Below are 227679 nucleotides of genomic sequence, written 5' to 3' on the forward strand. Positions count from 1 at the left end.
ACGAGTACTTCCTGCTCCCGCCGGTTCTGGCCGGCGAGATCGCGCTGCCCACCGACGTTCCCGAGCCGTTCGTCGACCTGGAGGACGTGGCGGACGTGGTGGTGGCGGCGCTGACCGAGGACGGGCACCACGGGATGACCTACGAGCTGACCGGCCCGCGGCCGGTGACGTTCGCCGAGGCGGCGGCGGAGATCTCGGCCGCGTCCGGGCGGGCGGTGCGCTTCGCGCACGTCACGCCGGCCGAATGCACCGCGCGGATGCTCGCCGGTGGCGTGCCGGTCGAGGAGGCGGAGGCGCTGACCGACCTGTTCGTCCGCATCCTCGACGGCCGCAACGCCCACGTCACCGACGACGTCAAGCGTGTGACCGGTCACGAGGCCCGCGACTTCGGCGACTTCGTCCGGGCCGCCGCCGCGACCGGCGTGTGGACTCCGCGCTGACCGCTCCTGTGGACGGCGAACACAGTGGCCGCCGTCCACAGGTGGACAGAGGCGCGGCCCCCGTGGCCGCGCCTCTCCGCCACCGCTACTCGACCGTCAGCGGCTCCCCGGTCTCCAGCAGCGTCTTGAGGCTGGACAGGATCGGCGGCCAGCCCTCGGAGACACCGCCGAGGATCACGCTGCCGGGGTCGAAGTCGTCGTGCGTCACGGTGAGCTTGACCAGGTCGCCGGCGGGCTCGATGTCGAACGTCACCTTCGACCGGCGCTCCGCCGAGGCCTTCTCGAGAAAGTCGTGGTCGTCGCCGAACGCCGCCACGAACTCCGGTGTGACCGTGTGCCACGAGTAGCTCAGCTTGCGCGGCGGCTCCGCGGCGAGCACCACCGAGCCGCCGTCGGCGATCGTCACCTTGTCGAGCTCCCAGGTGACCGCGCTGCCCACCTGCCAGTCGGACTTGAGCGCGACGCCCCAGTAACGCTTCGTGAAAGCCGGATCGGTGAGCGCGGCCCAGGTGCGCTCCGGCGTGGACTTGATGTACGTGATGTAGACGAACCTGTCGTCCATCGTCTGCTCCTCCAGGGCGTGCTTGAGATCGGCGAGGGCGTCGGCCCGCGCCCGGTCGTACCGGTTCATCCACCGGTCGGCGATGGCGTTGATCGGCTCGGCGTTGAGAAAGTGCAGCTTCTCCCGGCCGCGACGCTGTGTGGTGACCAGCCGGGCCGCCTCGAGCACCGCGAGGTGCTTGCTCACCGACTGCCGCGCCATCGCAAGGCCCGCGCAGAGCTCCTGAAGCGTCTGGCCGTTGCGCTCGTTGAGCCGGTCGAGCAACCGGCGGCGGCTGGGGTCCGCGAGTGCCTTGAATACCTCGTCCATCGTCGCCATCCGTTAGGCAGCCATCTGGCTGCCTTTGACCTTAGGCAGCCAGATGGCTGCATGTCAACCGCGGCACATACATCGGAGCTATATCGATCGAGCCTTGTTTCTTGTCGATATCGTCCGTAATCTTTCGGACGAAACATCGGATGGCAGGAGTTGACACATGCGCGTCCTCTCCCATCATCGCCTGCGGCGGCTGCTGGCCACCTGCGTCGCCGCCACCCTCGTAGCGGTCGCCCCGGCGTGGGGCCCCTCCCCCGCCGCCGGCACTGTGACCGGTCCCACCGCCACCGGAGACCCCATGACCCTCTGGTATGACGAGCCCGCCACCAACTGGGAGACCCAGGCACTGCCGATCGGCAACGGCGCGCTGGGCGGCATGGTCTTCGGCGGCGTGGCCACCGAGACCGTGCAGTTCAACGAGAAGACACTGTGGACCGGCGGACCCGGCTCGACGCAGGGATACAACTTCGGCAACTGGACCTCGCCCCGCCCCGGCGCCATCGAGCAGGTGCGGCGCGACCTCGACGCGCGCCTGCGGATCAGCCCGCCGGAGGTGGCCGACCGGCTCGGACAGCCCAAGAGCGGTTTCGGCTCGTACAACACGTTCGGCGACCTCACCCTCCGGCTGCCCACCGACCCGGGCACCGTGCGGGAGTACCGCCGCGAGCTGGACATCGCGCACGCCGTAGCCCGCGTGTCCTACGTGGACGGCGACGTGCGCTACACCCGGGAGTACTTCGCCAGCTACCCGGACGGCGTGCTCGTCGTGCGGGTGAGCGCGGACCGGCCGGGCAAGGTGGCCTTCACCGCCGGCGTCACCGCGCCCGGCAACCGGTCGAAGACCACCACCGCCGCGGGCGGGCGCATCACGTTCGCCGGCACGCTCGACGACAACAAGCTCACGTTCGAAAGCCAGATCCTGGTACGCAACGAGGGCGGCACGCGCGGCGACAACGCGGACGGCACCGTGACCGTCAGCGGCGCCGACGCGGCCGTCGTGATCCTGGGCGCGGGCACCGACTACGCCGACCGGTACCCGACCTACCGCGGCCCGGACCCGCACGCCGCGGTCACCGCCACCGTCGACGCGGCCGCCGTGAAGTCGTACGACGACCTGCTGGCCGCCCACCGCGCCGACCACGCGGCGCTCTTCGCCCGGGTCTCGCTCGACATCGGACAGTCGATGCCGGCGATACCGACCGACGAGCTGCTCAGGTCCTATGTGGGCGGCACGAGCCCGGCCGACCGGGCCCTGGAGGCGCTGTACTTCCAGTACGGCCGCTACCTGCTGATCGCCTCGTCCCGGGACGGCTCGCTGCCGGCCAACCTTCAGGGCGTGTGGAACAACTCGACGAACCCGCCGTGGGACGCCGACTACCACGTCAACATCAACCTACAGATGAACTACTGGCCCGCCGAGACCACCAACCTGTCGGAGACCACGGGACCGCTCTTCGACTACGTGGACGCGATGGTGCCGCCCGGCCGCCACACGGCGCGGTACATGTACGACAACCGGGGCTGGGTCGTCAACAACGAGACTAACCCGTGGGGCTTCACCGGCGTGCACAGCTACCCGCAGTCGTTCTGGTTTCCGGAAGCGGGCGCGTGGCTGGCGCTGCACTACTGGGAGCACTACCAGTTCACAAGGGACACCGCGTTCCTGCGGCAGCGGGCGTACCCGCTGATGCGCGAGCTGGTCGAGTTCTGGCTGGACGAGCTGGTGGTCGACCCGCGCGACGGCAGGCTCGTGGTGTCGCCGAGCTACTCGCCGGAGAACGGCGAGTTCACCGCGGGCGCCTCGATGTCGCAGCAGATCGTGTGGAGCCTGTTCACCAACCTGCTGGAGGCGGGCAAGGTGCTCGGCGGCGACGGACCGTTCCGCGCCACCGTCAAGACCACGCTGGCGCGGCTGGATCCGGGCACCCGGATCGGCTCCTGGGGCCAGCTCCAGGAGTGGAAGGGTGACTGGGACAGCCCTACCGACCAGCACCGGCACGTCTCGCACCTGTTCGCACTGCATCCCGGCGACCAGATCGCACCGCTCACCGACCCCGAGCTCACGGCGGCCGCCAAGGTCTCGCTGACCGCGCGCGGCGACGGCGGCACCGGCTGGAGCAAGGCCTGGAAAGTCAACTTCTGGTCCCGCCTGCTGGACGGCGACCACGCCCACAAGATGCTGACCGAGCAACTGCGGTTCAGCACGCTGCCCAACTTGTGGGACACGCACCCGCCGTTCCAGATCGACGGCAACTTCGGGGCGACCGCCGGTGTGGCGGAGATGCTGCTACAGAGCCACACCGGAGACGTGCACGTGCTGCCGGCCCTGCCGGGGGCCTGGCCGGACGGCTCGGTCGAGGGGCTGCGGGCCCGCGGCGACCTCACCGTCGACGCGCGGTGGGCCAGCGGCGCGGCCCAGGAGATCGCGGTGACCGCCGGCACTACCGGCGAGGTGACGCTGCGCAGCCCGCTGTTCGCCGGCCCGTACCGCCTCGTCGACACCACCACCGGCCGTACGGTGCGGCCGGAGGGCGCCGGCGAGCGGATCACGTTCACCGCGCGCGCGGGGCACCGGTACGTGGCCACCGCCGACGTGACCGTGGCCGTGTCGGCTCCGTCCACACTGGAGGTCGGTGGGTCGGCGCCGGTGACCGTGACGGTGGGCGCCGCGGCGAACGTCCCCGCGTCGAGCCTGCGCCTGGCCGCACCGGCGGGGTGGACCGTCCGCCCCGGCACCGTGCGGGTGCCGCGCCTCCAGGCCGGTGACTCGCAGGTGTACCGCTTCACCGTCGAGGCGACGTCCGACGCGGCTCCCGGCCGGGCGCGACTGAGCGCCAGGCTCACCGGTCCGGGCTGGCGGACGGCCGGGTTCGCCACGGTACGGCTGCCCGTGCCGCCACCCTGCCCGGTCCCCGACCCGGCGGCGGGTCCGCTCGTCGCGTGGGACCCGGCGAGCGGCGACACCATCGTGGACGCCTCGTTCTACGGCCGTGACGCCACCGTCCAGGGTGGAGCCGCCTACACGACCGGCGGCGCGCTGATACTCGACGGCGCCCGGTTCCTGCGCACCGCGCCGACGACGCTGGGATACCTGCCGAGCGCCACGTTCGCGGCGGAGGTGAAGGTGACGACCAGCGGTGGCTACCGCCGCCTTTTCGACTCCCAGCCGAGCGGCGACCCGGGCACCGACGGCGTCCTGATCGACCTGACGCCGTCCAACCAGGTGCGCTTCATCGGCGCCGGCCAGGGCGTCACGACGAACGCGGTCGTGCCGACCGGCCGGTACGTCGACGTGGTCGTCACCCTCGACGAGGGCGACCTGACCGTCTACCTGGACGGCCAGGTGGCCGCGACGGCCCAGGTGGGCCCGGCCGTCTTCGGGTGCAACCATCGGGAGCTGCGCTTCGCGGCCGACCAGGGCGGCGGGCAGCGCCTGACCGGCGAGGTGGACCGCATTGCCGTCTTCCCGTCGGCACTGTCCACAGCCGACGTGGGCCGGTGGCAGGCGCTCGCCTTCGGCGAGGGTGCGGGATCCTAGACGGACGGATCCAGTGGACGGTAGCGCGGGTTGTCGCCGAACTCCAGATAGGAGTAGTACGCGTTCGGCTTCGCCTGCCCCGCCAGCTCGCGGCGCAGCCAGCGCGCGTAGAACGTCGGGAAGTCGACCTCCAGGCAGTACAGGCCCGTGCCGCCGTCCACACTGTCCACCCACACGGTGCCGCGCCGCGGGCCGCGCACCACGAGGAAGAACCAGTCGCCGCACCCGTAGTCGACGAGGGGAAGCCGGCCGTCGACCCACGGCGACGCCACGTAGGTCTCACTGAGACGGTCGTAGTGTTCCTGGTACGAGGGGTCCGACTCGAGGCGGGCCACGTGCGCGTCCCAGTCGTCGGGCTGGCCGGTCAGCTCGCCGAAGTCGACGTCCGCCGACAGTGGACAGTCGCGGCCGAGGGCGGTGAGGCCGTCCTCCAGGCGTTCGAGCGCCTCGCCGAGCGGGACGACGCCCCAGTACGGACCGGCGCCACCGTCGCCGACGGCGGACACGAAGTGCCGGTACCCCTCGGGAAGCGGAGCCCCGATGGCGCGCTCCGCGCGGTCGAGGGTCGCGGTGTCGACCGGCTCGCGCAGCCGGTATCCGTGTGCCCGGCTGGCCAGCGACGGCGAGTCACCGGGCTCGCGGGCGGCGAGTGTCGCGAGCCCTTCGCGCACCCAGGCGATGTCCAACGTCACGGACGGAATAGTAGGCGGCCGGCGCACTTCCGGGAGGCCTAGTCGGGCAGCAGCCCGTGGTCGTGCGCGTACACGGCGGCCTGGGTCCGGTCGCGCAGACCGAGCCGGCCGAGGATGCGCGATATGTGGTTCTTGACTGTGCCCTCACTCAGGAAGAGCCGCCCGGCGATCTCCCGGTTGGTCGAGCCGGTGGCGACGAGGCGCAGGATGTCTATCTCGCGGGCGGTCAGCACCTCGTCGGGGCGGGGCGCGGGCGGCGGCGCGACCGGGCGGGCGCCACCGCGGGCGAGCGCGGCGGCCAGGCTGGCGGTCACCGACGAGTCGAGCTGCGCGACGCCGGCGTTGGCCAGCCGCACCGCTTGGGCGAGGTCGGCAGCGGGCAGGTCCTTGAGCAGGTAGCCGCTCGCGCCCGCGCGCAGCGCCTGCAACACGTACTCCTCGTCGTCGAACGTGGTCAGCATGATGACCCGCACCTCCGGCGCCCGCCGGTGCAGGATGGCGGTCGCCTCCACACCGTCCATCTCGGGCATGCGCACGTCCATCAGCACCACGTGCGGCGCCAGTTCGGCGGCCGCGTTGACGGCGGCCTTCCCGTCCGCCGCGGTGCCCACGACGGTGATGCCGGGCTGGATGCCGAGCAGCGACGCGATGCCCTCGCGCACGAGCTGCTGGTCGTCGACGACGAGCACCCGCACCGCGTCGCTCATGCCGCGCTCCAGGCCGGCGCCGGCGGGATCGTCACGGTGATGACCGTGCCGGCGCCCGGTCCACTGTCGACGCTCACCGCGCCGCCGACGAGCTCCACCCGCTCGCGCATGCCGAGCAGGCCGAACCCCTCGCCCGGCGTCGCGAACCCGCGCCCGTCGTCCGCGACGACGAGCCGCGCGCCCGCCTCGTCGAACGCCGCCGACACCGTCACCACGCTCGCCTTCGCGTGGCGGCGCGCGTTGGTCAGCCCTTCCTGGGCGGCGCGGTACAGCGCGGTGAGCGCCGCGGTGTCGTACCGGTCGGGCTCGCCGGTGACCGTGACGGTGACCGCCGGCTCACCCCCGTCGCCGGCGAGGCCGGTGAGCGCGTCCCGCAACGAGAACGGCGGCCGCTCCTCGCGCAGCGCGCGCACCGAACGGCGCACGTCGGCCAGCGCGTCCCGGGCCGACGCCCGCGCGTCGGCGATGGCCCGCTCGGCGAGCGCCGGGTCGCGGTCGGCGAACGCGGTGGCCTTCTCCAGCTGGATCGCGATCGCGGTGAGGTGATGGCCGAGGCTGTCGTGGATGTCGCGCGCCACCCTGTTGCGCTCCATGGCGGCGGACAGCTCCGCGACCCGGTCGAGCGTGCTCTCCAGCCGGCCACGGGCCTCGCGCTCGGCGCTGGCGACAGCCGCCATGCAGACGGCGAGCACCAGCCCGATCGTGAACATGAGGAGGTCGGAGACGTACTCGGCGTCCCGGTACCAGTCCGGTGTGGACAGGCTGAACCCGGTGACGATGAACGCGAGGCAGGCGGCGGCGAGCGCGACGCTGGTGGCCCGGCCGAAGGCGAAGTACGCGACGAACGGCACGAGCACGAACAGCGCCCGCGAGGTGCCCGACCCGTCGAGCGACGCGGCGGCCGCGAAGAGCCCGATCCGCGCGGCGAGCAGGACGCCGGGGTGGACCGGCGTGCGCCACTCGACCAGCTCGACGCCGAAGAGGAGGGCGAGCACGAGTACGAAGCCGGCGAGCCGGCCCGGATGGTCGAGGCCCTCACCGACCAGCGACCAGTAGACGCCGCCGGCGAGCACGGCGCCGTACACCACGGCCACCGCCCACGGGACGGGCCGCCGGGGACGGTCCATCCGGGCCTCCTTCCACGCCACCTGCAAGTGCAGGCTACGGCCCGGCGCCCGGATCCGGACCACCCGCGACCGCTTTCTGGCCGTTCCGCACGTGCCGTCCGACTGGCTGCTCGGCACTTACCCCGACCGGCCGCGCGCACCTACGGTCGCCGCAAACACGTATCCAGAAGGAAGGTGCCGCCATGTCCACAACCTGGTTGCTGCGCTTCGGGGCCGCCTGCGGCGTTGTCCTCGGGTTGTCCACAGCCGTGCCGGGCCTCGTCGAGGCGTTCACCGGCGAGACCGCGGCGACGAGCTTCGTCATCGGTGTCGGCGCGGCGTTCGGGGCGCCCGCCCTGACCGCCCTCTACCTGCGTCAACGCGTCGAGTCGGGCCACTTCGGCGCGATCGCGTACGCGGTGAACGTGATCGGTCTCGGCCTGTTCGCCGGAGTTGCCTTCGCCCTCAACTTGGTGCTGTTCTACGTCGACGAGGCGGTCGCCGACGAGGTGCTGGCCGGACCGACCCGCTTCGCGGTGCTCGGCAGCGCGCTGGTCTTCGTGGCCGGCACGATCCTGTTCAGCGTGTCGATGGTGCGCGCCCGGGTGCTTCCGACCGTGCCGGCGGCCGGGTACGGCGCCGCGTTCACGCTCCTGGCGCTGCTCGCCCCGCTGCCCGACTCGCCGCTGACCAGCGCGGTGCACGTGCTCGCCGGCGGATCGCTCATCTGGCTGTGCGTGGCGGTACGCGCCGCGACGGGCGGGCAGGCGGCCGGGCGCGGCGGCGCACAGCCGGAACGCACCGGGGCGGACGTGCGGACGCGGTAGCCGGCTGGTGACGCGGAGCGGTAACGGCCGGCTACGGCGGCGGACGCCGTAGCCGGCTAGTCACGCGGAGCGGTAACGGCCGGCCCGACGGCGGGCGGACGCCGTAGCCGGCTAGTCACGCGGAGCGGTAACGGCCGGCCCGACGGCGGGGGACGTCGTCCGCCGCGCGGTGGCGGCGCACGATCCCGGCCGACGTCGTCCACCCGGCGGTGGCGGCGCACGGCGCCGGCGGTGTGGTGCCGCGCGGCACCCGTAGACCGGCTCGGGAGCGGTGTGGCGGGCTCGTCAGCCCACCCACCGCGGCCGCTCCCGCTCCGCCTCGGCGACGCGCCGCGGTCCTCAATGGACCCGCCCGCCGCCGACGTAGGTGGCCACGACACGCGCCCTGTCGATCTCCTCCGGCGGCCCGGCGAACGGGTCGCGGTCGAGGACGGCGAGGTCCGCCGCGAGCCCCACCTCGAGCGCCCCGCACACGTGCTCGTGGTGGTTGACCCAGGCGCTGCCGGCCGTGTACGCGGTCAGCGCCGCCGACAGGTCCAGCGCCTGCTCGGCCAGGAAGGGTGCCGCCGACTCGCCCGGCGCCACCCGGGTCACCGCCACCTTCACGCCCCACAGCGGGTCGGGGCTGCTGACCGGCCAGTCGCTGCCCGCCGCGAGGTGCGCGCCGGCACGGTGGAGGTCGCCGAACGGGTACTGCCGGGCCGCAAGCCCTTCGCCGAGGAACGGGATCGTCAGCTCGTCCATCTGCGGCTCGTGGCAGGCCCACAGCGGCTGCATGTTGGCGGCCGCCCCAAGGTGGCCGAAGCGCGGCACATCCGCCGCCTGTACGACCTGGAGGTGGGCGAGGTGGTGCCGCCCGCCGCGCGGACCGTTGCGGTGGCGGGCGGCTTCGACCGCGTCGAGGGCCTCGCGCACGGCGCGGTCGCCGAGCGCGTGGAAATGCACCTGGAAGCCCTCCGCGTCGAGCCGGGTGACATACTCGCGCAGCGCCGCCGGGTCCACGAAGGACAGGCCGGCGTTGCCGGTGTCGTGACCGTGCCCGTCGCGGTAGGGCCGGGTCATCGCGGCGGTGAAGTTCTCCGCGACCCCGTCGAGCATGATCTTCACGGCCGGGGTCGCGAAGCGCCGCCCGGCGGCCGCAGCCGAGCGGCGCTCGCGCAGGTCGTCCAGCTGGTCGAGGCCGCGCTCGCGGTCCCACCAGAGCGCACCGGTCACCCGCGCCCGCAGCCGCCCGGTGGTGTCCGCGCGCAGGTAGGTGTCGAGCGGGTCGGGCTGGCCCAGGTAGGAGCCGACGATCGCGTCCTGCCAGCCGGTCACGCCGAGGGCGAAGAGGTGCCGCTGCGCGAGGTCGAACGCGGTGTCCAGGTCGTGGTCGGTGAGTGCCGGCAGCAGCCGGCCGACCAGCAGGGCAGCGCCCTCGTGCAGCATGCCGGTCGGCTCGCCGCCGGGGTCGCGCTCGATACGGCCGTCGGGCGGGTCGGGTGTGTGGCGGTCGATGCCGGCCAGGGCCAGCGCGCGGCTGTTGACCCAGGCGCCGTGGTAGTCGCGGTTGGGCAGGTAGACCGGGCGGTCCGGCACGGCCTCGTCCAGCGGCACTTTGCGCGGCGTGCCGCCCGGAAAGGCCTCCATCGACCAGCCACCGCCGCGTATCCACAGCTGGTCGGGGTGGGCGGCCGCGTAGGCGCGCACGCTCTCCACATACCCCGCCGCGTCGCTGTCCCGGTCGAGCGTGCAGCCGAGCAGCTGGATGCCCGCGTACACCGGGTGCACGTGGGCGTCGGTGAACCCGGGCAGGAGCAGTCCGCCGGCGAGGTCGACGACCGTGGTGCCCGGACCGGCGAGGTCGCGTACGTCCGGGCCGACGGCGACGATCCGCCCGCCGCGGACCGCGACCCCGCCGGGCCGGGAGCGACCGCCGGCGAAGACCGAGCCGCCCACGAAGACGAGGTCAGGCCTGGACACGACGCAACTTTAGGCCAGGCTGAACTTCTCGGCGTGCACCTGCCGCCGCGGGACGCCGAGCACGCGGAGGCTGTGGACGACCGCGTCCGTCATCGCCGGCGGGCCACAGACGAAGACGTCCCGCAGCACGATGTCCGGGATGGCGGCGGCGAGGTTGTCCGGGGCGAACGGCACGTTCGGCGGCGTACCGGCACCGGTGCGGCCGGTGAGTACGTAGAGGTGCGCGCCCCGGGCCTTGGCCAGGGCCTGGAGCTCGGGCAGCAGCACGGCTTCCGCCGCCGTGTGCACCCGGTACAGGACGGTCGTCGGGCCGCCCGGCTCCTCCAGCAGCGCCCGGATCGGCGTGATGCCCACCCCACCGGCGATGAGCAGCGACGCCGGGCGGGTCTGGTGGATGCTCGTGAACGCGCCGTACGGCCCCTCGACGAAGACCCGGCTGCCGACCGGCACGTGGCGCAGCCCGGCACTTCCCTTCCCGACTGCCTTCGCGGTCAGCCGCAGCGAGCGGCCATTGGGCGCCGCCGAGAGCGAGAACGGGTTGGCCCGCCACCAGCCGTGGTGGCCGGGAAACCGCCAGATGAAGAACTGCCCGGCCCGGGCCGGCAGCCGGTCGAGGTGGCGGCCGGTGACGTGGACGGAGACCACGTCGTCCGACTCGGGTATCACCGCCGCGACCCTGAACCTGTGGTGGAGGTTGCGCCACACCGGCAGGAGCAGGCGGCCGGCGAGCAAGGCGGCGATCACGAGCCCCCACACCGCCCACCAGTACGCCGTGGCCCACGTCGAGTCGAAGGTGGTTCCCTCCATCGCCTGGTGCACCAACCCGATGCCCAGCGCCACGTAGATCAGCAGGTGCAGGGCGTGCCAGGCCTCGTACGGCAGGCGGCGGCGCACGTATCGGATGGAAATTGAGGCGACCACCAGGATGATCGCGGCCGCCAACATGCCGAGCAGCGAAGCGGTCACACCGACCAGGCTGAGGAAGGTGTCCCACGGCGAGTCCGAGCCGAGGTCCGAGTAGCCGGCGACGATGAAGGTGAAGTGGAGAATGAGGGTCCAGAAGAGGCCGAACCCGATCCACCGGTGCCACACGGTGAGCCGGTCCATCCCGATGCGCCGGTCCAGCCACGGCAGGCGGGCCACCAGCACGAGCTGGAGCATCATGAGCGACGCGAGGTGCAGGCCGAAGAACTTGCCGGCGGTGAGCAGCGAGTTCTTGCCCTGGCCGTAGCGGACGAACAGGTACTCCACCACCGCGAGGTGAGCCGCGACGGCTGTCCACAGCGCCACCCGCGCCACCACGCCCACGGCCATGACAATCGCCCCCACATGATCGGCTTCCCGGCATTGTCAGTACGAGCGGGAGCGGCAGGTGAGGTCAGTCGGCTTTCCGACGCTTCGTGCTGAGCGGCGACTCAGCCGCCGGGCGCGGCGACTCAGCCCGCGGGCGCGGCGACTCAGCCCGCGGGCACGGCGACTCAGCCCGCAGGCGCGGCGAGCACGCTCATCACGTCTCGCAGGTAGGCGCGCCGGCCGTCCGCCGTGTCCGGCAGCACGCCCTCGGTGGAGTGTGCGAGCTGGGCGTGACCGAGGTACGCGCTGTAGGCGAGCAGGGCGCGCGACCGGGCCTCCGGCAGCGGGAAGCCGAGCCGGCTGAAGACCGTGACGATCAGCCCGATCCGCGCCCGGGTGACCCGGTCGATCGCCCGCGCCACCGCCGGCTGCCCGGCGGCGGCCAGCAACGCCGGACCCACACGGTCGCGCTCCGCGGCCTCGATCACCCGCACGATGAGGGCGCGGAGCTGGCCGGCCGGATCCTCGGTCGCGTTGGCGATCTCGTCGATCACGGCGGTGGTGGTCTGCTCCTCCCACCGCGCCAGCGCGGCCTCCAGCAGCGCCGCCCGGCTGGGGAAATGCCAGTAGAAGCTGCCCTTCGTGGTGCCGAGGCGGGCGGCGAGCGGCTCGACGGCCACCGCCGCCACCCCGCCGTCCGCGATCGCGACGAGCGCCGCCTCCACCCAGTCTTCCCGCGCCAGGCGGCGCTTCCCCTCGGCCATGCACATACGCTATCGTACGGCCAACCATACGGCATCGTATGGTGACTGTGGACGACAGGACGCCTGTGGACGGGGGCGCACATGACGTACGACGTGATCGTGGTCGGCGCGCGAGTGGCCGGCGCGGCCACCGCGCTCCTTCTCGCCCGCCAGGGCCTACGGGTCCTCGCGGTCGACCGCGCCGCCTTCCCCAGCGACACCCCCTCCTCGCACCAGGTCCAGCCGCCCGGCGTCGAGCGGCTGGCGCGGTGGGGCCTGCTCGACCGGCTCGGCGACGCGCCGCCCACCCGCCGGGTGCGTTTCGAGTCGTCCGGTGCGGTGCTCGACGGCACCTTCCCGGCGGGTGGCGCCATCCACAGCCCGCGCCGCACCGTGCTCGACCATGCGCTGGTCGAGGCGGCGCGGGCGGCCGGCGCCGAGGTGCGGGAGCGGTGGCGGGTGGCGGAGCTCGTCTGGGAGGACGGCCGGGTCGTCGGCGTCCGCGGAAGTTCACCCGGGGGTCAAGATACGGCCGCGCACGCGCGGCTGGTGGTCGGCGCGGACGGAAAGCGTTCGTTCGTCGCCCAGGCGGTGCGGGCCCGCGCGTACCGGCACCGCGCACCGCGCTCGTTCGCGAGCTACACGTACTGGGCCGGCGTGCCGATGACGACGGGCGAGCTGCACCAGCGCGAGGGCCTCGCCGCGGCCGCCTTCCCCACCAACGACGGGCTCACGATGGTGTACATGTCGGCGCCGCTCGCCGCCTTCGAGTCCTTCCGCGCCGACCCCGAGGGCGCCTACTTGGCGGCACTCGACCGGTGCGGCGACCTCGGCGCCCGGGTGCGGGCCGGCACCCGCGCCGAGCGGCTGCGCACGACGCCCGACCTGCCCAACCACGTCCGGCCGGCGCACGGTCCGGGCTGGTGCCTCGTCGGCGACGCGGGTGTGACCATGGACCCGGTCTCCGCGCAGGGCATAGCCAACGCCTTGCGCGACGCGGAGGGCCTGGCCGGCGCGATCACCGCCGGCCTCGGCGGCACGAGCCCGCTGCGCGCCGCGCTCGCCGCCCACCAGCGCGACCGCGACCGGGCGCTGCGCCCGATGTACGACTTCACGCTCCGGCTCGCGACCTACCACAGTGGACCAGCCGAGCGGCTCTTCCTGCGCACGCTGGCCGAGCTGCGGCGGCCGGCGGAGGTGGAGCGGCTCTTCGGGGCGTTCGCGGGGATGTCGCCGGTGGACGAGTTCTTCAACGCCCGCACCGCCCTGCGCCTCGCCGCCGCGCGCCTCACCGACAACGCCGCGAGGCGGTGGTCGTCGACCCCGGCCGGATAGGGGCTCACCCGCGGCCGCCACCGCACCAGCCAACGTACGACCGGGACCCACGGCCGAGGCTCACCGCCCCCGGTTTGGCGAATGACCGATGCGTAGGCGATTCGCACCGCCCTTCCGACGTCCACCGATATGTCGCCGTAAAGAAGACAATTAACTTCCATCAGCACTCCACAACAGGTGAACGATCGCCGACCTGTGCCCGAATACGGGATGCATTCTTCTCAATGTGTGGCTAGCTTCATTGCACCGTCGTGACGATGGAGGCCGCCGTGGCGAAGAGCGCACTTGTCGTCGGTTCCGGTCCGGTCGGCTGCACGTTCGCCCGGCTCCTGGTGAGCGCGGGGATGGACGTCACCATGATCGACGCCGGCGAGTCGAGATCGCCCGAGGTAGCTGGGCATCTACGAAATGCGGCGACCTATCAGCACAACCCGGACACATTTATCAACGTCATCAAGAGTAGTGCTACGCGGATATCGGTCCCGCCCGCCCGAAGATCCGAAAGCGATTCACACATCAACCCGGATCAGGATCCGGCGACCAATCTCGGCGCTTCCCGTGTCGCGCGGGCGATTGGCGGAATGGGCATTTTCTGGGCGTGTGCCACACCACGGGCACATCCGGTCGTCGAGCACATTCCGCTCGTCGGCGACGGCGAGCTCTCCCGGCTGTACGGCGTGGCGGAAACTCTCTTGCACACGACCGCCGACGCCTATGAAATGTCGACACAGGGCCGGATTGTCACGGAAAAGCTCGACGAGACCGGCTACGACGTACGTTGCCTCCCCCTGGCCGTCGAGCGGCTGAGCCTCGACCCTCCGCGGGTGCACTGGAGCGGGCCCGAGGTCATCCTCAAGGGCGGTGACCGCCACGGCCCGAGCGCGGCTGACGACCCCCGCTTCACGCTCCTGCCCGAGCACCTCTGCATCGGCCTCGTCCACAGTGGCGGGCGGGTCACCGGCGCGGTCGTACGCGACCTGACCACCGGCACAGAACGCACGCTCGTGGCCGACACGTACGTGGTGGCGGGCGGTTCGGTGCTCACTCCACAGCTGCTCTGGGCTTCCGGCATCCGGCCGGACGCACTCGGTCGCTACCTGTGCGAGCAGACGATGGCCACCTGCCAAGTGGCGCTCTCCGACGACCTCGCCCGGCGGCTCGACGACGGACCGGCCACAGTGGAGCCCAACCTCTGGATCCCGGTGGCGGAGGGACGGCCGTGGCACGCCCAGCTGCACCGCGGCATCTTCGGCTACGCGGCGGTACCGGCCGGCGTCGACCGGCGGACGGTCACCGACCTGGTGTGGTTCAGCACCTGCGACGTGCGGCGGGAAAACGCGGTGACCTTCTCCGCGCGGGTCACCGACCCCTACGGCCTGCCGCAGCCGACGTTCCACTTCGGACCGAGCGCGGCCGACCGGGCACGCGCCGACGACATGCTCACCGACATGACGAAGGCGGCGACAGCACTCGGCAAGTTCCTGCCGGGCGCCGAGCCCCGGTTCCTGGAAGCCGGCTTCGCCCTGCACATCACGGGGACGACCCGGATGGGCGCGGACAAGCGGGACAGCGTCATCGACCCGCATGGGAAGGTGTGGGGCCTCGACAACCTCTACCTCGGCGGCGGGGGCGTGATCCCGGCCGGTGTCGCCTGCAACACCACCCTCACGAGCATGGCCTTGGCCGTCCGCGCCGCGGAGGCCATCACCGCCGCCACGTGAGCCGGGATCTCGGCGAGCCCCGCCGGCCCGCGGACCGTGGCGCTGCCCGCGGGAGGCATCCCGAGGAGACGCTCCACGACTCATGCGGTCCCCAGGTGACGCGAAGGGGAAGGTGTGTCCCTAAATCGTCCCCACCTCGCCGAGGCGGAACATGACCTCTTCCATCTGGTCGCGGGTCAGCGGCTCGGCCTGTAGTGGGTGCGCCGCCTCGGCGCGGAGGCCGTCGAGGAGGAAGCCGACGCTGCGCCGCCACGCGTCCGGCGCGGCGCCCGTGGTGTGCCGCACGAGCATCGCGGTGGACCAGAAGACGAAGAGCATGTCCTCGCGGGTGAAGTCGGCGCGCAGCAGGCCTTCGCGCTGGGCCCGCTCGATGATGTAGCGCTCGCGCTCCTCGGTCACCCGGCAGATGACGGTGAGCTGCTCGGCGGCGTACCGACGGGAGATCACGTCGTTGAGCGCGGGGTCGCTGGCCTGGAGCTCGCATACGCCCATGACGTAGCCGGCGAAGCCGTCCCACGGGTCACGCGCGGCCTGTGCGCGCCTGGCGACCTCGCCGAGGCTCTGCGCGGCGAGCTCGGGCATGACCGCGTCGATCAGCGCCTCCCGGGTGCCGAACCGGTTGTACAGCGTGCCCGAGCTCACACCGGCCCGCTGGGCGATCTCCTCGAGGGGGGCGTGCAGCCCTTTCTCCCGGAAGACCATCACGGCGGCCACGCGGAGCTTCTCGATGTTGCGGCGCGCGTCGGCGCGCAGCGCACCCTTCGCCATGACCCTCCCCACCTAAGTTGACGGTGGCCCCAAGTTTAGTGCTACGGTTCCGACGTAAGTTGAGGCATTCGTCAAGATACCGGGGAGCGGCGTCGTGGATGACCCCGAGGTGGAGGCCCCAGAGGCACCCGAGGACGAGCAGGCGCCGGTCGCCCTCGTCATGGTAGAGGCGGACGGTTCCGACGTGTGTGCCGCCGACGGCACCTGCTGGTAACGAGGAGAAGCACGTGAAGATCGAGGTCTGGTCCGACGTCGTCTGCCCGTGGTGCTACATCGGCAAGCGCCGCCTGCGGCACGCGTTGGCCCGGTTCGACCACGCCGGCGAGGTCGAGGTCACCTGGCGCAGCTTCCAGCTCGACCCCACCCAGCGCCGCGGCGACAACCGGCTGACCACCGAGATGCTGTCCGGCAAGTACGGTGTGCCGGCCGCGGAGGCGTCCGCCATGCAGGAGCGGGTCACCGCGATCGCGGCCGAGGAGGGTCTCACCTACCACCTCGACAAGTCGCTCACCGCCAACACGTTCGACGCGCACCGGCTGACCCACTTCGCCGCGACGCGCGGCCTGGCGGACGACATCCACGAGCGGCTCTTCCAGGCCGCGCTGATGGAGGGTGAGGCGGTCGACGACACCGAGACCCTGGCGCGGATCGGCACCGACGTGGACCTTCCGGCCGACGAGGTGCGCAAGGTGCTCGACGGCGACGCCTACGCCGACGATGTCCGCGGCGACATCCGCGAGGCCCGGGCGCTCGGCGCGAACGGCGTGCCATTCTTCGTCTTCGACCGCACCTACGGCATCTCCGGCGCGCAGCCTATCGAGGTCTTCCTCGCCACGCTCGAGAAAGCCGCGGCCTAGCACCCGCCCGCACGGCCACGCGCCCGCGCCACACCCCGCGGCCCAGCGCACCCACGGCCTAGCACCGCCCGCACAGCCACGCGCCCGCGCCACACCCGCGGCCTAGCGCCCGCGCCACACCCGCGGCGCAGCGCCCGCGCCACGCTCGAAAGGCCGCGGCCCAGCGCCCACGGCCGAGCGCACCCGCCACCGTCGCGGCCCACCCCAACCGCCACATCCGCGGCCGAGCGCACCCGCCACGCTCGAGAAGGCCACGACCCAGCGCACCCGCCACGCCCACGGCTGGTTGAATGTCCCGCGCAGGCGCGCCCGCACGGGGGCGGCCCCGACATCGGAGGTCACGTGACCGACACGACGCGAGACGTCGAACGCATCTACTCCACGCCCGAGGTCGTCGCGAAGCTGCGGCGCCTGGCGGACGCGCTGGAGTCGGAGACGCCGTTCCGGATCCAGATCGCCGGGGAGCGGATCCGCGTTCCCGCCCGCGCCCAGTTCTCGATCGAGCACGAGCGGGGCGACGACGAGGAGGAGATCGAGTTCCAGCTCAAGTGGACCCTGGAAGAGGACGACGAGGACGAGGACGACGACGAGGAGTCGGACGTCTAGTGCGGTGACCACAAGCCTTCACGGGTGAGCGGGCGAAGGTCGCCGCTCACCCGGGCCGGCGAAGCCGGCCGACGTTGGCGCCGCACCGCGAGCCGGGCCCGCGGGCCCGGCTCGCTCGCGTAGTTCACGCCAGCACCGCCGGGCAGCCGAACACCGCCGCGAGCTCCGGCTCCCCGAACGCGGTGATCCGCGTGATCCGCCCGGCGGCCACCGTCAGCACGACCACGCCGTACGCCCGGAGCACGCCGTCGCCACCGTCCACATAGGCCACCATGGCCGGCTGGCCGTTGGCGCCCGTCGGCACCATCCGCCACCGCCCCGCGCCGAAGACGTGCCGGACCAGGAACGGCAGGCACGTCGCCAGCCCGGCGTACCAGGTGCGCTGCGGCGTCGCCTCCAGTACCAGGTCGTCGTGGAGGAGCCCGCGCAGCGCGTCGGGGTCGGCGTTCTCGATCGCCTCGATGTACCGGTCGAGCAGCGCCCGCCGCTCCGGCTCGCTCGGCTCCGTCACGTCCTCGGGGGCCGGCGCGACCTCGTCGAGCCGGCCGCGCGCCCGCTGGAGCGTGCTCTTCACCGCCGCGACCGTGGTGTCGAGGATGTCGGCGACCTCGGCAGCGGAGAACGCCAGCACGTCGCGCAGGATGAGCACCGCCCGCTGCCGCGCGGGCAGGTACTGCAAGCTCGCCACCACCGCCAGCCGCAGGCTCTCCCGCGACGCCACGATCTCCCCGGGGTCGACCAACGCGTCCGGCAACGGTTGCAGCCACGCCACCGACGCATCGGCCGCGAGTGGCGCCGCGGGGTCGTCCGCCGGCCCGCCGAGCCCGGACGGCAGCGCCCGCCGGTCGCGCCGCTCCAGCGCGGTGAGGCAGGTGTTGGTGGCGATGCGGTAGAGCCACGAGCGCAGCGACGACCGCCCCTCGAACCTGTCGTACGCCCGCCAGGCCCGCAGGTATGTCTCCTGCACCGCGTCCTCGGCGTCGGCGGCCGAGCCCAGCATGCGGTAGCAGTGCGCGAGCAGCTCGCGCCGCAGTGGCTCCGCCGCGGCGACGAACTCCCCCGGCGCCGCGGTTTCCGTGTCAGTCATGCCGATCCCTCCGACGGTATGACCCGGTCGGAGGGCCGAAGGAATCGCCAGGCCGCGGCGGGCGAGCGCCAGCAGGCGGCGGGCGTCCGCGGCGTCCGCGCCGGTCAGGGCCGCACCGGAGGCGAGAGCGAGGAGGTCGGCCGCCGACACGTCATCGGGTACGGCCGAGGCGGCCCGCGCCCGGTCGAGCAGTGCCGCCGCGGTGGCCCGCATCGACTCGTGCCAACGGTCGAAGTGCCGCGCGCGGCCGCCGGCCGGCACCGCGAGGGCCAGCGCTCGCTTGGTCGCCACGTGCGTGACGAAGTCGTCCAGCCACGCGAACAGCGCTTCCCCGGCTGAGTCGCCGGTCAGCAGGGCGGCGCCCCGGCGGCAGAGCGCGTCCACCTCGTCCGCGTACACGGCCGCGAGCACGTCGCCCCGCGTCGGAAAGTGCCGGTAGAGGGTGGCGTTGCCGACACCGGCGCGGCGGGCGACCTCGTCCATCGCGAACTCCGCCCCGGACTCCCCCACCACCTCGCGCGCGGCGGCCAGCAGCCGGCCGGCGTTTCGCGAGGCGTCCGCGCGCATTGGGGCTCCTTGCCAACCGGGGATGTCCCCGCTTACGGTACCAGGCAAGCGGGGATATCCCCGTTTAGGGAGGCGCGCCATGATCCTGAGCATCGCGGACCGCGAAGCCATCACCGACGTCATCAACCGGCACGGGCACCTGACCGACGACGGCGACTTCGACCGGATGCCGGAGGTGTTCACGCCCGACGTGGCGTACGACGTGACCGACCTCGGCGGGGGCGTGATCCGCGGCCTTGCCGCGCTGCGCGAGGCGGCCCTGGCGCTGGGCGCCGCCAACCCGGTCGCCCACCACGTCACCAACATCGTGCTCACCCCGGCCGGCGACGGCGAGGTGCGCGCTCTCTCGAAGGGCCTCGGCGTGCTGGCGGACGGCACCGCCGGCAGTGTGACCTACGAGGACACGCTCCTCCGCACCGGCGCCGGCTGGCGGATCAGCCACCGCGTGGTGCGCGCCCGCCGGGTGCCCCTGGGCCGGTGAAACGCCCGGCTGACACACCGGTGAAAGGTTGACGCAAGCCTCAGCTTCATAGGCTCCATCGCGATCCTTCGTCCAAGGGAGATTTCGATGTCCTGGAAGCGCGGGCTGGCCGTCGCCGGCGGCCTCGCCGTCGCCGCCACGCTCACCGCGGCCCCGGCGGCACAGGCGGCGGCGCCGACCGTGGCAGCCGCCGCACAATCCGGCACGCTCACCGCGGCCCCGGCGGCACAGGTCGCCGCCGGCTGGAGGTACGCCGGCGACTACCCCGACCGCAACGACTGCGAGGCGATGGGCCGGTACTGGATGGAGAACCGCGGCGCCCGCGCCTACTCCTGCACGCGGGTGGCCGGCCAACTCTGGGTCCCGATGGACAACTGACCGACGAGTCAGGACGGACGGCCGCCGCGACGAGCGCGCTCAGCCGATCGCCCCAGCCACACCACCCGGTCACGACAGGCGACCACCCAAGGGACACACCAGCCTCATCACCCCGGTCACGACGGGCAACCACCAACGAACACACCCAGGCACACCACCCGGTCAGGACGGGCGACCGGCGATGAGCGCGCTCAGCCGGTCGCCCAGCCGCGCGACCGGCTGGTGGAAGCGCCTCTCCCGCCGCTCGGCACGGGTCAGCTTCCGGGCCCACCGCTCACCCGTCCGGTGGTAGAACCACCGCGCCCACGGCGCCTTCGGCCGGGCCAGCCGGACCGCGCCGGCGTACAGCAGGACCGGGAAGAACAGCCCGATGAGACCGGTCCACAGCTTGCCCTTGAGAACGGTCACAGCGGCCAGGCCGAGGTTGAACGCCACGAGCGCGACGCCGGCCGCCCACCCGGCCACGCCGCCCCGTTCGTGGGCCTGGGTGAGGTCGGTGAGGTCCTTCGGTAGCACGCCGAGGACCAGCAGCCCGGTCACCGCGCAGGCGGCGAACACCGCGGTGACTGACTCCCGGCCTTCCTGCGACCAGTAGACGTCGCGCAGCCGCAGGATCAGCGCGAACTCGTCCAGCACGAGCGCCGCGCCGACCCCGAAGACCGCCGCGGCGGTGGCCCGCCAACCGGTCAGCTCCGGCGCGATCGCGAACCCGACGATGCCGCCGAGCAGCATCAGCCCGATGCCGAACACCGCGTGGTGGATGTGGAGGCCGCCGGGCGTGACGTTGCCCGGCCACCACTTCACGCCCGCTCTGATCATGCGGGTGGAGAAGCGGATGGCGACGAACCCGACCACCATCGCGGCGAAGAAGCAGAACAGCGGCAGCCGCCCGGTGTCCACAATGGTGCGCGCGAACCAGTGTCCCATGATGCCCCATATGTAACGCTATCAGCCTGGCGGCGCCACCGTTGGCGGAAACTTGAGGGCGGCCGCAGCATGGTGGGTGCGCCGTTCGTGTACATGGCAGTGCACGGCGAGAGGCGGGGGCACCGGATGCGGGACGCGGACAGTTTCGACGAGTTCTACCGCAGCACGTCGGCGCGCCTTATGCGGTACGGGTACGCCGTCGTCGGCGACCTGTCCGAGGCGCAGGACGTGGTGCAGGAGGCGTACACCCGGGCGTGGCAGCGGTGGCGGACGGTCGCCGAGCATCCACACCCGGAGGCCTGGGTGCGGCTGGTCGTCACCAGGCTGGCCACGGACCGGTGGCGGCGGCTGGCCCGCTGGCACACGGTCCTGCACCGCTCGGGGCCGCCGGAAAACGCACACCCGCCCAACGAGGACACCGTCGTGGTCGTCGCCGCGCTGCGCCGGCTGCCCGTGGCACAGCGGCAGGCGCTCGCTCTGCACTACCTGTTCGACCTGCCCGTCGCCGACATCGCCCAGGAGACCGGCGTGCCGGTCGGCACCGTGACGTCCTGGCTGTCCCGTGGCCGGGCCGGCCTGGCCCAGCTGCTCACGGACCCCTCCCCACCGGGCCGGACCCCGGCCACCACGCTCGTCAGACCACCGGAGGCACGACCCGGAGGGACACCGGCGACACACCCCGGACGGACAGCGGAGACACGGCCCGGAGGGGCAGCGAGGCAAGCCGCGACGAGGCCCGCCGCGAGCGGCGCGTGGGAGGGGAACGACGATGAGTGAGCTCGACCAGGCGTACCGCGCGCTGGCGCACGAGGCCGACACCGTGCCGCTGGCCGCGCCCGGCGCGCTGCGGGCCCGCGCCGACCGCCGCACCCGCCTCCGGGTTACCGCCGTCGCGGTCGTCGCCGCGGTCGCGGTGGGCAGCGCCATCTTCGGCACCCAGTGGATCGTCCGCGCCGACGGCACGGCGCCGCCGCCCGTGCCCCCGGGCGCGACGCAGTCCCCCACACCGCCGCCACCGACCTCCGCGCCGCCGACGTCCGCGCCACCGACCACGCCGCCTACCACCCCGCCGACGACGGCCCGGCCGACCACGCCGCCCGCGCGCAACACCCCGAAGAGCATCCCGAACAGCGCGTTCCTCCAGGTGGCCGACCTCAGCCGCGGGGAGCTGAACGGGGACACCGGGACCGACAACATCATGCCCACGCTGTGCGACGCCAGGTTCGCCAGCGACCGCTCGATCGACCTGCGGCGCAGCCGCCGGCTCACCTACTACAACGCGGGCACCCCCGTGGGCAACACGCCGGACGGCACCTTGACGCAGACCATCACCGTGTACGAGCCGGGTGGCGCGAGCCGCTTCGTCGACGAGGTACGCGACGCCGTCGCCGACTGCCCGTCGGAGGGCGACGACCGCTACCGCGTCGTCTCCGCCCCGAAGCGCGGGGACGAGTCCCTGATGTTCGAAAAGCGCTATCCCACCCTCGACGCGGAGGGCAACAAGACCGGCGGCGAGGACGTGCGGCTCGTCTCGGTGGTACGGGTCGGCGACATCGTGACGATCATCTACGAGACCGGCTGGGAGGACGGCTGGTCCGCCGAGCAGTCCGTCATGAACACCTTCACCACCAAGGCGACCAACCGCATCCGCTCCTGGTTGGACTAGGGCCTGTGACAAATCTTTGCCGGGCTGCGCCGGGCCCAGACGGCGACCCGCGGCGTCGGGCGAAAGGCCGCATACAACACCGGTGTGCGACCTCGCGCCCGCCACCACCGGACGCCGCCTGGACTCCGGCTCGCCTCGACAATCCTTTGAGCTCAGGAACGTGGGCTCGGGCGCGCCTGGCGGGGCGCACCCGGGCCCGCCGCGCGCAGGTCGCCCCGCGCGGCGAGCGCGTCCAGCGCGGCGAGGAGCCGGTCGACGTCGGCGTCGGTGTGCGCGGCCGTGAGCTGCACCCGCAGCCCCACGTCGGCCCGGGACACCAGCGGGTACGCGGCGAGCGTCACGTAGACGCCGCGCCGCCACAGCTCCGCCGCCACGTCGGCCAGGTCGCGCCCGTCGGCCAGCGGCAGCTCGACGATCGGGGTGCCGCTGGTGTTGGGCGTGGCCAGGCCCAGCGCGCGCACCCGGTCCAGCACCCGCGCGGTGAGCGCGTACAGCCGGCCGCGCAGCCGGTCGCCCCGCGCGTCGTTCACGTCGAACCCGGCCAGGACGGTGGCGAGCGACGCGGTCGGTGACGGTCCACTGTAGAGATACGGCGGGGCGGCCACCTTGAGGTGCTCCTTGACGGCGGTCGGCACGGCGATGAAGGCGAGCAGCGACGAGTAGGCCTTGGAGAAGCCGCCCACGAGCACGATGCCGTCGTAGCTCTCGCCGGACCACCGCACCACCGCGTTGCCCCGCGCGCCGTAGGGCGACGTCTCGTCCGGCCGCCGCTCGCCCAGCACGCCGAAGCCGTGAGCGTCGTCCACATAGAGCAGTGCCCCGTACTCGCCGCAGAGCCGGGCGTACGCGGCCAGGTCGGGTGGGTTGCCGGTCATGCTGTTGACCCCGTCGACGCAGACCAGCCGGGGCGCGCCGGGCGGTGCCGCCCGCAGCAGCTCCGCCAGCCGCGCGAGGTCGCCGGCGCGGAAGCGGTGCGCGGTGGCGCCGAGGCCGCGCGCGTACTGGCAGGCGTCGTAGATCGTGCGGTGCGCGTTGTGCTCGTACATGACGGTGCCCTGCCCGGCGAGGACCGGCACGACCGCCATGTGGATGAGCGTCACGGTGGGGAGCACGAGCGCGTCGGGCGCGCCGAGGAGGTCGGCGAGGCGTTCCTCGATCTGTGGATAGAGCGCCGGGCTGCCCAGCATGCGGGACCAGCTCGGGTGCGTGCCCCATTTCGCCACGGCCGGCGGGATCGCCGCCTGGATCTCCGGGTCGAGGTCGAAGCCGAGGTAGTTGCAGGAGGCGAAGTCGACGAGCCAGTGGTCGCCGACCCGGATCTCACGGCCGCGCACCTCGTCGATGACGGTGTCCATCAGCTGTCCCAGCTCGGCCGAAGTCGGCGGCGCCATCAAGCCGCCACCGGCGCGTCGGCGAGCCAGGTGAGCACGTCGGGGTGGTTCATCGGCCGGCGGAAGAGGAAGCCCTGCCCGTACCGGCAGCCGGCGGCGACCAGCGCCGCGCGGTCGGCTTCCTCCTCGATGCCCTCGGCCACGACGGTGAGCCCGAGCGTGTGCGCCAGTCGCAGGATCCCCTCGACGAGTGCCCGCTGCCGCGGCTGTGTGGACACCGCGTCGATGAACGACTTCTCTATCTTGAGGACGTCCGCGGGTACCTTGCGCAGGTAGCTCAGCGACGAGTAGCCGGTACCGAAGTCGTCGATCGCCACCCGGATCCCGGCCTGCCGCAGCCGGGCCAGGTCGTGCCGCACCCGTTCGTCGTCGCGCAGCAGCAGCGTCTCGGTGATCTCCAGGACGAGCCGGTCGGCGGGGAGCGCGCCCTCGGCGAGCCGCCGCAGCGTCCGGTCGACGAAGCCCGGGTCGCTGAACTGGCGCGCGGAGACGTTGATGCTGACGTAGGGCCCGGCTGGGCCACCCCAGTCGGCCGCGTCGGCGAGCGCCCGCTCGATCACCCAGTCGCCGATCGGCACGATCAGCCCGCTCTCCTCGGCCACGTCGATGAACCGGCCCGGCCCGAGCAGCCCGCGCGTCGGGTGCTGCCAGCGCACCAGCGCCTCCAGGCCGGCGGCGGCGCCGGTGCGCAGGTCGACGATCGGCTGGTACTGGAGCACGAACGACCGGTCCGCGACCGCCTGGTCCAGCTCCGCTCGCAGCTCCAGCCGGTCGCGCACCTGGTTGTGCAGCGCGGCCTGGTACCGCCGCCACTGGCCCTTGCCGGCGCCCTTGGCGACGTAGAGCGCGAGGTCGGCCTGGCGGAGCAGGTCGTCGCCGTCGATCGCCTCGGCGGTGGTGGCGATGCCGATGCTGGCGGGGCCGTTCACCACGCTGTCGCCGATCAGGTACGGCTTGCCGAACGCCGCGACCACGCGCTGGGCCACGATCTCCACCTCCTCCGGGTCGCGGGCGTCCTCGACCAGTGCGGCGAACTCGTCGCCGCCCAGCCGCGCGGCCGTGTCTCCGCCGGCCAGTTCGGCCGCCAGCCGCTGGGCGGCCGCGACGAGCAGCTCGTCACCGCAGGCGTGCCCCATCGTGTCGTTGATCACCTTGAAGTCGTCGAGGTCGATGAAGAGGACGCCGACCATCGTGCCGTTGCGGGCGGCCCGGCCCAGCGCCTGCTGGAGCCGGTCGTGGAAGAGCACCCGGTTGGCCAGCCCGGTGAGCGAGTCGTGGAAGGCGCGGTGGGTGAGCTCCTGCTCCAGCCGGCGGCGCTCGGTCACGTCCCGCATGGTCAGCACCAGGCCAGCCACCGTCGGCTCGGCGCGCAGGTCGCGGCAGGAGACCTCCACCTGCACCCGGGCGCCGTCCGGGCCGAGCGCCACCCAGTCGTCCTGGGTCGTGCCCCGCTCGCCGGCGCGGAGCAGGTCGAGCATCCGCCCGGCGAGCACGCGGGACGGCGGGTCGAGCAGGTCGAGCACGGGCGTGCCGGGGAGCGGGTCGGCGCCGAACATCTCGGCCGCGGACGGGCTGGCGTACCGGATGCGGTCGCCCGCGTCCAAGATGAGGATGGCGTCAGAATTGTTCCGCACGAGCGTGCGGAAGTACTCCTGGCTGCGCCGCTGGGTGATCTCCCAGGCCAGCCCGATGCGGTCGAGGGCGAGGGCGGCCTGTGCGGCCAGCACCTCGATGGCCTCGCGGAGCGTGGCGAGCGTGGTTTCCTCCGCCGCGACGAAAAGGGTGCCCGCGGTGACGACGAGTGGACATCTCGCGGCGACCTCGATGTGGCCGAGCCTGGCGGCCAGGCCGGGGTCGAGCGACGCGGTGTACACGAACCGGACGCCCGATCCGACCGGTGTGGACGGCGACGGCTCGTCGAGCGCGAGCACCACGCGGTGCGGGAGGCCGGCCGGCAGGAGGCGCCCCACCGCGTCCCGCACCGCCTCGGTCACCTCGCCGGCGTCGCTCGCGGAGACCAGCGCGGCACCCGCCTCGCGCAGCGCCCGCTCCCGGGAGACGACGCCGCGGTAGCCGCTGACCGCCCCGTAGAGCCGCGCCAGTACCAGCAGGAACATGACGGCGGCGACGAGCGCGCTGATCCCGACGTACCGGCCGTCGTCGCGGACGGCCTGGACGATCAGGACCACCGGCGCGACGAGGGTGGAAAGCGCGAGGAGCACGACCCGCCGCACGGTCAGGCCGGAACGGGCCGGCACGCGCGGGTCGGTGAGCGCGACCATCGACGGGTGCAGCGCGGCCGCGCCCCACGCGGCGTAGAAGACGATCCAGCCGATGTCGATCGGACCGCCCATCAGCCACGCCGCGCCGATGCCCAGGCGGGAGAAGCCGTACAGGACGTCCGCGACGAGCATGCCGACGCCGCCGGTCGCCATCAACAGGACGGCCGGGGTCAGCCGCATCGAAATTACGAGGCGGGTCAGGATCGCCAGGACCAGGACGTCGAAGAGGGGGTACGCGATGGAGATCGCCTTCTGCACCCAGGTGAGGTCGTCGGCGCGCACGTACGGGTCGATGAGGAACAGCCAGGACAGCAGCCCGAGCCCGACGGTGAGCGCGAGCGCGTCGAGCAGGCTGGCCCGGTCCCGCCCGGCCGCGCTCGTGCGGGCCAGCCCGATCATGCCGGCCGCGGCGAGCGGGAAGAACAGCCCCAGGTAGATCAGGTCGGCCAGCGACGGGAACGGCTGTGGATGGCCCAGGACGTCGGTCAGGAAGAGGTAGGTGGTGTCGCCCATCGCGAACGCGAAGATGCCGCCGGCCAGCAGCAGCCACGGCAGCTTGCGGCGCGGGCGGTTGCGCACCACGCCGGCCGCGACCGCCGCGGCGCTGACCGTGCCGATCGCGGTCCAGATCGCGATGTGCCAGCCGGGACGCGCGTAGTAGACCACCGTCAGCACGATCATCACCGCGGTGAACCCGGCGATGGTCCGACGGCTGGACATGGTCACCTCTCCCCCGCGCACCGGTCCGGCAAACTTTTTGCTGGCAGGCCTTACCGCTGGCCCACCTGCCGGGCCGATATCCGTAGGCTAACCCTCGGATGATCCGTTGAAGCAGCGTTCAGGGGCGGCGTGTGGACCTTCAGGTGGCGACCCTCGCCGAACGTCCCGACCTCGCTCCCCTGCTCGACGACCTCCTGGGCACCTGGCCGCGCTTCCTGCACCACCATCCGCTCTCGACCCTCTTCTACACCTCCGTCGCGCCGCGCCACCCCGGCTTCTGCCTGGTCGCGGTCGAGCGGTCGGCGCCGGACCGGCCGGTCGCCAAGGCGTACAGCTTCCCGGTCTCCTGGGCGCCGGGCCACCTGCCACCCGACGGGCACGACGCGGCGATCATGACGGCGGCCGGCGACCTGTTCGACGGCCGGCGGGGCCGCCTGGTCGTGGGCGTCGAGGTCACGGTCGAGACCGGATGGCAGGGGCGCGGGATCTCCCGGGTCATGGTCGACGCGATGCGGTCCAACGCCGCCCGCCACGGCTTCGCCACCCTCCTCATCCCCGTGCGCCCCGTCCACAAGCATCGGGAACCCGAGGTGCCGCTCGCCGGGTACGCGGCCCGCACCCGCCCGGACGGGCTCCCCGCCGACCCGTGGCTGCGCACGCACGTCCGCGCCGGCGGCCAGATCGTGGGCATCGCGCCGGCGTCGATGACGCTGGCCGCGCCGCTGGCCGACTGGCGGGAGTGGACCGGGCTGGCGTTCGACGCGCCGGGGCCGGTGCGGGTGCCCGAGGCGCTCGTGCCGGTGTGGTGTGACCCGTCACACGACAGCGCCGTCTACGTCGAGCCCAATGTGTGGGTGCGGCACGCGCTGCGCTAGACCGCCCTGCGGGCGGACAGCATGACCATCCCGGTGTATCCCCAGTCGGGCAGGTCCGGGTCCGCGTCGATGCGGCTCACGACAAGATCCATCGTGTACCCGTCGAAGGCCTCGCCGATCGTCTGAGAGTCCACCGGCACGCCCGGCCATTCGCGGCCGCCGGAAATTGAGTACCGTCCCATGTTCTCCATGAACGAGGCGACGAGGTGCTCGCCCGGCCGTACCGTCCGCGCGAACGCCCGGCAGAACGCGGCGAACTCGGCCGGGTCCTCGGTGGCGCTCTCCGCGACGAAGTTCATCGACGCCAGCGCGTACCGGCCCTCGGGCAGCCGGAACGCGTCCGCGCGGGTCACCCGTACCCGGGACAGCGCCTGTGCCAGCGACGGCGGCAGCGCCGGGTTGCGCAGCCGGCATCGCGCGTAGAACGGGTCCCAGCTCGGGTCCGGGCCGTCGCGCAGCTGGCCGCGCAGGTACGCGACGGAGGCGGCGCTCGGCTCGACCGCGTGCACGAGCCGGCTCGCCGCGGCGGCCAGCGCGAGCGGATACAGGTTGGGGCCGGCGCCAAGTTCGACGGTGCGGTCGAGGGAGCCGGCCGGGATGCGGGCGTACACCGCGCTGTGGTGGTCGATGACCGCCTCGTCGGCGCGGTGCAGGCGGCGGTAGTTTTCCGCGAGGTAGTCCGCCACCGGCCACGCGTCCCAGTCGGCGTCCCGGTTGCGCAGCATAGAGTGGATCTTAGTCGGCCTCGGTGACGGCGACCTCGACGCGCTGCACGAGGTTGTTGGCGAAGCCGCCGCGGTTCCACGGTGGACGGTCGGGCTGGGTGCGGCCGGACGCGTCGGTGGCCCGCGCGCCGAGCGTGTGGCGGCCCGGCGTGGCGGTCCACGCGAACGTCCACCGGCGCCACGCGAAGTCGTCGCCGGCCGGGTCGAGCGCGTCTCCGCCCCGCCTCGCGCCGCCCTCGGCCGGACCGGGCGCGGCCCCGCCCCACGTCGCGCCGCCGCCGACCGGATCGAGCGCGGCCTCGGCCCATGTGGCGCCGTCGGTGGTCACCTCGACCCGCTCCACCGGCGCGTGTCCGGACCAGGCGCGCCCGTCGAGGATGACGGGACCGGGGCGCAGCACCCGGACCCTCGACATGAAGTCCGGGAAGCCGGGCGGCCGCACCAGGGCCCGCGGCTCGATGCGGGTCACCGGCACGCCGGGCTCGTCGGGGCGCTGGCGCAGGCGGTAGGCGACCGCGTTCTGGAAGCCGTCGAACGGTCTGTCCACAATGGTGATCCGGCGCAGCCACTTCACGTGCGCCATGCCGTACCAGCCGGGGACGATGAGCCGCAGCGGCGCGCCGTGCTGCGGCAGCAGCGGCGCGCCGTTCATCTCGTAAGCCAGCAGCGGCTCGTCCCGCAACGCCTCGGCGACCGGCAGCGCCCGCTGGTAGTCCTGCTCGACGCCGCGCTCGATGCCGTGGTCGGCGCCGGTGAACACCACGTCGACCGCGCCCTCGCCGACGCCGGCCGCGCGCAGCAGCGGGGCCAGCGGCGTACCGGTCCACTCGGCGGTGCCGACCGCCTCGACCAGCCACGGCTGGCTGACCGGGCGCGGCTCCAGCAGCGCGCGGCCGTTGCCGGCACACTCCAGCGTGACCCGCCGGGTGACCCGCGGCCGGGCGCGCAGATCGGCCAGTCGAGCCGCAGCGGCGTGCCGACGAGGCCGTCGACGTCGAGCACGTGGGTCGCGGCGTCGGTCTCCGGGATGTCGTAGTGGATGAGCAGGTAGTGCAGCCCGGCCGGGGTGACGTCGTAGCGCAGCGCCTCGAGCGGCATGCCGTGGTTGCGCGCGGCCAGGCCGAGCTCCTCGGCGCTGATCCCCTCGCCCGCCTCGGCCAGCCGCGCCGGCCCGCTGACCGCGCCGTCTACTGTGGTCACTGGTCCCGGTCCTCTCCTCGCGCGGCGGCGCCCGGTGGGCGACCGTCGCGGGCCTCGTGCAGGCACCCCGGTGGCAGGTGGAACCAGCGCAGCGCCTCGAAGTCCGCGGCCAGCCCGGTCGGCCCCTCGTCGAGCGTCTCAGGGTATCCGGCCAGCAGCCGCCGCGCCTCGTCGAGGTATCCGGCGAGCGCCTCCTCGCCGGCCCGGCGCGGGCGGGCGGGGCGGGCGAGCGTGCCGTCCACCGCGTAGATGAGGTCGCGCAGCCGCGGCGGTGGCCGGCGGGTGCCCGCGCGGTGCCGCCACAGGCCGGTGTGCGGGTCGAAGCGGTAGTCGCCGAGCAGCCGGTGGCCGTGCCGCGCGACGAGGTCGACCGCGTCGACCAGGTAGTCGGCGACGGTGTCGGAGATGAAGTAGTTGAAGTTGATCCGGGTCCAGCCCGGCTTGATCCCCTCGCACCCGTGGCGGATCTCGTCCTGGAAGCGGTGCGAGTGCGTGGTGTCGATGGCGAGCAGCCGGTGCCCGTACGGCCCGGCGCACGAGCAGCCGCCGCGCGCCTGGATGCCGAACAGGTCGTTGAGCACCGCGACCACGAAGTTGTGGTGCAGCCAGCGGTCGCCGCGGCGGATCCGCAGCGAGACGATCGACAGCCGCCGGGCCTCCGGGTTGCCGAGCAGCTCGATGTCCGGGTTGGCTGACCAGCGGCTCAGCGCGCGCTTCCACAGCCGCTCCTCGCTGGCCTGGATCGCGTCGGTGCCGACCGCCTCCTTGAGCGCGAAGACCAGCCCGGCGCGGATCGACTCGACGATCGCCGGTGTGCCGCCCTCCTCCCGGGCGATCGGGTCGTCCAGGTACCGGTGCGAGGTGGGGTCGACGAACGCGACCGTGCCCCCGCCGGGCACGGTGGGCACCGGGTTGCGGACCAGCTCGCGGCGGACCACCAGGACGCCGGGGGTCTGCGGCCCGCCGACGAACTTGTGCGGCGACAGGAACACCGCGTCCTTGTGGTCGCCGGCGCCGGGCGCGGACTCGCGCACCCGGATCGGCACGTAGGGGCCGGCCGCGGCGTAGTCCCAGAACGAGAGCGCACCGCGCGCGTGCAGCATCGCGGCGACCCGGTCGGCGTTGGAGAGGATGCCGGTGACGTTGGAGGCGGCGGAGAAGCTGCCGATCCTGACCGGCCGGTCAGCGTACCGGTCGAGCGAGGCGGCCAGCTCGTCCAGGTCGATGTGCCCGTCGCGGTCGGCGCCGATCGGCACGACGTCGGCGATGCTCTCCCGCCAGGGCAGCTCGTTCGAGTGGTGCTCGTACGGCCCGACGAACACGACCGGCCGCAGCGCCGGACCGGGATGCCCGGCCGGCAGGCGGAGCTCGAGGATGCCGATGAGCTTGTTGACCGCGGTGGTCGCCCCCGAGCCGCAGAAGATGACCAGGTCCTCCTCGGTGCCGCCGACCGCGTCGTGGATGATCTGGCGGGCCTCCTCGCGCAGCCGCCCGGTGGCCAGGCCGGTGCCGGAGCTCTCGGTGTGCGTGTTCGCGTACCGGGGCAGCACGTGCGCCCGGATCGCGTCCTCGATGAAGTCGAGCGAGCGGCCGGAGGCGGTGTAGTCGGCGTAGGTGATGCGGCGCGGCCCGTACGGCCCGTCGAGCACCGCGCCCTCGCCGATGATGCCGGACCGGATCCGTTCCAGCAGCGCGGCCTTCGTCGGCTCCGCCGCCCGCGTCGTCGCGATCACGCCGGTCATATGTCGAGAGTGCGCCCCGAACCGCCGCCCCGCCAAGAGCCTTTCGGGCAGCCCGGCGGGCGTAAACCGGACACACCGGCCAGCCTGGGCATTCGCCTGTCGTCCCGGCCGCGCGGGCGTAGCGTGAACCGGAGGCGCACGGGGGGTCATTGCGAGGAGGCTGCCATGCTGTCGGATTGCACACCGGTCGCGACCCTGCCCACCGCGGACGTCGCGCGGGCCCGCAAGTTCTACGAGGAGACCCTCGGCCTGTCCCCGCTGCGTGAGGACTTCGCCGGCATCACGTACAAGTGCGGCGAGGGCAGGGTGTTCCTCTACCAGTCCGAGTACGCCGGCACGAACCGGGCCACCGCGCTCACCTTCCCGGTGGACGAGGACAGGTTCGACGCCGAGGTGGACGCGCTGCGCGCCAAGGGCGTCACCTTCCAGACCTTCGAGTACGAGGGCATGGAGTGGAAGGACGACGTGATGATCAGCGAGGGGATGAAGGCGGTCTGGTTCACCGACCCGGACGGCAACATCCTGAACCTCGGCACCGGCGAGCTTTGACGCCATGCTGGAGGGATGACAGACCACAGTGGAGGCGTCCTCGACGAGGCGTACGTACGGTTCTCCCGCACCGGACCGGAGTGGGGCGAGGACCAGCTGACCAACCACGGCCCGATGGCGGTGGAGGTGCTGGTGCGGCGCGGCCGCGCGGACATGGTCGACCGGTGGGTGGACCGGTACGTGCGGCGCCTGGACGAGCTGCCCGGGCCGGGCGACCGCATCACCGCGCGGACGTGGCCGGCGGCGCTGGGCGACGGGCGGCGGCTGGGCGACTGGTCGGCGTACTTCGCGCACGAGGTGACCGAGCGTCCCTGGCGGGAGGTGCTCGCCACCTGGTGGCCGCGGCTGCTGCCGGGCATCGTCGCCGGCACGACGCACGGCGTGATCCGGGTCGGTCACGTGGTGCGGGCGCTGCTGGCCGGCGCGGAGAGCCCGGCGACGCTTGCGGAGCTCGCGCACGGGCTGGCCTTCTGGGCGGCGCGGTCCCGGCCGGCACCGCGGGCCGCCGCCCCGGCCGGCCGCCTCGACCCGGACGCCGCGCTCGCCGCCATGCCGCGCATCCCCGACCAGCGGGGCACGGTCGCGGCCCGCTTCGGGCAGTTCGAGGACCTGGACGGCTGGCCGGCGTCGGTCGCGGCGCTCCGGCCGGCCGGCGCGCCGGGCGAGGTCCGCGAGCGGCTCGCCGACCTGGTCGCGGCGGCCACGCTGCGCTACCTGCGGCACGGCCACGGCAGCCCGGTGCTGCTCGTGCACACCGCCACCGCGCCGAACGCCGTCCTGCACACCCTGCCGGCGCTGCCCGAGGACCTGTGGACACCGAGCCTCGCCGCGGCGTGGACGGCGACGGCCGCCATCGACGCCGCGTACGCCCCGGCCGAGCCGGCACCCCGCGCGGCGCTCCCGGGCGCGCCGGAGAGCTCGACCGACGCCCTCCAGCGGGCGGTGGAGCACGGAGACGAGCACGTCATCAAGTTCACCGACACGGCGGTGGAGGTGTACGCCAGGACCGGTGACCCGGACGCCCTCGCCGCGGTCGCGCACATCGCCACGCTGATCGAGCCGGTCCGGGCATGACAGGGCCGCCGCGCCCGCGGCGGACGGCTCAGTCCATCCCCGCTGGCGTGTGCCACCCGCCCACCGGCGGCTTGCGCACCAGCTTGAGCACGTCGCGCCAGCGCCCCGCGCTCGGCGGCGACGCCGCGATGAGGCGATCGACGAACGCCCGCGCCACCCACTCCTCGCGGAACGCCGGCCAGCTCAGCTCGCGCCCGCCCGGCCCTCCGTCGCGGGCCCGCACCAGCCACCGGCCGCCGTCCTCGTGCAGCCAGATGTCGCGCCGCTCGGGCCCGCGGGATATCTCGTTCCACCACCGCCCCGCCAGATCCATCCCGCCAGGTTATCGAACACATGTTCTAGTCCACAACCGCGTGGCACCATGCCCCTGTGGATATCTCTCTGGTACCGCCGCACCTGGCCGGCGACGGCGCGTTCCTGACCGCGACCACCGACCTCGTCAACCGGGTGTACGCCGACGCGGAGAAGGGCCTCTGGCGCGAAGGCGCCGAGCGGACCAGCCCGGACGAGCTGGCCGGCGTCGTCCAGGCCGGCGAGCTGGCCGTGGCCCGCCTCGACGGGCACGTGGTCGGCGCGGTGCGGGTGCGGCGGCTGGACAGCGGCGAGGGCGAGTTCGGCATGCTGGTCGCCGACCCGGACCACCGCGGGATCGGGCTCGGGCGCCGGCTGGTCGACTTCGCCGAGGGCTGGGCGCGCGAGCAGGGCGCCACGACGATGCGGCTGGAGCTGCTCGTGCCGCGCGAATGGGACCACCCGGTCAAGGAGTTCCTGCGCGGTTGGTACACCCACGCCGGGTACCGGCCGGTGCGCCGCGGCAGCCTCGCCGACGACTACCCCGCGCTGGCGCCGCTGCTGGCCACGCCGTGCGACTTCGTGATCTACCACAAGCCACTGTCGGCTTAGGACACCAGCAGCAGGGCCTTGCCCACCACGGCGCGCGCCGCCAGCGCACGGTGCGCCTCGGCCGCGCACTCCAACGGGTACGTGGCGCCGACGACCGGGCGCAGGCGGCCCTCGACCGCTTTCGCGAGGGCCAGCGACACCGTCTCGCGCACCTCGCCGGCCGGCGGCGGCCCGTCCGTCAGCGGAGTCACGACCCGAAGCCCGCGCGCCGACACCGCGGACGGGTCCGGCTCGGTGAAGCCGTCGCTCGTTCCGTAGGTGACGAACCGCCCGCGTCCGCGACGGCGTCCACGGCGGCCGTCCCCAGTGGACCGCCCGCCCCGTCGTACACCAGGGCGGCGCCGCCACCCGTCGCCTCGCGTACCTCGCCGGTCCAGCCCGGGCGGGTGTGGTCGACGGTGACCCGCGCGCCCAGATCGCGGGCGAGCGCCAGCTTGGCCTCGCTGGAGGCCGCCGCCACCACCCGCGCGCCGGCGTCGACCGCCAGCCGCACCAGCAGGCAGCTCCACCGGTGTGAGCACCTCCGGGCCGCCGAAGGCGGCCACCTGGATCGCACGCGTGCGATCCAGCCCGCGACCTCGAGTGCGGTTGAGGTCAAGACAGGCGCACGGTGTCCAGCCTCACGGGCGCGGTGAAGACGAGGTACACGTCGTGCCGGCCGCCCGTGCGGCGCAGCGCCGCCGAGACGTCCGTCCACGCGTAGCGGCCGCCCGTGGCCGGCACCGCCACGGTGCCCAGCGGCCGCCCGCGGGTCGGGTGGTCCAGCCGCACCTCGACGGTCGCCGGCGCGTCCGCGGAGACGCGCAGCCAGGCACGGCCGGGTCCGGCACGGAGGTCCACATCGGAGTACCGCACCCACTGCCCCGCCGCCGTCGCCGCGACCGCCGTGCCGGCCGTCCTCGTCGTGTCGACGAGCGTGGTGCCCGCGTAGTCGTCGAACGTCCAGGCCGCCACCGGCGTCCGCAGGTCGCGGGGCGGGATCGTCTCGCCCTTCACCTTCAGCGTCGCGGTCCGCCGGATGTCCGTCGCCGAGGCGCCGACGAGCACGTCGTAGGTGCCGCTCTCCACCACCGGCCGGCCGCGGGTCACGTCCCAGTAGGACAGGTCGGCGGCGGTGAGCGGGATCCGCACCGCCTTCGTCTGGCCCGGCGCCAACGACACCCGGGCGAAGCCGCGCAGCTGCTTGACCGGCTGCTCGGCCCGCGACCGTCCGAAGTGGGTGTACAGCTGCACGGTCTCCACGCCCGCACGCGGCCCGGTATTGGTGACGTCGAGCGTGACACCGGTGCCGTCCACGCGCAGCGGCGAGTACCCGAACGTCGTGTAGCCCAGCCCGTGCCCGAACGGGTACAGCGGCGTGCCCCGGTGGTAGAGGTACGTCATCCCGGTCTTCGCGATGTCGTAGTCGAGGATGTCGGGCAGCTCCGCGTCGGAGCGGTACCAGGTCTGGGTGAGCCGCCCGCTCGGGTTGGTGTCGCCGAAGAGGGCGCCGGCGACCGCGTTTCCGGTTTCCTGCCCGGCGTGGCTGGTCCACAGGATCGCCGGCACGTTGGCCTGCTCCCAGTTGACGGTGGTGGGATAGCTGTTCTCCAGCACCACGACCGTGTTCGGGTTGGCCGCGCGGACCGCCTTGACGAGCGCGGCCTGGCCCGGCGCGAGCGCGGTCGAGACACGGTCGTTGGTCTCCCGCCCGTTGATGGCCGGCATGCTGCCGACCACGACCACCGCGACGTCCGCGCCGGTGGCGGCCGCGACCGCGCTCTCCGCCCCGCCGCGCACGACCTCCTTGGCGAACCGCGCCGCGGTCGCCGCCGTCGGCGCGCCGAGCGCCAGCCGGCCGTCTGAGTCGACGGTCAGGTACCGGTTGGCCGGGAACCAGGGCTCGCGGGTCTCGTAGCCGGCGTACCGGATCGCGAACGTGCCGTCCGCTTGCGCCTCCAGCTTGAACTGCTGCTGCACGTACCACCCGTTGGGCTGGGCGTCGCGGGTGACGAACGGCCCCCAGTTGTACCCGAGGTAGCGCCCGTTCGCCGCACTGCGCAAGGTGAGCAGCCCCTCGCCCCAGTCGAAGACGTCGAACTGGGCCGCCTCGCCGGCGGTGGCCCCGCGCACGGTGACGGCGTCGGCGTCGGTGGTGCCGGTGGCCGTGACGTACCGGCCGGTGGCCACGTCGCGCAGCGCGATCCGGTCCACGCCCTCGCCGCCCACGACGGTGGCGCCGGCGCCGAGCCGGGCGGCGATGCCCTGCCGCGGTGTGACCGTGTACGGCGGCGTGCCGCTGTACCAGTCGGTGTAGACGGTGTCGGCGAGCGGGCCGACGACCGCGATCCGGCGGGTCTTCGCCGGCGACAGGGGTAGCGTCCCAGAGGCGTTCTTCAGCAGCACCAGCTGCGCGTCGGCGGCCTCGCGGGCCAGCCGCCGGTGTGCCGGCGAGTCGATGACGTCGGGCGTGATGGCCGCGTAGGGGTTGCGCCCCGGCGGGTCGAACTCCCCGAGCCGGAACCGCACCGAGAAGATGTGCCGCAGCGCGTCGTCCACATCGGACCAGGACAGCAGCCCCCGCTCGGTGGCGGCGGTGAGCGCGGCCACCGTCGAGGCGCTGCTGGCGCCGTCCTGGGTGAAGCTGTCGACGCCCGCCCGGACCGCGGCCGCGTTCGCCTCGGCCTGGGTGGCGTAGTAGGCCTGCGGCCCGGTCAGGTTGCCTGGCGCGTACGCGTCGCTGACCACCATCAGGTCGCGGTCGGTCCAGCCGCGCACCTCCGCGTCGAGCGACGGCTCCACAGTGGCCGGTCGCCCGTTGACGAGATTGTAGGAGGTCATCACGCCGGTCGCCGCGCCGGCCGCGATCGCCGGGCGGAAGACCGCGTACTCGTAGTCGTGCAGCAGTCGCGGCGGCAGCACCGACGAGGTGGTCTCCCGGCGTACCTCGTTGTTGTTGGCGAGGTAGTGCTTGAGCGTCGGCGCGGCCTGGAGATACGTCGGGTGGTCGCCGGCGAGGCCGCGGGCGTACGCCGTGGACATCACGCCGGTGAGGTACGGGTCCTCGGAGTACCCCTCCTCGTTGCGCCCCCAGCGCGGGTCGCGCAGCGGGTTGACCACCGGCGCCCACAGGTTGAGGCCGTTGTTGGCCGGATCCTGGGCGTGGAAGCCGCGGGCCTCCCGCCCGACCGCGTCGCCGATCCGCCGGATCAGCTGTGGATCCCAGGTGGTGGACAGGCCGATGGCCTGTGGAAAGACCGTGGCCTCGCCGAGCCACGCGACTCCGTGGAGGGCCTCGGTGCCGGTCCGGAAAGCTCCGATGTCCAGCCGCGGGATCGCCGGCTGGTACTGGTGCAGGAGCGAGATCTTCTCGGCCGGGGTGAGCCGGCCGACGAGGTCGTCGATCCGCACGGCGAGGGGGAGGTCGGGGTCACGGAAGGGGTATGCCGGCTCGGCCGCCCGCGCGGGGACGGCCGGGGCGAGCAGGACGGCGGTGATGACGGCGGCCAGCCAGGCTCTCGGTGCGCGCACGCCGACGACACTTGCCGACGGCCTGGGAACGTGTCAATAGTTTAGACGCCATACGAACTATTCGGTGGAGCGAGGTTGCCGAAACCGTTACGAAATCATCGGTTGACCCCGTTGACACGGCGGCCGGTGGTCAAGTTAGCTTGCGAACGAGCAGTCGAAGCGCTTCGACTTCCCTATTCGACACGTCGCCCCGCCGGGGCGCGGGCCCGTTGACGCCGGGCCGGCGAGCCGCGCCCCGTACCCACCCCCTGTCTCGCTACGCGGGCCGGCCGGTCCGCCCACCGCTCCACGAGGAGACAGCCATGAGACTTCTTGCACCGCCCCTCAACTTCCGTGTCCACAGGCAGGACGGGCGGCGTCGCCGCCGCGCGGGGACCGTCGCCGTGCTCGCCGCCGCCTCGCTGGTCCTGGCCGCCTGCGGCGCCGACTCCGACGACGGCGCCAGCGGCGGCGACGGCAAGACGCTCAAGCTCTGGCACTACGAGGGCGCGACCAGCGCCATGGGCGTGGCCTGGGCCGAGGCGATCAAGCAGTTCGAGGCGTCCCACCCGGGCGTCAAGGTGCAGTTCGAGGCGAAGGGGTTCGAGCAGATCCGGCAGAGCGCCGGCATGATCCTCAACTCGGACGAAGCACCCGACATCATGGAGTACAACAAGGGCAACGCGACCGCCGGCCTGCTGTCCAAGCAGGGGCTGCTCACCGACCTTAGCGAGGAGGCGGGCAAGCGCGGCTGGGACAAGATCGGCCCCAGCCTCCAGACCACCTCGAAGTACGACGCCGAGGGCATCATGGGCGACGGCAAGTGGTACGGCGTGCCCAACTACGCCGAGTACGTGATGGTCTACTACAACAAGGACCTGTTCACCAAGCACAAGGTGCAGGTGCCCACCACGCTCGCCGAGTTCGAGACGGCGATGGACACCTTCGTCAAGGCCGGTGTCACGCCCCTGTCGGTGGGCGGCGCCGAGTACCCGGCGCAGCAGATCTTCTACGAGCTGGCCCTGTCCAAGGCGAACCGCTCTTTCGTGGACAGCTTCGAGCTCTACAAGGGCAAGGTGGACTTCAAGGGTCCGGAGTTCACGTTCGCGGCCAACACCTTCGCCGACTGGGTGAAGAAGGGCTACATCGCCAAGAACTCCGCCGGCGTCAAGGCCGAGGACATGGGCGTGGCGTTCACCCAGGGCAAGTTCCCGATGGTCATCTCGGGCAGCTGGTGGTACGGCCGCTTCGTCTCCGAGGCGAAGTTCCAGTGGGGCACGTTCCTGTTCCCCGGCAACACGCTGCACCCCGGCTCCGGCGGCAACATCTGGGTCGTACCGAAGAACGCGAAGAACAAGAGCCTCGCGTACGACTTCATCGACATCACCATGAAGCCGGAGATCCAGAACCTGCTCGGCAACTCCGGCGGCGTGCCGGTGCTGGCCGACCCGGCCGCGATCACCGACGCGAAGAGCAAGGAGCTCATCGACAACTTCACCAAGGTGACCTCGACGGACGGGCTGGCCTTCTACCCCGACTGGCCGGCGCCCGGTTACTACGACGTGCTCGTCGCCGGCGTGCAGCACCTCATCAACGGGACGAAGAGCCCGGACGCGGTCCTCGACGAGATCGCCAAGCCGTACAACGACAACCTCACCAGCCTCGGCAAATGAGATCCGGTCGGGGGTACGCCGCCTTCCTGATCCCCGGCGCCCTGCTCTCGCTGGTGGTCATCGTGGTGCCGCTGGTGATGAACGTGGGCATCAGCTTCACCCGGTGGCAGGGGGTGGGTACCCCCGAGTGGATCGGGCTGGACAACTACACGCGCCTGCTGGAGGACGAGAACTTCTGGGCGTCCTTCCGCAACATCATCTTCCTGATCGTGGCGATGGCGGTCGTGCCGACCCTGATCGGGCTCGTCCTCGCGGCCGTGCTGTTCGACTACGTGGCCAAGCAGATCGGCCCGCGCACCGCCAGCGCGCTCCGCTCCGGGTTCTACCTTCCACAGGTGCTTCCCGTCGCGGTGACGGGAATCGTGTGGGGCTGGATCCTCAACCCCAGCTTCGGCGCGCTCAACGCGCTGCTCACCAACGCGGGACTTGACGGCCTCGCCAAGAACTGGCTGGGCGACCCGGCCTACGCGCTGTACAGCGTCATGGTCGTCATGATCTGGTTCCAGGTCGGGTACCCGGTCGTGATGTTCATGTCCGGGCTACAGCGCGTCGACCCGGAGCTGTACGAGGCCGCGTCCATCGACGGCGCCGGGTGGTGGCGCCGGTTCACCCGCATCGCGGTCCACCAGATCAAGCCGGAGATCTACGTGGTGCTCGTGACCACCACCATCGCCGCGCTGAAGATCTTCGGGCAGATCTTCGTGCTCACCCGCGGCGGCCCCGGAAACGCCACGCTCGTGCCCGCGTACTTCGCTTACCAGAACTTCTTCGAGAAGGCACAGGTCGGGTACGGCTCGGCGATCGCCACCGTCCTCGCGCTCATCATCGTCGTGCTGTCGGTGGTGTTCCTGCGCATCCAGGCCCGCGACGAAAAGCGGGCCGAACTATGAGCCGCGCCCTTCGACCGGCCGTGCTGGCCACGCTGACCGTGCTGGTGCTGCTGGTGCTGTCGCCGTTCGCGCTGGTCGCGGTCAACGCGGTCAAGAGCCCCGACGAGTACGCCACCGACGGACCGCTCTCGCTCCCGAACGGCTTGTACCTCGAGGGGATCGCCGACTTCTGGATCCGCGTCGACTTCGGCGAGAAGCTCTTCAACAGCTTCCTCATCGCCGGCGCGGTGGCGGTGCTGGCGGTCGTCGTGTCGGTGCTCAACGCGTACGCGCTGGGCATCGGCCGGGTCCGCGGCCGGTACGCCTTCCTGGTCTTCTTCCTGCTGGCCAACCTGCTGCCCCAGGAGGCGCTGGTCTACCCGCTCTACTACCTGTCCAAAGAGGTCGGTCTCTACAACTCCCGGCTGGCGATCGTCATCATCTTCACCGCGATCCAGAGCGCGTTCGGCACCTACCTGCTGTCGTCGGTCTACGCCGCCTTTCCCCGCGAGATGCTGGAGGCGGCCGCGATCGACGGCGCCGGCAAGGTGCGCACGCTGTGGCGGGTGGTCGTGCCGATCAGCTGGCCGAGCCTGTCGGTGCTGTTCACGTTCTTCTTCATCTGGACCTGGAACGAGTTCTTCCTCCCCCTGGTCTTCCTCATCTCGAACGACAAGCAGACCGTGCCGGTCGCGCTCGGCGTGCTCCAGGGCGACCGGCTGATGGACGCCACCACGACGAGCGCCTCGGCGCTGCTCGGCATCCTGCCGGCCGTGCTGTTCTTCCTCATCTTCCAGCGGACCCTGTCCCGCGGCGTCATGTCCGGGGCCATCAAGTAGTGCGAGGGAGCATCGCGGGGAGCGCGGCGACCGAGAAGCGGAGCGAGCACGACCAAAGAGACCGATTGTGAGGCAGCGTTGAAGTTCACCGACGGCTACTGGCACATGCGCGAGGGCGTCCACCCGCTGTACCCGGCGCAGGTGCACGACCACACCGCCGACCGCGACTCGCTCACCGTGTACGCGCCCACCAAGCGCCTGGAACACCGCGGGGACACGCTCAACCGTCCACTGGTGACGGTGCGGGCCGAGTCGCCGATGCCGGACGTGATCGGGTTGACCGTCTCGCACTTCACCGGCGCCGTCTCCCGAGGGCCGCATTTCGCGCTGTCGTCGGTGGACGGCGCGGCGACCGTGGACGACCTCACCCTCACGTCCGGGTCGCTGTCCGTGCGGTTCCAGCGCGACCCGTGGCGGGTCGAGTTCACGGCCCGCGGCAAGGTGCTGACCTCCAGCGGGTACAAGGCGATGGCGCTGCTGGAGGACGGCGGCCGCCACTACGTGCGCGAGCAGCTGACGCTGGGTGTCGGCGCGTGCGTGTACGGGCTCGGCGAGCGCTTCGGCGCGTTCGTGAAGAACGGCCAGAACGTCGACATCTGGAACGCGGACGGCGGCACCAGCAGCGAGCAGGCGTACAAGAACGTGCCGTTCTTCCTCACCAACGCGGGCTACGGCGTCTTCGTCGACCACCCCGGCCTGGTCTCGTACGAGGTGGGTTCGGAGGCGGTGTCGCGGGTGCAGTTCAGTGTGGAGGGTCAGTCCCTGCGCTACTTCGTCGTCTACGGACCGACGCCGAAGGAGATCCTGCGCAAGTACACGGCGCTCACCGGCCGCCCCGCGCTGCCGCCGCCGTGGTCGTTCGGGCTGTGGCTGACCACCTCGTTCACCACCTCCTACGACGAGCAGACCGTGACGTCCTTCGTGGACGGTATGGCCGCGCGCGACCTGCCGCTGTCGGTGTTCCACTTCGACACGTTCTGGATGCGCGAGTTCCACTGGTGCGACTTCGAGTGGGATCCCCGCACGTTCCCGGACCCGCGCGGCATGCTCAAGCGGCTGCGCGAGCGGGGCCTGCGGATCAGCCTGTGGATAAACCCGTACATCGCCCAGCGTTCGGCGCTGTTCGCCGAGGGCGCGGCGGCCGGCTTCCTCGTCCGCACCCCGGACGGCGGCGTGTGGCAGACCGACCAGTGGCAGGCCGGCATGGGCCTGGTCGACTTCACCAACCCGGCCGCCCGCCGCTGGTACGCCGACAAGCTGCGCAACCAGCTCGACCTCGGCGTCGACTGCTTCAAGTCCGACTTCGGCGAGCGGGTGCCGACCGACGTGGTGTGGCACGACGGCTCCGACCCCGAGCGGATGCACAACTACTACACCCACCTGTACAACGAGACGGTCTTCGAGCTGCTGCGCGAACACCGCGGCGAGGGCGAGGCGGTGCTGTTCGCCCGGTCCGCCACCGCGGGTGGGCAGAAGTTCCCGGTCCACTGGGGCGGCGACAGCGACTCCACACTGGAGTCGATGGCGGAGAGCCTGCGCGGCGGCCTGTCGCTGGTCATGTCCGGCTTCGGCTTCTGGAGCCACGACATCGGCGGCTTCGACGGCCGCCCCGACCCGGCCGTGTTCAAGCGGTGGATCCCGTTCGGACTGCTGTCGTCGCACAGCCGCCTGCACGGCAACCAGAGCTACCGGGTGCCGTGGCTCTTCGACGACGAGGCGGTGGAGGTGCTGCGCGCCTTCACCCGCCTGAAGGCGCGGCTGATGCCCTACCTGTTCGCGGCCGCGGTCACCGCACACCGCGAGGGCGTGCCGGTGATGCGCCCGATGGTCGCCGAGTTTCCCGACGATCCGGCCTGCACCCACCTGGACCGCCAGTACATGCTGGGCGACAGCCTGCTGGTGGCGCCGGTCTTCAGCGCCTCGGGCGAGACGGCGTACTACGTGCCGGCCGGCCGGTGGACGCACCTGCTGACCGGCGAGGTCGTCGAGGGCCCGCGCTGGGTCCGCGAGGTGTGCGGCTTCGACGAGGTGCCGGTGTACGTGCGGCCGGGCACGGCGCTGCCCTGGGGCGCCCGCGACGACCGCCCCGACTACGACTACGCCGACGGCGTCACGCTGCGACTGTTCGAAGTGGACACCGAGACGACGGTGGAGATCCCGGGCCCGGACGGCGCCACGGTGGCCACGTTCACGGCAACGGCGGAGCGCGTTCGCCGCACCGGCCCGCCGGCACCCTGGCGGGTCCAGCTGCCCGGCCACGAGCCGGTCGACGTCGACGCGGGCACGGCGGAGTGGTCCGCTACGGGCTGACCGTGCCCCGCCAGCGCGACGCGAGAGAGACGGCCAGCTCGGGTATCACCCGCCGGGCGAGGTCGGGTGGCAGGTCACGCACCGCGTCCCTCCGGCGTGTCGGCGACCTCCATCCGCAGGTCCGGTGGGAGCCACTCGCGCACCTTGCGGCCGTCCCGGTCGGGGATCAGCGCGGCCAGGGCGATCGACACGGCACCCACCTCGCCGACGGCCCCGGGGTCGAGCTCGCGCAGCAGCTCGGGGAGCCAGACCACGAGCGCGCCCGCGCGCTCGCCCGCGATCGGCATCTCCGCCTCCGACGGGTCAGGCACGTCGCGCAGCGGGACGCGCACGGTGACGAACGCGTCCGTGGCGGACAGCCGGGCAGCGCAGACCTTGGTGAACAGGCTCTTGCCCAGCAGAATCTCGCGCGCGGTCTCCAATGTGTACGGCGAGGGGGCCATGCCCTCCGACCCTAGGCGACCGCCGCACCCGGCGTCAGAGCGCGATGGCGTGCTTGGCGCGCTCCATGGACTCCTCCGGCGCGGGATGTCCGGGGTTTTCGGTGGCGAGCGCCTGGTTCGCCGCGGCGAACGGGCGCATCCGGGTCTCGTACCGGTCGAGCGCGCCCTCGAGACCGGCGCCGATCTCCGACGCCAGGACGTACGCGCCGACGAGGGCGAGGCTCGTGCCCTGACCGGAGAGGGGTGAGGCGCAGTAGCCGGCGTCGCCGACGAGCGTCACCCGACCGCGTGACCAGCTGTCCAGCCGCACCTGGGCCATCGCGTCGAAGTAGAAGTCGGGTGCCTGCCACATCGCCTTGAGCAGCCGCGGGATCTCCCAGCCGAGGTCCGCGGTGCGGTCGGCGACGAGCTGGCGCTGTGCGTCGAGGTCGCGGCGGTCGTACTCCAGCGGCCCGGACATGAAGCCGAGGTTGACCCGCAGCTCGGTGTTGTCGCGGGCGGTGTAGATGCCGGCGCCGGCGTCGCCCGCGCGGATCCAGACCTGCCAGCGGTCCAGGCCCAGGACGTTCTCGGTCGTGAAGACGGACACGTAGCTGCCGAGGTGGTGGGTGAGGCGCTCCTCCGGGCCGAAGACCAGCCGCCGCACGTGGGAGTGCAGGCCGTCGGCGCCGACGACGAGGTCGAACCGGCGCGCCGCGCCGCGCTCGAAGGTGACGTCGACGCCGTCGGCGTCCTGGCGGATGTCGCGGATCGAGTCGCCGAACACGTACTCGACGCCGGCCGTCCGCTCGGCCAGCAGCGCGGTGAGGTCCTCGCGCAGCACCTCGACGTCCTCGCTGTCGAGCCGGCCGCTGCTGGCCGCGTGCTCGGTGGAGCGCATCAGCTCGTTGCCGGCACTGTCCACCATGGACATCCCGAGCATCTGGGTGCGCGCGCCGCGCAGCCGCTCCAGCAGGCCCATCCGCTCGACGACGGTCAGCGCCGCGCCGCGCACGTCGATGGCCTGGCCGCCGAGGCGGAGCGCGGGCGCGCTCTCCACGACGGTCGGGATGACGCCGTGGCGGGCCAGCCAGTACGCCAGGGCGGGACCGGCGACGCTCGCACCGGAGATGAGAACCTTCATGACTGCCTCCACACCATCTGTGTGTACGTTGTACGCATGTGACCGTACGTCGTACACACACTGGCAGCAAGCGTCAATGTGTACTATGACAAGGGCATCTGTCCTAGCTCAGGGAGGTCGGCGGTGGCACTCGCGCCGTACCAACGGATCATCAGCGACGTGCGCGCCCGGATCGCCGACGGGCGGCTGGCACCCGGCGACCGCCTGCCCTCGACGCGACAGCTGGCCAAGGACTGGGGCGTCGCGCTGGCGACCGCGACCAAGGCGATGACCCTGCTCTGCCAGGAGGGCGTGCTGGAGGCCCGCCCCCGCTCCGGCACCTTCGTGGCGACCCCCGCCCCGGCACCCGCCGGGCCCCGGCCCGGCACCACGCCCGCCTCGGCACCCGCCCAGCCAGCGTCCGGCACCTTCGTAGCGACACCCGCCCCGGCACCCGCCCAGCCGGCGTCCGGCACGTTCGTGGCGGCGCCCGCCTCATCGCCCGCGCGGCCACCGGGCGTGGGCCGGCCGGCGAGCGGCCCGCGCTCCCCCGACGGCGACCTCACCCGCCAGCGGATCATCCGGGCCGCCATCGAGATCGCCGACGCCGAGGGGCTGGACGCGCTGTCGATGCGCGGCGTCGCGGCGAAGTTGAGGGTGGCCACAATGTCGACCTACCGGCACGTGGCCGGCAAGGACGACCTGGTGCTGCTGATGGCCGACGCGGCGTTCGGCGAGCTGGGCTACCCCGATCCACAGCCGGAGGGCTGGCGGGCGCTGATGGAGCGGGCCGCCCGCACCCTGTGGACGACGTTCCGCCGCCACCCGTGGCTCGCGCAGGTCACGCCCTTGACCCGGCCGATGGTGCTGCCCAACCTGCTGGCGCACAGCGAGCAGATGCACACCGCGCTCCGGCCGTCCGGCCTCGACGCCACCAGCCGCCTCGACGTGATGGTCATGTTCTACAGCCACGTCCAGGGCCTGGCCATGCAGCTGGAGCAGGAGACCCAGGCGCGGGAGGTGACCGGTCTCACCGACGAGGAGTGGATGGACCAGCGCACCCCCGTGCTGGAGGCGGTGGTCGCCTCCGGGCGGTACCCGGGCTTCGCCGCGCTCATGACCGAGCTCGGCGAGGAGGGCTACGACCTCGACCTGGACCGGCTCTTCGAGCTCGGCCTGCGCACCCTCCTCGACGGCCTGGCGGTCACCCTCGCGAAACGGCCGTGACGACCAGGCGGCGGCGCGCCGCCGGCAACGCCGGCTAACCGGACGCTTCCGAAGCCGTCACGCCGGCTACCGGATGACTTCGGCACGCTGAGGTGGCCAGCGGGTTCACCGATCAGAAATCCTTCGCCACGTCGTCAGTTCTTGGGTAGCCCCCTCGCACCGGTGGAAGGATTGCTGACCATGACCGACGCTAGACCGCTGGGCGCCGACGAGGCCACGTTCATCGCGGCGGTCCGCTCAGGCGATACGGCGCGGTTCGCGCACATCACCGAGCGCCACCGGCGTGAGCTGCACGTGCACTGCTACCGGATGCTCGCGAACTACGAGGACGCCCAGGACATGACGCAGGAGACGTTCCTGCGGGCGTGGAACAAGCGGGAGTCGTTCAAGGGCCACGCCGCGCTGCGGACCTGGCTGTACCGGATCGCGACGAACGTATGCCTCGACTTCCTGGAGAAGCGCAATGACCGCACACCCGTAACGTTCGAGCTGCCGGACTCCGACTCCGAGGTGGTGTACCTCCAGCCGTACCCCGACCGGATGCTCCCCGAGGACCCACAGGAATCGGTGGTGGCGCGGGAGACGATCGAGCTGGCGTTCATCGTCGCCGTCCAGCACCTGCCGCCCCGGCAGCGGGCGGTGTTCATCCTGCGCGACGTCCTCGGCTGGCCGGCGTCGAAGGCCGCCGACGCCCTCGAGCTGAGCGTCGCATCGGTGACTAGCGCACTGCAACGGGCGCGTGTGACGATGCGCGAGCGGCTGCCCGACCGCCGCCTCGACTGGCGGAGCCCCGCCACCCACGAGCTGTCGCATGACGAGCGCGGCGTGGTGAAGTCGTACATCGACGCCCACGAGCGCAACGACCTGGACGGGCTGACGTCCCTGCTCCGCGACGACCTGCGCTTCGCGATGCTGCCCGATCCGGGCACCGTGATCAGGACGGCCAAGGACGCGGTGGACGGCTGGGTCTCCGGTGGGCTCTTCCAGCGCGGCTCCGACGACTGGCGCGGTATCGCCACGACGGCCAACCGCATGCCTGCCGCCGCGCTGTACCTGCGCACCCCCGACGACCCGGAGTACCGGCTGTTCGCCATCGCGGTCCTGCACATCGTCGACGGGAAGATTGCCGAGCTCACCGGATTTGACGCCACCGACAAACCCTGGTTGGGCCTGCCGCCGACCCTGTGATCACACATATCCCCATCGTCGACAGTCCAGCGCACGAGGAAGGTGCCGGGAAGGTTCCCGCACAGCCGCGGGTCGCGGTAAGCACGCCAGGAATGACTGCTCATCGCCTCGTCTCGTATCGGGTCAGCAACACGCCGCCGGGAAACGTCCGGGTCTCCACCAGGGTCAGGTACACCCAGCTGTCCAGCGCGGTGAAGAACGGCGTGCCGCCGCCCACCAAGACCGGCACGGTGACCAGCACGTACTCGTCGATCAGCCCGGCCCGCATGGCCGCCCCGGCGAGCGTCGCGCCGCAGATGTCCATCGGGCCGGCGTCCTCGGCCTTGAGCCGGGTGATCTCGGTGACCGCGTCGCCGGTGACCAGGCGGGTGTTCCAGTCGACCGTGCTGATCGTCGAGGAGAACACCACCTTCGGCATGTCCCGCCAGCGGCGGGCGAACTCGATCACCGCCGGTGTGGCGCCGGGCTGCTGGTCGGCGGTCGGCCAGTCGGAACTCATCATCTCCCACAGCTTGCGCCCGTACAGCGCCAGGCCCGTCGCCGCCACCCGGTCGGACCACCACTGGAACAGCTCGTCGCTCGGCGACGAGTCCGGTCCATCACCCACACTCCAGCCGAGGTCGTCGCCGGGCGCGGCGATGTAGCCGTCCAGGGTCACATTCATGCCAAAGGTCAATTTCCGCATGGCGTCAGCCTCCCGTAAGTCGATCTCACAGGTACAGACGGGCGCGGCGCGAAAACTTAATCGGTGCGCACGCCGGCCCGGGATCCAGGACGGCGAAGGAAAGACGGCCGGCTACCCACCCCGAACCGGCGCCTTACATTCCTCGTACATCGGCCTCGTAGGGTCGGGGCGATGGCGGACAGAGCACAGGTCGCGGCGCTGCTGCGCCGGGCCACGTTCGGGCCGACGGCGGATGAGGTCGACGCCGCCGAGCGGGCCGGATACGCGACCACTGTGGACCGGCTGCTCTCCCCGCGAGTGGCGGACGCCGGGGCGCGGGCCACGCCGCCGCCGGACCTCGGCACCGACCCGGCGGCGGCGCTCACCCAGGACTCGAGCCGCGAGCAGCGGCAGCGGGCCCGCCAGGAGCAGCGCGAGCAGGTGCGGCGGCTGACCCTCTGGTGGCTCGACCGCATGGTCGCGGCCGGGGACCAGCTCGGCGAGAAGCTCGTCTTCTTCTGGCACGGCCACTGGGCGACGAGTGTCCAGAAGGTACGGTCGGCGGTGCTGATGCGCGGGCAGCTCGACACCCTGCGCCGCCACGGGCGCGGCGAGCTGCGCGACCTGGCCACCGCGATGGTGACCGACCCGGCGCTGATCCTGTGGCTCGACGGCCACCGCAACACCCGCAAGGCGCCCAACGAAAACCTCGCCCGCGAACTGATGGAGCTGTTCACGCTCGGCCCCGGCCACTACACCGAGGCGGACGTGAAGGCCGGCGCGCGGGCGCTGACCGGCTGGACGGTCGACCGGGCGAAGGGCACAGCCACCTTCGTCCGCCGGCGGCACGACCCGGCACCGCGGACCATCCTCGGCGAGACGGCGGCGTTCGACGCGCGGTCCTTCGCGGCGCTGCTGTGCCGGCAGCCGGCGGCGCGCACGTTCGTGGCCGGCCGGCTGTGGCGGCGCTTCGCCAGTGAGGCGGTGCCACCACCGGGCGACCTGGCCGGCACGGCCACGCTCCCCCTGCTGCGGGCCGTCTTCACCCACCCCGACTTCCCCGCCGCCGCCGGGCAGCACGTCAAGGAGCCGGTGGAGTGGGCGGTGGGCGCGATGCGGCAGCTCGGCGTGCGCCCGTCCGCCCTCGGCGCGCAACGGCAGCGGCAGCTGCTGGCCGGGCTCGACGCGATGGGCCAGGTGCCGCTGCGGCCGCCGAGCGTGGGCGGCTGGCCCGCCGGCGCGGCCTGGCTGACCACCTCTTCGCTCCAGGCCCGCGCGCGGTTGGCCCGGCTGCTGGCCGAGGCCGCGAAGGTCGAGCCGCCGGACGTGGACGGCCTCGCCCCGCTGCTGGCCGTCGACGGGTGGAGCGCCCGCACCGTGGCCGCGCTGGAGACCACCCGCGACGGCACCCGACGCCTCGCCGCCGCCCTGATCAGTCCCGAGTACACCGTCTGCTGACCCATCCCACGGCCAGTCCCGACCACACCGCCCGCCAAGGAGGATCCACGATGGACAGCCTGACCCGGCGGCGGTTCCTGCTCGCCAGCGGCGTCACCGGAGCGGCGGCGCTCGCGGGCGGCGCCGCCGCGTACACGCTGAAAGACATCCTCGCGACGGCGGGCGACCGGCCCGCGGAGGCCCGCACGCTGGTGCTGGTCACGCTCTACGGTGGCAACGACGGCCTCAACACGGTTGTCCCGTACGCCGACCCGGCCTACCACGACGCCCGACCGGACCTCGCCTACGGCGCGGCGGAAGTGTTGCGTGTGGACGGTGAGCTCGGCCTCAACCCGGCGCTGGCCGGCCTGCACGAGCTGTGGGGCGCGGGCTGCCTCGCGATCGTGCGCGGCGCCGGCTATCCCAAGCCCAACCGCAGCCACTTCCAGTCGATGGACATCTGGCAGACCGGGTCGCCGGACCGGCCCGGCACCACCGGCTGGCTCGGCCGCTGGCTCGACGCGAACGGCGCCGACCCCCGCCTCGCGGTCTCCTTCGAACCGGCCCTGCCCGTGCTGCTCGCCGGCGAGCGGGGCGCCGGCGCGGCCGTACCGGTGACCCGGCAGCTGGCCCGGAAGGCGCTCGCCGACCCGGTGCTCGCCGCCTTCGGCCAGCCGCAGCCGGGCGAGCCCGCCCTGCGCGCCCGCGCGACCGCCTGCTTCGCCGACCTGCTCGCGGTCGACGCGCTGGTCGCCGGCGCCCGCGAGGCCGCGGCGACCGAGGCGGACGACGACACCGAGGGCGCGACCGCGACGGGTGGCGCGACGAGCCCTCTCGCGGCCCAGCTCGACCTCGTCGCTCAGTGCGTGGAGGCGGGCGTGGCGACGCGGGTGTTCTCGGTGTCGCTGGGCGGGTTCGACACGCACGCCGACGAGAAGCAGGCCCAGTCGATCCTGCTCGGCCAGGTGGACAAGGCGCTGACCGCGTTCGCCGGCCGGATGGCCCGCACCGACGCCGGGCGGAAGGTGGTGGTGGCGGTGTACTCGGAGTTCGGCCGCCGGGTTCGCGCCAACGCCTCGGACGGCACCGACCACGGCACGGCGTCCGACGTGTTCCTGCTCGGCGCGGGTGTCCACGGTGGACTGTTCGGAGCTCGGCCGAGCCTGACCGACCTGGACGACGGCGACCTCAAGTACACGACCGACTTCCGCGACGTCTACGCCACGCTGCTGGAGCGGGTACTCGGCACCGACCCGGAGCGGGTGCTCGGCCCCTGGCCCGGCCGCCTGAAAGGGATCCTGGACACCACCGCTTGAGCGTCCTAGGAAGATAGGCCGTGCAAGCCCGCCGGCGCGGGGCGCACCGAGCCCACTCAGGAAGACAGGCCGAGCAAACCCGCCAGTGCCGCCGCCTCCGCCGCCACCTCGTCCCGCTCCCGCGGGGTCAGCGGGCGCAGCGGATCCACCTGGAGCCTGCCGTCCGCCACCGTCCAGGTCGCGGCGACCCGCCCGTCGACGAGGACGAACCGGGCGCCCTTCACGCTCAACCCGCGATGCTCCTGGTCGATGATCCGGCTCCGGTCGTCGAAGCCGAGCACCGCGTTGTCGAACGCGGGCAGGAACCGCGGCGGCGCCGGCGTCTCCGGGTCGGGCAGCGCGCCGTCGGGCACGTCGAGCAGCTCCCGCTTGCGCTCGTCGCGGAACACGCGCAGCCGCGGCCGCAGCCGCTCGACCGACTCGCGCAGCCCGCTCAGCCCGGACCAGGCGCGGATGTCGGCGCTCGCGGCCGGCCCGAACGCCGCCAGGTAGCGCAGCACCAGCGCGTCGACCGCCTCCGGCGTCTCCTGTCCCAGAGGCCGGCCGAGCCACGAGTCGAGGGTGACGTTGTGCGCGGCGCCGCGCCGGCCCCAGAGGCCGCGGGGTGGCACCTGCACCAGCGGCACTAGGCAGCTGAGCGCGTCGCCCAGGTCGCGGGCGGCCACCCCGGGCCAGCGGTCGGCGATCTCGCGGGCCGCCTCGGTGAGCATGCGCGGCTCCCCCTCGAACAGCGGGCGCCCGTGTGCGGCCAGCACCGCCAGGTCGACGCCGGGCAGGTTGCGGCGCAGCGTCGCCCACATGCGCGCGACGAGCATCGACTGGTGCACCGGGCGCAGCGCGAGCGCGTCGGCGGCGGTGACCACGTGGAGGGTGCGGCGCATCAGCAGCGTGCGGACGGCGGCGCGCTCCTCGACGAGCTTGGACAGCTCCAGCGGGTCGAAGGCCGCCAGCCGGCTCCACAGCCCCACGAACGGCTCCTGCGGCTCCTGCGCCTGCAACCCGACCAGCCACTCGAGCGCCCCGGCGGCGCTCATCTCGTGGCGGCGCAGCAGCAGCTGGCGGGCGAGCAGGGCCCGGTTGAGGGCGCGGTTGTCCAAGACGATCACGCGCGTCACGGTAGCGCGGAGGTCCGACAGGGCGTTAAGTGACAACGGCAGAGAGGAGCACGCGAATGTGTACCGAGGAATGTCTCAAGCAGGCCTCCCGCGGCGGCGCCCTGACCCGGCGGGCGGCGCTGATCGGCGCGGCGGCGATCGCGGCCAGCGCGACCATGGCCGAGCCGGCACGGGCGTCGGCCGCCCACCGGGGCGGGCTGCGCGACCTCACCTACCCGCTGACCACCACCTTCCCCGCCTTCGCGCCGGGCGAGGAGGCGAGCCGGCGCACGTTCGTGACCATCGAGGAAAACGGCTACTACATGCAGGAGTGGCGGATCCTCGAGCACTACGGCACGCACGTCGACGCGCCCGGCCACTTCACGCCCGGCGGCCGCCTCTCCACCGAGATCCCGGCGTCCGAGCTCGTCACGCCCGCGGTGGTCATCGACATCGCGGCCCGCGCCGCCCGCGACCCGGACACGACGGTCACCGTCGACGACATCAGGCGCTTCGAACGCCGGTACGGGCGCATCCCCCGCGACGCCGCGGTCCTCATGTACTCCGGCTGGGGCGCGAAGGTCGGCGACCCGGACGCCTACCGGGGCACGGACGCGGCCGGCGTACTGCACTTCCCCGGCTTCAGCCCGGAGGCGACCGAGTGGCTGCTGCGCCACCGCCGCATCCGCAGCCTCGGCGTCGACACGCTCAGCATCGACCCCGGCACGTCGTCCACTTTCGACACCCACCTGATCCTGACCGGCGCCGACCGCTACGGCGTGGAAAACCTCGCCAACCTGGACCGGCTCCCCAGGACCGGCGCGACCGTCTTCGTCGGGCTCATTCCGTTCCAGGAGGGCTCCGGCGGCCAGGCCCGCGTCCTGGCCACCTGGTAGGCGCGGCGGCTCGCTAAGATCCACAAAGTGTTCCGACCCGCCTACCCCATCCACACGCGACGGCTGACGCTCCGCCCGTTCACGATGGGCGACCTCGACCCGCTCTGGTCCTACCAGCGGTTGCCGGAGGTGGCCGAGCACATGCTCTGGGACCCCCGCGACCTGATGCAGGTCAAGGTCGCCCTGGAACGGATGGTCAAGGAGGACCGCCTGGCCCACGAGGGCGACTGCCTCAGCCTCGCGCTCGTCGACCGGGAAAGCGGCGTGGTCGCCGGCCAGGTCGAGCTGGTGTGGCTCAGCGACCGCCACCGCCAGGGCGAGATCGGCTACGTGCTCAACCCCCGCTACCAGGGCGCCGGCCTCGCCACCGAGGCGGTACGCGAGGTGCTGCGACTGGGCTTCGAGGGGCTGCGCCTGCACCGGATCATCGGCCGCTGCTCGGCCGCCAACGCCGGCTCGGCCGCCCTGCTGGAGCGGGTCGGCATGCGCCGCGAAGCCCACTTCCGCCAGAACTCCTGGGTCAAGAACGCCTGGCGCGACGAGTACGTCTACGCCATCCTCCGCGCCGACTGGACCTAGCTTTCTGGGTCACTGCCCGTCGTGACCTTACTTCCAGGCAGGTTTGCCCACGTCCGCGTCACTTGCGGACCGTATGCTCCCGCGGGCACCGCTCCCGGCCGGCGGCTCGTATACCGAGCCGAAACCCCCGGCCGTCCACTGCCAGGCTCGCGGGACAAGCCCCCGAACGGTCTTCGCGGGACACCCCGATCACCGGCATCTCCCCCACCCTCGCCGCCGATCAAGGCCCCGCGCCCGCACTCTGGACACCACGTGCGAACGGGCGCCACACGCCCTGGACGACGATGCCGCGCGGGGCTCAGAGTGAGTGGCATTGGGTCTGGGCCACGACGGACAGTGAAGCGGTAGCTCAGATCTGTGTCAGGAGACGAGGAGGGCGGCGACCGTCGCGGCAAGGACCACGACGGCGGTCACGGCGCTGGTGGCGACGAAGCGGGGCCACGGCACGGACACGCCGGCGGCGCGGCAGCGCTCGGCCCACAGGAGGGTGGCCAGCGACGCCCACGGGGTGATCAGCGGGGCGACGTTGGTGCCGATGAGCAGGCCGAGCAGCTGGGTGTGGTTGCCGGTGGGGATGACCGCCTCCCCGGCCACGTACGCGGGGAGGTTGTTGAGCACATTGGACAGTGCGCCGCCGGTGGCCGCGGCCCGCACCACGCCTTCGGTGCCCGGGTCGGTGCCGATCAGCGTGGACATCCAGTCGGAGAGGCCGTGCCGGCCGACGGTGTCGACGACGAGGAAGAGGCCGGTCACGAAGACCAGCAGGCGCCACGGGACGAGGCTCCAGGAGAGCTCGCCGCGGTCGAACACCAGGAAGGCCACCACGAGCCCGGCCGCGCACACCGCCGAGACCACGTAGATGCTCAGGCCGACCACGATGCCGGCGATGAAGACGGCGCAGGCGGCCGAGGCGGCCAGGAAGACCACGCGGTTGTGCGGGCGGAACGGCGCGGGCGGCTCGTAGCGGGCCGGGTTGCGCCGCCAGTAGAACACCCACAGGCTGGCGGCGACCACGACCACCGCGGCCGCCTGCGGCAGCGCCATCCGCGCGGCGAACTCGAGCGGTTCGAGGCGCACCCTGTTCATGGCCAGGAGGTTGGTGAGGTTGGAGACCGGGAGCAGGAGACTGGCCGTGTTGGCCAGCCAGACGGTGGTCATGGCCAGCGGGAGCGGGGCGAGGCCGGCGCGGCGGGCGGTGGCGATCATGACCGGGGTGAGCAGCACCGCGGTGGTGTCGAGGTTGAGAAACGTGGTGGTGAGCGTGGCGAAGAGCACGGCGAGCAGGAAGAGCACGGCGTTGTGACCGCGGGCGAGGATGGTCAGCCGCACCGCGATGACGTCGAAGACCTGTGCCCGCGCGGCGAGCTCGGCCAGCACGATCACCGCGCCGAGGAAGACCAGCAGCGGGAGGATGCGCTCGCCGGTCGCGCGGGCGTCGCGCCATGGCAGCAGCCCCACCGCGACCGCGAGCAGCCCCACCGCGAGCAGGCCGATCCGGAGCCAGTCGAGGAGCGCGAGCCGGCGGGCGGGGTGTTTCGCGGCACCCTCCTGGACCTGCACGTACGGAATGATCACACACCGGCGCGGACCCCCGCAGGGGTGTCCTATGTGTCGGTAAGCCGACAGGGAGCGGGGACATGAAGGTCAACACCGGAAGATATTGGTACTGATTACGCCATGTACGCGACGGGGATGCGAACGATCATGACGCAGGCCGCCACCTCCCGGCTCGCCGGATCGGTCCACCACATGTGCTTCGTGACGGTCGGCGGCGAGTCGGTGCTGGTCACCGCGCGCAACCAGGGGCTGGAGCTGATCGACTCGGCGGACGGCACGCCGCTGCGGGTGATCGCCCCGGAGCGCATCGTCACGGCGGTCGCCGCGCTGCCCGTGCCGCACGGTGACGACGTGCTCCTCGCCGGCGCCTCCGACGGCACCCTCTGGGGGTACGACCCGGTCACCGGCGACGAGGTCTTCCACCACGAGCTCGGCGCCGGCTCGGTGCGCGACCTGGCGATCTACCCGACGCCGGACGGGCCGGCCGTCGCCGCGATCCTCGACAGTGGACTGCACGTGTGGCTCCCCGGGGGCGGCCCGCCGGCCCGGCTGCCCGACCCGCCGGAGCGCGAGGCGAGCCGCCTGTTCAAGGTCTGCTCGTACACGGCCGGCGACCGGCGCTACGTGGCGTGCGCGTACACGGACGGTTTCGTCGCCACCTGGGAGCTGGACCGGCCGGAGGCGGTGCCGATCGCGCAGCAGGCGCACGAGGGCCAAATCTGGTCGCTGATCGCGACGCAGGACGGCGACGGCGCGTCCATCGTGGTCAGTGGCGCGGCCGACCGGCGGATGCGGGTGTGGGGCGAGCCGGCCGGCGGCGCGGGCGAGCTGCGGGCGCGCGAGTCGTTCGTGGCCGACGGCACCATCCGCCGCCTCGGGCACGTCAGCGACAAGCAGACCACGATGCTCGTGTCCGCCTCGGCCACCGGGCTCGTCGCGCTGTGGCGGCTCGACGGCTCCGCCGACCGGCCCGAGCTGGAGATCAGCCGGCACGGCAGCGAGGTGTGGGCGCTGGCCTGCATGACCACCTCCGACGGCGTCGTGATCGCCTCCGGCGACATGAATGGCGACGTCCAGATCAAGCACCTCAGCACCGCCCTGCTCGACGAGGACACCATCGAGGGGATCTTCCAGACCGACACCACGATCTGGGCGGTCGCGCACGGCGACACCGTCAACGGCCCGTACGTGGCCTGCGCCGGCGTCGACCAGGTGGTCAGCGTCGTCGACCCGGCCGGCCGCCGGGGGCCGCGCGCGCTGCGGCGGCACACCAGCACGGTGCGCGCGCTCACCGCGGCCGGCGACCGGGAGCGGCCGCACCTGGTCAGCGGCGGCGCCGACCACCGGGTGCTCGACTGGGACCCGGCCACCGGCGAGCTGCGCGCCGAGCTGCCGATGGGGCACCAGGGCGAGGTGTGGGCGCTCACCACGCTCCGCGACGGCGACCAGCTGCACCTGGTCAGCGGCAGCGCCGACGGCACGGTCCGGATGATCGCGCTCGACGCCGAGGCACCCGAGGTGCGCGTGATCGCCACCGACTGCGGCGAGGTCAACGCGGTGATCCCGGTGGAGGCCGAGGAAGGGCCGCTGGTCGTCATCGGCTCCGGCAAGGGGCTGCGCGCCGTATCCCTGCGCGACGGCGGCTCGCACCCGGTCGCGCTGGCCGCGGTGAGCGTCGCGTGCGGCGTGCGGGACACCGGCCGCGACCTCGTCGTCGCCGCCCTGCACGACGGCCGGGTGCTGCTGGTCGACCCGATCGCCGGCGCGACGGTGTCCCGGTTCGCCGTCTCGCACGACGCCGGCCAGGTGCGCGCGCTGGCCACGGTCGAGGTGGGCGGCACCACGTTCGTGCTCGGCGGCTGCGACGACGGCCGGGTCGTGGTGTGGCACATCGACGGCACGCTGGTCGGCAACCCGGTGCGCGGCGGCACCGCCGGCATCCGTTCCATGGACATCGTGGCGCTGGCCACCGCGGAGGGCGAGGTGCGGCCGCGGGCCGCCGGCGGCGTCCGGTCGGGCTTGCTCACCGCCGGCCACGACGGCGCGGTGCGGCTGTGGCCGATCACAGTGGACAGTCCACTTCGCTCCGGCGGCTCGGTCGGGCGGGGCGTGCGGCCCGCCTCGATCCTGCTACAGGACCAGCCCACCGAGCGCGACTACCTGGCCCGCAACGCGCTCGTCGAGACGCTGCACGACGCGCTCGCCTCCCCGCACACCAAGCCGCCGGTGGTGGTCGGCGTGCACGCGCCGTGGGGGCAGGGCAAGTCGAGCCTGCTGCGCCAGCTGCGCGGCCGGGTCGACCCGTGGACCGACGCCGGCTCCGCGGAGCCGAGCCACCGCCTGGTGGCGACCCCGCGGGCCCGGCGCTTCGGCCGCGGGTCGACGGACGTCCGCACCCACCTCACCCGGGCCTGGGCGTGGCGGCAGATCCACCGCTCCGGCGACCACACCGCGCCGCTGGAGTACGAGATGCGTCCCCGCGAGGCGACCGGCGCGGGCGCGATCTCGGTGTGGTTCAACCCGTGGATGTACGAGCGCACCGACCAGATCTGGGCCGGCCTCACCCGCGAGATCCTCATCTCGGTCACCGAGCGCCTCGCCAAGCCCGAGCGCGAACGCCTCTGGTTCGACCTCAACCTCCGCCGCACCGACCCCAACGCGCTGCGGCGGCGGATCGTGGCCAGCTACGTCCCGCGCAGCCTGTGGGGGCTCATCGCCCTGGCGCTGCTGTTCTTCCTGCTCGTCGTGGCCGTGGTCTCGATGGGCGTGGCGGCCATCAACCACCCGACCGTCGCCGCGCTGCTCGGCCCGAGCACGCTGCTCATGCTGACCGTGCTGCTCACGATCGCGCAGCTGACGAAGGGCTCGTTCAAACACGTCCACGGCTGGGTGGCGCCCGACGAGCTCAACAGCCGCGCCGGGCCCGAACACGCCTGGAAGGGCGCCAACGACCCGCTCTCCTCCACCGACCGCGGCTACCTCTACATGCTCCAGCACGACGTGGCCGAGGTCGTCGGACTGGCCACTAGGGACAGTCCACTGTACGTGTTCATCGACGACCTCGACCGCTGCGGCCCGGCCATCGTCGCCGACACGATCGAGGCCATCAACCTGTTCCTCAACAAGGCTTTCGGCCAGTGCGTCTTCGTCATCGCCCTCGATCCGGCGACGGTGGCGGCACACCTGGAGACCGCCTTCCAGGACATCGACCGGCGCGCGGTCGACGACCCGGCCAGCTTCGGGCACCTGCGGCACACCGGCTGGCGCTTCATGGAGAAGATCATCGACCTGCCGATCCGGCTGCCGCGGGTGCCGGACACGGCGCTGAGCGCGTACCTCGACCAGCTGCTCAACCCCGTCACGGTGGCGCCGCCCGCGCCCGCACCCGCCCCGGCGCCGCCCACGCCCGCGGTGCGGCCACCGCGCCAACGCTCGGTGGCCCGGCGCCGGGTCGCCGCCACCGAGACCGCGCCACCCGCCACCACGACGGTCGAGCTCGTCATCATGCCGGACACCCCGACGACCGCGAGCAGCGTCGCGACGGTGGGCGAGCTCGAGTCCCTCCCCCCGGTACGCGACGCGCTGCGCGCCGCCGTGCTCAGCCTGCCCGGCCGCAATCCCCGGCAGACCAAGGCGTTCATCAACCTGTGGCGCTTCTACATGGTGCTCGACCACCGGATGGGCCTGTTCAGCCCCAGCCTCCTCGCGATCGAACGGCACAGCATCGAGATGGCCCGCCTCGTCGAGCTGATGGTCCGCTGGCCCTACCTGCTCGACCCGCTCGGCGAGCGCGCCGAACGCCCCGGCGACGCCCGCAACAACCTCGACAGCCTCCTCGACACCTGCGCCGAGGAGGACGAGGTGTGGGCCGAGGCGGCCAGCGCGGTGCGGCTCGACCCGGACGACCGCGCGGTCCACGGCCTGCGCGAGCTGCTGCGCCGCGCCCGCCCGCAGCGCGAGGTCTTCAGCTCCATCGCGAACCGCTATCTCTGACACATGTCCCGGGTCCGCGTCAGCGGCGGACCGCCGCTCCCGCCGGAGACCGCGGCGGCCGGCGGCGAGCTGGCGCTCGCCGAAACCCCGGCCGCCGCTGCCAGGTCCGCGGTGCAAGCCCCTTCCGTGACCAGCGGTCTCGACGCACGCACCGCGACGGAGGCTACGATGGCCGCGCGGTGGCGGACGAGCCCGGGGAGGCACCTTTGCGTACGGGCATCGTGGTCGCGGCGCGCCCTGGTGTGGAGCAGCTCGCCGTACAAGCCGAAGAGCTGGGCTTGAGCAGCTTCTGGGTCTACGACACCCCGATGGTCCACGGCGATCCGTTCGCCGCTCTGGCCTTGTGCGCGAAGGCCACCAGCCGCATCAGACTCGGCATCGGCGTGACGTCGCCGGCGTTGCGGTCGGCACCGGCCGCCGCGAGCGGGTTGGCCAGCCTCGACGCGCTGGCACCGGGCCGGATCATCTGCGGCGTCGGCACCGGAAACTCCGCCCGGCGCACCCTGGGGATGCCGCCGACCACAGTGGCCGAGCTCGAGACGTTCACCGCGTCGCTGCAAGATCTGTGCGCCGGCCGTCCGACCGGCTACCGCGAGGGTGACCGGGTCCGCGACATCCGGTTCCCGCGCGCCGCCGCCCCCATCGAGTTCGTGGTGGCCGCGCAAGGGCTGAAGGCCGCCGCCGTCGCCGGCCGTCGCGGCGCCGGCCTGCTCTCCTTCGCCGTCCTGGATCCCGCGGCCTGGCGCGCGTTCGACGATGCCCGCCGAGAAGCGGCGCAGGCCGCGGGCACACCTGTGGACGGCGACACCTATCTGATGACCTCGCTCCACCTGCTCGGCGACAGCGAGGACCCGTACGGCGCCCCGGCACGGGACGCGACCGGCCACACCGTCTTGTCCTTCCTGGTCTTCGCCGCCGACAAACCCGCCTTCGCCGAGACACTCGGCGCCGAGGAACGTGCGGCCGTGCGGCGCCTCCTCGACCGGCGCGGCACCACGGCCACCGCGCCGGACCGGTACCAGGCGCTCTACGCAAACTACCTGGGGCGCGTCGCTCCAGCGGAGCGAGACCTGGTGCTGCCGTCGCTGGTGGACAGACTCACCCTGGTCGGCACCCGGGACGACCTCCTCGCCCGGATCGCCGCCATGGAGGCGGCCGGGATCGACGAGCTCGTCATCCAGCCGGTAGTCGACCCGCCCACGGAAATAGCCGAGATCGCCAAGCTCACCGCCTGACCGAAGTGTTCGCCGACCCCGCGTTGGCGTCGGTGCGGCGCTGAAGTTTTCCTGTGTATTTCGGGCGCACCGGTCGTGGGAAGGCTCGCTGGTCGAGCCGGCGAGGCGCGGGCGCGGGCGCGGGGTCACGGGCGCGGGGGGTCGCGGGCGCGGGGCGCTCTCAGAAAGCTCACAGAAGCTCCCCGGAGCCGGCCATCTCGGCCCGCCACCATCGGCGGCATGATCGAGCTGCGAGGGTTGACCAAACACTTCGGCCGCGCCATGGCCGTCGACGACCTCACGTGCACCGTCACACCCGGGCAGGTGACCGGTTTCCTCGGCCCCAACGGCGCCGGCAAGACCACCACCATGCGCATGATCCTGGGTCTGGACGCACCCACCAAGGGCACCGTGACCGTGCGTGGCCGGCGGTACGCGGACCTGCCCGTACCCATGCGCGAGGTCGGTGCCCTGCTGGACGCGCGGGCGGCGCACGGCGGCCGCACCGCGTACCACCACCTGCTCTGCCTCGCCCAGAGCAACCGTATCCACAGGCGCCGGGTCGACGAGGTGCTCGGCCTGGTCGGACTTGAGGCGGTCGCCAAGAAGCGGGTGGGGCGCTTCTCGCTGGGCATGAGCCAGCGCCTCGGCATCGCCGCCGCGCTGCTGGGCGACCCGGCCGTGCTGCTGTTCGACGAGCCGGTCAACGGCCTCGACCCGGACGGCATCCGCTGGATCCGCAACCTCATGCGGGACCTGGCCGCCGAGGGGCGCACCGTGCTGGTGTCCAGCCACCTGATGAGCGAGATGGCGCTCACCGCCGACCACCTGGTCGTGATCGGCCGGGGCCGGCTGATCGCGGACACCGCTCTGGACGCGTTCATGCGGGACAGCGCCGACCCGGCGGTGGTCGTGCGCACCAGGGAGGCGGCGACGTTCGCCGACCGGCTCCGCGCCGCCGGCGCCGCCGTCCGGCGCGACAAGGCCGACGAGCTCGTCGTGTCCGATCTGGACAGTGCCGAGATCGGCCGGCTCGCCGCGCTCGACGGCGTGCCGCTGATCGAGCTCACCCCCCGCACCCAGTCGCTGGAGGAGGCGTTCATGGCGCTGACCCGCGAATCAGTCGAGTTCGGAGTGGAACGATGACCGGGATCCTGCTCTCCGAGTGGACGAAGCTGCGCTCGCTCCGCTCCACCGCGTTCACCCTGCTCGCCCTCGCGGTCCTCGCGATCGGGCTCGGCGTGCTCATCAGCTCCGGCGCGGGTGCCGGGTACGCGGAGCTGCCCGAGGCCGAGCGGGCGGCGTTCGACCCCACGCAGGTGAGCACGCAGAGCTACCTCGCCGCGCAGCTGGCCCTCGGCGTGCTCGGGGTGCTCGTCATCAGCGGCGAGTACGCCACCGGGATGATCCGCACCAGCCTCACGGCGGTACCCCGGCGGGCCCGGCTGCTCGCCGCGAAGGCGGCGGTCTTCACGGCGGTCGCGCTGGTCTCCGGGCTGGTGGTGGGTTTCGGGGCGTTCCTGCTGGGCCAGGTCACGCTCGCCGGCACGGACGCGCCGCACACCACGCTCGCCGAACCGCACGTGGCACGCGCCGCCGCCGGCGCCGGCCTCTACCTGGCGGCGATCGGCCTGCTCGGCGTCGCCGTCGGCACGATCGTGCGGTCCACAGCCGGCGGGATCACCGTGTTGGTAGCGGTCACACTGCTGGTACCGGCGTTCGGCCAAGGGCTACCCGGCGGGTGGGGCGAACGCCTCGTGCGGTGGTGGCCGACCACCGCCGGTTCGCGGGTGATGACCGTAAAGTCGGATCCGGACCTGCTCGGACCCTGGGCGGGCTACGGGGTGCTCTGCGTCGCGGTGGCGGCCACGCTCGTGGCGGCGTTCGCGGTGCTGCGTGCCCGCGACGCCTAGGGCCGGAGCCCTGGGTGCGGGCGCCATCCCGGGGCGGGCACCACCCGGGCGCGGGCACCACCCGGACAGGGCCGGAGCCCGGGCGCGGGCACCACCCGGACAGGGCCGGAGCCCGGGCGCGGGCGCCACCCGGACAGGGCGCCACCCGGCGCGGGCGCCACCCGGCGCGGGCGCCACCCGGCGCGGGCGCCACCCGGGCCGGCGCGGAAGGTGACACCGGCATCAAGAAAGCGAGGACGGATGGACGGCGTGGCGCGACTGCTGGTGGTGGACGACGAACCGACCCTGCGCGAGTTGCTGTCGGCGACGCTCCGCTTCGCCGGCTTCACGGTCGCGTCGGCCGCCACCGGCGCCGAGGCCCTCACCGCGGCCGCCCGCCAGGCGCCCGACCTCGTGCTGCTGGACATCATGCTGCCCGACATGGAGGGCTTCGACGTGGTGCGGCGGCTGCGCGAGCGGGGGCGGCCGGTGCCGGTGCTGTTCCTCACCGCCCGGGACGCGCCCGAAGACAAGATCAACGGACTGACGCTGGGCGGCGACGACTACGTGACCAAGCCGTTCGACCTGGAGGAGCTGATCGCCCGCATCCGCGCGATCCTGCGGCGCACCACCGGCGCCGGCGGCGACCTCACCGTCGGCGACCTCACCCTCGACCCGGAGGGCCGCCAGGTAACGCGGGGCGGGCGGCCGGTGCGGCTGTCACCCACCGAGTTCCGCCTCCTGCACTACCTGATGGCGAACGCGGGACAGGTTGTCCACAAGGCCCGCATCCTGGACGAGGTCTGGCGCTACGACTTCGGCGGCGACCCCAGCATCGTCGACACGTACATCAGCTACCTGCGCCGCAAGGTGGACACGAGCGAGCCGAAGCTCATCCACACCGTGCACGGCGTCGGGTACGTGCTGCGGAAGCCCCGCCCGTGAGGCGCCTGTCGCTGCGGGCGCGGCTGCTGCTGATCTGCGTGGCGCTGCTCGCGGTGGGTTTCACGGTGAGCGGGGCGGTGGTCTCGGAGGTGTTGCGGGGCCACCTGGTCAAGCGGGTCGACTCGCAGTTGACGCAGCTGACCACTCTCCTGTCCGGGGTGTCGCCGGCCGCCATCCCCGGCTTCGATCCTGCGGTCCTGCCGGCCGAGCTGAGCACCCGTCTCGACCTCGTCGACGGGATCGAGATCGTGTACCTGCGCGCGGACGGCGGTGTCGAACGCGTTATGCACAACGCCGGAACGGGCCGGCCGGACCTGCCCCGGCTGGACGCGGCGGGGGTGGCGGCCCGGGGCGGGCACCCGTTCACGGTGGCCGATGTGGACGGTGGGGCGGAGTGGCGGGTGGTGGCGCTCCCCCGCTCGGCAACGCCGCTGCTGGGCGAGCCTCCGCCGCCCGGCGCCGGCATCGCGGTGGCCGCCTCGACGTCCACTGTGGATGGCACGCTCACCCGCCTGCGCGTGGTCTGCCTCGTCACCGGGCTCGGGCTGGTCGCGGTGCTCGCGGTGGCGGGCTGGTTCGCGATGCGCGCCGGCTTGCGGCCGCTACGCAGGATCGAGCAGACTGCGGCCGCCATCGCGGTGGGCGATCTCTCCCGGCGGGTGCCGGACGAGGCCGCCCCGGGCACCGAGATCGGGCGGCTCGCCGCGGCGCTCAACGGCATGCTGGGCCAGATCGAGGCCGCGTTCGCGGCCCGCGCCGCGTCGGAGGCGCGGATGCGGCGCTTCGTCGCGGACGTGAGCCACGAGCTGCGCACGCCGCTGTTCGGCATCAAGGGCTTCACCGAGCTGTACCGCATGGGTGGCGTCGCCGGGGAAGTCGAGGTAGGCCTCACCATGGCCCGGATCGAGAGCGAGTCGGCGCGGCTGGCCCAGCTGACCGAGGATCTGCTGCTGCTGGCCCGGCTGGACGAGGGCGACGCCGGCCTGCCGCTGCACCGCGCGCCGATGGACCTGCGCACCCTCGCCGCCGACGCCCGCCGCGACCTCACCGCGCTGGACCCCACCCGCACGGTGACGGTGACCGGTCCGGGCGGCGCGGGTCCCGCGGGTCCGGCGCCGGTGAGCGGCGACGAGGCACGGCTGCGCCAGGTGGTCGCCAACCTCGTGGGCAACGTGATCGGTCACACCCCCGCCGGCAGCCCGGTCCGCATCGGTGTGGGTATCGCGGACGGCGCGGCGGTGCTGGAGGTGGCCGACAGCGGCCCGGGCCTGGCGCCGGCGGAGGCCGAGCGGGTCTTCGAACGCTTCTACCGCGCCGGCGAGTCCCGCAGCCGCACCGCCGGTGGGGGCGCGGGCTTGGGCTTGGCGATCGTCGCGTCCCTGGTGGAGGCCCATGGCGGCACGGTCGCGGCGACACGGCCCGAGGGCGACGACACCGCCTCTGCCACGCGGCCCGAGGGCGACGACACCGCCTCGCCGACGCGGGCCGACGGCGGCGGTGCGCTCTTCCGGGTCTCGCTCCCGCTCCTCCACCCCCAACTGGGTGATCGCTGACAGCGCCGCCGCTGGTGCGCGGACCATGGTCGTGTGCGAGGCTGGCGAGGTGACTGAGGTGCACCGCGCCGCGCGGATCGAAGACGCGGTGCACGACGTGCTCGAGGGCTGGCTGCGCAAGCGGGGCTGGTCGGCGACCGTCGTGCCGTACACGGGGTACGGCGCCCCCGGCTGGGTCCGGGTGATGGGCCGGGTGATGGTCAGCCGCCCCGACCACGGCCGCCCCCGCAAGGCCGGCAAGTTGCGTGGCTGGCGCAGCTTCACCACCGTCTCCGCCAAGGACGCGCCCGTCACCGTCGAGGTGGCCGGGCGGCGCCACGAGGCGGTCGCGGACCGTGGCGGGTTCATCGACACGGTGGTCAAGGCGGACCTCGAGCCCGGCTGGCGCACCGTCCGGCTCAGCAGCGGCGATGGCGAACCGGTCGAGGCGCCGGTGCGCGTCGTCGACCCCACCGTCACCTTCGGCGTCGTGTCCGACATCGACGACACCGTGATGGTCACCGCGCTCCCCCGGCCGCTGCTCGCGGCGTGGAACACGTTCGTGCTGGACGAGCACGCCCGCGCGGCCGTGCCCGGGATGGCCGTGCTGTACGAGCGGCTCATCACCGCGCACCCCGGCACACCGGTCCTCTACCTGTCCACCGGCGCGTGGAACGTGGCGCCCGCCCTCACCCGCTTCCTCTCCCGCCACCTCTACCCGCCGGGTCCGCTGCTGCTCACCGACTGGGGTCCGCAGAAGGACCGCATCTTCCGCAGCGGGCGTGCCCACAAGCTGGCCGCGCTCAACCGGCTGGCCGAGGAGCTGCCGTGGATCCGGTGGCTGCTCGTCGGCGACGACGGGCAGCACGACCCGGAGATCTACCGCACGTTCGCGGAGACCCATCCGGACCAGGTCGCGGCGGTCGCCATCCGCGCGCTCTCCCCCACCCAGGCGGTCCTGGCCGGTGGCCTGCCGTCGCCGGCGGGCCACCAGCTGACCGCCTCTGACCAGGCCGGCAAGCGGTGGTTCTCCGCCCCGGACGGCGCGGGCCTGTGGAAACTGCTGGCCGAGTCGAAGGCGCTCGACCCCGACTAGCCCGCCTCGGCGCGGGCGCGCGGCAGCGCGTGCGGGCGGTGCCACAAACCTTCACCGGGTGAGCGGCGGCCTGCGGCCACCCCACTAGCCCGCCTCGGCGCGGGCGCGCGGCAGTGCGTGCAGGCGGTCCCGCGGGTCGCCCGTGCGGGAGCTTCTCCACGGCGGCGGCCGCTCGGTGCCACGAAGCTCGCCGGCTGACGGCCGCCGCTCACCCGGCGCGCCCCGCGCGATTGGCACGCGCCCGCTACGATCCCCTGCGATGATCGCCACCCGGATCCGTGTGACCGTTCTACTGGCGGCGACCCTCCTGGGGACGGGCGCCTGTGGACAAGGCGACCCGCCACCCCCGCCACCCGCTCCCGCCGGAGCTGTGGACGGGCTCGGCGAGGGGGACGCCGTCATCGCCGCCCAAGTCGCGATGGTCGACCTGCGCCGCCGGATGGACAAGCACTTCGACGGGCCGTGGGACCACAGCGGGTTCCACCTGCCGGCCGGCACCACGTGGGACACGGTCGCCGCGCACTACGCCCGGGAGCTGGGCGACGGCTGGGCCGAAGACACCCGCTTCCCGCCGGACGGGGGCCCCGGCTACCGCTCCAGGGTGTGGCGCGACGGCGACTTCTCGACCGGGATCGCGCTGGTCGACGGGCGGCCGCCGGAGAACTACCCGGTGCTCGTCGTGCTGGCGTCCGAGAAGGACTGACACCGGCGTCCACTTCGGAGCGTGACGCGCAGGCCGCGACCGGCGGACCACGCTCACCGCAACCGGCGGCTACCGCAGCGCACCACGCCCACCGCGACCAGCGGCTACCACGCCGCACCACGCTCACCGCGGCCGGCTGCTACCACGGCGCGCCGTACGCGGCGCGGCCGACGTCGTGGGCACCCCCGCGGCCGACGTCGTGGACACTCCCCGCGCGGCCGTGCGGGCCGCCCTCCTCGGAAACCACCTCCGGGCGGGTGGTTCACAAACAGCGATCGATGTTGCTACCTTGTTGCGACGACGTCTGCAACTTCTTGCAAAGATCGCAAGTGCCTCCATCTCCCACACCCCTGGAGTGCGCAGTGAACCCACGAAGAAGGGCCGCGGCCAGCTGGGCAGCGGCCGCGACCGTCCCGTTGCTCCTGCTCACCGCCGTCGCCGTCACGGTCGCCACCGCGCCGGCCGCCCACGCCGCCGTCGCGAACGGGTCGTCCATCGTGCACCTGTTCCAGTGGCGGTGGAGCTCCGTGGCGCGCGAGTGCGAGACCACGCTCGGCCCGAACGGCTGGGGCGGCGTGCAGGTCTCCCCGCCGCAGGAGCACGTGGTGCTGCCGAGCGCGGAGGGCGCCACCTACCCCTGGTGGCAGGACTACCAGCCGGTCTCCTACCGGCTGGACCAGACCCGGCGCGGCACCCGCGCCGAGTTCGTCGACATGGTCAACCGGTGCCGCGACGCCGGCGTGAAGATCTACGTCGACGTGGTGCTCAACCACATGAGCGGCACCGGCTCGGCGGGCAGCGGCCCGGGCAGCGCCGGCACGGTGTACAGCAAGTACGAGTACCCGAACCTGTTCGACGACGGCTCCGGCGACGCGTACACCTACCCGAACTTCGGGCCCTGCTACACGACGATCAGCAACTGGGGAAACAAGGCCGAGGTGCAGGACTGCGAGCTGCTCGCGCTCGCCGACCTCGACACCGGCGATCCTGAGGTGCGCCGCAAGATAGCCAAGTACATGAACGCGGTGATCGACCTGGGCGTGGCCGGCTTCCGGGTCGACGCGGCCAAGCACGTGCAGGAGGCACACCTGGCGGACATCATCTCCCGCCTGCACGACGTGCCCGGCTTCGGCGGCCGACCGGACATCTTCCACGAGGTGTACGGGGACGCGACGATCCCGTACACCGCGTACGCGCCGCTGGGCAAGGTGACCAACTTCGACTACCAGCGCGCGGTGTCCAGCGGCTTCCAGGGCGGCAACATCGCCCAGTTCGCCAACCTGCCGGACTACGGCGGGCTGTCCGGCGGCCAGGCGGTGGTGTTCGTCGACAACCACGACACCCAGCGGGCGAGCCCGACGCTCACGTACAAGAACGGCGACCGGTACTACGTCGCGGACGCGTTCATGATGGCCCACCCGTACGGCACGGTGCAGCTGATGTCGAGCTACGCCTTCACCGCGCAGGCGCAGGGCCCGCCCAGCTCGTCCAACGGCACCACCAACGCCACGGACTGTGCGAACGGTCAGTGGGTCTGCGAGCATCGCCACGAGCAGGTCGCCGGCATGCCCAGCTTCCGCAACGCCACCGAGGGCACCGGCATCTCCAGCACGGTCACCGACGGCAACGGGCGGCTCGCGTTCGCCCGCGGCGGCCGCGGGTACGCCGCGTTCAACGCCACCGGCGAGGCGTGGAGCCGCACCTTCGGCACCAGCCTGCCGGACGGGACGTACTGCAACGTCGCGCGCGGCACGTTCACCGCGGCCACCGGCGCGTGCACGGGCGGCACGATCGCGGTCTCCGGTGGCGCGTTCACCACGACCATCCCGGCCAACCGCGGGGTGGCACTGCACGTCGACGCGCGCACGAGCGGGAGCACCACGCCGCCACCGGCCGGCGACACCACGTTCCAGGTCACCGCGCCCACCGGGCAGGACGTATACGTCGTCGGCTCGATCGCCCAGCTCGGCTCGTGGACGCCGGCGAACGGGCTGCGCCTCACGCCGGGCGCGACGGCCGGCTCGTTCGGCGGCGGCGTCTCCATCCCGGCCGGCACCGCCTTCGAGTGGAAGCTGGCACGGATCAGCGGCGGCACCGTCACGTGGGAGAGCACACCCAACCGCTCGGGCACGGCCGGCGCGGCGCACACCGCGACGTGGAGTCAAACCGGTGGCACGGCGGCCGTCACGTTCGACGCCACCGCCACCACCTACTTCGGACAGAACGTCTTCCTGGTCGGCTCCACGCCCGCCGTGGGCTCCTGGAACCCCGCCGACGCCGTCGCACTGGACCCGGCCAACTATCCAGTGTGGACAGGGACGGTCCGCCTGCCGCTCGACCAGACCATGGAGTACAAGCTGATAAAGAAGAACCCCGACGGCACGGTGACCTGGGAGACCGGCGCCAACCGGACGCTCACGCCGGCCGCAGGCACCACGGTGACCATCACCTGGCGGTGACCCCGGCGGTGCCCGCCCGTCCCCCGTGCGGGCGGGCACCGCACCGCTCAGTCGCGGGCCGGACCGGTCTCCTCCGCCGCCTCGCCGACCGCGACCATCCGCCGGACGTGCTCCAGCCGGTGCACGACGAGGACACCGAGCGCGAAGGCCAGCAGCGGGCCGGCGGTCAGCACCACCCACTGGATCGGCGCGAGGTAGATCGGGTGTCCCATGTGTCCATTCGAGTACGCCCAGCCGTCCAGCCCCCGCTCGATGACGGCCAGCGCCACGGCGATCGGCGCGACCATCGCGAGCACGCGCCAGCGGACCGGCCGGGGCAGCGTGGCGGGTACGAGCAGGGCGGCGATCCCGGCGACCGCGACGAGCCCCAGCAACAGGTAGAGCCCGGCGTCCGACCCGGACTCCAGGCCGAACCAGACGTAGAACGCCTCGCCGTCGTACAGCCGGTCGCGACCGCGCTGGTTGTTGAGGTAGACCCCGTGCACCGTGGCGAGGGCCGAGGCGAACACGGCGATCCGCGCCCAGCCCAGCAGGGCGAGCGCGCGCCGGCGCGGTGCGGGCAGGGTAAGCCCGGCGGCGACCAGGACGCCGAGGGCGAGCGGGACGAAGGTGCCCATCGCGGCCACCGGCATGTCCTGGTACTGCCGCGCGAACAGCACCGCCTCCGCGGCCACCGTCAGCCACGCGCAGGTGGCCGCGAGCACGCGCCAGCCGGCGAGGGCGACCGCGACGACCGCCGTCCAGGCGAGCGCGCGCAGCCACAGCGTGGGCGTCGGCGCCGGGCCGGGCAGCACCAGGTGTTCGGCGATCCGCGACACCCGCTGGGAGAGCAGGACCAGCGCACCCAGCAGCGCCGTCACCGCCGCGGCCTCGGCCCACGCGGGGGCGGCCAGGCCGGTGCCCGCCGCGCCGAACCGCGTGCGCAGGCCGTGCCCGACGAGGTTTGCCGTGTCGCGGGCCGAGGGCCACCGCTGCTCCGGCCGGGCGCCGGCCATCAGCACCGCGAGCATCTCCCGCTCGTACAGCCGGCGGTGCTCCCACGGATACCAGACCGCGAGCAGCCGCCGGTATCGCCGCTCCAGGACCTCGGTCACGCTGGCCCTCCCTCGGCGAGCAGCCCGCTGCGGCGCAGGCGCGTGGTGGCGGCGCTGGTGTTGCGGCGCAGCCACGCGGTCTCCTCGGCCAGGCGCTGGGCACCGGCGGCGGTGAGCCGGTAGTAGCGGCGCAGTCGAGATTGGACGATCTCCTCCCGGTCGACCTCGATGAGGCCGTCGGCGCGCAGCCGGTCGAGCACCGCGTAGAGCGTGCCGGCGCGCAGCCGCACCCGCCCCTCGGAGATCTGGGCGACGTCTTCGATGACGCCGTATCCGTGCTGGGGCGCCGCGGCCAGCGCGGTGAGGACGAGGAACGCGGGGTCCCTCGAGGGTCCGTTGCTCATGGCCGAGGCATATACCGCGTCGCGATATATGCCGCGACCCCGGCCCGTCTGGCGAAAGCGTAACCGATGGGTTACGCTTCTGCCCGTGGACGAAGTGGCCGGAGCGATCGCCGACCCCGTGCGGCGCGAGATCCTGGCGATGATCCGCGAGCGGCGGATGTCGGCCGGGCAGATCGCCGACCGCTTCGCGATCAGCCGGCCCGCCGTCAGCCGCCACCTGCGGGTGCTGCGCGAGAGCGGGCTCGTCCACGACGAGCTCACCGGCCGGCAGCGGTTCTACCGGCTCGATCCGGCGCCGCTGGACGCGCTGGCGCGGTGGCTCACCCCGTTCCTGCGCGACGATCGGGCGGCCGCCTGGGAGGGCCACTTCGACGCGCTGGAGACCGAGGTCTACCGCACCCGCCGCGAGCGGCGCGGCGCCACCGCCACCGCCACCGAGACCACCGAACGAACCCGCGAGCGGCGCGGCGCCGCCGCGAAGACGGCCGAACGAACCGAGGTCCACCACACCCGCCGCGAGCGGCGCGGCGCCGCCGCCGAGACCACCGAACGAACCCGCGAGCGGCGCGGCGCCGCCGCCGCCGAGACCACCGCACGAGAGGAACGCAGCGCATGAGCCCTGTACCCACCGGCCGGCTGTTCGGCACCGACCTGGTCCTGACCCGCACCTTCCGGGCGCCCGCCGAGGACGTGTGGGCGAGCCTCACCGAGCCGGCCCGCACGGCGCGGTGGTTCGGGCCGTGGGAGGGCGAGGCCGCGCCGGGGCGGTCCATCAAGGTGCGGCTCGAGTTCGAGGACGGCAAGCCCTGGATGGACATGCGCGTCGAGGCCTGCGAGCCACCACGGCGGCTGGCACTGTCCGCTGTGGACGAGGCCGGCAGCTGGCGCACCGAGCTCCAGCTGTCCGACGTGGACGGTGGCACGGAGCTGCGCTTCACGCACCACCTCGACACGACCGAGGGCCTCGGCGACGTCGGCCCGGGCTGGGAGTTCTACCTGGACCAGCTGGTGGCGGCCCGAAACGACGCGCCGCCGGTGGCGTTCGACGACTACTACCCCGCGTTGAAGGGCTACTACGACGGCCTCAGGTGACCTTCACGTACACCCACGCCTCCGCGCCCGAGCCGAGCCGCGCGAGCACCCGCTCGTAGTCGTCCACCTCGTACTCGTCGGCGGAGACGAGCTCCCCGTCGGTCACCTCGAACACCACGCCCGCCACGGTGTCGCGCGCGTCGCCGGTCTCCACCACGATCGGGTGCTCGGCCAGGCCGCTGAGGTCGAGCACGTGCGGGTCGCTGATCTCCAGCAGCTCCAGCCGGTACCCGGGAAGGTCGTCCTCCCGCCCGGAGAGCTCGCGGCCGAAGCTGGCCCGCTGCACCGCGGGGTCGCGGAGGGTGCCGTACGAGAAGAGCAGTGGCATATTTCCCCTAGACTTCGGGTCCTACGCTGAATGGATGTTCAATTTACGCGAGTGGAAGGCCCGTCGGGCCCAGAAGCGCGCGGCGAAGATCGCCGCGATGGCCGACCGCACCGCGAAGCGGGCGGCGAAGGAGTCGGAGCGGATCGCCGACCAGGGCCGCACCGCCCGTGACCCGGGCCCGTGGGGCGGCGTCGGCGCCTAGGGCCTGCTGACAAATCCTTGCCGGGCAGCGCCGGGCCCAGACGACCAGCGACGTCGGGCGAAAGGCCGCATGCAACACCGTTATGCGACCTCGCGCCCGCCACCACCGGACGCCGCCTGGACTCCGGCTCGCCTCGACAATCCTTTGAACAGGCCTAGCCCCTACCGGGTGCGCGGCGGCGCGGTGCTCTGCCGGACGATGAGGTCGGTGGTCAGCTCGACCCGGCGCTCGCGGGGCACCTGCCCGGAGGCGAGCGCGACGAGCATCGCGGCGGCCGTGGTGCCCATGCGCTTGAGCGGCTGCCGCACGGTGGTCATCGGCGGCCCGGCCCACCGGGTGAAGGGCAGGTCGTCGAAGCCGACGACGCTCAGGTCGTCGGGCACACGCACGCCGGCCTGGCGGGCCGCCTCGTAGACCCCGTGCGCCTGGAGGTCGTTGGTGGCGAAGATGGCGGTCGGCGGCTCGGGCAGTGCGAGCAGGACGGCCGTCTCGCGGGCCGCTCCCTCGACGTAGAGCGGGCCGACCCGGACCAGGTCGGGGTCGACCGGCACGCCCGCCTGGTCCATCGCGGCGCGGAAACCGTCGAGCCGGGCCCGGCAGAAGGGCCATTTCAGGTTGCCGCAGAGCATGCCGATGCGGCGGTGGCCGAGCTCGATCAGGTGGCGGGTGGCGACGAGCGCGCCGCTGTAGTTGGCCGCGCCGACCGAGGGCGTGTCGTGCAGCGGCTCGCCGGTCGGGTCGAGCGTGACGAGCGGGATCGAGCCGGTGGCCAGCTGGGCCTGCTGGTGCGCGGTGATCTCGGAGATCACCGCGATCACGCCCATCGGGCGGCGGGAGAGGACCTGCTCGGTCCAGCCGGCGCCGGGCGTGAGGCGGCCCTGCATGGTGGTGAGGACGACCGCGAGCTTCTGGTCGCGGGCGACCTCCTCGACACCCTCGATGATCTCCAGCGCCCACAGGCTGTCGAGCGCGTGGAAGACGAGCTCGATCAGCGGCGCCTGGGTGACCGCGTCGCCGCGCTGGTAGCCGTGCTCGTGCAGCACCGCCTCGACCCGCCGGCGGGTGCTGAGCGCGACGCCGGCCTGCCCGTTGATCACGCGGGAGACGGTGGGCGCGGAGACCCCGGCCAGCCGGGCGATCGTGGCCACGGTGACCTTGCCGCGGCGACGGCCGTCGCCGACGGATGCGGCGGCGCCGATCCCGGTCACGCCCGGCATTGTACGATGCGGGCCTTGCGGCCGTCTTTCCGGAACTCGCCAGAAACGTTGCCCTTCCACACCACCTCCGGAACCTCAGAACGACGCCGTCACCGCCCCCGAGCAGAGCATATAGATGCATGTTTGCGCGTTGATGCGTTCCGGTACATACTACGGAATGTTTCAGCGCTCTGGGCATCGACGGTTCGGGAGGACCACCCCGCATGAGACTCAGAAGCATCATGATCGCCGCCGCGGGCCTCGCGACCGCGCTCGTGGCCGCCACCCTCACCCTCGCCCCACCGGCATCGGCGGCGTCGCTCGTCGAGGTCACCGGCTTCGGCACCAACCCGAGCAACCTGCGCATGCACCTGTACGTGCCGGACCGGGTGCAGGCCCGCCCCGGCATCCTCGTGGCCGTGCACTACTGCACCGGCAACGGGCCGGCGTTCTACTCCGGCACCCAGTTCGCCCAGCAGGCCGACCAGTACGGCTTCATCGTCATCTACCCGTCGGCGACCCGCAGCGGCAACTGCTTCGACGTGTACTCCCCGCAGGCGTTGCGCCGCGACGGCGGCAGCGACCCGGTCTCGATCCGCTCGATGGTCAGCTACGTGCAGCAGCGGTACAACGCCGACCCCAACCGAATCTTCGCCACCGGCGTCTCCTCGGGCGCCATGATGACCAACGTGCTGCTCGGCCTCTACCCGGACGTGTTCAAGGCCGGCGCCGCCTTCGCCGGCGTGCCGTTCGGCTGCTTCGCCACCACCGACGGCTCCACCTGGAACAGCCAGTGCGCCAACGGCCAGATCATCCGCACCGCGCAGCAGTGGGGCGACACGGTCCGCAACGCGTTCCCCGGCTACACCGGCGCGCGGCCGCGGATGCAGCTGTGGCACGGCACGAATGACGAGACGCTGCGCTACCCGAACTTCGGCGAAGAGATCAAGCAGTGGACCAACCTGCACGGGTTGAGCCAGACGCCCACGTTCACCGACACGCCGTCCTCCGGCCAGACGCGCACACGGTACGGGGGCAGCGGCGGCCAGGCGCCGGTCGAGGCGATCAGCATGCAGGGCGTGCCGCACAACCTCCCGGTCAACGCGGCCGAGGCGATCCGCTTCTTCGGCCTCAACACCTCGACGCCGCCTCCTACGACGTCGCCGCCGCCGCCCACCTCCGGCCCGCCGCCCACGACTGGCCCGCCGCCCACGACGTCGCCGCCGCCCACCGGTGGCGCCTGCCGGGTCGGCTACACGGTCAACTCCTGGAACACCGGCCTGACCGCGTCCATCACCATCACGAACACGAGCACCAGCACGGTCAACGGCTGGACGCTGGCCTTCACCCTCCCCAGTGGACAGACGATCACGTCCGGCTGGAACGCGTCCTACTCACCGAACAGTGGGGCGGTGACCGCCCGCAACGCCACGTACAACGGCACGCTGGCGCCGAACGCGTCGACGGGTATCGGCTTCCAGGCCACCCACACGGGTAACACCGGACGGCCCGCCGCGTTCACCCTCAACGGCACCGCCTGCACCGTCGCCTGAGGGCGGCTCGACCTCCCGCACACCGCCGCCGGCCCGCGCGCCGGCGGCGGTGTCGGGCTTGTAGATGAAGCGCGCCAGCATCGCGCGCAGCAGGTTGAGGTCGTCGTAGGTCAGCTCGGGGTAGCCGTGCTTGACCAGCACCGCGCGCACGTCGGTCACGAGGTCGAGCGACAGCCGGTGGTCGCCCGTGTGCCCGGGCACCGGGTAGTTGTTCATGCCGGCCAGGGTCCGTGCCGGGCCGGCCGCGGCGTCGCACGCGGTGTCCGCATCTGAACCGATATGGCCAGGGTGACCGGTCGCCTGGTCCGGCCCCACCACCGTCGGGATGGGCAGCCTGTCTCGGGCTTTTCCAGACCGAAAACGTGAGCTACCGCGACGTCCGTCGTGGTCCAGACCGTCGCTCCCGCGGCCTCACCCATCCGCTGTTGGTCACGCGTCGCTTTCGCGACACGGCCGCCGGTCAGGCGGTGGGGTCGGTGACCGTGCCGATGAAGGCGGGCGTCCGCGTGGGCGTGTGCATTATCGCGAACGCGAACGGCCGGTCGGCGCGGAACGTCACCTCCGGCCGCGGGCCGGCGGACACCGGCATGGCCATACCGGTCACCGCGGCCGCTTCCGTGCCTTCCTCGTCGACCGTGATGGTCGCGCGGTGGACGGCCTGGCCCAGGTAGAGGTGCGGGTTGATGCCGGAGAAGTCGCCGACAGCGGTGAATCCCAGCTCGCGCATCACGGCGAGCAGGTCGAAGCTGGCGTCGAACTCCCACTTGGGCATCGTCATGTCGACGAACGCGGGGCGCAGCCCTTTCCCGACGGCGGCCAGGGTGTCCGGCGCGAGCAGGTCGAGCGGCGCGCCGCCGGACGGCTCCGGGAGCAGCACCCACATGGCGTAGTCGCCGGTCTTGTAGGGCACCTCGACGGCGCGCCAGCCCGGCCCTTCCGCGTACGCCAGCGAGGCGACCTGGTTCATCATCGGCGCCTTGACGGTGCTCCCGTCCGGCCGGGTGAACGACGCGCCCGGATCGGTGCTGAGGAAGGCCGTGCGCCAGTCGGCCTTGAAGTAGATCGCGTTGGCCAGCACCGCCTTGGTGTCCGGGTCGAGCCGGTCGAAGAGCTTGCGGATGCGGCCGTTGGTCTGCTCCCGCACCCAGGCGTCGATCGCCTCCGTGGCACCGGGCGAGCGGAAGTCCACTGTGCGCACTCCGCTGCCGTACTGCTCGGCGAGCGTACGCAGGAACGGCTTTCCGATGGGCAGGCCGGGCTGGGCCCAGAGCGCGTTGGCGATCCGCAGCGGGCCGCCGTCCGGCGCGAGCTGGCGGTCGAGCGCGTTGAACGCCTCGTGGGTGCCGGCCGGCGGGAAGTGGAAGATCCGGTCGAGCTGGGCGGCCGTCTCGCCGCCCGCGCCGGCCCGCGCCATCGCGAACGCGCACGCGATGCTCAGCGGCGACATCACCCAGTTGCCGTCGGGGGCGGCCGCGCGGCGGCTCAGCTGGTACCCGACATCGGTGAGGCCGTCGACGACGGCCGGTGCGGGTCCGCCGGGTGGGGGCGCCTGCCGGGCCAGGTCGGCGGTGACGAGGCCCCGCGGCGCGGCCGTGACCGGGCCGGCGGCGGCCGCGCAGGTGGCGACCAGCACGGCCGCGAAGCCGAGGAGGAGGGGCCGGGTCACGGAGGTCCGCCGCGCACGCATACCGGGTTGGATGCGCGCCGCCGGCCCTCGGTTCCCGGACCGGGTTAGGTCGCGATGCCGGCGTACTTGATGTTCAGGTACTCGTCGATGCCCTCGGCGCCGCCCTCGCGGCCCATGCCGGACCACTTGACGCCGCCGAACGGCGCGGCCGGGTTGGAGACCAACCCCTTGTTGAGGCCGACCATGCCGCTCTCCAGGCCTTCGACGACGCGGAGCGAGCGCTTGAGGTCGCGGCAGAAGGCGTAGGCGACCAGGCCGTACTCGGTGTCGTTGGCCAGGCGCAGCGCCTCGTCGTCGGTGCGGAACTGGTAGATCGGCGCGACCGGCCCGAAGATCTCCTCGCGGTGCATGTCGGCCTCGGTCGGCACGCCGGTGAGGACGGTGGGCGTGAAGAAGTAGCCGTCGCGCTCGGGCGGCCCGCCGCCGGTGAGCACCTGGGCGCCGCGGCGTACCGCGTCGTCGACGAGCTCGACCACCTTGCCGCGCTGCTTTTCGTCGATCAGCGGGCCGACCTTGACGCCCGGCTCGGTGCCGCGGCCGACGGGCATGTCGGCGAGCGCGGCGGCGAGCCGCTGCGCGAACTCCTCGGCCACCGACTCGTGCGCGTAGAACCGGTTGGCCGCCACGCACGACTCGCCCATGTTGCGCATCTTGGCGATGACCGCCTGCTCGACGGCCAGCTCCAGGTCGGCGTCTTCGAAGACCAGGAACGGCGCGTTGCCGCCCAGCTCCATCGAGAGCCGCAGCAGGTTGCCGGCGGACTGCTCGACGAGCGTCTTGCCCACCTCGGTCGAGCCGGTGAACGACAGCTTGCGCAGCCGGCGGTCGCCGATGATCGGCTTGACCACGCGACTGGCCGAGGAGGCGGTGAGCACGTTGAGCACACCGGCCGGCAGGCCCGCCTCGACGAACAGCTGGACCATCAGGTTGTTGGACAGCGGGGTGAGCTGTGCGGGCTTGACCACCATCGTGCAGCCGGCCGCGACGGCCGGGCCGATCTTGCGGGCGCCCATCGCGAGTGGGAAGTTCCACGGGGTGATCAGCAGGCACGGCCCCACCGGCTGCTTCATGGTGAGCAGGCGGCCGGCGCCGTTGGGCTCGTCGGACCAGCGGCCGCTGATCCGCACCGCCTCCTCGGAAAACCATCTGAAGAACTCGGCCGCGTACTTCACCTCGGCGGCCGCCTCGGCGATCGGCTTGCCCATCTCCAGGGTCACCAGCACGGCGAGCTCGTCGACCCGCTCGTTCATCAGCTCGAAGACGCGGCGCAGGATCTCGCCGCGCTGCCGGGGCGGGGTGGCCGCCCACGACGACTGCGCGCCGGCGGCGGCGTCCAGCGCGGCCACCGCGTCGTCCGCGGTGGCGTCGGCCACCCGGGTCAGGGGCCGGGTGGTCGCCGGGTCGACCACGTCGACCCACTCGCCGCCCGACGCCGGCCGCCATTCACCCCCGATGAAAAGCCCATCTGGTACGGAGGCGACAAGTTCTTTCTCGTCGACACTCATCGCGCACCTCCCTCCCTGTCCGTTCACAGGATATGGGTCTTGAGGGTGCTGCGCCCGGGTGCGGCTAGCGGGCTTTGACCAGCCCACGCACGTAGGCGGCCTGGCCGACGTGCTGGTCGTCGTCGTTGAGCACGCTGACCAGGCGCACGCCGACCGTCACCGGCGGATCCCAGCCCTCGTCGACGACCCGGTCGAGGTCCTTGGCCGACAGGCCGCGCAGGAAGTCGGCGGTGCGGGCGGAAACCGCGTCGAAGTACGCGACGAGCGCCTCCGCGCTCTCCGGGCGGACCCGGTCGACCTGGGCGGCGCTGTGCCCGTACCCGGTGTCGCCGGAGTCGGGGTCGAGCCCGAAGCGGCGCGCCCAGCCGTCGCGGACCCACAGCTGCTGCTCGCCCATGAGGTCGGCGACGTGGTCGTCCTGGATCCGGGTGAGGTGCCAGACCAGCCAGCCCACCGAGTTGGCACCCGGCGCGGGCACCCAGTGCAGCTCCTCGGGGGTCAGCCCGTCGACGGCGGATCGGACCAGGTCGGGAAGCCGGTCGAACGCCTCGATCAACATCTCTCGTGCGTCCACAGTGGCCACCCTATCCCAGCGGGTTGATCTGGCTCGCTACCGTCGCGGCATGGACCGCGCCGGCCTCCCCCTGCGTACCGGACCGGAATCCGTCGACCTGGTGATCGCCGACATCGGCCGCCGCGGCCTGCGTGGCGAGGTCAGCTTCGACCCCCTCATCGCCGCGGTGGCGGCCCTCGTCTGCGGCGGCCTGGTCACCGCCGTGACGCTGTTCTTCGGCCAGTTCTCGTGGGTGGCCGTGCTCGGCACGATGGGCGGCGTCTTCGCGATCGCGACGCCCGTGCTGGTCTGGCAGACGCTGTCCGGCATCCGGCGGATCGAGTTCCGGCCGCCGGACGCGCCCGACCTGGTCCGCGTCGTGCGGAGCGTGGGCGCCGACGAGTACCCGGTCACCCGGCTGCGCCGGATCCTGTTGCGGCACAAGGTCCACCAGTCCCCCACGTACCCGTTCACGCTGCGCCCGTTCGGGTACGCGGAGCTGCACCTCGTGTTCGACGGCGGCACCGTCCGCGCGTCGCTGCCCGCCGACTTCGACGTGCCCGCGCTGGGCGACCGGGTGCGCGCACTGCTGGCCCGCGATCGCGTACCGGTGCGGGTGGAGACCGAGCGGCCGGGCCTCTACGACCCGGAGGTCGCCGACGACGTCCTGCCCCGCGGCGGCGTGGTGCTGGAGGTCATGGAGCGGCGCGACCGCCGCCTGCTGGCGCCGATGCCGGGCTACATGTCCCTGACCGAGCTCGGCCTCGCCTGGCCGGTCGCGTGGCACGTGTCGAAGGTCGCCGAGGCCAACGGTGTGCGCACCAAGCTGCGCCGCTCCTCCACCGCGGGTGGCGGCCAGACCAGCTGGTGGGAGTACCGCGCGGTGGACGTGCAACGGGTCGCGGACGCGATCGCCGGCGGGACGGCGGTGCTCGAGCCGGTCTGGCGCCGGGACACCGACGAGGGGCGGGCGGCATACGCCGCGCTGACCGCCCCACGGCGCACGCGGATACGATAGTGACGAGTCGGGCAAACTGACCATAGTGGACAGTAGTCCGAACTGGCCGTGGTCCTCCGGCTACAGTTCGCGTTCCCCCTCCCTAGCGGCCTGTGAGCTTGGTAATCTGCCGCTCTCACGCCTGGTAATCTGCCGCTCTCACGCCTGGGATCCAGGAGGTCGTGCAATGACTGACAGTGGGATGAGAGGTCGTGTGAAAGGACTACTCGGCGGGCCCACGCCCTTCGTCAACGACACCCTGGAGCCGATGGACGTGTCTCCCAACCCCAACGACGCCAACGCCCAGCATCACGCCCTACAGGTGCTCACGCTCGCCCAGCGCACGGGCGAGGAGCACATCGCCAGCGCCCGGCGCGAGTCCGACCGCATCATCGCCGAGGCCCGCGCGCAGGCCGAGCAGGTGATGCGCGACGCGCAGTCGCACGCGCAGGTCCTCCAGAAGGACGCGGAGAAGGCGCTCGCCGACGCGCACTCGTCGGCCGCCCAGATCACCGAGGCGGCGCAGGCCCACTCGGACGCCGCGCAGCGCAGCGCCGACGACATCCTCGGCGACGCCCGCGAACGCGCCGACGAGCTGGTCAAGGCCGCGCAGGCCAACGCCGACGAGCTCAAGCACCAGGCACACCAGCGGTACGAGGACGTGGTGGGCAGCCTGGCCGCCAAGCGGGAGGCGCTCCAGCGGCAGATCGAGGCGCTCGAGCAGTTCGACCACGACTACCGGGCCCGGCTCACCTCGTTCATGCAGCACCAGCTGCGCTCGCTGTGGGTCGACGAGCCGCGGGTCGAGACCGAGGCGATCGAGGGCTTCGAGGAGTACGACGAAGAGGAGGAGCACCCGCGGGCCGCGCTCGAAGAAGCGACGGTCGCGGTGCCCACCCAGGGCAGCAAGTCGGAGCTTTCCTAAACCCGCGGGCACCGCGGAGGTCGGCGGGTCGAGCCCTCCCGCGACGACCTCCGCCGCCCCGGCCCGCCGGGGCGAGATCGTGGGCGCGAGGTCCCTCAGCGGTGCCGGCGGGTGCCGATCTCGGCGACGTCGGGCAGCGGGCCGCGCTCGCCGGTGAGCTCCTGGAGCGTCTCCCACAGCGCGTCGAAGCGCACCTGGCCGACCCGGTCGCGCCACCCCTCCAGCACCGCCGCGATCGCGCGGTGGACGTCGCGCTCCAGCGCGCGCCCGGCCGGCGTGAGGTGTAGCGGGCGGGCCCGCGTGTCGGCGGCGTCGGGGCCACGGCCGAGGTAGCCGTGCCGCTCGAGGTGGACGACCAGCTCGTGCATGGACTGCTTGGTCATCCCGGCGTGGACGGCCAGCTCCGCCGTCGTCGAGCCCTCGATCCCGTCGAACCGGAAGAGCAGCAGATGCGCCCGCCGCAGCGCGGGGTGGGCCGGTCCCACGCCGGCCAGCACGGCGTCGAGCGCCTGATCGAGGGCGACGCGGAGCAGACCCAGCCGGCGGCCGGTGCGAACGCTTGACATGGTGGTCAGGTTACCTTACCGTCCTGAGTCAGGTAACCTGACCGTTAGGACGCTCGCATGACCACCACCACCGCCGCCCGTGACGAGCTGATGCGCATGCTCACCGCCAAGTGGCAGCCACCCGTCGTGGCCGTGCTGGCGGAGCTCGGCGTGGCCGACCACCTGACCGGTGGCCCGCGCACCGCGGCGGAGCTGGCCGGCGCGGTCGGCGCGCACCCGCGGGCGCTGCACCGCGTGCTGCGCGCGGCCGCCGGCCTCGGACTGTTCACACAGGACGGTGCCGGCCGCTTCGGGCTCACGCCGACCGCCGAGTGCCTCCGGTCCGACGTGCCGGGCAGCCTGCGGCCGGCGGCGATGATGTTCGCGCTGGAGCCGTTCTGGTCGCCGTATGCGCACATCCGCCACAGCGTGCTCACCGGCGAGCCCGCTTTCGACAAGGCCTTCGGCACGACCGTCTACGCCTACCTGGCCGAGCACCCGGAGCACGCGGCGGTCTTCGGTGCGGCGGCCGCCGCGTTCCACGGCCAGGGCATCGAGGAGATCGCCGCCGGGCACGACTGGTCGCGCTACGGCACGGTGGTCGACGTCGGCGGCGGCACCGGCGCGCTGCTCGCCGCGATCCTGGGCCGGCATCCGGGCGTGCGGGGCGTGCTGTTCGAGCTGCCCGAGGTGGTGGAGCGGGCCCGCACCACCCTCGCCGAGCTGGCCGGCCGGGTCGACCTGGTCGCCGGCGACTTCTTCGCGGGCGTGCCCGCCGCCGACGCGTACCTCGTGAAGAGCTGCCTGCACAACTTCGCCGACGACCAGGCGGTGGCCCTGCTGCGGGTGATCCGGCGGGCCATGCCCGCGGGCGCCCGCCTGCTCGTCGCGGAGACAGTCGTGCCGGCCGGCGACGGCCCGCACTACGCCAAGCTCGACGACATCGAGATGCTGGTGATCGCCGGCGGGGCCGACCGCGACGAGGGCGAGTACGCGGACCTGCTCGCGGCCGGCGGCTTCACGGTGACCGCCCTGACGCCGTGCGGCGACCGCTTCACGCTGATCGAGGCCGAGCCGCGCGGCTAGCTGGCGCCGTGCCACCACCGCCGGCACCCCCGGCCGCCGCCTGTGGTCGCCGCGCCTGCGCGTAGGTGTACCCGCGCGGCCGCGGCGCTCACCGGGCGTACGCGGCCGCGCGGCGCAGGCACGGGGCCACGTCGCCGGCGTGGTAGGGACGCTCGGACGGTTCGATCCGCGCCAGGAACGCGGCGTAGACGGCGGCCAGGTACAGCTCGGCCACCGGCCGCCACAGCCGCACCGCGCGTTCCGGGTCGCAGCCGGGCACCGCGCCACGCCAGCGCGCGGCCCACGGGCCGACGAGCGCGGCCTCGTCGGCCCGGTCGAGGCGGTCGGCGAGGCGGAGGATGTCCGCGGCCGGATTGCCCACAGTGGAGTCTCCCCAGTCGATGACCACGGGCGGGCCGCCGCCGAGGCGGGTGTTGCCGGGGTGCAGGTCGCCGTGCACGAGGGCGTCCGGGAGGCCGCAGGCGGTCATCGCCGCGATCCGGGCGTCCATGTCGGACAGCAGCGCCGCGACGTCGGGCACCACCTCCCCGGGTGCCGGGCGCCACGCGGCCAGCCGCTCGCGGACCCACCGCCCGAGCAGCGGTCCGCGGCGGTCGGGTACGCCGGCCGCGGCGAGCGCGTCCACCGCGCCGAGCGAGGCCAGCTGGATCCGGTGGTGGGCGGCGGCGATCGCCTCCCGCTCGGCCGGGCTGGCGTTCCACCCGTCCTCGCCGGGCACGTCGTGCATCAGGATCCGCCCCTCGTCGCCGGCGGCGGCGAGCGGCGGCGCGGCCCCGGGCACGGCCTCGCCGAGCCAGCGCAGCACCGCCGCCTCGTGCCCGAAGAACGCCGGCACCTGCTTGAGCCAGGCCCGGCGCGGCCGGTCGACCTCGTCGAACCCCCGCTCGCCCGCGCACTCGTCGAGGCGCCAGATCGCGGAGAGGTTCCAGGTGCGGACCTGGGTGGCGGTCACCCCGGACCAGCCGGCGCCGGCGAGCGCGGCGGTCGCCCAGGCGACGCTGCGGGCCGGGCCGCCCGGCTCGGCGTAGGGCGCGCGGAGCGGGTGCGGCGACAGGTCGAGGCCGTCGACCGGCAGCAGGTCGGGCGGTGGCGGCCCGTCGAGCTCGGCCAGCATCGTGAGCGCGCCGCCGGGCGGCTCGGGCAGCTCCGCGCGGAGCAGCCGCAGCACCGCGACCCGGACGCCGAACCGGGCGTGTGCCTCGGCGACGACGCCGCCCACCTCCTGCCACCACGGCTCGGGCCGGCCGAACGGCGGCAGCGCGCCGAGTGGCTCGCCGGCCCGGTCGACGAGCACCAGCCGCACCGTACTGTCCACGATGCGGGACGGTAGTCCCAGCCGGCCCGGTGGCGCTACCGACTTCCCGCGCAGTGGTCGACACCGTTTAGGGTGGCTTTGTGGGGGGCGAGGGGTATCGGGTCGGCGTCGACTTCGGCACCTCGAACACCGCCGCCGTGCTGTCCTTCCCCGACGGGCGGGTGCGCCCGCTGCTGTTCGAGGGCTCTCCCCTGCTCCCGTCCGCCGTCTGCGCCGACCCGTCGGCCGGGCTGCTGGTCGGTCGCGACGCCACGCACGCGGCCCGGACCCGCCCGGACTGCTTCGAGCCGCACCCCAAGCGCTGCGTCGACGACGGCACGGTCCTGCTGGGCGGCCGGCCGGTGCCGGTACCCGAGATGATCCGGGCGGTGGCGCGGAGGGTGGCGGGGGAAGCGGCGCGGGTGGCCGGCGGACCCGTGTCCCGGGCGGTCTTCACCTGCCCGGCCGGCTGGGGCGCGGCGCGGCGGGAGGTGCTGCTGGCCGCCGCGCGAGCCGAGTTCGGCGAGGTGACGCTGGTGGCCGAGCCGGTCGCCGCGGCCACCTACTTCGTCGACGTCGTCGCGCACGAGCGGGTGCCGGTCGGCGCCAGCCTGATGGTGTACGACCTGGGCGCCGGCACCTTCGACGCGTCGGTGGTCCGGCGCACGGCGGACGGCTTCGCGGTGCTCGCCGCCGAGGGGCTGCCCGACGTGGGCGGGCTCGACATCGACGCGGCCGTCTTCGCGGCGCTCGGCGAGGCGTACGGCGAGCGCGATCCGGCCGCCTGGGCGCGGCTCGCCGGGCCTGTCGACCGCGCCGACCAGCGGGCCGCGCGGACGCTGTGGGACGACGTGCGCGCCGGCAAGGAGATGCTGTCGCGGGTGCCGCGCACGACCGTGCACGTGCCGATCTTCGACGACGACGCGCCGCTGGGCCGGGAGCAGGTCGAGGAGCTGGCCGGCCCGGTCCTGGAGCGCACGGTCGCGCTGAGCGGGCGGGTGCTGGCCGCGGCCGGCGTCGCGCCGGAGGAGCTGGCCGGGCTGTTCCTGGTCGGCGGTTCGAGCCGGATGCCGCTGGCCGGGATGCTGCTGCACCGCCACCTCGGCGTGGCGCCGACGGTCGTCGAGCAGCCCGAGCTCGTGGTGGCCGAGGGCAGCCTGCGGGCCCGGCCGGCGGGCACGCGACCGCCGGAGGGCCCGGTCTGGCCGGACGAGCCACCGCCGCCGCCGGATCCGGTGGAGCCGTCCCGGTGGCTGTCGCCGCGGGTGCTCGCCGCGGCCGGGCTCGCCATCGCGCTGCTCGCCACCAGCGCGATCGTGCTGCTGCACCGGTGGCGCGAGGCCCCGGGCGTCGACCTGGGGCGGATACCGCAGAAGCTGGCCGCCACCTGCCACCGCGGCACGGCGTCCGACGTGCCGGGCGCCGCCACCGCGCTGCGCTGCCCGAGCCCGGCCGGCGACGCGGTGGTCGGGCTCTTCGCCAACCGGGCCGCCGTCGGCGCCGCCTACGACAAGGTGGTACGGGAGGCCGGCGCGACCACCGGCGAAGGCGACTGCGTGGCCGGGGCGCGCGGCGAGCACCGCTATCCGGACGCCGGTCCGGCCCGCGGCCGGGTGCTCTGCTACGGCGACGGCGAGACGGCGACCGTCGTCTGGACCGACGACACCACCGCCACCCTCTCCCGCGCCGTGTCGTCCGCAGGGGACGCCGCCGCGCTCCGGAAGGCGTGGCTGTCCTGGACCGGCCGGCCGGCGTTTCCCACGGCGGGCGAGCGCGAGGTCGCCGACCTCGTCGGCCTCGCCGACTGCCGCCGCGCCGGGATCGCCGACCTGGACGACTTCGACGGCGCGGTGGCCGGCGTCGCGTGCCGGCCCACCGGCGCGGGCGCGAGCGCGGTCTCGTTCTACCGGTTCGAGACCCTGGACGGCCTGCGCGGCGCGATGGACGCGCGCGCGGCGCGGACCGGGGCGCCGGCCGGCGTCGAATGCCAGGACGGCGAGGCGGACGGGTTCCGTGGCAGCCGCCGCTACGACCTGCGCAGCGTTGACATCGGCGTGCTCGTCTGCTACCAGGGTCCACAAAGCACACTGGTGCTGGAGTGGAGCGTCGAGGCGCTGCTGCTGGCCGGCCGCGCGGTGGGCACCGACGCGAAGGCACTCGCCGGCTGGTGGCGCTACGACTCCCGCCCGGTGCCCGCGCGCGTCGTCGAGGCCGTCAACGCCGCCTCGACACCGCCGTTTCCGACGGCACCGGAGCGGGCTCTCCTCGACCGCGTCCCGGCGCGCTCCCGCAACAACTGCCTGCGCCCCTCACCCGAGCAGAAACGCCAGAACGTCGGCGAGGAGCAGGTCGTGGCGGTCGTGTGCGGACCGACCAGCGGCGCGGCGATCGTCTTCTACTACAAGTTCGCCGACCGGGACGCGATGCGCCGCAGCTTCGGCGACGCGGAGTCCACAGAGGAGCCGTGCACCGCGCTCCCCGACGGCTTCCGCGCCCACACCTCGTACCGCCGCGGCGCCGCCACCGGCCGGCTGCGCTGCGGCACGGCGGAGAACGGCAACCGCTGGCTGGAGTGGACCGACGACAAGCTGCTGATCCAGGCGTTCGCCTTCCAGGGCGGCGACCCGTTCGCGATGATCGACTGGTGGCGCCACGACGCCGGCCCGCGCTGACCCGCCCGCGCCGCGACAACCTGGCGCCGGCGCTCGGCCCGGCCGGTAGTCAGCCCAGGACCGAACCGCCGGCGCCCGGCCGGGCCGGTGGTCAGCCCAGGACCGAGCCGCTGGCGCTCGCCGTGCCGACGCCCGACGTGCTGCCGCGGGCGGTGCCCACGACCTGGCCGTTGAAGATGGCCCGCACGTCGACGTTGCCCTTGCCGTGGATCACCTCGACCCGCCACGTGTGCCGCAGGCCGTCGGAGGGCACGTCGATCGACATCCGCCAGGGCAGCTTCACGGTGTTCACCTTCGTGGGCTTGCCGTCCAGCGCGTAGGTGAGCGACGTGACCCGGGCGGTGCCGGTCGCGGTGACGACCAGGATGTGCGGCTGCCGGGCCGCGGGCGTGGACGGGGCCGCCGAGGCGCTCGGCGAGGAAGCGGCCACGCTGGGCGGGTCCGCCGCGGCGGGCGGCTCGCCGGCGTCGTCGCCGCCGCATCCCGCGGCCAGGAGGACCACGGCGGCGGCGGTGGGGACAAGTCGGGCTATAGGCGGCATGCGCCACACCCTATCCACCGGCCGCCACCCCGGCGATCTTGCGCCCGCCGGGCGGCGGGGTCCGGCGGAGCGGAGCGGCCGCGGCCGGCCACCGTGACCTGGATGTCCGGCACGAGGTCGCGGTCGCCGAGGGCGGCTCACGCGCTGGGCTCGGCGGGTCGGCTCTCCGCGGTGGGCGACACGAGGTGGCTCAGGTGGGCGGCGCCGTCCAGGAGGGCGGCCGAGCGGCGGGTCAGCTCGGCCTGGCGGCCGGCGACGGCCTCGCGCAGCGCAGCGCTGCTCCCGGTGCGGCGCAGGCCGTCGAGGATGGGGCCGATCCGCGGCAGCGGGTACCAGCTCTGGCGCAGCATCCGGATCATCCGCGCGTCCCGCACCTCCGCCGGGCCGTAGCGGCGGTATCCGGTGACCCGCTCGCGGCGCGGCGCCAGCAGGCCGGCCGCCTCCCACACGCGCAACGCCGACGTCCGCACGCCGAGCTGGGCGGCCAGCTCGCCCACGCTCAGCTCCGGCCCGCCGGCGTCCGCCGGGACCGGAGGGACCGCCTCCAGCGCGGCGGCCGTGGTCTGTAGCGCGACGCGTTCCTGGTGCAGGGCGGCGTGGCCGGCGTCCATCAGCGCGAGCGCCCGCGGCACCTCGCCGGCCAGCACCGCGCGCATGATGGCGCGCGCCGGCTCCGGGCCGTGGCCGGCCGCCAGGCCGCGGTAGGCGAGCACCGCGCGCAGGTGGCGCTCGTCGAAGGTGCGGTAGCCGCTGCCGGTGCGGGGCACCGGGGGCAGCACGCCGGCGTCCTCGTAGTTGCGGATCTGCTGGGTCGAGACGCCCGCCGCGCGCGCCAGGTCGACCGTCCGCACGCCACCGCCTCCTTCACCACGGGAGTTGAGGGTTGGTGCACAGCATACGGCCACTTTTCGCGAAAACCCTCTACAGGAGCTTCAATGAGAGACTTTAAGCATGGAATGGATCACGGTTACCGGGGCGCGGCTGCACAACCTCAAGAACGTCACGCTGGCCGTACCCAAGCGGAAGCTCGTCGTCCTCACCGGACTGTCCGGCTCGGGCAAGTCCACTCTCGCGCTCGACACCCTGCACCGGGAAGGGCAGCGGCAGTACATGGAGTCGCTGGGCATGGTGACCGCGTTCGTGAGCAAGCCGGCCGTCGACTCGATCACCGGGCTCTCCCCCTCGATCAGCATCGACCAGCACCTCACCAACCGCAGCCCGCGTTCCACCGTGGGCACCGCCACCGAGGTGTTCACCTACCTGCGGCTGCTCTGGGCCCGGATCGGCCACCGGCCGTGTCCGGAGTGCGGCGGCGACGTGCCGCCGGCGTACGACGTGGCCAGCGACGACGACTGGGACGAGGCGGACGCCGGCGCGCTGCCCTGCCCGCACTGCGCGGCGCCGGTGCCCGGCCTGGTGATGGGCGACTTCTCGTTCAACAAGCCGGCCGGCGCCTGCCCCACCTGCACCGGCATCGGCACCGTGCACCGCGCGGCGGCCGACCGCCTGGTGGACGAGGAGCGCGGCGTCGAGGCGGGCGCGGTGCGCGGCTGGCCGCCGGCGCTCGTCGAGCACAACGTCCGGGTCCTGCGGGCCGCGGCCCACCACTACGGCTTCGCGTTCTCCCCCGCCGTGCCGGTCAAGGACCTCGCGCCGGCCGCCCGCGACCTGCTGCTGCACGGCGTCGGCTCGGCGGAGTTCGGCCGGTACTTCCCGGACACGCCGCCACCCGCGACGGCCGCCAAGGGCCGCTTCGAGGGGGTGCTGACGAACGTGCTGCGCCGGTACGCGGACCGGATCGAGGACACCGCATACCGGGAGAAGATGGAGCAGGTGCTCACCACCGAGACCTGCCCGGACTGCGCGGGCACCCGGCTGCGGCCGGAGAGCCGCCGGGTCACCGTCGCCGGACTGTCCATCGTGGACGCGACCCGGATGCCGCTGGACGGCCTCGCCGCGTGGATCTCCACGATCGGCGCGGCCGCCGGCGAGGAGGAGCGGCGCTTCGCCGAGCCGGTCGTCGAGGACCTCCGGGAGCGGGTGCGGCGCCTGGTCGACGTGGGCGTGGAGTACCTGACGCTGGACCGCTCGACGCCCACCCTCTCGGCCGGCGAGGCGCAGCGGCTGCGGCTGGCCGCGCTGCTCGGCTCCGGGCTCACCGGCGTGCTGTACGTGCTCGACGAGCCCACCATCGGCCTGCACCCGGCGGACACCGAGCGGCTCGTCGAGGTGCTGCGGCGGCTGCGGGACCTCGGCAACACCGTCCTGGTCATCGAGCACGACCTCGACGTGCTGCGCGCCGCCGACCACATCGTCGACGTCGGGCCCGGGGCGGGACGCGACGGCGGGCGGATGGTCGCCGCCGGTACCCCGGAAGAGGTGGCCGCCACCGCGGGCTCGGTGACCGGCGACCACCTCGCGGGCCGGCGGAGCGTGCCGGTGCCCGCGGCCCGGCGGGTGCCCGGCGACCGCGCCCTGGTGGTCCGCGGCGCCCGCGCCCACAACCTCAAGGACGTCACCGTGCGGCTGCCGCTCGGCGTGCTCGTCGCGGTGACCGGCCCGTCCGGCTCGGGCAAGTCGTCGCTGCTGCTCGACGTGCTCGACCGGGCCGCCCGGCGGCACTTCCACGGCGCCGGCGACCCGCCCGGCCCGCACGACGGCATCGACGGGTGGGAGCACCTGGACAAGGTGGTGACCATCGACCAGCAGGCGATCGGCCGGGTGCCCCGGTCGAACGCGGCGACCTACTCGGACCTGTTCACGCCGATCCGGGAGGCGTTCGCGGCGACCGCCGGCGCGCGGGACGGCAAGCTGACCGCCGGGCACTTCTCGTTCAACGTGGCGGGTGGGCGGTGCGAGCGGTGCACCGGCGCGGGTGTGCTCAGCGTCTCGATGCACTTCCTGCCGGCGGTGGAGGTACGCTGCCCGTCCTGCCGGGGGCGGCGCTTCAACCGGCGGGTGCTCGCCGTGAAGTACCGGGGCCACGACATCGCCGAGGCGCTCGACATGACCGTCGCGGACGCCCTCGACGTCTTCGCGGACGTGCCCGGCGCGGCCACCCGGCTGCGGCTGCTCGCCGACGTCGGGCTCGGCTACCTGCCGCTGGGGCAGCCGGCGACCACGCTGTCCGGTGGCGAGGCGCAGCGGATCAAGCTGGCCAAGGAGCTGGCCCGCAGGGCGACCGGGCGGACGCTGTACCTGCTGGACGAGCCGACGACCGGGCTGCATCCGGCGGACACGGCCCGGCTGCTCGGCGTGCTCCAGCGGCTCGTCGACGCCGGCAACACGGTGCTCACCATCGAGCACGACCTCGACGTCGTCCGCGCCGCCGACTGGGTGGTCGACCTCGGGCCCGGTGGCGGCTCCGCGGGCGGCGAGGTGGTCGCCGAGGGTCCGCCCGAGCGGATCGCGGCCAGTGGGTCGCGGACCGGGAAGTACCTGGGCATGGCAGGCTCGCACGCATGAGCGAGTTGATCGAGGCACGCTTCGAGATCCTGGACGAGCGCTTCGCCGGCTACGGCGGCGACGCCTACCTCACCCGGCTGCACACCGGCGGCCGCTGGCTGGAGGGGCCGGCGTACTTCGCCGCCGGGCGCTACCTCGTCTTCAGCGACATCCCCAACGACCAGATCCTGCGGTGGGACGAGACGACCGGCGCGGTCGGCGTCTTCCGCGCACCGTCCGGGTACGCCAACGGCAACACCGTCGACCGGCACGGCCGCCTGGTCACCTGCGAGCACGGCAACCGGCGGGTGACCCGCACCGAGCACGACGGCTCGGTCACCGTGCTCGCCGACCGCTACCGGGGCCAGCGGCTCAACAGCCCCAACGACGTGGTGGAGCGGGCGGACGGCTCGATCTGGTTCACCGACCCGAGCTACGGCATCGACAGCGACTACGAGGGATACAAGTCGGAGAGCGAGATCGACGCCTGCAACGTCTACCGGGTCGACCCGTCGAGCGGCGAGGTGCGGCTCGTCGCCGGCGACTTCGTGCGGCCGAACGGGCTGGCGTTCACATTGGACGAGCGCCGGCTGTACATCGTGGACACCCGGGAGAAGCACGTGCGGGTGTTCGACGTAGGCGACTCCGGCGACCTGCGGGGCGGCGAGGTCTTCGCCACCTGCACCGCCGGCAGCTTCGACGGGATGCGCCTGGACCACCGCGGCAACGTGTGGGTCTCCGCGCACGACGGCGTGCACGTCTTCGCGCCGGACGGCACGCTCATCGGCAAGCTGCTGGTGCCGGAGATCGTCTCCAACCTGACGTTCGGCGGGCCGCGCCGCAACGACCTGTTCGTCACCGCCACCAGCGCCGTGTACACGCTGCGGGTCAACGTCACGGCCGGCCGCTACCCGTAGGAGAGGCCCGCCGCCCCGGTCACCAGCCGGGGCGGCGGGCGGTCACCCTAGGGCGCCCAGGGCGCGACGACGTTCCACGTCGCGTCGGCGGCCCATGGCGTGGGTGAGTTCCAGGCGGCGCCGCCCGCGCCGTCGCTCATCCACACCTCCGCGTTCGCGTGCCGCAGGTACGAGCCGCGGTAGTTGTACGACTCCAGCGAGACGCCGCTCCCGGTCAGCCCGCCGCGGGCACACCAGGTCGCGTCCGCCCGCAGCAGCGCGCTGCCGTCGTCGACCGAGTTTCGCACCCGCGAGTCGGCGTGCCGCAGGAACTGTCCGGGGAAGTTGACCGACTCGAACGAGTAGCAGCTCCCGTCGGCGAGGCCGGCCCGCACGGTGTACGTGGCGTCGTTCTTCAGCGGCGCGGGGCTGGCCCCGTCGACCACGTCCGTGTACGCCAGGCTGTTCTGGTGCCGCAGGTACCGGTTGGTGAAGCCGGGCGTGGTGACCTGGAACGAGACCCGGCCGCCTACCGGCAGCTGCACGCGCGCGGTGCTCGGCAGGGCGCGGGACGCGTCGATCAGCGCCTGGTTGGCCGCCCGCACCCGGGCCTGGTCCATCTTGACCACCTGCCGGTCGTACGTCAGGAAGCCGTTGAGCTCGCCCTCCAGGTCGGTGATCTCGGTGTAGACCGCGGCGCTCAGGCCCTTGCCGATCATCAGGTTTCGCACGCCCTGCACGAGGCCGACGTACCGGTTGGTGAGCGCGGTCGCGTCGGTCTGCCACTCGTACGCGAAGAAGCCGCCGCTCGGGCTCCACTCGTGGCCGGGCGTGTGCAGGCCGAGCCCGCCGAACTCGCCGAGCACCGCGACCCGCGTCGCGGACGGCAGCGGCGAGGCGGGCCCGAGGTACATGTGCCAGTCGTCGATGTCGCCGTTGCCCGGGTTGCCCAGCGACTGGCAGCAGTTGTGCCCACTGTGGACGTTGACCAGGCGGGTCGGGTCCTGGCTCTTGACCGCGTTGCCGACCCGCTGGGTGTCGGCGAGGGCCCGCTCGCCCCAGCCCTCGTTGTACACCGTGTACGCGACGACCGACGGCGAGCTACGGTGCTCGTCGACGATCTCCCGCGCCTCCGCCTCGAACTGCGCCTGCTGGGCGTTGTCGGCGTTGACGTCCTGCGCGGTCAGCGACGGGATGTCCTGCCAGACCAGCAGCCCGAGCCGGTCGGCGTGGTAGAACCACCGCTGCGGCTCCACCTTGATGTGCTTGCGCACCATGTTGAAGCCAAGGTCCTTGTGCTTCTGGAGGTCGAAGGCGAGGGCCGCGTCGGTGGGCGCGGTGTAGACGCCGTCCGGCCAGTACCCCTGGTCGAGGGTGCCGGTCTGGAAGACGAACTGTCCGTTGAGCAGTGGCCGGAGCACGCCGTTGACCATGCCGACGCCGACCTGCCGCATGCCGAAGTAGTGCGTGGTCCGGTCCACCGTGGACCCGGAGCCGTTGCGCAGGCTGACCCGCAGGTTGTAGAGGAACGGGTCGTCCGGCGTCCAGCGGCGGGCGTTCGGCACCGGCACGGCGAACTCGGCGAAGCCGCCGGTCGCGCTCCCGACCACCGTGGCGCCGTTGAGCGCCTCGGCGAGCACGCTGTGACCGGTCACGTCACCGCGGGTGAAAACCCGCACCCGGATCGTGTTGTTGGCGAGGTTGGGGTACAGGTCGACCCGGCTGATCGACGAGACCGGGGTCGGCTCCAGCCACACCGTCTGCCAGATGCCGGAGCTGGGCGTGTAGAAGATGCCGTTGGGCGTCTTGGTCTGCTTGCCGATCGGCGGCAGGCTGCCGTTCTGGCGGGTGTCGCTCGGGTCCCACACCTTCACGACGACCTCGTTGGTGCCGCCGTTGAGCTGCGGCGTGACGTCGAAGGTGAACGCGTCGTAGCCGCCGCTGTGCGTGCCGACCTGCGTGCCGTTGACCCACACGGTGGCCTGCCAGTCGACGGCGCCGAAATGCAGCTGCACCCGCCGGCCGGACCAGCCCGCCGGCACCGTGAACGTGCGGCGGTAGAACAGGTAGTTGCGGTTGTCGTTGGCCGCGCGCATCACGCCGGACAGCGCCGACTCGACCGGAAACGGCACGTTGACGCGCTCGGGCAGGGTGGTGTTGAACTGCGGGGCGTCGTTGGTGGCCGACTGGCGCAGCTGCCACTCGCCGTTGAGGTTGAGCCAGTCGGGGCGGGTCATCTGCGGGCGGGGGTACTCGGGCAGGGGTGTGCCGTTGAGTGCCTGGGCGGTCCAGGGGGTCGTGAGGGGCGGGGTCTTGGCGGGTGCGGCCTGCGCGGGCGAGGGGATGGCCAGCAGGCCGGCCACCAGGATCATGACGGCGGGCAGGGGTCGTCTCATGGGGGCCGTCCTTAGAGGATCAACCAGTCGTGGTCGGGGGTGCCGTTGTCCTGGAACTGCTCCACGTTGGCCGAGTCCAGCGTGGACATGTCGTGTACGGCGAGAACCTTGCCGCTGTGCCTGTTCTGGATCCGGACGGTGCCCGGCCCGCCGGCGACCACGCGCAGCCGCCACTGGTGGTCCGCGGTGCCGTTGTCGTCGAACTGCACCACCTGCGCCGAGTCCGCGGTGGACATGCCGGCGACGCCGAGCACCTTTCCGGAGTGCTGGTTGCGGATCCGGTACCAGCCGTCCCCGTCGGGCAGGAACGCCCAGACGTGGTCGGCGCCACCGGTGTCCGCGTACTGCTGGACCCGCGCGGAGTTCACTGTGGACGTGCCCTCCACCGCGAGCACCTTCCCCGAGTGCCCGTTCAGGATCTTGACCGGGCCGTCGGGTACGAGCCGCCACTCGTGGTCGGCGGTCCCGTTGTCGTCGAACTGCACCACCTGCGCGGAGTCCGCCGTGGACATGCCGGTGACGCCGATCACCTTGCCGCTGTTGGCGTTGCGCAGGCGGAAGTGGCCGTCGCCGCTGTCGACGAGCTGCCACCTCTGATCCGCCGAACCCACATCGGCGAACTGCTGCACGCGGGCCGAGTTCGCCGTGGACATCCCCTCCACGGCGAGCACCTTGCCCGAGTTGGCGCACTGGAGCTTCACGTACCCGCCACCGGCGTCGACGATCCGCCAGAGGTGGTCGGCGGTGCCGCTGTCGGCGAACTGCACCACGTTCGCCGAGTCGCCGTGTGACATGCCGTCGACGCCGAGCACCTTGCCCGAGTGCTTGTTCCAGATCCGGAAGGCGGCACCCGGGCGCTGCCACGCGCGGGTGCCGCCGGTCTGCGGGAAGCTCGTGATCCGCAGCCGGGCCGCGCCCATCGGGATGAGCGTGACCTGCTCGACCGGCGCGGTCGAGGCGACCGGGCCGTCCTGGAGCGGGGCGACCACCCGCTGCTGGTCGGCCTGCCAGGCGGCGATCCGCTGCCCGCTGGTGGTCAACCGCACCGGCGCGTTCGGGACCGTGAACGGGTCGGTGAGGCTGCCGCCGCCGGACGTGACCGTGACCGCGGCGCCCGGCACGAGCCCGTAGTTCCACGGCGAGCCGGCGTGCACGTCGTACTCCGGGAACTGGTCGGTGCCGCCGGTACGGGCCCACTGCTCGGTGATCCGCAGCGAGAAGGCGAGCGCGCCATAGTGGACGGACGCCGCGCCGTGCTGCCGCGGCCAGGTGCGCACGACCGGCCGCATCGGCAGCCGCAGGGTGATGGTGTCGCCGTCGCGCCAGGTGCGGTGGACGGTCACGTAGCGCGGGCCGGGGCCGGCGGCCACGACCGCGCCGTTGATCCGCAGCTCGGGATCGAGGCACCAGCCGGGGATCCGCATCGAGAACGGGAAGCCGACGGCGGACGGCGCGCGGAGCCGGAACGTGACCGTGTCGCCGAACGGGTAGGCGGTGTCCTCCGTGACGGTGACGGAGACCCCGGTGCCCACGCGGGCCGTCACCGTCGACGGGCCGAGCAGCGCCGCGCACAGGCCGCCGTCCGGGGTGGACAGCCACATCTCCTCCACGTAGTACGGCCAGCCCATGCCGTAGTTGTGCGGGCAGCAGCGGTACCGTTCGATCCCGGGCCGGTAGGACTGCATCTCGAACGGGTTGTCGAACTGCCCCTGCGTCTTCGGCACGTTGTCCAGGTCGACGCTGTTGGCGCTGGTGACGTAGTGCACCGCCCGGCCGGACGGGTCGAGCGCGGCGGGCAGCGAGTTGAACGCGAGCTCCTCGGTGCGGTCGCCCCACACCGGGTCGCCGGTGATCCGGGTGAGGATCTCGTGGCTGAGCATGTACTCGACGATCCCGCAGGTCTCGAACCCCTGCCGCGGGTCGACCAGCGCGGGCCGCATGTTCTCGTCGCCGGCGAAGCCGCCGCCGGGAAACTGCCCGTAGTCGCGCTGGATGGCGTCGTAGAGGCCGTAGGTGGCCGCCCGGTCGCCGTCCACACCGGACAGCACCCAGTACTGCGCCGGTTCGCGGAAGCCCTGCGCGACGTTGACGTTGTGCCGGTTGGGCAGCCCGGCGCGCCAGCTGGGCGAGTTGGCGTGGATCTTGCGCACGAGGTCGAGCAGGAACGCGGCGCCGGTGCGGTTGTAGAGCCAGTAGACGACGTCGATCGTGTCGCCCCAGCGCCAGGCGCCCCAGCTGTACCCGAAGACGGCGGTGGGCTGCGCGTCCAGGTACCGGAAGAAGCGGGTCAGGAACGGGTCGACCCGCGGGTCACCGGTGTACTCGGCGTGCGAGCGGAGGGCGGCGAGCATCGGCATGTGCGGCCACAGGTCGGGGTGGCCGGCGGGCGTGGTGCGCAGCGCGTCCGGGCCGAAGAAGCCGTCCGCCGCCTGGGTCGCGATGACCCCGTTCATCCAGCGGCGGGCGGCCGCCAGCACGGTCGGGTCGCCGGTGACGTAGCCGAGGTCGACGTACCCGCGCAACCAGTACGGCACCTCCTCCCAGCCGCCGAGCGCCGGGTTGGTCCAGCCGGTGCCGTCGTACCGCAGGTAGCGGGACACCTCGGCGAGGCGCCCGTTGAGGCCGTTCACCTGCTTGGCCAACTGAGTGCTCAACCAGCCCCGGGCGCGGACCGCGCCGGGTGGCAGGCGGAGGAACGCGGCCGGGCGCAGCGGGGCCCGGTTGGCGAGGTAGTGGGTGGCGGCGGACGCGGGCGCGCCCGGGACGGCCGCGGCGACGGCGGCGCCGCCCGCGACCGCCAGCAGATGACGTCGACGGATTGACATGTCCAGATCCCTTCGGGGTAGAGCTCCGCCCGTGCGGCGGGCGGAGATCGGGTCAGGACAGGCGCTGGGCACGGTGCAGCAGCCGCTGCACCACGACGACGAGCGCGAGGAAGGCACCGCTTACCACCTGCTGGAACGAGGAGGTGAGGGTGCCGACCTGGTTGATGAGGCTCTGGATGACGCCGAGCAGCAGCACGCCGGCCATCGTGCCGGTGAGCCCGCCGGCGCCGCCGGTCAGCAGGGTGCCGCCGATGACGACGGCGGCGATGACGTCGAGCTCCAGCCCGGCGCCGAGGATGGTGACGCCGGAGGAGAGCCGGGCCGCGTTGAGCGCGCCGGCGAGGCCGGCCAGGAGCCCCGAGACGAGGTACACCGTGGCCTTCACCCGCGCCACGGGCACGCCCATCAGCGCGGCCGCCTCCTCGCTGCCGCCGATCGCGTACACGGTCTGCCCGAAACCGGTGCGCTGCAACAGGATCGCGCCCACCACGAACAGGCCGAGCGTGATGTACACCGGCACGGTCAGGCCGAGGAACGACGCCTGGCCCAGCGAGGCGAACGCGTCGGACTCGACGAGGTAGGTGTTGGCGCCCTCGCCGGACACGGCGAGCATGAGCCCGCGCATGCCGAGCAGCCCGGCGAGCGTGACGATGAACGGCGCCATCCCGGTCCGCGCGATGATCAGCCCTTGGAGCAGGCCGATGGCGCCGCAGACGGCGAGCGGCAGCAGGAGCGCGACGAGCACGCCGTACCGCGAGCCGTAGGCGGCGAGCACGCCGGCGAGCACGAACGACGACCCGACCGACAGGTCGATGCCGCCGCTGATGATCACGAACGTCATGCCGATCGCGATGATGGCGACGAACGAGGAGGAGACCGCGATGTTCGCCGCGTTCCGCGGGGTGGCGAACGAGTCGAACGCGATCCCTCCGATGAGGACGGTCGCGGCGAGCACCATGAGCGCGCCGTGGTGCTGGAGGATCTGGCTGGCCCGCTCGCCCCGGGCCGGCGCGGCCGGAGCCGCCTCGACGGTCGTCGTCACTTCTTCCTCCCCCGAGCGGCGTAGACGGCGGCCAGGATGATGACGGCCTGCACCATCTGGGTCCAGGACTGCGGCAGGTTGTGCTTGATGAGCGTCGCTTGGAGCAGCTGGATGAGCAGCGCGCCCATCACCGTGCCGAGCACCCGCACCCGCCCGCCGGTGAGCGGGGTGCCGCCGACCACCACGGCCGTGATGGCGGACAGCTCCATGAGCAGGCCGAGCGAGGTGGGGTCGCTGGCCTGGAGCCGGGCCGTGGCGAGCACGCCGGCGATCGCCGCGAGCAGTCCACTCAGGACGTACACGGTGACGAGGATGCGCCGTACCGGGAGGCCGGAGAGCTTGGCGGCGGCCCGGTTGCCGCCGACGGCGACGAGCTGGCGGCCGAAGATGGTGCGCTTCACGACGAACGCCACGACGGCGGTGAGCGCCGCCGCGATGATCACCACGAGCGGCAGGCCGAGGACCGAGCGGCTGCCGAGCGTGATGAGCGTGGGGTTGCGAAACTCGGTGAGCTGCGGGACGAGCACGTTGGCCAGGCCGCGGACGCCGACCAGCAACGCCAGCGTGGCGACGATCGGCTGCACCCCGGCGTAGGCGACCAGCGCTCCCCCGCCCGCGCCGACCACCGCCCCGGCCACCAGCGCGGCGACGATCGCGACCGGCGCGCCGTAGCCGAGGTAGAGCACCACCATCGCCGACGACAGCGCCATCACCGAGCCGACCGACAGGTCGATCCCCTCGGTGCCGATGACCAGCGCCATGCCCAGCGCGGTGATGACGATCGGGGCGACCTGGATGAGCTGGGTGCGGAAGTTGGCGACCTCCAGGAAGTGCGGGGTGAACGCCACGTTGAACAGCAGCAGCGCGAGCACCGAGGCGTAGACCCCGTACCGCTGGAGCCAGGCCAGCACGCGGGTGCGGCTCCCGAGCGGCTGCGGGAGGGCCGCCGCCGCCGTCGTCTCAGCCATCGACCCCTCCCCCGTCCGCGATCGCGTTCATGATCGCCTCTTCGGTCACCTCCGCGCCGAGGAGCTCTCCGACGACCACCCCGTCGCGCAGCACCACGACCCGGTCCGAGCCCTCGACCAGCTCCTCCAGGTCGGAGGAGATGAGCAGCACGCCGAGCCCTTCGGCCGCCAGCTCGTCGATCAGCGCCTGCACCTCGGCCTTGGCGCCGACGTCGATGCCCCGGGTCGGCTCGTCGAGCAGCAGCACCTTGGCGCCGGTGGCGAGCGAACGGGCCAGCAGCACCTTCTGCTGGTTGCCGCCGGACAGCTCGGAGACCAGCTGGTGCGGGCTGGTCGCCTTGATGCGCAGCCGCTTCATCAGCGTCGCGACCACCCGGTCGACCCGGGCCTCGGAGACGATCCCGGCCCGGGAGAGGCGGGGCAGCGCGGCGAGCGCGATGTTGTCGCGGACCGACATCGTCGGCACGATCCCCTCGGCCTTGCGGTCTTCGGGCAGCAGGCTGGCGCCGGCCCGGATGGCCGCCGCCGGCGAGCCCTTGCGCACCGGGTGGCCTGCCACGACCACCGCCCCGCCGTCGAACGGCAGCGCGCCGGCGATCGCCTTCGCGGTCTCGCTGCGCCCGGCGCCGAGCAGCCCGCCAAGGCCGACGACCTCGCCGGGGCGTACCCGGACGGAGACGTCGTGGAGCTGATGGCGCCGGGACAGCGCGCGGGCCTCGACCACCGGCTGCCCGTTCTTGGCGGCGTGCTCACCGGAGAACTCGGTCTGGCCACGCAGCCGCACGTCGGTGGTGTCGCGGCCGAGCATGAGCGCGATCAGCTTGACCCGCTCCAGCTCGTCGAGCGGGCCGGAGTGCGCCACCCGCCCGTCCCGCAGCACGGTCACCCGGTCGCAGATCCGGTACAGCTCCTCGAGGCGGTGGCTGACGTACACCACCGCGATGCCGTCGGCGCGCAGCCGGGCGATCACCCCGAAGAGGGTGTCGACCTCGCGCGGTTCGAGGGCGGAGGTGGGCTCGTCCATGATGACCACGCGCGCGTCGACCGAGACCGCGCGGGCCAGCGCCACCATCTGCTGCGCGCCCATGCCGAGCGAGCGCAAACTGCGGCGCACGTCAAGTTTCAGTCCCAGGCTGGTCAGGACCTCGGCGGCGCGCGCGTGGAGACCGGTCACGTCGATGACCCCGAGCCGGCCGCGCGGCTCGCGGCCGAGCAGCAGGTTGTGCGCCACGCTCATCTGCGGGACGAGGTTGACCTCCTGGTAGATGGTGGAGATCCCGGCGCGCTGCGCTTCGAAGGGCGTGCCGAACGACACCGGCCCACCGTGCAGGCGGAGCTCCCCCCGGTCCGGCTGGTGCACTCCGGTCAGGACCTTGATGAGGGTGGACTTGCCGGCGCCGTTCTCGCCGACCAGGGCGTGCACCTCGCCCGCGCCGAGGGCGAAGGAGACGCCGTCCAGGGCGAGGACGCCGGGGAACCCTTTTGAGATTCCCCGGGCCTCGAGTACGGGAGTCGCGCCGTTCATCAGTACGCGTGCCCCAGGCTGTCCTTGGCGTTCGCCGTGGTGTACTCCCGGTCGCTGATGATGGTGGTGGCCGGGATGGCCTCGCCGGCGACGAACTTCTGGGCGGTCTGGAAGGCGAGCGGCCCGAAGCGCGGGTTGGACTCGATCACCGAGTACAGCCAGCCGTCCACGATCCCCTGCACGGCCGCGCGGGTGCCGTCGATCGACACGATCTTGACCTGCCCGGCGGTCTTGCCCGCGCCCTTCAGCGCGGTCACCGCGCCGAGCGCCATCTCGTCGTTCTCCGCGTAGATCCCGCTCGTGGTCGGCCGGGACTGGATCAGCTGCTCGGTGACCTGCTGGCCCTTCTCGCGGGTGAACTCGCCGGTCTGTTCAAAAGTGATCTTGATGTTGGGCGCCTTCTCCGCGATCCGGTCCTTGAAGCCGGCGGTGCGGTCGGTGGTGACGTTGTTGCCCGGCGCGCCGAGCAGGATCGCCACCTCGCCGGTGCCGTCGAGGGCCGCGATCATCTGGTCGGCGGCCCGCTTGCCCTGCTCGTAGAAGTCCGAGCCGATGAACGTGAGGTAGTCCGTGCACGGCTTGGCGTTGATCTTCCGGTCGATGGTGATGATCGGGATCTTCTTCTCCGCCGCCTGCTTGAGCACCGGCTCCCAGCCGTCGGAGTTGAGCGGGGCGATGACCAGCAGCTTCGCGCCCTGCGCGATGAGCTGCTGCACGTCCGAGATCTGCTTGGAGAACTGGGACTGCGCGTTGGTGACCCGCAGGTTGGCCACGCCCAGCGCCTTCGCCTCATCCTTGATCGACTGGGTCTCGGCGATCCGGAACGGGTTGGCCTCCTTCTCCGACTGGGAGAAGCCGACCGTCGCCGTCTTCACGTCGAACGCCTGGCCGCCGAAGGCCTGGAGCGTGCAGGTGGGGCCGTCGGCCGCGGCGCTCTGCGCCACCTGCTGGCCCTCGCTGCCCACCGGAGCCGGTGTATCGGAGGTGTCCTCGCCCCTGGCACACGCGCCGGTCGCGAGGAGGGCGGCCATCGCGAGCGCCGCCCATCCACGTGTTCTGGCCATGGTGATCCTTTCGTGGTGGGGGGCCGACGCGCGCCATCGGTTGGACTCAATCAAGCACCCGGCGCCGAACAAAGTCAATACCAACCGATCAGATTCGGTCGCGAATCCGATCGGAACCGATCGCGGGCGTGGTGTGACCGGTCGCCTCACGGACCTGAGTACGATCAGAACCGAAGTCATCCGATCACAAGGGGTGGAGCGTGGCGGCGGACGACTCCCGGGGACCGGTGGAGACGCGGCGGGCGATGTTCGCCGCCGAGCGGCGCCAGCGCATCCTCGAGGTGATGCGGGCCAACGGCGCCGCCTCCCTGCGCGACCTCGCCGAGGCGGTGCAGTCCTCGGAGGTCACGGTCCGGCGCGACCTGCGCGTGCTGGAGGCGGATGGGCTGCTCAACCGGCACCACGGCGGCGCGACACTGCCCGGCGCCCTCTCCCGCGAGCCCACGTACGCGCAGAAGGCGCACGTCGCCTCCGCCGAGAAGGCCGCGATCGGCGAGCTCGCCGCGTCGCTGGTGGAGGACGGCGACGCGATCGTGATCGGCGCCGGCACCACCACCCAGGTCTTCGCCCAGCACCTGGCCCGGCACACCGAGCTCGCCGTGGTCACCAACTCGCTGCTGGTCGCCCAGGCGCTGGCCGCCGCGCCGCGGATCGAGGTGGTGCTCACCGGCGGCACGCTGCGCGGCTCGATCCTCGCGCTGGTCGGCAGCGCGGCCGAGCGCTCGGTGGCCGGGCTGCGGGTGCGGCGGGCGTTCATCTCCGGCAACGGGCTCACCCCCGAGCGCGGCGTCTCCACCCCGAACATGCAGGTCGCCAGCATCGACCGGGCCCTGGCGGCGGCCGCCGAGGAGATCGTCGTCCTCGCCGACCACACCAAGATCGGCGTCGACACGATGGTCCAGACGGTACCCACCGACGAGATCGACCACCTGGTCACCGACGACGACGCACCCCGCGACGTGCTCGACGAGCTGGCCAACCGCGCGGTCCGCCTGCACGTCGCCCGCTTGTAAAGGGCTCTTTACGATTCCGCTCGCATAGGGAATCATTCGGTCAGTCTTCTGCGAGGGTGCCGCCGCCCGCAGACCCCACCAAGCGAAGGGAGCGCAGCGACCGGAGCGACCGGGGTCTACAGGGCGGCATCCAAGGCACCCGAGCCGCCCTCGCGGAGCGAGGGCCGGTGTCATAGAGGGGGCACCCGTGGTGGACGCGATACTCGACATGGCGGGTGTGGTCCGGGACTTCCCCGGCACCCGCGCGCTCGACCACGTCTCGTTCACCCTCGGCCGCGGCGAGGTGCACGCGGTCGTCGGTGAGAACGGCGCCGGCAAGTCCACATTGGTCAAAGTGCTCGCCGGCGTCCACCAGCCCGACGCCGGGATCCTGCGCGTGGCGGGCGAACGGATCCGCTTCGCCTCGCCGCGCGACGCCGAGCGGGCGGGGATCAGCGCCCTACACCAGGACGCCAACCTGGTGCCGCAGATGAGCGTCGCCCGCAACCTCTTCCTCGGCCGCGAGCCGCGCCGCCGCGCCGGCCTCATCAACGTCGGCCGGATGCACGCGCTCGCCGCCGACATCGTCGCCGGGCTCGGACTGCGGGTGGACGTGCGCCGGCCGCTCGGCGCGTACGAACCAGGCGTCCGGCAGATGGTGGCCGTCGGCCGGGCGCTTTCCGCCGGTACCCCCGTGGTCGTCCTGGATGAACCGACGGCGGGCCTGGAGGCCGCGGAGGCCGGCCGGCTCTTCGCGGCGATCGCGGCTCTTCGGGCCGAAGGCCGCTCGGTGGTCTACGTGACCCACAAGCTGTCCGAAGTGGAGGCCGTCTGCGACCGGGTAACCGTGCTGCGCGACGGGCGGATCGTCCACACCGGACCGGTCGCCGGCCTCGACCGGCTGCGGCTGGTGTCGCTGATGCTGGGCCGCCGCGTCACCCCCGGGCCGACCGCGGTGCTCGGCGCGGCCGCGGACGAGCCGGCCGACGAGCCGATCCTCCAGGCGACCGGGCTCACCCGCCGGCACGTGCTCACCGACGTCTCCATCAACCTGCGCCCCGGCGAGGTGGTCGGGCTCAGCGGGCTGCTCGGCGCGGGCCGCACCGAGACCGCGCGGGCGATCGCCGGCGCGCTGCCGCTCGACTCGGGGCAGGTGACGGTCTCCGGAGCCCATCTACGCAGGCGTTCGATCGCCGGCGCGATCCGGGCCGGCGTGGGACTGCTGCCCGACAACCGCAAGGCCGAGGGCATCGTCGGCACGCTGTCGGTCCGCGACAACATCGCGCTCGCCGCCCTGCCCCGCCTGGCCCGCGCCGGCATCGTGTCCGAGGCGCGGCTCGACAAGGTGGTCGGCGCGCTGATGAGCCGCCTGCGCATCAAGGCGACCAGCCCGCACCAGCCGGCGTCCGAGCTGTCCGGCGGCACCCAGCAGAAGGTGCTGCTGGCCCGGTGGCTGGCCACCCATCCCCGGGTGCTCATGCTGGACGAGCCCACCCGCGGTATCGACGTGGGCAGCAAGGCCGAGGTGCAGTCGCTCATCGACGACCTGGCGGTCGACGGCCTGGCGGTCATGCTGATCTCGTCCGACCTCGACGAGATCGTGAGCACCTGCGACCGCGTGGTGGTGCTCCGCGACGGCGCGATCGTCAGCCAGCTCACCGGCACCGACATCACCGAGAAGAACATCATGTCCCTGCTCGCCGGCTGAGCGCCGACCGTCTCGACCTCCGCGCGCGTAGGCTGAGGTTCCCCACCGGACGGGAGCACCACCTCATGCCCTACCTCAGCGACGTCAACCTGCGCGCGATCCTGGTCGTGCTCGTCGCCCGGTCGGGCGGATCGGTCGAGATCAGCAACGAGGAGCTCTACGACGCGATGATGCCCGACAGCGGCGAGAGCGAGCGCTTCGTGGTCACGGAGACCACCGGAGGGGTCCGGGTCTCGATCCACGGGTCCCGGCAGGGGCAGGCCCGGTCCAACTGACGCCTCCGCGCGGCGGGCGCGGGTAGGGGTAGCGACCACCAACCGGCGGCTGTCCGACGTGGCCGAGGCCGTGGTCGACGGTAGCGAGCAGATCCCGCCGGCGCCATAGGGGGTTGACCGCGACCAAACGCGAGGGTGGTCTCCCGCCGCCGCCTCGGCATTGAGCAATGTGGACAGACCTGGCCCCGCGCTGCCCGGGAAAGGCCGTGACCAGCGGGCGACGATCTGGGCGCGAGGCGGGCCGGAGTCGAGGCCTAGCGGGATCGTCCGCCGGATCGGCGGGTCGCGCCGACCCGGCTGCCGGCGGAGAAGGCGGCCGCGCCGGACACCGGTGGCGCCGCGTTTCGGCCACCGCTCGAACGGCTCTGGCGGCGGGGTTTGGCCGCGGCGGGTGCGGCCTGCCGCCGGGCACCGCCGCCGCGGGCCGGCCGGGCCTCCTCGACGCGCGCCACCCGCGGCGGATCGACGAGGGTACGGGGGCCGGGGGCGATCTGGTCGAGGAGCGGATGTCCGGGCCGCAGCCGCGTCGTCGTCGGGGCGATGCCGGCCTGGCGCGCGAGCTGGCGGACGCCGTCGACCTGGTCGTCGGTCATCAGCGTCACGACCGTGCCGGTCGCGCCGGCGCGCGCGGTGCGGCCGGAGCGGTGCAGGTACGCCTTGTACTCGGCGGGCGGGTCGGCGTGCACGACCAGCGCGACGTCGTCGACGTGGATACCCCGCGCGGCGATGTCGGTCGCCACGAGCGTGGTCGCGCTGCCCGCGGCGAACGCGGTCAGGTTGCGGCTGCGCGCGGCCTGGGCCAGGTTGCCGTGCAGCTCGATGGCCGGCACGCCGGCTTCGACGAGCTGGCGGGTCAGCGCCTTGGCCCGCCGCTTGGTGCGGGCGAACACCAGCGTGCGGCCCGGAGCGGCGGCCAGGTCGACCAGCACGGCCAGCCGGTCGTGGTGGGCGATGTGCAGCATGTGGTGCGGCACGGCCGCCGGGGATGGCGCGGCGTCGACGCTGTGTGTCACCGGGTCGGTCAGGTATCGCCGGACAAGGACGTCGACGCCGGCGTCGAGCGTCGCCGAGAAGAGCAGCCGCTGGCCACGCCTCGGGGTCGCGTCGAGCAGCCGCCGCACGGCCGGCAGGAAGCCGAGGTCGGCCATGTGGTCGGCCTCGTCGAGCACGGTGATCTCGACCGCGTCCAGGCTGGCGTGCCCGCTCTCGACGTGGTCTTCGAGCCGGCCCGGACAGGCGATGAGCACGTCGACGCCCGACCGCAGCGCGGCGATCTGGCGGCCGGGGGCCACCCCGCCGAACACCGTCAGGGTGCGCAGGGACATGGCGGCCGCCAGCGGCGCGATCGACGCCTCGATCTGGGCGGCGAGCTCGCGGGTGGGCGCGAGGACCAGGGCCCGCGGCCGGCCTGGACGGCGCGGCGCGGAGGCCGCCGCCAGCCGGGCGAGCAGCGGCAGCGCGAACGCGTAGGTCTTGCCGGAGCCGGTGCGGCCGCGGCCGAGGACGTCGCGCCCGGCGAGGGCGTCGGGCAGCGTCGCCGACTGGATCGGGAACGGCGCGGTGACGCCACCCGCCGCAAGCGCCTCGACGAGGCGGGCGGGCACGCCGAGCTGGGCGAACGTGGTGGAGGGTGCGGTGGAACGAGGGCGGCGGACCGCCATATGGTCTCCGAACGTTGGGAAGTGAACGGCCCGGCGTGGGGCCCTGGTGGCCGCTTCGGCCCCAAGACTATCCGACCGGCTCGGGGGCCGGGCGGCCCACGCGCTCGAGGTGGCCCAGCGCCTGGGCGTAGGAGTCGAAGAGGCCGGTCTCCAGGTACGGCAGGCCGTACTCGCGGCAGTGGGCGCGCACCAGCGGCTGGGCGTGCTTCAGGGCCGGCCGGGGCATGTGGGGAAACAGGTGGTGCTCGATCTGGTAGTTGAGCCCGCCGAGCAGGAAGTCGAGCACGCGGCCGCCGCGCACGTTGCGCGAGGTGAGCACCTGGCGGCGCAGGAAGTCGCTGTCGTCGTCGCGGGCCAGGATGGGCATGCCCTTGTGGTTGGGCGCGAAGACCGACCCGAGGTAGAGGCCGAGCAGGCCTTGGTGCACCACGAAGAAGGCCAGCGCCTGCCACGGCGACAGCACCAGCAGCAGCGCGGCCAGGTAACCCACGACGTGCACGGCGAACAGCACCGCCTCGGGGACGCGGGCGCGGTAACCGGGGCGTACCAGCGCCTTGAGACCGGTCACCCGCAGGTCGATCGCGAGCAGCAGGAGCATCGGGAAGAACAGCCAGCCCTGGTGGCGCACGACCAGCCGGCCGAACCACGTCTTCCGGGCCGCCACCTGCCCGTCCGTGTACGCCAGGTTGTCCCCGTTGATGTCCGGATCGAGCCCCTCCTGGTTGGGGTGGGCGTGGTGGCGGTGGTGCTTGTCCACCCACCAGCCGAACACCAGCCCGATCGCGAGGTTGCCCGCCACCAGCCCGACGAGCTGGTTGGCCCGGCGGGTGCGGAAGATCTGCCGGTGCCCGGCGTCGTGCGCGAGGAACCCGGTCTGCGCGAACACGGCGGCCAGGAACGCCGCGGTGAGCAGCTGCCACCACGAGTCGGCGAGCAGCGCGAAGGCCACCCAACCGGCGAGCATGGCGCCGAGGGTCGCGGCGATCTTGGCGCCGTAGTAGCCGGGCCGCCGGTCGAGCAGGCCGGCTTCGCGTACGCGGGACAGCAAGTCGGCGTAGTCGCTGCCGCGCTTTCGTGTACGCGGTCGGGGCAGGGTGACGGTGGACTCGAACGTGCTCACGGGTCTCCTCGTGGCAAGCGGCACTGGGTACGCCGCCGAGGTCCGGAGCAGACGTTCCGTTCAGGCTACCCGCCCCACCCGCTACCCGCCCGGCGCCGCGGTCAGGCGGGCTGAGCGGCGAGCTGGGGGTACAGCGCGGCCACCTCGGCCGCCAGGCCCCGCTTCACGTCCCGGGTGACCTCGTCGGCCAGCACCTCGTGCGCACCCGACTCGACGCCGTCGAGGGCCTGCCGCACCACCTCCCGCGGGTCGCTCTTGGGCGCCTGGACCGCGGCGGCCATGTCGGTGTCCACGTAGCCGACGTGCAGGCCGGTCACGCCGACGCCGCTGGGTGCCAGGTCCAGGCGGAGCGAGTTGGTCATGGACCACAGCGCCGCCTTCGTCGCGCTGTACGAGCCGTTGAGCGCGATCCACGACAGCACGGAGTGGACGTTGAGCACGTGACCGCCGTTGGCGACCAGGGCGGGGGCGAACGCGCGGGTGACCAGCAGCGGGCCGTAGAAGTTGACCTCGAACTCGCGGCGCACGTCATCGACGGGTGAGGTCAGGAAGTTGGCGGCGACAAGCGCGCCGGCGTTGTTGACCAGCAGCGTCACGTCGCCGGCCGTCGCGGCGGCCGCGGCCACCGAGTCCGGATCGGTGACGTCCAGCGCCAGCGGCACCGCGCCGGCCGTGGTGACCGCGCGCGGGTCACGGGCGGCCGCGTACACCCTGGCGGCGCCGCGGGCGAGGGCCTCCTCCACGAACGCCCTGCCGAGCCCGCGGTTGCCACCGGTGACCAGTACGACCGAGTTCTCGATCTTCATTCTCTGCTCCCTCGAATGCGGTAAACCGATCGGTTTCCAGGCCACCGTAAACCGATCGGTTTTCGAGCGCAAGGGATCGCGTTAAGCTGCTGGCGTGACCGTTCCCACCACCCGCGAGCGCCTGCTCCGCACCGCCGCCGACCTCTTCTACCGGGAAGGCGTCGCCCCCGTCGGCGTGGAGCGGCTGTGCCAGACGGCGGGCGTGTCGAAGCGCTCGATGTACCAGCTCTTCGACACCAAGGACGACCTCGTCGCGGAGACCCTGCGCACGCACGGCCCGGCCATCGTCGCCGACTACTTCCCCGCCGCGGACGCCGGACTGAGCCCGCGGGAGCGGATCCGGTACGTGTTCCAGCGCCTCGACGAGCAGAGCGGCACGCCCGGCTTCCACGGCTGCCCGTTCGTCAACACGGCGGTCGAGACCCGCGACCCCGACCACCCGGCGACGGTGGTCGCCCGCGGCTTCAAGGAGCAGCTGGCCGCCTACTTCGCGACCCACGCGGCCGCCCTGGGCGTCGCCGACCCGGAGGCGCTGGCGGTCCAGCTCACGATGGTCTTCGACGGCGCCTCGGTACGCGCGGTGATGCGCGGCACGGGCCTCGACGGCGCCGCGACCCGCACCGCGGACGCCCTGCTGGCCGCCGCCGGCGCCCCCTGACCGGTGCGACTCCGCGTCCTCGCCACCGTCGCCGACCGCGTGCCCGAGCCACCGGACCGGGCCTGCGTACGCGTCGGCGTGGACGGCCCCGACGGCTCGGGAAAGACCGTGTTCGCCGACGACCTGGCCGCCCTGCTCCGCGAACGCGGCCGGCCGGTCGTCCGCATCTCGCTCGACGACTTCCACAACGTACGCGCCGTACGCTACCGCCGGGGCCGCGACTCCCCGGAGGGCTTCTGGCGCGACTCCTACGACTACGCCCGGTTCCGCGCCGACGTCCTCGACCCGTTCGGACCGGGCGGCTCGCGCCGCTACCGCGCCGCCGCGCACGACCTCGCCACCGACGCGGTCCTGACCCCCGAGCCGCGACTCGCCCCCGAGGGCGCGGTGCTCGTCGTCGACGGCCTGTTTCTGCACCGCGACGAACTGGCGAACGTCTGGGACCTGTCCGTCTTCCTCGACGTGCCGTTCGCCGTGACCGTCCGGCGGATGGCGCTCCGCGACGGCACCAACCCCGACCCCGACCACGCCGACGTGCGCCGGTACGTGGAGGCCCAGCGCATCTACTTCGCCGCTTGCACCCCACAGCGACGGGCCACGGTCCTGCTCGACAACACCGACTTCCACCAACCCCGGATCCTGCACCGACGCGCGGCCGAACCGGACCGGCCGACGTAACGCGGCCGCATCGCACCCGCGCCGGCGAGCCTCACCCGTCCACCGCCGGTGCCCGCGGAGCGTTCCGTCGACCGCGGACGCGGACGAATAGGCCTCGAAGCAAAGCCACGACGGGCGGCGCCCCTGACCGGCGCGCGACTACAGGGACTTGGCGATCACCAGGCGCTGGATCTGGTTGGTGCCCTCCACGATCTGGAGCACCTTGGCCTCGCGCATGTAGCGCTCCACCGGATGGTCCGACACGTACCCGTAACCGCCGAGCACCTGGACCGCGTCGGTCGTCACGCGCATGGCCATGTCCGTCGCGAAGAGTTTGGCCTTCGCGGCCTCGGACGAGTACGGGCGGCCGGCGTCCTTGAGCCTCGCCGCCGCCAGCACCAGGGCGCGCGCCGCCGCTATGCCCGTCGCGGCGTCCGCGAGCATGAAGCGGATGCCCTGGAAGTCCAGGATGGAGGTGCCGAACTGCGCTCGCTCGCGGGCGTATCCCACCGCGTAGTCGAGGGCCGCCTGGGCCAGGCCGACCGCGCAGGCGGCGATGCCCAGCCGGCCCGAGTCGAGGGCCTCCATCGCGATCCGGAAGCCGGTACCTAGGGAACCGACCAGGCGGTCGGCGGGGACGCGGGCGTCGTCGAAGGCGATCTGGGCGACCGGCGACGAGCGCAGGCCCATGGTCTTTTCCGGGGCCTGCGGGACGATGCCGGGGGTGGCCGCGTCGGCCAGCAGGCAGGAGATGCCGTGCGGGCCGGGGCCGCCGGTACGGCAGAAGATGTTGTAGAAGTCGGCCTTGCCGGCGTGGGTGATCCAGGCCTTGGTGCCGGTGACCACGTAGGCCTCGCCGTCGAGGACGGCCTTGGTCGCCAGCGCGGCCGCGTCGGAGCCGCCCTGTGGCTCGCTCAGGCAGTAGGCGCCGAGCAGCTCGCCGCCGAGCATGTCGGGCAGGAGCTTGCGCAGCTGCTCGCCGCCGTGCGCGTACACCGGATAGCAGGACAGCGTGTGGACGCTGACGGCCTCCGCGACGGCCAGCCAGCGACTGGCGAGGAGCTCGACCACCTGGAGGTAGACCTCGTAGGGCTGGCCGGATCCGCCGGCGTCCTCGGGGTAGGGCAGGCCGAGCAGGCCGGCGCGCCCGATCGTGCGGATCACCTCGCGCGGGAAGACGCCGCGCGCCTCGAAGTCGTCCACGCGCGGGGCCAGCTCCCCGTCGGCCAGCTCGCGGGTGAGTTCCAGCAGGTCGTACGCCTCGGGGGTGGGCAGGAGCCGATCCATGCCCCTAAGCTTAACGGTCGTTAGGGTTACAGCTCCACCAACGACGTGGAAAGCGTGTTGAGGCGCTCGACGCCCCCGGCCGTGCAGACGACGATGTCCTCGATCCGGGCGCCGTGGCGTCCGGCCAGGTAGATGCCGGGCTCGACGGAGAAGGCCATCCCGGGCTCCAGCGGCAGGTCGTTGCCGGCCACGATGTAGGGCTCCTCGTGCCCGTCGAGGCCGATGCCGTGGCCGGTGCGGTGCAGGAACGCCTCGCCGTAGCCCGCGTCGGCGATCATCGATCGGGCGGCGGCGTCGACCGACGAGGCCGGCACCCCCGGGCGGACCGCGGCCACCGACGCGCGCTGCGCCGCGAACAGCACCTCGTAGTAGTCCGAAAACTCGCGCGGCGCGGCGCCCACCGCGTAGGTGCGGGTCGAGTCGGAGCAGTAGCCGGACGGCATGGTGCCGCCGATGTCCACGACCACCGGGTCGCCCGGCTGGATGACCCGGTCGGAGGTGGCGTGGTGCGGGCTGGCGCCGTTGGGACCGGACGCGACGATCACGAAGTCGACCGTGTCGTGGCCGGCGTCGCGGATCGCGCCGGCGATGTCGGCGCCGACCTCGGCCTCGGTGCGGCCGGCGCGCAGCCACTCGCCCATCCGCGCGTGCACCGCGTCGATGGCCGCGCCGGCCTCGCGCAGCGCCGCCACCTCCGCCGGCGACTTGCGCATCCGCATGGGCGCGAGCACCTCGCCGGCCAGCCGCTGCCGCGCCTCCGGCAGCGCGTCGCGCAGGGCCAGGACCTGCGTGGCCCACATCCGGTCGGCCAGGCCGACCGCACGCACGGGTCCGCCGAGCGCCTTCCGCACCAGGGGGTACGGGTCGGTGCCGTCCTCGTGGTCGACGACGCGCACCCCGGTGCCGGGCGCCGGGGAGGCCTCGGCCGCCGGGCGCTCCAGGCGCGGCACGATCAGCGTCGCTTCCCCTTGCGCGGGCAGGACCAGGCAGGTCAGGCGCTCGAGCGCGTGGGCGTGGTAGCCGGTCAGGTAGCGCAGGTCGGAGCCGGGCGTGAGCAGGAGCGCGTCGAGGCCAGCGGCATTGACGGCCTTCTGTGCGTCGGCGAGGCGTCGCGGTGGGTAGAGCACGGGCCGAGCGTAATGTACGCTCGCCTCTACGCATCACGTGAGCGCGGCCGGGCGGCGTCGCTCACACCGGTCTCGCACCGGTTACGCCCGGTCCCCCACGTAGGAGTTACGCGATGCGCAAACCCCTAGCCGCGGGCGTGGTCGCTGTCCTCGCGGCCGCGCTGCTGGCCTCCCCCGCCAGCGCCGCCCAAACCATCGGTTATCCGAGCTTCGGCAACAGCGGGTCGATCCCGCAGCCGCCGGTCGGCTACAACACCGGCAACACCATGCAGGCCATCTACGACGCGGAGAGCGGCGGCACCGACTTCTGGGTCGACCGCCTGCTGTCCCGGTCGGGCAGCGACCCGTCCGACGCCGACGGCGGCATCCTGATGACCCGCGGCCGTGGTGCCTTCATGAAGATCCACACGCCCGGCACCATCGGTTTCGCCGGGCGGCTCGCCTACTTCGAGAGCATCAGCGACCAGGCCGCGTACACGGTCGCGGTCACCCCCGGCACGTTCACCGAGCAGGTCGCGCAGCGGTGGCAGGCACCCAGCCACTGGCGAAGCGTGCACACCTCCGGCTCGGTCCGGATCAACCAGACCAAGTTCATCACCGACAACAACGTGCTGGTGACCAACCTGTCGATCACCAACACCGGCTCGGCGTCGACGACGCTCCAGCTGCGGGCCACCTCGCCGTACGCGACGACCGCCAGTGGCACCGAGCTGACCGGCAGCCGCGCCTCGTACAACAGCCTGACCACGCTCTTCCCGCGGCTGAGCGGCGACAGCGGGTTCGCCGTCAACAGCGGCGGCCTCAACCGCTCGGTCACGGTCGGCGCCGGCCAAACCGTCGAGGCGAAGGTGCAGCTGGGCCTGGTGGTCAACGAGATCCCGGCGTCGCTGTCCGAGTACAACACCTACCGCGGCTTCAACAACGCCACCGCCTTCGCCACCCACGTGCGCGCGTACAACAAGTGGTGGGCGGACAACGTGCCGTACATCGACGTCCCCGAGGCGGCGATCAAGAAGAACATCTTCTACCGCTGGTGGTTGATGCGCTACAACAACTTCGACGGCGACATCCCCGGCCAGACCTTCCAGTTCCCGTCGTCGGTCGAGGGCGCGCTGGGCTACAACAACGCGATCGTGCTGACCCAGCCGATGCACATCGACGACCTGAAGTACCTGCGCAACCCGGCCTACGCCTACGGCGACTGGCTCAACGTCGGCACGGTGTCGCGCAACGGCCGCTACATGGACAACCCCGGCGACCCGGCGAACTGGAGCAACTCCTACACCCAGTACATCTCCGAGGCCGGGTGGCGGGCGTACCAGATCCACGGTGGACAGCCGGCCATGCTCGCCAACTTCGCCCGGTACGCCGAGCAGGACGTGAAGGGCCAGCTGTCCTTCTACGACCACGACAACGACGGCGTGATCGAGTACGACTGGGGCGCGCTCACCGGCAACGACGCCGACGCGGTGTCGTTCCACTGGCGCTCGGGCTGGCTCGACCGGGCCGAGGGCGCGTACGTGTACAGCAACGCGCTCGCCGCGGTGCAGGCGTACCAGGCGCTGGGCAACACGGCCAAGGCGAACGAGATGCAGACGATCGCCGACCGGGTGCGCAACGGCATCATCAACCAGCTCTGGAACCCGTCCCGGCAGATGCTGGAGCACCGCCACGTGTCGAGCAACGAGTTCGTGCCGTGGAAGGAGATCAACAACTTCTACCCGTTCGCGGTCGGCCTGATGCCCAACACCGACCAGTACAAGCAGGCGCTGCGCCTGTTCGACGACCCGGCCGAGTACCCGATCTTCCCGTTCTACACCGCGAACCAGCGGGACAAGGCGGCGTCCGGCACGGGCAGCAACAACTTCTCCACGATCAACTCGACCGTCCAGTTCAGACTGCTCTCGCAGGTGCTGCGCAACTACCCCAACCAGTGGATCAACACCGAGTGGTACAAGAAGCTGCTCTACTGGAACGCCTGGGCGCAGTACGTCGGCGGCAACACCGCGTGGCCGGACGCCAACGAGTTCTGGGCCAACTGGAACGGCAGCTCGATCACGTACCGGTCGTGGATCCACCACAACATCCTCGGCAGCAGCAACTGGACCGTGATCGAGGACGTCGCCGGCCTGCGGCCGCGCAACGACGCGCAGGTCGAGCTCTGGCCGATCAACATCGGCTGGTCGCACTTCGCGGTCAACAACCTGCGGTACCGCGACACCGACCTGTCGATCGTGTGGGACGACCCGGCCGACGGCGTGACCCGGTACGCGGGCGTGCCGCAGGGCTACTCGGTGTTCGTCAACGGGCAGCGGGCGTTCACGGTGGACCGGCTGACCCGCGTGGTCTACAACCCGGCGACCGGCGCGGTGTCGCTGCCGGCCGGCGGTGCGGTCAGCTTCAACACCACCTCGTCGGTGAAGGCGCCGGGTGCGGTCAACCAGAACTCGCCCCGCATGGTGGACATGTTCGCCAAGGCCGGCGTCGACCTCACCTCGACGCTGCCCAACCTGGCGCAGGGCGCGTCGACGTCCGCGTCGTTCACCGCCTCGGGCACCTCGACCGGCGCGGCGGTGGACGGCTTCACGATCAACGACCCGATCTGGGGCGCGGCGGGCTCGCCGAACGCCCAGGACTGGTACGAGATCAACTTCGGCCAGTCGCGGGCGGTGGACGAGCTACGGATCCACTTCCGGGACAGCCGGCCGCAGAACGCCACCTACCGGGCGCCGTCGTCGTACAACGTGCAGTACCTCGACGGCAGCACCTGGACCAACGTCGCGGCACAGGTCAAGACACCGGCGACACCGCAGGGCAACTACAACAACGTGCGGTTCACGCCGGTCAACACCCAGCGGATCCGGATCCAGATGACCAACGCGTCCGGGTCGAAGGTGGGCCTGACCGAGGTGAAGGCGTACAACCGGGGCGGCACCAACCCCGACCCCGGGCCCGGGCCGACCGGCAACGTCGCGCCGTCGGCGACCCCGACCGCGTCGTACACCTCGTCCTGGGAGTCGGTGGCGGCGCTCAACGACAACGTCGACCCGCCGTCGTCCAACGACACGGTCAACCCGCGCTGGGGCACCTGGCCCAACGAGGGTGAACAGTGGGCGCAGCTGACCTGGTCGTCGGCCGTCTCCCTCAACCGCGCCGAGGTCTACTTCTTCGACGACGGCCAGGGCATCGACCTGCCCGCGTCGTGGAAGCTCCAGTACTGGAACGGGAGCGCCTTCGTGGACGTGCCCGGCGGCAGCGGCTATCCGGTCGCGGCCAACCAGTACAACAACGTCACCTTCAACACGATCAGCACGACCCAGCTGCGGGTGGTGCTCCAGAGCGCCGCCGACTCGGTGGGCCTGCTCGAAGTGAAGGCGTACACCCCGGCGTAACCCGCCCGAAGTGCCGGCGGCGGCGCGGCCGTGCCGCCGCCGCCGGCATAGGGTGAGAATCATGGACTACGTACGACTCGGCTCGACCGGCCTCAAGGTCTCGCGGATCTGTCTCGGCATGATGAGCTACAGCTCGAAGCCGTGGCGGGAGTGGACGCTCGACTACGACGCGGCCGAGCCGATCGTGCGCCGCGCGGTCGACCTCGGCGTGACCTTCTTCGACACCGCCGACATGTACTCGGTGGGTGGCAGCGAGGAGGTGACCGGCAAGCTGCTCGGCGCCTACTTCGCCCGGCGCGACGACTACGTGCTGGCCACGAAGGTGTACAACCCGATGGGTGACGGCCCCAACGACCGCGGCCTGTCCCGCAAGCACATCATGGCCTCGATCGACGACTCGCTGCGCCGGCTCGGCACCGACCACGTCGACCTGTACCAGATCCACCGGTGGGACTACGACACCCCGATCGAGGAGACGATGTCGGCGCTGCACGACGTCGTCAAGGCCGGCAAGGCCCGCTACATCGGCGCGTCGAGCATGTGGGCCTGGCAGTTCGCCAAGGCCCAGGAGGTGGCGCGGGCCAACGGCTGGACGCCGTTCGTGGCGATGCAAAACCACTACAACCTGATGTACCGCGAGGAGGAGCGGGAAATGCTGCCGCTCTGCCTCGACGAGGGCGTCGGCGTCATCCCGTGGAGCCCGCTCGCCCGCGGCCTGCTCGCCCGCGGCCGCGGCACCGGCACCACCCGGTCCGGCAGCGACCAGTACGTCCGCGAGCTCTACGCGGCGTCCGCCGCCTCCGACGACAAGGTCGTCGACGCGGTCACCGCCGTCGCGTCCGCCCGCGGCATCCCCAACGCCCAGGTGGCGCTCGCCTGGCTGCTGCGCCAGCCCGCCGTGACCGCACCGATCGTCGGCGCCACCAAGCTCCCGCACATCGAGGACGCGGTAGCCGCGGCCGCCGTCGAGCTCACCGACGACGAGGCGGCCTCACTCGAGGCCCCGTACGTACCACACGCCGTCTCCGGCCACGAGTAGAGAGCTTCCGGTCCGGGTCGCCCCTCCGTGGTTTCGAAAACCTTGGTGCGACAAGGAGATGGGGCTACCTCCGAGGCAGAATTTTCCCAGGTCCGCGTCAGCGGTAGACCGTATGCTCCCGCGGGCACCGCTCCCGGCCGGCGGCTCGCCAGGGCGAGCCGAAATCCCCGGCCGTCCACTGCCAGCTCCGCGGGGCAAGCCCCTACCGACGGCATCCTGACGCAGCGTCACCAGCGTCGGGGGGTCGGGCTTTGAGATCTAGGAGACTTAGGGTTGATATGGCGCCCTAACTCTCCAAGATCTGGCATCGGACGCCGTTCACATCGCTGTGGCGGTTACTCGCGGTGACGGTGCCCCTGTCCGGTCTGGGGCCCGTCGACTCGGCACGCGGCATTGTGGACAAACGAACCGTGCGCGGCACGACCTCGGGGTGAGAGTGACCAGCGGCGGCCGGCGTCTGCGTCGATCGAGGGAAGGGCTTGTGTCGCGGACCTGGCAGCGTAGGTCGGGGATTTCGGCGAGCGCCAGCTCGCCGCCGACCGGAGCGGTGCCCGCGGGAGCATACGGTCCGCAGCCGACGCGGACCGGGGAAAATCAGGGTGGAAATCGCCCACGACGCGTGGGACTCGCCATCCGGTCGACGGTGACCACGACTGGCGGTGGCACGGGGTCAGATGACCCGTTCGTTGCCGCCGTCGATGGGGATCTGGGCGCCGGTGGTGGCGCCGAAGGCGTCGGAGCACATCACCGCCACCAGGTCGGCGACCCGGGCGCTGGTGATCTCCGTGTGCAGCAGGTTGCGCCGCTTGTACTCCTCGACGGTCATGGCGTAGTGGCGGGCCCGCTGCTGGAGGATCTCGTCGGTCCAGAGGCCGGTGTCGAAGACGGCGTCGGGATGGACGACGTTGACGCGGATGCCGTCGCCCGCCCACTCGAGCGCGGCCACCCGGGCCAGTTGGACCGCGGCGGCCTTGGAGGCCGAGTACGGTGCCGCACCCGGGCCCGGTGCCGGCGCGTTCTTGGAGGCGACGACGACCGCCCGGCCGCCGCGGGGGGCAAGCGCCAGGAAGGGGTGGAGGCGGGAGAACAGGTAGGCGATGGAGTCGACGTTGACCGACATGGTGCGGCGCCACGTGGACATGTCCAGCTCGGCCAGCCTGCGGCTCCGCGGGAAGACGCCGGCCGCGGCCACGACCATGTCGATCCCACCGAACCGGTCGACGGCGCGGCGGACGGCGGAGTCGATCGCCTCCGGGTCGGTGACGTCGGCGTGGGCGCCCAGGAAGTCGTCCTCGTCCAGCTCGGCTATCCCCGGGTCGACATCCACGCCGACGACCGCGGCGCCGCGCGCCCGGAGGGCGTCGGCGCAGGCCCGCCCGATGCCGGAGGCCGCTCCGGTCACGAGGGCCACCTCGCCGGCGAAGTCGGGCACCGCGCGTCCGCGCCGCAGCTTCGCTTGCTCCAGCTCCCAGTACTCGACGTCGAAGATGTCCGCCGCGGGTAGCGCGCGGTAGGTGCCGATCCGCTCGGCCAGCTCGATGATGTCGATGGTGTGCCGGTAGATGTCGTACGCGACGTGTGCTTCCTTGGCGCGGCGTCCGGCGGTCAGCAGGCCGAGCTCCGGGTCGAGGATCACTCGGGGCGCGGGGTCCAACATGGTCAGTGCGGTGCCCCGCCGCTCCCGGTGTTCTTCGAAGTAGCGCCGGTAGTCGCGCGCGTAGCCGGCCACGTCGGCGCCGACGAGCGGGATCCGCTTCGTGCGCAGCACGTGGTCCGGGGTGGCGGGGCCGCGCCGCGCGATCTCCTGGAGGTCGGGGCGGGACACGAACGCCTGGATCTCCGGGTCGCCGTGGCGGGTGAGGAGCATCGGCACACCGGCCGCGCCCGAGACCTCGTGCCGCAGCCGCGCCAGCCGTAGCGGGTCGACCGGCGCCGCCGCCTGGCTTGTGCGCACGGCCGGCGGGCGGCGCTCGGCCAGGTGCTGCTCGGCGCGGCTGATCAGTTCGATGTGCCGCCGGTACGCCTCCTCGACGTCGGCGCCGAACGTGAACAAGCCGTGGTGCAGCAGGACCACGCCGACGGTCGTGGGACCGATCTGACCGGGGACCGTGTCGGCGCACCGGCGCGCCAGGTCGAACCCGGGCATCGTGTACGGGACGACGACCACGCTTCGCCCGAACACCTTCTCGACGATCTCGGCGCCGCCGGGCTGGTTGGTCAACGCCAGCAGCGCGTCCGCGTGGGTGTGCAGGACCGCGGTGTGCGGCAGCAGTGCGTGCAGGAGGGTCTCGACGCTCGGGTCGGGCGCTCCGGCGTCGACGGACGCGCAGCGCAGCTCGTTCATCATGTCGGTGTCGCTGAGCTTGTCGAGCGTCAACAGCTGCCGGAGCCGGTCGAGGCGCAGCGGGGCGAAGCCGGCCGCCTCGATCGTCGCCATGTCCCAGCCGCTGCCCTTGACGTGCAGGATGTCGACCGCGTCTCCAGTCAGGTCGGTGACGGTGGTCTTCACCGAGGTGTTGCCGCCGCCGTGGAGGACGAGCGCCGGCTCCCGCCCGAGCAGTCGTGAGGTGTAGACGAGCTGCTCCAGAGGCTGGGAGGCGGGTGGTGCGGTGGCGGCGTCCCACGCGTTGCGCATGCGATCTGGCTCCCCTATCGGTCGGCGGCGGGTGGATCGTCGTCCGGGCGCCCACCCAGGGCGGGATGGATGACGCGCCGTTCGGTGACGATAGCGGTGACGAGCGCCGCCGGCGTCACGTCGAACGCGTAGTTGAGCGTCTCGGTGCCGTCCGGTGCGACCTTGACGTCACCCCAGCGGGCGATCTCGTCCGCGCCGCGGATCTCGATGTCGACCTCCGCACCGGTGGGCGTGGACAAGTCGATCGTCGACTCCGGCGCCGCCACCACCATCGGCACACCGGCGTGCGCGGCGGCGAGCGCCAACGGGAAGGTGCCGACCTTGTTGATCACGTCGCCGTTGGCGGTCACCCGGTCGGCCCCGACGACGACGGCCTTGGCCAGCCCGCGCGCCAGGACCGTGGCGGCCGCGGAGTCGACGACGAGGGTGTGTGCGACGTTCATCTGGGCCAGCTCCCACACGGTGAGCCGGGCACCTTGCAAGAGCGGACGGGTCTCCGCGGCGTAGACGTGTGCGAGCGCGCCGCGTTCGTGCAGCGCGCGCACGACGCCGAGCGCGGTCCCCCATTCCACGCACGCGAGGGCGCCGGCGTTGCAGTGGGTCTGTACGGTGACCGGTCCGGTGACGTGCCGCATCAGCCAGAGCGCTCCGCGCTCGCTGAGCGCGCGGTTGGCCGCGACGTCCTCCTCCAGCACCGCCAGCGCCTCGGTCAACACCGCGTCGGCGCCCTCCGGCAGGCGGCCCATGGCCCGGTCGACTCCCCACGCCAGGTTGACCGCGGTCGGCCGGGCCTTCCGGATGGCGGCCGCGGCGGCACCCACCGTGGTCGGGTCGCCGGCGTGGAGCCGTGCGGCGAGCGCGACGCCCAGGGCACCGGCGGCACCGAGCGCCGGTGCGCCCCTGATGGCCAGGCGCTTGACGGCGTCGACCAGGCCTTCGACCGTGTCGATCCTCATCTGGACGAGCTCGTGCGGCAGCCGGGTCTGGTCGATGGCCACGACCCGGTCCTGCTGCCAGTCGATGGTTCGCATACCCGCTCCCCGCACCCACGACATCGAAGACACGCGCTGTCTTCCGGCCTGCACGAAGGTAGCAACGCCACGGATGGCGTCGCTACCTTCGATGCCGCCGAGTCCGGCGCAGTCGGGGTGGCGCGGAGCGGAGCCCGCGACGTCCTAACTGGACACTCGGGCCGGCTAGGGCAGGCGCCACTGCTGGTTGGCGCCGCCGAAGCAGTCCCAGATCTGTAGCCGGGTGCCGTCGGCCGAGCTGCTGCCGGTGGCGTCGAGGCACTTGTTCGAGTTCGGGTTGCGCAGCGTCAGGTTGCCCTGCGCCTGCCACACCTGGGCGCCGGTGCCGTTGCAGTCGTAGAGCTGGACCAGGCTGCCGTTGGCGGTGCCGGCCGCCGCGACGTCCATGCACTTGCCCAGCGCGCGGATCGTGCCGTCGGTGCCGACCGTCCACTGTTGAGCGTTGGTGCCGTTGCACGCGTACAGCTGGACCGCCGTGCCGTTCGCGGAGCTGGCGCCGGCCACGTCGACGCACTTGCCGGCGATGCCGGTGATCTGGCCGGTGCGGCCGCCCGGCGGTGGCGTGGTCGGCGGGGTCCCGCCCGTGGCCACCTCGTAGATGGCGCTGACGAGCGAGTTGGCGCCGGTGGCGTCCTGGGACAGCTCCCAGTTCATCATGCCGCCGCCGTTGGCCATCATGTACTGCGTCTTGCGCCGCACGGTCGGCAGGCCGTTGTAGCACTGCTGGGCGCCGCCCGCCGTGGTGCAGTCGCGGTTGGCGTTGGCCGGGTCCATCGACACCAGGTTCGCGTACGTGAAGTAGCCCGGCCGGCTGTAGAACGGCACGCCCATCACGGTCTTGCTGGCCGGCAGGCCACGCGCCTTCCAGGCGTTGACGTTGCTGACCGCCCAGTCGTAGTTGGCGTGCGGGCTGCCGCCGTCGTACGTCATGATGTTGAGCCAGTCGACGTAGCCGAAGACGGCCGGCTGCACGCCGTTCGCGGTGCCGCCGCCGGAGACGACGGCCGCGGTGAGCAGCTTGCCGCGGCTGTGCATCGCGGTGCTGAGCTGCTGCATCAGCGCGGTGAAGTTGTTGCCCGAGGTGCCCGGGTCCGGGTACTCCCAGTCGATGTCGACGCCGTCCAGGTTGTACTGGGTGACGAAGTTGACCATCGTGTTGACGAACGTGGTGCGGGTCGACGCGTTCGCGGCGAGGGACTCGAACGCCGAGTCGTTGCCGTCGTTCCATCCGCCGACCGCGATCAGCACCTTGGTGTTGTTGGCGTGGCCGAGCGAGACGAGCTGCTGGAGCTTCGGGATGTTCTCCACCGGCTGGAGGGTGCCGTTGGCGTTCGGCAGCGCGAACGAGTAGTTGATGTGGGTCAGCTTGCCGTACTGGACGCTGTTCACGTTGCCGGACCAGGACGGCATGTAGCCGACGCTCTTGAAGCCGTTCGGCAGCACGGCGGCGCTGGAGGTGGACGGGTTGAGCACCGCGACCATGGCGGCGGCGACGGTCGCGGCCGCGCCGAGCATGGCGGTGAGGGCCCTTCGTGACATCGACGATCCTTCCGGTAGTCGTCCGGTCGCGGGCCGCCCGCCGACAGCGAACCGCGTGGATGCCACGAAGGTTAGGAAGGTTTACTATTAATAGTCAATACAAGCATTGAAATAAGTTAACGAGTCCCGCCGGTCACCAGCAGCTCGGCCACGGGGAGCGTCGCCGCGCCCACCGAGACCGCGTCCGGGCCGAGCCGGCACAGCTCGATCGACGCCTGCCCGTACGGGTGGCGCAGCGCGTGCGCGGCCGCCACGGCGCGGATCCGCGGCAGCAGCGCGCCGCCGAGCGCGAGCCCGGCCCAGCCGCCGAGCACGATCCGCTCCGGGTTGAACAGGTTGATCAGGTTGGCGATGCCGGCGCCGAGGTACCCGGCGGTCTCCTCCAGCACGCGCGCGGCGGACTCGGACCGCTCCGCGGAGGTGACCAGCGCGGCGATCGCGCTCTCCTCGTCCGGACCGGGCAGCGCGCGGCCGCGGCGGGCGACCCGCCACCGGTCGAGCACCGCCTCCGCGCCGACGTACGCCTCCAGGCAGCCGTCCGCGCCGCAGCGGCACCGCCGTCCCCCGTACACGATGGTGGTGTGGCCCCACTCGCTGGCGCTGCTGCTGACGCCGCGGTAGCTGACGCCGTCGGTAAGGACGGCCGCCCCGACGCCGGAGCCGACCAGCGCGATCGCCACGTGGCGCGCGCCCCGCCCGGCGCCGAACCACATCTCCGCGCGGCCGAGCGTCTTGGCGCCGTTGTCGAGGTACAGGCGGGCGTCGGTGCCGGCCCGGAGCATCGCCTCCAGCGGCACCGCCTCCCAGCCGAGCGTCTGCGCGTGGACGGTGGCCGACGCGCCCTGCTCGACCACGCCGGGCACGCCGATGCCGACGCCGATCAGCGCGCCGTGCGGCACGCCGGCGGAGGCGGTCACCGCGTCGAGGCCGGCGAGGATGTGCCGCACGACGGTGTCCGGGTCCGGCTTGGCCGACTCGATCGGGTGGTCGGCCTTGGCGAGGCCGGTCATCGCCAGGTCGAAGAGCTCCACCTGGACGCGGGTCTCGCCCACGTCGACGCCCACCAGGTATCCGTAGCCGGGCCGGACCCGCAGCAGCGTGCGCGGGCGGCCGCCGTCGGAGTCGACCGCGCCGGCCTCCTCGACCAGACCCTGCTCCAGCATCTCGCCGACGAGGTTGCTGACGCTGGCCGCGCTCAGGCCGGTGGCGCCGGTGAGGTCCTGCCGGCTGAGCGGGCCGTCGTGGTAGAGCCTGGACAGCAACACCGCCCGGTTGCGGCGGCGCATGTCCCGTACCGTCGCCCGCTTCGCGTCCACCGGCCCCCCGCACTTCCACCACGCGATGAAATAAGCGCCAATCTAGCGCGGGGTGGCGTCGAGCAGCTTCTGCATCTGTTCGATCTGCGCGGTGCGGGATTGCTCGATCCGTCGGGCGAGGTCGACCAGGCGCTTGTCGGCGCCGCCGGCGACCTCCATCTTGGCCAGCCGGATGGCGTCACCCTGGTGGGCCATCATCGTGTTCAGGAAGCGGCGCTCGAACTCGGTGCCCGTGGTCGCCTTCAACGCCGCGACCTGTAGCTCGCTGGTGCCGGGGAGGCCGCCGTGCGCCGCGTGCGGGTCCTCGCCGCCGGTCGCCGCCGGGCTCGGCGGCGCGCCGGAGTCGGCCAGGACGCCGGCCAGCATCTCGGCCTCGTCCCGCTGGGTCGCCTCGATCGCGGCGGCGAGTCGCACCAGCTCGGCGCGCCCGCCCTTGGTGTGCCCGAGCGCGGCCAGCTCCACGCCCTGCCGGTGGTGCGGCAGGATCATCTGGAGGAACATGACGTCGGTGTTGTTGAGCGGGCCCCGGCTCGGGACGTCCGGTGTGGACCGGGGCGGCCCGGAGCAGCCGGCGAGCAGGAGCGCCACCACCAGCACGACCGCGCGACGTGACATCGACACTCCCAACCGTAAAGAGGATTAAGAGTAAGGCGCACATCTTCTCTTAACAATATTTACAGATAGTGTCGCACCGATGTAACCTCTCGCTACCCACGGCTCGAATCCCCTGTATCCCCCACAAGGAGAGAGCTGGATGAACCTACGAAGGAAGGTGGCGGCCCTCGCCGGCGGCATCGCGGCCGTGCCGCTGGTGCTCGTCGCGCTGCCGTCCACCCCGGCCAGCGCCCACGGCTGGATCACGTCCCCGCCCAGCCGCCAGGACATGTGCGCCACCGGCCGGGTGGCCAACTGCGGCCCGATCCAGTACGAGCCGCAGAGCGTCGAGGGCCCGAAGGGCCTGCGCAGCTGCAACGGCGGGCTGGCCCAGTTCGCCGTGCTCAACGACAGCTCCCGCTTCCCCGCGACCAGCTCCGGCAGCACGGTCACCTTCTCGTGGCGGCTGACCGCCGCGCACCGCACCACCACCTGGGAGTACTGGGTGGGCAGCCGGTTGCTGGCGACGTTCAACCAGAACAACCAGCAGCCGCCGTTCACGCTGTCGCACACGGTCAGCGGCATCCCGAGCGGCCGCCAGACCGTGCTCGCGATCTGGAACATCGCCGACACCCCGATGGCGTTCTACGCCTGCGTCGACCTCCAGGTCGGCGGTGGCAACCCCAACCCGACCACACCGCCGCCCAACCCCACGACGCCGCCGCCCAACCCGACCACGCCACCGCCGTCCCAGGGCGGCACGTGGGCGGCCGGCACGGCGTACGCGGTGGGCGCGCGCGTCACCTACGGCGGCCGGACGTACCAGTGCCTCCAGGCGCACACCGCGCTTCCCGGCTGGGAACCCCCGAACGTCCCCGCCCTGTGGCGCGCCGTCTGACGCGCCGCGTGTGAGACCCGGGCCGGCACCGACGGCGATGGCCCCCGGCGGTGCCGGCCCGCCCCATACGGACCTTTCATAGTCAGGGTCGCCGCTCGTCGTGGCGTTCCTTCGAGGCATGTTTGCCCGCGTCCGCGTCAGCGGCGGACCTCTTGGGCGTAATTCCCAACAGGGCTCCCGTATACCCGCCCAGACGGTGACAGGGCTGCCCTCTTGAGAGCAGGGCACGCGGGGTGAGCGCGACCAGCGGCGGACGGGTGAGGCCGCGGGAGCGACGGTCGGGACCACGACGGACGTCGCGGTAGCTCGAAAATGTCTTGGAACAGGTCGGCTAACCCGCGGCGACCCGGTCGAGGAGGCGGTGTGCGGCGGGTACGTCCTGGGGGATCTCCGCGGTCAGCACGACGCTCCCCTCCTCCCCCGCGTGCGCGGTCAGCTTGGCCACGAGGGGACGCAGGGCCGCGTCGCGGCGGACCAGCGTGCCGACCCGCCCCGGTGAGAACGTTACGATCAGCGCGTGCGCCGGCAGCACCGGCAGCAGCGCGGCGCCCTGGTCGAGCAGCAGCGTGACGGGCTCCCAGCCGGTGCCGCCCTCCGGCGCGGGCACGTCGACGACGAGCACGATGAACTCGTCGGACAGCGGCGGCCCGTCCTCGCCGCCGAGCTGGTAGACGCCGGCGAGCAGCGAGGCGAGGTAGCTGGCCGTCACCGACCCGCGGCGCGGGTCGCCGCAGAGCGTCACGTCGGTCGGCGCCAGCGCCACCTCGGCCCACGCCTCGACGACCGCGCGGACCAGCCGGGAAGGCGGGCCGGTGAAAGGCATCCGCCGGTACAGCGCGAAGACGTCGTCGACGGTCCGCCGGATCCCCCATCCCGCCCGCGCCCGCGCGTGCCCGAGCCGGGTGCCGGCCGGCCGCACGTCCTGCCGGCGCGCGACCGCGCGGGCCAGCGCCTCGACGGCCGGGTGCCACCAGTCCTCCGGCCGCACCCAGCCCTGGTGCTCGATCGCCGCCCGCCACGCGTCCTTGACCGCGCCGGCGGGCGTGCGGTGCCGCCGCAGCGACCGCGACCGCTGGTCCGTCACCCACGCCGGCGGCCGGCGTCCCGTCCCGTCGTCCATCCGCTGGTACCTCCCCACCGGTACCAACGCCCGACACGCGAAAAAATGACGCGTTCAGTCAGAAACCCGTCCGGAAGACGAGCAGCTCGTTGGTCTCGTACGGCGGCCCGGGGTCGAGGGAGGGCAGGGCCGCCTCGATCCTGGCGAAGCCCGCGTCGACGACCTCCTCGCTCAGGTGCTCGAAGACCGAGACCGCCCGCAGCTTCAGCTTCTCGTAGTCTTCGGCCAGGCTCGCCGAGCGGGCCAGGTGACCTCGTCGCGGGAGACCAGCGTCCACCCGGCGTCCTCGAAGTCAGCTCTCACCTCCGCCACGGACCGGAACTGCGCCCGGTCGGCGTCCAGCCACTCGGGCACCAGGCGAAACCACCAGACGTCCGGCATCCGGTCGGAAAAGTTCATCTGGACGAAGAGCGTGCCGCCCGGCTTGACCACCCGGCGCAGCTCCCGCACGGCGCTCGCGCGGTCGGCCACGTGGTGCCAGACGAAGAACAGCAACGCCGCGTCGCACGAGGCGTCCGGCAACGGGATGCGCTCGGCGGAACCGGCCAGGTACGTGACCGCGGGGTGGCCGGCGCGGGCGACGGCCTGGGCCCGCATCCGGTCCGACGGCTCCACCCCGTGTACGGGGCCGCCGAAGGCACGGGCCAGCGAAGGCGCCATCCGGCCGGTGCCCGAGCCCAGGTCGAGCCAGACCAGCGGCCGCGCCGGCGGCAGGTGGCGGGCGAACGCCGCCGTCCAGGTGTCCAGCGCCTCGGATGACATCTGCCGGCCGTCGACGTAGACGGCGTGCAGGCGTGCGTCGTAGTCGACCTTCTCCATGCGGCCTCCAAAAGGTTGGCTGGTGCGGTGGCCGGCGTCGCCGGCGCGGGTGGGCCGCCACCACCCGGCTTCGCCGGCCCGGGCGGGCACCGCCCTGGACGGTCAAGGGTAGGCCGGCCGCCCGGGGTACCGGGCGGCCGGCACAGCCCGCCGTCAGGGCGTGGCCAGCGCCTCCGTCGGAGGGAGGCGGGCGGCGCGGATGGCCGGGTAGAGGCCGGCGATGGCGCCGATCACCAGCGTCGCGCCGATGCCGCCGGCGGCCGCCCAGGGCGGTATCACCGCCGGCCAGTCCTGCGTGGCGGCGTAGAAGGCGGTCACCGCCGCGCCCAGCACCACCCCGCCGGCGCCGCCCAGGGCGGACAGCAGCAGCGACTCGGACAGGAACTGCACCCGCACCTGCCCCCGGGTGGCGCCGAGCGAGCGGCGCAGGCCGATCTCGGCGCGGCGTTCGAGCACCGAGATGACCATCGTGTTGGCCACGCCCACGCCGCCGACCAGCAGCGCTACCGCGCCCAGGCCCAACAGCAGGCCGGTGAACGCGCGGTCCGCGGCCTGCTTGGCGGCGAGCGCGTCGGACGGGCGGGAGACGTCCACCTCGCTCGGCGCCTCCGGGTTGGCCGTGGCCGCCAGCACGTCGCGCACCGCCGTGACGTGCTCCTCGCGGGCGCGGGTGTACACAGTGGTCGGATGGCCGTCGAAGTCCAGATAGGACTCGGCGGCCGGCCAGCCGATCAGCGCGGCCGAGTCGAGCTCGGGAGCCAGCGGGGCCGCGTCCAGGACACCGATCACGGTGAACCATTCGCCGCCGATGTACACCTGGACGTCCTGCCCGGCCGCGCCGACGCCGAGGCGGGTCGCCGCCGCGCTGCCCAGCACGACCGCCGGATAGCGGGCGGTGGCCTCGTTGAGCCAGGTGCCGCTGGCCACCGTGGCGCTGACCGTGGCGAGCAGGTCCTCGCGGGCGGCCAGGCACAGCAGGCCGTTCGTCTCGATCTCGGGGATGCGGTCGGAGCGGTACACCTTGGCGTCCGGCACCTTCCCCACCGCGGACGCCTGCGTGACCGGCTCGATCCGGCTGATCATGTCGACGGACTCGTCGGGCAGCGTGGCCGCGTCGCCGAAGATGTCGTTGCCCGGCCCGGCGGTGAGCAGGTTGGTGCCGAGGCGGTCGAGCGTCTGCTGGAGGTCGGCGCGGCTGGACGTGGAGACGCCCACGACCGCGACCATCGCGGCGATGCCGATGGCGATGCCCAGCGCGGACAGGAACGCCCGCAGCGGCCTGGTCCGCAGCCCGGCCCCGCCGACAAGCAGGACGTCGGACGCCCGCATGCGCGCCGGCGCCAGCCGATGGGTGGTGGTCGTCATGCCGCCACCACCGGCGCCTCGACCTGGCCGTCGCGCATCCGCACCTGTCTCGGCACGCTGGCCGCGATCTCCAGGTCGTGGGTGATCACGACGATCGTGGTGCCGGCCGCGTGCAGCTCGCGCAGCAGTGCCATCACGGCGGTGCCGGACGCGGTGTCCAGGTTGCCGGTCGGCTCGTCGGCGAGCAGCAGCGCCGGCTCACCCACCACCGCGCGGGCGATCGCCACCCGCTGCCGTTCACCGCCGGACAGCTCGTGCGGGCGGTGGTCGAGCCGGTGGGCCAGGCCCACCCGCTCCAGCGCCGCCGCGGCCCGCTTGCGCCGCTCCCGCCGGGAGACGCCGGAGTACAGCAGGCCGTCGGCCACGTTGTCCACCGCGCGCACGCCGGCCGCCAGGTGGAACTGCTGGAAGACGAACCCGATCCGGCTCGCCCGCAGCGCGGACAGCTCCCGGTCGGAGAGGCGGGCGACGTCCCAGCCGTCGACCCGCACGGTGCCGGTGGTGGGGCGGTCGAGCGTGCCGATCAGGTGCAGCATCGTCGACTTTCCGGAGCCGGACGGGCCGACGATCGCCACCATCTCACCGCGGGAGACGGCCAGCGAGACGCCACGCACGGCCGCGACGCCGCCCGGGTACGTCTTCGTGACGTCCACCAGCTCCAGCACGTGACGCGGCACGGCCTCCGCGGTGTGACCGGTCGCCCGCGCCCCGGGGTGACCGGTCACGCGGTCCATCGGGTGACCGGTCACGCCGCCGCCCACCGGGTGACCGGTCACGCCGCCGCCGCCCACCGGGTGACCGGTCGCCGCGCCGCCCACCGGGTCCTCGTCCACTGGGTGACCGGTCATGACGCGACGCCCACGGTCGTGCCCTCGGCGAGGCCGTCGCCGGTGACCTCGACGCGGCCGGCAGAGAACATGCCGATCTCCACCGGCACGATCCGGGTCGACGCGCCGTCGACCACCTGCACGCCGTAGCCGCCCTCGGCGAGCGCGAGCAGCGCGGCGACCGGCACGCTCAACACGTCCTCCCGCTTCTCCGCGGTGAACGACACGTCCACCGCGGCCTGGTCGAGCGTGCCCAGCCCCTTCTGGTCGGTGAGCGCCACGGTGACCTCGAGCTTGGTCTCCGGCTCCTGCTCCTGCCCGGTGCCGCCGCCCAGCTCGATGACGGTCTCCACGGAGGCGACCTTGCCGTCGGCGGTACGCCCGTCCGGCAGCTCCACGCTCACCGCGGCGCCCTTGGCGGCGAGCCGCTGCTGGTCGACGTCGAGGTCGACGGTGACCACGCGGGTCGTACCCGTGTAGGACAGCACCGGCTGCCCGCCCGCCGGGTCGCCGACCTGGCCGCCCACCTCGTAGATCCGCACGTCGCCGACGGCGTACGCGACCCGGCCGACCTCGACCGTGCCGGTCTCGTCGAGCCCGAGGTCCTCCTGCCACTCGCGGACGGCGTCGGCGGTCGAGTCGGTGTACTCCTCGTCGATCGTGAAGCCGTCGTAGCCGAGCGCGGACAGGTTCTGCTCGAACTGCTTCACGTCCGCGCCCTCGACGCCCGGCGCGAGCGGCCGGTAGAGCGGCAGCGTGCCACGCAGCAGCACCACCGGCGTGTCGTCGACGCCGTAGAGCCGCCCGCCCCGCTTGACCGTCGAGCCGGCCGCGGGCAGCCAGGTGACCGTGCCGCGCAGGCGTGGCGTGACGGCGGTCTCCGTGCCGTAGCCGAGCGTGCCGTCCACCGTCTCGGCGTCGACCAGCGTCGAGCGCTGCACCTGGGCCGTGGCCGGCGGCAGAGTGCTGCCGCCGGCCTTTCCACTGTCGCCGCGGTCGAGGGTGACCGCCGCCGCGCTGCCGCCCGCCGCGGCGACCGCGACCCCCGCGACGAGCAGCGCGCGCCCGCGTTTGCGCTTGCTCATCCGCCGCTCCCCGGCGGGACCGGACGCAGCTTCTCGCAGGTCTTCTGCGCGGCGGCGAACGTCGGGTCGTTCGGGTTGAGGCCGCTGTCGGGTCCGCCCCGCAGCATGATGCCGCCGGTCTCCGGGTCCGGGTCGGGAAACTTCGTCACTCCGTTGTCGCGCATGCACTTGGAGTACTGGCGGGCCTTCTCGATCCGTTCCGGGTCGGCCTTTTGCAGTTCGCCGCCGTTGGGCATGAGGTGGCGGCACTTGGCCATCGCGGCGTCGACCTTCTTCGGGTCGCTGCCCTGGAACCGCAGCTGCACGCCGCCGCCGGGCTCCGGGTCCGGCATCTCGACGCCCTCGCCGCGCATGCACTCGGTGAACTCGAGCATCGCCTGGTAGGTGTCCTTGCTCGCCGAAGGGCTGGCGCCCGGTGCCGCGCTCCCGTCGCCGCCCGCCGAGGCGACCCCGCCGCCGCCGTCATCGCCGCCGCAGCCGGCGAGCGCGAGGGCGAACACCGCCGCCGCGAACACCGTTGCCATCCGTCGTCTCATCCGTCACTCCTGTTCGGGCCGGCGAACGGCGCCGGCGACCGTGGACGAGTGAACGCGGCGGCGCGTTACCCGGCGGTTTCCGCGGGCGTTAACGCGGAACGAACACGACGGTCGGTAATCATTGGGCGATGCGTGTACTGGTCGCCGAGGACGAGCGGCTGCTCGCCGACCTGATCGCCCGCTGGCTGCGGGGTGAGGCCCACGCGGTGGACGTCGCGTACGACGGCGACACCGCGCTGGAACGGCTGGGCGTCAACGACTACGACGTGGTGGTGCTCGACCGCGACCTGCCGGTGGTGCACGGCGACGACGTGTGCCGCGCGCTGGTCGACTCCGGCGCGGAGACGCGGGTGCTGATGCTCACCGCGGCGGCCGAGATCGGCGACCGGGTGGCCGGCCTCTCGCTGGGCGCGGACGACTACCTGCCCAAGCCGTTCGCGTTCGCCGAGCTCGCCGCCCGCGTGCTGGCCCTCGGCCGGCGGGCCAGGCCGGCCGCGCCGCCGGTGCTCACCCGCGCCGGGATCACCGTCGACCTGCCGCGGCGGGAGGTGTACCGGAACGGGCGGTACGTGTCGCTGTCCCGCAAGGAGTTCGCCACGCTGGCCGAGCTGATGCGGGCGGACGGGGCGGTGGTCAGCGCCGAGCACCTGCTGGAGAAGGTGTGGGACGAGCACGCCGACCCGTTCACCGCCGCGGTACGGGTGACGATCCTCAAACTGCGCCGCAAGCTCGGCGACCCGCCGGTCGTGGAGACGGTACCCGGCGACGGGTACGTGATCCGATGAGTCGCCTCACCATCCGGGCGCGGCTGACCGTGCTCTACGGCGGCCTGCTGCTGGCCGCCGGCATCGTGCTGCTGGCCGTCACTTACGTGCTGGTCGGCCAGCGGATGCCGACCGCCGTGCGGTACCTGTCGACGCAGACCCGCGGGCAGGGCGCCGACCAGCCGGTGGCGATGCCCGACGGCAACCAGGTCTACCTGTCGGAGCTGCCGCAGAAGCTGCGCGACGCCGCCCTCCAGGACATGCTCACCACCGGCACGATCGCGCTGGTGCTGGTCACCGCCGTGGCGGTGTGGCTGGGGTGGCTGCTGGCCGGGCGGGCGCTCCAGCCGCTGCACCAGATCACCGAGACCGCGCACCGCATCGCCGCCGCGCCCGCCGCCGACCGGGGGCTGCACGAGCGGATCGCCCTCGCCGGCCCGCGCGACGAGATCAAGGAGCTGGCCGACACGTTCGACACGATGCTGGAACGGCTCGACCGCTCGTTCGACGGCCAGCGCCGCTTCGTCGCGAACGCCTCGCACGAGCTGCGCACCCCGCTCACGCTGAGCCGGGCGGTGCTGGAGTACGCGGCGCACCGGGACGCCCTCCCGCCGGAGGTGCGGCAGCTGACCGAGCTGCTGCTCGACATCAACCTGCGGCACGAGCGGCTGATCAACGGGCTGCTGCTGCTCGCCCGTACCGACAACGACATGCTCGACAAGAGCCCGGTCGACCTGGCCGACATCGTCGAGCACACGGTCACCCACCTGGCGGCGGAGGCGGACAAGGCGGACGTCCGGGTCGGCGGCGAGCCGTCGCCCGCGCCCACGCTCGGCGACCCGGTGCTGCTGGAACGCCTCGTGCAGAACCTGGTCGAAAACGGCATCCGGCACAACACCGGACCGGACGGCTGGGTGCGGGTTGCCTGCCGCACGCTGCCCGACGGCCTCGTCGAGCTCACGGTCAGCAACTCCGGGCCGGTCGTGCCCCGGTACGAGATCCCGGGGCTGTTCGAGCCGTTCCGCCGGTACGGCGCCGAGCGGGTCGACGGGGACCGCGGCGCCGGCCTCGGCCTGTCGATCGTCCGCTCGGTCGCCCGCGCGCACGGCGGCGAGGTCACCGCCGAGCCCCGCGACGGCGGCGGCCTGCTCGTCCGCGTGACTCTTCCCGCCGAGGGTGATCAGCCCGTGGCATGATCGGCAGATGTCGGCCACTGTGGACGGGCCCCGCCTCGACCTGTTCGCGGCCGGCATCGTCTACCTCGACATCATCTTCACCGGCCTGCCCGCGCTGCCCGCGCCGGGCACCGAGGTGTGGACCGGCGGCATGGGCTCCAGCCCGGGCGGCATCGCCAACCTGGCGGTCGCGGCCAGCCGGCTCGGCGTGCGTACCGGGCTGAGCTCGCCGATCAGCTCCGACGCGTACGGCGACTTCTGCTGGCAGATCCTCGCCGGCGAGGAGAACGTCGACCTCTCCTCGTCCCGCCGCTTCGACGGCTGGCACTCGCCGGTGACGGTGTCGCTGGCGTACGAGCGGGACCGCAGCATGATCACGCACGGTCACCCGGCGCCGGCGACCGTGGAGGGGCTGGTCGGCGACCTGCCGGCGGCCCGCACCGCGTACGTCAGCCTGGAGCGGGAGCCGATGCCCTGGGTGCGCCGCGCGCACGCGGCCGGCACGCTGGTCTTCGCCGACGCCGGCTGGGACGCCACCGGCTCCTGGTCGGCCGAGGCGCTGTCGGTGCTCGACCACTGCCACGCGTTCCTGCCCAACGCGGTCGAGGCGATGCGCTACACCCACACCGACACACCGGACGGCGCGCTGCGCGCCCTCGCCGAACGGGTGCCGGTCGCCGTCGTCACCTGCGGCCCGGCCGGCGCGCTCGCCCTCGACGCGGGCACCGGCGAGGCGGCGTCGGTGCCGGGCATCCCGGTCGAGGCCCTGGACCCGACCGGCGCCGGCGACGTCTTCGGCGCCGGCTTCATCGCCGGTACCCTCGCTGGCTGGCCGCTCGCCGACCGGCTCGCGTTCGCCAACCTCGTGGCCGCGCTGTCGGTGCAGCACTTCGGCGGCTCCCTGTCGGCGCCCGGCTGGGGCGACATCGGCGACTGGTGGCGTGCCACCAAGGAACGGGGCCACGCCGAGGTCGCCAAGCGCTACGCCTTCCTCGACGAGGCGATACCGTCGGGCCGGATCCGCACCGTCAGGAGGGCCACCGCGACGATCGCCAAGCTCTCCGACGCCCAGTGACCGCCATCCCGGTCGGCCCGGGGCCGTCCGCGCTCGCGGGAGCGTTCCGGACGCGACGAACACCCGCGGCTGGACGCGGCCGCCCGCTACGCCGGCGTCAGGTGCAGGGTGTGCGCGGCCTCGCGGCGGATGGTCGCGCGGTCCCAGCGCATCGGTAGCAGCTCGCCCCGGCGCCACGGCCCGAACTGGTCGGCGTAGTGCGCGCTGAACGCGTGCCCCGAGTTGCCGCTCAGCTGCACCCACCGGGAGGCGTCCAGGTCGCCGAGGTCGACCACCATGCGCATCGACGGGACGGCGTCGACCTCGTAGCCGTCGGCGGCGTCCCAGCCGGTCGCGTTCACGATGGACGATCCGCCCGCCACCGGCTCCGGACCCTTGTTGAACAGCCACTCGACCGGGGCGACGCCGGACTCGCCGAAGCTCTCGTTGCGCAGCGCCAGCGTGTGCAGATCGCCCCAGCGCCACCCCGCCGGGTCGTCGCCGAGCCGGTCGGTCAGCTCGTCGGCGGCGTCCACAAGGGACGCCGACAGCACCTGGTCCATGGTTTCCACAGTGGACGTCGCGCGGTCGTCCCACCACGGCGACGACGGCCGCTCCAGCAGGCCGCGGACGACCTCCCACCACCGGTCGCCGCCGTCCGCCTCGTAGTCGTCGGGCAGCTCGTCGAAGGTGCGCGCGAGCAGGGCCCGCCACACCGCGTTGAAGTACGCGGCCGGCGCCGAGTCGACCGGCTGCTGGTAGTCCCAGCCGCGCAGCAGGTCGCGGGCGTCCACAGTAGAGGAAACCCGCAGCAGGTGCGGCACCAGGATGGGCGCGAGCCCGTTGTACCCGTCCATCTGCATCCGCCCGGCGTCGTCGGCGGTGACCGTGCGGCCGGCCTGCTCGACGAGCTGGTTGAGGCGCTCGGAGCGGTAGCCGTACGACCAGTCGTGGGTGAGCAGGTACGGGTAGCCGGAACCGACCACCGCCTGGTTGGCGGTCACGACGTACCCCTGTGCCGGGTTGAGCACGCTCGGCAGCTCGGCGAAGGGGATGTACGAACGCCAGTCGTAGCTGGTGTCCCAGCCCGGCGCCGGCCACCGCCCGTCACCGTTGCCGCGCACCGGGATGCGGCCGGGCGCCTGGTATCCGATGTTGCCGGACACGTCCGCGTACACGAGGTTCTGCGCGGGCACCTCGAAGAGCGCGGCCGCCGCGCGGAAGGTGGCCCAGTCGCGGGCCCGGTTGAGCGCGAAGAGCGCGTCTATCGTCCGGCCGGGGTCGAGGGCGGTCCAGCGCAGCGCGACCGCATACCGGTCGCCCGCCCGGCGCAGCTCCTTCGAGGCGTCGGAGACAAGCGGCCCGTTGCGGCTGGACCGCACCGTGACAGTCACCGTGCCGCCGCCGGCGACCTTGATGTTCTCGGTGCGCTTTTCCAGGTCCTGCCAGCCGGCGCCGACGCGCACCTTGTCGCCGGCGACGTCCTCCAGGTAGAGATCGGTGACGTCCGGCCCGAGGTTGGTGAAGCCCCACGCGATCGCGTCGTTGTGACCGATCACCACGCCCGGCACCCCGGCGAACGTGAATCCGGACAGGTCGAAGCCGCATCCACAGTGCAGCCCGGCCTGGAACCAGATGCCGGGCATGCTCGGCGACAGGTGCGGGTCGTTGGCGAGCAGCGGCTTGCCGGTCGCGGTGCGGCTGCCGGCGATCACCCAGGAGTTGGAGCCGAGGCCGGTGCCCTGGCGGCCGAGGAGCACCGGCAGGCTCGCGAGCCCGTCGCGCACCGCGGCCAGCGCCGGCAGCCAGCCGCCTCCGGCGCCGCCGGCGTCCACCGCCAGGAACGCGCCGCCGCTGACCCGCCCGCCGCCGACGATGGGCCGGTGCCGATCTTCCGGGTACGGCGGGAACAGCTCGCCGACCTGCTCGCGGGCGAGCCCGCTGCCGGCCAGGATCGCCCGCTCGATCTCGTCGGACATGTTGCCGCGCAGGTCCCAGGCCATGGCCTTGAGCCAGGCGAGGCTGTCGACGGGGCTCCACCGCTCGATCCGGTAGCCACGGTTGGTGAGGCCGAGCACCGCGTACTCCAGGCTGACGTCGGCGCCGGGCTCGCCGCCGCCGTGCTGGTCGAGCCAGGCGTTGACGCCGTCCGCGTACGCCTGGAGGAAGCCGCGGCTCTCCTCGGCGATGATGCCCCACTCCCGCTCGGCGACCCGGCGCCAGCCGAGCGTACGCAGGTAGGTGTCGGTCTCCAGCTGGTCGCGGCCGAACAGCTCACTCAGCCGCCCGGCGGTCACGTGGCGGCGGAAGTCCATCTCCCAGAAGCGCTCCTGCGCGTGCACGTACCCCTGGGCGCGGAACATGTCGGCGGCGTTGCCCGCGTAGATCTGCGGCACCCCGTACGCGTCGCGGTAGACGGTCACGTCGGCGGCGAGCCCGGGCAGCGGCTTCTCCCCGCCGTACTCGGGGAAGGAGCGGCGCACCGCCCAGAGCGAGACGAGCCCGACCAGGACGGCGAACGCGGCCACCACCGCCAGCGCGACCAGCCCGACCCGCTGGACGATCCGCCACCACCGCCGCCATCTGCCCATGGCGCCGCATCCTATGGCGTGATCGACCGCATGGCGGCGAGCAGGTCGGCGGGTGTCGGCGTGCTGTTCGGCTCGGCGCCTGATGGCCAAACTGATCGAGCCGATCCACAAGGCCGCGACCGCGATCACCCCCCCTTCGTACCCAGCAGGTCGCCGACCGCCGCGATCCCCTCCTCGATGGCGCGCTCGCCGAGGTTGCCGAAGCCGATCACCAGCTGCGCGGGCGTCGTGGCGCCGGACATGCGGAAGGCGCTCATGCCGTACAGCCCGACCGACCGCTCCCGCGCCGCCGCGACCACGTCCTCCTCGCGCCGGCCCGCCGGCAGGTGGGCCACCGCGTGGAAGCCGGCCGCCAGCCCGGTCAGCCGCACCCCCGGCGCGTGCCGGGCGAGGGCGTCGACGAGGGCCTGGCGGCGGGCCGCGTACACGCCGCGCATGCGGCGCAGGTGCCGGTCGTACCGGCCGGACTCGATCAGGCGGGCGAGGGCGAGCTGGTCCAGGACGGGCGAGCCGCGGTCGCTGAGCCGCTTCTCCTCCACGATCGCGGCGGTCAGGTGCGGCGGGCAGACCACCCAGCCGAGCCGCATCGCCGGCGCCAGCGACTTGCTGACGGTGCCGAGCAGCACCACCCGCGCGGCCGCGATGCCCTGGAGGGTACCGACCGGCTCGCGGTCGTAGCGGAACTCGGCGTCGTAGTCGTCCTCGACGATCACCGCGTCGCGTTCCGCGGCCCAGGCGGCGAGCGCGTGCCGGCGGTCCGGGGCGAGCACGACGCCGGTCGGCGACTGGTGGGCCGGCGTCAGCACGACCGCCCGGGCACCCGTGCGGGCCAGCGCGGCCACGTCGACGCCGCCCTCGTCCACGGGTACCGGCACCACCTCGAAGCCCAGCCGGCCGACCGCGTCGAGGGTCTCCCCCCGGCCGTACCCGGGATCCTCGACCGCGACCGTGCCCACCCCCTGGCGGGACAGGGCCCGCAAGGCCAGCCCGAGGCCCTGGGCGAAGCCCGTGCAGACCACGATGTCGGCCGGGTCGGCGACGGCGGCCCGCACCCGGCGCAGGTAGCCGGCCAGCACGCGGCGCAGCGTGCGGTCGCCGCGCGGGTCTCCATAGTGGAGGTCGGCGGTGGCCACGGTGCGGCAGGCCTCGCGCACCGCCCAACCCCAGTCGGCGCGGGGGAAGCTGGCGAGGTCGGGCACGCCGGAGGCGAAGTCCGTCCCCGGCGCCGGCCGCTCCGGCCGGCTCTTGTCCACTGTGGAGCTGGTCGCCGCGACCGCCGCGACCCGCGTGGCCGAGCCCACCCGCGCGGTGAGGTAGCCCTCGGCGTAGAGCTGGCCGTAGCAGTCCTGCACCAGGCCGCGCGACACGCCCAGCTGCCGGGCCAGCTCGCGCGTGGACGGCAGCCGCTCCCCCGCCTGCAACCGCCCCTCCCGGATCGCCGCGCGCAGCCCGCCCTCCAGCTGGGCGCGGAGCGGCTCGGCCCCGTCCCGGTCGAGCCGCAGCAGCACCTCCGGACCCAAACCGGCCCACTCGATCGCCATGGAATTGGAGCTTAGCGGGGGCCGCCTGCGCCCATACGTTCAGGACATGACGACGATCGCCCTGGCCCCCTCGGCCCCCCGCCTGGTCTCCCGCCCGCTCGCGCTGGTCATGCTGGCCGACTTCGCCGGGCTGTTCGGCTTTTACCTGCTGCTCTCGGTCGTTCCCGCGCATCTGACCGCGGCCGGCGCCGGCGGCTTCGCCGCGGGCCTCGCCACCGGCGTGCTGATGCTGTCGTCGGTGGCCGGCGAGTTCGCGATCCCCCGGCTCGTCTCCCGGTACGGCTTCCGCGCCGTCCTCGCCGCCGGCCTGGCCCTGCTCGCCCTGCCGGCGCTGGCGCTGCTGGCCTCGGCCGCGCTGCCGGTCGTGGTGGCCGTGTGCGTGCTGCGCGGCCTCGGCCTCGCCGTGATCTTCGTGGTGTGCGGCGCGTGGGGCGCCGAGCTCATCCCCGCCGAGCGCCGCGGCGAGGGCCTCGGCGTGCTCGGGGTCGTCGCCGGCCTGCCCGCGGTCGTCGCCACCCCGCTCGGCGTGTGGCTGATGGCCCGCTGGGGCGCCGAGGCCGTCTTCGCGCTCGGCGCCCTGGCCGCGTTCGCCGGCCTCGTCGCGGTGATCGGCCTGCCCGCCGGCCGCACCGACGCTTCGGGTGACCCGGCCGGCGACATCGGGATGGGCGCCGGCCTGCGCTCACCCGCCCTGATCCGGCCCGCGATCGTGTTCACCGGCACCGCGATGGCCGCCGGCATCGTGGTCACGTTCGTCCCGGCTGCGGTCCCGGGCGGCGCCGGCGGCCTGGCCGCGGTCGCGCTGCTCACCCAGGCCGGCGCCACCACCGTCGCCCGCTGGTGGGCCGGCCGCTTCGGCGACCGCCACGGCGCCGCCCGGCTCCTCGTACCCGGCGCGCTGGTCGCCGCCGCTGGCATCCTGACACTGGTACTGGCCGGCGGCGGCCCGCTCGCGGTGCTGGCCGGGATGGTCGCGTTCGGCGCCGGCTTCGGCATCGTCCAGAACGCGAGCCTCGCGATGATGTACAGCCGCGTCTCCACCGCCGCCTACGGCACCGCGACCGCGATCTGGAGCGTCGCCTACGACACCGGGTACGGGCTGGGCGCGCTCGGCTTCGGCGTGGTGGCCGGCGCCGCCGGGTACCCGATCGGCTTCGCCCTCACCGCCGCCGTGATGGTCGCGCTGACCCTGGCCGGCACCCGCCGCCGCGGCTAGTGCGGTGGGCCACAAACCTTCACCGGGTGAGCGGCGGCCGAAGGCCGCCGCTCACCCGGCCGGCGAGGCCGGCCAACGTTTGTGGCCACCGCACTAGGGGCGGTTGGTCAGGGCGCGGCGGGCGTTGCGGTTGGCGCGGCGCAGCTGGAGGATGCGGGCGCTGCCCGGCACCGCGACCACCAGCGCGCCCGCCACCGCGGCGAGCAGCAGCGCCACGCCCAGCGGCACCTTGCCGTCCGCGCCGAGGAAGGAGACGCGGACGTCTTCCAGGTTTTGCAGGACGAAGACCAGCAGCAGGATCAGCACCAGCGCGCCGAGCACCAGGCTCACCCACGCGCCCCCGATCCGGGAGCGGCCGGGTTTCGCCGACGGCTCCGCCGGCGCGGTGTCCGGTTCACCTTCCCAGGGCTCGCTCATCGTCGATCACCCACCCCCGCGTGCGCGTGCCCGTATTGTCCCACTTACCCCGCGGCTGTGGTCCCGAACCGGTACCGTTTGCGGCCATGCCGCGTGGCCAGCACGTTCGCGGAATCCTGTTCGACTCCGGTGGGGTCCTGGTCGGTCCGCGGGGCGGACGCTGGAACCCTCGGTACGACTTCGAGCGCGTGGTCCTGGCGCACCACCCCGAGATCCGGGTCGAGGCGTTCCCGGAGGCGTTCGCCGCCGGCCAGCGTGTGCTCGACGCGGAGACCACGACGGCCACCCGCACCGACTACCACCGGGCCATGCTGCGGGTGCTGGGCGTCGGCGAGCCGTCCGCCGCGCTGCTGCGCGAGCTGGAGGCGCCCGCGGACGGCCCGGTCCTGGAGCTCTTCCCGGAGACCCGGCGCGTCCTCGACACCCTGAAGGACCGGGGCGTCCGCATGGCAGTGGTCTCCGACAACTGGGCGGGACTGGAGGCCCACTACCGGCAGCTCGACATCGAGCGGTACTTCGAGGGCTTCGTGATCTCCGAGCTGATGGGCTGCCGCAAGCCCGACCCGCGGATGTACGCGACCGGCAGCGACCTGCTCGGCCTGGCCCCGGGTGACTGCCTGTTCGTCGACGACGATCCGGCCCTGGTCGCCGCGGCCATCGACCTCGGCTACCGGGGCGTCGTCCTGCTGCGCGGGGCGCCGCCGCCGGCCGCCGTCCCGGCCGTCGACACGCTCGACGCGTTGCCGCCGATCGTCGCGGGCGAGCGTCCACCCAGCGGAATCACCGGCGACCCGGCGGCGTACCGCGGTCATAATCGTGATCATGGGGAAGGTTCATGAGCGCATCGACGGGCGGCTGCGCGAGTTCATCGAGGCGCAGCCGATGTTCTTCACCGCGACCGCGCCGCTCGCCGCCGACGGCACGGTCAACCTCTCGCCGAAGGGGCTGCGCGGCTCGTTCGCGATCCTCGACGAGCTGACCGTCGCGTACCTCGACTTCGCCGGCAGCAACGCCGAGACGGTGGCCCACCTGCGGGAAAACGGCCGGATCACCCTGATGTGGTGCGCCTTCCAGGGGCCGCCCAACATCGTGCGGCTGCACGGGCGGGGCGAGCCGGTCTTCCGCGACGACCCGCGCTGGGGCGAGCTGATGGCGCACTTCCCGGACATCGACGCCACCCGGCACGGGCACCGCGCGATCATCGTGGTGCGGGCCGAGCTGATCCGCGACTCGTGCGGCTACGCGGTGCCGCTGATGTCGTACGAGGAGGACCGCGACCTGCACGGCAAGCGGTTCGCCCGCGAGGACGACGCCTCACTGAGCGCCTACTTCGCGAAGAAGGACCACATCGCCACCAGCATCGACGGCCTGCCGGGGGTACCGCTCCCGCTGCCGCCGACCCCGGTGGCGACGACCGCCGGCTAGGGCCTGTTTCAAAAGGATTGTCGAGGCGAGCCGGAGTCCAGGCGGCGTCCGGTGGTGGCGGGCGCAAGGTCGCACACCGGTGTTGTATGCGGCCTTTCGCCCGACGCCGCTGGTCGTCGTCTGGGCCCGGCGCAGCCCGGCAAGGATCTTGTAACAGGCCCTACTCGGGCACCGGTAGGCCGGCCGCCTCCGCGGCGAGGCGGAGTTGGCCGAGGAAGAGCGCGTCGCGCGCCTCCTCGGTCATCCAGGCGAAGTGGCCGTTGGCCTCCAGCGACGTGAAGCCGTGCAGCGACGCCCAGGCGTGCAGCATCGCCTGGAAGTGCAGCGGTCCGACGCCGACCTCGTGCTTTTCGTGCTTCAGCTTCGCGCACTCCTCCACCGCGGGGTGGATCCGGGTGATCGTCGGCGGGCCGAGCCGCCCCAGCCGCAGCGCGTCGACGAACAGCGACGAGAGCTGCGCCATCGCGCGGCCGGCGGCCTCGCTGGTGCTGCCGTCGGCCGGTGCCGCGTAGCCGGGCAGCGGCATGCCGAGGATCAGCGCGAACTGCTGCGGCTCCGCGTGCGCCCACCGCCGGTAGGCCTGCGCGGCGGCGACCCAGGCGGCCGCGACGTCGTCGTGCGGCACCTGGGCGCGGGCCTTGGCGACCTCTTCGCCGAGCGCGTTGTACGCGTCCTGGATGAGGGCGCTGATCAGCTCGTCGCGATCGGCGAAGTAGCGGTAGAGCGCGGGCGGCGTCATGTCCATGACACGGGCGATGTCGGTGAACCGCACCTCGACCGTCCCGCCCTCCCGCATGAGGGCGAGCGCGGTCTGCTTGATCTCGTCGATCGTGGCTGCTCGCGCCCGCTCGCGGCGGGGGGCGCTCCGCGGGGTCGGGCTCATGTGTTCCTCCTGTAAGCGTCGCGTTAAGCATCGTTACAGACGTGAAGGCGCTTGACAAGTGACACTCCATCGTGTTTGTTATGGAGCGTAACGGAGCTGACTCGACTTCACTCGGGGAATGACAATGAACGATGCAGGACCGCTCGGCCGGCTCGCCCGGCTCACCTACCGCAACCGCGGCCGCACCGTGCTTCTGTGGCTGGCCGCCCTCATGCTCGCCGCCGGGCTCTCGGCGGCCTTCGGTGGCGACTTCGCCGCCGACTACTCCGCGCCCGGCTCGGACTCCAAGGCCGCGCAGGACCTGCTGCGGGAGCGGTTCCCGGCTCAGTCCGGCGAGGTCGTCGACGTCCTGGTCCGGGCCGAGGGCGGGGTCGCCAGCGCGCGCGGCGACGTGCAGACGCTGCTGGCCGACCTGAGGGCCGTGCCGCACGTGGCGAGCGTGGACGACCCGTTCACCGCACCCGGCGGCGTCTCACCGGACGGCGGCACGCTCGTCGCCCACCTGCGCCTCGACGTGACCAACCCCAACGACATGCCGGTCGCCGACACCGAGCGGCTGCTCGCCGTGGCGGACAGCGCCGAGCGGCCCGGCCTCGACGTCGCGCTCGGCGGCCAGGCGATCCAGCTGGCCGAGCAGGGCGAGATCGGCTCGGAGATGATCGGCCTGCTCGCCGCGGCGGTGATCCTGCTGCTCACGTTCGGCTCGGTGGTCGCCGCCGGCCTGCCGATCCTCACCGCCGTCGCCGGCCTCGCGGTGAGCAGCACGCTCACCGGTCTCGTGCTGCGCTTCGTCGACGCGCCCGACTGGTCGACCTCGCTCGCCACCATGATGGGCATCGGCATCGGCATCGACTACGTGCTGCTCATGGTCACCCGCTTCCGCGAGTGGCGGGCCGCCGGCCTGGACCCGGAGGCGGCCACGGTCGCCACCCTCGACACCGCCGGCCGCGCGGTGATGGTCGCCGGCAGCACGGTCGTGGTGAGCATGCTCGGCCTGTTCGCGATGGGCTTGTCCTTCATGCGCGGCGCGGCGGTGGTCACGATCCTCGGCGTGTTCGTGGTGATGGCCGCCAGCGTGACGCTCTTCCCGGCCCTGCTCGGCTACCTCGGCAAGCACGTCGACCGGCTGCGCCTGCCGCTCGGCCGCCGCCGCACGGCCGAGGTCGCGGTCGGCGGGCACATCGAGCCGGGCCGCGGCTGGCTGGCGTGGAGCCGCCTCGTGCAGCGCCACCGGGTGATCGCGGCGCTCGCCGGTGTGGGCATCCTGCTCGCGCTCGCCTCGCCGTTCCTCGGCGTCCGCTACGGCTTCCCCGACGCGGGCAACAACCGTGCCGAGACCTCCACCCGGCAGGCGTACGACATGCAGGCCGCCGCGTTCGGCCCGGGTGCCAACGGCCCGCTGGTGCTCACCGCCGAGCTGCCCCGGCCGGGCGACGCGGCCACGCTCGACGGCCTCCGCGCGGCCGTCGCGGAAACACCGGGCGTCGCCGTGGTCACACCGCCTCAGCTCAACCCCGCCGGCGACACCGCGGTGCTCACCGTCCTGCCGGCCACCGGGCCGCAGGACGCCAGGACCGAGGATCTGGTACACCGCCTGCGCGACGAGACGATCCCGGCCGCCACCGGCGGTTCGGGCCCAACGGTGCGGGTCGGCGGGGTGACGGCGGCGTCGATCGACAGCACGGAAAACACCGCGCGCCGCCTCCCGCTGCTCGTCGGTGGCGTGGTGCTGCTGTCGATGGTGCTGCTGCTCGCCTCGTTCCGCAGCGTGGCGGTGGCCGTCAAGGCCGCGGCGATGAACCTGCTGTCGGTCGCCGCCGCCTATGGCGTGGTCGCGTACGTCCTCCAGGGCGGCTGGGCCGGCCAGCTGATCGGCATCGACACCGAGACGCCGCTGCCGGCCTTCGTGCCGGTGCTGATGTTCGCCGTCCTCTTCGGGCTGTCCATGGACTACGAGGTGTTCCTGGTCAGCCGGATGCGCGAGGCGTGGACCCGCACCCGCGACAACAGCCGCGCGATCACCGAGGGCCTGGCCGGCACCGGCCGCGTGATCACGGCCGCCGCGGCCATCATGATCGCGGTGTTCGCGGCCTTCGTGCCCAGCCCGGACCTCGTGCTCAAGGTGATCGGCGTCGGCATGGCCGCCGCCATCCTGGTGGACGCGACCGTGGTACGCATGCTGCTCGTCCCGTCGGTCATGCACCTGCTCGGCCGCGCCAACTGGTGGATGCCGCGCTGGCTCGGCCGGCTCCTGCCCGAGCTGCACGTCGAGGGCCAGCCGGAGCGACACCTGCCGGCCCCGGCGGCACGCGAGCCCGAGGCGGAGCTGGCGGGAGCCGGCGCCCGCTGAGCCGCTCGCCGCGACGGAGGCGCCCGCCGAGGTGGGCGCCTCCCGCGCGGGCCGAGGTGGACGCCCGCGCGGCGCGCAGCCGTCGGGGCCGGCCGGCGGGGAGACCGGCCGCGGTCGCGGGGGTCAGATCCGTTCGGCGCGCAGCTGTCGCGGCCGGCCGGCGGCCCGGCCCGCGGCGGTCAGATCCGTTCGGCGCGCGGCCGTCGCGGCCGGCCGGCGGCCCCGGCCCGCGGCGGTCAGACCCGTTCGAGCACCAGCAGGCGGTATTCGAGCCAGCGCCGGGAGAGGCCCGTCTGCAATGCCGAGCCACCGATCATGTTGGCCCAGAAGGGCTTCTCGACCATCCGGTCGAGCATCCGGGGCACCACACCCGCGGCACCCAGGATCACGTTGATCGCCCGGTCTCGCGGGCGTCCCAGGCGCAGGTAGGCGGTGAGGTCCAGGTCTTCGCGCAGGCGCAGGCCCGCGGCCTCGCCCATGGCCGCGAACTCCGCCACGGTGTGCAGGCTGCCGATCCGCCAGCCGGCGCGGAACTGATCCAGGCAGCGCTCGCGGGCCGGAAGCCCCAGATCGTTGTCGGTCATCCAGTCGTCGCACACGACCAGGCGACCGCCCGGACACAGGCGCGCGGCCAGCGACGAGATCAGCTCCGCCAGCGACGGCGCGTGGACCACCGACTCGATGGCGACCATCGCGTGGTAGCGGGGCTCGGCGGGAAGCTGGGCGAAGTCGCCGCAGGCGACGTGGCACCGCTCGGCCAGACCTTCGGCCGCCAGCCGCCGCTCGGCGATCTCGGCCTGCACCCGGCTGATCGTCACGCCGGTCACCTGGGCGTCCACCTCCCGGGCCAGCCTGACCACCGTCGCGCCCACACCGCAGCCGAGATCGAGCACCCGCCCCTCACCCGCCGGCACGTGGCCGATCAGCCGCTCGACCACCAGGCGGTTGACCGCGTCCGCGGCCTCGGTGGTGTTCGTAACGCCCGGCGTCCACACTCCGCGGTGGATGGCGTCGTTGCTCGGGCTCTCGCCGAACCGCAGGAAGCGCCGCGTGTTGGCGTCGTAGTAGTCCGCTACGCGATTGACATGCTCGGACGCGGCGTTTTCGGGCGAATGCGAAACCACAGGGCGCAACCTACCATGACCCTCGATGGAGTCGACGCGCCGCCGGCGCTCCCCATCCGTCGCCCCAGTGGCTTGTCCCGCGGACCCGGCGGTGGACGGCCGGCGGAAACCGCCTCTCAGAGGGTGAGGGTCTGACCGTCCTCGGCGACCTCGGCGCCGTACGCGGCGAGCGTCTCCCGTTCCGGTGCGGTGGCGGCGCACAGCGGGTTGGTGTTGTTGAGGTGGGTGTAAAGTACGCGCGCGCCGGTCCGGGTGAGGTCGCGCAGCGACGCGCTCACCGGCAGGTGGCCCATCTCCGTCGCGGTCCGGCCGGCGCCGGTGGCTCGCGCCATCTCGTCGTCGTAGAGGAACGTGCCGTCCACGACCACCGCCCTCGCGCCGGCCGTCGCGGCGTGGAACGGCCCGCCGAGCGCGGGCAGGCAGGGCGCGTACACCAGGACGCCGCCGGTCCGGCGGTCGCTGATCCGGTACGCCACCACCCAGTCGCCTGTGGACGGTGCGCCGGCCGCGTACCGGGGGCGCTTGGCGCCGACCGGCACGGCGGTGACGGTCAGCCCGCCGGCCAGCTCGAACGGCTCGCCGACCGCTACCGGTGTCCAGGCCAGCGAGGTGTACGCGCCGAGGACGCCGCGCACCGGGAACGGGCCGGACAGCGCGTCGAGCACCGCGGCCGTGCCGTAAACGGTGACGGTCTCGGCCTCGCGGAGGGCGAGCAGCCCGAGTGTGTGGTCGAGCTCGGCGGTGCAGAGCAGCACGCCACGCACCGGCGTCTGGCGCGGTCCCGGCCCGGGTGCCAGCTCCGGCGCGGCGGCGAGTTGGGCACGCAGGTCGGGCGAGGCGTTGAGCAGGTACCAGGAGCGGCGGTCGCCGCTGATCGCGACGCAGTCCTGGGTGCGCACGGCTCCGGCCTCGCGGGCACGGTCGCAGGCGGCGCAGGCGCAGTTCCACTGTGGAACACCGCCGCCGGCCGCCGTGCCGAGCAGGCGGACTCTCACCGCAGCCGCCGCGGCACGGCCGCCGCGCGCTCGCCGGCGCCGGTCATGAGGTCGGTGAGCACGCCGTGGTGGGGCGAGAGGTCGCAGGCCGGGTCGGTGAGCGCGGCGTCGCCGAGCAGCTGGTACGCCTGGCAGCGGCAGCCGCCGAAGTCGACCTCGCGCAGCGCGCAGTCGCGGCACGGCGCGGGCATCCAGCCGGTGCCGCGAAAGCGGTTGAACGCCGGCGACTCGTACCAGATCCAGGCCAGGTCGGCGGTGCGGGCGTCGACCACGCCGAGGCCGGGCAGCTGGGCCGCGGAAAGGCAGGGCAGCACGGACCCGTCCGGCGCCACGACCAACTGCCGGCGGCCCCACCCCTGCATGCACGGCTTGGGGCGGGTGCCGTGGTAGTCGGCGGCCACGTACACGATCTCGACCCGGTCGCCGTACCGCTCCTTGACGCCGGCCGCGGCGGCGCCGGCGCGGGCCAGCTGCTCGGCGGTGGGCAGCAGCGCCGCCCGGTTGCGCCAGGCCCACCCGTAGAACTGGGTGTGCGCCAGCTCCAGGCGGTCGGCGCCCAGCTCCACCGCCAGGTCGGCGATGGCGGCGAGCCGGTCGACGTTGCCGGCGTGCAGCACGACGTTGACGGTCAGCGGCAGCCCGTAGCGGCGCACCAGCGCGGCGGCCGCCCGCTTACGGTCGTGCGCGCGGAGGCCGGCCACCGCGTCGCCGGCGGCCGGGTCGGCGTCCTGGATGGACAGTTGCACGTGGTCGAGGCCGGCCGCGGCGAGCGACCCCATGGCCTTGTCGTCGAACGGGATGCCGCTGGTGATGAGGTTGCTATAGAGACCGAGCCGGTGCGCGCGGGCGACAAGCGCGGCCAGGTCGGCGCGCAGCAGCGGCTCCCCGCCCGAGAAGTGCACTTGCAGCACGCCCAGTGACCGCGCCTGGTCGAGGACCCGCGACCAGTCCTCTGTGGACATCTCGGGCCGGTCGCTCGGCGTGGTCGGGTTCGAGCAGTACGTGCAGTGCAGCGGGCACCGGTAGGTCAGCTCGGCCAGCATGCCGGCCGGCACCGGCTCGCGCGGCGGCGTCCACTCCGCGGGCGGGGCGGCCAGCGGCTGCACCGGCCGGCCGTCGCCGGACACCGTCACGAGGCGCCGCCGCACCAGGTCGTCCAGCAGCGCGGCGACGTCGTCGACCGGGACACCGTCGAACTCTTCGGACAGCCGCGCGGCGATCTCGGCGACGGTGCCGCCGCCGCACCGGGCGAGCACCTCGGCGGCGGTCTCGTTGAGCAGCAGCACACCTTCCGGGTACAGCAGGGCGTGCTGGTCGCGCACCGGGTCGTAGGTCAGGCGGACGCCGGGCCGCAGACCGGGCCGGTCGGCGGCGTCCACCGCGCTCACCGCCGGCCGCCGTGGTAGTCGATCGCGTCGAGCATCGCGCCCAGCACGTCGCACTTGAACGCCAGCGCGGAGAGCGCGGCGTCCTGCCGCTCGCGGGTGTCGCAGTGGACCAGCACGAGGTCCAATGTGTACGCCGAGTCGGCCCGGACGACCGGGATGCGGCTTTCGAAGTAGGCGAAGCCGTGCGGGTCGATCCAGCCGTAGTGTCGGCGCCAGGCGGAGACCCGGTCGGCCATGTGGTCCGGCGAGAACAGCTCGGTGAGGGCCGCGGCCGCCCCTTCCCACCAGGGGCGGTCGCGGCAGAAGGCGACGTACGCGTCGACCGCGAAGCGCACACCGCGCAGCACGTGGCGTTCGGCCACCATGTCGGCCCGGTCGAGGCCGACGGCGTCGGCGAGCACGAGCCAGTCGCCGAGCCCGCCGTCGCTCCCCTCGTGTCCATCCTGGAACGTGATCCGCTCGACCCACCGGCGCCGCACCTCGGGCAGCGGGCAGTTGGCGATGATGGCGGCGTTCTTCTGGGACAGGGAGCGCTGGTAGTACCAGCGGTTTGCCACCCAGGACCGGACCTCGTCCGGCTCGCACTTGCCGGCGTGCAGCCGGATGTGGAAGGGGTGCCGGTCCCAGTAGCGGTCGCCGAGGCCCCGGAGAGCCTCGGCGAACTCGTCCCGGCCGCGTGGCCGGGCTACAGCCACGGGCCGGTGTCGCCGGAGTACGCGGTCACCTCGGGGCGGGTCTCCAGGCACCGCACCTCGGGGCGGGTCCAGGCGCGGCGGGCGCGGCGGGGCGGCGCGGTGCGGCCCGTGGGCCGGGTCGTGACGGTCATGACATCCTCCGTCGTGGTGGCGGGTTCGAGATCGATCCATCTCGATGCGTCGATCCTACGACGGCGGGCGCGGTTTGGGTATCGGCGCGTGCCCCTGGTGCGGTGGCCACGAAATTCACCGGCCGAGCGGTTCACCCGGGCCGGGGGTTGGGGCCCACCGCGTCAGGTTGGCGGTGGGCTCAACTTCGCGATGGCCCTCTGGACGAACGCCTCCGCCTCGGCCTCGGTGATCGGCGCGAACTCGCCGTCGCCACCGAGCCGCTCCGCCTCGTAGAGGGCCCACGTGCGCTCCCACCGCAGGTTTCGGGTGAAGGCCTCGTCCACAGGCACGCCGCTGGTCATGCGGCGGCGCACCACGCCGGCCGGGTTCGCGCGCGTCCGGCCGGCCGACAGCGAGGCGTAGTAGACGTAGTCCATGCGGCGATTGTCCGCCCGGGGCCGTGGTTGAAGCCGGGGACGGGTTCTCCCTTGTCACGGTGGTGACGCCGGAACGACCGGGCGCATGAACATCCGTGCCGCCGACGTGCCCAGGCCGGTCGGACCGCGCAGGCCGGACGCGGCCTTGACGGGTGGCGCCGCCGAACCCCCGGTGGGCGCGCCCGCCAGCGTGCCTCCCGGCGGCGCGACCGGCGGGTCGGCCGGCACCGTCGCGACCGCGGCGGCGGGTAGCGCGCCGGCAGCGCCTCCGACCGCCGGTGCGGCGCCAGGCCGTGGAACCAGCGAGGCGCCGAGGGGTGTGGCCAGCGAGCCCGCGGGGAGCGCGGCCAGCGAGCCGGCGGGAAGCGTGGCCAGCGAGCCCGCGGGGACCGTGGCCAGCGAGCCGGCGGGGAGTGCGGCCAGGGAGCCCGCGGCCGGGAGCGCGGCGAGTGGGCCGGCCCAGCCGCCGCCGGCGCCGGGGCCGGCGCGGCGCAGCTCCGCCTCCTGGTAGCGGCTGGTGAGCCGGTGCCAGCGCAGGATGGCCGCCATCCAGTCCCGCAGCTCCCCCACATACGCGTCGAGCGCGGACCGCGCCTCCGCGTCCAGGTCGAAGTCGTCGTACAGGGCGGGCAGCTCGGTCCGCGCGGTCCGCTCGAACTGGCGGATCCGCGCGGTCATCAGGTCGTTGGCCACGGCGACGGCGGTGGGCGGGTCGCAGCCGAGGAAGTGCTGGATCACCAGCACCCCGTTGTGGAGCTCGCCCTCGAACTCGATCTCCTTCTGGTACGAGAAGATGTCGTTGGTCAGGCAGGCGTAGTCCATGGCCGCGTTCTCCAGCGCGCGGATCGGCCGGGTGCGCCAGATCTCCGGCGGCACCAGGCGGCCGTGGCCGATGCGGGCCAGGCTCATGGTCATGTCCGAGCCGAACGTGCGCCGCCGCATCTCGATGTAGTCCACCGGGTCGGGTATGCGGTGCTGGACGTGGTTGGACAGCTCCCACAGCCAGCTCTCGGTCATGGTCTCCACCGCCGCGCGGAACTGGCGCCGGTTGTCCACAGGCATGCCGGCCGTGGTGCGTGTCCACAGGTCCGCCAAGCCGTGTTCGAGGGGTGTGGACGGTGAGGCCGTCGCCGGGCCGTCCACCGGCATCATCTGCCTCATCCGCTCGTGGCAGGCCCGCGCGCCGGCCACGTCCCGGGTCGTGTTGTAGACCAGCGGGAAGTAGTCGTCGGCGTACGTTCCCCAGGTCAGCCACTGCGCGGACAGTTCCAGCTCCTCCGGCGTGGCGTCCGGGTCGAGGCCGGCGGAGCAGAGCGCGAAGTCGAAGCCGCGCAGCTTGCGTTCGTCCCACATCCCGGCTCCGGGCACGCCGGGCGGCGCGTCGACGAGCCGCATCCGGCGGGCCCAGTCCACCGACGCCTCGCGCGCCCGGTCGAGGTGCCGGCTCGTCCCCACCGCGAACGGCATGTGGAAGTCGGGCAGCTCGACCGGACCGACCGGCAGGTACGGCTTGTAGGAGTGGCCGCGCGCCCGGAGGGCGACGCCGGGCAGCAGCGCCGCCGCCGTCCCGAAGCCGGTCGGTCCGAGGTGGACGGTGCCGCCCTTGTTCATGTACCGGCTCGACCGCATGTGCCACTCGTGCCCACCGGCCTGCCAGTCCTGGAGCCCCTTGACGTACCGCAGCACGTCCGCGCAGCGCGCCGGGTCGACCCCGTGTTCGACCAGCAGCGGCGGCACCTCGGTCAGCGCCGTGTTCTCGAACTGCTGGAGCCGCGAGGTGAGCAGGTCGTTCACCGTGTCCGCTGCGCGCTGCGGGGTGCAGCCGAGGAAGCGTTCCATCACCAGGACGCCGTTGTTGAGCTCACCCTCGGTTTCCGTCTCCCGCTGGTACGAGAAGATGTCGTTGCGCAGGTGCACGCCGTCGGAGAAGGCGTCCTTGAGCACCCGCATCGGGCGGCTCGCCGCGATCTCGGCCGGCACCTCGGCGTGTACGGCGTGCTCGACGAGGTCCGCCGACCACGGCGCGCCACCCACCTTGCGGCGCATCTCCACGTACTCGACCGGGTTGGGCACGCGCGCTTCGCTGATGTTGGAGAGCTCCCAGAGCGACTCCTCCAGCAGCGCCTGCGTGCTGTCCGCGAAGCGCTCGCGCCACGCCGGCGACCGGGCCGGCACCGTCCGCCGCCACAGGTCGGCGAGCCCGGCCTCGACCGCGTTGGTCGGCTCCGGCATCCCCTCGTCGAGGCTCACCGGCATGAACGCGCGCAGCCCTTCCAGGTACGCCTTGGCGCCGGGGATGTCACGGGTCTTCTTGTAGACCTCGAGGAAGTGGTCGTCGAAGAAGAACACCCACACGTACCAGTCGGTGACCAGGTCGAGGTCGGCGGCGGTGGCGTCCGGGTGCGTGTACGCGCACAGCAGCGCGTAGTCGTGGTTGTCGAAGTCGGCCTCGTCCCAGACGCCGGAGCCCTCGATCATCGCCATCTCGCGCGCCCACGCCTTGGAGTGCGTGCGCGCCTGTTCGAGGTGGGGGTTCAGCCGGGCCGGGTGCGGCATGTAGAACGCGGGCAGCGTGAAGGGTTGCGTCACGGGGGGTCCAGCCTTTCTGGAAGGTCCGGGCCCCCCGATCAGATCAGTCCGTTACGCCCCAAGTCACCCATAAACACCCGATTGGGTGCTCACATAACCGGCGGGAAGTCCCGGTAGCTGTCCGTGTAGTAGGTGCCGACGCGCTCCCGGTACTCGGGGCTGCTGAACGTGTCCTTGTCGTACTCGGGCGAGTCCTTGATCTGGTCCTTGGTGCGGTCGACGTAGACCTTGCGCTCGGCGTGGTCCACGTTCTGCACCGTGCCGGCCGGCAGCAACACCTTGCGGCCGAAGATCCACGGTCCGGTGTCCACGACGATGTAGGACTCGCCGACCGCGTAGCTGGCCTCGTCGATCGAGCCGATGCCGCCGTCGGTGGCCTCGACGTCGTAGCCGGCCAGGCTCGCGTGCGCTTCCTCGTCGGCCTCGATGCTCTCGTCGCGCCGCTCGCCCAGCGCGGGGTCCTGCCCCGCCAGCAGGGCCGGGTCACGCCAGGCCCAGGGGATGAAGGGTTGCATCATGACGACCTCCTCAAATTTCCCTGGGGAGGTACCCGCCCGCGGGTCAGCCCAACCGCGCGGTGCGCCGCACCTGGCCGCGCTCGACGACCGCGAACTGGCGCGGACCGGGCAGGCCGAGGTAGGGGCAGCCGTCCACACCCTCGCGCAGGGTCGCCGACTCGTCCCCGGGACTTATCCACAGGAGGGCGCCGGTGCCCACCCACGGCTCGAGGTCGAAGTCGTACCGCTCGACCCCCGACTCCTCCCGCTCCCAGCCCGTCCACAGGCCGTCCTCGACCACCGGGTAGGAGCCGGTACCCCACAGGTTGACCAGCCGGGTGCCCGCCGCCGGCCGGCCGAAGTAGCTGATCGCCCAGCCGGTGTGCCGCCCGACCGGCACCTGCGCGATCACCGCCCGCACTTCGGGCGCGGCGCCGAGCAGGCGCGGCACCACGAACGGCGCGCCCGGCCCCGGGGCCACCGCGAAAGGCGTGTGCTCGACCGGCTCGGCCAGCCGCATCGCCCCGGTCATCGCCACCCAGGACGGCGGCCGCTCGCGGGGGTGGCGGCGCACCCCGCTCGGGTACTCCCAGAACCACCCGTCCAGCCCGGCCGTGTCGATCGGCCACCACACCGGCGCGTCGGTGAACGGGCACCGCGCGACCGGCACCTCGGGCAGCAGCTCCTGGTAACGCTCGGTGAGCTTCTCGTACGCGGGCCATACGGAAGCCACCGACCGGGCCCGTGCCTCGGCGCGCAGCCGCTCGCCCTCCTCCAGCAGGAGGTTCCGTTCGCGCACCGGCACAGCCTGGCAGAGCGGCGCCGCCACGTACACAGGCTGAGCCCCAGCTCAGCCGGGGCGCCGGCGCACGGCGGCGCCGCCAGGCCGAGCCACGGTCACCCAGTACGCAATCCCGCTGCGGGGCTAGGCCACGCACCCAGCCACGCAACCGCACCGCCGGACTAGCCCACACACCCCAGCCACGCAACCGCGCCGCCGGGCTAGCCCACGGTTATCCAGCGCGCAACCGCGCCGCGCGGGCTGATCCGCGGCTCAGGCCGGGCGGGTGGCGGCCTCCAGCAGGCCGGCGTGCGCGCCGAGCTCGGCCGGGCGGAGCAGGCGGGCCTCGCGCTGGTACTGCCGGGCCACGCCGGCCACCACCGCACGCATGGTGATCGTGCCGGCGCCACCGTCGGCGGCGATCAGCGCGGCGCTGCGGGCGGCCGCGGCGATGGCGGCGCCGGTCATGTCCAGCCGGGCCAGCGCGGCGAGGTCCACATCGGACGCGAGCGGCGCGGCGGCCGGGAACGCGAGCCGCCACAGCCGCCGCCGCTCGGCCGGCCCGGGGCGGGTGAAGTTGACGACGAAGTGGAAGCGGCGGGTGAAGGCCGCGTCGATGTTCTCCCGCAGGTTGCTGGCGAGGATCACCAGCACGTCACTCGACTCCAGCCGCTGGAGCAGATAGCCGATCTCCAGGTTGGCGTAGCGGTCGGTGCCGTGCCGCACGTCGCCGCGCTTGCCGAACAGCGAGTCGGCCTCGTCGAAGAAGAGCACCGCGCGGCTCTCCTCGGCCTGCCGGAACGCCGCGTCGAGGTTCTTCTCCGTCTCCCCCACCCACTTGGAGACCACCTGGGAGAGGTCGACGGTGAGCAGGTCGACGCCGAGCGTGCCGGCCAGGATCTCGGCGGAGAGCGTCTTGCCGGTGCCCGGTTCGCCGCTGAAGAGCACCTTCACGCCCGCGTCGCCGGGGTGCCGGCCGAAGCCCCACGCGTCCGCCACCCGCGGCCAGTCCCGGAACGCGGCGGCGATCTCGGTGATGTGACGCAGCTGCTCCGGTGGCAGCACGAGGTCGTCGAGCGTGCGGCGCGGGGTGACCGTGCGGGCGTACCCGCTGGTGCGGCCCCGGGTCACGGCGGCAACCGCCGGGCGGACGTGGTCGGCGAGCGGCGCCGGGCGGCCGTTACCGGCGAACCGGGCGCCCGCCCCGGCGACCGCGGCCACCGCGCGCAGCTCGTCGCCGCCCATCCGGTAGCGGGCCGCGAGGTCGTCCAGCAGCGGCGGGTCGACGCCGGGCAGCGCGGCCGACCAGCTTTCGTGCCGCTGGCGGTAGTCGGGCTGGGGCAGCTCCCATTCCGCGTACGCGCGCGCGGCGAGCAGCGGCACCGGTCGCCAGGCCGACTCGCCGCTCAGGATCACCGGCAGCCGGGCTCGGACCAGTGTGTCCACCGTGGACGCCGGATCTACGGGCTCGCCGCTGGGGAGCCACAGCACGGCGTCGAGGGCCGCCGCGACCCGGACCGCCTCGGCCAGGTCGGCGCCCGCCGGGACGGTCCGCAGTGGACGGCCGGTGTGCGCGGCGAGCGCGAGCACCGCGTCGCGTTGTGCCGACGGTGCGGCGCCCCACAACCCCACCACGTCGACCTGTCCGGTGGCGAGCGCCCGCCCGAGCCGGGCCAGCCGGTCCGGATCCAGCTGGGGCGGCGGCGTGTACCCCGGCGGCGCGGCCACGGCACCCGGATCGTGCCCGACCAGGCCCGCGTCGGCCACGCCGAGCAGCATGTCGTACACGCCGGGTCCGAGCGCGAGGTCGCGGGCCAGCTCGACGGCGGCACCCGGCAGCGGCTCGACCAGGCCGTGCCGCCGCAGCCGCCCCGCCGGCCCGAGCAGCCACCGCACCGCGAGCCGCCCCTCGGCCGAGGCACCGCCGAGCGTGACGGCGATCAGCTCGACCGAGGGTAGGCGGCGCTGGAGGTTGTCCACGATGTACGCGTAGACCCGCTCGTAGGCCGGGTCCAGCTCGGGGCCGGCGACGAGCAGCAACGCGTCCTGCTCGACCCGGTCGAGGCCGCAGCGGGCGGCGAGGTCGTCGAGCGGCAGCGTGATCCCCGCGGCGGCCGCGTCCCGGCGCAGGTCGCGCTCGGCCGCCAGCTCGGCGCTGTCGTCCACGGTGGACGGTTCGGTCGGCGCGGACCAGCTTTCCACCCGTTCCAGCAGGAGCGCGGCCTGCTCGTCGGTCACGCAGAACGGGGTCAGGTCGGGCCGGGTGAGGCGGGCGGCGAGCGCGGCCTGCCGCCCCGCCGCGGCGCGCAGGGCATGGTGCGGGGCACGCAACCGCAGGCGCAGGTGGGCGAGCGCGAGTTCGGTGCGGGCGGTCATCCGCTCACCCCCGCCCGAACGTCAGCGTGCGACCGTCCAACCAGGACACGTCCGGTACGTCCGCGAGCAGCCCGTGCGCGGCGAGGTCGTCGTGGCGGCGGCCGTACGGCAGGCGGACCCGTACCTCGTCGGCGTCGAAGCGGACCAGGCCGCCGAGGTCGCCGAGGCGGGTGAGGGCGAGCTGGGGGTCGGTCGGCTCGCGGTGCCGCCACAGCAGCCAGGCGATGGTGCCGAGGCCGGCGGTGGCGAGGAGCGTGAGGGTGCGTTCCAGGCCGGGGTGGGACGCGCGGGGCGCGGCGGGGCGGGCGGCCATCGCGGCCATCAGCTCCCCGGCGGCGGCCGCCGGGCCGGTGAGGTCGGCGGTGGCCGCCCGCAGTGCCAGGCGCCCGCCGGCCCAGGCATCGGTGGGACCGGCGATCCAGCGCCGCCCGGCGCCCGGCAGCCGCCGCCACGCCCGGCCCGGGTCAGCGTGCCGGACCGAGCCGGCGCCGGCCGGTGGCGTGCCGGTCACCAGCGGCACGCCGGCCGCCATCAGGTCGTCGACGGCGGCATCGCCGGCGGCGACCAGGAGTGGGCGCCCGGAGGCCTCCCAGAACGGCACGAGCTCCGCCCCGTCGTCCTCCCACGCGACCGGAAAGAGCCCGTCCGGCTCGACCAGCAGCAACCCGCCGCCGGCGGCGGTGACGGCGAGCGGGCGGTCGGGGTCGTGCCCCCGGCAGACCGCGAGCCCGACCAACGAGTCGAGTACCGGCAGCGTGTCCCGCGCCCGCTGGCCGAGCGAGGTCAGCGCGTCGTCCGGCACCGACCCGTCCAGCCCGGCGAAAGCGGCCGCCGCCTCGACGTCGGCGGTCGAGCGCCGCCACCCGTGCCGCGGCGGCGACAGCACCTTGTAGGCCAGCCCGGCCGCGAACGTCCGCGGATCGCCGGCCAGTGGACCGATCGGCGCGAGCAGGTCGATCTTGTCGAGTGCGGCCGCGACAAGGAACGGCAGCACCGAGCCGACCTCGACCTCGCCCGTCCGCGGCGTGCGGTGTGGCGCCGCCGAGCCGGTCGGGTCCGCGGTGGTGGCGGCCAGGGCGGTCCGGGTGGCCGGCGGCAGCGTGTCGAGCAGGTGGCCCAGTTCGCCCCGGTCGGCCAGCGCGGCCAGCAGCGGGGTCAGCCCTTCGAGCCCGGGTACGGCCGGCGGCTCGACGGCCGCTCCCACCGCCGGCGCCGCGGAAACCGCCGGCGGGGTGGTCGCCGCGGCCGGCGGAGTCGACGGCGTGGCAGCGGGTGGCGCGGCCTCGGGCGCGAACGGCCGGCCCGCGGGCAGAGAGACGGTCGGCGACGGTACGCGGCCGGCGATCAGGTCGGCCAGCGAGAGCGACACCACCACCCGGACCGGTTCGGTGATCTCGACGTCGCCGTCCACAGTGGTCCGCGCGGCGGCGGCGAAGTCCTCGTCGCGTTCCAGGTGGGCGGTGACGAGGGCGGGCAGCGCCTCCACCACCCGCCGCACCAGGTCGCGCGGGGCGGGACCCCAGCTCCACCCGCCGTCGCGTACGACCGTGACGTCGCAGCGGCGCACGACGATGTCGGGCCCGCCGCCGGTGCCGGCCACCTCGCTCACGTCCGCTCCACCAGCTCCAGCCGTCCCACCCAGCCCTTCACCAGGACCAGCACGCCGTGCTTTCCCTCACCGACCCGCACGCCGATGGTCGTCTCCCGCTCACCCGTCCCGATCCGGCCGAGGAGCGGCGGGACGCCGGCGAGCGCGACGAGCACCGCCGCCGGCTCGGTGACCGGCCGGGACACGGTGACCGTCACGCCGTCCGCGGCCAGGGTGATGCCGCCGGTCCAGGGTGCGAGGGTGCGCAACGCGCCCGCCCCGTCGGGGACCTCGTAGTCGCGCGGCGCCACCAGGGCGCCAGGCTCGTCGTCGACCGCCGCCACCGACAGCCGCGCGGCGGGCACGGTGAGGTCGTCCACCGTGCCGTCCTGGCGGGACACCCACAGCGGCAGCCCGTCACCGACGAGGTCGCGCGAGGCCACGGGTCCGGACGCCGCGATCGCGCCGAGCACGTGGCCGGTGTCCGTCGCGTACGCCACCGTCAGGCTCATGTGCCGCTCCCCCCGCTCGCCTCCGGGTCCGGTACGGCCGCCGCCAGGACCAGGAACTCGACCGGCACGGTGTCGTCGCGCACCTCGCCGTCCGGGCGCATGCTGCGCATCCGGCTGCGTACCCGGCGCTGGCCGTCCACTGTGCACTCGACCGGTGCGCTCAGCCAGACACCGTCCAGTGTGGGCGGTCGTGGGTTGACCATGGTGTGCAGCACGACCCGCCCCTCCCGCACGTCCTCGTCGGCCACGCCGGCCGGCAGCGGCAGCAGGACGCCGTCGGTGGCCACGCCGGAGACCGCCGCGACCGCGCCGCCGGTGGTGCCGATGGAGAGCTTTCCGCGGATCGTGACGTCGCCGCGCGGCGAGACGGCGAGCACCTCGTCGACGGAGCCGTCGGCGCGGTAGAGGCCGAACGCCAGGCCGGCCTGCCGGTCGAGCGTGACGACCGGTCCGCCCTCGGCCGCGGCCGGCGCGGTGCGCAGGGCGAGGTGGCCGGCGCGGGCGGCGACGGTGTCGGCACGCACGCCGGCGTACCGGGGCAGCACGCTCCCGGCGTCCGGCAGCACGTCGCGAAACCTCCCGTCCCGAAACGTGACGTAGCCGAGCAGGATGAGCCACGGGGTGGTGCCGTCGCCCGGCCCGTCGCCCACGGCGGGCGGGCGCTGGTCGGCGACGAGCCGCTCGTCGCCCAACCGTCCGAAGAGGACCTGGTACGACTCGTCGACCCGGCTGGCGCCGGCCCCGGTGCCGCAACGGTCCGCGGTCAGCGCGCCGGCGGCGGGCTCCCGGTCGAGGCCGGCGAGGAAGACCGGGTACGCGTCCCCGGTCGGCTGGTCGGCGCCGTTTACCTCGTGGAAGAGCGTCTCCTGGAGGGTGACCGGCTCGGCCACCACCACCTCGCGGCCGGTGCCGTCGACGGCGACGCCCGGCTGGAGCGTCACCTCCACGTACCGGGTGCCGCTGTCCGGGTCGGTCTGCCCTTCGCCGGTGAGCGCGAGCCCTTCGGCGATGCCCCACTCGTGCAGGTACCGGTCGTGCCGCGCGGCGCGGCCCCGGCCGTGGTCGACGGTGCCGGCGAGGTCGGCGGCGGCGAGGATCTGGCCCTCGAAGAAGGCGGGCCGCTGGAGGTCGGTCATGGCGGTCAGCCCTCCTGCCCGCCGGTCCGCCGGCCCCGGGTCGCCTTGCGCGGAACCGCCTTCGCCGGAGGCGACGGCTCAGGTTCGGGCTCCGGCACCGCCTTCGCCCGCTGTTGGGCCTTCGCCGGAGGCGAGGGCTCGGGCGAGGGCTCGGGCTCCGGCGTCGCCTCGGGCTCCTCCGCGGCGTCGAGGACCGATGTGGAACGCACCGCCGACGCCAGTGACTTGACGAGCGAGCGCAGCTCGGCCACCTCCCGCCGCAGGTCGACGTCCGCCGCCGGCGGGACCGCCGGCGCGGGTGCCAGCAGGGCGAGCAGCTCGTCCAGTTTGGAGTCGGCGGGCGGGCCGTCGAGCAGGCCGTGCACCCACTCCAGCGCGACCGGCGCGCCCCCTTGCGCGGGTGGCGGCGGGTCGCCCGCGACCGGCAGCGGCTCGCAGCAGACCTCCTCCGCCAGCTCCCGCGCCTGGTACAGCACCGGCGCCCAGGCCGCGTACCCCGGACCGCCGGGCAGCCACTGTGGACGCTCGGCGGCGCACGCCCGGAGCACCTCGCAGTCGCTGAGTTCGAGGCGGGCGAGCAGCACGTCGCCGTCGTTGGCCGGCGCGCAGGGCGGCAGCACGCTGGCGCAGGCCACGTCGGTCACGTACCGGGTCAGCGCGGTGGACAGCCGCCCGGCCGCCGCCGACGCGAGGCTCAGCTCGGTCGCGCCGGCCACCTCCCGGCCCGGGGGCGGCTCGTCGGGCAGCGCGGGCGGCAGGTCGGCGCGGGCGACCGCCTCGCGGATGCCGCAGTCGGCCAGCTCCCGGTCGCGGTCGAGGCGGCCGAGCAGCCAGTGCCGGGTGCGGGCCAGGTCGGCGATCAGCTCGGCCCGCATGGCGTAGCTGAGCGGGGCGCCCTGTGCCACGAGCCGCGCCTCCAGCGGCGCGCCCTCGACCCGCTGGTCGACGACCCGCTCCTGGGTCTCGGCCAGGACGGCCGCGGCCATCGCGCGCCGCGCCGGGTCGGGCCACACCGCTTCGGCGTCCAGCCCGTCCAAGGTGGACACCGAGGAGGCGAGCAGGGCGCGGGCGGCCGTGGCGTCCACCCCGTACTGGCGGACCAGCTCGGCCTGGCTGGCCTGGTCGTAGGTGTCGAAGGCGGCCACCGCGCCGGCGAGCACCCGCACGTGTTCGGTGGCCAGCCGGGCCTGCTCGAGCGTGGGCGGTGAGCCGAGCCCGCCGAGGTCCTGGGCGGCGGCCTCCCAGCGGTCCCGGGTGTCGCCGTCGAAGAGGACCGGCGCGGCGGCGGCGCGCACCGCCCCGCCCAGCGGCCGGCGGTAGGCGGCGAGCCGGGCCGCGCGGGCCCGCTCCGCGGCCAGCGGCTCGGCGTCGCCGAGACGGGCGGCGATCGCCTTCCCGGGCGTGTACCGCGGGTCGCCATCCTCGTCGAGGCAGCGCACGACGAAGCGGTACGTCTCGCGGACGCGGGACGGCACGCAGCCGTCTCCCGGCGCGCTCTCGTCCGTCGCGTATGGAGCGATCGGCTCGATCGCCTCCTCCGTGTACCGCACGTAGAGCCCGTAGACGCGGTCGCCGTCGGCGGAGCAGGGGTCGCCGCAGTCCGCGCCGAGCGAGCGCACCCGCAGGTCGCGGACGAGCGCGACCACGTCAACCTTCTCCGCGCAGCCGACCACGATGTCGTTGCCGCACGGGTCGATGGCGTACCCGGGGCGCACGGTGACCACACCGCCGCCGCAGGGGTCGCAGGCGACGTGCAGCCCGCAGACCACGCCGGGTCCGAACAGGAGCCTGTTGCGCAGCCGGTCCTTGCCGGTGACGTACCCGGTCAGCGCCTGGAGGTCGTCCTCGGTGAGCAGCTGGCCAGCGTAGAAACGCGGCCGTGTGAAGCCGGTGGACGGGTGCGTGTCCGCACCGCCGCACCGCCCGCACCCGCAGCCCGACCGGGCCGGAGCCGTGACAGCCATGTCAGCCTTCCCTCACGAAGAACCAGCTCTCGAACACATCCCCGCCGAGCCCCACGCCGGAGGTCCACGGCCCGATGCCGGACGGCGGCAGGGCGCAGCCGACGTCGGTCGCGGTGTCCACGTCCGGCTCGGCGTCGGCGTCCTTTTCGGACCGCGGCCGCAGGTAGGGGACCTTCCCACCGACGTGCGTGCCGTCCACCGGGCGGCAGCAGCGGTCGAGCAGGAACGCCGAGCGCACGGTGATGAGCACGCGGTCGTCGTCCTGGAGCGTCTCCCGGGTGGTCTGCCGGAAGCGGAACTCGCGGGTGAACTCGGTCTTCGGCAGCCCGGTGAACTCGCCGCCCATGAACCAGGAGTCCGCGTTCTTGCCCGCGCCGCCCTCGATCACCTGGATGTCGATGACGCCGCGGCGCAGCGAGTCGACCCGGATGTCGTCGGAGAAGCGGATCACGAGGCCGCCCTTGTCGTCGACGGTGCCGAGCAGCTCCTTGGCCTCGCTGACGGTGTAGGTGTGGCCGTGCCGCCAGTTGATCCCGGTGATGACCGTGGGCACCCGCCGGCCGAACGGGCGCCGGATGCTCTGGTCGATCTGCGCGGCCTTCAGCGGCTTGTGCCAGTCGATGTCGTCGATCCGGGCCAGCCACAGGATCCCGCTGCCCTCGCCGTGGAGGTCGCCGCAGGTGTCGCAGCGGCGGTCGGCCTCCGGGCGGTCGGCGGTGACCCGGATCCGGTACGTCTCGCGGGTCCAGCCGAAGTCGCAGTCGGTGGTGTCGCCGCAGTCGGAGGTGAAGATGGTGCGGGTCTTGTCGACCGGGTCCTCTTCGTACTCCACGCCGACCCACACGGTCTTCGGGTCGGTCGTGGTGGTGTGCGCGGAGCCGGCGAGCGCGTCCCACAGGTCGAGCTCGCAGGCGTCCCGCACCACGATCTCGTTGCCGTACGCGTCGACGCCCAGGCCCGGCGTGATCCGCACCTTGGCGACGCGTTCGGTCGTCTTCGCGGCGGACGCGTCGGCCTCCTTCGACCCGGCGACCGGCTCGACGAACAGTCCACATACGACGCCGTACCCGAGCAGGTAGCGCATGCGCAGCTTGAGCTTGTCCCGGAAGTACTCCTGCTCGCGCTGAAGGTCACGGGCCCCGAGGAGCCGGCCGTGGAAGTATCGCAACCGCCGCAGCTCGGGCACGTCGAACCCGGTTCGTGTCTCCGTCATCGTTTCTTCCTCCCGTTTTGTCACCGCGACATTCCTCACCACGACACCGAATCCACACCGAGCGTCGCCCGTTCGCCGACGGCCATGGCGCGGTGCGGCCCGCGCCGGCTCGTCGCCACCACACTGGAGCGGCCCAACCGCACGGGCCGGCCGCGACCCGCCGCACCGCCGTCCACCGGCCCGAGCACCGGCGCCGGCAACGCCGTGAACGCGGTGTCCACACCGACCGCCGACCACACGCCGACCACCCAGCCCAGCCCGCCGCGGTGGACGGTGCCGGCGGTGTGCGCGGGCGCCTGGGCGTCGACGAGCCGGCGCAGCGCCGCGTCGTCCACAGTGGTGGGCGCGTGCGGCGGCAGCGCCACCCGGAACCGGTACGCGTGCGCGGCCAGCGGGTCGGTGTGCGGGTCGCCGCCGCCGCGCACGGGGGCGCCGGACAGGCCGGAGGTGCCGACCCGGAAGCGGGCCGCGGAACGGCCGAACAGCCGCACGCTCCCGAGCCGCCCGTCACCCCGCTCCCGCCCGCGGCCACCACACCCGCAAGAGCACGCGCCGTCACCCCTGCCGAAGCACGCACCGTCACCCCCACGGGAGCACGCGCCGTCACGCCCGCCGGAGCCGGCACCGGCACAGCCACAGGAGCCGGCGCCGGCGCCGGCGCCGAGGCGGAGCCACGCCCGCTCGGTCGCGAGCTCGGTCACGACCGGCTCGACGCCGGCGACGATACGCACCACCTCGCGCAGCGCCCCTGGCGTGCCGCGCCGGCGGTACAGCTCGGGGGCGGCCGCCAGCAGCTCCCGCCGGGTGTCCGCGCTCCACCCGCCCTCGAACGCGAGCCCGAGCAGGCCGCCGAGCCACGGCAGGGCGGCGTCCGGCACGCCGCGCACGTCGAGCAGCGCCGGGTAGCGCTCGATGACCCGGTCGATGCCGTCGAGCGTGGCGTCGAACAGGGACATGAACCGCTCGGTGAAGTCGTCGGCCGCCGGGTCCGCGCGGAACGCCGCGGGCAGCAGCTCGGCGCTCGTCGCGCGCGGGAAGTCCAGCCGGACGCGGCGGACCACCGGCGTGGCCGTGCCGTCGCCGGTGAGCCACAGGCGCAGGAAGAGGTACCGGCCGGGCGGCTGGTCGACGAGGAAGTCGAGCGCGCCGGCCGGAGCCTCGTGCCAGTCCCCCGGCTCGGGTACCGCGCCCCTGTCCTCGCCGGCCGCCACGGCCACCCGGATCGCCGTCCCGGCCGGTACGTCCGCGTCCAGCGCCACCCGGTGCCAGCGGCAGCGGGACAGTCCACTGTCGATCGCGGCGGTGTCGAGGCGCCCCCGCACCTGGAGCCCGGTGGCCGACGGTGGCGGCCCGTCGAGCGGCGCGCCGTCCCAGTCGAAGCACTCGCCGCCGAGGCAGAAACCACCGTCCCAGGTGGACGCCAGCGTGCTGGGCGGGAAGGCGTCGGCCAGCTCGGCGAGGGTGGCGGCGCGGCCGTCCACCCAGATCCGCGGGCCGTTGCCGCCGGTGGTGAGAATCCACAGTCGACGGTCCCGGCCGACCCGCAGCCCGTCGATCCGGCCGGTGACGCCGGTGCGGATCACGTCGAAGTCGGTGCCGCCGGCCCGGTAGCGCCGGATGTCGGTCGTGCCGTCCCGGGCGACGTAGAGGTCGCCGCGCCGGGTCAGCGCGAGCACCCGCGCCGGGCCGGAGACCTCGGTGACGACCGTCTCCCCCTCCCGCCAGAACACCCGGACCGGACCGTGCCGGTTCGCGACGGCGAGCCACCGGCCGGCGGTCGCGACCGCGGCGGGCCGTCCGGATGGGGCGCAGTGCGGCGGCCACACCGGCAGCCACGGGCAGCCCACGCCGTCGCGGCGCAGCACAGTGGACGAAGTGGCCAGGAACCAGCTGCCGTCGCGGCAGCCGGGCGCGAGGCGCGGGTCGGGAAACCACGGGAGCAGCTCCTGCCGGCTCGGCCGGCCGCCGATCGTCTCGAGTCGCAGCCCGGCCGGGTCGTCCAGGCCTTCGAGGCCGGTGACACCGGCGTCGTCCCAGCCCACGTAGGCGTCGAGCAGCCGGAAGGTCGCCTTCGCCGGTCCGCAGGTCATGCCGCACCTCCCACGGACGCGTCCACCGGAACCAACAGGGGGCGGGCCGGCCACGGCAGCGCGTTCGGCTTCAGCGGCTGGTCCGCGCAGGGCGGGGCGGCGACGCCGTCGACGACGAGGCGCAGCCGCGGTACCGCCCGCACGCCCGGGACGGCCAGCAGGCGCCGCACGAGCGTCACGTACCGGATCGGTGCGCCGAACGGGTAGCCGCCGCGCACCGGGTGCAGGTAGGTGGTGAGGTCGTCGGCGGCGCGGGTGAGCACGTCGGCCCGTTCCAGGGCGGGGTCGAGCACCAGCCACGCCTCGACGGTCACCCGGTGGTAGCGGGGCGCGCCGGTGGCGATCCGCACCCCGGCGGGCGCGGCGACGGCGGCGAGGTGGTCGGCGACCGCGCGGAGCGTGCGCCGGTCCGGCACCGGCGGCTGGTCGCCCTCGACGGGCGGCCCGCCCGGCACGATGAGCACGCCGACCACGCCCGGTTCGGGGCGGCCGGGGCGGGCGGGATCCAGTCCCGGTACCCCGTGCGCGCGGGCGACGAGCGCGCCGGGCGCGCGGAGGGCGAGCAGCGCGTAGTCGGCCGAGGTGACCGCGCGGCCGCGGGCGGCGAGCTGCTCGGGTCCGCGGCGCAGGACGTCTTCGGCCGGCTGGGCGTCGGCGCCGCCCTCGGCGGGGAACGGGTTGGTCACCCCGGTGACGAACGGCAGCGAGGTGACCAGCGACTTCACCTGCCCGGCCCGCACGCCGCCGGCCGCGCCGCCGCCGACCCGGTAGCGTTCGGCGACGAGGTTGCGGAAGCCGAGTGGCACCCGGGCGCCGTCGACGCCGTCGCCGAACGTGAGCTCGCCCGTAGCGTGGTCCACTGTGAACACCCGCGCGTCGGGGCCGCGGCCGGCCAGGCTCTCCACCTCGCGCCAGCGGGTGGGTGTGGCGGCGGTCGTGCCGAAGACGTCGCCTTCGGCGTCCCCGTCGACGGTGACCGCGACGCTGCCGGGCACGATCGGCACCTGGGTGAGGCGCATGCGGGTGCGCCCGTCGGCCGGTCCACCTTGGACGGGCTGGGGCACCTCGTCGCGGATCGTGCGCACGGCCGTGGCGGGCACGAGGTTGAGCCGCACGGCGGTCAGCACAGGCGGCACCGCGAACACGCCGTGCGCGACGGTCACCCGCAGCCACCGCAGCTCGGGCAGCGGGCGCGGGCCGGGCGGCCGGGCCGGGCGCCAGGTGCGCGGCAGTCGCAGCTCGACGATCCCGGAGGCGGTCAGCCCGGCGGTGCCGTCGCGGGCGACCTCTGCGGGAAGGTACCGGCCGCCGTCGAGGATCTGCCAGCGCAGCAGCGGGGCGGGGTCCGCGCCGCCGGGCGCGGCGAGCACCAGGCCGACCGAGAGCAGCGGGTACGGTGCGGCGCCGCCGGCCAGGCCGATCCAGAGCGCGTTGCCGGGCCGGGGGCGGGCGCCGAACGCCGCGAACGGCCGGCCCTGCCCGCTCGCGGCGCCGGGGACGAGGGCGAGCCGGTCGGACTCGGCGACGGCGACCGCGCCGAGCGTGGCGGGTGTGGCGTAGAGGTCGCGGTCGGTCTCGAAGACGACCTGCTGGCCCGGGACGAAGGCGGTGCCGGGCGCCGGCGCCGCGCTGGCCTGGAAGCCGGCCGGTACGAGCACCGACGCCCCGTCCGGCGGCGTGACGGTGAACTGGAGCAGCGCAGTCGCCGGGGTGGCCGGCAGCGGTCGCACCCCGGCGATGCCGAGGTGGGCGGCGAGCAGCTTCTCGGGCAGCCGGTTGAGGCGCCGCAGCACCGGCTCGGCCTGGGCCCCGAAGAGCCGCACGAGCGCGACGCCGGCGTCGGCCCGGTCGGGGTTGCTCCAGTCCGGGGTGTACGCGGGCAGCCGCGCGCCGATCTGCGCCCGCACCCGCTCGCGGGTCGCCTCGACGAGCTCCGGTTGGGTGCCGGTCGGTCCCGGCCCGGGGACGGTGCGCCCCTCGCCCTCCGCGGCGGCCCGCTCCCACCACATGGTGTCGCTCATGCCCGTCCTCGCTTCGCCGCGGGCGGGCACGAGGCGCCAAGCGCACAGTGCCCGATGATTCGCTCGCTCATGCGGCCACCCCGATCGTGACGTCGGTGAGGGCGACCAGGTCGCCGGGGCGCAGGGGTACGTCGGCGCAGTCCTCTGTGGGCGGTGCGCCGTCGAGGCCGATCGCGACGGCGGTGACCTCCGCGGTGTCGCCGACCGCGGCCTGGGCGACGCGCAGCAGCGCGGAGGGGCGTACCGGCCCGCCGAACGGCCAGCCGTCGCCGCCGTCGCCGCCGCGCAGCGGGTCGAGGTAGCGGCCCAGGGCGCTGCGCAGCACGGACCGCACGCGGGCCGGGTCGGCCGGCCTGGCGGCGAGGTCGACCCGCAGCGCGGTGGCGCGGTAGCGGGGGCGGCACACGTACAGCTCGGTGCCGACGAGGCGGGCCCGCTCCAGGTGCTTCCGGACCGCGACGAGCATCCCCGGGTCGGGTCGCGGCGCGGGCGTGCCCTCGGCCACGGACGGCACGACGCGCACGGTGACCGCGCCGGGCACGGTGTCGCGGGGGTAGCCGGGGTGCTCGCCGATGCCCACATAGGACCGTCCGACGGCGACGCCGGGGGTGCCGCCGGCCAGCTCAGCGAAGTCGGCGGCGGTGACCGCGCGGGTCACCCGGGACAGCTCCTCGCCGGCGCGGCGGCGGGCCTGGTCGACGGTCTCCGGGTCGCGCCCGCCCTCGGCCGGCACCACGTTGGCGGCGGTGACCGCGCCGTCGGGCCGGCCGACGACCCACCAGTTGCCGGTCAGCCCGCCGTTGCCGGCCGCGCCGCCGCCGCGCACGTACTCGACCTCGACGGCGGCCGGGTCGTCGGCGACCGGGTCGTGCACCGGGATGGCGCCGGTCAGGCCGTCGCCGAAGCGGATCGCGCCCTCGGACCGGTCCAGCACGAACACCGGGTCTCCCGGACCGGCGAACGTGAAGTCCGGCACCGGTTTCCACTCGCGCGCGATGCCGCCGCGGCGCAGGCGCGGCGCGGCGGCGAGCAGCACGCCCCGCGCGTCGGGCAGGTCGAGGTGCTGGCCGGGCAGGCGCAGCCACCGGTCGAGCTGGTCGGCGAGGTCGGCGCCGGTGACCGTGCGGGTCTCCCGGTGGGTGGCGATGCCGGTGTTGGGCACGAGCTGGCGCAGCACCGGCGGCGAGGCGTAGGACGCGTCGCGGGTGCGGACCACGAGCTCGCCGCCGGCGGGCACCCGCAGCCGCACGATGCCGGAGCGGCGCAGCCCGGCGGTGCCGTCGTCCACAAGGGACCACGACCAGGTCAGCTTCGCGGGAGGTGGCACGTCGGCCGCATCCGCGCTCCACTGTGGAGACACGCCGCTCGGCGTGTCCAGGTCGAACAGCAGCGACAGCACGGCGCCCGGGGCGGCCGACGCGCCGTCGAGCGCGATCCGGAACTCCCCCGGGCCGCCGCCGGCGGGCAGCAGCGGCACGCCGCGGCCGGCGCCCAGGTCGGCGCCGTGGTCCCGGCCGTCGACCCAGACCGCGACCCGGTCGACCGGCACCGCGGTCACGTCGTCGTCGAGGGTGAATGTCACCCATTCGAGCGGGTCGCGGGAGAACACGGTGCCGGCCGGGGCGGAACCGGACAGCCGCAGCACCGTGGCCGCCGACCGGGCCGGTGCCGGGCCGGGCACGCCGAGCAGGCGCAGCACCGCGACGACCAGCGCGTCGGGCACCTGGTCGAGCCAGTAGAGGCGCTGTTCGAGCAGGTACGCGAGGACCTCGAGAACGGTCACACCGGGGTCGGCGGGCGCGTGCAGCGTCCACGCCCCGCCCGACTCGGCGGGGATGCGTTGCCGGGTCGCCGTCATGAGGGCGTCCCAGGTGAGGTCGTCCAGGCGCGGGAGCGGCACGGTCACGGTCAACCCCCCACGAGCCCGAGGTAGTACGGAAAGACGAGGTTGGCGCGGGTGTTGGTGCGCCGGATCCGGTACGTCACCGAGACCGTGACCACGCCCTCCTCGCCGGGCGACACCTCGGCGCGCACGTCGTCGAGCTCGACCCGCGGCTCGAACTGCCGCACCGCGTCGCGGATCGAGTCCTCCAGGTCGTGCAGGTTCTGGACGCTGTCCGGCGCGAACACGAGGTCCGGCGCGCGGGTGCCGAAGTCGGGGCGCATCACCCGCTCGCCGAGCCCGGTCAGCAGCAGCGCGCGCAGGCAGTGGGCGATGCTCTCCTCGCCGCTGGCGTACGGCAGCCGTCCGGCCTCGTCCGGCAGGATCGGGAACCGCCAGCCGGTACCCAGGAAATCGTCTGTCATGCGGTTTTCACCACCCCGGACACGAACGGCGGCGCCGGCGGGGTCGGCGGGCCGGTGTTGGGCGTGCCGGCCGGGTGGACGTGGCTGGCGAACGCCTGGGTGAGCTTGCCGCCGAGCACGACCGGGTCGGTGGTGGGGTCGCCGAGGTTGACGGTGGGCGCCTTGAGCGTGATGGCGGTGGACGACTCCAGGGTGATCGCGCCGTCGGCCTGGACGGAGACGCTGCCGCCGCCGGCCGCCTTGACGCGGATGGCCTTGCCGGCGTCGTCGAGCTCGACCACGTGCCCGGCCGCCGACGTGACCCGGACCGCGGCCTGCGACTCCTGGTCGTCGAAGACCAGCTCGTGCCCGTGCCGGGTGCGGATCATCTTGCGGTCCTGGCCGTCGCGGCGACTGGTGGGCGGCTTGTCGGCGCCGTTGTAGAGGCCGCCGAGCACGATCGGGAAGCGCATGTCGCCGTGTACGAACGCGACGAGCACCTCGTCGCCCTTCTCCGGTACGAATACCGCGCCGTAGCCGCCGCCGGCGTAGAGCTGGCTGACCCGGCACCAGTCGGTCACGGTGCCGTCGTCGAACCACGGGAAGCGCAGCTTCACACGCGCCTCGTCGTCGCCGTCGACCTCCTCGACGAGCGCCTCCACCACGCCGTAGTAGCGCTGGTCGGCGCTCCGCGACCGCGATTCGACCCACGTCATCGCGTCCCTCCATCGTGGACCGGTCGGGCGGCGAGCGAGCTCATCGCGTCCCTCCATCGTGGATCCGCCGGGCGGTGAACTCGGTGAAGAAGCCGCCGGAGTCGAGCGTGTGGTCGACCCGCTTGACGAAGTAGCTCCCGGAGAAGCGGCGGCCCAGGCCGTAGATCTCCAGGTTGTCGCCGGGCCGCAGCTCGGGCAGGCCGGCGACCCGGCCGGTGGCGGTGACGAACTCGTACGCCCGCTCGCGCAGCAGGCTCACCGCCAGCTCGCGGGCCTCCTCGTCGCTGGCGACCGGCGCGTCCACGACCACGTCCTGCCGCCCGCCCATCGCCGAGTCGGCCGAGGACGGACCGTTCTCGCCGGTGCCGTCCGCCGAGGGCGGCACGTGCGAGGCGTCCGCGGTGAACGCGATCGCCTGTTTGGTGCGGGGATCCCAGCCGCGCACGGTCACCTTGCCGACCTGTCCGGAGACGGTGAGCGTGGGCGTGAAGGTGATCAGGTTGGGGATCAGGTCCGCGGGCTGGCCGCTCGGGCCGGTGGCGAGACCGGGGGCGTACGCGAGCCGGTAGACCCGCACCGGCCGCCCGTCCCGCCCGTCGGTGGGCCGGATGAAGTAGAGGGTGTCCTGGCCGCTGTCCGGGTCGGGCAGCAGGAAGCAGTCGAAGTCGACCCGCTTGGCCCGCTCCATCAGGAACGTGGCGTCGTCCTGGTTCTTCTGCACGACCTGCTCGTGCGCGGGCCCGCTCTCGGTCACCACGACCCGCAGCTTGTTGCGCTGCCCGACCTCCTGGGCGATCTGCCAGTCGGTCTTGCCGCGGTACACCTTCGGCTCGGTGCCGGCGGGCTTGCGGTCCTTGAGCTTGACCAGCCCGTCGACGCCGCTGACCGCGACGGTCGGCGAGCCGGCGTCCGGGAAGGTGGGGCTGATCGTGGTGATCGCGCCGGTGGCGACGGTGAGCAGCGTGCCGCCGTACCCGAGCTGGATGACCACCCGCCGGCCGAGCGTGAACCGTGGCGAGTCGCTGTGCTTGAAGCGCAGCAGCACGTCGTCCCAGTTGTTGAGGGTCAGCTCGAAGCCGGACATCTCCTCCAGGTCGCGGTGCACCTTGACGTCGATGATGTCGTTCTTGGTGGTGGGGTCGAGTTCGAGGCCCTCGATCTCGACCCGGAAGTCCGGCGCGTACCGGTCCGGGGAGGCGACCTCGACGAGGTTGGCCGGTGCGGTCATGGCAACCTCGGTACCGTCAGCACCTGGCCGGGGCGCAGGTCGCGGGGGTCGGTGATGCCGTTGGCGCGGGCCAGCTCCCGCCACGCGTCGGGCTGGCGGTAGAGGGCGGCGGCGATGCTGCTGAGCGTGTCGCCGCGGCGCACCAGGTAGCTCTTCTCCACCGTGGGCGACGAGCGCGGCGGGTCCATCGCCTGCACGGCCGCCGGCCGGTACTCCTTGAGGCCGATGTCAAGTTTCGCCCGCAGCGGTGTGCCGTCGGGCAGGAACAGCTGGTACGTGATGTCGAGCTTCTCCAGCACGCCGGTGAACACCGAGCGGCCCCACACGAAGCGCACGATCGGCGGGGCGTGCTCGCGGCTGTCCGGCCTCATCAGCCCGCGCAGCCGTTCGACGTACTTGGCGCGCACGTCTTCGAGCGTGTCGGAGGTGTCGACCAGGGCCTCGACGCTGAGCGTCTCGCTGCCGCCGCGCACGTACTGGATCGGCGGCGACTCCAGCCCGGGGATGGCGATCTCGGCGAACGTGTTGGCCTTGCTGAGCTTGTAGTCGGTGGGGTTGAAGCGCAGCGGCACGCGGCGGGCCCGCTCGTCGGCGATCTCCGGCCGCACGATCTCCAGCCGGGCCAGGGCGGCGCCGCGGCCGGCCGCGGAGACGGGCGCGGTCACCGCTTCGCCTTCCGGTCGCCGAAGCCGCGCTCCATCGCGCCGCGCTTCTCCCGGGCGCACTGCTCCTCGTAGGCGCGGCACCAGGCGTTGATGTGCCGCTCGAAGAGGCGGGTGAACACGGCCTGGTCGTCGTCGCCGCTCACCTGGAAGCGCACCTCGAGGTGGTGGATGGTCACCGTTGCCACGGCCGCGTCACCTGACCTGTCCCACTTGTGTCAGCCCTTCGTGAGCGATTTCCAGTGCCTCGACCGCGACGCCGTTCTGCTCGGCGTGCAGGTCGGGGCCGGACCACTTGGCCGCCAGCCCGCCGCGAAACGCCCAGGCGACCGCCGGCACCCCGTCCGGCGACAGCAGGATCACCGCGCCGTCGCGTCTGGCGCCGAGCGAGTCGGCGAGGCCTGCCGCGTACCAGGCGAACAGGCTCGTGTCGCGGGCCACGCCGCGCTTGAGCGTGAGCCTGTTCCAGGCGTGCCGCACCGGCAGCTGGAGGGTGGAGTCGTTGCGGCCGCCCTCGGCGTAGGCGAGCACCTCCAGCTGGCCGCCGAGCCCGGCCACCTCCTGGAACGCGCCGGCCGCGACCATCGGCAGCAGCCGCGCCTGCGCCGGCGGCAGGTAGGCGTCGCCGGGGTCGAGCGTGACCAGGAACCGGTACTTGAGCAGCGGGTCGGGCGCGGTCATGCCTCGATCACCTCCAGCCCGCGGTCCTGGCCGAGCACCAGCCGGAGCCGGATGAACTCCATCGGCGTCGCCGGCGCCACCTCGACGTCGCAGAAGACCAGCGCCGGGTCCTGGGTGGGTGGGTTGTTGCTGGCGTCGCAGGTGACCCGGAACGCCTCCTCCGCGCGGGCGCCGGCGAGCGAGCCCCCGCGGAACGCCTCCAGCAGCACCGAGGTCACGCCGCGCACGAGGGCCAGGCGCAGCTCGGGCCCGTTGACGTCGAAGACGAGCGGGTCGGCGACCCGGCGCAGCGCGCGGACCAGCAAGTGCACGAGGCGGCGGTGGGCGACGTAGCGGCGGCCGGGCGCGGTGGCCAGCGTCCGCCCGCCCCACACCCGCAGGCCGCGGCCGGGCGCGCACCGGAGCAGGTTGACGCCCGCCTCGAAAAGGCGCGCCTGCTGTGGATCGGGCAGCGTGACGGCGATGTCCACGGCGTCGAGCAGCACCGCGTTCGCCGGTGTGTGGGGTGCGCCGCGCTCGGCGTCGAGGCGGGCGATCAGCCCGAGCACGTGGCCGCTGGCCGGCACCGCGCGGGTCGGCGCGCCAGGCCCGCCGGCCGGGTCGGGGACGACCAGCCGCGGATGGTAGGCGGCCGCCGCGGCGAGCAGGTCCGGGTCGCCGGTCGCGGCCAGACCGTCCACCCAGGACAGTGCGGCCTCCGCGTCGTCTTCCGGCACGTCGAGCACCACCAGGCGGTCGGCGAGCGGTGCGAGCGTCGCCAGCAGGGCGAGGGCGGTGCCGGTGCGGGCCGGTTCGGGCAGGTCGCCGCCGAGGTCCGGCAGGGCGACCAGGGCCGGCTCGGGCAGGTCCGCGACGGCTTGGACGGCGTGCGCGTAGTCGTCCGGGCCGGGCGGCGCGTCGGTCCCCCGCTCGTCGCCGGTGCCGAGCACCACGTCCCAGCCCGCCGCGAGCGGCCCGCGCGGGCCGGTGGCCCCGGGCGGCGCCGGCGGCCCGTCCGGCTCCAGGCGGATCAGCCGCGATCCGGCGAGCGCCTCCACGACGTCGGCCGGCCGTATCACGGTGAACGTCTCGGCCGGCTCGGCGGGCGGCGCCACCCGCACGGTCAGCGCGGGCGGGCCGGCGACGCTGCTGGCCCGGAAGCGGATCGACACCCGGGTGTTGTTGGCCCACGCGCCCGGGCTGGCGGCACGCACGCGGTAGCGCGCGTAGCGGAAACCGGCCCGGGCCGGCCACCCCGGGTCGCCCGGCTCGCCGACCGTCCACAGCGCACCGGCGGTGGTGCTCGCCCCGGCCACCCGCACCACCCAGGCTATGCGGCCGCCGTTTTCGAAGAACCCGCGCAGCGCGTACGGTGTGGCCGCGCCGCCGTCCAGCGGACCGAGCACGCGCTGCGCCTCCGGCCAGCTCTCCACCCGCACCGGCACGCCGAGCGGGCCGCGCCGGGTGCGTCCGAGCAGGGCGGCCACGTCGGTGCGCAGCGGCTCCGGCTCGGCGCGGCGAGGCACGGCGGTCAGCGACAGACCGGGCAGGGCGGCGGTCATCGGCTACTGCGCGATCGCGAGTCGCTCGACGGCCAGCACGAGGGTCTCGATCGCGACCTCGTTCTTGCCGGCGGACAGGGTCGGCCCGGTGTACTTGGTCGGCCAGCCCCGGTCGAAGTTCCAGCGCATGGCCTCCTGCCGGTTTTCGTCGAGCATGACGATCGAGCCGGAGGTGCGCCGCACCCGGCCGTTGAGCGCCTCGACGATCCACTGCCAGAAGCCGATGTGACCGGTGATCCCGCGCTTGAGCGTGATGTTCGTGTACTTGACCAGACCGGTCAGCTTCCGCATCGTGATGTCCTCGGACCCGGTGCGGTACTCGATCGGGGATATCTCCAGCTCCAGGCCGCTGACCTCGTTGAAGGAGCCGGAGACCGCGACCCCGTCGTCGCTGACGTTGGTGACGATGACCTGGAAGTTGTAGACGGCGTACGGGTCGTCCCGGATGACGGGCGGCATCGGTGGTACCTCTCTTCGACGAGTCAGGGTCAGGCGAGCTGGGTTTCCCGCGTCTTCTGCTGGATCCGGAAGACCACGAACTCGGCCGGGTAGACGGGCGCGACGCCGACGACGCAGATGAGCCGGCCGTTGGCCAGGTCGTCCTCGGTCATCGTGGTGCGGTCACAGGCGACGAAGAACGCCTCGTCCGGCGTGGTGCCGGCGAGCGCGCCGGAGCGCCACACGGTGGTGAGGAAGTTTTCCACCGTCTGCTTGACCAGCGCCCACAGCGGCTCGGCGTTGGGCTCGAAGACAACCCACTGGGTGCCCTCGTCGATCGACTCCTCGATGAACAGGAAGAGCCGCCGCACGTTCACGTACTTCCAGGCGCTGTCCGAGGAGAGGGTGCGGGCGCCCCAGACCCGGTGGCCGGCGCCGGGGAAGAACCGCAGCGCGTTGATGCCCCGGGGGTTGAGCAGGTCCTGGTGGCGCCGGGTGACGTCCTGTGCGATGCCGTCGCGGGTGCGGATGCCGCGGATGACCGCGTTCGCGGGGGCCTTGTGCACGCCGCGCTCCACGTCGGTGCGGGCGTAGATGCCCGCCATGAACCCGGACGGGGCCACCTCGACGTCCTCGCCGGTGACCGGGTGGCGGGTGAACAGCCACGGGTAGTACAGGGCGGCGTAGGTGGTGTCGTACGGCTCGCGGAACTCCTGGATGCCCTCGATGCTCAGCCCGTTGCGCGGGTCGAGGATGGCGAACCGGTCACGCAGCGACTCGCAGTGCGTGACGAGCGCGGACAGCACCGTGCCGGACCAGACGCCGGGCACCGCGCAGATCGCGATCTCGTCGATGTCTTCGAGCGCGACGATGCCGGTGCGGGCGCCGCTGCCGCCGTCCTCGCCGACGAAGTCCGCGACGTCCAGCCCGTCGTCGCCGTCGTCGCCGCCGGCCAGCGTGAGCCAGCCGCCGCCGGGACCGGACGGAAACTCGTCCAGGTTTCCGGTGAACTCCTGCTCCACGGTGGCCCGGACCAGGCGCGAGCGGGCGGCGACCGTGCGGGCCAGGCTGCCCGGCTCGTCGCCGCGCAGCCGCAGGTTGCCGAACGTCTCGGTGGTGGTGTCGCCGGACTCGTCGGTGAACCGCACCTGCACCTCGGCCTCGGCGAGGAAGACGCGGTCGCCTTCGAAGAAGTCGCCGTCCAGCGGGGCGTCGAACGTGACCCTGTCACCGTCCACTGTGGTCACCGAGTGTGCCGGCCGGGCGGTGGCGTTGTCGACCTGGACCACCGCTCCCGGGTACAGCCGGGATGCCCCGCCGACGCGGATCTCGCCGTTGGCGCCGTCCGGGTTGGCCCGGCGCACGCGCCGCACGCCCAGCCCGCGCGACCAGGCGGGGTGGGTGGTGCCGGAGGCGAACGTCAGCGGGATCCGCCCCTGGTCGTCGGGCGCGCCGACGGTGACCGCGAAGCGGCCCTGGCCGATCGTGACCCAGGCGCCGTCCGACAGTTCTCCGGCGTCGAGGCCGGGGACCGGGTCGACGAGCACGCTCGCGCTGTCCGGTGCGGCGGCCTCGGCGAGCCGGGTGACGAACAGCGGGCCCTCGGCGACCGCCGGCAGCAGCGTGAGCGTGGCGCCGACGACCGGCCGGACCCGGACCTGGAGGGTGCTCCCCCACGCGCCGGGGCTGACCGCGGCGAAGCTCACCGTGCGAGTGCCCTCGGCGGGCGGGGTGGACACCGGCCCACCGATCCGGATGTGGTCGCCGCGCGCCGCGCGGACCTCGGCGGTCAATGGCGCGGCGAGCGTGATCCGCGGCCCGGCGGTGGAGTATCCGGCGATGGTCGTGGAGTCGATCTCGTCGCCGGTGTCGCCGCGCACGATCGTGACGGTGTCACCGGCGTTGAAACCGACCAGGTGCCGCAGGTCGAGGGTCGACGCGCCGGCCGCCGCGTCGCGGGTGATCTCGCTGACCAGGCCGCGGCCGAGCGCGCCGGACGCCGCGACCGCGGTGCCGCTGACCACCCGCTTGACGTACAGGCGCTGGCCGCCGTTGTCGAAGAAGCCCTTCACCGCGAGCGGGAAGTGCCACCACCGGCCGCCTTCGGCCGCGTCCTGCTCCCACCGGTCGCGGACGCCCGCGTCCGGCTCGGGCAGGAAGCCGCCGAACGTGTCCTGGAACTCCAGGAACGTGGTGACCAGCTGCGGCTTGCCGGCCGCCGGGCCGCGCGCGGTCACACCGACCATGCCGGCCGTGCTGGTGCTGACGCCCGCGATCGGGCGGGGGCCCGCGGCGATCTCCTCGACGTAGACGCCGGGACTCAGGTACTCGGGCATCGCGGCACTCCTCGCTAGTTATGGCCGTCTGGTGGCGCGGGCTGGCGCCGTTGGTCGATCACTGAGCCTGATGGCTCGCTCGCAAGCTCGCTCGCGCCGATCTCGATGACGTTCGTCCGGGTCAGGTCGTCGGGCAGCCGGATGGTCAGCTCGCCGGTGCGGCCCGGTCGCTCGGTGGCGACCAGCCGGAATGTCTCCGGCCCGCCGTCGTCGGCGCGCGCGCCCGCCCAGCGCAGCGACAGCCGGTACGTGCCGTCCACATCGGACAGCGTGCGCTCGCGCCACGGCGTGCCGTCGTCGGCGGCCTCGCCGGCGGCCTCGACGAGCGCGTTGCCGACCGGCGCGCCGGTGGCGGTGCGGACCGCGCCGCGGACCACGCGGGTGCCGGGCGGGTAGGAGTAGGCGACGCCGGGCAGCAGCGGCACCGGCTCGGGCTGCACGGTGATCGCCGGCGGGTGGGTGTCGTCGTACGGGTAGGCGAGGAACTCCTTGCCCACCCGGTCGGCGGCGAACGGCTCCTCCGCGGTCAGGTCCGGGTAGAGGGCGCGGTAGCCGACCGACTCGAACCGGGCCCGGTAGAGCTCCGGCTCGGCGGTGGCCGGCTCGCGCCGCCGGCCCAGGCCCGGATAGGCGATGTAGCCGCTGGGCGTGCGGGTGGCGGCCAGGGTGGTGGGCAGCCAGGCGGCGCCGTCCCACCGGTCCAGCGCCACGGTGAAGCCGGCGGCGACCGGGCGCCGGCGCCAGTCGTCGTACGGCACGAACCAGGCCGGGCTGTGCAGCACCCGAAGCTCACCCGGCAGTGGCGTCCACAGTGGAGTCACGGGGTCACCAGCCCGGGGACGAGCTCGCGGCTGCGCACCGGGCTGGCCGGCAGGTCCTCGGTCGCGTCCAGGTTGACCACCCGGACCTCGTAGTTGAGCGAGAGCCGGTACGGCTTCTGGATCGCGTACCAGATCAGCGACTTCTGGTCGAGCGTGAGCGGGGTGAGCGTGAAGTGCAGCGCGTCCGCGCCGGCCGCCAGCCCGCCGGTGAGCCGCGCGCCGGCGAAGATGGACTCGTCGTAGAACGTGCGCAGCGCGACGCCGAGCATCCGGTGCTGGGTGACCGGGTCGACGCCCCACGCCGTCACCAGGTAGCGCAGCAGCAGCGCCATCGGCGGCTTCCGCACGATCTGCGGGTTGGCCGGGTCGGGACGCACGTGCGGCCGGTTGCGCGACGGCGGGTCCTCGGCGATCTCGTACAGGAAGACGGTCAGCTTCGGCGGTGACGGCGACACCGTCTCGGAGAGGTCGTCCAGCTTGGCCAGCGCGTCGCCGCTGACCGTCTTGACGGCCGCGTCGAGCGTGCGCTGGATGAGCGTGGAGACCTCGCCGATGACGGTGTAGTCCCCCATGCCCCGGCCTCCCGCGCCCCTGTGTACGGATCGACACGAGTGACGCTATTGCGGGCCGGGGCCGGGTGCGCCGGTGAACTCCCCAGTGGCCGCCCTAGGTTTTCCCGCCCGCCTCACTAGGGATGTCCCCAGTGGACCGGGTCTCCCCGGTGGATCGGCCGACCAGGTTGGCCAGCTCGGCCCGGGAGCGGACGCCGAGCTTGCGGTACACGCTGCGCAGGTGGAACTCGATCGTCTTGGTGCTCAGGAACAGGTCCCGGGCCGCCTCCCGGTTGGTGGCGCCGCGGCCGACGAGCAGGGTGACGCGGCGTTCCTGCTCGGTCAGGCGCGGCAGTACCGTCCGCTCCTCGGGTACTTCGGCGCGGGTACCCGACGGGATCGTGTCCACAGCGGACAGTGCGTGTCCGGCGCGGCCGGCCCACGGCGCGGCGCCGAGGGTTTCGAAGATGGCGCGCGCGGCGGCCAGGCGTGGCGCGGCCTCGCCGGCGCGGTCGCGGCGGCGCAGCCACTCGCCGTAGCAGAGCTCGTCGCGGGCCCGTTCGAACGGCTCGGCGCCGCTGCCGTCCGGGCGCAGCGCGATGCGGAACCACTCCTCGGCCGCGTCCGTCCCGGCGGCCAGCAGCGCGCGGCTGCGGGCCACGGCGGCGGCGAACGGCGGCGAGCCGGCCGCGTGCGGCGACACGGCGGCGACCACCCGGCGTGCCTCGTCGGGCCGGGCCACGCGCACCGCGGCCTCCACGAAGTCGGGCAGCCAGCACACCGCGCCCGGGTCCGGCGCCCGGCCGGCCTCGACCTGGCGGACGATCTGCACCAGCCGGGCGTACGCGGCCTCGTGGTCGCCCTCGCCCAGCTCCAGCAGGCCCTCGGCCGCCTCGACCGGCACCGCGAGGGCGCCGAGCCGGCCGCGGGCACGCAGGTCGCGGGCCTCGGTGAGGTGTTCTGCGCACTCGGCGCGGGCGCCGCGCCCGGCGGCGATCCGGGCCAGGCACACCTGTGCGGCGGCGCGGTCGCCGTCCTGGCCGAGCCGGCCGGCGGCGGTGGTCGCCTCGGCCGCGTCGACCCGCGCGGTGTCCCAGTCGCCGGCCCGCAGGTGCAGCTCGGCGCGGGTGACCAGCAGGCCGGGCAGGAGACCGGTCACATCGAGCAGCCGGCACCGGCCGACCAGGTCGTCGACGAGCAGCAGCGCGGCGTCCAGCTCGCCGAGGCGGGCCAGCAGCGGCGGCAGCCCGGTCCACAGTGTCCGGTGGCCGCCGCCGGCCAGGACCTCCTTCTCCAGGTCGGCGCGGCGTTCGTCGAGCAACGCCCGCGCCTCGGTGAGCTGCCCGGCGCAGGCCAGGACCGCGGCGTGCTCCACGACCAGCGCGCCACTCTCCGCCCCGCCGGCCAGCCGCGCCTGGCGGACCGCGACCAGCGCCGCCGCGGTGTCGCCGGCCAGCCGGGCGGCCGCGGCCGCGTCCAGCAGCAGCGCGGCGGCGACGGCCGGCGCGGCACCACGCACCCGCGCCGCCTCCCGGGCCAGCTGCCGGTGCGCCTGCCCGGCCCGGCCGCGGCGCAGCTCCTCGCGGGCGAGCACGTCCTGGGCCCGCCCGCGCACCGTGAGGTCGTCGGTGAGCCGCCCGGCCCGGTCGAGCAGCTCGCGCACGCGTTCGCCGGCGCCGGCCAGCTGCCACGCCTCGGCCGCGCTGACCAACCGCGCGGCCCGGCGGCTCTCCGGGCCGGTCAGCTCGGCGGCCCGTTCGACGAGCTGGGCCACCTCCCGGGCGGGCAGGTGCGCCGCCTCCCGCGCGGCGGTGCGTTCCAGCTCGTCGGCGGTCTCCTCGTCCGGCCGCAGCGCCGCGGCGCCGAGATGCCAGACGCGCGGGATGTGACCGGTCACCGCGGCCAGTGCCCGGTGCGCGGCACGCCGGTTGGCCGGCGTCGCCTCGTGGTATGTGACCGATCGCATCAGCGGGTTGCGGAAGACCACGCCGTGCTCCTCCATCCGCACCAACCCCGCCGCCTCCGCCGCGGCGAGCGCCGCGACGTCGATGCCGAGAGCCGCGACCGCGTCGATGGTCGCGCTGAACCCGGCGTCCCCGGCCGCCGCGGCGACCAGCAACGCGGCGCGGACGGCCGGGTCGAGCGCGGCCAGCCGCGGCCCGAAGACCCGCCGCGCCTCGGGCCCGGCCGGCAGCGGATCGCGTACCGGCGCGGTGCCGGCCAGCTGCGCCGGCGTGAGCGCCGCCGGCAGGTCGACGAGCGCGAGCGGCAGCCCGCCGGCGGCGTCGACGAGCCGTTCGGCGACCGCGCCGTCCACCGGTGCCGGGCTGGCCCGCAGTAGCAGCTCGCGGGCGCTGCGCGGGTCGAGTCGCGGGACGCGGTGGGCGCGCAGCCCGTTCTCCGCACCGCAGCCCGGCCCGTCGGCGGTGGCCGCGAGCAGCGTGGCGATCCCCTCGCCCGGTGTGCGCCGGGCGGCGAAGAGCACCGCCTCGCGCGAGGTCGCGTCGAGGCTCTGAAGGTCGTCGACGAGCACCAGCAGCGGCCGTTCCCGCGCCGCCGCGGCGAGCAGGTGGAACGTGCCGGCCGCGAGCGCGAACGGGTCCACGCCGGTCGCCGGCGACAGCGCGAACGCCGCCGACAGCGCCGCCGCCTGCCGCGCCGGCAGCCGCGGCAGCAGGTCGAGCACCGGCCCGAGCAGGGCGTGCAGGCCCGCGAACGGCAGGGCCGCTTCGGCGGGTACGCCGCCGGTGGCGAGCACGCGCGCCTCGCCGGCCCGCTCCGCGCCGTAGCGGAGCAGGGCGCTCTTGCCGATCCCGGTCTCTCCGATCAGGAGCACACTTTCGCCGCCTCCGGAACCCAACCCGTCGACGACCTGGTCGATGATGTGGCGCTCAAACTTTCTTCCCTTAAGTCCGAACTCCCCGTACCACATGGCGGAAGTCTACGAACTCGCGATTTATGGACGACGATCTCCAGCAATCGTTGTGCCGGCCCGTTTTGGCAGGTCGTGCCGCTTCTATCGCACGCACTGCCGCAATTAACGGTCGTTCAACCGACACCGCTACCGCCGATTCGCGACACGCCACCATGTATCCGGGTCACCGCCCGCACACCCCCGCCTACCCGCCGGATGCGCGGGCATGGTCCACACCGCCTACGATGGCGTGCCGTGGGGAAAGCGTGAGGCTGCGGGCACCGACCGGGCGGGAGCGCCAGCACGCCGTCGACGCACTGCACGCCGCCGTCCGCGACGGCCGCCTCGACCTGGCCGGCTTCGACGCACACCTCGCCGCCCTGCTGAGCGCGCCGACCCTCGCCGACGTCGAGCGGCTGGCCGGCCAGGTGGGCGTCGCACCGTTCCGGATGGAGCTGCGCGGCACCGACGGGATCGCGGTGCTGGAGCCGGACCGGGTGGTCCTCACCTTCGGCGAGCGGTGGACCGCCGACATCAAAGAGGCCCGCAGCCCCCGGGTCGTCCCGCTGCCGGCCATCGCGGCCGTCGAGCTCGAAAGCGGGTGGGCGAGCGGTCACATCCGGCTGCGGCTGGTCGGCGAGGCGCCGTCGTACCAGCCACGAAAACCGTCGGAGGACGTCAACGCCGTCACGTTCGGGGTCGCGGACCAGGGTGAGCGGGCCAAGGAGCTCGCGGACGAGGTGCGCCGGCGGATCGCGCTGGAGCCCCGCGTGCCCGAGCCGCAGCTGCTGCCGCCGCAACACCGGCTGCCGGGGCTGCCGCCGCCACCGCCGGGCGAGCTGTTCGTGCGGGTACGGACGGTGCGCCACGTGGTGACGCTGGACGAGAACGGCGTCCTGATCGAGCACCGCTCCGGCGGCGCACCACGGCGATGGATACCGCTGACCGCGATCGCCGCGGTCGAGTTCCATCCGGGCCGGGGCTTCCGCTCCGGTCACGTGCGCTTCGTGCTCGCCGGCCTGCCCGCCGGATACCGCCGCCCGGCACCGGGCAAGGACCCGGACGCGTTCACCTTCGGCGCGGTCGGCCGCGAGGCCGGCGAGGCGGAGGAACTGGCGGCACACGTGGCCGCGCGGATCACCCGGCCACGGGTGGTGGAGCCGCGCCTGCTGCCCGGAAACCAGCCGGCGGACTGGGGACCACCCCGCGACCACCCACCCGCACCGCCGGCGTGGAACCCGCCGGCCGTCGCCACGCCGGTCCCCGCACCACCGGTCGCCCCGCCACCGGTCAGTGGTCCGCCGTCGCCGTCCGCCGTCCCGGTGCCGTCGGCCACGCCGGCCGGCGACGCCCCGGCCCAATTGCGCGAGCTGGCCAAGCTCCGCGCCGAGGGCCTGATCACCGACGCCGACTACGAGGCCAAGAAACAGGAGATCCTGCGCCGCTGGTGAGCGCCCGACCCGCGCGGGCGCCGCCACCGTCGCCCTCCGAGGTCCGGTCGGCCGCGAAGGGGGAACCTTTGAGCAGAACGACTACGGTGCGCCTGGACGACGACCACTGGTTCTGGGCGTACGACGTCAGCCTCGCCATCCTGGCGGTCGAGGTGTTGGACGTGCTCAAGGCCGGTGCCGCGAAAGACGAGCCGTGGCTGGACGAGTTCCGCTACCACCTCACCTTGCCGGTCCTCGTGCAGGGCACCTACGGCCTCGACATCCCGTCCGGCCTGACCGACGGGCAGCGGGCACAACTCGTGGAGCTGTTCGCGGAGGCGGAGCGGCGGCTGCGGGCGCGTCGCCAGATCACCGCCGCGGAGGCCGCCGAACGGTACGTCGTCGACCAGACCCCGGTCTTCCTCCGGGCCGCGCCGGTCGTCGACACATCCCCTGTCGCCGACCTCGCCGACGCCGTCATCCACCTCATCCGGGGCGACCTGCCGCCGCCACCGCCGGGTCACCAGCGGTGGTTCTACGGCACGGACGACGGCCCCCGGGGCATCGGGCGCCCCGAGCCGGCGGACGGCCGCTAGCGCGGTGGCCACAAACGTTAGCCGGCTTCGCCGGCCCGGGTGAGCGTTTGTGGCCACCGCACTGGAGAGCTTCGGGGTCAGGATCGCCGCTCGTCGAGGCAGGTTCTTCCCACGTCCGCGTCCTGCGGACCGTATGCGCGGGGTCCCCGGGGAAACGGGGAGCGCGGCGGAGCGTTTTCTTGGGGTGCTTTCCCCCGGGCACCACTCCCGGCCGGCGGCTCGCGGCGCTCGCCGAAACCCCCGGCCGTCCACTGCCGGCTCCGCGGTGCAAACCCAACGGGCCACCAGACCTTGGTACTTAGTGGCCCCTACGGGGGCCGATCCGTACCAAGATCTGCCCGTGGCCCAAACAGCGGGCGCCCCGGCGGGCTTGCACCGCGGACCTGGCAGCGCGGGTCGGGGATCTCGGCGAGCGCCAGCTCGCCGCCGACCCGCGCGCTCTCCGGCGGGAGCGGCGGTCCGCAGCTGACACGGACCCGGGCAACCCAAGCTTCAGGCACACCACGGCGGGAGCGGGCAGACGGCGACCTGACCCGAAAGTTAGGCGGCCGCGCGGTCGGCTGCCGGGCGGCGGCGGAACGTGGCGTCGGTGAGATAGGGCGTCTGCCAGGCGCCGTCGGCGCGGTACAGGTCGGTGCCGGGCGGGACGATCTCGTCGATCCGGTCGAGGGTGGCGTCGTCGAGGGCGAGCGTCGCGCCCTTGAGCAAGCCGTCGAGCTGCTCCATCGTGCGCGGCCCGATGATCACCGAGGTGACCGCCGGGTGTGCCGCGACGAACGCGACCGCCAGCTCGGGCAGGGTGCAGCCGAGCTCGCCGGTGAGCGCCACGAGCTTTTCGAGGGCCTCGAACTTGGCGGCGTTCGCCGGGTTGGACTGCGCGAAGCGGGCGGCGTTGAGGCGGGCGCGACCGGTGGCGGTGTCGATCGGCTGGTCCTTGCGGATCTTGCCGGTGAGGAAGCCCCAGCCGAGCGGGCTGTAGGTGAGCACGCCCATGCGGTAGCGCTGGGCGACCGGGAGTACAGCCGCCTCGATGCCGCGGGCCAGGATGTTGTACGGCGGCTGGTTGGTGCGGAACCGGCCCAGTGCGCGCCGCTCGGACACGTGGTGTGCCTCGACGATCTCCTCGACGGGGAAGGCCGAGCAGCCGAACGCCCGGATCTTCCCGGCGCGCACGAGGTCGGTGAGCGCGGACAGCGTCTCCTCGACGTCCGTGGTGTGGTCGGGGCGGTGGATCTGGTAGAGGTCGATCCAGTCGGTGCGCAGCCGGCGCAGGCTCGCCTCGACCTCGCGGACGATCCAGCGGCGCGAGTTGCCGCCCATGTTGGGGCCTTCGCCCATCGGGAAGTGCACCTTGGTGGCGAGCACGACGTCGTCGCGGCGCCCCTCCAGTGCCTTGCCGACGATCTCCTCGGACTCGCCGGCGGAGTACATGTCGGCGGTGTCGACGAAGTTGATCCCCTGGTCGAGCGCGGCGTGGATGATCCGCACCGAGTCGTCGTGGTCGGGGTTGCCCGCCGACCCGAACATCATGGTCCCTAGACAGTGGACACTCACCTGGATACCGGTGCCCCCGAGTACGCGGTATTTCACCTTCGTGACGCTACGTCTTCGAGCGGGCTCGAAGTCAAGTCGCGCCGCCGACGGCCGAGCGGCCGCACCACGGCGGCCGCGCCGGCCAGGGCGAGCAGCGGCATCAGCGCGGTCACCGGGCGCAGGCCGGTCACCTCGTCGACGGTCGCGGAGAGCACGAGCGCGGCGGCCGCCGCGCCGAACGCGAGCGGCACCGCCGGCTCGTCCCGCCAGGCGCGCACGCCGACGACGGCGACCAGCGCGGCCACGGCGATCAGCATGAAGTCGGAGCCGGCCGGCACCCAGTCGACGACCACCGCCGGGTCGCCCGCGGCGGTGCCGACCAGGTCGCGCCCGGAGGCGGCCCGCACGCCGAGCGCGACGGCGACCGCGGCGGCGCCGGCGAGGGGGTAGGCCGCCCACGGGTTGCCGGGTCTCGGGGCCGGCGACGTCCGCTCCGCGGAGCGCGGCGCCGGCGCCGGAGCGCGCCGGCCGCCCGAGGCCCGCGGCGAGCGCGGCCAGGACAGCCCGCGGTCGAGGCGGGTGGCCCAGGCGGCGAGCGCGCCGGCGACGACCACCCCGGCGAACGGGTCCATCGCGGTGGCCAGCAGCACCCCGGCGCCGAACCACCACGGCCCGGCGCGCGGCGCCCTGCCCTGCCACGGCAGCGCGAGGAGGGCGGCGGCGACGGCGAGGGCGGCGAAGGGTTCGAGGAAGTCCGGCCGGGCCAGCGGGACCATCACCGTCGGCACCATCATCAGCGCGGCGGCGAGCAGGCCCCACCGCCCCCACAACCGGCTGCCCTGCCAGGCGACGAGGGCGATCGCCGCGCCGTACACGAGGATCGGGGTGACGCTCTCCGGCCAGGTCGCCACGGTCGGGTCGGGCAGGGCGGGGCCGCTGCCGACCGACGCCTTACGCACGTTGACGTTGCGGATCACCAGCGCCAGCACCAGGTACCCGATGCCGAGCGCGACCCACGCGGCGGCCGGCACGCGGGACGGCGGCTCGGGCGGCGGGCCCGGCGGCGGTGCCTCGGTGGCCGCGGCGGGGCGCCGGCCGGCGGCGAGGTCGGCGAGGAGCGCGACGGCGGCGAGCACGTACACCGGGTAGTTGGGCGTGTGGTAGCGGAAGATCGAGTCGTCGTTGACGATCAGGTTGAGCGCGAGCGTGGTGCCGATCATGCCTACGACCAGCGCGGACAGCTCGCTGCGGAAGCGCCAGCCCAGGCTCACCAGCGCGGTCAGCATCACGGCGGTGAGCACCAGGTCGGTGCGGACGTGGTTCCAGTCGCCGGCGACGATGCGGGCGGCCGTGGCCGGCACCGACGCGACAACCTCGGCGAGCCCGTGCGTGCCGGTGTTGTTCTCGTAGGTGGCGTACGAGGAGAAGCTGCCCGCGTACGAGGCGGTCATCTGGCCCTGTACCCAGACGATCACGCCGGTGGCGGCGACGCCGGCGGCGGCGAACGGCGCCCAGGCGTTCTTGATCTGCCGGTCGCGGACCGCGACGAACAGCCAGGCCAGCACGGTGCCGGCGGTCACCGAGACGGCGAACTGCCGGGTGAACAGCCCCAGGCCCAGCAGCACCACGAACCAGACCACGTCGCGCCAGCTCGTGCGGCGGCGCAGCGGCAGCGCGAGCATCGACGCGGTGGTGAACGCCATCGCGAGCGCCTCGGTGTTGGCGTGCACGGCCCAGTTGGCGGCCAGCCACGGAGTGATCGCGAGCGCACCGGCCAGCAGCCCCCACCGCGGCCCGAACATGCGGGTGGCCAGCACGGTGAGGCAGGCGACGCCGGCCGCGTAGGCGACGACCGAGACGGCCACCATCGACCACGGCCCGAAGACCGCCACGAACGGGGCGGACAGCAGCCGCGTCATCACCCGCGGGCCGACGGTGGCGGCGTAGTCGCCGGCGAAGTACATCTGGTAGTTCTCGGCGTGGCACCAGGGCAGGCTGGAGGTGGCGCAGTCGATGCCGTCCTTGTCCGCGAGGAACTCGACCGTGCGCCGCACCGCCTCCGGCTCGGAGTCACCCAGCAGGCGGAAGGTCCAGGCCAGGTGGAAGGCCGTGTCGGGGCCCCACTGCACCCGGGTCACGATCGTCACGTAGACCGTCGCGACGTACAGGACGCCCAGGAAGACCCAGCCGAGCAGCGGAAGCGACGTGGCCGGACGGCTCGTCACCGCACGTCCTCTCGCCAACACGACCGCACGACATCAAGCTACCAAGCCGGCCGATCTGCGGAAACGTCAAGGTGACAGGGTTGTTTCGCGCCGATGGTCCAGGGCAGGTAGCTGTTCAGGATCTCCTTGGTCGGCAGGTCGGTGACCAGGTGTCCTTTGCCGATCTCCGCGTACGCCACCAGCCGCCGCGCCTCGCCGTGCCGGCGCGCCAGGTAGGTGCGGTGGCCGGGCGTCGCGCGCATCTCGCGCATCGACCGCACGTAGGTGTCGTAGGCGTCCGGCGCCAGCCCGAAGCCCAGGCGTGCGTCGATCTCCTTCGCCAGGAAGATCTCGTCGAGTACGCAGGCGTGGATGCTCGCCACGTCGTCCGCGTCGCTGACGTAGTTGAGGACCGGGACGGCCGCACCGTTGTCGCGCAGGGCGGCGACGGTGGTCAGGTAGGCGCGCAGCGAGTGGTACAGCGCGGTGACCTGGATGACCGCGGTGGTGCGCCGCTCGGCCGCGAACCGGGCGATCGACTCGGCCTTGTCGCGCGTGTTGCGCGACTCGTGGCAGATCACCGGCTCGGCGTCGCTGCCCGCGCACCACTGCCGGATCACCTCCGGCGGGGCGTCGCCGCCGGCTCCGCCCACGACCACGAAGTCGCACGAACGGCCGCGGGCGATCGCGCGGTGCAGGACCAGGCCGGCCATCACCCGTTCGCGGTACTCGACCGGATCGTCCCCCTTCTGCTCGACGACGACGGCACAGCGGGCGGCCTCGCTGGCGGTCAGCAGGCCAGCGACGGGCGTGATGGGCATGCTTCGCTCCTCGACGTACTCATGCGACGACACAGAGTAACGGACCGCGCCGTGGTTGGTAGCGTGCGGCGGTGGGGTTCGAGGATTCGATGGAACACGTCGCCCGCGGCTTCGAGGTGATCGGCGTCGCGGTGCTGGTGGTCGGCCTCTTCTGGGCCGCCGCCGTCGCCATCCGCCGGTGGCGCGCCGGCGAGGGCCGCCGCGCCTACCAGACCGTCCGCGAGCTCTTCGGCGGGGCGCTGCTGCTTGGCCTGGAGGTGCTGGTCGCGGCCGACCTGATCCGCACGGTCGCGGTCTCCCCGACGCTGGAGAGCGTGGCGGTGCTCGGCCTGATCGTGCTGATCCGGACGTTCCTGAGCTTCTCGCTCCAGGTGGAGATCGACGGTGTACCCCCGTGGCGCCGCGCCCTGACCAGCGGCGCGACGGTGATGGCCCGGGCGGCCCGCACCTCCGCCCCGCCCACGCCTCCTGCCGATTGACGGCATATACCGACCGCCGGTACGTTGCTCGGCATGGCGATGCAGGAACCGACGTTCTTCATCCTCACCGCGCTGGCCGAGGAGCCGATGCACGGATACGGCGTGATGCGCGCGGTGAGCGACCTCTCCGGCGGGCGGCTGGCGCTGCGCGCCGGCACCCTCTACGCGGCGCTCGACCGGCTGACCGACGACGGGCTGCTCACCGTCGACCGTGAGGAGGCTGTCGACGGCCGGCTCCGGCGCTACTACCGGCTCACCGACGACGGCGTCGCCAGCCTGGAGGCGGAGGTGGCCCGGCTGCGGGCCAACGCGTCGCTGGCCGCCGCGCGCCTGCGCCGCTCCCGCCCCGGCCTGGCCTACGGGATCGGCTGACCCGGGTGGAGCCACTGGAGCGCGCCTACCGCCGGCTGCTACTGGCCTATCCGCGCCACTACCGGCGCGAGCGCGGTGCCGAGATCCTGACCACGCTGCTCGACGCGGCCGCGCCCGACCAGCGCCGCCCCACCCGGCGGGACGCGCTCGACCTGGTGATGGGCGGCCTGCGCCGCCGGTTCGCCATCCCGCGCGGCCCTCTCCCGGCGGCGGTCGCGATCATGGTCGCGCTGCTGGCGGCCCTCTTCGCCACCGCCGGCGCCGGCCAGCTGGCCTGGCGCGCGGCCACACCCCCGCCCGACCTGACCGACGCCCGCGCGGCCGTCGAGACGGCGATCCCGCTGCCGCCCGCCGGCGACCCCATCCGGTACGACCGCCACCTCAGCCTCGGCGCCGACGGTGCGGTCGTCCCCGCGCCGGCCGCGGTCGGGTACTCGTTCGCGGTGCCCGCGAGCACGGTGTCCACCGAGATCCGCGACGCGCGCGACCGGCTGCTCGCCGCCGGCTGGGAGGTCGACCAGATCCGCGACGACTACGGCGTGCTCACCTTCTCGGCCGCCCGCGGCGACCAGGTGGTCAGCATCGGCGGCTTCGTCGACGCGCCCGACGTCGCCGAACCCATCTGGGCCAACGTGCACGGGCGCACACCAGTCCTGTTCACCACGGGGATGCTGGCCGCCGGTGCGGCGGCCGCCGTCGCCGGGTGGCTGGTCGCCGGCTGGGGCATGCGGCGCGCCCGCCACCCGGACGGCCGCCTCCGCGCCGTGGTCACCGTCTTCGCCGGCATCGGCCTGCTGGCCGGCGCGCCGCTGCTGCTCGCCGCCGCCTACTACGGCGTGAACGCGGTCACCGCCGGCGGGTGGTCCCCGACGAACGTCCTCTTCCCGATCGTCGCCTTGGGCGCGGTCCGGCCGCTCGACATCTTCGCGGGCGCCTGGCTGCTGGCCGCCCTACTCGCCGCCGCCCTGCCGCCGCGCGGCTCCCGCGGGGTGCAGCCGTGGCGGCTCGGCCTGTGGACGGCCGCCGGCGCCCACCTGGCGTTCGCCGCCGCCTGGTGCCTGGTCGTCGGCCTCTACCTCGGCCGCCTCGCCGCCAGCGGCGGTGACCGTCACGGCATGCTCCACGGCGAGTACGACCCGAAGGAACTCGTGCCGTTCGGCATGACCGGCCTGAACCCGTTCACCTGGGTGTACGCCCTGGTGAGCCTGCTGTTCCTGCTGAGCTTCCTGGCCAGCCCCGGCCTGCTCAGCGTCTCGGTGCCACTGCTGGTCACCACCCGCCGCACGGTCGCCGCGGCCGCCGGCCGGACGGCGTGGCGGGTGCTGCTCTTCGCCGCGGTGACCGCGCTCGCCCTCCCGCTGGTGACGGTCACGCCACTGGGACGCGACGCCCTCACCTGGTGGCTCGACTGAGGCCGGCCGGACGCGGCGCTCTCCGCGTGGCCGGCGCGGAGACGGCGCTCTCCGCGTGGCCGGCCGCTGACGTGCGTGAATGAAAGGATCATGAAAGGGGCGCTGTGGTGTGATGGCGGTGTGACCGCTCCCGCCTCCTACCAGGTCGCCGCCGAGCAGACCGGCGGCGGCTCCCTGTTCGCCGGGATCGTCCTCATCCTGGCCACCATGACCACCGGCGTCGTGACCGGCGTCTTCGGCCTGTACGCGAACACGATCATGCCGGGCCTGGCCAAGACGGACGACCGCACCTTCGTCGGTGCGTTCCAGCAGATCGACCGCGCGATCATCAACCCGCTGTTCATGACGTTCTTCTTCGGCGCGCTCATCCTCACCGGGCTGGCCGGCGCGCTGCACTTCGGCGCGGCCGGGCGGCGGGCGCTGCCCTGGATCGCGATCGCGTTCGGCCTCTACCTGGTCGTCGTGATCATCACGGTGGCGGTGAACGTGCCGCTCAACGACGCCATCAAGGCCGCCGGCGAACCCGACCAGATCAGCGACCTGGCCCAGGTGCGCCGCGACTTCGACGAGGACCGCTGGCGGGCGTTCAACTGGGTCCGGGTCGTGCTGACCACCAGCTCGTTCGCCCTGCTCTGCGTCGCGCTGCTCCTGCACGGCCGCCGCCGCTAGGCGGTGTCCGGCGGGGCGCCGCTAGGCGTCCCGCCGGGTGTACTCGGCCGGCGCGAAGAACACCAGCACCGTCAGGTCTTCGGTGATGTCGGTGAAGCGGTGCTCCTCCCCCGCCGGCACCCACAGCACCGAGCCCGGACCCACGTCGGCGGTGCCCGAGTCCGCGGTCAGCCGGGCCCGGCCGGAGACGACCACGTACACCTCCTCCTCGGTGTGCGGGGCCTGGGTGTCCACACCGCCCACCGGGATGCAGTAGGTGCCCACGCTCAGGTCGGGCGTACGCAGGTCCTCGGTGTACCGCCGGCCCTCCCCCGGCTCGGGTGGCGTGAAGAGTCCGGCGTTCGACAGCACAAGCATGGGCCGAGGTTAGCGGTCACGAGGTCCGGGGTTCGTGGCGCATGACGGCGAGGTACTGGTGGTGGTCGTTCAGCAGCTCCCGGAGGCTGGGCCGCGGAGACCCGGGCTCGAACGTGTGCCCCGCGACCGCGATCGCGGTGAGGGCCAGGCCGGTGCCACCGAGCAGCAACGCGAGGTCCGCGGGCGTGTAGCAACGCAGGGTCTGGCTGATCCGGCGATCAGGGTCGGCCGCGTCCCACCACGTGTCGGTGGCCGTACAGGTGACGGGGTCGAACGTGGTCCGTTCGTAGAGCTCGTGCGCGTATCCCCGCTCCGGGTCGGGGAGCTTGTGCTCCTCGTCGCCGTCCCACCGGGCCCATACGAACGGGTTGTAGACGTCGACGAGCGCGACCCCGCCGGGTTTGAGCCACTCGCGGCTGATCCGCAGGAGGAGTCCGCGCTGGTCGGCGTCCGCGCCAACCCCGAAACCGTCCCAGTAGCAGACCGCGTCGAACAGCCGCGGCAGCCGCACCGCGTAGAAGTCCTCCCGCAGGACGGACAGCCGGCCGTGCCCGGCTTGGCGGGCGAAGTCGACGGCGTGGCGGACCCGATCGCTGATCTCCACGGCGGTCACGAGATGACCCGCGTCCGCCAACGCCGCGGCGGTGGTGCCGTAACCGCATCCGAGCTCCAACACCCGCATAGACCCTGATCCGCCGTACCGCCGTAGCAGGGCCGCCCGGCGATGGTCCCGATCCGTGATCCTCGCCTCCGCGTCGCCCCACCACGCACCCGTCTGCGAGTAGAAGGCATCGACCCAGTCCACGACAGCACCACACCACGACCGACCCGATGTCCGCCACTACCGCTGTGGCAGCGACCAGTCCACGCTCGTCGGGTCGGGGTACGGCAGCGAGTCACGCACCGGCACGTCGCGGAAGTAGGGATGGGAGCCGGGCAGCGCGAGCAGCACGACGACGATCGCCTGCCCCAGCCACATCACGGCGGTGACCAGCGCGTAGACCGGCACCCACCAGTCCGGGTAGGCGTCCACCTGAAGATTGCCGAGATTGTCCACACGGGACCACGCGGAGTCGTCCGTCAGGGCGGAGAACGCGTAGAGGCCGACGCACGAGGCGTAGACGAGGCCGAGGCCGCTGAGCACCCAGGTGGTGACGCGGGCGCGCTGGCGGCCACGCAGGTCGCCGACCGCGAGCGCGACCAGCGCCGCGGCGAACAGGGTCAGGCAGGCGGCCATGGCGCCGACGTCCCACCACAGGTTGCTGACCGCGACGTCGACCTCGGACCGGTCGAAAGCGGTCCGGCCCTCGGTCGCGCGCCGGAAGCGCTCGACGACGCCCGGAGTGGCCAAGAGGAAGGCGGCGGACGCGACGACCCCGACGACCGCCATGGACACCATGACCACGGCGGCGCCGGCGACCGAGGCCGGTCGCGGTCTGGCGGCGGCGACGATCCACGCGTCAGGCACACCTCAGTGCAGCACAGACCCATCGGGTACGCGGAACCCCTTCACCAAACCTTCGCAAGATCGCCGGTAGTCTGACCCCCGGGAGTTTCATGTGGACGGTCCGGGGGCATCGACCGCTGGACCGACCACTCCAGGAGGTTTCCCATGTCGACCCAGGCCGTCCTCTACGTCATCGCCATCATCTTCCTGGTGATCGCCGCCCTGCCGGTCCCCACCCGCGGCGTCAGGTTCGCGCTGCTGGGTGCCGCCGCGGCCCTGGCCGCCTACGCCTGGCCGGTCCTCACCGCCTGACTCGGTCGGGCGATGACACCGGGGATCTCGGCGAGCCGGCACGGCGGCCGACGACGCGGGAGTGCCCTATGTGGAGCATTGACGAAATGCCGGACCAGGCCGGCCGGGTGGCGGTGGTGACCGGGGCAACCGCCGGCATCGGGTTCGCCACGGCCAAGGCGCTGGCCGAGCGCGGGTGCCATGTGGTGCTGGCCGTGCGGGACCCGGTCCGGGGCGCCGACGCGGCGGCCCGGATCGGCGGTTCGACCCCACGGCGACCGGCGGCCAGTACTGCGGTCCGGGCGGGATCGGCGAGTTGAGAGGCAACCCGAAACCGGTCCGGGCCAGCGCCGCGGCGCACGACGAGGCCCTGGCCCGCGAGCTGTGGGTCGAGTCGGAACGGCTGACCGGCGTCGCCTACGGGCCGCCCCCGCGACAGGCCTGAGCCGATCGCGGCCGCGCGTCCGAGCGGTCGCGCGCCGTCCACAACGGGTCGTTGATCCGACTGTCGACCGGCAGCCGCGCTCTTCCGCACCGGCGGACAATGGCTCCGGAGCATCCGTTCATCTCGCGTGGCAGGGAGGCGACCGACGTTGACCACATCCCCGCCGCACGCCGAGCGCGACCGCTCGGACGCCGGCGCCGGGGCCCGGACGACCGGGCGTGTCCGGCCGCCCGACCACCCGCCAGTCCGGCGAGCGGCGCGGTGAGGCGGCTGTGTACCGCGACGCTGGGTTCCGGACGGCCGTCGAGGCTCTCGCCACGGCTTTCCGGGACGAGGCCGCCGCTACGATGCTGGTCGAGCGGCTCTATCACGACGGCCTGGCCATCGACCCCGAGTCGATAAAAGCGCTTCCGTCCGGTAACACCGGCGCTCGATTGGTCGAGGTGGTGCTTCGCAAGCGGACGGGGTCGCCGTCACCGCGCCGCCGCGTCGTCAAGCTCTGCCCACCGGGGCCATTCGGCCGCGAGCTTGAAAATCCCACGCATCTCGCGGCCCTCGACGAAGCCCCGCTCCCGTTCCGGGAAAGCCATCTCACCGAGACGGCCTTTTCGCCGGTTTTCTCCGACCGCGACTGGGTGGTCACGGGTCAGATGTTCGCGGCCGGCCGTCCACTGTCGTCGCTGCGCACCGAAGAGCAGATCGAAGCCTGCCGCACGATCCGGGAAGCGCTCCTGCGGCAGTGGACCGGCGACGACTACGACACCCGCACCGTCACCCTCGCCGCCCTGGTGCGCCGGGAGCTGCGCGACAACCTCGAGACGGGACGGTGGCTACACGGCTGGGCGCGGGGGCGATCGTTGCTCGACGCGCCGAGCGTGAAGGTCCCCGGTGAGGACGGCGCGCTGCCCAACCCGTTCCACCTCTTCGGGCCGGATTCGCCGGTTACCGGCCGCCAGGTGCGGCATCTCGTCGGCCGCGCCCACGGTGACCTGCACGCGGACAACATCCTGATCCCGGACCGGGACGGTGTGCCGCACCCGGCCGCGTTCCGGTTGATCGACCTCTCCACCTACGACGGGTTGGCGCCGCTCAGCCGGGACGTCGCCGCCCTGATGATGTCCCTGATCACGCCCCGCGCGGGTGCCTCGGGCGATCCCGACGTGCGAAACGCCCTCTTGGACTACCTGTTGACGGACCACGGGGACAAGGGCCTCGCCCGCCGGGTACCAGCGGTGATGATCGACATCGTCGACGTCCTGCGATCCGTCCAGGAGGACTTCGTCCGCGAGTTCGAGGCCGATTGGCATTGCCAGATCAAGGTTTCCTTGCTCGCCCAGGCCATGTTCCACGCCGCTTACGCCTCGGGGACGGACGGTGCGCGGTCGTGGTCGCTGCGCCTCGCCGGACGCCTCACCCGCCACTTGCTCGGCCCGGACGAGCCGGCTACCGGTTCGCCGCTCGTCGTGGCGTCCGCCTCCCCGGCCGCCGTCGAAGACGAGGCCACCATCGTCGACCGCGAACCCCACCGTACGGAGCTGCGCGACGCCCTCCTGGACGACCGCACGTCCATCGTGGTGGTCCACGGCCCCGCGGGCGTCGGAAAGACGGCCCTCGTAGTGGACGTCCTGGCCGGCTTGGGCCGGCTTCACGAGGACTCCGACCGCCGGGTGTGCTGGCACGAGGCCGCACTACTCACCGACGTCAGCATCCAGACGCTCATCGCGGACATCGAGGGCGGGATCGCCACGGGCGCCCAACACCTGTACGGCCCGAGGTCGCGCGCCCGCCTGGAGATCGCCCTCGACTCGCGCCGGGAAACCGTACCGCTGATCGTCCTGGACGCGGCGGAGCAGCTCCTCGACGCCGACCGGCGGATTCGCGATCCGGAGCTGGACCTGGCGCTGGAGACCATCGCGAATCGGCGGCAGAGCGCCGTGAAGGTGATCATCGCGTCGCAGACGCCGCCCGCGGCGCACGCGGACATCACCTGGCCCCGCAGCGCCCGTTCGATCGACATGTCCGGCCTCGAGCCCCGGTTTCTGCTCGACTATCTGCGCACGCTCGACCCCGACGGCCCGCACCGCGACCTCCGCCCATCCGACAAGGTTTTTCTGGAGGTACACGGACGCCTCGCCGGCAATCCCCGGCTCGCCGACCTTCTCCAAGCCCTGCTCACGCACGAACCGCAGACACTCGACGACCTGGCCGCGTGGCTCACCTCGCTGCCGGACGATGACGTCGGGCGGCGCCTCGTCAGGCGGCTGGCGGACCATCTGCCCACCGATCAGCAGTTGGTCGTCGAAGCGCTCGCCGCCTTCGGCATACCGGTCGAGGCGACGACCGTCGCGGCCGTCCTCGAGCCCGACCTTCCCCGGGACCGATGCGCGGAGGCGACGAACGCCCTTCTCGCCAGCCGCGTCATCCGGCGCAGGCGCGACGGTCGCCTCCAGGTTCCTCCGGCGGATGTCATGGCGATCCTCGACCGGATCGACCACGGTGACGGGTACGCCGAGCCGGGCCAGCACCCGACCTCGCTGGACCTGCTGCATCGTGCCGCGAACGAGCTCTACACGCACCAGAAGGACGACGACGACGTGCATACCGTCGGCGATCTGGACATGCACTTCGCGCAGCTCGACCTCTACATACGTGCCCGCATGTTCGGGCCGGCCCACGAGCTCATCGCCTCGATGGACACGATGCTGCGACGGTGGGGCTCCGGCGCCCTGCTACGGCGGCAACGCGAGGCGGTCCGCGCCCACCTCGGCGACGACGAGGAGGCCACGATGGAAAACCTCACCGCGCTGGGTGACATCTACTCCTCGGTCGACGAGCCGGACGCGGCCGATCAGGCGTTCCGGGAGGCGCTGGACATCGCGCGGCGGGAGACCGACCGGGACGCCATGCGCGCGATCTACCTGACCATGGGCACCCGGTACTGGGAACACGACGAGATTGCCGCGGCGCGAGAGCACTTCGGCCGGGCGCTGGCCCTGGCGGAGGACGAGTACGACGACGGGGACCGCGCATTGGCCCTTGAGGGCCTCGCCGACTGTGACCAGCAAAGCGGCGCCTACTCCGAAGCGATCCGCAAGGCGGAGGAGGCGCTGGCCATCGCGCGGGAAAGCGGCTCGGAACGCATCGTCGACCTTGCCCTGAAGCTGGCCCGTTGGCGGACAGAATGCCTCGAGCTGACCGAGGCGGCGGACAAGCTGGCGATCGCCGACATCGCCACGGACGACGTCGACCGCTCCCGCCGCGCGGAATACCTCAACGGACGAGCGGACCTCCTGCTCCGGCGTGGGCGCTACCGCGACGCGGTGATGTACGCGCACCTGGCCGTGACCGAGGCCGAGGAGCAGCGGGATCCGGTGTCACTCCTGCATACCCTGACCACGCTGGCCCTGGCTCACCTGCATCAGGGCGATGATCACGAGGCCGCCCGCCAGATAACGCGAGCGATGCGCTACCGGGAAAGCGGCCGTCAGCTCGGCACCATCGCGCTGCGCGCGCTCACCGCTTTCCGGATCGGTCATCGCGCCACGGCCGCGGACTTCTTCCTCCGCCTCGCCGACGAGGCACAACGCCGCATCGAACATGACGCGCAGGACGTTGCGGCGTGGGACTTCCGGGGTCTGGCCCGCTGCTTCGCCGTGGCGCGGGGCCGGACGGACGAGATCGCGGCGGCACAGGCTGCCTTCCGGCGAGGCGCGGCGCGACCGGACGAGGCCACGCCGGGACGAGACTGCCGCCTCGCCTTCCTCACCCGGCAGCTGGCCGCCGTCGCCGACCGGCCCGCGGACCTGCTGCCTGTTCTCGACGACCTGGCGGTCAGCCGGCCATGTCCGGAGAGTCAGCCTCGCTGACATCACCGGCGAGCCAGCCCGCCTCCTGCATCCGCACGATGGCCTCGAGCCGGGTCCGCACGCCCAGTTGCTCGTACACCGCCCGCAGGAGGCGGTACATGGCCCGCTCCGAGTAGCCCGCCTCCTTGGCCAGCGCGGCCATCGTCCGGCCCGCGGAAAGGCTCCGCAACCAGGCGATCTGCTCTCCCGACAACCCCACCTGGCTCGCCGTGACGGGCTGCCGTGTCGCGGAAAGCGCACTCGCCACCGCCGCGGGCATTATCGCCTCCCCTTCGATCGTCGCGGCGACCGCGCGCTCCACCGCGCGTACTGTCGCCTGTCGGGAAAGCACCGACCGCGCACCGAGCCGCACCGCGCGTGCCCCGGACCCGGCGGAGTCGTCGGCGGTCACCGCGATGACCAGAGGTCGCGGCCTCGACCGGCACAGCGTGCCAAGCAGATCCCAGTCGTCGGCAGACAGAACGGATAGCAGCACCAGACTGCGCCGTCGGTCGCGCGCCCACGCCACGACGTCGGTCGGCGTGTGCACCTCAACTCCATGGTTGGCCAGGATGGCGGCGATTCCATATCGGTAGACCGGCATTGGGTCGATGACCGCGAGCGGAACGGTCACCTTCAGTCAATACCTCCGTGTGGTGCCGCATTGGCGCCTGCCCACGCCGCAGACAGGTGCTGCTCAGCCTAGACACCGGTCCACTCCGCGCGACGCCCCGGGCAGGTTTCCGCCACCAATCCGGTCAGCAATCTGCCGATGCCAGGCATGGACCGGCGATCCGGCCGTTTCTAGCGTCGGGGTAGGTAACCGCGCGGCCGGGAGGTTCAGGTGGTTCCCAACGACGAATCCGGACGGCGCATCTACCGACCCGTCAGACGAACTCGGAAACCCTCGCCCGAAACAACGCCGCTCACCGAGGCCAAGCGCCAGGCCATCCTGCGCGTAATGAACCAGTACCGCCGCTTCGGCCCAAAGCAGGTCCACGCCGAACTGCGCCGCACCCGGCACGACATCACCCTCGTCATGGTGCGCACCGTTTTCCAGCAACTCGGACGGCGGGAGAGCCGCCTGCCCCGCATCTTCCGACGCTGAGCGATCGGTCGGAATACCATTCACGATCAATCAGACGTCGGCGAATACCTGTCAGCGCTCCGTCACCCGCCCGCCGGCCACGTCGAGGCGGCGGGTGGTGAGCACGGCGTCGAGCATCCGGCGGTCGTGGGTGACCAGCAGGAGCGTGCCGGGATACCCGGCCAGCGCCGACTCCAGCTGCTCGATGGCGGGCAGGTCGAGGTGGTTGGTGGGCTCGTCCAGCACCAGCAGGTTGACACCACAGGCCTGCAACAGCGCCAGCGCCGCCCGGGTCCGCTCGCCGGGTGAGAGGGTCGCGGCGGGCCGGAGCACGTGTGCGGCGTTCAGGCCGAACTTCGCCAGGAGCGTGCGGACCTGCGCCGGCGCCAGGTCCGGGGTCTCCGCGCCGAACGCGTCCAGGAGCGTGTCGCCGCCGTGGAAGAGCCGCCGCGCCTGGTCGACCTCGCCGACCACCACACCCGGGCCGAGCCAGGTGCGGCCCGCGGTCAGCTCGACGCGTCCCAGCAGCGCGGCCAGCAGGGTCGACTTGCCGGAGCCGTTGGCACCGGTGATCGCCACCCGGTCGGCCCAGTCGATCTGGAGGTCGACCGGGCCGAGGGTGAAGTCCCCGCGGCGTACCTGCGCGGCGTGCGCGACCGCCACCACCGCCCCGGCCCGCGGAGCGGCGGAGATCTCCATCCGCAGTTCCCACTCCTTGCGGGGCTCCTCGACCACTTCCAGGCGCTCGATCAGCCGCTCGGTCTGCCGCGCTTTCGCCGCCTGCTTCTCGCTCGCCTCGGACCGGAACTTCCGCCCGATCTTGTCGTTGTCGCTCGCCTTGCGGCGGGCGTTGCGCACGCCTTTGTCCATCCAGGACCGCTGGGTACGGGCGCGCTCCTCCAGACCGGAGAGCGTGTCGGCGTACTCCTCGTACTCCTGGCGGGCGTGGCGCCGGGCGACCTCTCGCTCGTGCAGGTAGACGGCGTAGCCGCCGCCGTAGGCGCGCACCTGCCGCTGGGCCAGGTCGAGCTCGACCACCCGGTTTACGGTCCGGGTCAGGAACTCGCGGTCGTGGCTCACCACGACCGCGCCGGACCGCAGCCCGGTGACGAACGCCTCCAGCCGCTCCAAACCGTCGAGGTCGAGGTCGTTGGTGGGCTCGTCCAGCAGGAAGATGTCGTAGCGGCTGAGCAGCAGCGAAGCCAGGCCGGCGCGGGCCGCCTGGCCGCCGGACAGCGCCGTCATCGGCCGGTCCAGGTCGACGGCGAGGCCCAGCCCGGCGGTGACCTGGTTCGCGCGCTCGTCGAAGTCGGCGCCGCCGAGGGCGATCCAGCGCTCGAGGCTCACCGCGTACGCGTCGTCGGCGCCGGCCTTCCCCGCCACCAGCGCATGGGTGGCGTCGTCCAATGCGGACTGTGCCGCGGCCACGCCGGTCCGCCGCGCCAGAAACCGACCGACCGTCTCGCCAGGTCGCCGCTCGGGCTCCTGCGACAGGTACCCGATGGTCGCGGTGGGCGGGCTGACGAGCAGCGTGCCGTCTTCCGGAGTGGCCAGGCCGGCGAGGATGCGCAGCAGGGTGGATTTGCCGGCGCCGTTGGCGCCGACCAGCCCGATCACGTCGCCGGCGGCGACCACGATGTCCAGTCCGGAAAACAGGACACGTTCGCCGTGTCCCGCCGCTAGACCTTTGGCGACGAGCGTTGCGGTCATCAGGATCCGAGTACCTCAGAGCTAGGGCCGGCTGGCGGCGATTGGATCACACCGTACCGCCGGCACCGCTCGGCCTCGCGAGTGCGCCCGGCCCGCCGCCGGTACCCAGACCGGATGCAAGTATAATGACAACCGTTTTCAGAAAGGAGGCCCACGCATGAGTCCCAGCGCCGATGTCCGGCCGGCCGTGACGGTGCTGTCCGGGTTGTGGACCGGCGCCACGTACGCGGTCGCGCGGGCGCTGCTCGCCGCCGACCCGTCCCTGCTGCTGGTCCGCTACGACCTCACCCGGACCGGCTACCTGCGCCATGTCATGAGTGCCGACCGGGTGGACGAGCGGCGCGGCGTCCTGCGCGATGGCGACATGTCGCTCACCCTGCGGGACGAGATCCTGCCCGCCCTGGCCCGGCTGGCCCGCGCCCGTCCGCACCGGCACGTGGTGCTCATGCCGCCCGCCGTGGTCGAGCCGGAAGCGGTCGCCGCCGCCGGCACCGGTTGCCTGGTCGACGGTGTCCCGCTGGCCGATCTGGTCCGCGTCGACTCGTACGTCACGGTGGTCCACGGCGACTACCTGCTCGACGCGCTGGCCAACGGATCCGACCTGGTCACGCTCGGCGTACAAGCCGGCGACGCCGACCACCGGTCACTGGCCGACGTGGTCGTGCGGCAGATCGAGTACGCCGACACGCTCGTGCTGTGGGGCTCGCGCACCGGCGGCCCGTTCGACACCGCACACCCCCGCGCCCTGCTGCGCCACCTGGCGCCCTGGTCGGCACACCTGCACCTGGCCGACGACCGGGTCGACGCCACCGACCTCGCCCAGCGGCTGCTCCACTCCCGCCGGCACCGCTGGGATGTCCCGGGCACGCTCGCCCGCGGCCTCGAGGGGTTCGCGCTCGGCCTGCACGCGCCGGACCCCTCGTCCGACGTCGTCTCCGCGGTCTTCCGGGCGTGCCGCCCGTTTCACCCCCAGCGGTTGCACGAGACGCTCGAGGCGCTCGGCACCGGCGTGCTGCGCTCCCGCGGCCATCTCTGGCTCGCCAGCCAGCCCGACGTGGTGGTCGGCTGGGACTTCGCCGGCGGCGGGCTCGCCATGAGGACCCTGGGGCGCTGGCTGGCCGCGACCCCCGAGGAGCGGTGGCATCAGTTTTCCGACCAGCGCCGCCTCGCCGCATCGGTGGAATGGCACCCGTACTACGACGACCGGCATCACCACCTGGCCTTCATCGGCATCGACCTCGACACCGCCCGCCTGCACCGCACACTGACCCGGTGCCTGCTGACCGACGCCGAACTCGCCGGCGGCGAGGCGACCTGGCGCGGATACCCCGATCCCTTCGCCGGCTGCTTCGCCCTCCCCGACGCGGCCGCCCACAGCCCCGCGGCCGGATATCCATGAGCCCGCCGCCGGCGACAATGACCGTCCACTCACCACTATCTGTTGGCGGCGTGGTACTCCTCCACGATCGCCGCGGGAATCCGGCCCCGCTCCGACAGCGCCTTACCCTGGCTGGCGGCCCACTCACGAATGGCCTTGTTTTCACTCCGGGCACCGGGCCGCCGGCCACTCACGGTTTCTCGCCGCCCGGGCGCGGACGCCCCCGACCGGCCAAGGCGCGTGCCGGCCTCCTGGTACGCCGACAGCAACGAACGGAGCTTGCCCGCGTTTCGACCCGATAGGTCGATCGAATAGTCGACCCCGTCGATGCCGAACCTGACCGTCTCGTCAGCGACCTTACCGTCGATGTCATCGATCAGAGTCTCGATAACCTGACGCGCCACGACCCACACCTCCACACAATGGTTTCCGGGAAGACTACTCCTATTTCCCCGGCTGGTCGTCTCCGCTGACAATTGGCAACATAAATGTCGGCTGTCGCCGCAACCTCGAAACCTCGATTCAAAAGCAGACCTGAGCTACCGCGACGTCCGCCGTGGTCCATACCGTCGCTCCCGCGGCCTCACCCGTCCGCCGCTGGTCCCGCTCACCCCTCCCGCCCTGCTCTCAAGAGGGCAGCCCTGTCACGGTCTGGGCGCGGTTTGCGTGACCGGGCGCCATGAGCTGATTGGCTGTCGACCTGGGCGCACAGACGGAGCAGCTCGACAGCTCGGCGTGAGTGCGGCCGGCAGCGGGATCGGTCAGGCCGCGCGAGCGGCGGTCTGGACCACGAAGGTGGGGGTCTGCGACGGCGCGAGACACCTCTCGGGCTTGTCCCGCGGACCCGGCAGTGGACGGCCGGGGATTTCGGCGAGCGCTGCGAGCCGCCGGCCGGGAGCGGTGCCCGCGGGAGCATACGGTCCGCCGCTGACGCGGACATGGGCGAATATGCCTCGACCTAATGCCAGCACGGGCGGCGACCCTGGCCCCGAAAGGTCTCCAGGCCGCGGACCGGGTCGGGACGAAGCCGAGCAGCTCGTTAAGACCAGGTCGTGACCCCGGCGGACGTGGATTCGCTCCGAGCCGCTGGCCAGACCAGCAGCAGCGACTAGGGTCGTCGGAGAACGCGGCGCCGACGACGAGGACTGCGATGACCTTGACCGACGAAGACGTCGCCCTCGACGCGGCGCTGGACCCGCTGGTCCTGGCGCTCGACATCGGCTCCACCGCCACCCGTGGCGGCGTGCACGACGCGTCCGGCAGGCGGGTCCACGGCCTGCACCACAAGGTGCCGCACGCCTTCACGGTCGCGCCCGACGGCACCTCGGTCATCGACCCCGACCAGGTGACCGCGGAGGTCGAGCAGGTCCTCGACGCGGTGACCGGCGAGCGGCGGCTGAAGACCCGCGTCGCCGGTGTCGCGCTGGACACCTTCGCCGCGTCCCTGATCGCGGTGGACGCGGCCGGCCGCGCGCTCACCCCGTGCCTGACCTACGCCGACTCGCGCAGCGCCGGCGCGGTCACCGCGCTGCGGGAGGAGCTCGACGAGCACGCGGTGCAGCAGCGCACCGGCACCCGCCTGCACACCAGCTACCATGCCCCGCGCCTGCGCTGGCTCGCCGCCGCGCAGCCGCACGTCGTCGCCGGTGCCGCGTCCTGGTGGTCGCTGGGCGAGTACGTCCTGGCCCGCCTGATCGGGCACCCGCTCGCCGGGACGTCCACGGTGGCGTGGACCGGCCTGCTCGACCGCCGCACCGGCGAGCTCGACGCCGAGCTGCTCGCCGCGGCGGGCGCCGGCCCCGGGCAGCTGTCCTCACCGCGGGACCCGACACAGCCCGCGACTCCGGTCGCCCCGGCGCGCTGGCCCGCCCTCGCGCGGGCCGCGTGGTTCCCGGTCATCACCGACGGCTTCGCCAGCAACGTCGGGTCCGGGGCGACCGACGCCACGGTGCTTACCGCGGCGACGGCCACCAGCGGTGCGCTGCGGGTGCTGCTCGACGGCCCCGCCGATCCCCTGCCGTTCGGGTTGTGGAACTACCGGGTCGACGCGGCACGCACCCTGCTCGGCGGGGCGATCAACGACGTCGGTCGCGCCGTCAGCTGGGCGCAGGAGACGTTGCGACTCAGCCCGGCGCTCGCCGCCGTGCTCACCGCACCGCCCAGCGACACCACCCCGCTCGTGCTGCCGTACCTCACCGGTGAACGCGCGCCGGGCTGGGTCGGCGAGGCACGCGCCGTGCTCGGCGGGGTGTCGGCGGCCACGGACGCCGACGCCATGTTCCGCGGGATCGTCGAGGGCGTGGCCATGACCTACGCGCGCGTCGCCGACGAGCTGCGCCCGGCCGCACCGCAGATCGTGCAGGTCGCCGCGGCCGGCCGGGTCAGCAACGACCAGCCCGAGTGGCTCCAGATCCTCGCGGACGTGCTCGGGCGACCCGTCACGCACGTGACCGGCCGGCGCACCACGCAGCGAGGCACCGCGCTGCTCGCCCTCGACCTGCTGGCACCGGACGCCCCGCGCGCGCCCCGGACCACCGGGACGACGTACGAGCCCCGGCCCGCGCACGTCGAGCACTACGCGGCGAGGCGCGCGCGGTTCGCCAAGGTGTACGACGCGCTCGTGCGCGGCTGAGGACTGACGCGGCCAGGGTGTGTCCTCTTGTCCGGGCAGGATGAGAACGCCACTGTCCGGGACGGGTGATTCGCTCCCGCCCCGGACAGGCGGTGGTCAGGAGGCGGTGCAGACCGGGGTCAGGCCGGTGGCCGCCCCGGTGCCCTGGAAGCCGAACTCGGTGGTCTGTCCGGCGTTCAGCCGGCCGTTGTAGCTCACGTTGCCGAACTGCACGGCGCCGCTGTTGCCGCTGCGGTTGGCGTTCCAGGCGTTGGTCACGGTGGCTCCGGACGGCAGGGTGAGCCGGACGTTCCACCCGTTGATCGGCGCGGTGCCGGCGGTGACCCGCACGGTGGCGACGAAGCCGCCGGTCCAGGAGTTCAGCGAGACCGCGGCTGTGCAGCCGGCGGTCGGGGTGGGCGACACCGTGGGTGACACGGTCGGCGACACCGTCGGCGAAACGGTCGGTGACACCGTGGGCGACACCGTCGGCGACGTCGTGTTGGTGGGGACGCGGCCCTTGTTCAGCTCGTCGAGGACCGCGTGGTAGGCGGCCTTCTTCTGGTAGTTTCCGCTGCTGCCGGTGAACAGCAGGCCCCGCTCCGAGGCGCGCCACGACTCGCTGTCGGCGATACCCCAGACGGTGATGCCGGTGCAGCGCGCGACGTTCAGGCAGGCCCGGACGACCTTGCGGTAGTTTTCCGCCTGGCCGGCGCCGATGTCGTTGTTGCTCAGGTCGTCGTCGATGTCCAGCTCGGTGATGTGCACCTCGACGCCCAGGTCGGCGAAGCGCTGGATGTTGGCCTGGAGGTCGTCGGTGATGATGCTGTTCGGGTTGTCGTTGAAGTGCGCCTGGAACCCGACGCAGTCGATGTACTGCCGGTAGTTGCGGACGATGTCGTACAGCGCGTTGGCCTTGCGGTTCTGCGTGCCGCCCCGGACCGTCAGGCCCTCGACGTCGTAGTCGTTGATGCACAGTTTCGTGGTCAGCCCGCCAGCCTGCACGACCTGCTTGGCCCGGATGAACGAGTCCCGGATGACGTCGGTGTCGCCGGTGTCGAAGAAGTCACCGTCGCCGTTCGCGTCCCGGTTGAGGGTGTGCGGCCACTGGGTGCGGCGGTTGCCGGTGTTGTTGTCGTCGAGCGCCTCGTTGACGACGTCCCAGTACGCGATCCGGTTGCCCCAGCGGTTGAGGGCGTTGCCGATGAACGTGTTCAGCGTCGCCTGGTTGGCGCCCTGGAGCGAGCCGGCCTGCGAGTGCCACACCAGCGTGTGGCCGCGTACCAGCATGTTGTTGGTCTGGGCGTAGTTGACCAGGGTGTCCGCGTTGCCGGTGTTCTGAAGCCCACCGCTCGACGTGGCGATCGTGGCGGGCTTCATGTCGTTTTCGGGAGTCAGCTGGTTGAACTCCTGGCCGACGATCGAGCTGAGCCGGCCGGGTGAGGCGGCGACGCCGAAGAACAGCCCGGCGTTGGCGGCCGCGGCCCGCAGCGTGGTCTCGGCAGCGGCGGCCGGGCCGATGGACTGGATCGCCGCGGCGCCGCCGACCAGCAACAACACGGCCGCGGACAAAGCTACGCTGGTGACTTTTTTGCGCTGTCTCGGGCTGCTGTTCACGGGACCGTCCTCAGTGCTTGGCGTCATGTGATCGGCGCTCATATATGTCTGCCGAAGGGCAGTATCGATACCCGCGGGCCGCGCTGTCAACAATTTCCGGAACTGTTCCGGAAGCGTTCAGGAGAGCAAAGGGGCCTACTTGTGCAGGTAGGAGAGGCGCGCGACCGACGAATGGGCGCCCGGCCGCGCCCCCTTTCGACACTCAGGTACCGGAATGCGCCGACCTTTCGAACGCCTACGCCGCGCGAGCGACGGCGAGTTCGCCGGCCGGGTCCACCGCCTGCCGGCGCACGCCCCGGACGACCAGGTAGCCGACCATCCAGAACTCGCCGACGGAGGCGGGGTACGCGAGTGCCTCGGCGAGGACGTGCGCGTCCGGGGCGAGGTACCTGACGAACGCGCTGAGCACGTAGCCGAACCCGCCGCCGACGAGGATCCAGCCCAGGGCGCGGGGCATCCAGCCCGAGCGCAGTACGCACCAGCCCATGGGTACGAGCCACAGGCCGAAGAACAGCCCTCCCACGGCCCACATGTTCTCGCTGATCAGGTACAGGACGTGGGCGGTGGCCGCCGCGTCGCCGAACGGGTCGGCCGCGACCTGGACCGCCGTACCCAACAGGGCCGCGCTCACCAGGCCCACGACCGCGTTGACCAGCCCGAAGGCGGCGATGCCGCTGGCCGCCACGCGGTCCACGGTGCGAAACAGGCGGTAGAACCAGACCGCGGCGAGGGCCTGGACGACGACCATGAGCAGCTCCACGGCAACGATCGCGCGGGCGAGCGACTCGCGCGTGACCAGGTTGGCCAGTGTCGCGTCGGGGTCGTCGGCCGTGTAGAGCCGCGGCAGGAGGACGAGGTAGAAAGCGACGCCGGTGATGGCCATGCCGAGGTAGAGCAGCCCGGTCTCGCGGGCGGTACGTACCAACGGGTGCACGACTCCTCCTTGACTTCGGACGCGTGGAGTCAGGCCATGAGACGGATGCCTCACGCGCCATGTACAACAAACTTGACATCTCGAAGGTAAAGCAGTCGCGACATGATGTCAATAATTTGTGACACCACCAGCGCCCAGGCTACATCTGCTCCGCCAGCTCGTTCGCGGTTTCGACGGCGATGTCGATGGCTCGGGCCGCGAGTGGCGACCGGGTGCGTCCGGCCGGCCAGTACAGGTACCACGTGCTGGTGGGTGACGGTCGGAGCCGGTGGATGCTGAGCTGGTCGTCCGACCAGGCATCGGATCCGTGGAGGGCGAGCCACGGCAGCACCGCCGAGCCGATGCCCGCCCGCACCATCGACACGACGGTTTCGTGGCCGGCCGTGCGGAACACGATTCGTGGCCGCGCCCCGTCGCCGGCGAGCACCCGCTCCAACCATCGTTGGTGGTAGTTGGGCGGCCAGGCGACCATCGGTGCGCCGTCGAGCTGCTTCACCCGCACCGCACCGTCGGGAAACGTGCCGGCGCCGGCCACCAGGAGGTACGGCTCGTCGAGCAGCTTGACGTACTCGACGTCGCCGTCGATCCGGGCGTAGTGGAACAGCAGGTCGAGGTCTCCGATCCGCGGATCCTCCGGCCCCACCTCGGTCAGCCTGATGTCGCAGCCGGGGTGCTCGCCGAGCAGCCGGCGGACGACAGACGGCAGGATCAGCTTGGACGCGCCCTGGAAGGTGCCGATGTCGATCCGGCCGTTGCCCGCCCGGAAGCGGTCGACGGCGTCGGCCAGCCTCTCCGCCTTCGCCAGCAGATCGCGCCCGTGGGCCAGGACCACCTCGCCGAGCGGAGTGATCCGCACCGGCCGGGGACCTCCGGGCCGGTCGAAGACGGCACCGCCGACGGCCTTCTCCAGCGCGGCGACCTGCTGGCTCACCGACGACTGGGTGTAGCCCAGCCGGGCCGCCGCCCGCCCGAACGTGCCTTCCTCGGCGATGGCGACCATGGTCCTCAGGTGGCGCAGCTCGACGTCGACCACGAGTCACAGCATAGGCGAGAGCGATCAACCCGATCGGTGGTCATCGCCTTCCCCGATGCACCGCCGGCCCCCGTCCGACCCTCCTCGATCGCGCGCCCGCACCGGTAGGTGAGGTTTCGTTGTCGAGAGATGGACCGGCCAGAAGAAGGACTTTCATCGGTCCGCCGCCGGCAGGCGGCGATCTTCCAGCGGATGCGGGTCGAACGGCCGACCTGATGGATCAACCACCGTGGATACGCTGCCGGTACCGACCAGACCACGATAGGAGGGGTCTGATGCGCCGGATCGCGACCACCCTGATGCTGTCCCTCGCCCTGATCCTCACGCTCTCACCGGCGACCACCGCCGCCGCGGACACCGGTCTCACGGTGAACGCCCGATGGGCCCTGCTCAGCGACGACCCCGCCACGGTGGTGCTGGTCGGCACGTACACCTGCGGCCCGTTCCCCGGCGGTGTCCCCGACCGCGGCGTCATCGACCTGGGGGTCGACCAGCGCGTCAACGGCGCGACCCGCCGCGGCATCGGCTACCTCACGCCGACCGTCTGCGACGGCGCTCCGCAGTGGTTCGCGGCCGGCGTGTCCACCGTGGACGGCACCGCCTACCGCCGCGCGACCGCGACGTGGAGCGCCTCCGGCTACGTCGAGGGACCGGACGGCGTCCAGCACGGCTCGGTGCCGCCCACCACGATCCAGATCCGCTGAACCGGCGCGCCTCCCGGATCACCCGCCCCGCCGTGCAACGCGACGGGCCCTCGGCTTCGTGTTGAGGGGGTGAGCGGGGAGGGTCGGTTGACATTCGAGGAGTACGTGGCGGTGCGGTTGCCGGCACTGCTGCGGCAGGCGACGGTGCTGGCTGGCGATCCGCACGCGGCCGAGGACGTCGTCCAGGACGTGCTGGTCAAGGCACAGCCGAGGTGGGCGCGGATCCGCGAGCTGGACATGCCGGACGCGTACCTGCGCAAGATGATCGTGAACGAGTTGCTCTCCGCCCGCCGCCGGCTCGCCGCCGCGCGCCGCCGGGAACGGGTCCACTGGCCGGCACCGGACCAGGACGGCGCCGACATGGTCGTGCAGCGCGAGGCGATCTTGCAGGTGATCCGCGCTCTCCCGGTTCGCCAGCGCCTCGTGATCGCTCTGCGCTTCTACGAGGACATGGCCGACAGCGACATCGCCGCGCTGATGGGCTGCTCCGAGGGGACGGTTCGCAGTCAAGCCTCGCGTGCGCTGGCCAAACTGCGCGAGATCGCCACGCTCCAGCCGGTACGGGAGGACGAATGATCGACACCGACGCCATCCGAGGCGCCTTCGCCGCCCTCGCCGACCAGGCCCCTCCCCCGGACCGGATCCGCGCCTCGCTGGCCATCCGCGCGCGGCGGCACCGCCAGCGTCGACTCGTTCTCCGGCTCGCCGGCGCCGGTGCGGCCGCGGCCACGACCGGCGTCGCGGCGGCGGGAGTGTGGCGCCTCACCCGGCCGACCGAGCCGGCGTTCCCGGTGCTGCACGCCGGTCCCGGTGGCGGCTGGTCCCGGGTCCCCCTGCGCTTCCGCCCGGCGTGGCTGCCGCACGGCTACGGCGAGGGCCAACGCTCGGTCGTCGTGGACGGGACACAGGCACCGGTCCTCTCGCGGACCTGGCAGCCGGGCACGCCGGACCAGCTGATCTCACTGCTGATCGGCTCGCACCCGTCGCTCGAAGCCGACCGGCCGAGCGGCCGGGCGACCACCATCGACGTCGGCGGTGTGCCCGGCGAACTCGTCCAGGTCGGGGACCAGCCTCCCGCCACCCACCTCACCTGGCAGCCGCCCGGCCAGCCACGGCTGATCGTGAGCGTGCTGACCGACGACGGCGCGGACGCCCAGCAGGACGTGGCCGTCCGCGTCGCGCGTTCGGTGCGGCCCGATCCGGGACACACCTGGGTCGGTCCCCGCTTCGGCTGGCTGCCACCGGACTTCGCCACCGTCCCCTGGCGGCTGCAACAAGGCTTCGACGACGCGAGCTGGGCCCAGCACGTGGCCGTCGACGCGGCCGACGGGCGGCAGCTCCTCATCACCATGGGCAGCAGCGCGTCGAGCCGGCTGGAGAACACCTTCGCCACCACGCCCGTCCGCATCCGCGGGTTGAGTGGCTGGCAGGTGCCGGAAAACCGGCAGGTCTTCCTGACTTTTCCCGACGGCGTCGAGGTGTTCGCGCAGCTCGAAGACGGACCCGACCGCGAGCAGACCATGCCCGACCTGATCCGGATCCTCGAGGAGTTCGAGTTCGGACCATGGCCGGACATGAGCTGGATCGGTGGACGCTGAGGATCAGACGACCGGGCCGAGGCTGTACGGCGCGTTGTTGTCGGACTGTCCAATTTGCGTGCATCGGATTCCGTATCCCGCGACCGGAGCCGCCGCCCGCTTCCGTCAGAACCGCGCCGCGCTTCGCCGCGGTTCAGGACCCGGTCGGCGTGGGGGGCTCGCCGAGACCGGCTTGCCGAGCCCGCACGATGGCTTCGGCCCGATCGGCGACGTGTAGCTTGGCGAAGATGTTCGAGACGTGGTTTCGGGCGGTCTTGGGCGCGATGAACAGCTCCCGGGCGATCGCCGCGTTGCGGTAGCCTCTGGCCAGCAGGTCCAGTACCTGGCGTTCTCGGTCGGTCAGTTCCGGAAACACGGGCGCGCCGGCTTCGTTCGCTCTGGAGTCGAAGTACCGGCGGACGTGCTCGACGATTCCCTGGGCCCATGATGAAGTCGCCGTCGTGGACAGCGGCGACGGCGCGGGCGAGCTCCGCGCGGCCGGCGCTCTTCAGCAGGTAGCCGTGTGCGCCCGCGCGGATGGCGTCGAAAACCAACTCGTGGTCTTCGAACATGGTCAGCACGAGCGTCCGGATGTGCGGGCTCGTTTTGGTGATCCGGCGGATGGCTTCGATTCCGCTCGCCTCCGGCATCTGAAGGTCCATGATGACGACGTCGGGCTGAAGCCGGTCGGCGAGGTCGACCGCCTCCAGGCCGGTGCCGGCCTGCCCGACCACGTCGACGCCAGGTGCCGAGGCGAGCAGCGCCTGAAGGCCTTCTCGGACCGCGGGGTGGTCATCGGCGACGACCACGCGTAAGGGCTCGCGGCTCATCGCCGTGCTCCTTTGGTATGTGCGGCGCGGATCACTGGTTTTTCCAGTCTTCCGCTGTCGTTGTCCCGTCGTCATGGTGCTGTTGTCCCGTTCCGGGGCGCGACCGCGGGTTCGCGCCCACGGCCGGGCGACGCGTCGGCAAGGGGATGCGGATTCGCACGGTCGTGCCGTGGCCCGGTCGGCTGTCGACGCTGAAGGCGCCGCCAAGCTCGACCGCGCGGTCCTGCATCGAGGTGAGGCCGACTCCTTCTGGCGGGTCGGCGGGGAGCCCGGCACCGTCGTCCGCCACCTCCACCACGAGGTCGTGGCCCGCCTCGAGCCGGACCCGGCAGGTGCTGGCGGACGCGTGGCGAACGACGTTGTTCATGGCCTCCACGGCGATGTGGAACGCCGCCACCTCCACCGCGGCGGGTAGCCCGTCGAGATGGCCGTCCTGTTCCACGGTGATCGTCGGGGGTGTGCGCGCGCCGGTGCCGGACTTGGCGAAGTAGGTGGCTCGCTCCTCGATCGCGGCTTTGAGCCCGAGCTGGTCGAGCGCCGGTGGGCGGAGGCCGTCGACGAGTCGGCCGATGTCGGCGATCGCTCGACGTGTGCCGTGCAGGAGCCGGCCCACCAATGCTTCCGCCTCGCCCGGCGCGGAACGGATCAGGTCTTGGGCGACCTCCAGCTGCATAGCCGTGGCGGCGAGCGAGGGGCCCAGTCCATCGTGTAGGTCGCGGCGCAGCCGGCGGCGTTCCTCCTCGCGGGCGCTCAGGAGCCTCGACCGTGACCTTTGGAGGTCCGTGGCGAGCAGCAGCGTGTACCCGGTGATACCGACCTGGCGGGCGAGCTCGTCCAACAGCCGTCGGTCCGCCGCACCGAACGCCTCACGGCCGGCTGCCACGCTGAGATGCAGCTGCCCGAGTCGTCGGCCGGCGTAGGTGAGCGGCAACGTCTGCGGTCGGCCTGTTGGTCTGCCGTAGGTGGCGCGAACTACGCGGTGCTCCGGTGAGATGCCCACCTCGACGGCGGCGTACGACAGCCGCAACACCTCGGCGAGCGTCGTGACGATCTCACCGAGCACGGCCTCGGGCGCCCCGTGGACGTTGATCCTGCCGAGTGTGGAAGCCACCGTGAGAGGTTCGTGCCGCTGCCCGAAAAGGCGCCGGCCGACGGCCCGCTGGAGCCGGACCCGCAGCGGGTGCACGGAAAGCGCCACGAGGGCGGTGGCGAACAGCGCCGCGGGTGTCGGCCCGAGGGTGTCGGTGAGCAGGTACACGGCGAGCAGGTACACACCGCCCAGGCAGCCGGTGAGTGACCCGTAGACGAGCGAGCGCCGCAGAACCAGCTCCACGTCGAAGAGCCGGCGGCGCAGGACCGCCGAACCGACGGCCACCGGTAGGGGCAGCAGGATCATCGCGAGCCATCCCGGCGGTACCGGGTCCTGCCCTAAGGCCTGCGGCAGTTGACCGACGACGAGGTAGAGGGCCGGGGAAGCCGCGAAGAAGACCAGCTCCCACCGGATCCGTTGGGAGCGCTCGAGGCCGCGTTCGCGGATCAGGCTGGCCAGGATCGCCGCGATGATCAGGATTGGATAGGTACGCGCCGCGGGCAGGGAGACGTGCAGGACGGTCCGCAGCCGGTCCAGCGGATCGCCGTCGCCCGGTAGACGGAACAACAGGTAGACCCCGTAAAGCACGAACGGCAGCACATAACCCGCCCCGACGAACCAGGGCCGGTGCCGCACGATCACCCGCGGTTGGGGAAGGGTCAGCGCCAGGTGGAGGAAGGCTCCCCAGGCGAGCGCGTTGGCGATGCCGCCGCCGATGTACGGCCAATGACCGTACGGAACGACCACGTCGACCACCTGCGGGCCGAACGGCCACGAGGTCGCCCCGATGGAGATCAGCACCGGAATCGCCAGCAGCGTGCGGGTGGCCGGGCTGCGGGGCGCCCGGAGAAAGACGCCCACCGAAACCGCGAGGAAGGTAACGAGCAGCAACACCGCGCTGCCTGAGCTCCGGAGAACCATGAGGAACGGATAGGAACCGGTCGTGACGGGCACGTCGACGGTGGTACGGCCGGACGCCTCCCCCGCACTCCGCAGAACCGTGTAGACGAGCCGGTCGCCCTTCTCCGGAGCGGGTCCGCCTCCGCCTGCGAGCAGCGCGTGCACCGGCTGGCCATTGATCGCGATCACCTCGTCGCCCGGCCTCAACAACCCGTCTCCCACGACACGAGTCACCGTGATCCCGCCCGCGTTCGGGGTGTCCACATAGGCGAGAGTCGCATCCGACGGGGCAACCAGCCGGCTGAGAATTATCCAGACAACCGGTGCCGCCAAGCCGACCAACACGACCGTCACCGGCCGGAGGCGGCGGCGCCCCGCGCCCGTCTCGGTGCCACGCACGCGGCCGAGCCAAACCATCGAGCCCACTCTATAGCCGCTGCGATGCGCCCGGTGCGCGTCCCGAAGTGTGTCCCGTTTCCGGCCCGCCGATGTGGCCCTACGAACGGGACCGCGGCCCTATGGTGCCCGGGATTCGTCGGCATTCATGCTCGCCTCAGTAACTTTCGCCGACCCGGACAGCTGGGAATGCCGCGCTTCGAGGAGTGACCATGCTTACCCGCAAATTCTGGAAGCAAGTGGCGGAACGGGCCGTCAAGACCTTCGCCCAAGCGGCTGTCGCAGTCATCGCCGGCGACGAGTTGGGCATGCTCGCCGTGGACTGGCTCAACGTCCTCTCCGTCGCCGGGCTCGCCGCGATCATTTCCGTCTTCACCTCGCTTGGTTCCGGAGCCATCAACGAAAAGCCGACCCCGAGCCTCGTGAAAATCGATTAGTGCGCGATATCGCGTCGTCGGCTCCTGCCACCGGGTCGGCCCCAACGGCACGCCTCAGCCCTGCTGGGGCAACGAGACGACAGGAGGCCCGGCCATGGCCGCGGCAGTAGTGGACAAGTATTTCACCGTCAATATCAACAGTGATGCCGACACCGATGCCGGCGTGGAACTGATGAACGGCGATTGGGTCGACGTCAGTGCCACCGGCACAGTCTGGTCCGGAGTCTGGGCCACAGGCCGCAACGGACCCGAGGGCTGGTCCAGCTGGTCCGCGAGCGGCGACGCGCTGGTTCCGGGCGTACCCCCGTTCTCCTTGCTCTGGCACACCGCGGAAGACGGCTATCTGTACATAGCCTCGGGCTTGCGGCGGACATACCAGAACGCCACTCTCGGCCCCGGGAAGACGCGGCTGTCCTTCAACATCAACCGGGATCCGCGAAGCCGCAGAGGCGACGGCGGGTTCCAGATCCACCTCGTCGTCTGGCGCTGAACCGATCGAACCGGGCGGGTGGGGATCTCACCCGCCCGTCGGTTCGCGACATCGTCTTGGACATGGATGGCTTGTCCTGGGACCATTACCTCTTCGGCGCGGGTACCCAAAAGCGGTTGGTCCGCTTCGTCAGCCGGGTTGCTTGATGCTTTCGATGATTCGCGCGAAGCCTTCAGGTCCGTGACCCGCGTCGATCTGGTGTTGGATGAGGCGCTGGACCATGGCGACCACGTCGGTGCTGATGCCCTGGTCGGCGCTGGCGGTGAGGATGTCGCCGAGGTCGGAGAACTCCAGGCTCTGCTGCCCGTCGACGGTGTAGTCGCCGCCGTCGATAACCGTGGCGAACCCTTGGAAGGCGCCGGTCATGGCGGTCAGCCATGGTGCGGCCATGGCGGCGAACTCTCCCGCGGTCACGCCTTCGGGCGCAAGCATGGCGGCACCGTGCACGAACCCGGCGAACATCACGTACATGCCCGCGAGGAGGGCCAGGTCGTACAACGACGCCAGCCCGGGATCCGCACCGAAGTAGGTGCTGGTGCCCCACAGGTCCAGTAGCGGCTTGTACCGGTCGAAAGCGGCGACCGACCCGCTGTAGAGGATTGACGACCCGGGCTGGCCGATCATCGTTGGGACGGCCATGATCCCGCCGTCCAGGTACTCCACGCCAGCATCGGCGGCCCACGCGGCGAGCTCGCGCGCCTGCGCCGGTGTCGTCGTGGTCACGTTGATCAGGGTCCGGCCGGCCAGAACGCCGGACAGCGGGTCGAGCACCTCGTGGACCGATGCGTGGTCCAGCAGGCAGGCGATGACCAGCCGGCTGACCCGGACCGCGTCGCCCGCCGTCTCGGCGCCGGTCGCACCCTGGGCGACGAGGTCGCTCGTCCTGCCCGGCGAGCGGTTCCAGACGGTTGTCGCGTGTCCCGCCTTCAGCAGGGCGGCCGCGAGCGCGGTGCCCATCGCGCCCAGCCCGAGAACGCTTACCTGGACGTCGTGGTCCGTCGTCATGTTTCTGGCTCCCTCGTGATCGTCGTTCGAGGCGATCCTTTCCGCTGCCGGTAACGTTGACCAGTACCGACTAAATAGTCAGGTACTCACCTTTTGGTAAGTACCTGTGGAGGGCAGATGGCAGCGGCAGCGCGACGCGGTCCGTACTTCTGCGGCATCGACGCCGCGCCCGTTGGGGACGTGGGGCACCGAACGCATCCGGCGGATCGGCGCCGAGAAGATCTCGCTCGATGTCGCAGGCCGGTTTCAGACGTCGCGGGCGTTGTGGCGTAAGGCTGTTGGCGGTTGGCACCGCCTCGGGCGTGTCACGAGGCGCGCGGCAGCGCGAGCCAGTCCTGCCAGGTGATGTCGCGGCCCAGATAGCGTGGCTGCCGGAAGGGCCAGTCGGCGGCGATCCACCGCGGCACCAGCGCGTCGAGCGCGCGTTCCACCTCACCGCCGACGAGGTCGTCCACCACCCACCAGGAGACCTCGCCGTCGGAGCCGGTGCGTTCGGGTGGGTCGACGTAGACGCAGCCGAAGATCGCCGTCTCCCCCTCGTCCAGCAACGCGTAGTTGAACGACTGGTGCGCGGCTATCTCCCTCTCGTGCCGCAGCAGGTCGATACGGTCCTCTTCGTAGGTCATCGTCTCTTTGGGCCAACCCCAGGCCGGACCGAAGATGTCCCACAAGCGCTCCCGCGATCCCATCACGGCGGGATAGTCGAGCGCGGTGTCCGCCTCGCGGATCGGCCGCAGGTGAAGCGCGGTGCCGGGCACGGGCACGTAGACGGGGTGGACGAAGCCCTCAGGCAGCCAACTCATGAGGGCCGAGGCTACAACTCGTGCGGCGCGGGATGATCCAGGTGGGCGACTGGTAGCGCTGGCTTCGAGGCTTAGGGTGGTGGGCGTGGCACGCGAGGTGTGGGCGCGGGGAGACGCGTACGAGGCGTATGTCGGGCGGTGGAGCCGCCGAGTCGCGGCGCGGTTCGTGGCGTGGCTGGACGTGCCGGCCGGGCGGCGGTGGCTCGACGTGGGATGCGGCACCGGCGCGCTCAGCGCGACCGTCCTGACGCTCACCGACCCGGCCGAGGTGACCGGCGTCGACCCGTCGGACGGGTTTCTGGCGACCGCCCGCGCGCAGGTCGCCGATCCGCGAGCGTCCTTCCTGACCGGTGACGCGCGGACACTGCCGCTGCCGGCGGCCGGCTTCGACGCGGTCGTGAGTGGGCTGGCGCTCAACTTCGTGCCCGAGCCCGCCGAGGCGGCGGTCGAGTTCGCGCGGGTCGCCGCGCCGGGCGCGGTCGCCGCCGCCTATGTGTGGGACTACGCCGAGGGCATGGAGCTGATGCGCCACTTCTGGGACGCGGCGGCCGCCCTCGACCCGGCCGGCGGCGAGCTCGACGAGGGCCGCCGCTTCCCGATCTGCCGCCCCGGTCCGTTGCGTGCACTGTGGACGGACGCGGGCTTCGCGGACGTGTCGGTCGAGGCGATCGACATCCCGACGGTGTTCACCGGCTTCGACGACTACTGGGAGCCGTTCCTGGGCGGGCAGGGCGCCGCGCCGGCATACCTGATGGCGTTGAGCGAGGAGCGCCGCGCCGCGGTGCGCGACCTCCTCCGCGACCGCCTACCGTCCAATCCGGACGGTGCCATCTCGCTGACCGCGCGCGCGTGGGCGGTCCGGGGATACGCGCCGGGCGCCTGAGCCGCAGCGTCCTCAGCTCGTCGACGACGCGGCGCGTCCACGCCTCGCGGCGGTGACGGCGCCGAGGGTGGCCACCAGATCCGCGGCCTGCGCGCGGGCGGCGGCGGTCAGATGCCGCGGGCCCGCAGGTCTTCGACGATCCGGGCGGTCACCGGGGTGTCCACGCCCGCGCGGGCGGCCGCACGCAGCACCGCCCCGCCGATCGCGTCCACTTCGGCCGGTCGGCCGGCCTCGACGTCGCGCTGCATCGACGACTTCATCCCCGGCGGCATGCGGTCGAAGAAGCCGATGACCGCGCCGGCGTCCCCGGTGGCGCCGGCCGCGCGGGCGACCGCCGCCACCTCGCCGACCACCGCTTCCAGATCGCCGCGGTACTTCTCGCGAACCTCGCCCGCGGTGGCGCCGTAGGCCGTGGTGAGCAGCGCCAGCGGGGCCAGGAAGGCGAGCTTGTCCCAGATCACCAGGGCCTCGGAGTCGCGCACCGCCGCGTCGATGCCGGCCGCGCCGAGCTGGCCGGCGAGCGTTTCCAGCCGCGTGCGCGGGGTGTCGTCGCCGGCGAGCTCCACCGCGCAGAACGGGCTGGTGTGCGCGATCCGGCCGGGCGCGACCCGGGTGGACTCGACCCGGATCGCGCCGGCGAGCACCCGCGCGGACGGGAAGCGCTCGCGCAGCCCGGCCATGTGGTCGACGCCGTTGAGCAGCGGCAGGACCAGGCCCGCGCCGAGCACCTCCGCGGGCACGGCGTCGAGGGCAGCGTCGAGCGCGGTCGCCTTGGCCGCGACCACGCACACGTCGACCGGCGCGGCGAGCCGCGGCACCGCGGTCGCGGGCACGCGGAAGTCGCCGTACTGGACGCTGGATACCTCCAGCCCGCCGGCGGTGAGTGCCGCCGCGGTGTCCGGCCGCGCCACGAACACGACCGGGTGGCCGGCCCGGGTCAGCACCGCGCCGACCAAGCCGCCGACGCCACCCGGCCCGACCACCGCCACACTCCACGGCGACTGCGTCACGTGCCCTCCTTCAGGCCTGCGGCGTCAGCCCTGGCGGCCGTTCCACCGGGGGTCGCGCCGGTTGATCACGCGGACCCGGCCGCCGCGGCGGACCACCACCGCGCCGGGCTTGCGGGCCAGCGAACGTAGCGAGCTACGAACCTTCATCATGGTCCTCTTTCCACTCCGCGTCCGGTCGTGTGACCGTTCGCCGCATCCGGAACGCCGTGGACCCGCTACGGATTCCCTCCGATTCTTGCGTTGCCCTGTCAGGTTATTGCGGTGATGTGTTCATTCCTGGCATGATGACCGTCGATCCCGAGCTTGAGGAGCGTCGCCATGGCGGTATCGCGCCGTACGTTCGTGACGTCCGTGGCCGCCGGCTCCGCGCTGGCCGCCGTGTCGACCACCGCGGCCGTCTCGACCTTGACCAGCGCGGCCGGTGCCGCCAGCCCGCCCGGCGACGTGGTGGGGAAGATCTCCGTCGGATACCAGGGGTGGTTCGCCTGCCCCGGCGACGGCGCCCCGATCGGCGGCTGGTGGCACTGGAGCCGCGACCGCTTCCAGCCACCCTCGCCGAGCAACACCACGATCGTCTCCTGGCCGGACCTGCGGGAGATCGCCCGCGGCTACACCACCGCCTACCCCAACCTGGGCAACGGACAGCCGGCCCGGCTGTTCTCGTCGTACGACCAGCAGACCGTGGACACCCACTTCCAGTGGATGCGCGACCACGGATGCGACACGGCCGCGCTCCAGCGGTTCAACCCGTTCGGCGACGAGGGGCCGACCCGCGACGCGATGGCGGTCAAGGTGCGCGACGCGGCCGAGCGCTTCGGGCGCAAGTTCTACATCATGTACGACGTCACCGGCTGGACCGGCATGCAGTCCGAGCTGAAAACTGACTGGACCACCAAGATGTCGGCACACACCGCCTCACCGGCGTATGCCCGGCAGAACGGCAAGCCGGTCGTGTGCGTCTGGGGCTTCGGCTTCAACGACTCCGGCCGCCCGTTCGCGCCGGCGCCCTGCCTCGACGTGGTGCACTGGTTCAAATCGCAGGGCTGCTACGTCATCGGCGGCGTCCCCACCTACTGGCGGCAGGGCATCAACGACTCCCGCCCCGGCTTCCTCGACGTCTACCACGCCTTCGACATGATCTCGCCGTGGATGGTCGGCCGCACCGGCACGCTCGACGGGCTCGACTGGTTCTACACCAACGTCAACGTGCCCGACCAGGCCGACTGCGACGCGCACGGCATCGACTACCAGCCCTGCGTGATGCCCGGCGACCTGTCCACCGGCGCCCGCGCGCACGGCGACTTCTACTGGCGGCACTTCTACAACATGGTGCGGCTGGGGTGTCAGGGCATCTACATCTCGATGTTCGACGAGTTCAACGAGGGCAACCAGATCGCCAAGACCGCCGAGACCGCGGCCACGGTGCCGGCCGGCAGCGGGATCCGGCCGCTGGACGAGGACGGCACGTTCTGCTCGTCCGACTACTACCTGCGGATCACCGCCGACGGCGGCCGGATGCTGAAAGGCCAGCTCGCGCTCACGCCGGTGCGCCCCACACCGCCGGTCGCCGGCGGTGGCCCCGACCCGCGGCCGGGCGTCGACCTGGCGGCCGGCCGGCCCGCCTCGGCCAGCAGCCAGAACGGCGGCTTCGTCGCCGCCAACGCGGTGGACGGCAACGCGGGCACCTACTGGGAGAGCGCCAACAACGCCTTTCCCCAGTGGCTCCAGGTCGACCTGGGGACGGCCGCGACGGTCGACCGCGCGGTGTTGAGGCTGCCCTCAAGTTGGGGCGCGCGGACGCAGACCCTCTCGGTGCAGGGCAGCGCCAACGGCTCCGCCTTCACCACGCTCGCCGCCTCGGCCGGCCGGTTCTTCGACCCCGCGTCGGGCAACACGGTGACCGTGACGTTCCCGGCGACCAGCGTCCGCTACGTGCGCATCTCCGTCAGCGCCAACACCGGCTGGCCGGCCGCGCAGGTGGCCGCCCTGGAGGTGTACGCCGCGACCGGCCAGCCCACCGACCCGCCGCCCAGCGCGCCGGGCAACCTGACGGTCACCGCGAAGTCGTCGACGAGCGTGACGCTGTCCTGGACCGCGAGCACCGACAACGCCGGTGTGACCGGCTACCAGGTGCTGCGCGGCGGCGCGGTCGTCGCGACCACCGCCGCGACGCAGGCGACGGTGACCGGGCTGAGCCCGGCGACGGCGTACAGCTTCCAGGTCACCGCCCAGGACGCCGCCGGCAACACCTCGCCGCCGTCCAACACGGTCGGCGTCACCACCGACCCGGCACCCCAGCCGGGCGGCAACCTGGCCGCCGGCCGCCCGGCGACCGCGAGCAGCCAGACGCAGAGCTACGGCCCGGGCAACGCGGTCGACGGCAACGCGGGCAGCTACTGGGAAAGCGCCAACAACGCGTTTCCACAGTGGATCCAGGTGGACCTCGGTTCGGCGCTGACGGTGGGCCGCGTCGTGCTCAAGCTCCCGCCGCCGGCGGCGTGGGCGGCGCGCACGCAGACGCTGTCGGTGCAGGGTGGCACCAACGGTTCGACCTTCACGACACTTGTCGCCCCGGGCGGGCGGGTCTTCGATCCCGCGTCCGGCAACACGGTGACGCTGACCTTCCCGGCGGCGAGCGTCCGCTACCTGCGCGTGCACATCACCGCCAACACCGGCTGGCCGGCCGGCCAACTGTCCGAAGTGGAGGCGTACGCACCGTGACCCACTTGTCGTGTCACGCGCTAGGGTGGGCCGGCCCGGGTGACGGTTTGTGCCACTGGTAGTGATCGGGTTCGGACGCGCCGGTGCAGACCTCTTTCCTCGCCGGTCAGGCACTAGGGTGACCGCCGGCGCAAAGCGTCTACCAGGCCGTCCGGGTCGGCGACCGTGACCGTGAGCCCAGGATGGCGCAGCCACCGCCCCGGCAGCAGGGCGGGCACCGGCGTCGCGAAGCGGACACACACCCCCGCGGCGGCGTTGGTGCCGAAGGTGACGCCGCGGTCGGCGAGCGAGAGGTGGGGGCCGATCACCCGCCACCACCGGTACGGCCCTGAGCGGCGCGCGTCGAGGACGTTGTCCCGAGCGGTCCGCAGGCGCCATGGTCCGAACCGGACCACAAGCTCGGCTTCCGACAGCGCCAGCCACGCGTTGCCCGGCCGGACACCGAACGGCGCCAGCAGCCACCACACGGCTCGCGACGCCGCGAACCGGAACCGCGCCTCCGCCATGTCAGCCGGTTACCCCGCGCGTCCCCAGCCCAACCACCGCCGGCTACCGGTGGGTGGTCGCGGACGAATCTTCCGTCGTTGGGACGATAAGCAGCGGTTTCCTATACGTCACGACGACGAATAGCTAGCATGGCGGCCGTGAGCGCACCGCACCAGGAGTTCTCCGGCGTCGCCGTGACCGTCGACGTGGTCGTCCTGACGATCCGCGACGACCAGTTGCAGGTGCTCCTGGTCGAGCGCGGCGTCGAGCCTTTCCGCGGCGCGCTGGCGCTGCCGGGCGGGTTCATCAACGACGACGAGGACGCCGAGCCGGCGGCCCGCCGGGAGCTGGCCGAGGAGACCGCGCTCGACGGCGACAGCCTCTACCTCGAGCAGCTGCGTACCTACGCGGCGCCGCGCCGCGACCCGCGCGGCCGGGTGGTCACTGTCGCCTACCTGGCCATCGCGCCGGACCTGCCGGTGCCGGTGGGCGGCACCGACGCGCGCGCCGCGTGCTGGCAGCCGGTGTGGTCGGTCCTGGCCCGGGACGTCGCGCTCGCCTTCGACCATCTGGCAATCGTGGAGGACGCGGTCGACCGGGCGCGGTCCAAGCTGGAGTACACGACCCTGGCGACCGCGTTCTGCCCCGAGGTCTTCACGATGACCGAGCTGCGCCGGGTCTACGAGGTGGTGTGGGGCGTCTCCATCGACGCCCGCAACTTCCACCGTAAGGTGGTCAACGCCGAGGACTTCGTCGTGCCGACCGGTGAGCGGCGGGTCCTGGAGACCGGCCGTCCGGCCGCGCTCTACCGCCGGCCGGGAGCGGTCAGGACCCTGTTTCCACCGATGCTGCGCGGCGCGTTTCCACCGGTGCTGCCCAGCGAGTCCGTGCTGCCCAGCGAGTCCGGGGCCTGAGGCACGGAGACGGCCGCGACCACGTACCGGCGGATCTGCTCGGCGCGCCACAGCCAGGCCACGTCGCGGGTGAACGACCAGATCAGCAGCGCCAGCGCGGTGCCCACGACAGCCATCGTCACCGGGTGCGGCAGCAGCCCCGAGCTGGCCACCACGAGCACCACGCCCTGGATCGCGGCCACCGTCTTGCGCGACACGCGGTGCGGCAGGGCACCGCGCAGCCACGGCACCGCCCAGCCGGCGACCACGAAGGCGTACCGGAACGCGCCGATCGCCAGCACCCACAGGCCCAGCGACTGCGCGACCACGGCGCTCAGCACCAAGATGAGGATGGCGTCAACTTCCATGTCGAAGCGGGCGCCCAGGGCCGAGGTCGTGCCGGTGCGGCGGGCCACCTGGCCGTCCACGGCGTCGAGCGCGAGCGCCACCGCGGCCAGCGTCACGAAGACGGCGACCGCCACGGCGTGCCCGGTGAGCCAGTCCGCCGCCAGCGCCGCCACGCCGCCCACGAGCGTCGCGCGGGCCAGCGTCACCTGGTTGGCCGGGCCGAGGAAGGTGGTGCCGGAGCGACGCAGGGCGCGGCCGAGCAGCACCCAGGTGCCGACCGCGTACACCACGCCGACCGCCCAGCCGGCGGCGTCCAGTCCGACTCCCACGGCCAGCATGCCCAGCAGGACAAACTGCACCGCCAGGCCCGCGGTATGCCCTTCGACGGTCGGAGTGGTCTCGAGGGGCCGGTCGCTGACGGTCAACGTTCCTCCGTAGTTGTCTGGGCGGGTAGGGCCCCACCACGTATGGTTACCAGGGCCTCGGTCTGGAGAACGGGAAACGGGCCGGTTCGGTTCACTTGTCCGCGGAAGGAGATCCATGACGCTCCGTGGTCGGGCGTTCTGGCTGGGCGCACCCGGGGTCGGCGAGATCCGCCCGGTCAGCCTCCAACCTCCCGGTCCGGACGAGGTCGTGGTGCGGGCGTTGTGGTCGGGCGTGAGCCGGGGCACCGAGACGCTCGTCTTCCGCGGCGGGGTGCCGCGAAGCCAGCACGACGCCATGCGGGCGCCGTTCCAGGAGGGCGAATTTCCGGCCCCCGTCAAGTACGGCTACCTCAGCGTCGGAGTTGTGGAAAACGGCCCGGACGCGCTGCGCGGCCGGACGGTCTTCTGCCTGTACCCGCACCAGACCCGCTACGTCGTCCCGGCCGCCGCGGTCACGCCGGTGCCCGAGGGGGTGCCGCCACGGCGGGCCGTCCTCGCCGGCACGGTGGAGACCGCCGTCAACGCGCTGTGGGACGCGGCGCCCCTGGTCGGCGACCGGGTCGCCGTGGTCGGCGGCGGCATGGTGGGGTGCAGCGTCGCCGCGGTGCTGGCCCGCTTCCCCGGCGCGCGGGTGCAGCTCGTCGACGCCGACCCGACCCGCGCGGCGACCGCGGCGGCGCTGGGTGTCGACTTCGCGACGCCCGAGGCGGCGGCCGGCGACCGCGACCTGGTGATCCACGCCAGTGCCACCTCCGCCGGGCTGGCCCGCTCGCTGGAGCTGCTCGCGCCGGAGGGCACGGTGGTGGAGCTGAGCTGGTACGGCGACCGGGCCGTCACGATCCCGCTGGGCGAGCACTTCCACTCCCGCCGGTTGACGGTGCGCGGCAGCCAGGTCGGCACGATCTCGCCCGCGGCGAAGGGGCGGCGCACGTACGCGGACCGGCTCGCGCTCGCGCTGGAGCTGCTCGCGGACCCCGCGTTCGACGCGCTGCTGACCGGCGAGTCAGCCTTCGACGAGCTGCCCGCCATCCTGCCCAAGCTGGCCGGCGGGGAGCTGCCCGCGCTGTGCCACCTCGTCCGGTACGACGCCGACCCAGGAGGTTGAGGGTTTGTTCAGCATCACCGTCCGGGACCACATCATGGTCGCGCACAGCTTCCGCGGCGAGGTGTTCGGCCCGGCGCAGCGCCTGCACGGCGCGACGTTCGTGGTCGACGCGACGTTCCGCCGGCCCGAGCTCGACGCCGACAACATCGTGGTCGACATCGGACTCGCCACCGCGCAGCTCGGCGAGGTGTTGAGCGAGCTGAACTACCGCAACCTCGACGACGAGCCCGCCTTCGCCGGCGTCAACACCTCGACCGAGTTCCTCGCCAAGGTGATCGCCGACCGCCTCGCCGACCGGGTGGGCGCGGGCGCGCTCGGCGAGGGGGCCCGCGGCCTGGCCGGGATCACGGTGGCGCTGCACGAGTCGCACGCGGCGTGGGCCAGCTACGAGCGGACCCTGTGAGCGGCGCTCCGCCGCCCGGCACCCGGACGCCATGACCACTGTGCACGTCGTGCTTCCCGGGGCTGTGGACGAGCCAGCCGCGCCCAGCGGCGGCAACCGCTACGACCGGCGGGCCTGCGAGCGGCTGGCCGCGCTGGGCTGGCACGTGGTCGAGCACCCGGTGCACGGCGCCTGGCCCCGCCCGGACGCCGCACAGGTCGCCCATTTGGCGGCCACCCTCGCGTCCGTACCTGACGGTGGCCTCACCTTGCTGGACGGCCTGGTGGCCTGCGCGGCGCCCGAGGTCGTCGTGCCGGCGTCCGCGCGGCTGCGGGTGGCGGTGCTGGTGCACCTGCCCCTGGTGGACGAGGCCGGCGACGCCGACCTGGACGCCCGCGAACGGCAGACTCTCCGGGCCGCCGCCGCCGTCATCGCGACCAGCGACGGCGCCGCGCGGCGCCTGACCACGCTGCACGGCCTCGACCAGGTACACGTGGCCGCCCCGGGTGTGGATCCCGCACCGCTGTCCACCGGCACCGGCGCCGGCTCGCGCCTGCTCTGCGTCGCCGCCGTCACCCCGCGCAAGGCCCAGGACCTGCTGGTCGCCGCCCTCGCCACACTGCCGGACGTCGACTGGACCTGCACCGTCGTCGGCGCGCTGGACCGCGACCCGGCGTACGCGGCCCGCGTCACCGCGGCGGCCGCCGAACTTGACGGGCGGGTCACCTTCACCGGCCCGCTGGCAGGCGCCGACCTGGACGCCCGCTACGCCGCCGCCGACCTGCTGGTGCTGCCCTCGCACGCGGAGACCTACGGCATGGTGGTGACCGAGGCCCTCGCCCGTGGCGTGCCGGTCCTGGCCACCGAGGTGGGCGGCGTCCCCGAGGCACTCGGCTGGGCGCCGTCCGCGGGCCCGCCGGCGCTGGCGCCACCGGCACCCACCCGGAGCGGCGCGCGGCGCCCGGAGGTCGAGACCGTGCCGGATCGCACGCCCGGCCCAGAGCGGGCGACCGCGGAGCCGGCACCCGGGGCGGAGCGGGCACAGCCCGGCACCGGCCCAGAGCACGCACCTGAAGCGGAGCGAGCACGACCGGACGCCGGCCCAGAGCAGGCGCCCGAAGCGGAATGGGCATCACCGGACGCCGGGCCGGGGCGGGCGACCGCGGAGGGATGGGTGCGGCCGGGGATCCTGGTGCCGCCCGGTGACCCGGGGGCCCTCGCGGACGCATTGCGGCAATGGCTGACGCGACCCGACCTGCGGGCCACCTTGCGCACGGCGGCCCGCTCCCGGCGGTCCACACTGGACGGTTGGGACGCGACCGGGCGGGCACTGTCCGACGTGCTCGGCGTCCTGTGAGGACGGCGGCCCCGACCCTCGCCGCGACCGGTTGAAAGACCCGGTGGGCGGCCCGACCGCATCGAACCAAGGAGGCCTGGTGAGCGAGTTCAGCGCGGCGTGGTTGGCGCTGCGGGAGCCGGCGGACGCCGGTGCCCGCGCGGTCGACCTGCTGGAACCCTTGCGCGCGCGGCTGGACGGCACCGCCCGGCCGGTGATCCGCGACCTCGGCGCCGGCAGCGGCTCGATGGGGCGCTGGCTGGCGCCGCGCCTCGGCGGGCCGCAGCACTGGGTGATGCACGACCGCGACCCCGCGCTGCTCGCGCTGGCCGCGGCGGGCATGGCCCCGTTTCCACAGGTCACGGTCGAGACGCGGCAGGGCGATGTGACCGGTCTCACCGGCGCGGACCTCGCCGGCGCGGCGCTGGTCACCGCCTCCGCGCTGCTCGACGTGCTCACCGCCGGGGAGGTCGACGCGCTGGCGGAGGCGTGTGCGGAGGCGCGCTGCCCGGCGCTGTTCACGCTGTCGGTGGCCGGAAGGGTCGACCTCTCCCCCGCTGACCCGCTGGACAGCGACGTCGAGGCCGCCTTCAACGACCACCAGCGGCGCACCCACGGCGCGCGGACGCTGCTGGGGCCGGACGCGCCCGGGGTGGCGGCGGAGGCGTTCGCGCGGCACGGCGCCACCGTGCTGGAGCGGCCCAGCCCCTGGCGGCTCGGCCCGGAGCAGGCCGGACTCGCCGCCGAGTGGCTACGCGGCTGGGTCGGCGCGGCCGTCGAGGAACGCCCCGATCTGGCCGGGCCGGCCGAGGGGTACCTGCGCCGCCGCCTGGACGCGGTCGCGGGCGGCGACCTGCACGCGGTGATCGACCACCGCGACCTGTTGGCACTGCCTGAATGAACCCTTTGCCACCTCTCCGCCGTATCAGTGCGGGAAGACCTCAGCGAGGGAGGGCGGCGTGAGTCGGTCGGTGTGGGCCTGGGTCAAGGTGCTGGGCGGGCTGGCGATCCTGGGCGCGCTGGTGTGGCGCCTGGGCACCGGCGCCTTCCTCGACGGGCTGACCGTGATCGACGGCAGCACGCTGCTCGCCGCCCTCGGCATCGGGCTGCTCACGACCGTGCTCAGCGCCTGGCGGTGGTGCCTGGTCGCACGCGGCCTGGGCATGCGCCTCCCGCTGCGCGGCGCGGTCGCCGACTACTACCGCGCGATCTTCCTCAACGCCGCGCTGCCCGGCGGCATCCTCGGCGACGTGCACCGCGCCGTCCACAACGGCCGTGAGACCGGTGACATGGGCCGCGGCGTGCGCGCCGTCGTGCTCGAACGTTCGGCCGGCACCGCCGTATTCGTCGTCGTCGGCCTGTCGGTGCTGCTCGCACTCCCCTCGCCGATCGTGCCCCGCAACCAGCTCGTCCAGGTCGCGGCCGCCGTCGCGCTCGCCGCCGCCGTCGCGTTCGCGCTGGTCGCGTGGGCCCGCCGCCGCCGGGGCACGTCGCTTGTCACCCGCGCCCTGGGTACCGCCGCCGCCGACATCCGCCGCGGCCTACTGGCCCGCCACGTGTGGCCGGGCATCCTGATCTCGTCGGCGGTGGTGCTGGCCGGGCACCTCGCGACGTTCCTGGTGGCGGCCCGGGCGGCCGGCTCCACTGCCTCGTTCGCCCGGCTGGCGCCGCTGATGCTGCTCGCGATGCTGGCGATGCTGATCCCGCTCAACGTGGGCGGCTGGGGGCCGCGCGAGGGCGTGACGGCGTGGGCGTTCGGCGCCGCGGGCCTGAGCCCGAGCCTGGGCCTGACGATCGCCGTGGTGTACGGGGTGCTCGCGTTCGCGGCCAGCAGCCCCGGCGCGGCGGTGCTCCTGGTGCGGTGGCTCCGCCCGGCGCCGACGCCCCCGAAGCCGGCGACCGACGAGGCCGCGGCACAGCCTGCCCTCGTCGAGGCGCTCCCCGCCCGCACTCCCGCGCTCTCCGTCGCCGGCTGAAATAGCGCGGGCCGCGCCCGAAAAGCGCCGTGCGCCCAGCGACCCGGCGCAGGTCACGCTCGGTCAAGCGAGGTCGCCGCCGCGGCACAGCGCCGGCCACGCTCGGAGAGAGCGCCGTCCGCACCGCGGGCCGCGCTCGGAGAGGAGCGCCGTCCGCACCGCCGCACACGCGTAGGCCGCGCTCGGAGAGAGCGCCGTCCGCACCGCGGCACAGCGCCGGCCACGCTCGGAGAGAGCGCCGTCCGCACCGCGGGCCGCGCTCGGAGAGGAGCGCCGTCCGCACCGCCGCACACGCGTAGGCCGCGCTCGGAGAGAGCGCCGTCCGCACCGCGGCACAGCGCCGGCCACGCTCGGAGAGAGCGCCGTCCGCACCGCGGCCCGGCACGGGCCGCACTAACTCAACGCGACATCCCGCATCCGGTCCAAAGCACGACCAACGCGCGATTACGACCTGGCGGACGGGCGCGAGCGGGTGCGCCGCGACGACGTCATGTCGTGAAGAGCGGGAGGGCCGGCGCCGTCGAACGGCGCCGGCCCCCTTTCCAGCTCCCCCGATCACCGCACCGTCGGCCAACGCCTGGACTCCGGGCCCGAGTCGCGGGCCAGCTCCCGCCAGTGGCCTTCCCGCTGGGCGCCGTGCGCCGCGACTTCGGGACGCTGGTTGGACCAGCCCGGTGTGACCGGTACCCCACCCCATCCGCGCCCACCGTCGGGGTCGCGGTCCAGGTCGCGGTCGCCGTCGCCGTCGCGGAGCGGGGCGTCGCCCATCAGCTCGTCGGCGAGCGGGCTGGCCGGAAGCCCGAGCCCCTCCGCGCCCAGCGGTCGGTCGCTCGGCAGCGCAAGCGGGGCGCCGGCTCCCACGAGCTCGGGTACCTCGTCGTGCCGGGCCGCCCGCCGCCAGCGTCCGACGCTGGCCACCGCGAGCAGCAGCGCGGCGCCCAGCACCATGGCGGAGCCGGTACGGAGCGGCGTCGCGAGGTCGGCTTCCCGGCCGGCCACCGAGATCGTCCCCGGCAGGAAGTTGAGGACCGCGTCAGGATCCACCAACAGGGCCAGGTAGGTGGCTGTGTACAGCAGCCCGGTGAGCACCGCGCCGACCGGCGAGAAGCGAAGGGTGCCTACCAGTCCCAGCAGCAGGCCGGCGGCGGCCAGACACAGCACGGGCCGGATGAAGTCGCCGTCGCGGAACGCGCCCGCGGTCTCCTCGTTGACGAAGGCCTGGAGGGAACGGTCCTGCCCGTACGCGAGCAGCACCCAGGCGAGCGGCGCGATGACCGCGGCGGCGATCAAGGTCCAGACGTGACGCATGCCGGACACCGTAGTGCCATGCATATGGGGCTACACCAGGCCAAACCCGAGGTGGACCGCCGGTTTCACGGCTGGTGCGAACATCGCGCGACGGGTGTAACGCGCAGGCCGGCCGGGACGCCCTTGCATCCGCGAGCACCGAGTGCCGCTAGCGTTCGGATCATGTTGCAGCGCTACGACGAGCGGAACGCCGGCATCTCCTACTGGGTCAACGGCGTGCTCCGCCACCGCGACGAGCCGGGCATCTCGCCCTTCGACTCCGTTGTGCAGGGCGGTGACGCCGTGTGGGAAGGTCTCCGCCTGTACCAGGGAAGGATTTTCGGGCTGGAGGCCCACCTCGACCGGCTGCGGCGGTCGGCGACCGCGCTCGGCTTCGCCGGCATCCCCTCGGCCGAGGAGGTGACGGCGGCGGTCGCCGAGACGTTGCGGGCCAACGACATGCGCGACGGCGTCCACATCAGACTGACGCTGACCCGGGGCGTGAAGGTGACCAGCGGCATGGATCCGCGCCTCAACCAGAGCGGCTGCACGCTGATCGTGCTCGCCGAGCACAAGCCGCCGGTGTACGACACGAGTGGTCTGCGCCTGGTCACGTCGAGCGTGCGCCGCCCCGGCCCGGACGTGCTCGATCCGAAGATCCACCACAACAACCTGATCAACTCGATCCTGGCCAAGATGGAGGCCACGGTCGCCGGCGCCGACGACGCGCTGATGCTCGACGGCCGCGGCTTCGTCGCCGAGACGAACGCGACGCACCTCTTCGCCGTCCACGGTGGAGCACTGTCGACGCCGCACGCGGTGGCCTGCCCGGAGGGCATCACCCGGGCGACGGTGCTGCGGCTGGCGGAGGAGGCGGGCATCCCGGCCGCCGTGCGGGATCTTAGCCTCACCGAGATGTACACGGCGGACGAAGTCTTCTGCACCGGCACGATGGGCGAGATCGCCGGGGTGACGCAGATCGACGGCCGGCCGATCGGCGCGGGCGGGGTGGGACCGGTCACCACGCAGGTGGCCGAGCTCTATGTGACGCACGCGCGGGCGAACGGCACCCCCGTGGTCTGAGCACAGCCCGGGCCGGCCGCCAACCTCCAGGGCATCTGGAACGGCCAACGCCACGATCGGGGCTCGATGCCACGAGCCTCGGTCGCGGCGGCTCAGACCCGGTGGGCGTACAGCTCGTCGTAGTAGGGCCGCGCCTGCTCCACCAGCGGCGCCAGCCGCTCGGGCACCGGACCGGACGGCGGTGTGTACGGGCCGAACCTGGTGGACCTCTCAACTCCCGCGTACCAGTGCGGCGCCCACACCCCGTCGGTCTCCCGCCGGCCGGACGCCCAGCTCAGCATCGCCGGGTCGTACCCGATGCCGAGCGCCGCGCACAGCCGCTCCAGCACGCCGGCCGGGTCGCGGAGCAGGTCGGCGGCGTCGACCACCGGGCCGCCGACGGCGCGGAAGATCTCCACCTGCTGCACGTACCCCAGGTCGGCCAAGGTCGGCTCGCCCCGCACCTTCGCGTACGAGGCGACGACGTGCTCCGGGTCGCGGATCAGGTACGCGTGCGCGAGCTCCGGTAGCCAGCCGCGCCCCACGTCGGGGAGCAGGTGGTGCGCCATGTGCTTCTGGTAGTACACGGCGACGCCGTCCGGCAGCGGGCCGGTGAGCGCGGCCGCCACGTCCTGCCAGCGGTTGGGCTGGCTGGCCAGCACGTCGGCGCGACCGGGGTGGTCGAGGCCGGTCGCGTCCAGGTAGTACGCGTACAGCGGCTCGTCGACCACGAGCGTGTCGGTCCGCGAGCCGAAGCTGCGCATCAAAGCCGTCGAGACGTTGCGCGGCCCGGACCACATGGCCAGCCTGGTCACCACGAACTCAGACCTCCTCGAACCCGGCGCGCGCGGCGCCCTTCTCGAACCGTTCGGAGAGCGCGTAGCGCAGCAGTACCACGTCGCCGATCTGGCGCACCTCGACGAGCGCGGCCCGCCGCTCCGGGCCCCACGGAAACGCGCCGTCGCCGACGAACCGGGGCGCCCGCGAGTCGCCGACGAAGAACGGCGCGATCACCAGGTGCAGCTCGTCGACGAGCCCGGCGGTGAGGAACTGGGTGTGCACCCGCCCGCCACCCTCGACCATCAGCCGGCGCACGCCGCGGCGGTGCAGATCGGCCAGCATGCGGCAGAGGTCGACGGGCTCGCCGGCGTCCACCACGGTCGCCACGTCGCCCAGCCGCTCGCGGGTGCCGTCCACCGCCTCGCTGGCGCAGTACACGAGCTTGTCCACATCGCCGGTGCGGAAGAAGTTGGCGGTGGGGTCAAGTTCGCCGCGTCCGGTCACCGTCACCTTGAGCGGCGTGGGGTGCAGGCCCCGGGCGACCCTGTCCGAACGGCG

Annotated in this window: 198 protein-coding genes and 5 pseudogenes (2 of these 203 only partly in view); 87 read left to right on the forward strand and 116 right to left on the reverse strand. The window is 73.2% G+C overall.

Going from position 1 to position 227679, the window contains the following annotated elements:
* Positions 1-440: the 3' portion of an NmrA family transcriptional regulator gene (locus ACTMTJ_RS12980; RefSeq protein WP_441216556.1), read on the forward strand. The gene continues 379 nt to the left of window position 1, outside the view; 440 of the gene's 819 nt are visible here — the last part of the coding sequence; its start codon lies off the left edge, out of view; its stop codon occupies positions 438-440.
* An 85-nt stretch (positions 441-525) separates the two neighbouring features.
* On the opposite strand, the gene ACTMTJ_RS12985 is transcribed toward ACTMTJ_RS12980, so the two are convergent.
* Positions 526-1311 (reverse strand): ArsR/SmtB family transcription factor, encoded by a 786-nt coding sequence (locus tag ACTMTJ_RS12985; RefSeq protein ID WP_441216558.1) that lies wholly within the window; start codon positions 1309-1311, stop codon positions 526-528.
* Positions 1312-1477: 166 nt separating this feature from the next.
* Between ACTMTJ_RS12985 and ACTMTJ_RS12990 the strand changes: the two genes are divergently transcribed.
* Positions 1478-4855: a glycosyl hydrolase family 95 catalytic domain-containing protein gene (locus tag ACTMTJ_RS12990; RefSeq protein ID WP_441216560.1), complete on the forward strand. Its 3378-nt coding sequence runs from the start codon at positions 1478-1480 to the stop codon at positions 4853-4855.
* On the opposite strand, the gene ACTMTJ_RS12995 is transcribed toward ACTMTJ_RS12990, so the two are convergent.
* The 3 genes from ACTMTJ_RS12995 to ACTMTJ_RS13005 are packed head-to-tail and all read right to left on the reverse strand — an operon-like array spanning position 4852 to position 7381.
* A complete protein-coding gene (locus tag ACTMTJ_RS12995) occupies positions 4852-5547 on the reverse strand; it encodes an SMI1/KNR4 family protein (protein WP_441216562.1) in 696 nt (231 codons plus the stop codon). The genes ACTMTJ_RS12990 and ACTMTJ_RS12995 overlap by 4 nt on opposite strands.
* A gap of 38 nt (positions 5548-5585) precedes the next feature.
* Positions 5586-6254, reverse strand: a complete 669-nt coding sequence (locus ACTMTJ_RS13000) for a response regulator (RefSeq protein ID WP_441216564.1) — start codon at positions 6252-6254, stop codon at positions 5586-5588.
* On the reverse strand, positions 6251-7381 hold the full coding sequence (locus ACTMTJ_RS13005) for a sensor histidine kinase (RefSeq protein WP_441216566.1): 1131 nt from the start codon (positions 7379-7381) through the stop codon (positions 6251-6253). The genes ACTMTJ_RS13000 and ACTMTJ_RS13005 overlap by 4 nt, the downstream gene beginning before the upstream one ends.
* A gap of 182 nt (positions 7382-7563) precedes the next feature.
* On the opposite strand from ACTMTJ_RS13005, the gene ACTMTJ_RS13010 reads away from it, so the two are divergent.
* Complete coding sequence (locus tag ACTMTJ_RS13010; protein WP_441216568.1) at positions 7564-8187, forward strand: hypothetical protein; 624 nt, start codon at positions 7564-7566, stop codon at positions 8185-8187.
* 339 nt (positions 8188-8526) lie between these two features.
* Here the strand turns inward: ACTMTJ_RS13010 and ACTMTJ_RS13015 are convergent, their stop codons facing one another.
* From ACTMTJ_RS13015 to ACTMTJ_RS13025, 3 genes are all read right to left on the reverse strand, one after another.
* Entirely contained in the window at positions 8527-10149 is a 1623-nt protein-coding gene (locus tag ACTMTJ_RS13015; RefSeq protein ID WP_441216569.1) for an amidohydrolase, read from the reverse strand.
* A gap of 9 nt (positions 10150-10158) precedes the next feature.
* A complete protein-coding gene (locus ACTMTJ_RS13020) occupies positions 10159-11478 on the reverse strand; it encodes a ferredoxin reductase family protein (RefSeq protein ID WP_441216571.1) in 1320 nt (439 codons plus the stop codon).
* Positions 11479-11627: 149 nt separating this feature from the next.
* Positions 11628-12206 carry a TetR/AcrR family transcriptional regulator gene (locus ACTMTJ_RS13025; protein WP_441216572.1) on the reverse strand — a complete coding sequence of 193 codons (579 nt, stop codon included), beginning with the start codon at positions 12204-12206 and terminating at the stop codon, positions 11628-11630.
* Between the two features lie 81 nt (positions 12207-12287).
* Here ACTMTJ_RS13025 and ACTMTJ_RS13030 point away from each other — a divergent pair, with 81 nt between their 5' ends.
* The 3 genes and pseudogenes from ACTMTJ_RS13030 (at position 12288) to ACTMTJ_RS13040 (ending at position 15241) form a co-directional block, all read left to right on the forward strand.
* Entirely contained in the window at positions 12288-13520 is a 1233-nt protein-coding gene (locus ACTMTJ_RS13030) for an NAD(P)/FAD-dependent oxidoreductase (protein ID WP_441216574.1), read from the forward strand.
* A 257-nt stretch (positions 13521-13777) separates the two neighbouring features.
* A pseudogene (locus tag ACTMTJ_RS13035) lies at positions 13778-13927 on the forward strand (FAD-dependent monooxygenase); the annotation flags it as partial.
* A gap of 174 nt (positions 13928-14101) precedes the next feature.
* Positions 14102-15241, forward strand: a complete 1140-nt coding sequence (locus ACTMTJ_RS13040; RefSeq protein WP_441216848.1) for a GMC oxidoreductase — start codon at positions 14102-14104, stop codon at positions 15239-15241.
* A 120-nt stretch (positions 15242-15361) separates the two neighbouring features.
* On the opposite strand, the gene ACTMTJ_RS13045 is transcribed toward ACTMTJ_RS13040, so the two are convergent.
* Positions 15362-16009, reverse strand: coding sequence for a TetR/AcrR family transcriptional regulator (locus tag ACTMTJ_RS13045; protein WP_441216576.1), 648 nt, complete (start codon positions 16007-16009; stop codon positions 15362-15364).
* A 227-nt stretch (positions 16010-16236) separates the two neighbouring features.
* Between ACTMTJ_RS13045 and ACTMTJ_RS13050 the strand changes: the two genes are divergently transcribed.
* Positions 16237-16866 (forward strand): DsbA family oxidoreductase, encoded by a 630-nt coding sequence (locus ACTMTJ_RS13050; protein ID WP_441216577.1) that lies wholly within the window; start codon positions 16237-16239, stop codon positions 16864-16866.
* Between the two features lie 342 nt (positions 16867-17208).
* Positions 17209-17472 carry an amphi-Trp domain-containing protein gene (locus ACTMTJ_RS13055; protein WP_441216579.1) on the forward strand — a complete coding sequence of 88 codons (264 nt, stop codon included), beginning with the start codon at positions 17209-17211 and terminating at the stop codon, positions 17470-17472.
* A gap of 124 nt (positions 17473-17596) precedes the next feature.
* Here ACTMTJ_RS13055 and ACTMTJ_RS13060 read toward each other — a convergent pair whose 3' ends face one another.
* Positions 17597-18565, reverse strand: coding sequence for a sigma-70 family RNA polymerase sigma factor (locus ACTMTJ_RS13060; protein ID WP_441216849.1), 969 nt, complete (start codon positions 18563-18565; stop codon positions 17597-17599).
* Between the two features lie 51 nt (positions 18566-18616).
* Positions 18617-19249 (reverse strand): annotated as a pseudogene (locus ACTMTJ_RS13065) (TetR/AcrR family transcriptional regulator); the annotation flags it as partial.
* Here ACTMTJ_RS13065 and ACTMTJ_RS13070 point away from each other — a divergent pair.
* Entirely contained in the window at positions 19206-19607 is a 402-nt protein-coding gene (locus ACTMTJ_RS13070) for a nuclear transport factor 2 family protein (protein WP_441216581.1), read from the forward strand. The pseudogene ACTMTJ_RS13065 and the gene ACTMTJ_RS13070 overlap by 44 nt on opposite strands.
* 87 nt (positions 19608-19694) lie before the next feature.
* The gene (locus ACTMTJ_RS13075) at positions 19695-19985 is read left to right on the forward strand and encodes a hypothetical protein (protein ID WP_441216583.1); all 291 of its coding nucleotides are present in this window, start codon (positions 19695-19697) and stop codon (positions 19983-19985) included.
* A 162-nt stretch (positions 19986-20147) separates the two neighbouring features.
* Here the strand turns inward: ACTMTJ_RS13075 and ACTMTJ_RS13080 are convergent, their stop codons facing one another.
* Positions 20148-20912: a hypothetical protein gene (locus ACTMTJ_RS13080; RefSeq protein ID WP_441216585.1), complete on the reverse strand. Its 765-nt coding sequence runs from the start codon at positions 20910-20912 to the stop codon at positions 20148-20150.
* Between the two features lie 126 nt (positions 20913-21038).
* On the opposite strand from ACTMTJ_RS13080, the pseudogene ACTMTJ_RS13085 reads away from it, so the two are divergent.
* Both ACTMTJ_RS13085 and ACTMTJ_RS13090 read left to right on the forward strand, forming a co-directional pair.
* Positions 21039-21503: pseudogene (locus ACTMTJ_RS13085) on the forward strand (SigE family RNA polymerase sigma factor); the annotation flags it as partial.
* Positions 21504-21681: 178 nt separating this feature from the next.
* Complete coding sequence (locus tag ACTMTJ_RS13090; protein ID WP_441216586.1) at positions 21682-22578, forward strand: hypothetical protein; 897 nt, start codon at positions 21682-21684, stop codon at positions 22576-22578.
* Positions 22579-22730: 152 nt separating this feature from the next.
* Here the strand turns inward: ACTMTJ_RS13090 and ACTMTJ_RS13095 are convergent, their stop codons facing one another.
* Positions 22731-23969 (reverse strand): aminotransferase class I/II-fold pyridoxal phosphate-dependent enzyme, encoded by a 1239-nt coding sequence (locus ACTMTJ_RS13095; RefSeq protein ID WP_441216588.1) that lies wholly within the window; start codon positions 23967-23969, stop codon positions 22731-22733.
* Positions 23969-26971, reverse strand: coding sequence for a putative bifunctional diguanylate cyclase/phosphodiesterase (locus ACTMTJ_RS13100; RefSeq protein ID WP_441216591.1), 3003 nt, complete (start codon positions 26969-26971; stop codon positions 23969-23971). Before ACTMTJ_RS13100 ends, ACTMTJ_RS13095 begins: the two co-directional genes overlap by 1 nt.
* A gap of 131 nt (positions 26972-27102) precedes the next feature.
* On the opposite strand from ACTMTJ_RS13100, the gene ACTMTJ_RS13105 reads away from it, so the two are divergent.
* Complete coding sequence (locus ACTMTJ_RS13105) at positions 27103-27846, forward strand: N-acetyltransferase (RefSeq protein WP_441216593.1); 744 nt, start codon at positions 27103-27105, stop codon at positions 27844-27846.
* Here ACTMTJ_RS13105 and ACTMTJ_RS13110 read toward each other — a convergent pair.
* The 3 genes from ACTMTJ_RS13110 to ACTMTJ_RS13120 all read right to left on the reverse strand — a co-directional run bounded on the left by ACTMTJ_RS13110 (position 27843) and on the right by ACTMTJ_RS13120 (position 31513).
* The gene (locus ACTMTJ_RS13110; RefSeq protein ID WP_441216595.1) at positions 27843-28571 is read right to left on the reverse strand and encodes a hypothetical protein; all 729 of its coding nucleotides are present in this window, start codon (positions 28569-28571) and stop codon (positions 27843-27845) included. The genes ACTMTJ_RS13105 and ACTMTJ_RS13110 overlap by 4 nt on opposite strands.
* A gap of 10 nt (positions 28572-28581) precedes the next feature.
* The gene (locus ACTMTJ_RS13115; protein WP_441216850.1) at positions 28582-29529 is read right to left on the reverse strand and encodes a molybdopterin-dependent oxidoreductase; all 948 of its coding nucleotides are present in this window, start codon (positions 29527-29529) and stop codon (positions 28582-28584) included.
* A 238-nt stretch (positions 29530-29767) separates the two neighbouring features.
* On the reverse strand, positions 29768-31513 hold the full coding sequence (locus ACTMTJ_RS13120; protein ID WP_441216597.1) for an aminotransferase class V-fold PLP-dependent enzyme: 1746 nt from the start codon (positions 31511-31513) through the stop codon (positions 29768-29770).
* A 165-nt stretch (positions 31514-31678) separates the two neighbouring features.
* Here ACTMTJ_RS13120 and ACTMTJ_RS13125 point away from each other — a divergent pair, with 165 nt between their 5' ends.
* A complete protein-coding gene (locus ACTMTJ_RS13125) occupies positions 31679-32062 on the forward strand; it encodes a VOC family protein (RefSeq protein ID WP_441216599.1) in 384 nt (127 codons plus the stop codon).
* Positions 32063-32077: 15 nt separating this feature from the next.
* Complete coding sequence (locus ACTMTJ_RS13130) at positions 32078-33136, forward strand: questin oxidase family protein (RefSeq protein WP_441216601.1); 1059 nt, start codon at positions 32078-32080, stop codon at positions 33134-33136.
* Between the two features lie 28 nt (positions 33137-33164).
* Here the strand turns inward: ACTMTJ_RS13130 and ACTMTJ_RS13135 are convergent, their stop codons facing one another.
* Positions 33165-33449 (reverse strand): hypothetical protein, encoded by a 285-nt coding sequence (locus ACTMTJ_RS13135; protein WP_441216603.1) that lies wholly within the window; start codon positions 33447-33449, stop codon positions 33165-33167.
* Positions 33450-33505: 56 nt separating this feature from the next.
* Between ACTMTJ_RS13135 and ACTMTJ_RS13140 the strand changes: the two genes are divergently transcribed.
* Positions 33506-34039, forward strand: a complete 534-nt coding sequence (locus ACTMTJ_RS13140; RefSeq protein WP_441216604.1) for a GNAT family N-acetyltransferase — start codon at positions 33506-33508, stop codon at positions 34037-34039.
* Here ACTMTJ_RS13140 and ACTMTJ_RS13145 read toward each other — a convergent pair.
* Positions 34036-34538 (reverse strand): annotated as a pseudogene (locus tag ACTMTJ_RS13145) (zinc-binding dehydrogenase); the annotation flags it as partial. The gene ACTMTJ_RS13140 and the pseudogene ACTMTJ_RS13145 sit on opposite strands and share 4 nt — an antisense overlap.
* Positions 34539-34633: 95 nt before the next feature.
* Complete coding sequence (locus tag ACTMTJ_RS13150) at positions 34634-37549, reverse strand: glycoside hydrolase family 3 C-terminal domain-containing protein (protein ID WP_441216606.1); 2916 nt, start codon at positions 37547-37549, stop codon at positions 34634-34636.
* Positions 37550-37851: 302 nt separating this feature from the next.
* Here ACTMTJ_RS13150 and ACTMTJ_RS13155 point away from each other — a divergent pair, with 302 nt between their 5' ends.
* From ACTMTJ_RS13155 to yicI, 4 genes are all read left to right on the forward strand, one after another.
* Positions 37852-39201 (forward strand): ABC transporter substrate-binding protein, encoded by a 1350-nt coding sequence (locus ACTMTJ_RS13155; RefSeq protein WP_441216608.1) that lies wholly within the window; start codon positions 37852-37854, stop codon positions 39199-39201.
* The gene (locus ACTMTJ_RS13160; protein ID WP_441216610.1) at positions 39198-40091 is read left to right on the forward strand and encodes a carbohydrate ABC transporter permease; all 894 of its coding nucleotides are present in this window, start codon (positions 39198-39200) and stop codon (positions 40089-40091) included. The genes ACTMTJ_RS13155 and ACTMTJ_RS13160 overlap by 4 nt, the downstream gene beginning before the upstream one ends.
* Complete coding sequence (locus ACTMTJ_RS13165; RefSeq protein WP_441216612.1) at positions 40088-40909, forward strand: carbohydrate ABC transporter permease; 822 nt, start codon at positions 40088-40090, stop codon at positions 40907-40909. Before ACTMTJ_RS13160 ends, ACTMTJ_RS13165 begins: the two co-directional genes overlap by 4 nt.
* A gap of 78 nt (positions 40910-40987) precedes the next feature.
* Positions 40988-43219, forward strand: a complete 2232-nt coding sequence (gene yicI, locus ACTMTJ_RS13170; RefSeq protein WP_441216614.1) for an alpha-xylosidase — start codon at positions 40988-40990, stop codon at positions 43217-43219.
* 74 nt (positions 43220-43293) lie between these two features.
* Here the strand turns inward: yicI and ACTMTJ_RS13175 are convergent, their stop codons facing one another.
* Entirely contained in the window at positions 43294-43662 is a 369-nt protein-coding gene (locus ACTMTJ_RS13175) for a hypothetical protein (protein WP_441216616.1), read from the reverse strand.
* Positions 43663-43696: 34 nt separating this feature from the next.
* Entirely contained in the window at positions 43697-44785 is a 1089-nt protein-coding gene (locus tag ACTMTJ_RS13180) for an FAD-dependent monooxygenase (protein WP_441216618.1), read from the reverse strand.
* Between the two features lie 123 nt (positions 44786-44908).
* On the opposite strand from ACTMTJ_RS13180, the gene ACTMTJ_RS13185 reads away from it, so the two are divergent.
* Positions 44909-45991, forward strand: coding sequence for a TetR/AcrR family transcriptional regulator C-terminal domain-containing protein (locus ACTMTJ_RS13185; RefSeq protein ID WP_441216620.1), 1083 nt, complete (start codon positions 44909-44911; stop codon positions 45989-45991).
* Between the two features lie 180 nt (positions 45992-46171).
* Entirely contained in the window at positions 46172-47179 is a 1008-nt protein-coding gene (locus ACTMTJ_RS13190; protein ID WP_441216622.1) for an RNA polymerase subunit sigma-70, read from the forward strand.
* 100 nt (positions 47180-47279) lie between these two features.
* On the opposite strand, the gene ACTMTJ_RS13195 is transcribed toward ACTMTJ_RS13190, so the two are convergent.
* On the reverse strand, positions 47280-47864 hold the full coding sequence (locus ACTMTJ_RS13195; protein WP_441216624.1) for a dihydrofolate reductase family protein: 585 nt from the start codon (positions 47862-47864) through the stop codon (positions 47280-47282).
* 171 nt (positions 47865-48035) lie between these two features.
* Between ACTMTJ_RS13195 and ACTMTJ_RS13200 the strand changes: the two genes are divergently transcribed.
* Together ACTMTJ_RS13200 and ACTMTJ_RS13205 are read left to right on the forward strand one after the other, a co-directional pair.
* Positions 48036-49301, forward strand: a complete 1266-nt coding sequence (locus ACTMTJ_RS13200; protein WP_441216626.1) for a DUF1800 domain-containing protein — start codon at positions 48036-48038, stop codon at positions 49299-49301.
* Between the two features lie 50 nt (positions 49302-49351).
* Entirely contained in the window at positions 49352-50596 is a 1245-nt protein-coding gene (locus ACTMTJ_RS13205; protein ID WP_441216628.1) for a DUF1501 domain-containing protein, read from the forward strand.
* Between the two features lie 56 nt (positions 50597-50652).
* Here ACTMTJ_RS13205 and ACTMTJ_RS13210 read toward each other — a convergent pair whose 3' ends face one another.
* Positions 50653-51702: a winged helix DNA-binding domain-containing protein gene (locus tag ACTMTJ_RS13210; protein ID WP_441216630.1), complete on the reverse strand. Its 1050-nt coding sequence runs from the start codon at positions 51700-51702 to the stop codon at positions 50653-50655.
* Positions 51703-51767: 65 nt separating this feature from the next.
* On the opposite strand from ACTMTJ_RS13210, the gene ACTMTJ_RS13215 reads away from it, so the two are divergent.
* Complete coding sequence (locus ACTMTJ_RS13215; RefSeq protein WP_441216632.1) at positions 51768-52586, forward strand: cyclase family protein; 819 nt, start codon at positions 51768-51770, stop codon at positions 52584-52586.
* Positions 52587-52613: 27 nt separating this feature from the next.
* Entirely contained in the window at positions 52614-53165 is a 552-nt protein-coding gene (locus ACTMTJ_RS13220) for a GNAT family N-acetyltransferase (RefSeq protein ID WP_441216634.1), read from the forward strand.
* Between the two features lie 360 nt (positions 53166-53525).
* On the opposite strand, the gene ACTMTJ_RS13225 is transcribed toward ACTMTJ_RS13220, so the two are convergent.
* Positions 53526-54725 (reverse strand): SLC13 family permease, encoded by a 1200-nt coding sequence (locus ACTMTJ_RS13225; protein ID WP_441216636.1) that lies wholly within the window; start codon positions 54723-54725, stop codon positions 53526-53528.
* 132 nt (positions 54726-54857) lie between these two features.
* Here ACTMTJ_RS13225 and ACTMTJ_RS13230 point away from each other — a divergent pair, with 132 nt between their 5' ends.
* The 9 genes from ACTMTJ_RS13230 to ACTMTJ_RS13270 all read left to right on the forward strand — a co-directional run bounded on the left by ACTMTJ_RS13230 (position 54858) and on the right by ACTMTJ_RS13270 (position 68556).
* Complete coding sequence (locus tag ACTMTJ_RS13230) at positions 54858-58715, forward strand: P-loop NTPase fold protein (protein WP_441216638.1); 3858 nt, start codon at positions 54858-54860, stop codon at positions 58713-58715.
* 206 nt (positions 58716-58921) lie between these two features.
* On the forward strand, positions 58922-59950 hold the full coding sequence (locus ACTMTJ_RS13235) for an LLM class flavin-dependent oxidoreductase (protein ID WP_441216639.1): 1029 nt from the start codon (positions 58922-58924) through the stop codon (positions 59948-59950).
* 219 nt (positions 59951-60169) lie between these two features.
* Entirely contained in the window at positions 60170-61075 is a 906-nt protein-coding gene (locus tag ACTMTJ_RS13240; protein WP_441216641.1) for an ATP-binding cassette domain-containing protein, read from the forward strand.
* A complete protein-coding gene (locus ACTMTJ_RS13245; RefSeq protein ID WP_441216643.1) occupies positions 61072-61842 on the forward strand; it encodes an ABC transporter permease in 771 nt (256 codons plus the stop codon). Before ACTMTJ_RS13240 ends, ACTMTJ_RS13245 begins: the two co-directional genes overlap by 4 nt.
* Positions 61843-62082: 240 nt before the next feature.
* Entirely contained in the window at positions 62083-62766 is a 684-nt protein-coding gene (locus ACTMTJ_RS13250) for a response regulator transcription factor (protein WP_441216645.1), read from the forward strand.
* Positions 62763-64319: a HAMP domain-containing sensor histidine kinase gene (locus tag ACTMTJ_RS13255; RefSeq protein WP_441216646.1), complete on the forward strand. Its 1557-nt coding sequence runs from the start codon at positions 62763-62765 to the stop codon at positions 64317-64319. Before ACTMTJ_RS13250 ends, ACTMTJ_RS13255 begins: the two co-directional genes overlap by 4 nt.
* 49 nt (positions 64320-64368) lie before the next feature.
* Positions 64369-65394 carry an App1 family protein gene (locus tag ACTMTJ_RS13260; RefSeq protein WP_441216647.1) on the forward strand — a complete coding sequence of 342 codons (1026 nt, stop codon included), beginning with the start codon at positions 64369-64371 and terminating at the stop codon, positions 65392-65394.
* Positions 65395-65653: 259 nt separating this feature from the next.
* Positions 65654-66097, forward strand: a complete 444-nt coding sequence (locus ACTMTJ_RS13265) for a hypothetical protein (protein WP_441216648.1) — start codon at positions 65654-65656, stop codon at positions 66095-66097.
* 362 nt (positions 66098-66459) lie between these two features.
* Positions 66460-68556, forward strand: a complete 2097-nt coding sequence (locus tag ACTMTJ_RS13270; RefSeq protein ID WP_441216649.1) for a carbohydrate-binding module family 20 domain-containing protein — start codon at positions 66460-66462, stop codon at positions 68554-68556.
* Positions 68557-68603: 47 nt separating this feature from the next.
* On the opposite strand, the gene ACTMTJ_RS13275 is transcribed toward ACTMTJ_RS13270, so the two are convergent.
* Positions 68604-69650 (reverse strand): hypothetical protein, encoded by a 1047-nt coding sequence (locus ACTMTJ_RS13275; RefSeq protein ID WP_441216650.1) that lies wholly within the window; start codon positions 69648-69650, stop codon positions 68604-68606.
* Positions 69647-69994, reverse strand: coding sequence for a PadR family transcriptional regulator (locus ACTMTJ_RS13280; RefSeq protein ID WP_441216651.1), 348 nt, complete (start codon positions 69992-69994; stop codon positions 69647-69649). Before ACTMTJ_RS13280 ends, ACTMTJ_RS13275 begins: the two co-directional genes overlap by 4 nt.
* Before the next feature lie 85 nt (positions 69995-70079).
* Between ACTMTJ_RS13280 and ACTMTJ_RS13285 the strand changes: the two genes are divergently transcribed.
* Both ACTMTJ_RS13285 and ACTMTJ_RS13290 read left to right on the forward strand, forming a co-directional pair.
* The gene (locus tag ACTMTJ_RS13285) at positions 70080-70610 is read left to right on the forward strand and encodes a metalloregulator ArsR/SmtB family transcription factor (RefSeq protein WP_441216652.1); all 531 of its coding nucleotides are present in this window, start codon (positions 70080-70082) and stop codon (positions 70608-70610) included.
* Entirely contained in the window at positions 70607-71086 is a 480-nt protein-coding gene (locus ACTMTJ_RS13290) for an SRPBCC family protein (RefSeq protein WP_441216653.1), read from the forward strand. Before ACTMTJ_RS13285 ends, ACTMTJ_RS13290 begins: the two co-directional genes overlap by 4 nt.
* Here ACTMTJ_RS13290 and ACTMTJ_RS13295 read toward each other — a convergent pair.
* Entirely contained in the window at positions 71079-71414 is a 336-nt protein-coding gene (locus ACTMTJ_RS13295; RefSeq protein ID WP_441216654.1) for a gamma-glutamylcyclotransferase family protein, read from the reverse strand. The genes ACTMTJ_RS13290 and ACTMTJ_RS13295 overlap by 8 nt on opposite strands.
* A gap of 34 nt (positions 71415-71448) precedes the next feature.
* Between ACTMTJ_RS13295 and ACTMTJ_RS13300 the strand changes: the two genes are divergently transcribed.
* Positions 71449-71616, forward strand: a complete 168-nt coding sequence (locus ACTMTJ_RS13300) for a hypothetical protein (RefSeq protein ID WP_441216655.1) — start codon at positions 71449-71451, stop codon at positions 71614-71616.
* A gap of 161 nt (positions 71617-71777) precedes the next feature.
* Here the strand turns inward: ACTMTJ_RS13300 and ACTMTJ_RS13305 are convergent, their stop codons facing one another.
* Positions 71778-72824 (reverse strand): LacI family DNA-binding transcriptional regulator, encoded by a 1047-nt coding sequence (locus ACTMTJ_RS13305; protein ID WP_441216656.1) that lies wholly within the window; start codon positions 72822-72824, stop codon positions 71778-71780.
* Between the two features lie 212 nt (positions 72825-73036).
* Between ACTMTJ_RS13305 and ACTMTJ_RS13310 the strand changes: the two genes are divergently transcribed.
* Positions 73037-74365 carry an extracellular catalytic domain type 1 short-chain-length polyhydroxyalkanoate depolymerase gene (locus ACTMTJ_RS13310; RefSeq protein ID WP_441216657.1) on the forward strand — a complete coding sequence of 443 codons (1329 nt, stop codon included), beginning with the start codon at positions 73037-73039 and terminating at the stop codon, positions 74363-74365.
* Positions 74366-74825: 460 nt separating this feature from the next.
* Here ACTMTJ_RS13310 and ACTMTJ_RS13315 read toward each other — a convergent pair whose 3' ends face one another.
* The 3 genes from ACTMTJ_RS13315 to ACTMTJ_RS13325 all read right to left on the reverse strand — a co-directional run bounded on the left by ACTMTJ_RS13315 (position 74826) and on the right by ACTMTJ_RS13325 (position 78131).
* Complete coding sequence (locus tag ACTMTJ_RS13315; RefSeq protein ID WP_441216658.1) at positions 74826-76031, reverse strand: serpin family protein; 1206 nt, start codon at positions 76029-76031, stop codon at positions 74826-74828.
* 65 nt (positions 76032-76096) lie between these two features.
* On the reverse strand, positions 76097-77557 hold the full coding sequence (locus ACTMTJ_RS13320; protein ID WP_441216659.1) for an NAD-dependent succinate-semialdehyde dehydrogenase: 1461 nt from the start codon (positions 77555-77557) through the stop codon (positions 76097-76099).
* Between the two features lie 64 nt (positions 77558-77621).
* The gene (locus ACTMTJ_RS13325; protein WP_441216660.1) at positions 77622-78131 is read right to left on the reverse strand and encodes a mycothiol transferase; all 510 of its coding nucleotides are present in this window, start codon (positions 78129-78131) and stop codon (positions 77622-77624) included.
* Positions 78132-78180: 49 nt separating this feature from the next.
* On the opposite strand from ACTMTJ_RS13325, the gene ACTMTJ_RS13330 reads away from it, so the two are divergent.
* Together ACTMTJ_RS13330 and ACTMTJ_RS13335 are read left to right on the forward strand one after the other, a co-directional pair.
* The gene (locus ACTMTJ_RS13330) at positions 78181-79128 is read left to right on the forward strand and encodes a hypothetical protein (protein ID WP_441216661.1); all 948 of its coding nucleotides are present in this window, start codon (positions 78181-78183) and stop codon (positions 79126-79128) included.
* A 193-nt stretch (positions 79129-79321) separates the two neighbouring features.
* Complete coding sequence (locus ACTMTJ_RS13335) at positions 79322-80032, forward strand: hypothetical protein (RefSeq protein ID WP_441216662.1); 711 nt, start codon at positions 79322-79324, stop codon at positions 80030-80032.
* 95 nt (positions 80033-80127) lie between these two features.
* Here the strand turns inward: ACTMTJ_RS13335 and ACTMTJ_RS13340 are convergent, their stop codons facing one another.
* The gene (locus tag ACTMTJ_RS13340) at positions 80128-80598 is read right to left on the reverse strand and encodes a MarR family winged helix-turn-helix transcriptional regulator (protein ID WP_441216663.1); all 471 of its coding nucleotides are present in this window, start codon (positions 80596-80598) and stop codon (positions 80128-80130) included.
* Between the two features lie 57 nt (positions 80599-80655).
* Between ACTMTJ_RS13340 and ACTMTJ_RS13345 the strand changes: the two genes are divergently transcribed.
* Positions 80656-81663, forward strand: coding sequence for a methyltransferase (locus tag ACTMTJ_RS13345; protein ID WP_441216664.1), 1008 nt, complete (start codon positions 80656-80658; stop codon positions 81661-81663).
* Between the two features lie 88 nt (positions 81664-81751).
* Here the strand turns inward: ACTMTJ_RS13345 and ACTMTJ_RS13350 are convergent, their stop codons facing one another.
* On the reverse strand, positions 81752-82978 hold the full coding sequence (locus ACTMTJ_RS13350; protein WP_441216665.1) for a phosphotransferase family protein: 1227 nt from the start codon (positions 82976-82978) through the stop codon (positions 81752-81754).
* 80 nt (positions 82979-83058) lie between these two features.
* Here ACTMTJ_RS13350 and ACTMTJ_RS13355 point away from each other — a divergent pair, with 80 nt between their 5' ends.
* The gene (locus ACTMTJ_RS13355; protein WP_441216666.1) at positions 83059-85629 is read left to right on the forward strand and encodes an Hsp70 family protein; all 2571 of its coding nucleotides are present in this window, start codon (positions 83059-83061) and stop codon (positions 85627-85629) included.
* Positions 85630-85720: 91 nt separating this feature from the next.
* Here ACTMTJ_RS13355 and ACTMTJ_RS13360 read toward each other — a convergent pair whose 3' ends face one another.
* Positions 85721-86170, reverse strand: coding sequence for a hypothetical protein (locus ACTMTJ_RS13360; protein WP_441216667.1), 450 nt, complete (start codon positions 86168-86170; stop codon positions 85721-85723).
* Positions 86171-86307: 137 nt separating this feature from the next.
* On the reverse strand, positions 86308-87021 hold the full coding sequence (locus ACTMTJ_RS13365; RefSeq protein WP_441216668.1) for a MerR family transcriptional regulator: 714 nt from the start codon (positions 87019-87021) through the stop codon (positions 86308-86310).
* Between the two features lie 100 nt (positions 87022-87121).
* On the opposite strand from ACTMTJ_RS13365, the gene uvrA reads away from it, so the two are divergent.
* Both uvrA and ACTMTJ_RS13375 read left to right on the forward strand, forming a co-directional pair.
* Positions 87122-89635, forward strand: a complete 2514-nt coding sequence (uvrA, locus tag ACTMTJ_RS13370; RefSeq protein WP_441216669.1) for an excinuclease ABC subunit UvrA — start codon at positions 87122-87124, stop codon at positions 89633-89635.
* Positions 89632-90531: an SMP-30/gluconolactonase/LRE family protein gene (locus ACTMTJ_RS13375; protein ID WP_441216670.1), complete on the forward strand. Its 900-nt coding sequence runs from the start codon at positions 89632-89634 to the stop codon at positions 90529-90531. The genes uvrA and ACTMTJ_RS13375 overlap by 4 nt, the downstream gene beginning before the upstream one ends.
* 47 nt (positions 90532-90578) lie before the next feature.
* Here the strand turns inward: ACTMTJ_RS13375 and ACTMTJ_RS13380 are convergent, their stop codons facing one another.
* From ACTMTJ_RS13380 to ACTMTJ_RS13405, 6 genes are read right to left on the reverse strand one after another with little or no spacing between them, the layout of a single operon-like run.
* The gene (locus ACTMTJ_RS13380; RefSeq protein ID WP_441216671.1) at positions 90579-92906 is read right to left on the reverse strand and encodes an AbfB domain-containing protein; all 2328 of its coding nucleotides are present in this window, start codon (positions 92904-92906) and stop codon (positions 90579-90581) included.
* Positions 92907-92917: 11 nt separating this feature from the next.
* Positions 92918-95731, reverse strand: coding sequence for an RICIN domain-containing protein (locus tag ACTMTJ_RS13385; protein ID WP_441216672.1), 2814 nt, complete (start codon positions 95729-95731; stop codon positions 92918-92920).
* A gap of 52 nt (positions 95732-95783) precedes the next feature.
* Positions 95784-96773 carry an ABC transporter permease gene (locus ACTMTJ_RS13390; protein WP_441216673.1) on the reverse strand — a complete coding sequence of 330 codons (990 nt, stop codon included), beginning with the start codon at positions 96771-96773 and terminating at the stop codon, positions 95784-95786.
* On the reverse strand, positions 96770-97741 hold the full coding sequence (locus ACTMTJ_RS13395; protein ID WP_441216674.1) for an ABC transporter permease: 972 nt from the start codon (positions 97739-97741) through the stop codon (positions 96770-96772). Before ACTMTJ_RS13395 ends, ACTMTJ_RS13390 begins: the two co-directional genes overlap by 4 nt.
* Complete coding sequence (locus ACTMTJ_RS13400) at positions 97734-99266, reverse strand: sugar ABC transporter ATP-binding protein (RefSeq protein WP_441216675.1); 1533 nt, start codon at positions 99264-99266, stop codon at positions 97734-97736. Before ACTMTJ_RS13400 ends, ACTMTJ_RS13395 begins: the two co-directional genes overlap by 8 nt.
* A complete protein-coding gene (locus tag ACTMTJ_RS13405; RefSeq protein WP_441216676.1) occupies positions 99266-100330 on the reverse strand; it encodes an ABC transporter substrate-binding protein in 1065 nt (354 codons plus the stop codon). The genes ACTMTJ_RS13400 and ACTMTJ_RS13405 overlap by 1 nt, the downstream gene beginning before the upstream one ends.
* Before the next feature lie 200 nt (positions 100331-100530).
* On the opposite strand from ACTMTJ_RS13405, the gene ACTMTJ_RS13410 reads away from it, so the two are divergent.
* From ACTMTJ_RS13410 to ACTMTJ_RS13420, 3 genes are all read left to right on the forward strand, one after another.
* The gene (locus tag ACTMTJ_RS13410) at positions 100531-101343 is read left to right on the forward strand and encodes a DeoR/GlpR family DNA-binding transcription regulator (protein WP_441216677.1); all 813 of its coding nucleotides are present in this window, start codon (positions 100531-100533) and stop codon (positions 101341-101343) included.
* Between the two features lie 187 nt (positions 101344-101530).
* On the forward strand, positions 101531-103030 hold the full coding sequence (locus ACTMTJ_RS13415) for a sugar ABC transporter ATP-binding protein (RefSeq protein WP_441216678.1): 1500 nt from the start codon (positions 101531-101533) through the stop codon (positions 103028-103030).
* 65 nt (positions 103031-103095) lie between these two features.
* Positions 103096-103305, forward strand: a complete 210-nt coding sequence (locus ACTMTJ_RS13420; protein ID WP_441216679.1) for a hypothetical protein — start codon at positions 103096-103098, stop codon at positions 103303-103305.
* A gap of 254 nt (positions 103306-103559) precedes the next feature.
* Here the strand turns inward: ACTMTJ_RS13420 and ACTMTJ_RS13425 are convergent, their stop codons facing one another.
* The 3 genes from ACTMTJ_RS13425 to ACTMTJ_RS13435 form a co-directional block, all read right to left on the reverse strand.
* Positions 103560-104966, reverse strand: coding sequence for a DEAD/DEAH box helicase (locus ACTMTJ_RS13425; RefSeq protein WP_441216680.1), 1407 nt, complete (start codon positions 104964-104966; stop codon positions 103560-103562).
* 67 nt (positions 104967-105033) lie between these two features.
* Positions 105034-106086 carry a fatty acid desaturase family protein gene (locus tag ACTMTJ_RS13430; protein WP_441216681.1) on the reverse strand — a complete coding sequence of 351 codons (1053 nt, stop codon included), beginning with the start codon at positions 106084-106086 and terminating at the stop codon, positions 105034-105036.
* 101 nt (positions 106087-106187) lie between these two features.
* A complete protein-coding gene (locus tag ACTMTJ_RS13435; RefSeq protein WP_441216682.1) occupies positions 106188-106892 on the reverse strand; it encodes an SDR family oxidoreductase in 705 nt (234 codons plus the stop codon).
* Between the two features lie 94 nt (positions 106893-106986).
* On the opposite strand from ACTMTJ_RS13435, the gene ACTMTJ_RS13440 reads away from it, so the two are divergent.
* A complete protein-coding gene (locus ACTMTJ_RS13440; RefSeq protein ID WP_441216683.1) occupies positions 106987-107550 on the forward strand; it encodes a TetR/AcrR family transcriptional regulator in 564 nt (187 codons plus the stop codon).
* Between the two features lie 3 nt (positions 107551-107553).
* Entirely contained in the window at positions 107554-108228 is a 675-nt protein-coding gene (locus tag ACTMTJ_RS13445; RefSeq protein ID WP_441216684.1) for a uridine kinase, read from the forward strand.
* A 138-nt stretch (positions 108229-108366) separates the two neighbouring features.
* On the opposite strand, the gene ACTMTJ_RS13450 is transcribed toward ACTMTJ_RS13445, so the two are convergent.
* Positions 108367-109494: an acyl-CoA dehydrogenase family protein gene (locus ACTMTJ_RS13450; RefSeq protein WP_441216685.1), complete on the reverse strand. Its 1128-nt coding sequence runs from the start codon at positions 109492-109494 to the stop codon at positions 108367-108369.
* A 26-nt stretch (positions 109495-109520) separates the two neighbouring features.
* Positions 109521-110621 (reverse strand): M24 family metallopeptidase, encoded by a 1101-nt coding sequence (locus tag ACTMTJ_RS13455; RefSeq protein WP_441216686.1) that lies wholly within the window; start codon positions 110619-110621, stop codon positions 109521-109523.
* 113 nt (positions 110622-110734) lie between these two features.
* On the opposite strand from ACTMTJ_RS13455, the gene ACTMTJ_RS13460 reads away from it, so the two are divergent.
* Entirely contained in the window at positions 110735-114013 is a 3279-nt protein-coding gene (locus ACTMTJ_RS13460; protein WP_441216687.1) for a galactose-binding domain-containing protein, read from the forward strand.
* Positions 114014-114074: 61 nt separating this feature from the next.
* Entirely contained in the window at positions 114075-115052 is a 978-nt protein-coding gene (locus ACTMTJ_RS13465; RefSeq protein WP_441216688.1) for an aldo/keto reductase, read from the forward strand.
* 670 nt (positions 115053-115722) lie between these two features.
* Here ACTMTJ_RS13465 and ACTMTJ_RS13470 read toward each other — a convergent pair.
* The 5 genes from ACTMTJ_RS13470 to ACTMTJ_RS13490 all read right to left on the reverse strand — a co-directional run bounded on the left by ACTMTJ_RS13470 (position 115723) and on the right by ACTMTJ_RS13490 (position 122188).
* On the reverse strand, positions 115723-117687 hold the full coding sequence (locus ACTMTJ_RS13470) for a bifunctional aldolase/short-chain dehydrogenase (protein ID WP_441216689.1): 1965 nt from the start codon (positions 117685-117687) through the stop codon (positions 115723-115725).
* Positions 117688-117701: 14 nt separating this feature from the next.
* On the reverse strand, positions 117702-118718 hold the full coding sequence (mtnA, locus tag ACTMTJ_RS13475) for an S-methyl-5-thioribose-1-phosphate isomerase (protein WP_441216690.1): 1017 nt from the start codon (positions 118716-118718) through the stop codon (positions 117702-117704).
* Between the two features lie 165 nt (positions 118719-118883).
* Positions 118884-120257: a glycosyl hydrolase family 18 protein gene (locus tag ACTMTJ_RS13480; protein WP_441216691.1), complete on the reverse strand. Its 1374-nt coding sequence runs from the start codon at positions 120255-120257 to the stop codon at positions 118884-118886.
* A gap of 116 nt (positions 120258-120373) precedes the next feature.
* Positions 120374-121573: an ROK family transcriptional regulator gene (locus ACTMTJ_RS13485; protein ID WP_441216692.1), complete on the reverse strand. Its 1200-nt coding sequence runs from the start codon at positions 121571-121573 to the stop codon at positions 120374-120376.
* 42 nt (positions 121574-121615) lie between these two features.
* Positions 121616-122188: a DUF305 domain-containing protein gene (locus tag ACTMTJ_RS13490; protein ID WP_441216693.1), complete on the reverse strand. Its 573-nt coding sequence runs from the start codon at positions 122186-122188 to the stop codon at positions 121616-121618.
* A gap of 139 nt (positions 122189-122327) precedes the next feature.
* Here ACTMTJ_RS13490 and ACTMTJ_RS13495 point away from each other — a divergent pair, with 139 nt between their 5' ends.
* Positions 122328-123065: a lytic polysaccharide monooxygenase gene (locus ACTMTJ_RS13495; RefSeq protein ID WP_441216694.1), complete on the forward strand. Its 738-nt coding sequence runs from the start codon at positions 122328-122330 to the stop codon at positions 123063-123065.
* A gap of 331 nt (positions 123066-123396) precedes the next feature.
* On the opposite strand, the gene ACTMTJ_RS13500 is transcribed toward ACTMTJ_RS13495, so the two are convergent.
* The 7 genes from ACTMTJ_RS13500 to ACTMTJ_RS13530 form a co-directional block, all read right to left on the reverse strand.
* Positions 123397-124185 carry a hypothetical protein gene (locus ACTMTJ_RS13500; RefSeq protein WP_441216695.1) on the reverse strand — a complete coding sequence of 263 codons (789 nt, stop codon included), beginning with the start codon at positions 124183-124185 and terminating at the stop codon, positions 123397-123399.
* 58 nt (positions 124186-124243) lie between these two features.
* Positions 124244-124462 (reverse strand): hypothetical protein, encoded by a 219-nt coding sequence (locus ACTMTJ_RS13505; protein WP_441216696.1) that lies wholly within the window; start codon positions 124460-124462, stop codon positions 124244-124246.
* The gene (locus ACTMTJ_RS13510; RefSeq protein ID WP_441216697.1) at positions 124390-125004 is read right to left on the reverse strand and encodes a class I SAM-dependent methyltransferase; all 615 of its coding nucleotides are present in this window, start codon (positions 125002-125004) and stop codon (positions 124390-124392) included. The genes ACTMTJ_RS13505 and ACTMTJ_RS13510 overlap by 73 nt, the downstream gene beginning before the upstream one ends.
* Positions 125005-125157: 153 nt before the next feature.
* Positions 125158-126369, reverse strand: coding sequence for an ABC transporter permease (locus tag ACTMTJ_RS13515; protein ID WP_441216698.1), 1212 nt, complete (start codon positions 126367-126369; stop codon positions 125158-125160).
* A complete protein-coding gene (locus ACTMTJ_RS13520; protein WP_441216851.1) occupies positions 126366-127034 on the reverse strand; it encodes an ABC transporter ATP-binding protein in 669 nt (222 codons plus the stop codon). Before ACTMTJ_RS13520 ends, ACTMTJ_RS13515 begins: the two co-directional genes overlap by 4 nt.
* 179 nt (positions 127035-127213) lie before the next feature.
* Entirely contained in the window at positions 127214-128281 is a 1068-nt protein-coding gene (locus tag ACTMTJ_RS13525) for a peptidoglycan-binding protein (RefSeq protein WP_441216699.1), read from the reverse strand.
* Complete coding sequence (locus ACTMTJ_RS13530; RefSeq protein WP_441216700.1) at positions 128278-128817, reverse strand: hypothetical protein; 540 nt, start codon at positions 128815-128817, stop codon at positions 128278-128280. The genes ACTMTJ_RS13525 and ACTMTJ_RS13530 overlap by 4 nt, the downstream gene beginning before the upstream one ends.
* Before the next feature lie 128 nt (positions 128818-128945).
* Between ACTMTJ_RS13530 and ACTMTJ_RS13535 the strand changes: the two genes are divergently transcribed.
* Genes ACTMTJ_RS13535 through ACTMTJ_RS13545 form a run of 3 tightly spaced genes read left to right on the forward strand, consistent with a single transcriptional unit; the run spans position 128946 to position 131831 of the window.
* The gene (locus ACTMTJ_RS13535; protein WP_441216701.1) at positions 128946-129602 is read left to right on the forward strand and encodes a response regulator transcription factor; all 657 of its coding nucleotides are present in this window, start codon (positions 128946-128948) and stop codon (positions 129600-129602) included.
* Positions 129599-130777 (forward strand): sensor histidine kinase, encoded by a 1179-nt coding sequence (locus tag ACTMTJ_RS13540; protein ID WP_441216702.1) that lies wholly within the window; start codon positions 129599-129601, stop codon positions 130775-130777. Before ACTMTJ_RS13535 ends, ACTMTJ_RS13540 begins: the two co-directional genes overlap by 4 nt.
* Before the next feature lie 7 nt (positions 130778-130784).
* Entirely contained in the window at positions 130785-131831 is a 1047-nt protein-coding gene (locus tag ACTMTJ_RS13545) for a PfkB family carbohydrate kinase (protein WP_441216703.1), read from the forward strand.
* A gap of 86 nt (positions 131832-131917) precedes the next feature.
* Here ACTMTJ_RS13545 and ACTMTJ_RS13550 read toward each other — a convergent pair whose 3' ends face one another.
* Together ACTMTJ_RS13550 and pdxR are read right to left on the reverse strand one after the other, a co-directional pair.
* Positions 131918-134401 (reverse strand): penicillin acylase family protein, encoded by a 2484-nt coding sequence (locus tag ACTMTJ_RS13550; RefSeq protein ID WP_441216704.1) that lies wholly within the window; start codon positions 134399-134401, stop codon positions 131918-131920.
* A 125-nt stretch (positions 134402-134526) separates the two neighbouring features.
* Entirely contained in the window at positions 134527-135942 is a 1416-nt protein-coding gene (gene pdxR, locus ACTMTJ_RS13555) for a MocR-like pyridoxine biosynthesis transcription factor PdxR (RefSeq protein ID WP_441216705.1), read from the reverse strand.
* A 46-nt stretch (positions 135943-135988) separates the two neighbouring features.
* Here pdxR and ACTMTJ_RS13560 point away from each other — a divergent pair, with 46 nt between their 5' ends.
* The gene (locus tag ACTMTJ_RS13560; protein ID WP_441216706.1) at positions 135989-137158 is read left to right on the forward strand and encodes an MFS transporter; all 1170 of its coding nucleotides are present in this window, start codon (positions 135989-135991) and stop codon (positions 137156-137158) included.
* Between the two features lie 93 nt (positions 137159-137251).
* Here ACTMTJ_RS13560 and ACTMTJ_RS13565 read toward each other — a convergent pair whose 3' ends face one another.
* Positions 137252-137575: a lipopolysaccharide assembly protein LapA domain-containing protein gene (locus tag ACTMTJ_RS13565; RefSeq protein ID WP_441216707.1), complete on the reverse strand. Its 324-nt coding sequence runs from the start codon at positions 137573-137575 to the stop codon at positions 137252-137254.
* Between the two features lie 86 nt (positions 137576-137661).
* On the opposite strand from ACTMTJ_RS13565, the gene ACTMTJ_RS13570 reads away from it, so the two are divergent.
* Positions 137662-138414 carry an HAD family hydrolase gene (locus tag ACTMTJ_RS13570; RefSeq protein ID WP_441216708.1) on the forward strand — a complete coding sequence of 251 codons (753 nt, stop codon included), beginning with the start codon at positions 137662-137664 and terminating at the stop codon, positions 138412-138414.
* Positions 138398-139000, forward strand: a complete 603-nt coding sequence (locus tag ACTMTJ_RS13575; RefSeq protein WP_441216709.1) for a pyridoxamine 5'-phosphate oxidase family protein — start codon at positions 138398-138400, stop codon at positions 138998-139000. Before ACTMTJ_RS13570 ends, ACTMTJ_RS13575 begins: the two co-directional genes overlap by 17 nt.
* Positions 139001-139160: 160 nt before the next feature.
* On the opposite strand, the gene ACTMTJ_RS13580 is transcribed toward ACTMTJ_RS13575, so the two are convergent.
* Positions 139161-139883, reverse strand: a complete 723-nt coding sequence (locus tag ACTMTJ_RS13580) for a TetR/AcrR family transcriptional regulator (protein WP_441216710.1) — start codon at positions 139881-139883, stop codon at positions 139161-139163.
* A gap of 124 nt (positions 139884-140007) precedes the next feature.
* Here ACTMTJ_RS13580 and ACTMTJ_RS13585 point away from each other — a divergent pair, with 124 nt between their 5' ends.
* Positions 140008-142233 (forward strand): MMPL family transporter, encoded by a 2226-nt coding sequence (locus ACTMTJ_RS13585; RefSeq protein WP_441216711.1) that lies wholly within the window; start codon positions 140008-140010, stop codon positions 142231-142233.
* A 236-nt stretch (positions 142234-142469) separates the two neighbouring features.
* Here the strand turns inward: ACTMTJ_RS13585 and ACTMTJ_RS13590 are convergent, their stop codons facing one another.
* The 30 genes from ACTMTJ_RS13590 to ACTMTJ_RS13735 form a co-directional block, all read right to left on the reverse strand.
* Positions 142470-143357 carry an SAM-dependent methyltransferase gene (locus ACTMTJ_RS13590; protein ID WP_441216712.1) on the reverse strand — a complete coding sequence of 296 codons (888 nt, stop codon included), beginning with the start codon at positions 143355-143357 and terminating at the stop codon, positions 142470-142472.
* 116 nt (positions 143358-143473) lie between these two features.
* A complete protein-coding gene (gene pqqB / locus ACTMTJ_RS13595; protein ID WP_441216713.1) occupies positions 143474-144352 on the reverse strand; it encodes a pyrroloquinoline quinone biosynthesis protein PqqB in 879 nt (292 codons plus the stop codon).
* On the reverse strand, positions 144349-145740 hold the full coding sequence (gene pqqE, locus ACTMTJ_RS13600) for a pyrroloquinoline quinone biosynthesis protein PqqE (protein WP_441216714.1): 1392 nt from the start codon (positions 145738-145740) through the stop codon (positions 144349-144351). The genes pqqB and pqqE overlap by 4 nt, the downstream gene beginning before the upstream one ends.
* Positions 145737-146435 (reverse strand): pyrroloquinoline-quinone synthase PqqC, encoded by a 699-nt coding sequence (pqqC, locus tag ACTMTJ_RS13605; protein ID WP_441216715.1) that lies wholly within the window; start codon positions 146433-146435, stop codon positions 145737-145739. Before pqqC ends, pqqE begins: the two co-directional genes overlap by 4 nt.
* A complete protein-coding gene (locus tag ACTMTJ_RS13610; protein ID WP_441216716.1) occupies positions 146426-146566 on the reverse strand; it encodes a hypothetical protein in 141 nt (46 codons plus the stop codon). Before ACTMTJ_RS13610 ends, pqqC begins: the two co-directional genes overlap by 10 nt.
* A 162-nt stretch (positions 146567-146728) precedes the next feature.
* Positions 146729-146983, reverse strand: coding sequence for a hypothetical protein (locus ACTMTJ_RS13615; RefSeq protein WP_441216717.1), 255 nt, complete (start codon positions 146981-146983; stop codon positions 146729-146731).
* A gap of 54 nt (positions 146984-147037) precedes the next feature.
* Positions 147038-149572, reverse strand: a complete 2535-nt coding sequence (locus ACTMTJ_RS13620) for a terpene synthase family protein (protein WP_441216718.1) — start codon at positions 149570-149572, stop codon at positions 147038-147040.
* Positions 149573-149661: 89 nt separating this feature from the next.
* Complete coding sequence (locus tag ACTMTJ_RS13625) at positions 149662-150087, reverse strand: PRC-barrel domain-containing protein (RefSeq protein ID WP_441216852.1); 426 nt, start codon at positions 150085-150087, stop codon at positions 149662-149664.
* A 46-nt stretch (positions 150088-150133) separates the two neighbouring features.
* Positions 150134-150868, reverse strand: coding sequence for a hypothetical protein (locus tag ACTMTJ_RS13630; RefSeq protein ID WP_441216719.1), 735 nt, complete (start codon positions 150866-150868; stop codon positions 150134-150136).
* 255 nt (positions 150869-151123) lie between these two features.
* Positions 151124-153226, reverse strand: a complete 2103-nt coding sequence (locus tag ACTMTJ_RS13635) for an ATP-binding protein (protein ID WP_441216720.1) — start codon at positions 153224-153226, stop codon at positions 151124-151126.
* A 4-nt stretch (positions 153227-153230) separates the two neighbouring features.
* Positions 153231-154835, reverse strand: a complete 1605-nt coding sequence (locus ACTMTJ_RS13640) for a hypothetical protein (RefSeq protein WP_441216721.1) — start codon at positions 154833-154835, stop codon at positions 153231-153233.
* Positions 154832-155326 carry a hypothetical protein gene (locus ACTMTJ_RS13645; RefSeq protein WP_441216722.1) on the reverse strand — a complete coding sequence of 165 codons (495 nt, stop codon included), beginning with the start codon at positions 155324-155326 and terminating at the stop codon, positions 154832-154834. Before ACTMTJ_RS13645 ends, ACTMTJ_RS13640 begins: the two co-directional genes overlap by 4 nt.
* Positions 155323-156462: a hypothetical protein gene (locus tag ACTMTJ_RS13650; RefSeq protein WP_441216723.1), complete on the reverse strand. Its 1140-nt coding sequence runs from the start codon at positions 156460-156462 to the stop codon at positions 155323-155325. The genes ACTMTJ_RS13645 and ACTMTJ_RS13650 overlap by 4 nt, the downstream gene beginning before the upstream one ends.
* A gap of 5 nt (positions 156463-156467) precedes the next feature.
* Positions 156468-158426: a hypothetical protein gene (locus ACTMTJ_RS13655; protein WP_441216724.1), complete on the reverse strand. Its 1959-nt coding sequence runs from the start codon at positions 158424-158426 to the stop codon at positions 156468-156470.
* A 1-nt stretch (position 158427) separates the two neighbouring features.
* Positions 158428-159639 carry a hypothetical protein gene (locus ACTMTJ_RS13660; RefSeq protein ID WP_441216725.1) on the reverse strand — a complete coding sequence of 404 codons (1212 nt, stop codon included), beginning with the start codon at positions 159637-159639 and terminating at the stop codon, positions 158428-158430.
* 35 nt (positions 159640-159674) lie between these two features.
* Positions 159675-161729 (reverse strand): phage tail protein, encoded by a 2055-nt coding sequence (locus ACTMTJ_RS13665; protein WP_441216726.1) that lies wholly within the window; start codon positions 161727-161729, stop codon positions 159675-159677.
* A complete protein-coding gene (locus ACTMTJ_RS13670; RefSeq protein WP_441216727.1) occupies positions 161726-163750 on the reverse strand; it encodes a putative baseplate assembly protein in 2025 nt (674 codons plus the stop codon). Before ACTMTJ_RS13670 ends, ACTMTJ_RS13665 begins: the two co-directional genes overlap by 4 nt.
* Positions 163751-163817: 67 nt before the next feature.
* Positions 163818-165656 (reverse strand): baseplate J/gp47 family protein, encoded by a 1839-nt coding sequence (locus tag ACTMTJ_RS13675; RefSeq protein WP_441216728.1) that lies wholly within the window; start codon positions 165654-165656, stop codon positions 163818-163820.
* Positions 165657-165658: 2 nt separating this feature from the next.
* Complete coding sequence (locus tag ACTMTJ_RS13680; protein ID WP_441216729.1) at positions 165659-166057, reverse strand: GPW/gp25 family protein; 399 nt, start codon at positions 166055-166057, stop codon at positions 165659-165661.
* The gene (locus ACTMTJ_RS13685) at positions 166054-166752 is read right to left on the reverse strand and encodes a phage baseplate assembly protein V (protein ID WP_441216730.1); all 699 of its coding nucleotides are present in this window, start codon (positions 166750-166752) and stop codon (positions 166054-166056) included. Before ACTMTJ_RS13685 ends, ACTMTJ_RS13680 begins: the two co-directional genes overlap by 4 nt.
* A gap of 40 nt (positions 166753-166792) precedes the next feature.
* Complete coding sequence (locus ACTMTJ_RS13690) at positions 166793-167980, reverse strand: phage late control D family protein (RefSeq protein WP_441216731.1); 1188 nt, start codon at positions 167978-167980, stop codon at positions 166793-166795.
* On the reverse strand, positions 167977-168645 hold the full coding sequence (locus ACTMTJ_RS13695; RefSeq protein WP_441216732.1) for a CIS tube protein: 669 nt from the start codon (positions 168643-168645) through the stop codon (positions 167977-167979). The genes ACTMTJ_RS13690 and ACTMTJ_RS13695 overlap by 4 nt, the downstream gene beginning before the upstream one ends.
* A complete protein-coding gene (locus tag ACTMTJ_RS13700; RefSeq protein ID WP_441216733.1) occupies positions 168642-168830 on the reverse strand; it encodes a putative phage tail protein in 189 nt (62 codons plus the stop codon). Before ACTMTJ_RS13700 ends, ACTMTJ_RS13695 begins: the two co-directional genes overlap by 4 nt.
* Positions 168831-168837: 7 nt before the next feature.
* Positions 168838-169323 carry a phage tail protein gene (locus ACTMTJ_RS13705; protein ID WP_441216734.1) on the reverse strand — a complete coding sequence of 162 codons (486 nt, stop codon included), beginning with the start codon at positions 169321-169323 and terminating at the stop codon, positions 168838-168840.
* Positions 169320-170864, reverse strand: a complete 1545-nt coding sequence (locus tag ACTMTJ_RS13710; protein WP_441216735.1) for a phage tail sheath subtilisin-like domain-containing protein — start codon at positions 170862-170864, stop codon at positions 169320-169322. Before ACTMTJ_RS13710 ends, ACTMTJ_RS13705 begins: the two co-directional genes overlap by 4 nt.
* A 3-nt stretch (positions 170865-170867) precedes the next feature.
* Positions 170868-171323, reverse strand: a complete 456-nt coding sequence (locus ACTMTJ_RS13715) for a phage tail protein (protein WP_441216736.1) — start codon at positions 171321-171323, stop codon at positions 170868-170870.
* A 29-nt stretch (positions 171324-171352) separates the two neighbouring features.
* Positions 171353-173638 carry a phage tail sheath family protein gene (locus tag ACTMTJ_RS13720; RefSeq protein ID WP_441216737.1) on the reverse strand — a complete coding sequence of 762 codons (2286 nt, stop codon included), beginning with the start codon at positions 173636-173638 and terminating at the stop codon, positions 171353-171355.
* Between the two features lie 14 nt (positions 173639-173652).
* Positions 173653-174459 (reverse strand): carboxypeptidase-like regulatory domain-containing protein, encoded by an 807-nt coding sequence (locus ACTMTJ_RS13725; RefSeq protein ID WP_441216738.1) that lies wholly within the window; start codon positions 174457-174459, stop codon positions 173653-173655.
* Positions 174456-175031 (reverse strand): DUF4255 domain-containing protein, encoded by a 576-nt coding sequence (locus tag ACTMTJ_RS13730; protein WP_441216739.1) that lies wholly within the window; start codon positions 175029-175031, stop codon positions 174456-174458. The genes ACTMTJ_RS13725 and ACTMTJ_RS13730 overlap by 4 nt, the downstream gene beginning before the upstream one ends.
* A 94-nt stretch (positions 175032-175125) precedes the next feature.
* Entirely contained in the window at positions 175126-177942 is a 2817-nt protein-coding gene (locus ACTMTJ_RS13735) for an AAA family ATPase (protein WP_441216740.1), read from the reverse strand.
* A 248-nt stretch (positions 177943-178190) separates the two neighbouring features.
* On the opposite strand from ACTMTJ_RS13735, the gene ACTMTJ_RS13740 reads away from it, so the two are divergent.
* Together ACTMTJ_RS13740 and ACTMTJ_RS13745 are read left to right on the forward strand one after the other, a co-directional pair.
* Positions 178191-179375 carry a DUF4429 domain-containing protein gene (locus ACTMTJ_RS13740; RefSeq protein WP_441216741.1) on the forward strand — a complete coding sequence of 395 codons (1185 nt, stop codon included), beginning with the start codon at positions 178191-178193 and terminating at the stop codon, positions 179373-179375.
* Between the two features lie 68 nt (positions 179376-179443).
* On the forward strand, positions 179444-179950 hold the full coding sequence (locus ACTMTJ_RS13745) for a hypothetical protein (RefSeq protein WP_441216742.1): 507 nt from the start codon (positions 179444-179446) through the stop codon (positions 179948-179950).
* Positions 179951-180490: 540 nt separating this feature from the next.
* On the opposite strand, the gene ACTMTJ_RS13750 is transcribed toward ACTMTJ_RS13745, so the two are convergent.
* Genes ACTMTJ_RS13750 through ACTMTJ_RS13760 form a run of 3 tightly spaced genes read right to left on the reverse strand, consistent with a single transcriptional unit; the run spans position 180491 to position 184508 of the window.
* Positions 180491-181540: an aldo/keto reductase gene (locus ACTMTJ_RS13750; protein ID WP_441216743.1), complete on the reverse strand. Its 1050-nt coding sequence runs from the start codon at positions 181538-181540 to the stop codon at positions 180491-180493.
* Entirely contained in the window at positions 181537-183708 is a 2172-nt protein-coding gene (locus ACTMTJ_RS13755; protein ID WP_441216744.1) for a hypothetical protein, read from the reverse strand. The genes ACTMTJ_RS13750 and ACTMTJ_RS13755 overlap by 4 nt, the downstream gene beginning before the upstream one ends.
* A gap of 38 nt (positions 183709-183746) precedes the next feature.
* Positions 183747-184508 (reverse strand): hypothetical protein, encoded by a 762-nt coding sequence (locus ACTMTJ_RS13760; RefSeq protein ID WP_441216745.1) that lies wholly within the window; start codon positions 184506-184508, stop codon positions 183747-183749.
* A gap of 71 nt (positions 184509-184579) precedes the next feature.
* Between ACTMTJ_RS13760 and ACTMTJ_RS13765 the strand changes: the two genes are divergently transcribed.
* The 4 genes from ACTMTJ_RS13765 (at position 184580) to ACTMTJ_RS13780 (ending at position 187440) form a co-directional block, all read left to right on the forward strand.
* Positions 184580-184987, forward strand: coding sequence for a DUF1622 domain-containing protein (locus ACTMTJ_RS13765; protein WP_441216746.1), 408 nt, complete (start codon positions 184580-184582; stop codon positions 184985-184987).
* Positions 184988-185026: 39 nt separating this feature from the next.
* The gene (locus ACTMTJ_RS13770) at positions 185027-185359 is read left to right on the forward strand and encodes a PadR family transcriptional regulator (protein ID WP_441216853.1); all 333 of its coding nucleotides are present in this window, start codon (positions 185027-185029) and stop codon (positions 185357-185359) included.
* Positions 185360-185364: 5 nt separating this feature from the next.
* On the forward strand, positions 185365-186771 hold the full coding sequence (locus tag ACTMTJ_RS13775) for a hypothetical protein (RefSeq protein WP_441216747.1): 1407 nt from the start codon (positions 185365-185367) through the stop codon (positions 186769-186771).
* 120 nt (positions 186772-186891) lie between these two features.
* A complete protein-coding gene (locus ACTMTJ_RS13780; protein WP_441216748.1) occupies positions 186892-187440 on the forward strand; it encodes an anthrone oxygenase family protein in 549 nt (182 codons plus the stop codon).
* A 21-nt stretch (positions 187441-187461) separates the two neighbouring features.
* Here the strand turns inward: ACTMTJ_RS13780 and ACTMTJ_RS13785 are convergent, their stop codons facing one another.
* Genes ACTMTJ_RS13785 through ACTMTJ_RS13795 form a run of 3 tightly spaced genes read right to left on the reverse strand, consistent with a single transcriptional unit; the run spans position 187462 to position 189265 of the window.
* Entirely contained in the window at positions 187462-187797 is a 336-nt protein-coding gene (locus tag ACTMTJ_RS13785) for a cupin domain-containing protein (protein ID WP_441216749.1), read from the reverse strand.
* 16 nt (positions 187798-187813) lie between these two features.
* Positions 187814-188602, reverse strand: coding sequence for a class I SAM-dependent methyltransferase (locus tag ACTMTJ_RS13790; protein ID WP_441216750.1), 789 nt, complete (start codon positions 188600-188602; stop codon positions 187814-187816).
* Between the two features lie 36 nt (positions 188603-188638).
* Positions 188639-189265 carry a hypothetical protein gene (locus ACTMTJ_RS13795; RefSeq protein WP_441216751.1) on the reverse strand — a complete coding sequence of 209 codons (627 nt, stop codon included), beginning with the start codon at positions 189263-189265 and terminating at the stop codon, positions 188639-188641.
* A gap of 144 nt (positions 189266-189409) precedes the next feature.
* Here ACTMTJ_RS13795 and ACTMTJ_RS13800 point away from each other — a divergent pair, with 144 nt between their 5' ends.
* From ACTMTJ_RS13800 to ACTMTJ_RS13815, 4 genes are all read left to right on the forward strand, one after another.
* Positions 189410-189556, forward strand: a complete 147-nt coding sequence (locus ACTMTJ_RS13800; RefSeq protein WP_441216752.1) for a hypothetical protein — start codon at positions 189410-189412, stop codon at positions 189554-189556.
* Between the two features lie 86 nt (positions 189557-189642).
* A complete protein-coding gene (locus ACTMTJ_RS13805) occupies positions 189643-189855 on the forward strand; it encodes an SDR family NAD(P)-dependent oxidoreductase (protein WP_441216753.1) in 213 nt (70 codons plus the stop codon).
* A complete protein-coding gene (locus tag ACTMTJ_RS13810) occupies positions 189852-189980 on the forward strand; it encodes a hypothetical protein (RefSeq protein ID WP_441216754.1) in 129 nt (42 codons plus the stop codon). The genes ACTMTJ_RS13805 and ACTMTJ_RS13810 overlap by 4 nt, the downstream gene beginning before the upstream one ends.
* Before the next feature lie 218 nt (positions 189981-190198).
* Positions 190199-193846, forward strand: a complete 3648-nt coding sequence (locus ACTMTJ_RS13815; protein WP_441216755.1) for a hypothetical protein — start codon at positions 190199-190201, stop codon at positions 193844-193846.
* Here ACTMTJ_RS13815 and ACTMTJ_RS13820 read toward each other — a convergent pair.
* Positions 193812-194459 (reverse strand): DNA-binding response regulator, encoded by a 648-nt coding sequence (locus ACTMTJ_RS13820; RefSeq protein WP_441216756.1) that lies wholly within the window; start codon positions 194457-194459, stop codon positions 193812-193814. The two genes, ACTMTJ_RS13815 and ACTMTJ_RS13820, sit on opposite strands and share 35 nt — an antisense overlap.
* Before the next feature lie 210 nt (positions 194460-194669).
* Between ACTMTJ_RS13820 and ACTMTJ_RS13825 the strand changes: the two genes are divergently transcribed.
* Positions 194670-194933 (forward strand): hypothetical protein, encoded by a 264-nt coding sequence (locus ACTMTJ_RS13825; protein ID WP_441216757.1) that lies wholly within the window; start codon positions 194670-194672, stop codon positions 194931-194933.
* Positions 194934-194984: 51 nt separating this feature from the next.
* Here ACTMTJ_RS13825 and ACTMTJ_RS13830 read toward each other — a convergent pair whose 3' ends face one another.
* Entirely contained in the window at positions 194985-196622 is a 1638-nt protein-coding gene (locus ACTMTJ_RS13830; RefSeq protein WP_441216758.1) for an ABC-F family ATP-binding cassette domain-containing protein, read from the reverse strand.
* A gap of 157 nt (positions 196623-196779) precedes the next feature.
* Between ACTMTJ_RS13830 and ACTMTJ_RS13835 the strand changes: the two genes are divergently transcribed.
* The gene (locus ACTMTJ_RS13835; RefSeq protein WP_441216759.1) at positions 196780-198021 is read left to right on the forward strand and encodes a CobW family GTP-binding protein; all 1242 of its coding nucleotides are present in this window, start codon (positions 196780-196782) and stop codon (positions 198019-198021) included.
* A 35-nt stretch (positions 198022-198056) separates the two neighbouring features.
* Here ACTMTJ_RS13835 and ACTMTJ_RS13840 read toward each other — a convergent pair whose 3' ends face one another.
* Positions 198057-198404 (reverse strand): histone-like nucleoid-structuring protein Lsr2, encoded by a 348-nt coding sequence (locus ACTMTJ_RS13840; RefSeq protein WP_441216760.1) that lies wholly within the window; start codon positions 198402-198404, stop codon positions 198057-198059.
* A gap of 746 nt (positions 198405-199150) precedes the next feature.
* On the opposite strand from ACTMTJ_RS13840, the gene ACTMTJ_RS13845 reads away from it, so the two are divergent.
* The gene (locus ACTMTJ_RS13845) at positions 199151-200632 is read left to right on the forward strand and encodes an FGGY family carbohydrate kinase (protein WP_441216761.1); all 1482 of its coding nucleotides are present in this window, start codon (positions 199151-199153) and stop codon (positions 200630-200632) included.
* A gap of 96 nt (positions 200633-200728) precedes the next feature.
* On the opposite strand, the gene ACTMTJ_RS13850 is transcribed toward ACTMTJ_RS13845, so the two are convergent.
* The 3 genes from ACTMTJ_RS13850 to ACTMTJ_RS13860 all read right to left on the reverse strand — a co-directional run bounded on the left by ACTMTJ_RS13850 (position 200729) and on the right by ACTMTJ_RS13860 (position 204195).
* On the reverse strand, positions 200729-202171 hold the full coding sequence (locus ACTMTJ_RS13850; protein WP_441216762.1) for an endo-1,4-beta-xylanase: 1443 nt from the start codon (positions 202169-202171) through the stop codon (positions 200729-200731).
* Positions 202172-202463: 292 nt separating this feature from the next.
* Positions 202464-203162, reverse strand: a complete 699-nt coding sequence (locus ACTMTJ_RS13855; protein WP_441216763.1) for a DUF4386 domain-containing protein — start codon at positions 203160-203162, stop codon at positions 202464-202466.
* A gap of 139 nt (positions 203163-203301) precedes the next feature.
* Positions 203302-204195 (reverse strand): LysR family transcriptional regulator, encoded by an 894-nt coding sequence (locus ACTMTJ_RS13860; protein WP_441216764.1) that lies wholly within the window; start codon positions 204193-204195, stop codon positions 203302-203304.
* A gap of 275 nt (positions 204196-204470) precedes the next feature.
* Between ACTMTJ_RS13860 and ACTMTJ_RS13865 the strand changes: the two genes are divergently transcribed.
* From ACTMTJ_RS13865 to ACTMTJ_RS13875, 3 genes are all read left to right on the forward strand, one after another.
* The gene (locus ACTMTJ_RS13865; RefSeq protein ID WP_441216765.1) at positions 204471-204899 is read left to right on the forward strand and encodes a hypothetical protein; all 429 of its coding nucleotides are present in this window, start codon (positions 204471-204473) and stop codon (positions 204897-204899) included.
* Between the two features lie 87 nt (positions 204900-204986).
* Positions 204987-205475 carry a SigE family RNA polymerase sigma factor gene (locus tag ACTMTJ_RS13870; RefSeq protein ID WP_441216766.1) on the forward strand — a complete coding sequence of 163 codons (489 nt, stop codon included), beginning with the start codon at positions 204987-204989 and terminating at the stop codon, positions 205473-205475.
* Positions 205472-206497: a hypothetical protein gene (locus ACTMTJ_RS13875; RefSeq protein WP_441216767.1), complete on the forward strand. Its 1026-nt coding sequence runs from the start codon at positions 205472-205474 to the stop codon at positions 206495-206497. Before ACTMTJ_RS13870 ends, ACTMTJ_RS13875 begins: the two co-directional genes overlap by 4 nt.
* Before the next feature lie 133 nt (positions 206498-206630).
* Here the strand turns inward: ACTMTJ_RS13875 and ACTMTJ_RS13880 are convergent, their stop codons facing one another.
* The 3 genes and pseudogenes from ACTMTJ_RS13880 to ACTMTJ_RS13890 all read right to left on the reverse strand — a co-directional run bounded on the left by ACTMTJ_RS13880 (position 206631) and on the right by ACTMTJ_RS13890 (position 209713).
* On the reverse strand, positions 206631-206852 hold the full coding sequence (locus ACTMTJ_RS13880; RefSeq protein WP_441216768.1) for a response regulator transcription factor: 222 nt from the start codon (positions 206850-206852) through the stop codon (positions 206631-206633).
* Positions 206853-207009: 157 nt separating this feature from the next.
* Positions 207010-207381 (reverse strand): annotated as a pseudogene (locus ACTMTJ_RS13885) (response regulator); the annotation flags it as partial.
* Complete coding sequence (locus tag ACTMTJ_RS13890; protein ID WP_441216769.1) at positions 207338-209713, reverse strand: histidine kinase; 2376 nt, start codon at positions 209711-209713, stop codon at positions 207338-207340. The pseudogene ACTMTJ_RS13885 and the gene ACTMTJ_RS13890, both read right to left, overlap by 44 nt.
* Positions 209714-209904: 191 nt before the next feature.
* Between ACTMTJ_RS13890 and ACTMTJ_RS13895 the strand changes: the two genes are divergently transcribed.
* Both ACTMTJ_RS13895 and ACTMTJ_RS13900 read left to right on the forward strand, forming a co-directional pair.
* Complete coding sequence (locus tag ACTMTJ_RS13895; protein WP_441216770.1) at positions 209905-210129, forward strand: holin; 225 nt, start codon at positions 209905-209907, stop codon at positions 210127-210129.
* A 94-nt stretch (positions 210130-210223) separates the two neighbouring features.
* Positions 210224-210619, forward strand: coding sequence for a hypothetical protein (locus ACTMTJ_RS13900; RefSeq protein WP_441216771.1), 396 nt, complete (start codon positions 210224-210226; stop codon positions 210617-210619).
* 129 nt (positions 210620-210748) lie between these two features.
* On the opposite strand, the gene ACTMTJ_RS13905 is transcribed toward ACTMTJ_RS13900, so the two are convergent.
* Both ACTMTJ_RS13905 and ACTMTJ_RS13910 read right to left on the reverse strand, forming a co-directional pair.
* Positions 210749-211624, reverse strand: coding sequence for an NAD(P)-dependent oxidoreductase (locus tag ACTMTJ_RS13905; protein WP_441216772.1), 876 nt, complete (start codon positions 211622-211624; stop codon positions 210749-210751).
* A gap of 305 nt (positions 211625-211929) precedes the next feature.
* Positions 211930-212427 (reverse strand): N-acetyltransferase, encoded by a 498-nt coding sequence (locus ACTMTJ_RS13910; RefSeq protein WP_441216773.1) that lies wholly within the window; start codon positions 212425-212427, stop codon positions 211930-211932.
* Between the two features lie 85 nt (positions 212428-212512).
* Here ACTMTJ_RS13910 and ACTMTJ_RS13915 point away from each other — a divergent pair, with 85 nt between their 5' ends.
* Complete coding sequence (locus ACTMTJ_RS13915; protein ID WP_441216774.1) at positions 212513-213310, forward strand: class I SAM-dependent methyltransferase; 798 nt, start codon at positions 212513-212515, stop codon at positions 213308-213310.
* A 107-nt stretch (positions 213311-213417) separates the two neighbouring features.
* On the opposite strand, the gene ACTMTJ_RS13920 is transcribed toward ACTMTJ_RS13915, so the two are convergent.
* A complete protein-coding gene (locus ACTMTJ_RS13920) occupies positions 213418-214320 on the reverse strand; it encodes a ketopantoate reductase family protein (RefSeq protein ID WP_441216775.1) in 903 nt (300 codons plus the stop codon).
* Positions 214321-214344: 24 nt separating this feature from the next.
* Positions 214345-214467, reverse strand: coding sequence for a 50S ribosomal protein L36 (locus ACTMTJ_RS13925; protein ID WP_173068722.1), 123 nt, complete (start codon positions 214465-214467; stop codon positions 214345-214347).
* Positions 214468-214638: 171 nt separating this feature from the next.
* On the opposite strand from ACTMTJ_RS13925, the gene ACTMTJ_RS13930 reads away from it, so the two are divergent.
* Positions 214639-217041 carry a discoidin domain-containing protein gene (locus ACTMTJ_RS13930; protein WP_441216776.1) on the forward strand — a complete coding sequence of 801 codons (2403 nt, stop codon included), beginning with the start codon at positions 214639-214641 and terminating at the stop codon, positions 217039-217041.
* Between the two features lie 113 nt (positions 217042-217154).
* Here the strand turns inward: ACTMTJ_RS13930 and ACTMTJ_RS13935 are convergent, their stop codons facing one another.
* The gene (locus ACTMTJ_RS13935) at positions 217155-217547 is read right to left on the reverse strand and encodes a hypothetical protein (RefSeq protein ID WP_441216777.1); all 393 of its coding nucleotides are present in this window, start codon (positions 217545-217547) and stop codon (positions 217155-217157) included.
* 138 nt (positions 217548-217685) lie between these two features.
* On the opposite strand from ACTMTJ_RS13935, the gene ACTMTJ_RS13940 reads away from it, so the two are divergent.
* Positions 217686-218441 carry an NUDIX hydrolase gene (locus ACTMTJ_RS13940; RefSeq protein ID WP_441216778.1) on the forward strand — a complete coding sequence of 252 codons (756 nt, stop codon included), beginning with the start codon at positions 217686-217688 and terminating at the stop codon, positions 218439-218441.
* On the opposite strand, the gene ACTMTJ_RS13945 is transcribed toward ACTMTJ_RS13940, so the two are convergent.
* A complete protein-coding gene (locus tag ACTMTJ_RS13945; protein ID WP_441216779.1) occupies positions 218333-219193 on the reverse strand; it encodes a CDP-alcohol phosphatidyltransferase family protein in 861 nt (286 codons plus the stop codon). The two genes, ACTMTJ_RS13940 and ACTMTJ_RS13945, sit on opposite strands and share 109 nt — an antisense overlap.
* A gap of 115 nt (positions 219194-219308) precedes the next feature.
* On the opposite strand from ACTMTJ_RS13945, the gene ACTMTJ_RS13950 reads away from it, so the two are divergent.
* From ACTMTJ_RS13950 to ACTMTJ_RS13970, 5 genes are all read left to right on the forward strand, one after another.
* The gene (locus ACTMTJ_RS13950; protein ID WP_441216780.1) at positions 219309-220298 is read left to right on the forward strand and encodes a zinc-dependent alcohol dehydrogenase; all 990 of its coding nucleotides are present in this window, start codon (positions 219309-219311) and stop codon (positions 220296-220298) included.
* Positions 220299-220302: 4 nt separating this feature from the next.
* Positions 220303-220701 (forward strand): 6-pyruvoyl trahydropterin synthase family protein, encoded by a 399-nt coding sequence (locus ACTMTJ_RS13955; protein WP_441216781.1) that lies wholly within the window; start codon positions 220303-220305, stop codon positions 220699-220701.
* A gap of 31 nt (positions 220702-220732) precedes the next feature.
* Complete coding sequence (locus ACTMTJ_RS13960) at positions 220733-222037, forward strand: glycosyltransferase (protein ID WP_441216782.1); 1305 nt, start codon at positions 220733-220735, stop codon at positions 222035-222037.
* Positions 222038-222113: 76 nt separating this feature from the next.
* Positions 222114-222917, forward strand: coding sequence for an SAM-dependent methyltransferase (locus ACTMTJ_RS13965; RefSeq protein WP_441216854.1), 804 nt, complete (start codon positions 222114-222116; stop codon positions 222915-222917).
* Between the two features lie 58 nt (positions 222918-222975).
* Positions 222976-223992, forward strand: coding sequence for a lysylphosphatidylglycerol synthase transmembrane domain-containing protein (locus ACTMTJ_RS13970; protein WP_441216783.1), 1017 nt, complete (start codon positions 222976-222978; stop codon positions 223990-223992).
* Between the two features lie 555 nt (positions 223993-224547).
* On the opposite strand, the gene ACTMTJ_RS13975 is transcribed toward ACTMTJ_RS13970, so the two are convergent.
* Positions 224548-225300 carry a hypothetical protein gene (locus ACTMTJ_RS13975; RefSeq protein ID WP_441216784.1) on the reverse strand — a complete coding sequence of 251 codons (753 nt, stop codon included), beginning with the start codon at positions 225298-225300 and terminating at the stop codon, positions 224548-224550.
* A gap of 162 nt (positions 225301-225462) precedes the next feature.
* On the opposite strand from ACTMTJ_RS13975, the gene ACTMTJ_RS13980 reads away from it, so the two are divergent.
* Complete coding sequence (locus tag ACTMTJ_RS13980) at positions 225463-226362, forward strand: aminotransferase class IV (protein ID WP_441216785.1); 900 nt, start codon at positions 225463-225465, stop codon at positions 226360-226362.
* Between the two features lie 92 nt (positions 226363-226454).
* On the opposite strand, the gene ACTMTJ_RS13985 is transcribed toward ACTMTJ_RS13980, so the two are convergent.
* Positions 226455-227159 (reverse strand): HAD family hydrolase, encoded by a 705-nt coding sequence (locus tag ACTMTJ_RS13985; RefSeq protein WP_441216786.1) that lies wholly within the window; start codon positions 227157-227159, stop codon positions 226455-226457.
* 4 nt (positions 227160-227163) lie between these two features.
* Positions 227164-227679: the 3' portion of a RibD family protein gene (locus ACTMTJ_RS13990; protein ID WP_441216787.1), read on the reverse strand. The gene runs 204 nt beyond the window's last position; the window shows 516 of its 720 coding nt (coding positions 205-720); its start codon lies beyond the right edge, outside the window — the gene reads right to left on this strand; the stop codon is at positions 227164-227166.

It is taken from the genome of Phytohabitans sp. LJ34, assembly GCF_052068095.1.
Classification (GTDB): Bacteria; Actinomycetota; Actinomycetes; order Mycobacteriales; family Micromonosporaceae; genus Phytohabitans.

Excerpts from the sequence above, each read along its gene's own strand:
- ACTMTJ_RS13450 (WP_441216685.1), bottom strand. The coding sequence starts at position 109,494 with ATGGATCGGCTCCTGCCCACCCCCGAGGCGTACGACCTGCTGGAACTC.
- ACTMTJ_RS13580 (WP_441216710.1), bottom strand. The coding sequence starts at position 139,883 with ATGAGCCCGACCCCGCGGAGCGCCCCCCGCCGCGAGCGGGCGCGAGCA.
- ACTMTJ_RS13385 (WP_441216672.1), bottom strand. The coding sequence starts at position 95,731 with ATGTCAATCCGTCGACGTCATCTGCTGGCGGTCGCGGGCGGCGCCGCC.
- ACTMTJ_RS13930 (WP_441216776.1), top strand. The coding sequence starts at position 214,639 with ATGGCGGTATCGCGCCGTACGTTCGTGACGTCCGTGGCCGCCGGCTCC.
- ACTMTJ_RS13005 (WP_441216566.1), bottom strand. The coding sequence starts at position 7,381 with ATGGACCGTCCCCGGCGGCCCGTCCCGTGGGCGGTGGCCGTGGTGTAC.
- ACTMTJ_RS13950 (WP_441216780.1), top strand. The coding sequence starts at position 219,309 with ATGACGCTCCGTGGTCGGGCGTTCTGGCTGGGCGCACCCGGGGTCGGC.
- ACTMTJ_RS13380 (WP_441216671.1), bottom strand. The coding sequence starts at position 92,906 with ATGAGACGACCCCTGCCCGCCGTCATGATCCTGGTGGCCGGCCTGCTG.
- ACTMTJ_RS13045 (WP_441216576.1), bottom strand. The coding sequence starts at position 16,009 with ATGGCGAAGGGTGCGCTGCGCGCCGACGCGCGCCGCAACATCGAGAAG.
- ACTMTJ_RS13545 (WP_441216703.1), top strand. The coding sequence starts at position 130,785 with ATGTCGGCCACTGTGGACGGGCCCCGCCTCGACCTGTTCGCGGCCGGC.
- ACTMTJ_RS13155 (WP_441216608.1), top strand. The coding sequence starts at position 37,852 with ATGAGACTTCTTGCACCGCCCCTCAACTTCCGTGTCCACAGGCAGGAC.
- ACTMTJ_RS13010 (WP_441216568.1), top strand. The coding sequence starts at position 7,564 with ATGTCCACAACCTGGTTGCTGCGCTTCGGGGCCGCCTGCGGCGTTGTC.
- ACTMTJ_RS13075 (WP_441216583.1), top strand. The coding sequence starts at position 19,695 with ATGTCCTGGAAGCGCGGGCTGGCCGTCGCCGGCGGCCTCGCCGTCGCC.
- ACTMTJ_RS13375 (WP_441216670.1), top strand. The coding sequence starts at position 89,632 with ATGAGCGAGTTGATCGAGGCACGCTTCGAGATCCTGGACGAGCGCTTC.
- ACTMTJ_RS13345 (WP_441216664.1), top strand. The coding sequence starts at position 80,656 with ATGACCACCACCACCGCCGCCCGTGACGAGCTGATGCGCATGCTCACC.
- ACTMTJ_RS13240 (WP_441216641.1), top strand. The coding sequence starts at position 60,170 with ATGATCGAGCTGCGAGGGTTGACCAAACACTTCGGCCGCGCCATGGCC.
- ACTMTJ_RS13835 (WP_441216759.1), top strand. The coding sequence starts at position 196,780 with ATGAGTCCCAGCGCCGATGTCCGGCCGGCCGTGACGGTGCTGTCCGGG.
- pdxR (WP_441216705.1), bottom strand. The coding sequence starts at position 135,942 with ATGGCGATCGAGTGGGCCGGTTTGGGTCCGGAGGTGCTGCTGCGGCTC.
- ACTMTJ_RS13800 (WP_441216752.1), top strand. The coding sequence starts at position 189,410 with ATGTCGACCCAGGCCGTCCTCTACGTCATCGCCATCATCTTCCTGGTG.
- ACTMTJ_RS13135 (WP_441216603.1), bottom strand. The coding sequence starts at position 33,449 with ATGGATCTGGCGGGGCGGTGGTGGAACGAGATATCCCGCGGGCCCGAG.
- ACTMTJ_RS13025 (WP_441216572.1), bottom strand. The coding sequence starts at position 12,206 with ATGGCCGAGGGGAAGCGCCGCCTGGCGCGGGAAGACTGGGTGGAGGCG.
- ACTMTJ_RS13805 (WP_441216753.1), top strand. The coding sequence starts at position 189,643 with ATGCCGGACCAGGCCGGCCGGGTGGCGGTGGTGACCGGGGCAACCGCC.
- ACTMTJ_RS13570 (WP_441216708.1), top strand. The coding sequence starts at position 137,662 with ATGCCGCGTGGCCAGCACGTTCGCGGAATCCTGTTCGACTCCGGTGGG.
- ACTMTJ_RS13120 (WP_441216597.1), bottom strand. The coding sequence starts at position 31,513 with ATGACCGGCGTGATCGCGACGACGCGGGCGGCGGAGCCGACGAAGGCC.
- ACTMTJ_RS13040 (WP_441216848.1), top strand. The coding sequence starts at position 14,102 with ATGGGCATTTTCTGGGCGTGTGCCACACCACGGGCACATCCGGTCGTC.
- ACTMTJ_RS13900 (WP_441216771.1), top strand. The coding sequence starts at position 210,224 with ATGGCCGCGGCAGTAGTGGACAAGTATTTCACCGTCAATATCAACAGT.
- ACTMTJ_RS13495 (WP_441216694.1), top strand. The coding sequence starts at position 122,328 with ATGAACCTACGAAGGAAGGTGGCGGCCCTCGCCGGCGGCATCGCGGCC.
- ACTMTJ_RS13425 (WP_441216680.1), bottom strand. The coding sequence starts at position 104,966 with ATGGCGGTCCGCCGCCCTCGTTCCACCGCACCCTCCACCACGTTCGCC.
- ACTMTJ_RS13245 (WP_441216643.1), top strand. The coding sequence starts at position 61,072 with ATGACCGGGATCCTGCTCTCCGAGTGGACGAAGCTGCGCTCGCTCCGC.
- ACTMTJ_RS13615 (WP_441216717.1), bottom strand. The coding sequence starts at position 146,983 with ATGGACTACGTCTACTACGCCTCGCTGTCGGCCGGCCGGACGCGCGCG.
- ACTMTJ_RS13895 (WP_441216770.1), top strand. The coding sequence starts at position 209,905 with ATGCTTACCCGCAAATTCTGGAAGCAAGTGGCGGAACGGGCCGTCAAG.
- ACTMTJ_RS13330 (WP_441216661.1), top strand. The coding sequence starts at position 78,181 with ATGGACCGCGCCGGCCTCCCCCTGCGTACCGGACCGGAATCCGTCGAC.
- ACTMTJ_RS13480 (WP_441216691.1), bottom strand. The coding sequence starts at position 120,257 with ATGTCACGAAGGGCCCTCACCGCCATGCTCGGCGCGGCCGCGACCGTC.
- ACTMTJ_RS13785 (WP_441216749.1), bottom strand. The coding sequence starts at position 187,797 with ATGCTTGTGCTGTCGAACGCCGGACTCTTCACGCCACCCGAGCCGGGG.
- ACTMTJ_RS13670 (WP_441216727.1), bottom strand. The coding sequence starts at position 163,750 with ATGAGCGACACCATGTGGTGGGAGCGGGCCGCCGCGGAGGGCGAGGGG.
- ACTMTJ_RS13395 (WP_441216674.1), bottom strand. The coding sequence starts at position 97,741 with ATGGCTGAGACGACGGCGGCGGCGGCCCTCCCGCAGCCGCTCGGGAGC.
- ACTMTJ_RS13845 (WP_441216761.1), top strand. The coding sequence starts at position 199,151 with ATGACCTTGACCGACGAAGACGTCGCCCTCGACGCGGCGCTGGACCCG.
- ACTMTJ_RS13690 (WP_441216731.1), bottom strand. The coding sequence starts at position 167,980 with ATGACCGCACCGGCCAACCTCGTCGAGGTCGCCTCCCCGGACCGGTAC.
- ACTMTJ_RS13290 (WP_441216653.1), top strand. The coding sequence starts at position 70,607 with ATGAGCCCTGTACCCACCGGCCGGCTGTTCGGCACCGACCTGGTCCTG.
- ACTMTJ_RS13320 (WP_441216659.1), bottom strand. The coding sequence starts at position 77,557 with ATGAGTGTCGACGAGAAAGAACTTGTCGCCTCCGTACCAGATGGGCTT.
- ACTMTJ_RS13875 (WP_441216767.1), top strand. The coding sequence starts at position 205,472 with ATGATCGACACCGACGCCATCCGAGGCGCCTTCGCCGCCCTCGCCGAC.
- ACTMTJ_RS13980 (WP_441216785.1), top strand. The coding sequence starts at position 225,463 with ATGTTGCAGCGCTACGACGAGCGGAACGCCGGCATCTCCTACTGGGTC.
- ACTMTJ_RS13175 (WP_441216616.1), bottom strand. The coding sequence starts at position 43,662 with ATGGCCCCCTCGCCGTACACATTGGAGACCGCGCGCGAGATTCTGCTG.
- mtnA (WP_441216690.1), bottom strand. The coding sequence starts at position 118,718 with ATGCGAACCATCGACTGGCAGCAGGACCGGGTCGTGGCCATCGACCAG.
- ACTMTJ_RS13770 (WP_441216853.1), top strand. The coding sequence starts at position 185,027 with ATGCAGGAACCGACGTTCTTCATCCTCACCGCGCTGGCCGAGGAGCCG.
- ACTMTJ_RS13760 (WP_441216745.1), bottom strand. The coding sequence starts at position 184,508 with ATGCCCATCACGCCCGTCGCTGGCCTGCTGACCGCCAGCGAGGCCGCC.
- ACTMTJ_RS13960 (WP_441216782.1), top strand. The coding sequence starts at position 220,733 with ATGACCACTGTGCACGTCGTGCTTCCCGGGGCTGTGGACGAGCCAGCC.
- ACTMTJ_RS13925 (WP_173068722.1), bottom strand. The coding sequence starts at position 214,467 with ATGAAGGTTCGTAGCTCGCTACGTTCGCTGGCCCGCAAGCCCGGCGCG.
- ACTMTJ_RS13535 (WP_441216701.1), top strand. The coding sequence starts at position 128,946 with ATGCGTGTACTGGTCGCCGAGGACGAGCGGCTGCTCGCCGACCTGATC.
- ACTMTJ_RS13865 (WP_441216765.1), top strand. The coding sequence starts at position 204,471 with ATGCGCCGGATCGCGACCACCCTGATGCTGTCCCTCGCCCTGATCCTC.
- ACTMTJ_RS13890 (WP_441216769.1), bottom strand. The coding sequence starts at position 209,713 with ATGGTTTGGCTCGGCCGCGTGCGTGGCACCGAGACGGGCGCGGGGCGC.
- ACTMTJ_RS13400 (WP_441216675.1), bottom strand. The coding sequence starts at position 99,266 with ATGAACGGCGCGACTCCCGTACTCGAGGCCCGGGGAATCTCAAAAGGG.
- ACTMTJ_RS13080 (WP_441216585.1), bottom strand. The coding sequence starts at position 20,912 with ATGGGACACTGGTTCGCGCGCACCATTGTGGACACCGGGCGGCTGCCG.
- ACTMTJ_RS13660 (WP_441216725.1), bottom strand. The coding sequence starts at position 159,639 with ATGACGGAGACACGAACCGGGTTCGACGTGCCCGAGCTGCGGCGGTTG.
- ACTMTJ_RS13910 (WP_441216773.1), bottom strand. The coding sequence starts at position 212,427 with ATGAGTTGGCTGCCTGAGGGCTTCGTCCACCCCGTCTACGTGCCCGTG.
- ACTMTJ_RS13685 (WP_441216730.1), bottom strand. The coding sequence starts at position 166,752 with ATGACGTGGGTCGAATCGCGGTCGCGGAGCGCCGACCAGCGCTACTAC.
- ACTMTJ_RS13160 (WP_441216610.1), top strand. The coding sequence starts at position 39,198 with ATGAGATCCGGTCGGGGGTACGCCGCCTTCCTGATCCCCGGCGCCCTG.
- ACTMTJ_RS13230 (WP_441216638.1), top strand. The coding sequence starts at position 54,858 with ATGCGAACGATCATGACGCAGGCCGCCACCTCCCGGCTCGCCGGATCG.
- ACTMTJ_RS13340 (WP_441216663.1), bottom strand. The coding sequence starts at position 80,598 with ATGTCAAGCGTTCGCACCGGCCGCCGGCTGGGTCTGCTCCGCGTCGCC.
- ACTMTJ_RS13575 (WP_441216709.1), top strand. The coding sequence starts at position 138,398 with ATGGGGAAGGTTCATGAGCGCATCGACGGGCGGCTGCGCGAGTTCATC.
- ACTMTJ_RS13300 (WP_441216655.1), top strand. The coding sequence starts at position 71,449 with ATGTTCAATTTACGCGAGTGGAAGGCCCGTCGGGCCCAGAAGCGCGCG.
- ACTMTJ_RS13360 (WP_441216667.1), bottom strand. The coding sequence starts at position 86,170 with ATGCCGCCTATAGCCCGACTTGTCCCCACCGCCGCCGCCGTGGTCCTC.
- ACTMTJ_RS13550 (WP_441216704.1), bottom strand. The coding sequence starts at position 134,401 with ATGGGCAGATGGCGGCGGTGGTGGCGGATCGTCCAGCGGGTCGGGCTG.
- ACTMTJ_RS13650 (WP_441216723.1), bottom strand. The coding sequence starts at position 156,462 with ATGACCGACCTCCAGCGGCCCGCCTTCTTCGAGGGCCAGATCCTCGCC.
- ACTMTJ_RS13190 (WP_441216622.1), top strand. The coding sequence starts at position 46,172 with ATGACCGACGCTAGACCGCTGGGCGCCGACGAGGCCACGTTCATCGCG.
- ACTMTJ_RS13975 (WP_441216784.1), bottom strand. The coding sequence starts at position 225,300 with ATGCGTCACGTCTGGACCTTGATCGCCGCCGCGGTCATCGCGCCGCTC.
- ACTMTJ_RS13070 (WP_441216581.1), top strand. The coding sequence starts at position 19,206 with ATGATCCTGAGCATCGCGGACCGCGAAGCCATCACCGACGTCATCAAC.
- ACTMTJ_RS13205 (WP_441216628.1), top strand. The coding sequence starts at position 49,352 with ATGGACAGCCTGACCCGGCGGCGGTTCCTGCTCGCCAGCGGCGTCACC.
- ACTMTJ_RS13665 (WP_441216726.1), bottom strand. The coding sequence starts at position 161,729 with ATGACCTGCGGACCGGCGAAGGCGACCTTCCGGCTGCTCGACGCCTAC.
- ACTMTJ_RS13490 (WP_441216693.1), bottom strand. The coding sequence starts at position 122,188 with ATGTCACGTCGCGCGGTCGTGCTGGTGGTGGCGCTCCTGCTCGCCGGC.
- ACTMTJ_RS13655 (WP_441216724.1), bottom strand. The coding sequence starts at position 158,426 with ATGGCTGTCACGGCTCCGGCCCGGTCGGGCTGCGGGTGCGGGCGGTGC.
- ACTMTJ_RS13645 (WP_441216722.1), bottom strand. The coding sequence starts at position 155,326 with ATGAGCCTGACGGTGGCGTACGCGACGGACACCGGCCACGTGCTCGGC.
- ACTMTJ_RS13110 (WP_441216595.1), bottom strand. The coding sequence starts at position 28,571 with ATGCTGCGCAACCGGGACGCCGACTGGGACGCGTGGCCGGTGGCGGAC.
- ACTMTJ_RS13525 (WP_441216699.1), bottom strand. The coding sequence starts at position 128,281 with ATGAGCAAGCGCAAACGCGGGCGCGCGCTGCTCGTCGCGGGGGTCGCG.
- ACTMTJ_RS13465 (WP_441216688.1), top strand. The coding sequence starts at position 114,075 with ATGGACTACGTACGACTCGGCTCGACCGGCCTCAAGGTCTCGCGGATC.
- ACTMTJ_RS12990 (WP_441216560.1), top strand. The coding sequence starts at position 1,478 with ATGCGCGTCCTCTCCCATCATCGCCTGCGGCGGCTGCTGGCCACCTGC.
- ACTMTJ_RS13130 (WP_441216601.1), top strand. The coding sequence starts at position 32,078 with ATGACAGACCACAGTGGAGGCGTCCTCGACGAGGCGTACGTACGGTTC.
- ACTMTJ_RS13705 (WP_441216734.1), bottom strand. The coding sequence starts at position 169,323 with ATGACCGCGCCCGACCCGCTGCTCAAGTACCGGTTCCTGGTCACGCTC.
- ACTMTJ_RS13625 (WP_441216852.1), bottom strand. The coding sequence starts at position 150,087 with ATGCAACCCTTCATCCCCTGGGCCTGGCGTGACCCGGCCCTGCTGGCG.
- ACTMTJ_RS13030 (WP_441216574.1), top strand. The coding sequence starts at position 12,288 with ATGACGTACGACGTGATCGTGGTCGGCGCGCGAGTGGCCGGCGCGGCC.
- ACTMTJ_RS13090 (WP_441216586.1), top strand. The coding sequence starts at position 21,682 with ATGAGTGAGCTCGACCAGGCGTACCGCGCGCTGGCGCACGAGGCCGAC.
- ACTMTJ_RS13470 (WP_441216689.1), bottom strand. The coding sequence starts at position 117,687 with ATGCGCAACGCGTGGGACGCCGCCACCGCACCACCCGCCTCCCAGCCT.
- ACTMTJ_RS13905 (WP_441216772.1), bottom strand. The coding sequence starts at position 211,624 with ATGACGACGGACCACGACGTCCAGGTAAGCGTTCTCGGGCTGGGCGCG.
- ACTMTJ_RS13510 (WP_441216697.1), bottom strand. The coding sequence starts at position 125,004 with ATGGAGAAGGTCGACTACGACGCACGCCTGCACGCCGTCTACGTCGAC.
- ACTMTJ_RS13610 (WP_441216716.1), bottom strand. The coding sequence starts at position 146,566 with ATGACCGTCACGACCCGGCCCACGGGCCGCACCGCGCCGCCCCGCCGC.
- ACTMTJ_RS13420 (WP_441216679.1), top strand. The coding sequence starts at position 103,096 with ATGCCCTACCTCAGCGACGTCAACCTGCGCGCGATCCTGGTCGTGCTC.
- ACTMTJ_RS13265 (WP_441216648.1), top strand. The coding sequence starts at position 65,654 with ATGATCGCCACCCGGATCCGTGTGACCGTTCTACTGGCGGCGACCCTC.
- ACTMTJ_RS13635 (WP_441216720.1), bottom strand. The coding sequence starts at position 153,226 with ATGACCGCCCGCACCGAACTCGCGCTCGCCCACCTGCGCCTGCGGTTG.
- ACTMTJ_RS13310 (WP_441216657.1), top strand. The coding sequence starts at position 73,037 with ATGAGACTCAGAAGCATCATGATCGCCGCCGCGGGCCTCGCGACCGCG.
- ACTMTJ_RS13560 (WP_441216706.1), top strand. The coding sequence starts at position 135,989 with ATGACGACGATCGCCCTGGCCCCCTCGGCCCCCCGCCTGGTCTCCCGC.
- ACTMTJ_RS13200 (WP_441216626.1), top strand. The coding sequence starts at position 48,036 with ATGGCGGACAGAGCACAGGTCGCGGCGCTGCTGCGCCGGGCCACGTTC.
- ACTMTJ_RS13735 (WP_441216740.1), bottom strand. The coding sequence starts at position 177,942 with ATGTGGTACGGGGAGTTCGGACTTAAGGGAAGAAAGTTTGAGCGCCAC.
- ACTMTJ_RS12985 (WP_441216558.1), bottom strand. The coding sequence starts at position 1,311 with ATGGACGAGGTATTCAAGGCACTCGCGGACCCCAGCCGCCGCCGGTTG.
- ACTMTJ_RS13515 (WP_441216698.1), bottom strand. The coding sequence starts at position 126,369 with ATGACGACCACCACCCATCGGCTGGCGCCGGCGCGCATGCGGGCGTCC.
- ACTMTJ_RS13100 (WP_441216591.1), bottom strand. The coding sequence starts at position 26,971 with ATGTCCAGCCGTCGGACCATCGCCGGGTTCACCGCGGTGATGATCGTG.
- ACTMTJ_RS13215 (WP_441216632.1), top strand. The coding sequence starts at position 51,768 with ATGTGTACCGAGGAATGTCTCAAGCAGGCCTCCCGCGGCGGCGCCCTG.
- ACTMTJ_RS13125 (WP_441216599.1), top strand. The coding sequence starts at position 31,679 with ATGCTGTCGGATTGCACACCGGTCGCGACCCTGCCCACCGCGGACGTC.
- uvrA (WP_441216669.1), top strand. The coding sequence starts at position 87,122 with ATGGAATGGATCACGGTTACCGGGGCGCGGCTGCACAACCTCAAGAAC.
- ACTMTJ_RS13165 (WP_441216612.1), top strand. The coding sequence starts at position 40,088 with ATGAGCCGCGCCCTTCGACCGGCCGTGCTGGCCACGCTGACCGTGCTG.
- ACTMTJ_RS13405 (WP_441216676.1), bottom strand. The coding sequence starts at position 100,330 with ATGGCCAGAACACGTGGATGGGCGGCGCTCGCGATGGCCGCCCTCCTC.
- ACTMTJ_RS13250 (WP_441216645.1), top strand. The coding sequence starts at position 62,083 with ATGGACGGCGTGGCGCGACTGCTGGTGGTGGACGACGAACCGACCCTG.
- ACTMTJ_RS13435 (WP_441216682.1), bottom strand. The coding sequence starts at position 106,892 with ATGAAGATCGAGAACTCGGTCGTACTGGTCACCGGTGGCAACCGCGGG.
- ACTMTJ_RS13935 (WP_441216777.1), bottom strand. The coding sequence starts at position 217,547 with ATGGCGGAGGCGCGGTTCCGGTTCGCGGCGTCGCGAGCCGTGTGGTGG.
- ACTMTJ_RS13710 (WP_441216735.1), bottom strand. The coding sequence starts at position 170,864 with ATGACCGCCGCCCTGCCCGGTCTGTCGCTGACCGCCGTGCCTCGCCGC.
- ACTMTJ_RS13460 (WP_441216687.1), top strand. The coding sequence starts at position 110,735 with ATGCGCAAACCCCTAGCCGCGGGCGTGGTCGCTGTCCTCGCGGCCGCG.
- ACTMTJ_RS13000 (WP_441216564.1), bottom strand. The coding sequence starts at position 6,254 with ATGAGCGACGCGGTGCGGGTGCTCGTCGTCGACGACCAGCAGCTCGTG.
- ACTMTJ_RS13680 (WP_441216729.1), bottom strand. The coding sequence starts at position 166,057 with ATGACAGACGATTTCCTGGGTACCGGCTGGCGGTTCCCGATCCTGCCG.
- ACTMTJ_RS13715 (WP_441216736.1), bottom strand. The coding sequence starts at position 171,323 with ATGCCGCCCGTCATCCGGGACGACCCGTACGCCGTCTACAACTTCCAG.
- ACTMTJ_RS13095 (WP_441216588.1), bottom strand. The coding sequence starts at position 23,969 with ATGGCGCCGCCGACTTCGGCCGAGCTGGGACAGCTGATGGACACCGTC.
- ACTMTJ_RS13530 (WP_441216700.1), bottom strand. The coding sequence starts at position 128,817 with ATGAGACGACGGATGGCAACGGTGTTCGCGGCGGCGGTGTTCGCCCTC.
- ACTMTJ_RS13180 (WP_441216618.1), bottom strand. The coding sequence starts at position 44,785 with ATGAAGGTTCTCATCTCCGGTGCGAGCGTCGCCGGTCCCGCCCTGGCG.
- ACTMTJ_RS13500 (WP_441216695.1), bottom strand. The coding sequence starts at position 124,185 with ATGGACGACGGGACGGGACGCCGGCCGCCGGCGTGGGTGACGGACCAG.
- ACTMTJ_RS13295 (WP_441216654.1), bottom strand. The coding sequence starts at position 71,414 with ATGCCACTGCTCTTCTCGTACGGCACCCTCCGCGACCCCGCGGTGCAG.
- ACTMTJ_RS13195 (WP_441216624.1), bottom strand. The coding sequence starts at position 47,864 with ATGCGGAAATTGACCTTTGGCATGAATGTGACCCTGGACGGCTACATC.
- ACTMTJ_RS13730 (WP_441216739.1), bottom strand. The coding sequence starts at position 175,031 with ATGGGGGACTACACCGTCATCGGCGAGGTCTCCACGCTCATCCAGCGC.
- ACTMTJ_RS13280 (WP_441216651.1), bottom strand. The coding sequence starts at position 69,994 with ATGAGCAACGGACCCTCGAGGGACCCCGCGTTCCTCGTCCTCACCGCG.
- ACTMTJ_RS13720 (WP_441216737.1), bottom strand. The coding sequence starts at position 173,638 with ATGCCCGAGTACCTGAGTCCCGGCGTCTACGTCGAGGAGATCGCCGCG.
- ACTMTJ_RS13585 (WP_441216711.1), top strand. The coding sequence starts at position 140,008 with ATGAACGATGCAGGACCGCTCGGCCGGCTCGCCCGGCTCACCTACCGC.
- ACTMTJ_RS13830 (WP_441216758.1), bottom strand. The coding sequence starts at position 196,622 with ATGACCGCAACGCTCGTCGCCAAAGGTCTAGCGGCGGGACACGGCGAA.
- ACTMTJ_RS13565 (WP_441216707.1), bottom strand. The coding sequence starts at position 137,575 with ATGAGCGAGCCCTGGGAAGGTGAACCGGACACCGCGCCGGCGGAGCCG.
- ACTMTJ_RS13540 (WP_441216702.1), top strand. The coding sequence starts at position 129,599 with ATGAGTCGCCTCACCATCCGGGCGCGGCTGACCGTGCTCTACGGCGGC.